The organism is Sphingosinithalassobacter sp. CS137 (genome assembly GCF_014334115.1).
Classification (GTDB): domain Bacteria; phylum Pseudomonadota; class Alphaproteobacteria; order Sphingomonadales; family Sphingomonadaceae; genus Sphingomonas.
Window position 1 is genome coordinate 2,610,070 of the sequence record NZ_CP060494.1, and the last position, 230,686, is coordinate 2,840,755.

Consider the following 230,686-nt stretch of genomic DNA (forward strand, 5'->3'; position numbering starts at 1 on the left):
CGTTGAAGATCGACTGGGCGATATCGGGCACCAGCGCAGCGATCAGCCGCGTGCGGCTGCTCGCGAGCGCGCCGGCGGCGAGATTCTGGACATAGCCGGTCTCCTCGATCGCCCGACGGATTCGGGCGCCGGTGGCGGCGGCGACAATTTCGGGAGTGTTGAGGAAGCGCGAGACGGTGGCGGCGGAAACCCCCGCTCTCGCCGCAACCTCGTTCAGCCTCGGAGCGCGTCCAGCCATGTGCTTTCATGTCCCGTTTCGCGGCAAAATGCAAAAGCCTCTTGAAAGCGCTTACATTACTCCGTACCCAAAATGCTATGTCGCATGACTTCGACCCGCTTCAGCCTGAAAGTTTCGATAGCCCGCAGGTGGTCTATGCCGAACTCCGCGCGCGCTGCCCGGTGGCGCACAGCGACGCCTGGGGCGGGTTCTGGGCGCTGATGAAACATGCCGACGTCGCCGCCGCGGCGGCCGACTGGCGCACCTTCATCACGTCGCGGCAGAATGTCATTCCCAAGGTCGCCTTTACCGGCCGGCGTCCGCCGCTGCACCTCGATCCGCCCGAGCACACGCCCTATCGCCGCGCGATTGCTCCGCTGCTGACCGAGCACCGCGTCGCGCGGCTCGAACCGGTGGTGCGGCGACTGTGCCGGGAACTGCTGTCGCCGTTGGTGGCCCGGGGCAGTGGCGACATTGTGGCGGATTTTTCGGCGCACATGCCGATCGGAGTGTTCGCCCATTGGATGAACCTGCCGCAGGAGGCGGTCGACGAACTTACGCGCGTCGGCCAGCGCTACAACATCGCGGTCCAGTCGAACGACATCGAGGCAACCAAGGAATCCAGCCTCGTCCTCTATGATATGGCGCGTGCGATCGTCGCGGATCGCAAGGCGGTTCCGATGCCCGTCGAGGAGGATGTGACCAGCGCATTGCTCGCGGTGCGGGTCGACGGAGAGCCGCTTCCGGACGAGATGATTGTGGGGACGATCCGGCAGGTGCTCGTCGTCGGCATCATCGCTCCGAGCGTGCTGATCGGCTCGATCGCCGTTCATCTCGGCCGCGACCGGGCGCTGCAGGACCGGCTGCGCGGCGATCGCACCCTGGTGCCCGCCGCGATCGACGAGTTCCTGCGGCTCTACACGCCGTATCGCGGCTTCGCGCGTACTGCCGTATGCGACGTGACGCTCCGCGACCGGACGATTCCCGCGGGCGAGCCGATCGCGCTCGTCTATGCCTCGGCCAATCGCGATGCCGAGGTGTTCGAGGCGGCCGACGAGTTCCGGCTCGACCGCCCGAACATGAAGGATTCGCTGGCATTCGGGCGCGGCCCGCATGCCTGTGTCGGCGCGGCGCTGGCGCGGCTCGAGCTTGAAGTCGCGCTAGATGAGCTTCTTGCCGCCGCACCCGGTTTCGCGCTTGCCGGGGAGCCGAAGCCGACGCGGTTTCCGGAGATCGGAGCGCTTTCGGTGCCGGTCCGCTTTGAGGGAGGTGCGGCATGACGCACGTCTTCCTGGCCGCGGGCGATCTTGCTCCCGATCGCGACGATTACGACGAGAGCTATGCGGCGACGCGCGGCGTGCTGCAGGCCGCGGACATCGCCTTCGCGCAGCTCGAGACGAGCTTTGCCGAGCGCGGCGTTCGCTTGCCGCAGGCGCGCCACGCGGTGCTCGCCCGTCCCGACGGCGCCGATGCGCTGGCGCGTGCCGGGTTCGACGTGATTTCGATGGCGGGCAATCATGTGCTCGACTGGGGCAATGATGCCTTCTTCGAGACCAGGGCGAACCTCGAGCGCGCCGGCATCCATGTGGTCGGCGCGGGCGCAAACATCGCCGAGGCGCGGCGGCCGGTGCGGATCACGCTGGGCGACGGGACGCGCGTTGCGATTCTCGCCTATTCGAGCATCCTGCCGCACAGCTATTGGGCCGACGAACGGCGCCCGGGCTGCGCGCCGATGCGGGCCTTCACCGTCTACGAGCAGATCGAACATGACCAGCCCGGCACGCCTGCTCGCATCCATAGCTATCCGCACCGCGAGGATCTCGCGGCGCTGGAGGCCGACATCCGCGCCGCCAAGGCCGACGCCGACCTGGTGTTCGTGTCGCTCCACTGGGGCATCCATTTCGTCCGTGCGAGCATTGCCGACTATCAGCGCGATGTGGCGCGGGCGGCAGTCGCGGCAGGCGCCGACGCGATCCTGGGCGGCCATGCGCATATCCTGAAGGGGTGCGAGCTGATCGATGGCAAGCCTGTCTTCTACTCGCTGTGCAATTTCGCGACCGACCTGAAGATGGATCCGGCCCATGCGGCGTCGAAGAGCTTCAACGAGATTCGCGTGCTCGCCGAGGAATGGGAGCCCGATTTCGAGAGCCTCTACAATTTCCCCAAGGCGTCGCGCCTGTCGATGGTCGCGCGGTTCGAGATCGCCGGAGGGCGGATCGTCCGCTCAGGATTCCTGCCGCTCTACATCGACCGCGATGCCATTCCCCGCTTCGTCGAGCGCGGCAGCGACCGGCACGCCGAAGTGGTCGATTACATGACGGCGGTGACCGGAGAGGCGGGTCTCAACGCCCGCTACCGCGTGGAGGAGGACATGGTGGTGCTGGAGGAAGCGGCATGAACGGCAAGGCATCCGCATTCCCGATCGAGGGCTATGTCGCTCTCTATCTGCTGGCGTATCTGCCTAACGTCATCATCACCAAGCTGGTGACGAGCACGCCGCATGCGGGGCTGGGGCGGCCGCTGACGGGGCTGGAGACGCTGCCCGCCTCGCTGATCATCAGTACCGTGCTCACCTATCTGTTCATCTGGTGGTCCGGCTGGCACCGCGACGCCAATGGAGTGCAGGTGGCGGGCGCGCGAATCCCGATTCCGACGCGCTATACCTTCCTGTCGGGGATCGGCACCGCGATGGTGCTGTTCACGGTGCCGCTGTCGTTCACGTTCGAGGGCGTCAGCATCCCGTTCATCCAGCTGCTGATGCGCGGCGACATCCTGATCATCGCGCCGCTGGTCGATATCGCCTTCGGTCGCAAGGTACGCTGGTGGAGTTGGACCGCGCTGGTGATGGTGCTGGCGGCGCTGGCGATCGCGATCGGCGACCGCGGGGGATTCAACCTGCCGCCGCTCGCGATCCTGACGGTGGTTCTCTACACCATCGGCTACTTCATCCGCCTCGCGGTGATGACCAAGGTGTCGAAGAGCGGCGATCCCGCCTCGGTGCGCAAATATTTCGTCGAGGAAAAGGTGTTCGCGCTGCCGCTGTCGGTGGCGATGCTCGCGGCGATTTCGGCGGTCGGCTTCGGCGACCAGTCGGGCCAGCTCGGCTGGGGCTTCGTCAGCGTCTGGACCGATCCGGTGATCCTGCCGCTGTTCGGTATCGGCTTCACCCTCACGGTCGTCTCGGTGTTCGCCATCATCATCCTGCTCGACCCGCGCGAAAACGCCTATTGCGTGCCGCTCGAGCGCGCCGCGAGCCTGATCGCGGGCGTCGGCGGCGCGCTGATCCTCGCCTGGGTCTGGGGCCTGCCGCATCCGCGCACCGGCGAACTGATCGGCGCGGGCATCCTGATCGTCGCCATCGCCCTGCTCTCGCTGGCGCCGCGCCTTTCGCAGCGCGCGCGCGCGGCACGGGCGGAGAGCGTCTGAACAACTCATCATCAAGGCACGAAGCGCGGGCAACACGCGCCAGCAAAGTGGAGGGGAATATGAAGCATTTCGACGGACAGCGCCGGGCCACACTGCTCGGCCGCAGCGCATGGGGAGCGATCGCCCTCATGCTCGGAACACCGGCGGCGGCGCAGACGGCCGAGCCGGAGACCGCACAAGAGCGCCCGACCGACACGGCGGGCGATCCGGGCGCCGACGCGCCACAGGAAATCGTCGTCACCGGCAGCCGTATCCGCGGCATCGAGCCGACTGGTTCGAACGTCATCGCGCTCGACCAGGAGCGGATCGAGGAGGAGCCGGTCAATTCGACCAACGACCTGCTGCGCCGCGTGCCGCAGGTGGTTTCGCTCGGCGCCAATCGCGCCGGCGGCCTCGCGCAGAACGGTGCGGCGAACGCGACGCGCGGCGCGGGCATCAACCTGCGGGGCTTGAGCACCAACGCCACGCTGCTGCTCTATGACGGCCGCCGCTTTCCACCGCAGGGCACGCAGGGGCAGTTCACCGACCCCTCGGTGATCCCATCGATCGCGCTGGCCCGCGTCGAAGTGGTCGCCGACGGCGCCTCGGCGATCTATGGCTCGGACGCGGTGGCGGGCGTGGTGAACTTCATCCTGCGCAAGGATTTCACCGGCTTCGAGGCGCGAGCGCGTTACGGCTTCACCGACGGCGACTATGACGAGAAGCAGATCGCCGCGATCGGCGGCGTTCAGTGGAACGGCGGCTATGCGACGCTGGCCGCGGAGTACACCGACTTTTCGACGCTCTACGGTCGCGAACTCGATTTCTACCGCACCGACAACCGCGATCGCGGCGGGCGCGACCTCCGCTCGAACTTCTGCAATCCCGGGACGATCACCGTTGGTGGCACCAGCTATGCGATTCCCGAAGGGGGCGTGACTCCGGCTACCGCGGGCGCGCTGGTCCCGGGCACGCGCAACCTGTGCGACTATACCGACAACACGGCGGTGATCCCCGAGCAGGAGCGGTTGAGCTTCGTCGGCAACATCAGCCAGGAAGTGACCGACGGCATCCGGCTCTTCGCCAACGGCTTCTGGTCGCACCGCGAAGGCGTGATCCCGACGGAGGGGACGTTCACCGCCACGGTGCCGTCTACCAATCCCTTTTTCGTGTCGCCGGTGGCGGGCGCCAGCTCGGTGCTGGTCAGCTATTCGCTTACGCCCGAGATCGGCTATCTCGAGAATCCCTATTACGCCGAATCCTACAATGTGGTCGGCGGCGTCGAGGCGGACCTGTTCTTCGGTTTCCGCGCGACCGCCTATTACGCCTATGGCGAATCGGACGAAGTCGCGCAGCGCACCCGGGGGATCAGCGCCGGCGCGATCGCCGCGGCGCTGGCCGACACCAATCCGGCCACCGCGCTCAACGTGTTCGGTGGCCCGAACAATCCGGCGACGCTGGAGGCGATCACCGATCGCGCCTTCTATATTACCGGGCGCACCCGGCTGGAAGTCGCCAACGTGACGATGGACGGTTCGCTGTTCGACATTCCCGGGGGCGCCGTGCGGCTCGCCGTGGGCGGCGAGCATCGCGTCGAATATACCTATACCGATCTCGCCATCGGCAGCTCGGCCGCGCTGATGCACGTGACCGACGATGGCTCTCGCAACGTCGACGCGGTCTTCGGCGAACTGTTCGTGCCGATCGTGGGGGCGGGCAACGCCTCTCCGGGGCTTGAGCGGCTCTCGCTGTCGGCGGCGCTCCGGTACGAGAATTACAGCGACTTCGGCGACACGACCAATCCCAAGATCGGGCTGACGTACGAGCCATGGCTGGGGCTGCGGCTGAAGGGCACCTATGGCACCTCGTTCCGCGCGCCGACCTTCACCGAAGTTTCGACCGTCGGCGGCGGCGCGGGCCTCTACTTCGATACCCTTCCGGGCGCATCGGGCAATCAGATCGGCATCGGCATCGCGGGCGGCAATCCCGATCTACGCCCAGAAACCGCCGAGACATGGTCGTTCGGCGTCGAAGCCGCGCCGCTGGTGTTGCCGGGGCTGAATGCCAGCGTCAACTACTTCCGGATCGATTATACCGACCAGATCCAGGCGCTGCGTGGCACGCCGGGGCTGCTGACCAACCCGCTCTACGCCGACTTCGTGCAGTTCAATCCGACCGCTGCCGAGATCGACGCGCTGATCAATTCAGGACTGCCGATCAATGCGCCGATCAACCCGGCACAGGTGACCTTCATCGCCGACGGGCGCCGCCAGAACCTGGGCACGTCCCTGCTGCGCGGTCTCGATTTCTCGCTCGCCTATGCGTGGGAATGGGGCGGCGTGAACCTCGATGCCGGTATCCAGGGCACCTATATCCTCGACTATCTGTTCGAGGCGGTGCCGGGCGCGGGCTATACCGACGTGCTCGACGATTATGGCTTTACCCAGAAATTCCGGTCGCAGGCGAGCGTCGGTGCGCGCTGGGAATCGCTGCGCGGACGGCTGACGTGGAATCACCTGCCCGGCTACGACAATGTCACCGTCACGCCGGTGCAGGAGATCGGCAACTACGACACGTTCGATCTGTTCCTGGGCTATGACGTGACTCGGCTCCTGTCGCTGTCGGTCGACGTGCGCAACCTGTTCGACGAGGATCCTCCCTTCGTCGACACCACCAACGGCTATGACCCGCAGGCGTCGAACCCATTGCCGCGCCTCATTTCGGTCAGTGCATCGGTGAAGTTCTGATGTTCTTCGGCATGATGACGGCGGCCGCTTGCGCGGCGCTGGCCGGGCAGCATCCGGACGGCGTCGTCGTGTCGGATGCGACGCTCGTCCAGCCCGCGCCGACCTGGATGCCCGTGACCCAGAGCTTCTATCGGCCGCTGCCGGTGCAGGTGCCGCTGTGCAGGGTGGAAGGGGCGATCGAAGGAAATATCGGCTTCGAGCTGTGGCTGCCGGTCGAATGGAACGGCCGGTTGCTGGGCGCGGGAGTGGGCGGCGATGCGGGGATCTACAACTATCTCGACATGAGCCGCCGCGTCGGAGAGGGCTTCGCCACCGTCACCACCGATTCCGGGCACAAGGCGACTCAGGCGCGGTGGATGGCCGACACCAAGGCGCGCGTCGACTATGAACATCGCGCGGTGCATCTGACGGCGGTCGCCGCCAAGCGACTGGCCGAGCGCTACTACGGCCGGGCGCCCGATCGCAGCTATTTCACCGGCTGTTCGGGCGGCGGTCGCCAGGCGCTGAAGGAGATGCAGACCTATCCGGGCGACTATGACGGCGTGCTCGCGGGCGCGCCGGGGCCCTATATGCCGCTTCAGTCGGTACGGATGCTGTGGTTCGCGCTTCAGCAGGCGCGGCAGCCGGAGGCGGCGCTGAGCGACGACGACTGGTCGCTCTACGAACACCGCGTGACTGAAACATGCGACGCCAGCGACGGCGTGCGCGACGGGATCATCGAAAATCCGATGGCGTGCAGTTTCGACACCGCGACTCTGCTCTGCCGGCCGGGCCAGACCGAGGGGTGCCTGACCGCGCCCAGGTTGGCGATGCTGAATGCCATCATCGCGCCAATGCCCGACGAAAGCGGCATGCCGATGGACGGAGGGCTCTTTCCCGGTGTTCGCACCCGTCCCGGGCCGCCGTCGCCGCTGCTGCGGGCGATGTGGGCCGATGGCGTTTACGACGATCCCAATTGGGATGCGGAGACGTTCCGGCGCACCGCCGATCTCGCCGCCGCCAACCGCATGATGCCCGAACTGCGCGCCGACCGCGTGTCGATCGGTTCGTTCCTGGCGCGCGGGGGCAAGGCGATCCTCTATCAGGGCTGGGCCGATCCCTCGACCAACGCGGGGCCGACGATCGATTACTACGAGTCGCTCGTTCATGCGCAGGGCGGGCTCGACCGGCTCGACGATTCGGTGCGGCTGTTCCTGGTGCCGGGCATGTATCATTGCCGCGGCGGACCGGGCGCCGACATGTTCGGCGGTTCGGGACACATGAGCTGGCCGGGCGATCGCTCGCGCGATATGCTTTGGGCGCTGATCGACTGGGTCGAGCGAGACGAGGCGCCGCAGCGCGTGACCGCGACCAAGATTGTCGACGGGACCGGAGCATTCAGCCGGGCGCTGTGTCCCTTTCCGCAATCCGCCCGCTATGACGGGCAGGGGCCGACCGACAGCGCCTCCTCTTATTCCTGCGTCGCTGACCCACTGCTCGCCCAGTCGCTGGCCGACGCCGGCGACTGAGCCGCCGACGGGAGCGGGAGGCGGTTCAGGCCGCCCGCTCCTCCGGCTGTCGCCAGCCACGCAGCCCGAACAGCGCGATCGCCGCGACGGTCGAGCCCAGCGCCATCAGGATCGCGACGGTCTGCAGCCCGTATCCGGCCGCGAACAGGAAGCCGGCGAGCGCCGGCGCCAGCGCCGATCCTCCGCGCCCGATCCCGATGATGAAGCCGGTCGCGGTGGCGCGCGTGCCGGTGGGGAAGGACTGGGCGATCAGCGCGTAGAGGCCGACGACGCCCGCATTGGTCGCAAAGCCCGCGATGGCGGCCACCGCCGACAGGCCGGTGAGATCGCTCTGCCCCCGGCCGAACAGGATGACGAGCGCGGTCGAGGCCAGCATCGCCGCGATGGTGAGCGCCAGCACGCGGATCCGGGCGGTGAGCAGCCCCAGCAGCAGCGATCCGCTCGCGCCGCCGACGCTAGCCCATACCAGCACCCCGGCCGCGGACGAGGGGACGAAGCCCATGTCGACGACGATCTTCGGAATCCATTTCAGGATGAAGTAAAAGGTCATGATGTGCGCGAGATAGGCGAGCGTCAGCAAGATCGTGGCGCGCGCGAGCGCGGTAGAGAACAGCGCCCCGACCGGTGTCTTGCGCGTTTCCGTCTCGCTGGCTGGGGGCAGTGATTCGACAGGCGGATGCCCCATCCGGCCGAGTGTCCGGTTGATCCGTGCGAGCGCGTCGGGAGGGCGCTTGTGCATGAGGAACGCGATCGATTCGGGTGCGCACCAGAGCACCAGCGGCACGAAGATCGCGCTGGCGACCGCGCCGAACACGAACACCGCCCGCCAGTCGAAATAGGCGAGCAGCACGGCGGAGATCATCCCGCCGATGATCGTGCCGACCGGATAACCTCCCGCCATCAGCACGACGGCGAGGGAGCGCCGCCTGTCGTTCGCCGCCTCGGCGACCGCGGCATTGGTGGCGGCCAGCATGCCGCCGATGCCGAGCCCGGTGAGCACGCGCCACGCGGAAAGGATAGTGACTCCGTCAGCGGTCGCGGCGCCCAGCATCCCGCCCGTCATCAGTGCGAGGCAGCCGAGGATCGTCGCGCGCCGGCCGACCCGGTCGGCGACGCCGCCCAGCACGACCGAGCCGATCGCCATTCCGACGAGTTCCATCGACAGGACGATGCCGAGCGCGGCGCGGTCGATCCCCCATTCGGCGGCGATGCCGGGCGAGGCGAAGCTGATCGACAGCACGTCGAATCCGTCGAGTGCGTTGAGGCCGATCATCGTTGCGACGACGCCCCATTGAAAGCGCGACATCGGTTCGCGATGGATCAGCGTGCGCGGATCGGTGGCCAACTTCCCCTCCATATTCTTGTCCAGCAAATGTGCGGGACTTTGTTATGAAAGGCAACAAAATCGTCAGCGATAGATGCGCGCCAGCAGTGCGTGCAGCTGGACCAGCTCGTCCGAGGTGAATCGTGCCGCGAGCCACGCTTCGTGTGCGGCGATAGCCGCGCGGCTCCGCTCGAGCAGTCGCGCTCCGTCCGCTGTCAGCTGGAACGCGATGCGCCGCCGATCAGGCTGCGAGGAAGCGGTGCGTGCGAGCAGCCCGCGCTTCTCGAGGCCGTGGACGAGCGCCATCGTGGTCGCACGGTCCGTATCGAGTGCGCGCGCCAGATCGGTCTGCGCAAGCCCGGGGTGATTGCCCGCGAGCCATAGCACCGACACCTGCTTCTGCGTCAGCCCCAGCTCGGCAAAATGGTCGGTGAAATGACGTTGCACCGCGCCATGCGCGCGGCGGATTCGCAGCCCGAGGATCGAGTCGAGTTCGCCGAGCGTGACTTCAGATGCCATCGCCGCCTTCGGCCGCGATCAGCTTGCGGATGATCTGGCGTGCGCGCACGCTGCCCTGATCGACGGAAAAGCCGCGCAGCTTGAGGCCAGGGTTTGCATCGATCGAGCGTTGCTGGGCTTCGAGCACGTCCACATCCTCATCGAACACATGGCCCTGCTGCGCCTTGAACCGCGCGGTGAAGCCGGCATCGTCGATATCGAAGTTTCGCGCCATGCCCCAGAAATAATGGGTGCTGATTTCGCTTTCCGGGGTCATCGCATCGATCACGAATCCCCGGACTCCGGCATCATGCGCGTCGATCGTCGCTCCGGCTTCGACGGGAGCAACGCCCACGTCGATAAGCACCGACGATGGCGCGACGAACTGGCACACCTGCCAACGGTCGACCGGCCCGGCCGAGCGCAGCGCGTCGCGCCAGAAGGGCGGCGGTTCGATACCCGGCATCCAGCGCCGCACGAAGACATCCTCTCCGCGTACTTCCGTCTCGATGGGACTTTCCAGGATCTCGTGCTGGCCGATCGAGCCCTGATGGACATAGGTTTCGTGGCTGAGGTCCATCAGATTGTCGATCACCAGCCGATAGTCGCAGGCGATGTGGCTGTAGCCGCCGTCGAAGGTCCAGCCGGGCGCGCTGCACGGCCAGAAATCCGGGACGAGATCGGGGTTGGCGCGCGCGGGGTCGCCGATCCATACCCAGATGAAGCGGTGCCGCTCGACCACCGGGTAAAGCTGCGCGCGCACCGCTCGGGGCACGCGCTCGCTCTTGACCGGCATCTCCTCGGCGCATCCGTCGGCACCGAGCAGCAGCCCGTGGTAGCGGCAGCGGATCGAATCGCCTTCCTTATAGCCCATCGACAGCGGCAGCAGGCGGTGGGGGCAGGCATCGCGCATCGCCACGACGCTGCGGTCGAGCTTGCGGTACAGCATCACCGGTTCGCCGCAGATGGTGCGTGCGATCGGTTTGCGATCGACTTCCGAATCCCATGCCGCGACGTACCAGCGATTGGCTATCCAGGTCATTGCTCTCTCCTGATCCGCCCTGTTATGCAGGTGCGACAATATTGTATGTCTTACATACATTTCGGACGCAAGGAGAGTATAGGATGACCACCGCCCCGTTCCGTGCCGACCATGTCGGCAGTTTCCTGCGTCCCAAGGCGCTGCTCGACGCGCGCGAGGCGTTTCGTGCAGATTCGATCGATGCCGGTGCGCTGCGCGCGGTGGAGGACGATGCGATCCGAGGGGTCGTCAAGTTCCAGGAGGAGCTGGGGCTGCAGGGCATCACCGATGGCGAGTTTCGCCGCACCTATTTCCACACCGATTTCCTGCTTCAGCTGGACGGCGTGGAGGAGGCGGGCGGAACGCAGGTGAAGTTCCACCAGCATGGCGGCACCGAGCTGGAATATGCGCCGCCTGTGATGAAGATCGCGGGAAAGATCGCACATGTCCGCGATATCCAGCGCGCGGATTTCGAGTTTCTGGCGAGCTGCACCACTCGCACGCCCAAGGTGACGATCCCCTCGCCGACGATGCTGCACTTCCGTGGCGGACGCGAAGCGATCGACGCGACGGCCTATCCCGACCTCGACGAATTCTACACCGATCTCTCGGCGGCATATCGTGCGGAAATCGCCAGCCTGGCCGATGCCGGCTGCCGCTATCTCCAGCTTGACGACACCAATCTCGCCTATCTGTGCGACGACACCCAGCGCGAGAACGCCCGAAAGCGCGGCATGGACCCGGACGAGCTGCCGCGGCTCTACGCCCGGATCATCAACGACGCCATTCGCGACCGACCCGAGGACATGAAGGTCTGCGTCCACCTGTGCCGCGGCAATTATCGCTCGTCCTGGGCGGCCGAAGGCGGCTACGAGCCCGTTGCCGAAGTGCTGTTCAACGAACTGAACATCGACGGCTATTTCCTTGAATATGACGATCCGCGCTCGGGCGACTTCGCGCCGCTGCGCCACTTGCCCAAGGGTAAGACGGTGGTGCTGGGGCTGGTCACGACGAAGCTCGGCGAGCTCGAATCGCCGGACGACGTTCGCCGCCGGATCGACGAGGCGGCGAACTACGCGCCGCTCGACCAGCTGGCGCTCTCGCCGCAGTGCGGCTTCTCCTCGACGGTGCATGGCAACGACATCGCAGTCGAGCAGCAGGCCGCGAAGCTGCGGCTGGTGATCGACGTGGCGAACTCTGTCTGGGGCTGAGGGTGGTTGCGCGCGGCTTAGTCGCCGCGCGCCAGCCACTCCAGGATTTCCTCGCGATGCTCGTCCAGCCGGGGAGGAACCGCGCCGGAAGTCGCCGCGACTGGGCGCATGCGAAAGCCCGGGCCGGGGATCGTGAGTCGCGCCCCGTCCGTGCCGTTGGAAAGGTCGAGCTCCAGCATCGCTTCCGCGCTGGCGAGGTCGGAGGCTTCGTCGACGCGGCGCACCATGCCGCAGGGAATCCCCTGCGCGCTCATGCTGCGCTCCCAGTCGGCGGCGTCGCGCTTCGCGAATTCGGCCGCGAGTTCGGCATGCAGCGCATTGAAGTTCGCCCGCTGTGCCTCGGGCGTCGCATAGCGTGGATCGTCGAGCCAATCCTCCCGCGAAAGCTCCCGCGCGAGTGTCGCGAATTGGCGCGGCTGGACCACGCCCAGCGAAATCTGCCGGCCGTCGCCCGCCGTGAACAGCGATGCGGTGGGCAGTCCGCTATAGCCGGTATTGCCCATTCGGCGCATCGGCGTGCCGGTGGCCAGATAGGGCGTCAGGGCCGAGGTCATGAACGCCAGGCTCGCATCGAGCATCGACACGTCGATATAGCCGCCGCCACCGCCGTTCGCGCGCCGGAGCAGCGCCGAAAGGATCGCGATCGCGGCGGTCTGCCCGGTGAGCGTGTCGACGATCGGGAAGCCGACGCGCATCGGCGGGTCCCCTTCGTCGCCGCTCAGCATCATCATGCCGCTGGTCGCCTGGACGATATTGTCGATCGCTGGCCAGTCGCGATACGGCCCGTCCTGGCCATAGCCCGACACCGAGCAGAAGATGATCTGCGGGTTGTACGCGCGCACCGTTTCATAGGCGAAGCCCAGCCGGGCGATCACGCCGGGCCGGAAATTCTCGAGCAGCACGTCGGATCGCTCGATGATGCCGCGCGCGATTGCCTGGTCCTCGGAATTCTTCAGGTCGAGCGCGATCGATTTCTTGCCAGCATTCGCCGCGATGAACGCCGCGCTGAGGCCTTCGCCGCTCGGATCGGCGCCATAGCTGCGGAAATTGTCGCCTGCGCGCGACTCGATCTTGATCACCTCCGCGCCCATCAGGCTCAGCAGGTGCGAGGCATAGGGGCCCGCCATCACATGGCTGAAATCGGCCACGCGGATGCCGGCGAGTGGCTGCGTCATGGAAACTCCGGAAACTGCTTGCGCTGGACGCTCCAGCCATGGGTTGTGCACAGGCGACAATCCTCGCCGACGAACCATGCGCCAGCCTGGCTGTCGTGTTTCAGCTGCCAGTCGAGCCAGGCGCTGCCGACCCGTGCCCAGTCGCCGCCGCTCGCCAGCCAGAAAGTGCCCATATGGCCGATCGGCAGATTGCCGAGGAATACCGGAACATGGTCGATCCGCTCGAAGTCGTCGATTGCGTTGGGGTAGGCGATATCCTCGGGCCCGCCGATAATATAGGCGACCGGCGTGTGCAGCCGGGCAAGGTCGGCCTTGCGGATGGTGACGCCGCTGCGCCCGCTGCCCGGACGTTCGTACACGCCGCTGGCGAAGGCGACGACAGTGTCGATGCGCGGATCGGCGCCCGCCGCCAGCGCCTGCAAACCGCCGCAGCTGTGGCCCATCACTGCGATGCGATCGCTATCGACCCGGCCGTACAGCGGGTCGGCCGGGGTGGCATTGGCCCGTTCGGCCCAGTCGATCGCGGCGAGCAGCTGCGCGACGCTCGTCTCGTCGGGCGTACGCTCGGCGGGAGTGGGAACGCGCGTCGGCATCGGCGCGATTTCCTGCGCCACCGGCAGCTCGCGGCGCGGTGCGCCGTTGGCGACGACGATATAGCCGTGGCTGGCGATTTCGCGCAGGAAATGGCTCGCGCTCAGGCCATTGTCGCGGCACGCGCCATTACCCCAGAGCACGAGCGGCAGCCGCGCATTCGGCAGCGTGGCGGGACGATAGAGGGTGTACCCGGCCGCGTCGGCGCGCGCTTCGGCGATCGCAGGATAGAACCCCGAACCGGCGGGCGCGCCGATTGGACCTGGGCCGGCCGGATCGGCGGACTGCGCCTGTGCGGGCGCCGCGAGCAGCGCGAGGCCAAGGGTCAACGCTTTCATGTGGGACTCCTGCAGCTGATCTGATTGCGGCCGCGCACGCTGGCGCGGGCGGTGCGGAATGCGTGCGTCGCATCGATCCCGACATCGCGAAGCGCGCGGGCGTTCTGCTCGGCGTCCTCGAGATAGAGCCGGTCGAACCGATGCTGTTCGGCATCGGAGAACGTGGTGGTGCGGATGTTCTGCCGGCGCGCTTCGGCGAGCCCGCGCTCGGTGGCGGCCTGCACTTCCTCCGTGAGCGCATTTTCCCACACCGGGATCGACTCGGTGAGGATCGCGCGCTCCGCTTCGGTCAGCAGATTCCAGCGGTCCAGCCCCATCGCCCGGGAGGGATAGGCGCCGCGCGGGATCGCGAGCGTTGCGTAATAGTCCGCAACTTCGGCGAAGTGGAGCGCGGAGAAAGTGTCGGGCGGGGCGATCACCCCGTCGATCACGCCCTTCGCCAGTGCCGAATAGACGTCGCCCATCGGCATGTTGACCGCATCGACCCCCAGCCGGTCGAGCACGCTCAGCAATTCGGTTGGCGCGCGGATGCGCAGCCCCTGGAGATCGTCGAGTGTGCGTACCGGCCTGTCGCGGGTGACGATCCCCGGCAGCGCGCCGCCCTGAACCGCGAGCAGCTTCAGGCCATGCAGCTCGCGCGCGACCTGCGGTTCGGCGGCGTCGATGCAGCGATAAAGTTGCAACTGCGCGTCGATGCTGTCGGCGCCGCTGTAGAAACCCGTCTGAATGCGCAGGAAATGGCTGCCGCCGCGCGCATAGATCGGCGTGATGAGGCCGATATCGGCAACGCCGTGGCGCAGTTCCTCCATCGACATGTCCGAAGAGAGGAGTCCGCCGGACCAAATCGGGCGAATGCGCAGCGTGCCGCCCGAGCGCGCCTCGACGAATTCGATCCAGCGCTGGTCCGCACGGCTGAACGGGTGCCCGGGCGAATAGGGGGTGGCATAGATAAGCTCGGTCGTGCCCGGCGGCAGCGGGCGTTCGCAACCGGCGAGCAGGATCGCGAGGAGAAGTGCGACCAATCTCATGCCAGCCCCTTCTCCCGCAGGAAATCCGCGACGAGCCCGACCATGTGATCGTGGTTCCAGTTCTTGGCGTCGACCATGTCGGCGTCGAGCGAGAGCACCGGCATTCCCGACGCCTTCAGCGATTCGGCAGTGATCTTGGTGCCCGACTGCGAGAGGCGATTGTCGGGCGGCAGCAGCACCAGCGCGGCATCGATCCCGCAGCGTTCGGCTTCGCTCGTCATCCATTCGTTCATCCAGGGCGGCAGGTGCAGCACTTCGTTCATCGAACAGATGCGGCTGGCGAGCGCGTCCATGGGCCGCCCCTGCACGTCGCGGATATATTGCGGGCCGGCGAACGGCAGGTACATCGACCAGACGAATACCGCGCCGAGCCGCTCCTCCAGCGCCTGATAGAAGCCGGGATCGTGCCACACGCCGGCGCCGATCCACATCAGCCGAATCTTCTCGTTGGTCGCCGCGCCCAGCCCTTGGTCGATCCGCTCGCGCACTTCGTCGCGGAATCGCTTCGCGTGCGCGACCGCCCAGTCGCTGCCGCGATGCCATTGCGGAATCATCGTGTTGGGCATCTGCTCGGCGATCGAGACGGGGCAGGGACGGGCGGTGCCGATCGCCTGCGCAGCTTCCCACAGATAGCCTTCCTGCTCATTGATCCGCTCCATCAGATGGTGGAGCTTCTCCTCTTCGAAGCGGCGGTCGGTGCGGTTTTCCAGCAGCGCGATCAGGTCGCGCATCTCGCGCACCAGCAGCGCGATCCGATCGGGATCATAAACGTCGCGCCACTGCCGGTTCGAATGCTTGAACCACAGCGGATCCTTCTTCGGCCAGGCGGGCGCCTCAAGTGGGAAGAAGTCGGTGCCCATCGCATCGGCCCATTGGCCGAAGACGTGCTGGATACAGTCGCAGGTGAGCCGCGCGACCAGCACCGTCGGCGTCGGCAGCCCGCCCCAAGGCGCGGTGGCGGGATCATTGGCGAGCGTGCAGGCAAAGCCCAGTGAACAATATTTACAGCTGTTCTCAGGATAGCCGTGATCGGCGAGCACCTGGAAATAGCGGCCCGACAGTTGCTTGGCCGAGATATAGGCCGACCACCACTGGTTGGTGATGATCGGAATGTCCATCACATGGAAGATCTCGTGCGGCGTGTCCGCCTGGACGATGGCGAAGGGCTCGCCTTCCTCGACCACGCGCCGGCGCAGATCGGCGCCGAACCGCTTCTGATAGGCGTTCGCCTCGGCGGTGCAGGTCAGCGTCTTGCGGCTGCGCTGTCCGGTGGCCGTGCTCATTCGAATACTCCTGATTCCCGCATCGCCTGCACCCGCTCGGGCGACAGGCCGCACATGCTGCGTGCGATTTCCAGCGCATGCTCACCCATCGCAGGCGCGCGGAACGGCGCGACGCGGTCGCGCGAGAGGCGCAGCGGCGTCGCGATATGGCCGAACGGGCCGAGCAGCGGATGGTCGAGCGTCACCAGCGCCGCGCGGTCGGCAAGCTGCGGGTCGCGCTCGATCAAATCCTCGGCGTCCTGCACCACCCCAGCCGCGATTCCGGCGGCCTGAAGCTCGGCGGCGATCGCGTGATCCTCGCGCGCCGCGCACCAGCGTGCGATGTCGGGGCCGGTGATTGCCTCCAGCTTCGCGCGATCGGCTTCGTCGAACAGGCTGATCGCCACCCAGCGATCCTCGCCCGCGGCGGCGAACACATCCTGAAAGAAGATGGCGGGATCGGCGTTTCCGGCGCGCTGCGGGCGCTCGCCGCGCTTCGCGGCAGCGAGATAGTCGCGCATCTGCTGAACGCAGATTTCGTACATCGCAGCATCGATATGGCAGCCGCGCCCGGAGTCGCGCCGATGTTGGAGCGCGGCAGCGACATTGGCGGCCATCACGAAGGGGACGATCACGTCGCCGTACGGGACCGCGCCGGGGATCACCGGGTCGCCGTCGGCATGGCCGGTCAGGAAGGTGCGGCCCGAAAGCGCGCCGCCGGTGCCGTCCACGCCCCATTCCTGCGCCAGTGGGCCGGTCTGGCCATAGACGCTGCCCGAAACCATCACGATGCCCGGATTGCGCGCGGCGAGGCTGTCATAATCGAGGCCGAGCTTGGCCATCGTGCCGGGCGAGAAATTCTCGACCACCACATCGGCCCAGTCGATCAGCGGGTCGAGGATCTCGCGTGCGCCCGGCGCCTTCATGTTGAGCGACAGGCTGCGCTTCGAACTGTTGAGATGCGCGAACCAGGGCTTGTCGTCGAGATTGCCTACCTGCGAGGCCGAAACCTGCACGTCGAGCCGCGACAGATCGGGGCGGGTGCGCGTCTCCACCTTCACCACATCGGCGCCGAGGTCGCCCAGCGTCTTGGTGGTGATCGATCCGACCAGCGCCCAGGCGAAATCGAGCACGCGCACCCCCGACAGCGGGCCGGGCCGCTCGCCGGTGTGTACCGCAGGTGCCTCGGCAGGCGCGCCCTCGCGCAGCACTGCGAACCGTTCGGGCAGGCCCGAGGGCGTGTCGAGGAAGCCGCGCGTGGCCAGATGCGGGTCGGCGAGCACGTCGGCGGGTTCGTTGACGACACAGGAGTTGATCCCGCGCCGACGGCCTTCGGTCGCGATCTCCGCTTTGGTGCGCGTGGCGAAGAAGGCGGCGATCGCGGCTTCCCATTCGGCACGCGTTTCGGCCGGCAGGGTAGAGCGGTTGTAGTTCAGCCAATCGGTACCGCGCAGCGGGTTCGTGACGCCAACCTCGTCCATCCAGTCCGACAGCGCCTGGTTGGCGGGCGCGCCCAGGCGGCCGGTCATCAGCGAATGGAAGCACCAGCCGTCGGCGAGCGTCCAGATGGCGCGCACGGTGGCCTTGCCATAGGCGAGGGCGCCGCCGACGCGGTGCAGCTTGCGCCGGTCGAACTGCCAGACGAGCACGCCGTTGACGTTGCGGCTGAACGCGACCTGCTGGATCGAAACATCGACATGCTGGCCCTTGCCATGGGTGCCGCGCGCATAATGCGCCGCCATGGCTCCGGCTGCGGCGACCATGTCGGCATGGAAGGTGCAGGCGTCGCCCGCTTCCTTGACCGGCGACCGCCCGGGTTCGCCGGTCACGCGCAGCGTGCCGCCCATCGCCGAGGCGACCAGCTCGCCGCCGCGCCAGTCGCTGCGGGGACCATCGGAACCGAAGGGCGTGACCGAGACGTGGACCGCAGCCTCCGGAATCGCTTCGGCGACGTTCGCGCGACCGAGATCGTCGATCACGAACGACGCACCCTCGATCGGCCCGCCCAGCTCGGCGCCGAGCGAAGCCAGCATCCGCGCGAGCGGGCGATCGGCCATGCCGCCGAGTACGGCGATTCGGTGTCCGGCGAGCGGCTTCATGCGCTAATCCCCGCGAGAAAGCCGCCGATTTCTTCCGGTGCGCCGTCCTTCGCAGTCCAGCCGCGACGGGTGAGCACCAGCGTGGGTATCTCCGCATCGGCCAGGGTGGCGCGGGCAGCTGGCACACTCCAGACTCTCGCCTCGTCTTCCTCGGTATACCAGAGCACTGCGGCTTTCGCGTCGATCCGGCGCGCATCGGCGGCGATCCTCGCCGCGCTGTCGGTAAAGCCGCGCTGGTCGTCGGGACGCTGGTGGAGCTGGCGGCCGATCGCGGCGGCAGGGTCTCCGGTAGCTTCGGCGACACGGGGACCCGGATCGCGCCACAGATCTGCGAGCGTCGCGCCGAATGCCGCGAAGCCGGCTGTCTCGACGGCCAGGTGCAGTCGCCGGTCGGGCGGCGGCGTGCCTGCGATCAGGCAAGCCGGCGCGGAGGTTTCGACAAGCTCGGCGCCGCGCTCCATGTTGGTAGCGACGATTCCCGCTTCGAGCGCGGCGTCGCTCACGGCGAAGCGGTCGGCGAGCTTTCGGAGTGCGGCGATGCTGTGGTCGGCGCTGCTCGTGCGCGGCACCTTGGCGATGTCGAGCAGGATCGGCGCGGGACCGCCCATCGCGCCACTGCGCTGCAACTCGCAGAGATAATAATAGAGCCGCTGCGCCGAATCATCGACGCGGCTGAACACCACTGCCTCGAGATGGTCATAGGCGCCCTCGGCCCAGCGTTCGAGGATCGAGCGTGTCCAGGGTGCGAACTTGCTTTCGAGCCAGCGGTCGGCACGCGGCGTGGCGCGCGAGACGTCCCATTCCAGCGGCCCGTTATAGCGGCCGGTGGCGGCGAACAGGTCGTGCGGGAGGCAGGGGCCTATGCTGGCGATCATCATCTAGTGTCCGATCCAGCCCGGCAGCCAGAGCACCAGCGCCGGGAAGAGAATGAGCAGGAGAAGGTGGAGGAAGTCGCTCGCCAGGAACGGCAGCACGCCCTTGAAGATGCGGTTGATCGACACGTCCTTGGCGACGCCCTGAATGACATAGAGGTTCATGCCGAGCGGCGGATGGACGAAGCCGATCTCCATCGCGCGGGTGATGAAGATGCCGAACCAGATGGGCGACATGCCCGCCGCGCCGACGATCGGCAGCAGGATCGGCGTGGTGAGCAGCATCAGCGCGAGCCCGTCGAGCACCGAACCGAGCAGCAGCAGGAACGCCGCGATCAGCAGCAAGGTGCCGAACGAGCCGAGGTTGAGCGCCGTGACCGCTTCGCCCAGCGCGTCGGGCAGTCCGGTGACGCTGACGAACACCGAGAAGATCAGCGCGCCGATGATCACCAGCAGGATCAGTCCGCTCGTCTCCAGCGTGCGCTCGAACGCCTCGCGCAGCATTGCGCGGCTGAGGCGCCTGCGCAGCGCGGCGATCGCGAGCGCGCCCGCAGCGCCGACCGCCGCCGCCTCGGCCGGGCTGACGACGCCGACCGCGATGCCGCCGATAACGAGCAGGATCAGGAGCAGCATGTCCCATATCCGGGCCAGCGAGCGCCAGCGCTCGCCCCAGGTTGCGCGCTCGCTCGTCGGTCCGGTCTCCGGCTTCAGCCGCACGACCAGCCAGATGACGAGCATGTACAGCAGCATCTGGGTGATGCCGGGCACGATCGCGGCGGTGAACAGCGTCCCGATGGACTGTTCGGCGATGATGCCGAACACGATCAGCGCGCCCGACGGCGGAATCATCTGCCCCAGCGTGCCGCCCGCGGCCACCGATCCGGTGGCGAGCGTGTCGGCATAGCCGCGCTTGCGCATCTCGGGTAGCGCGACCATGCCCACCGTGGCGGCGGTGGCGAGGCTCGACCCGTTGATCGCGCCGAAACCTGCGCAGCCTCCGACTGCGGCATAGGCAAGCCCTCCGCGCCGATGCCCGACGAACTTGGCCGCCGCGTCGAACAGGTCGCGACTGGCGTTCGCGGCGAAGAAGATCTGCGCCATCAGCAGGAACAGCGGCAGCGTGCCGAGTTCGTAGCGCGTGAGCGTCTCGACGACGATGACGCCGGACTTGATCAGCGCGGGCTCGACCCCCAGCACCAGCATCAGCCCGCCGAGGCCGACGAGCCCCAGCGCCACGCCGATCCGCACGCCCGCCAACAGGAGCGCGAGGAGGATCAGTACACCGACAAGACCGGTTCCGGCGCTCGCTATCACCGGCCACGACCCCGAAGCGCTTGGCGCAGCGCGAGCAGCGTCACCGCGGCGAGGCACAGATTGGCGAAAAGCCGCAGCCAGCGCCACGGCACGCCGACCAGCTCGCTCATTTCATGGGCGGCCCACAGGTCGAGCGCCAGCCAGCCCGAGCCGCCGAGCAGGCAGGCGAAGAACAGGGCGGTGAGCAGGTCGGAAGCGCGTTCGGCGCCCGCGCGGCGCCAGCCGCCGAGCCGATCGACCATCAGCCGCACGCGCGCGTGGCGATCGGCAAGCGTGGCAACGACCAGCGCGATTCCGCCAGCGACGAGGACGGCAGCCTGGATCAGCTCAATCGATCCGCGCACCGGCATGCCGAGCTGACGTCCGACCACCGCGAGCGTATCGATCGCGGTCGCGGCAAGCAGCGCGCCGCCGCCACCCCAGATGAGGCACGAGCGCAGAAGAGTCACGCCGCCTCCCGAACGGTGCCGTCGTCGCCGATCACGACCGGGGGCAAGCCCGCCGTGACCGTGATCGCCTCGAGATAACGGGCGATCTCGGCGCCGCTCCGACGGTCGGCGAGGACCGGCCGACCGGGCGCCTCGACATGGACCGGCACCACGCCTGCCTTGATCCGGCCATCGGACAGCAGCGAGAGTCTTCCGATGAACGCGTTCACCGCCTCGGGATGGAAGGGAGCGAGCGTGTAGGCCGGATCGGGTTCGAAGCCGAACAGCTTCTTGCGCCGCTCGGCCCATTCGGCCCTTGCCGGATGGTCCTGTCCGGGGCTGAGCGCCGACGTCACGACGCACCCGTTGCCGAGGCCGTGGAAGATCGGGCGGTCCCGATGAAATTCGATTCCGCGCACGATATGGGCGTGATGGCCGAGCACCGCGTCCGCGCCCGCCTCGATCGCGGCATGCGCCAGCGGGCGCTCATAGGGCGCAAGGCGCGCGGGAACATGGACCAGCCCCTTGTGCAGCGCGACGAGCACCCAGTCCGCGTCGCGGCGTATGTGCGCGATGTCCTCGCGCAGCATCTCGAACGCTTCGTCAGCGGCGCGATCCAGCGGCGCGGCAGGCGCAATCGGCGAACCATCCGCAGTGTCGACGCGCAGATACGCGGAGCCCGCCTTTGCGGGACCGGCCCAGCCGATCCGCGGGCCGACGCAATTATAGCTGAGCAGCGCAATGCGTCGCCCGCCGCGCTGAACGAAGGCGGCGCGCCGTGCGGTGGCGAGATCGGCCCCGGCCCCCGCATGCGCGATCCCAAGCGTGTCGAGCCGGTCGATCGTGTCCGCGATTCCCTCCGGCCCGCAATCGGCGATGTGATTGCCGGCGAGGCTCAGCATGCCGAACCCCGCCTGTGCGATCGCGTCCAGGTTCTCGGGAGGAGCGCCCGGGGCAGGGACGTCACCCTTCATTTCGGCTCCGCGCCGGGTGTGCGGCACTTCGAGGTGGCCGAGTGCGAGATCGGCAGCGCGAAGCGCCGGAGCGATCCCCGACAGCCAGTGGCCGGCGTCCGGTTCGTCTAGAACCAGATCGCCAGTCACCAGCAGTTCGAGATCGCCCCCGGCAGTCATCGTGGTCCCAATGCTCAAAAGGACGTGCGCACACTGGCCGCGAACAACCGGCCGACCGGGCTCGACGCGGTCGCGTCATAGCCGCCGCTGCCGTTGCCGCCCGGTGCCAGGTTCACATAGGGCGGATCCTCGTCCAGCACGTTCCGCGCCTCCAGCGTGAAGGTCAGGTCGCGCCCGATCCACCCGCTGCCATCCTCGCCCAGCCGCCAGGTGAGCGACAGGTCGACCGGCGTGAACGACGAGACGTCCTCGGACGGCGTCACCGCATCATTCTCATAGCCTCCGACATGCGTCGCCAGCACGCGAAGCGAGAAGGGGCCGCTGTCCCAGGTCGCGCTGGCGCGTGCCTTGAACGTCAGCGGGCGGAAAAGGAGGTTGCGCACATCGTTCAGCGGCGCGGTCGCGGTGATCGCTTCCTCATAGTTGGTGAGGTAGGTTCCCGACGCGTTCAGCGTGAGCCGGTCGTCGATTCCGAGATCAAAGCTGTAGAGCGCACTGAAATCGATGCCTTGGGTGATCGAACGACCCAGATTCTTGCTGCGCCCGTCGATGAACAGGTCGACGTTGGCGATGTCGCCGCCCGGAATTGGACGGGCGACCACGGGCAGCCCCTCTGCGAGCGCGGCGGCGACCGCATCGCGTGCATCCTGGCCGCGGAGGATCACTCCGGTGCCGGCGAACAGGCTTTCCTGCGTCAGGATCGCGAGGTTTGAAAGATAGGCACTGACCTGATTTTCATATTCGACGTTGAAGAAGGTGACCGACAGCCGCAGCCGATCGATCGGCTCGATGTCCGCGCCCACCGACCAGGTCTCGGCGGTTTCCGGATTCAGGTCCAGATTGGGTCCCGAGAGCGCGAAACCCAGCAGCGGCGCTCCGCCCGAGGGATTCTGGTAGCTCTGCCCGAACAGCGCGTTGCTGTTGCCGTAGATTTCGGGGAGCGTGGGCGCGCGGAACGAGGTTCCATAGCTGCCGCGCACGGTGACGCCCCGCACCGGCGACCAGCTGACGCCGAACTTGGGATTGGTGGTGCCGCCGACGTCGCTGTAGCTGTCGTACCGGACCGCCGCGTTGAGCTCGAGCCGTTCGAACCCGCCGGTCGCGTTGGCCGGGCCGAACAGCGGCACGAAAAGCTCCGCATAGACCGAATCGATCGAGCGATCGAATTCGCGGAAAGTGACGGTCGTGTCCGGATTACCGCGGCCCAGACCGAGGGCGATGTCGAATTCCTGCCGCTCATAGCCGGCGGCAAGCTTCACCGTGCCTCCCGGCAAAGCGAAGAGCGGTCCGTTCAACCGCGCCTCGTAGAGCGTGAGATCGCCGTTGGTCGGAGTGAGATAGACCTGGTCCGAAATCGCCGCCAGCACCGCGTCGCTCGTGCGGCCGAGGCCATAAGGGTCGAATGCGGTCGCCGGGTTGCTGCTGGCGAGCGCGGCGGCAAGCGCGGCGTTGTTGAGCCCGTTCCGGCTTTCCGCATTGTCGCGCGTCTCGCCCGTGCCGACGAGGCCTTCGAACTCCCAGTTGTACGGCAGGCGGATGCGCAGGCCGGGCGTCACCTGCCAGCTCTGGGCGTATCCCGACGAGGTATTCTGCGACAGATCGTTCATGAAGTTATAGTCGATCGTATAGCTGGTGCCGGTGAAGCCGGGCGGCCGCACGAAGAAGGCATTGGTCTGCGGCACGGTGAGCGTCGTCGACGTATAGCTCGGATTGCGGCTGAACTCACGGCGCGAATAGAAGCCGTCAGCGAACAGCTCCAGCCAATCCGTCACTTCGAAGGACGCGGTGGCATTCACCGAGTCATAGCTTTGATGCGGAAACAGATCCTGTCCGGCCGCATCGTCGCACAGGTTCACAGTGCCGGGAACGAGGCTCGCCGCGTTGGCGGGAGTCAGCACCGCCGGCATCGCATAGCTGACGCCGCCCGCCCGCAGCGTGCCTGGCGCGCAGCGGGTGACGCGATAGTCGTTACCGCCGAACGGCCGCTGGTCGGACGTGAAGAAGTCCCGGCCGTCGCCGCTCAGCGCGGAGCGATCGACATGTTCGTAGGCGACCATCACCTGGCCGCGCGAGAAGGTCTTTCCCGCGGCCACGCCCAGCGCATATTCGGTGAAGTCGCCTTCGTCGGCGATACCCGCGCGGGCGAACGCCTCCACGCCGTTCAGCGTCCGGCGGGGGATCAGGTTCACCACACCGGCGACCGCATCCGATCCATAGATCGCCGAGGCGCCGTCCGCGACGACCTCGACTCGCTCGACGCCCAGCGTCGGCAGCACCGACGGATCGGTCGCGCGGCCGTTGTTCACGACGCGATGCCCGTCGATCAGGACCAGCGTGGCATAGGGGCCGATCCCGCGCAGATTGACGCTGTTGCCGAACACGATGTTGCCGGAGCCGCCGGCCTGGCCGCGTGAGTTCTCCGAGACGCCGAGGTCGAAGTTCTGCGGAATTTCCTTGATGATCCGATCTACGGTGACGCCGCTAGATTGTTCGAGTTCCTCCCGGCCCAGCGCGATGACGGTGGAGCCGACCGGCGCGACGCCGCGCACGCGGCTGCCGGTGACGACGATTTCCGCCTCGGGATCGCCGAGTTCGGCGACCGGCGCGTTCTCCTGCGCGGGCTGCTCTGTCGGCGGCAGGGCAGGGCGGTCCTGCGCCAGCGCCGCGGCGGACCAGCACAAGCTGGCCAGCGACGCACTTCCCAGCAGCAGAAGCCTGCCGGACATTCTTCCGTTGTCGATCATGTCTTCTCTCCCGAAAGTCCGGCTCTCGTTCGGCCGGTGATCTGGTGTCATCGCGCGAGCGGCAGCTCGATTCGCGAGGCGTCGCGCCCGCCGCGGAGCACCGTGATTTGCGGCGCCGGGTCGATCCGGGTGTCCTGCAGGTTGCGCTGGCGCGGATCGGCGCCGGCGACGGTGAAGCGCAGTCGCGCGCCAGCCGGAACCACGCGTGATACGGGCGTGAGCGCGATCGAGACCGGGGCTTCTTCGCTTGGTGCGAGCGTCTGCATGTCCTCCGACAGACCGGAGTGCCAGGGAAGGCCCAGAGTCTCGTACGGCGCCTGCGACAGCTTGCGGTGCGTGAGCTTGAGCCGCCCGAAGGCGATGACCTCGGCCTCCCCTTCGGCATTGATCTGGTCGAGATAGACGAACAGGTTCGCGTCCGGATCGCTGGCGGTGACGGTGAGATGCGCGACCGGGGAGCCGATCAGCGTCATCGACGCATCGAGTGGCGCGCTGGTATAGCCCAGCCCGTGCTCGACCATCGGCCTGGGCCAGAAGGCGAAATATTCGGCCGGGGGAAGGTCGTAGTCCACCGTGAAGTCGTCACGACCGGCAGCGCCGGGTGCCGCGGCGAGGCTGGAGCCGGTTGCATCGGCCGTATCCGAAAGGAACCAGGGCACCGGCCGCGATTGCACGCCCGGCAGCTCGTCGGACTGGACGTACCGTCCCTCTCCGTCGAGACCCTCGACCCAATAGGTGGCGCGCGGCTCCCGATCGATGCCGTTTGCGACGCCCTTTAGATGATGGTCGAAATAGCGCGTGACCTCGCCCGCGAAGTCGAAGCCGGGGGGCGGGACACAATGGTCACCGGGCCCTGCGAGGAACTTGCCGCCCAGATTGGCGGCGCCGAGGATCACCTGGCCGGTCGGCTCGTCGTGCCAGTTGCCCCAGAAATAGGTGGCGATGCCCGCCTCCCGGATCGCGTCGAGATAGCGATAGACAGCCACTTCCTCCCAGAAGGCGTTGCCGGTGTATTCCGAGACGCTGTCGCGATTGGGCATGCCGTACCACAGCGGCCCCATCGGCGTATTGCCGGCGTGCTCGGCGACGGCCTGGCGCAGCAAGGTTCCGTCGGCATCCGCGTCGACGGGAATGCTCGCGAGATCGACTTCGGCAGGCTCGTCGGGGCGCGTGTTGAACTGCGCGGTGATGCCGCCGCGCCGGACGAACTCATATTTGTCGAGCTCGGATGCACCGATGAAGACTGCCTTGAGCGATGGCGGTGCGGTCGTCGCGGTCTGAAATGTGGTTCCGCCGAGATAGGAGCAGCCGATCATGCCGACCGAGCCGGTCGAGAAGGGTTGGCGTGCGAGCCATTCGACCAGATCGTAGCTGTCCTGTGCCTCGGTGCGGTCCTGAAAGCCGCGGCGCGTGCCGAACGAGGCGCCCTTGCCGCGGATGTCGGCGACCGCGATCACATAGCCCGCGCGCAGCAGCGAACTCAGCGCGAGCCGCTCGCTGAGCCCGGTCTCCACGATCTCGCCGTCGGCGTTGCGATAGCGGGCGCGGTACGGTGTCGAGACGAAGATGACAGGAAGGGGTTCGTCGGCCGCTTCGCCTGCGGTTGCGGGGCGATAGATATTGACGGCCAGCCGGGTTCCGTCGCGCACGGGCACATAGAGCGACTGCCGCACGAAATCCTGCGGATCGCCTTCCTGCGCGGTCGCGGCCGGCGCAGGCGCGAGCAACGCGACGGCCATGCACAGGCCGATCAGCCGGTTCAGCATCCACCCTCTCCCGAAACTTCTTTGCCGCAGGTTCCGGGATGCGCCGGAGCATTGCAAAGGAAAAATGACTGACAAAATGGTTGACAATCCATCGGCGGATTTCCAGCATTCCGGCGATCAGGGAGGTTCGACGATGGTGCATTTCGCCGAAGAATCGCTGGGTCCCGCGCCCGATAGCCAGGAGATCGCGGCCTGGATTCGCGAGCGCATCCGTCGTGGCCAGTTCGTGCCCGACCAGCGGCTGGTTGAAATCGATATCATCCGCCGGACCGGGGGCAGCCGCGTGCGGGTGCGCGAGGCGCTGCAACGGCTTGCCGCCGAGGGGTTGGTCACGATCGAGCCGTTCCGCGGCGCATCGGTGCGCACCACCAGCCTTGACGAACTGCGGCACATCTATCGGGCCCGGGCTGCCCTCGAGGGGATCACTGCGGCCGATTTCGTTCTCCACGCATCCGCAGCGCAGCGCAAAAGGCTCCAGCAACTGCAGGACGAGCTCGAACGCTGTGTCGCCGAGCGTTCGCCCGAACGGTTCGGCAGGCTCAACTCCGAATGGCACCAGCTGCTCGTCGAGGGATCGGGCAACACCATTGTCGCCGAGCTGCTGCAGCGGCTGAACGTGCCGATCCACCGGCTCTTGTTCGAAAGCTTCTATGACGAGCGGCGGCTTCGGACGGCGAACGAGGACCATCGCCGCGTCGTGGGGGCAGTTCTCTCGCGCGATCCCGATGGCGCCGAACGTGCGATGCGCGCGCATGTGCAGGCCGGCTTCGAGACGCTCTCCGCGATCGAGCGTGCCTATCACGCCTGACGCGGCGCGCCCCCTCCGTGCAAGCGCTTTCAAGACTAGGTGCAATCGACTAGGGGCCAGCGTGCAATATCGGAGGTTCCATGCCCGAAGCGACGCCCCGGCTAAGTGAGACCTTGTGTCGTCATATTGCGGAAACCCCCTTTTCCGCGCTTTCACCTGCGACCGTCGCGGCCACGCGCCGAGTGCTGCTCGACGCCACCGGGGTGACACTCGCGGCGAGCGGCGCCAGTCCGGATATTCAGCCGTTCGTTCGAATTGCATCCGCCGGGCCGGGGCCGAGCGCGATCCTTGGCACCGGCAAGAGGGTGCAGCCGGCGTTCGCGGCGCTGGCCAATGGTGCGATGGCGCATGCACTCGATTTCGAGGATGCGTTTGATCCCGCGCCCTCGCATCCCAACGCATCGATGGTGCCCGCCGCGCTCGCCCTGGCGCAGGCGCACCGGACCGACGGAGAGACGCTTCTGACCGCGCTGGCGATCGGCTGCGATCTTGTCTGCCGCATGGCGCTCAGCCTGCGGCAGACGATGGAGGAGAGCGGCTGGTATCCGCCGCCGATCCTGGGCGCGTTCGGCGCCGCCGCGGCCTGCGCGCGGGTGCTCGGGCTCGACTGGCGCCGGACCCGCGACGCGCTGTCGTTGATCCTCTGTCAGACGACGATGCCGGGCGAGATCAAATATAGCGGCGACACCGTGATCCGCGCCGTGCGCGAAGCCTTTCCGGCGCAGGCGGCAGTGCTCGCCGCGCAGCTCGCACGCGAAGGCGTGGCAGGGTTCGACGCGCCGCTCGAGGGGAAGGGCGGATTTTTCAGGCTCTATGTCGACGGGCACTATGACCCTGCCGTGCTGACCGAGGGGCTGGGCACGCGATTCTACGGCGAGCAGTTGAGCTTCAAGCCCTGGCCGGCCTGTCGCGGGACGCATGCGTTCATCGAGCTCGCCGGGGCCATGGCGGCTGAACATGGCAGCGACTGGCGCGACATCGAATCGATCGTCGCGCATACCGATCCCGTGCATCGGATGCTCTGCGAGCCGCTGGAGCGCAAAGCGGCGCCGGCGGTGGCGATCGACGCCAAGTTCAGCATCCCCTTCACAATCGCCACGCGGCTGGTGCGCGGGCGAGTGACGCTCGACGATTTCGATGCGGCGGCACTGGCCGACCCCGAGGTTCGTGCTCTGGCGGCGCGAATCGTGCCTCGCGAGGATCCGGCATTCGGCTGGCGGCTCGGCTCGGGAGGCGCGCTGACGATCACGATGCGAAGCGGCGAAAGGTTTCATCGCGAAGTGCGCGATGCGCTCGGCTGTCCGGACCGCCCACTGTCGGACGCGCAGCTGGTGGAGAAGTTCGTCGATTGCGCCGGGCGCGCAGAACGCCCGTGTGGCCGTGACGAGGCGCTGGCGTTGGCAGACGCGATCCTGACAAGCGACACCTGTGACGACATCGGCGCGCTGTTCGCCTGAACCCGCGTTTCAGAACTCCGGGCGGATTTCCACGCGCCGCTGCGACTGCCCGGGCAGACCGTCCGCGTCGGCATCGTCGATGGGCGTGCTGCCGCTTTCCCAGCGTGCTCCGACGGGCGTGCCGGGAAGCAGCCGGCGCATCGCCTCCGCCACCATCTCAGCGCGCTCGCGTGCGACTTGCGGGCGCTCCGCCAGAGTGCGGCCGGAGATGGTTTGCGGATCGGTTGCGGCATAGCCCGTGATGACGATGCGGCGTGGCTGCGCGGCCCGCAGCCAGGTCGCCGCGCGGTCGATCAGATAGTCGTCATACTGATAGATCAGAAAGTCGCGGTCGAACTCGAAATAGAGATAGAAGCTGCGCGGCTCATAGGGCGGGGGCGGGACTTCGCGCGGAACCGCCATCGGCTGGACGAAGCGCCCCTCAAGCACATAGCGCCTACCCGGATACCCCTCCGCCGGCAGCATGTGCCGAGTGCAGCCTTCTTCGAGCGTCGAGGTGCGCACCGGGTCGAGCGTCACGCCGCCGCATGCGCCGTCCTGTCCGGCGGAAACGCGACCCTCGACCAGGACGGCGTAATTCCAGTCGGGCTTGGTCGGGGAAGCGCTGACGTCGTAGCGGATGCCGGTTTCGTGCATATCGGCGAGCCAGCATCCCGATTTCCGTCCTGCATCGGTGTCGCGGTAGATCGGGCAAGTGACGAAGCGCACGATGTCGTCGGTCTGGGCGAGTGCGGTGCCGGGGAGCACGAGCGCAGCGGCGGCCGTGGCGAGATTGCGCCAGCGAATCACAGGACGCTCATCAGATTGACGAGGTCCTGCTTCTCCTGCTCGGTATAGCCGATATCGTAGCGCCGATCGTAATAGTCGACCACGCCGCGCAGGTCGGACGCGGAGCCGTTGGAGAAATAGGGCGCGCGAGCCGCCAGCCCGCGCATCGACTGGAGCGTGATCTTTCCGACGTCGGCGCAGCGCCCGGTGGTGAGTGCGAAGCCCGGATCCGATGTATGGATGACGCGTCCATAGAAGGGATGCGGCCTGCCGGTGCAGGTGATGCGGAACAGTGGCAGGTGCGGCGCGGGATCGGCGAACGGCTGGGTCGTGGTGCCCAGATCGACCTGGCCGGGGGCGACGTCGTTCCCCATCATCGTCATGTTGTGACAGAAGACACAGCTGTTGCGCACCGGATTGCCGAAGCCGATCGGCGCATTGATGCCGGCACTGTCGGTGATGAGGAAGGTCTTGTCGCGGAACACGCGCGCGCCGCGTGCGACGGACTGGCGAAAAGCGAGCGCTTCGGGCGAAAGCGTGACGCGTTCGGCGTCGCTGATCCTTTCCCATGCTTCGAATTCGCTCCACAATGGCGTGCCGATGCTGCCGAGCTGGCCCGGCTCGGAATCGGCCAGCTTGCGCGGCCCTCCCTCCGCGCCGCCCGCGTCGAGCGCTCCGCCGGCACTGGAGAATTGCTGCGCGGCATAGACGCGCAGGATGAACTCCTCGATACGGTCGCGCTCGCCCGCGTCCATCTGCGCGAGCAGCTGAAGGTGCGTCGCGGCGGCGTCGCGCATCTGGTCGCCCAGCGTGCCCGAGCGCCCGTCGGCCATCAGGTTGCCTGACATGGGCCTTCCCGAGACCGGATCGAGCGGCAGCGGAAGCCCCTGTTTGGGATCATAGGCGAAGCCGGTGGCGATCAGATATTTGAGGTTGGCGACCGGGCGGGGGCGGCGATAAACCGAGACGTTCCCCGCGGCGGGGCCATATTCCTCCCCGCTGTTGCACCCATAGGGATCGCGAACCACTTCGATCGTGAAATCCGGTTCGACCGCGCGACCGTTCCATTCGGTCACCGGCCAGGGAAGCTGAATGCGGATCAACCCGTGGTCGAGCAGCAGCGAGTGCGATGCGCGCTCGCCCTGCGGCAGCGTGGGGCAATTCGAACCGTCGTAGGCAGAGAACAGCTGGTCGCGGCCGCCGGTCGCTTCCCATCGTTCACGCGCGCTCTCGACCGACAGGCTCATCGCGTCGGCAGGCTGGTGGCACGTCACGCAGGCACGGCCGTTGGCACCGGGCGGCGCGAAAAAGGGATGATCGCGCGTGTCGAGGGGGCCATTGGCCAGCAGCACGCGCAGCACGCCCTGTTCGTTGCGATAATCGACCTGCGCGGGGAAGGTTCGCCCGTCGCCCGGAGCCCACCAGTCCTGCGGTGCCGCCGAGCGGACCGCCGCCGTTCCGACGAGCAGTCCGGCGGACGCGAAGAGCAGAAGGCGGCCTGCGAAGCGAAAGATCACTCTATCCATTCTCCCGACTGGCCGATCGCTGCCCTGGAGCGGCGATCGGCAGGTCGCGGGTCAATTCCCGAACCGAAGCACGGTGCGCACGCCGAAGGTGCGTGGGGCGCCATAGATGATGCCGCCGTCGGCGCTCGAGCTGTTCTGGATCTGCGTTGCGATATAGGTCTCGTCGGTCAGATTGTTGACGAACAGCTCGACCTTGTAGCGATTGGATACGTCGAGCGTGAGGCGCGCGTCGAACAGGTCACGGCCGGGCACCAGCGTGTTCACGCTGGGGAAGGGCGTGGCATATTGCTCCGACAGGTGCGACCACTGCACGCGCGGAGTGATTTCCACGTCGCCAAGCAAGAAGCCGTACTGCACGCCGGCGTTCACCGTCCATTCGGGCGAGAAGGGCAGAACGCGTCCCTCGGGAACGAAGCGCAAATTGGTGGGACAGCCAGGATCGGTTCCGGCGGCATTGGTATCCGAAATGCACGCCGAATTGCTGAACTGCGCATCGAGATAGCCGGCACCCAGATTGAAGGCGAGGCCGCCGAACTGGCCGGTGATTTCCAGCTCGCCGCCCTTTGCGCGGCCCGCCAGCGCGTTCTGGGTAACGGGCAGGCCGCCCACCAGACTTGAAAGCTGAATGTCCTTGTAGTCGGAATAGAAGGCGGCGCCGTTCACCCGCAGGTGCCGGTCGAGCAGTTCGGTCTTGAAGCCCGCCTCATAGACGAAGTTGCGCTCGGGATCGAAGTCGGGCGTGTTCGGCGTCAGATTCACCCCGCCCGCCTTGTAGCCCTTCGACGCTGTCACATAGAGCATACTGTTGTTGGCGAAATGATAATTGGCTCCGACCTTGCCGGTCAGCTGCGTCGATGACTGGTCGCTCACGAACGGCAGCGGGATCGGCGGCCCGGGAACCGCATAGCGCGTATAGACCTGTTCGTCCCAGCTATAGCGGGCGCCGGCGAGCAGTTCGATCTGGTCGGTCACGAAATAGTTCGCCTGGCCGAACAGCGACTTGGAGCTGTTCTCGGCGAGCGTGATGATATCGCTGTTCGACTGGAACAGATCGGTCGTGTTGCGATTATCGCGTTGCAACGTGACGCGGACGTCCTCGTCGAGCAGAAAGCCGCCGACCACCCATTGGAACGGCCCTGAACCGGTCGACAGCAGGTTCACTTCAGCGATCAGCGTCTCGAAGCGCGTGACCGCGTTGCTGACCCGGCCCGGATAGAGGCGCGTGTTCGCGCCGCTTGTCGGCAGGCCGGCGGGAACTGCGGGTTCGGTCGCTGTGCGGTCGCCGTCGGTCTGATCGTGAGTCGTGCCGTCTTGCCACGAGAGGAGCCCGCGAAGCTGCACTGCGCCGGAAAGATCGTATCGTGCTTCCCCCGAAAGCCGATAGCCGGTCTGGTCCTGGAATGAGAGCGCATCCTCTTCGATGACGAAGGGATCGTCGGTGACGGTGTCGTTGCGATTCTTGACTGCGTTATTGTCGCTGCGAACGTCGAAATATTCGCCACGGACATTGACGTTGAGCCGTCCGTCGTCGCTGCGCAGCCGCAGGTTCGCGCGCACGGCATCCATGTTGAGGTTGCCGGGCTGGCTGGGCGACGGGCCAATGTTCGTCGTGAAGCTGTCGCGCTCCTCGTGCACCGCCGCCAGCCGCAGGCCGGCATTCTCCCCGGCGACGTTGACGGCGGCCACGCCGCGGTAGCGGTCATAGTTGGCGGCGGTGAGATCGACCATCCCGAGGACGCTGTCGAATTCCACTTCCGGGGTGCGGACATAGATCGCACCGCCCGTCGAATTCTGGCCCGTGAGGGTTCCCTGCGGACCGCGCAGCACCTCGATCGTCGCGATGTCGAAGAAGCTGTGGCCGATGAATTGCTCGTGCGGGATCAGCACGCCGTCGATGTAATAGGCGACGCCCGGGTTCGAGGTCGGCGCGGACTGCGCAATGCCCACGCCGCGAATGTTGATGAAAGTCGAGCGGTTGAAGGTGTTGATCGCGATCGAGGGCGCCACCTGCTGAATGTCGTTCAGATTGACGACGCCCTTCTGCGCCAGTTCCTCGCCGGTGAGCACCGTGGCGGAGATCGGCACGTCCTGAAGGCTCTGCTCGCGGCGTTCGGCGGTGACGACGATTTCCGTCAGACCCGAGTCGCGGTCCTGCGGAGCGCTGCTCTGCGCAAGCGCTGGCATCGAAATTCCGCTCAGCAACAGGCCGATCGTGCCGCAGGCGGCACGGCTAACGCCAATCTTCATGCCACTCTCCCCGAAATCTATTGTTATGATGTATGGCTATTCGCTCAAGCGCGGCTTTGCAAGCCCTTGCATCACTGACAAACGCACTAGTTCCGCGCGTGCTGCTTCAATTCGGAGCGGCGTCGGCCGCGCGACCGGGCGGGGTTGCGATCAGGCCCGCGAGCGCGGCCGCGAAGAGACCGGTGGCCAGAGCGCCGAAGCTGACGATGTGCAGCTGGACGATGATCGATGTGGTAAGGCCGCTCGCAACCATCTGAAGCGCGCCGACCAGGCTTGCGGAAGTGGCCGCCAGTCCGGCTTCGGCATGCATCGCGCCCGCGACTCCCGCTGGCGCGGCGACTCCGGTGCCGAAGCCGACGAGGATCATCGGCGCCATCAGCGCGATCGGGCCGTCGAACCCGGCGAGCGCCAGCAGCTGCATCGTTCCGCCGCCGATGACTGCCCCGAGCAGCCCCAGGCGGAATGCGCCGCCCCGTCGCTCGAACCGGCCGACCGAAAGCGCGCCCAGAATGCCGGCTCCCGCGACGAGGAAGTAGCAGAGCCCCGCCTCCGCCGGAGTAAGCCCATAGCCGTCGATCAGTAGGAAGGCCGAACAGCTGAGAAAGATGTATAGCGCGCAACTCGATGCGGCGATCGCTGCGGCATAGCGCAGGAACCGACCGTTGCGGACCAATCGGCCGTAATTGTGCAGCAACGTGCCTCCGCCGTCCGCAGCGGCACGCGATTCAGTAATGCGAAGAAAGGCCGCGAGCCAGCCCGCGACGCCTGCGCCGGCGAGCACGACAAAGATCAGCCGCCAGCCGCCGAGCGACGCGATCCCGCCGCCGATCAGCGGCGATATGGCGGGCGAGACGAGCACTACGCTCATCAGCGTTCCCATCCGGCGTGCGGCATTCTCGCGGCTGGAGGTGTCGGCGACGATCGCGCGCACTGCGACGAGCCCCGCCGCAGCGCCGAGCGACTGGACGACCCGCGCCGCGACCAGCAGCGACGCACTGTCGGCGAGAGCGCAGCCGACCGCCCCGGCGACAAACAGGGCGAGCCCGCACAGGAGCGCGGGTCTTCGCCCGAAACGGTCGGCGACCGGGCCGGCGGCGAGCTGGCCGATGCCGAGACCCATCAGATAGAGAGTAACGGTGAGCTGGACCGTATCCGCCTGCGTGCCGAGATCGCGCGCGACGCCGGGCATCGCGGGAACGAACATGTGGATCGCCATCGATCCCAGCGCACCGACGGCGGCAAGCAGGATGATGCGGCCGTGACCCGCTTCTGGCTGTCGGTGTTCCGCGGAGTTCACTTCAGGCGATTGCCGGCGCGCGCGCGAGGCCGCGCCGTTCGAGATGGCGCGCGACCAGGCACAGCAGGGCGCACACGGCCTGGATCCCGAAGAGCAGCAGCGTGGGCGGCAGGAACGATCCCGAAATGTCGCGCAGCAATCCCATCAGCGTCGGCACGGTGGCGCCCGCCAGGCTGCCGATGATGTTGATCATGACAATGCCCATGGCGAGCGATTCGGGAGGCAGCAGCTTGGTCGGAATCGCCCAGAACGCCGCGACGGTGCAGCCTACGCAGGCGCCGCCCAGGATCAGCATGAGCAGCCCGGGCAGTCCGGGCCCGAGCAGATAGGCGAGGATCAGCCCCGTCCCGCCGACGAGCGCCGGCACTGCGATGTGCAGGAACCGCTCCTGCGTGCGATCCGAATGGCGCGCGTTGAAGAACAGGCCGATCGCGCTTCCTGCCCAGGGGAGTGCGACGATCAGCCCCACTTCCGAGGGGGTGAGCCCCGAAATGCCGCGCACGATCTGCGGAAGCCAGAACATGACGCCGTAGTTGCCGGACAGAATGCAGAACCAGATCAGCGCGCACAGCCAGCCCACCGGGCTGCGCAGCGCACCCCAGCGACCCGGTGCGGCAGCGCCGCGCGCCGGTTTCGCCGCACCCTTCACATTCTCGATCAGCCACGCACGCTGCGCCGGGGCCAGCCAGCGCGCCTGCGCCGGCCCGTCGGGATAATAGAACCAGGCGAAGACCCCCAGGACAACCGCCGGAAGCCCTTCCACCAGGAACATCCAGCGCCAGCCCTCCCATCCGAGCGGATTGGGGCTGTCGATCAGCCAGCCGGAAAGCGGCGCGCCGATCACCTGCGCGATCGAGATCGCCATGATCGGAATCGCCAGCACCGATGCGCGGTAGCGCTCGCTCGCCCAGTGGCTGAGATAGATCATCAGCCCCGAGGAAAGTCCCCCCTCGGCAAAGCCGATCACGATGCGAAGGCCATAGAGCTGCCATTCGTTCTGGACGAGCGCCATCGCGCTGGCGCAGATGCCCCAGGCGACGGTGATGGTCCCGAGCCAGCGGCGCATCCCGATCGCCTCATAGAGCAGGACGCTGGGATATTTGGCGGCCAGATAACCGATGAACAGCACGCCCGCGCCGAAGCCGTATTGCGCACTGGAGAGTCCGAGCGCGGCGTTCATCTGCAGCGCCGCGAACCCCACATTCGCACGATCGATCGCGCCGACCAGGATGAACAGCGCGCTGGGCAGCACCAGTCGCAGCATCACTTTTCGCCCGATGTCGGTTTCGACCATGTGATGCTGCACCCGCGCCTCTCCCTGCGATCGCTCCTCTGCTTATTCTGCAAGCGCTTGCTCTGGCAAGGCGCTATCGCTCTGCCGTTCCTGTGGCGCACCTCGGTAGGGAATGGCGGCTGCCGCGGCGCAGTGCTGCCGCAGACCGCTGGCCATTTAAGATGACAGCGCTTGCAGTACTCCATCGTGACTTCTACGAAGCGGGGGCAGCGCCAAGGACACCTCCCATGCCTATCATTCCCCCAAGCGACTTCGACCCGCTGGCACCCGAGAGCTTCGACAGCGCCCATGCCGATTATGCGCGGCTGCGTGCCGAATGCCCGGTCGCGCACACCGATGCATGGGGCGGATTCTGGGCGCTGACCCGCTATGAGGATGTGAAGCGCGCGGCCTCCGACGCCGCGACTTTCGTGACGTCGAAGCAGAATGTGGTGCCGCGCGTGGCCTTCACCGGCCGCCGTCCGCCGCTGCATCTCGATCCGCCGGAGCACACGCCGTACCGCCGCGCGCTCAACCCGCTGCTGTCCTACGAGCGGTCCGAACGGCTGGCGCCGGTGACGCGGGAGATCACAGTGCGGATGCTCGCTCCGCTGCTCGCGAAGGGGGAGGGCGATATCTGCGCCGAATTTTCCTCCTATCTGCCGGTTCATGTGTTCGGCGAATGGATGAACATGCCCGAACAGTGGCTCGATACGCTGCACGATGCGGGGCGTGCGTTCATCCTGGCGGTGCATTCGGCGATCGACAGCTCGATGAAGGAAACGAGCCTGCGGTTATACGACATGGCGCGCGACCTGATCGCGATCCGTACGCGCGAACCGATGGATCCGGCCGAGGATCCGACCAGCGCGCTGCTTGCCGCGCGCCATAACGGTGAGCCGCTGCCGCATGACATGATCGTCGGGACGGTACGACAGGTGCTGGTGGTCGGAATGGTCGCGCCGATGGTGATGATCGGCAACATCGCCGTGCATCTATCGCGCGACCGTGCGCTGCAGGACCGGCTGCGCGCGGAGCCGGCGCTGATTCCCGATGCCGTCGAAGAGTTTCTGCGCCTTTATTCGCCCTATCGCGGCTTCGCGCGCACCGCCGTGCGCGACGTGGAGATCGGCGGGCGCAGCATCCCGGCCGACGAGCCGATCGCGCTCGTCTACGCCTCGGCGAACCGCGACGAGAGCGTCTTTCCGAACGGCGATAGGTTCGAGATGTGCCGGCCCAACATTGCCGATCATCTCGCCTTCGGGCGCGGCCCCCATCGTTGCCCCGGCGCGCATATCGGCCGGATGCAGTTGCGCGTCGCACTGGAGGAACTGCTGGCTCGCACCCGCGGCTTCGCGCTGGCGGGCGAGATATTGCCGACGCGCTGGCCCGAGATCGGCGCCCTGTCGGTGCCGCTCCGCTTCGAATAGCCTGCCGCTTCCAAGCGGGCCCGCCCCAGTATAGGACGGCGTTCGACCGAAGCTGAAGGCTGCGAACCTGGTTTGAGCGATTCCGCCAAGACTCCGACGCTCGACGACGTCGCCGCACGCGCCGGTATTTCCGGCTCGACCGTGTCCCGCTTCCTGAACAATCCGGATGTCGTCGCGGAGGCGACGGCCGAACGCATCCGCGCCGCGATCGCGGAGACCGGCTATATCCCGAACCTGCTCGCGGGTGGACTCGCATCCAGCCGCAGCAGACTGGTCGCGGTACTGATTCCGCACCTCACCGATTCGATCTTCAACGACACGATCGAATCGATGTCGGAGGATCTGACCGCCGCGGGAACCAATGTCATGCTCGGGCTCACCGGCGTCTCGACCGTGCGAACCGAGCAGCTGGTGCGCGCCGCTCTCAGCCGTCGCGCCGATGCGATCATCTCGACCGGACCGATCAACGACGCGGTCGTCTCGCTCGCCCGGCGCAGCCGGACGCTGTTCATCCAGCTATGGGAACTGCCGGACGATCCGGTCGAATTCGCCGTCGGTTTCTCGCATCGGGCGGTGGGACGCGACATCGCGCGTTTCCTGGTGACGCGTGGGTATCGTCGGCCGCACGTCATCACGGCGCAGGGCACGCGCGCGACGATGCGGCGCGACGGCTTCTGCGAGGAATGGCAGGCACAGGGCGGAACCCCGCCGAGCGAGGACCGCGTCGACATCCCGTCGCGCTTCGGCCATGCGCGGCGGGCCTTCGCCACGATCCGCCGGCTCGAAGAGATGCCCGACGTGGTCGTCTGCGGATCGGACTATCTGGCGCAGGGACTGATCGTCGAGGCGCAGGCCGCGGGGCTGAAGGTGCCCGACGACATTGCCGTCATGGGATTCGGCAACAGCGCGCTTGCCGGAGAGATGCGGCCGACGATCACGACCGTCGACATCGATGGGTCGCGTATCGCGCGCGAGGCGATCGCGGCGATCCGGCGGCATGCGGAAGGCAAGCCGACGGCGGAACGCTGCGTCGATGTGGGCTTTCGACTGCTCGCACGCGAGAGCGCCTGACGCCGCTGCCGTGCTTGACTTCCCGGCCGTGCCCGAGAAGGTCCGCGCCGAACAGTGGAAGGGACTCGCATGGCAGGGACGGTCCGGGAGAGTGGGGTGCAGTTCCCGAATGTCGCCGAGGAACTGGATGCCGAGGGTCGCATCCGGCTCGAACGGTTCATTCCGGCGCTCATCACCCAGGCCGCGCACCGGCTGGCTGCCAACAATTCGGCCGTTTACCGAGACACGTTCGACGTCACGCTGATGGAGTGGCGTGTCATGCTGCACCTGGTTTCAGAACCGGGCGCGAGTGCCGCGCAGGTCGCGCAGACGATCGGATACGACAAGGCATCGATCAGCCGCACCGTGGCGTCGCTGGCCCGCCGCGACCTGCTCGAGGAGCGCAGCAATCCCGCCGATGGCCGCTCTTCGCGGCTGTTCCTCAACGCCGCCGGTCTGGCGCTCTACGAGCGGATCGTGCCCGTCGCGCTTGCGCAGGAGGCGAAGTTGCTCGGCGACCTGACTCGCGCCGAGGCCGAAACCCTGCTCGATCTAATCCAGCGGGTGGCGGGCGCGCTCCGATCCGAGCCCCGCCGCGCGGGGCCGCGCCGTTCGCCCACCAAGGGAGTCACTCGTCACCGTCCTGCCGAATGAAAGGTTGCAGAGTCAACATTATTGTTGACTCACATAACAATCTTGGTCAGCTTCCCTGCAACGGGCGCCGAGACGCCCTGCATTCGGAGGGGAAGATCAGATGGCCATCAGCCTGGGCCGTCGCGGCGCGTGGATGCGCGCCGGGACGAGTATCGCCGCGTTGTATTTCGCGGGAGTGCCGCTTGCGGCGGCTGCGCAGGACAACGTCGCCGCAGAGCCGGCATCGGTGGAGCAATCGCAGCCCGAGGGAGCCGCGATCGTCGTGACCGGCACGCGCGTCGGGCGCGACGGGTATGACGCGCCGACGCCGACAACCGTGGTCGGGCGCGAATTGCTCGACGCCAAGGCGCCGGCGACGATCGTCGACGCGCTTGTGACGCTTCCCGCGTTCAAGAACAGCTCCACCGCGAGCACCGCGGGCGTCGGAAATTCGGGCACCGCGGGGCAGAGCTTCGTCAATCTGCGCGGCATCGGCGCGAACCGCACCCTGGTGCTGCTCGACGGCCAGCGCGTGGTGCCCTCGACCGCGGTCGGCACCGTCGACGTCTCGATCCTGCCGTCGCTGCTGATCGAGCGAGTCGATGTGGTCACGGGCGGCGCCTCTGCCGCATGGGGGTCCGACGCGGTATCGGGCGTGGTGAATTTCGTGCTCGACACGCGCTTCGAAGGTCTGCGCGGCACGCTGGAGGCGGGAATCACCGACGAAGGCGACAATGCCACCTACAAGGGGGGTGTGGCCTTCGGCACGCCACTGGGCGATCGCGGGCATTTCGTGATCAGCGGCGAGTTCCTGAAGGCCGAGGGCGTGGCGCCCTTCTCGCGCCAGAACAATCGCTACCCGCTGGCGACGGTGGTCACCAATCCGGGATACGCACCGACCAACGGCCAATTCCAGCGGCTGATCCTGCCTTATGCCTATTTCTCGGGTGTTTCGTGGGGCGGCGTGATCACCTCTGGTCCGCTTCAGGGGACGCGCTTCGGCCCCGGTGGGGCGATCGGCCAGTTTCCCTACGGCCATTATATCGGTCGCGTATATCAGGCGCTCGACGGCCCTGCCGACGAGCCTTGGCTCAACGAGCTTGCCTATCTGGCGCTCCCGCAGGAGCGCGCTTCGGGCTTCGCGAAGCTCAGCTGGGACGTAGGTGACGACCTGTCACTCTACGCCACCGCACTTGCGGCGACGACCCGCCCCGGGCCCTATTTCACGACCCCGGCGAATACCGCAGTCACGGGCGCCTTCACGATCCGGCGCGAGAATCCGTTCATCCCCGCGCCGATCGCGGCGCAGATGGACAGCCTGAGCCTGACCAGCATCAGCCTGGGCCGCTATTCGGCCGACTGGGGACGCGGTGAAGTGCGTCGGACCAACGAGACGTGGCGCGGCGTCGTCGGCCTGCAAGGCGGAATTGGAGGCGGATGGACGCTCGACGCCTATGCCCAATATGGCCGCAACACGAACGTGTTCATCATCGGCAACAACGCGCTGGTCGCCAACCTGCGCAATGCGATCGACGTGGTGCAGGGCCCCAACGGCCCCGTCTGCCGATCGACGCTGACCAGTCCCGGCAACGGTTGCCAGCCGCTCAATCCGTTCGGTGTCGGCGTCGCCTCGGCTGCGGCGATCGACTATGTCCTCGGTACCTCGCGTGCCGAACTGGAACTGACTCAGAAGGTGGTCGCAGCAAGTGTTTCGGGCGAGCCCTTCGCCACCTGGGCAGGGCCGGTTAGCTTTGCCGTCGGTGCCGAGTATCGCGAGGAACAGGCGGTGCAGACCGCCGATGCGCTGTCGCAGGCCGGGGCATTCGCGATCGGCAACCCGCAGGCGCTGGAGGGCGGGTTCGATGTACGGGAAGGCTTTGCGGAGCTCGTCGTTCCGCTCGCGCGTGACGGCGGCGTGCCGCTGCACGCGCTCGATCTGAACGGAGCGGTCCGCTATACCGACTATTCGACCAGCGGCGGCGTCACGACCTGGAAGCTCGGTGTGAACTACGCGCCGGTCGAGGGGCTGCGGTTCCGCGCCACGCGCTCGCGCGACATTCGTGCGCCCAACATCCTCGAACTCTACAGTGCGCCGATCCAGCAATCGGCCGGGATCATCGACCCCCTCTCGAACACCCAATATCTCACTCAGACCTTCTCGGTCGGGAATCCCGCGCTGGAGCCGGAAACGGCGGATACGACTGCGGCGGGCGTGGTGTTTCAGCCGCGCTTCCTGCCCGGGCTCCAGGCTTCGGTCGACTATTATAATATCGAGATCGACGGCGCGATCGCGACCCTGTCGCTTCAGGAGATCGTCAATCGCTGCTTCGCCGGCTCCGCAGCGCTGTGCGATCTGATCACCCGCTCGGCGGCCACTGGCGCGATCACCCGCATCGATAACCCGTTTCTCAATCTCCAATCGGTCAAGACCGACGGCCTAGACATCGAGCTCGGCTATTCGGCGCCGCTGGGCGGCGGCCGCTTCGGCATCCGCCTGCTGGCGAACCGCGTCTTCTCGCTGGAAACGAGCGACGGCGTCACCAGCATCGATCGTGCCGGCGACCTGCTGAACGGTCAGCCCGAATGGGCCGGCAACCTGACGCTCAGCTACGCGAACGCCGGCTTCCGGGCGGTCGCCGATGCCAGCTACATCGGATCGGGCAAATACGACGTCACGTTCGATACGCCGACCGCGATCAGCGACAACAGCGTGCCCGCGCGCACCGTGGTCAATCTTCAGCTGAGCCAGGATGTGGGTGGCGGCGACGGACGTCGCGAGCTGTTCTTCCACGTCGCCAACCTGTTCGACACCGCGCCCCCGCCGATCTTCACCATCTCGGGCGGCGCCAACTACGACCGGGTGGGCCGGGCATTCCGCGTCGGCTTCCGGTTCGAGATGTGAGGAGTGAGAGGATGATCCGACTGCCCTTCCTGATCGCGGCGCTGCTGATGCTCGCGCCGCTGCCCGTCGCCGCGCAGGAGTGTGACGAGCGCTGCCTGCTCGATATCACCGGCACCTATCTCGACGCGCTGAGCGCGAACGATCCCGCATCGGTGCCGTTCGCGGCTTCGCTGAAGGCGACCGAAAACGGTGTCGCGGTCCCGCCGGGCGAGGGCGTGTGGAGCACCGCGACCGCCTGGCCCTATCGGCATACGATGGTCGATCCGACGACCGGCGAGATCGTGGTGCTGGGCGTCGTCAACGAAGGCCGCGAGACCGAGGGCGAACCGAGGGACGCCTTCCTCGTGGTGCGACTGAAGGTCGCCGGACGGCAGATCATCGAAAGCGAGCTGATGGTGGCGCGCGAAGGCGATTTTCCGCTGTTCCGCCCGCGCGCGTTCAACATTCCCGATCCGCTCTTCCGCGCCTTCGTTCCGGCCGAGCGCCAGTCGACGCGCGAGGAGCTCGAGGCGATCGCCCGGGGCTATTTCGACGGCATCATCTTCGGCGATCCAGGCCGCACGGTGCTGCATCCCGATTGCAACCGCTTCGAGAACGGATACCAGACGACCAACAATCCCGACCGGCTGAGCATGAGCTGCGCCGAAGGGCTGCGGCGGCTGCGCTACATGCACAGCTATCGCGACGTGCGCATCCCGGTGGTCGATACCGACCGGGGCCTGGTGCTCGCGATCACCGCCTTCGACATGCCCGACGTCGAGCGCACGCTCACGATCCGCGGCAGGCCGCACCAGATCACGCGCGAGCGCCAGCGGCTTCCCCGGACGCTGTTCCTCTACGAACTCTTCAAGGTCATCGACGGCAGGATCGTGCTGATCGAGGCGATGATGCGCAACATGCCCTATGGCGCCGACATGGGCTGGGGCGGAGCCGAAGGAAACGTCAACGAAACTCCGTGACGTGGAAGGTCCCGCCGGCCCTTGGCGCTGGCGGGATCACGACCGGAGTATTTCGAGTTGGCGTTTCACGAATGAAGTGGGCGATCCGGCGTGGCCGGTCGTCCGCGACGCGGCGTCGCCGGCCCCTGTCTTCCGCTCCCGCTGCCGCGCGGCCTTCCGGGGCGCTTCTTCAAGAAGCTCAAATGCTTCCGCGCGGCTGCAACCCGGCTCGACGAGGACAAGGCCGCTTCTTCGCGCGCGTCTGCCCGCCTTGATCCCGGGGCTAGGTCCCGCCCGGCCCGGCGGTGACCTGAAGCCCGCTTTCTCCGTTACAGCTCCTCGAACTGTGTGCTAGCGACGCCCGCTGCGCCCGCGATCGGATGAGTTGCGCGAGGAGACGAGGATGCACGAGGCCGCGCCGAATGCATGCACGAACATTATCGGGCTGGACGACGTGTTGCGGGGCGGACTCGAACGCCGACGGACGTTCCTTCTGGAGGGTAGCCCCGGAACCGGCAAGACCACCGTCCCGCTGCAGTTCCTGATCGCCGGCGCCGCGCAAGCCGAGCGCTGCCTGTACGTCACGCTGTCGGAAACCGAGGACGAGCTTCGCGCGACCGCGAGCGCACATGGCTGGAACCTTGAGGGAGTTAATGTCTACGAACTCGTCCCGCCCGAAAATATGCTCGACGAGGAGCAGCAGCAGAGCCTGCTCTATTCGTCGGACCTGGAGCTCGGCGAGACCACGAAGCGCGTGTTCGAAGCCTTCGAGCGCGTGAAGCCGGATCGGGTGGTGCTGGACAGCCTGTCGGAGATCCGCCTGCTGGCGCAAAGTTCGCTTCGCTATCGCCGCCAGATCCTGGCGCTGAAGCATTTTTCTCGCGCAGCGGCGCGACCGTGCTGATGCTCGACGATCTGACGACGGACACGAATGACAAGACGGTGCACTCGGTGGCGCACGGCGTTGTGCGGCTCGAGGAGCTCGCGCCCGAATATGGCGCCGAGCGCCGCCGCCTGCGCGTCATCAAATATCGCGGGCGCGGTTTCCGCGGCGGCTTTCACGACTTCACGATCACCACAGGCGGAGTGTGCGTCTATCCGCGCCCGGTGTCGGCCGAGCACAAGACCGCTTTCGCGCGCGAACTGCTGACGACCGACTCCCCCGAGCTCAACGCGCTGCTCGGCGGTGGCGTGGAGCGCGGTTCGAGCGTTCTCGTGATGGGGCCCGCGGGTACGGGCAAGAGCCTGCTCGCGCTCACCTTGGTCGCGAACGCGGTCGAGCGTGGCGAGCGTGCGGCGATGTTCGTCTTCGACGAGGAGCGGGGGCTCCCTATCGAACGGGCCGGAGGGCTCGGTTTCGATCTCCGCAGCATGATCGACTCGGGCGCGCTCGTGCTGGAACAGGTCGATGCCGCCGAACTCACTCCCGGCGAGTTCTCCGCACGCGTACGCCGGTGTGTCGAGGAGCAGGACGTCCGAACGATCGTGGTCGACAGCCTGAACGGCTATCAGGCGGCGATGCCCGGTGAGCACGCGCTGGTCCTGCACGTGCACGAATTGCTCCAGTATCTGAACCGCCGCGGCGCCACGACTTTTCTGACAGTGGCGCAGCAAGGGCTGGTGGACGACATCAAGCCGCCTTTTGACGTCACCTATCTTGCCGACACCGTTGTCCTGCTGCGTTATTTCGAGGCACTGGGGCGCGTCCGGCGTGCGATCTCGGTGGTGAAGAAGCGCACCGGCGCGCATGAGAACACGATCCCCGAATATCAGATCCGCAAGCGCGGCGTGACGCTTGGTGCTCCGCTGACCGGTTTTCAGGGGATTCTGCGCGGCGTGCCGGCGCTGCAGGGCGATGCGGGGCTGATGACGAGCGGCGACGCGTGAAGCGGACGACCGTCTCCGAGCGGGGGCTGGTACTCGCCCCCCGGGGGCGCGACGGCGCGATCGCCGTGACCCTGCTGGAGGAAGCGGGGATCGAGGCGCTAGCCTGCGCGTCGCCGCCGGCGCTGATCGCCGAACTCGACTGCGGCGCGGCCTTCGTCGTCCTGACCGAGGAGGCGATTTCCACTGCCGATCTCAACCCGCTCGTCGAATGGATCGAGGATCAGGAGGAGTGGTCGGACCTGCCGTTCATCCTGCTGACGCGGGGCGGTGGCGGGCTTGAGCGCAATCCGGCCGCGCGGCGGTATCTGGACCTGCTAGGCAACGTCTCCTTCCTTGAGCGACCGTTTCATCCCACAACTCTCGTCAGCCTCGCCAGCTCGGCGTTGCGCGCACGGCGGCGTCAATATGAGGCGCGTGCGCGGCTCGTCGCTCTTCGCGAGAGCGAGACTCGCTATCGCACCCTGTTCGATGCGATCGAATCCGGATTCTGCGTGGTCGAGGTTGATGTCGACGCATGTGAGGGACGAAGCGACTATCGCGTGGTGGAGGCGAACCCGGCCTTTTATCGGCAGACAGGCTTCCCGGAGGAAATCCTCGGCCGCTGGCTGCGCGAGGCCGCCCCGGCGCTCGAGGAACAGTGGTTTGAAACCTATGTGCGCGTCGCGCGCACCGGCGCGCCGGAACGGTTCGAGCAGGGATCGGAGGCGCTCGGTCGCTGGTTCGACATTTATGCATTCCGCATCGGCGATCCAGCCGAGCGCCGCGTCGCCATTCTGTTCAACGACATTTCGGTGCGGCGCCGTGCCGAGGTGGCGCTTCAGGAAAGCGAGGCACGCTTCCGCAACATGGCCGATCACGCGCCGGTGATGATGTGGGTTACCGATCCCAGCGGCTATTGCACCTATCTCAACCGCGCCTGGTACGAGTTCACCGGGCAGACGCAAGCGGAGGCCGAAGGCTTCGGCTGGCTCGAGGCGACCCATCCGGGAGACAAGGAAGAGGCCGAGCGGGCATTCCGCGAAGCGAATGCGGCGCGGGCGCCGTTCCGCGTCGAATACCGCCTGCGCCGGGCGGAGGGCACCTATCGCTGGGCGATCGACGCCGCCTCCCCGCGCTTCGGCGATGAGGGTGAGTATCTGGGCTATGTGGGCTCGGTGATCGATATCGACGAGCGCCGCGAGATCGAGGAGCGGCAGCGCGAGAGCGAGGCGCGGCTGCGCACGCTCACCAATGCGCTTCCGGCGTTCGTCTGGTTTGCCACTCCCGACGGCGAGCTGCATTATTTCAACGACCGCTGGTACGAATATACCGGCCAGACGCCCGATCAAGCCGTACCCGATGGCTGGACGGCGATGGTCCACCCCGAGGATGCCGATCACAACGCCGCGATGTGGGCGGACGCGCGGGCGCGCGGAGTTGTCTATGAGAACGAGCTGCGATACCGCCGTCTCGACGGCGAATACCGTTGGTATGTCGCCCGAGCCGAACCGCTGCGCGACGAGACCGGCACGGTCACCGGTTGGTTCGGCACATCGACCGATATTCACGACCGCAAGCTCGCCGAAACGGCGCTGCACGAGTTGAACGACACGCTCGAGCAGCGGGTCGCCGAGCGTACGCTCGCGCTCGGCGAGAGCGAACGCCGCTTCCGCGGCATCTTCGATTCCGCGCTCCAGTTCATGGCGCTGCTGAAGCCCGACGGCACCGTTATTGAAGTCAATCGCACCGCGCTCAGCTGGAGCGAGATCGAGCCGGAGGAGATCGTCGGCCGACGCTTCTGGCTGGCCGCTCCCATGCGCGGCAATCCGGCGCTGCAGGAAGCGATCGAGGCGGGTATCCGCCGCGCCGGGGAGGGGGAGACGGTGCGCGAGGAGCATGAGATGCGCGGCGCGGGCGATGTGCGCGCAACCATCGACTTCTCGCTGAAGCCGGTGCTCGACGACCGCGGCGATGCGGTGTGGCTGGTGGCGGAGGGCCGCGACATCAGCGAACTGAAGGAAGCGCAGGAGGCGCTGCGCCAAAGCCAGAAGCTGGAGAGCATGGGGCAGCTCACCGGCGGCGTGGCGCACGACATCAACAATCTTCTCACTCCCATCACGGGCGCACTCGACCTTCTGCAACGCAAGGGACTGGGCGGCGAGCGCGAGTGGCGGCTGATCGACGGAGCGCTCCAGTCTGCCGAGCGGGCCAAGGTGCTGGTGCAGCGCCTGCTCGCCTTTGCGCGGCGTCAGCCGCTTCAGCCCGCCGCCGTGGACGTCGGCCGAGTGATCGAGGGGATGGCCGAACTCGTCGAGAGCACGACAGGGCCGCAGATCAAGTTTGCGGTGAACATAGCGGGCGATCTGCCGCCGGCGTATGCGGATGCCAATCAGCTCGAGATGGCGGTACTGAATCTGGCGGTGAATGCGCGCGACGCGATGCCGGATGGGGGTACGCTCGGTATCTCGGCGGAGCTGGAAGTTCTCGACGCGCCAAATCCGCATGACCTACCCGCCGGACGCTATGTTCGACTGTCGGTCGCCGACACCGGTTCGGGCATGGACGAGGCGACTTTGAAGCGGGCGGTCGAACCCTTCTTCAGCACCAAGGGCATCGGCAAGGGAACCGGCCTCGGCCTTTCGATGGTGCACGGACTCGCGGCGCAGCTTGGCGGTTCGCTGGCGATCTTCAGCACGCCAGGGCTCGGCACCACAATCGAGCTGCGTTTCCCGGTCGCCAACACCGCGCTGTTCGCCCCTAAGAGCGAGAAGGTGGTGGAGTCGGTCCGCGGCGCCGGAACCGTGCTGGTCGTCGACGACGAGGAGCTGGTGCGCACCAGCACTGCCGACATGCTCTCCGATTTCGGCTACACGGTGGTCGAGGCCAATTCGGCAGAGGAAGCGCTGCAACTCGTCGACCGGGGTCTGACGCCGCGCATCCTCATAACCGATCATCTGATGCCGGGGATGTCCGGTACCGAACTCGCCCGCGAAGTGAGCCGGCGTCTGCCGACGGTGCGCGCGCTCATCATCTCAGGCTATGCGGACGTGGAAGGAATAGCTCCGGACCTGCTTCGTCTGGAGAAGCCTTTCCGCCGCGCCGACCTCGCCGAGCGCCTAGCGAGGCTCGCCACGGCGGATTGATCGATCCGTGCAGGGAAGCGGAACCGCAACACGGCGCGTCGAAGAGCGGCAGGGGATGTTACCCGCGAACCCGCTCTAGCTTCGCCGGTAGCGGAAGTACCAGACCTCGTGGCCCTTGCGGCGGGCCTTCCGTTCGTAGCGGGTTTCGGGCCAGTCGGTGGGGCGCGTGAGGAAATCCTGCGCGGTCGCGGCCTGCCATTCGAAGTCGCGGCGCTGGTTCATCACCATCATCGACCAGCGGCAATAGGTGGGATCGTCGGTGCCGAGCCGGAATTCGGCGCCCGGCTTCAGCTTCGCCGCGATCAGATCGAGTGGGCCGTGGTTCACCATGCGGCGCTTGGCGTGGCGCGCCTTGGGCCAGGGATCGGGATGGAGCAGGTAGAGCCGCTCCAGGCTGGCGTCGGGAAGACGCTCGAGCACCTCGAGCGCGTCGCCCATGTGCAGGCGGACATTGTCCAGCGCGGCGTCACGGATGTGGTTGAGCGCCCCGACCACGCCGTTGAGGAAGGGCTCGCAGCCGATGAAGCCATGATCCGGGCGGGCGGCGGCCTGACCGGCGAGGTGTTCGCCGCCGCCGAAGCCGATTTCGAACTCGAGCGGGCGGCAGTCACCGAACAGCGCCGGCGCGTCGAGCGGCCCGGATTCGGGCACCGCCACGCGCGGCAGCAGTTCCTCGACGAGGGCGGATTGGCCGGCGCGAAGCTTGTGCCCCTGGCGGCGGCCATAGAGACGGCGGATGGTGGCGGGATCGTTCATCGGCTGCGCCGCCTAGCGCAGCCTTGCGCTACAGGAAAGCGGCCGTGGTCAGGCGAGTATCGCAAGCTCCTCGGCGACTGCGAGCTGCGCCGGGGCGCGGGCGGGGCGCTGGTGGTGCTGAAGGCGGCGGTGCGTGGCCGGGAGCTCGCGGCGTGCGAGCACCGCATGCTGGCGGCGAAGCGGCGCCTGGACGATGTCCGCTTCGGCTGCCGAGCGGGGCATGGCGAGCGTGGCAGTGGCGGGGGCGATCCAGTCGCCCTGCACTAGGCGCAGGCCGAGGCCGTGCAGCGTGGCGAGTTCGGCGGCGGTGCGAATCGCAGGCGCGACCAGCGGTGCGCCGGTGCGCCGGACGAGCCGCAGCACGCCGGCGACGACGAGGCGGCGCGCGGCGCTTGTCTCGAGATTGCGGACGAGCGCCGGATCGAGCGCGACGAAGTGCGGCGTGTGACGTGCGAGCAGCTGTACGCCGACCGGCCCGGCGGAGAAATCGGTGAAGGCGACCGCGAGCCCCTGTTCGCCGCACGCCCCCACGAGCCGCGCCGCGGCGCCGGGAGTGCCATATTCGTCGGCACTGACGAGGATGACGAGCCGGTGCGCCGGGAGGCGCTGCGCGAACGCCTCGCGCAACAACGCCGCGAGGAGCGTGCGGGCGGGCGCGTCGAGCGCGAGCGGAATGGCGAGCAGCGCACCGCTTTCCGCCAGCCCAGCCGCCACTGCGCTGCGAAGGACTGCGACGGCCGCCGCGGGATCGGCGACGGGGCGGCGAGTCAGCGCCTGATAGGCGAAGGGCTGCGCCGTCTCGGCATCGACGATCGGCTGGAAGGTGACGACATCGGCGGCGAATACGGGGTGGGGGCGGGCGAGACGGTCGAGCATGTGATTCCTCCTGCTGACCGTTGATTAATGGTTAACGCGCCCGTGGCGGAACTACGGGCGGTGCCGCATTGGAGTCTTCCGCATGGTGGATTCTTCGTAGTGTCCGACTGGCAAAGCCGCTGTTGCCGCGAGTCGCGCGCGTAGGCGGTGCGATCAGCGCAGCGCGGCGCGGCGCACGGAACGCTGTTCGATCAGCGGCAGCGCGCCGATCGCGGGCCGGCCGAAATGATAGCCCTGGAGATAACGGACGCCGAGGCCGCGCAGCGTTGCCGCTTCGGCCGCGGTCTCGATGCCTTCGGCGATTACCGTGACGCCCATGCCGTGGGCCATGCGCAACACGCCTTCGACGATCAGTCGGCGGGGCAGGCTGGATTCGATGCCGCGCACCAGCTCCATATCGAGCTTGATCAGGTCCGGCGTGAATCGCGCGAGCAGCCCGAGCCCGGCATGGCCCGCGCCGAAATCGTCGAGCGCAGTGGTGAATCCCATCTCGCGATAGGCAGCGATGATGCCGCCGACATGCGCCACGTCGAGCTGCTGATTCTCGGTGAATTCGAACATCAGCCGTTCGGTCGGGAAACCCGTCGCCCGCGCGGTGCGCAGCGTGAGCTGGATACAGGCAACCGGCGAATAGACTGCATTGGGCAGGAAATTGATCGAGAGCCGGGCCGGCGTGTCCAGGATGCCGGCCTTCACCGCCTGTTCGATCGCGGCCTTGCGGCACGCCTGGTCGAAGGCGTAGCGCGTATCCTCGGTAAGCTCCCCGAGCAGCGTGGCCGCGGATGCGCCGTCCGCTCCGCGCACCAGCGCCTCATAGGCGAAGACCGTGTCGGTCTCGATATCTACGATCGGCTGAAAGGCCATTGCGAGCGCGAAATCGGACTCCGCGCCGCGGCATCCCTTGCACCCGCCAGCCTGTCGTGAAAACGCCATCGGACAACACTCCTTGTCGTCCGATGGCGTCGTAATTCGCAATGCCTAAGAAGTGCTTAGGCTTGTCTTGATTCGGATCAGGCGAGCGCCGCCTTCAGATCCTCGACCAGATCGGTCTTCTCCCAAGGGAAGAAATCGCCCTCGGCGGCGCGGCCGAAATGGCCATAGGCGGCGGTTTTCGCATAGATCGGCTTGTTGAGGCCGAGATGGGTGCGGATCGCGCGCGGGGTGAGGCCGCCCAGCTTCTCGATCTTGCCGAGCGCCTGTTCGATCCTGTCGTCGCCCACGGTGCCGGTGCCGTGCGTATCGACATAGAGCGACAACGGCCTGGAGACGCCGATCGCATAGGCGAGCTGGATCGTGCAGCGCTTGGCAAGGCCGGCAGCGACGATGTTCTTGGCGAGATAGCGCGTGATGTACGCCGCCGAGCGATCGACCTTGGTCGGATCCTTGCCGCTGAACGCGCCGCCGCCATGCGGGGCCGCGCCGCCATAGGTGTCGACGATGATCTTGCGCCCGGTGAGGCCGGCGTCGCCGTCCGGTCCGCCGATCACGAAGCTGCCGGTGGGGTTGATGTGATAGTCGGTCGCGTCCGACAGCAGCTCGGCCGGGATTACGTCGGCGACGACCTTCTTCACATAGGCCTTGAGCTCGGCTTCCTTGTCGCCCGCGTCATAGCCTTCTGCGTGCTGGGTCGACACGACGATCGCGGTGCAGGCGACCGGCTTGCCGTTCGAATAGCGGAGCGTGACCTGGCTCTTGGCGTCGGGCTCAAGGAACGGGGCCGCGCCCGAGTGGCGGTCGGCGGCCATGCGCTCGAGGATCTTGTGGCTGTAATAGAGCGTCGCCGGCATCAGCTCGGGCGTGTCGTCGATCGCATAGCCGAACATGATGCCCTGGTCGCCGGCGCCTTCGTCCTTGTTGCCGCTGGCGTCGACGCCCTGCGCGATGTGGGCCGACTGGCCGTGCAGACGGTTCTCGAAGGTGAGCGTCTTCCAGTGGAAGCCTTCCTGCTCATAGCCGATGCGCTTCACGGTATCGCGCACCGTCTTCTCGATTTCGTCAAGCGCGCCCGGAGCCCAGTCGCCATTCTCGTACACGCCCTTGCAGCGGATCTCGCCGGCAAGCGCGACGAACTGAGTCGTGGTCAGCGTTTCGCAGGCGACGCGCGCTTCGGGGTCCTTCGACAGGAACAGATCGACAATGGCGTCGGAGATCTGGTCGGAAACCTTGTCGGGATGACCCTCGGACACCGATTCGGACGTGAAGAGAAAGTCGGAACGCATGGATTTCCTCTGGCTTCGGGTAGGCATCCGGCCGGAAAGCCGGATATAAAGCTTTCGTTATATGCGCCCTAGCGAGCGAACCGGCGGATGGCAATGGCCCCGCCCGCGAACAGCAGGGCGACGAGCAAGGCGAGCCAGTTGCCGAGCCGGGCGAACAGCGTCGGCGGATGCGGGCGCGGCAGCGGCACTTCGACTGCGTCGGCGGCGCCCGGCGCGATCGACGCGAGAAGGCGTCCATCGGCATCGATCACCGCCGAAATGCCGGTCGGCGTGGCGCGCAGGATCGGCAGCCCTTCCTCGAGCGCGCGCATCCGCGCCTGGGCGAGATGCTGGGGCGGGCCCCAGCTGCCGAACCAGGCATCGTTTGAGGGATTGAAGAGCAGAGCGGGACGGTTGCCGGGATCGACGACCTGGCCCGAGAAGATGATCTCGTAGCAGATCTGCATGCCGACGGTGCCGAAGCCCGGCACCGCAAGTCCCTGCGGCCCCGGGCCGGGAATGAAATCGATATCCCCCATCACCAGCCGGGCAAGGCCGAGCGGGCCGAGGAAGGCGCGCAGCGGCAGATACTCGCCATAGGGAACGAGGTGCGCCTTGTCGTAGCGGCCGGCGAGCTGCGCATCGGGCGTGACGACGAACACCGAATTGCTGGCTCCGGTGACCGTCCCGGCCTCGTCGAAGAGAAGGGCGTTGCCGCCGACGAGCGCACGGTCGCGGGGGCCGAGCAGCGCGGCGATGCGGCGGCGGACCATTTCGGCCGAGCCCTGCCAATACCATTGCTGCGGATAGCCGCTTTCGATGTAGTAATTGACCATCCCCTCCGGCCAGACGACCAGCCGTGGCGCCGGCCCGGGGCCGCCGCTGAGACCGATCAGTGCTGCGAACACCCGCTCGGCATAGTCGGGGTCGCTGACGCCTTCCTGGCCGATGTTCGGCTGGACGACGCGCACGCGCGGATGATCGGCCGGATAATCGGGCTGCGCGCCGGGCGAGAGGAAGACGAGCGCCAGCGCGAACACGCCGGCGAGTGCGGCGGGCAGCTTCCAGTCGCGGCGCACGAGCAGGAGGAGCGCACCCGCGGCGAGGATCGTCACGCCCGACAGCGCATAGGTGCCGACCAGCTGGGCGAGCTGGGCGATGCCGAGCAGCGGCAGCCAGGCGACGCCGAGCGGATTCCAGCTGTAGCCGGTGAACATCGTCGCGCGCAGCCACTCGGTGACGATCCAGCCAGCCGCGAAGATCAGCACATAGGGCGCGTCGGAAGTGGTTCCCCTGCGGCCGTATTTCCAAGCGAGACCCGCGGCCATCGCCGGATAGACCGCGAGATAGAGCGCCAGCAGCACGACCGCGAAATAGCCAAGCACGGGCGGCATCTTGTCCTGATAGTCGAAAGCGTGCTGAATCCAGTTGTTGCCGATGGTGAAATGGCCGACGCCGAACACCCAGCCGCGCAGCAGCGCCGATCGGAGGGTGGGCGCTGCGAACACCAGCCAGAGCAGCACCGCAAGGCAGGCGAGCAGCACCGGCCAGAGCGAGAGCGGCGCGAAGCCGGTGGCGGAGGCCATGCCTGCCACGAGGAGCGTGAGGAGCGGGCGACGAAGCATGGGTGGGGCCTAGCCGATCCGCACGAGCAACGGGAGAGCCAAACGCCGCAGTACTCGCGTGCATGCTCGCGGTGTCCGTGCCGGTCGGGTAGCGCTGCCGAGGCAACGCCCGTGCGGAGCGGGCGTTCGCCAGAAAGCCGTTGCCAGTGAAGGAAGCGCCGATGCCCGAGCCGATCACCGTCGAGATTCCCCATGGCCTCGGCCGCGACGCGGCGAAGGAACGGATCGACAAGGGGATCGGCAAGCTGGCCGACATGTTCCCGGGCGGCGGAACGGTGGAACATCGCTGGGAAGGCGACACCATGGCCTTCACCGTGGAGGCCATGGGTCAGCGCATTGCGTGCCGCCTCGACGTGGAGGAAGACAAGGTGCGCGCGCAGATCGATCTGCCGTCGTTCCTCGCACTGTTCGCCGAGAAGATCCGCGCCAAGCTCACGCGCGAAGGGCCCAAATTGCTCGAATGAGCGGAACAGGAAGGCAGGATCGGGATTTGTCGAGAGCATGTCGTTGTCCCCGCGATACGAGGCCTGGCTCCGCCGCCGCAGATTTCGTCGGACGCTGGCGATCGGTGCCGCGGGTACGCTGGTGCTCGGCGCTTGCGGGGGAGCGATGCTCGCGCAGTTCACGCGGTCGGGAATGAACGACTATTATCTCTATGCCCGGCCGGCGAAGCATGCCGTTGCGCAATCGCTGCCGCGCCCCGAAAGCGCCTGGGCGCGCGAGTTCGGCCAGGAATTCGGGCCCGCCGAGCCAATCTGGTCCGAAGCGCGCAACCGCGACTATCAGCCAGTGCGGTACGAGGCGCCCTGACGGCGCCGCCGGTCAGCGCGGCGCGGCGCTGACCCGCCAGATGACGTTGCCGACGTCATCCGCCACCAGGAGCGCGCCGCCGCTGTCCGCGGCGACCCCGACGGGGCGCCCCTGCGCCTCGCCCTCCGCGTTGAGAAATCCGGTGAGCACGTCGACCGGCTTTGCGCCGGGAACGGGGAAGCCATTGTCGCCGAACGGCACGAAAACGACCTTGTAGCCCGACGGCGGGACACGGTTCCACGAGCCGTGCAGCCCGACGAAGGCGCCTTGGGCGAAGCGATCGCCCAAGCGAGTCTCGCCGGAAAAGGCGAGGCCGAGCGGCGCCGTGTGCGCCCCCAATGCATAGTCCGGGCGCTTGGTATATTCGAGCAGGTCGGGCCGGCCGGGACGGACGCGCTTGTCCTCATAGCCGCCCCAATAGCTCCAGGGCCAACCGTAGAAGGCGCCGAAATCAACTTGCGTCAGATAATCGGGCGGCATGTCCGATCCCATCATGTCGCGCTCGTTGACCACGGCCCACAGCCGTTGCGTCACCGGCTCGAACGCCATGCCGACCGGATTGCGCAGCCCCCAGGCATAGAGGCGCGAGCTGCCGGTCTCGGGATTCACCTGGATGACGCGGGCGCGGCCCTCCTCCGCCTCCAGGCCATTCTCGGCGATGTTCGAGGCCGAGCCGATGCTGACGAAGAGCGATCGGCCATCGGGAGCAGCGACGACGTCGCGGGTCCAGTGGTTGCCGCCGCCGGGCAGATCGACGACCTTTTCGGGGGCGGCGGTGATCCGTGTCTGGCCGACGCGGAAGGGGTAGCGCACGAGCGCATCGGTGTTGGCGATGTAGAGCCAGTCGCCGAGCAGCGCCATTCCGAACGGCGAGTTCAGCCCCTGTTCCGCCGTCAGCAGCGGCGATCGCGCATCCGCGGCGCCGTCGCCGTCGGTATCGCGCAGCAGCGTGATGCGGTTTGCCGAAGGGACGCCGGCGCCTGCCCGGTCCATCATCCACCCCATCACCAGGCCGGTGATGCCGCCGCCTTCGCGCGGAGGCGAATTGGTTTCGGCGACCAGCACGTCGCCGTTGGGGAGACGATGCAGCCAGCGCGGATGATCGAGGCCGCTCGCGAACGGCGCGACCGCAAGCCCCTCGGCGGCCCGTGGCGACGCACCATCGGGCCAGCCGACCGCCTCGGCGATCTCCATCGTCGGGAAATCCTCGGGCCGCGGCGGCGTGATTTCCGGCTGGCGTCCGCTCACCGCATCGACGGAAAGCCGCGCCACGTCCGGACGGCTGATCCAGAACCAGACCGCGGCAACGAGCGCGACGAAGATAGCGAGAACGATCAGGAAGGACTTGCGCATGCCGCCAGAATAGGCCGCACGCGGCCCGGCGGCTAGGGCGTTTCGCGCGTGCGCAGGCGTTTGGCGGAGGAGCCCCGGCCGGTCAGTCGGTCGCTTCGGCTTCGCTGGGCGGGTGGAGGCGCAGGCGGCTTACCCGGCGTGTGTCGGCATCGAGAATCTCGAGCGTCCAGCCGCTGTCATGCTCGAGGCATTCGCCCTGCTGCGGCACATGGCCGGCGAGGACGAAGGCGAGGCCGCCGAGCGTCTCGACATCCTCTTCCACATCGGCGAGCCGCGCGTCGATCGCCTCCGCCACGTCCTCGAGCTCGGCACGAGCGTCGGCTTCCCAGATGCCATCGTCGAGCGGCACCAGCAGCGCCTGCGGCGCCTCATCATGCTCGTCCTCGATCTCGCCGACGATCTCCTCGATCAGATCTTCGATCGTGATGAGGCCCTCGGTGCCCGAATATTCGTCGAGCACGATCGCAAGGTGCGTCCGCCGCAGCCGCATCTGCGCGAGCAGATCGAGCGCGCCCATCGACTGGGGGACATAGAGCGGCTGGCGCAGAAGCCCGGAGAGCGACGCCGGCGGCTCGGCGCCGGTCGCGAGGATCGCGAACACGTCCTTCACGTGGATCATGCCGACGACGGTATCGAGCTTCTCGCGATAGACCGGCAGGCGGCTGTGCCCTGCCTCGGCGAAGATCGCGACCAGCTCGGCAAAGGGAGTCGATTCCTCGATGGCGATGATGTCGGCGCGCGGCACGCCCACGTCACCGGCGTCGCGTTCGCCGAAATGAAGCAGATTGCGCAGCATCTGCCGCTCGATCGGCGCGAGATCCCCGGCCTGGGGGAGACCCGCCTCGCGCTCATGCTCGGCGATCGCCTCCTCGATGCGATCCCGCAATGTTTCGGCCTGTTCGTCGCCGAACAGCAGGGTACGAAGCCCGCGCCATATTCCGCCGCTGTCGGAGCTACTGTCGCCGTTTCCGGTACTACTGGGGCCTTCGGCCATCGTCGGTGTCAGTCCTCGTGCATCGGATAAGGGTCGTGCAGGCCCATGTCCCTGAGCGCGGCACGTTCCATCGCTTCCATCGCCTCGGCCTCGGCAGTCCCCTGTTCGTGATCATAGCCTAGCAGATGCAGCATGCCGTGGACAATCAGGTGCGTCGCATGATCCTCGATCGCGATGGATTTCTCGGCCGCTTCCGCCGCGCAGACGCCGTGGGCGAGGACGATGTCGCCCAGCAGCACCTCGCCGTCATCGCTGTTCAGCGTCACCGTCTGCAGCAGATCCTGCTGGACCATTGGAAAGGACAGCACGTTGGTGGGCTTGTCCTTCCCGCGATAGTCGCGGTTGAGCGCATGGACTTCAGCGTCGGTGGTCAGGCGTACCGAAACCTCAATCAGCGTCGGCAGTTTCGGCCACTCCGCGAAGGGCGTCTCGGCAAGCGCGGCAGTGGCGGCGCGCGCGGCGAGTGCATCCCAGTCGCGGTCGGGCCATGGCGCTTCATGCTGGGCAGCAACGTCGAGCATTCAAACCTTCCTGTCAGGCGAAATCGCCGGGGGCGAAACCCCCGCCCATTGTGCGTAACGCGGCGGCGCCGGTTTTGCCGCAGCCACGGGCGAAACAATCGCGAAATCCAGTGCGGCCGCGCGGCATCCCGTTGCCGGGGGATGAGCGCACATCCCGAATATCGGTTCCTCGCTTCAATCCCCGCCTTCATAGGCATCGACGATACGGCCGACGATCGGATGACGGACGACGTCGGCGGCGGTGAAGCGGACCATCTCCATGCCCTCGATCCCGTCCAGCCGCGTGACGGCGTCGTTCAGGCCCGAGGCGCGCGGACCGCCGGGAAGGTCGGTCTGGTTCGGATCGCCGCAGACCACCATCCGGCTGTTCTGGCCGAAGCGGGTGAGGAACATCTTCATCTGCATCGGCGTGGTATTCTGCGCCTCGTCGAGGATGACGAAGGCGTCGGCCAGCGTGCGGCCGCGCATGAAGGCGATCGGCGCGATCTCGATCTCGCCCGAGGCGATGCGCCGCTCGACCTGCTCGGCGGGAAGGCAGTCGTAGAGCGCGTCGTAGAGCGGGCGCAGATAGGGATCGACCTTCTCCTTCATGTCGCCAGGCAGAAAGCCGATCCGCTCGCCCGCCTCCACCGCAGGGCGCGAGAGGATGAGCCGCTGGACGCTGCCGGTGATGAGCTGCGCCACCGCCTGCGCGACCGCGAGATAGGTCTTGCCGGTGCCGGCCGGTCCGAGCGCGAAGATGATGTCGTTCGAGACGAGCGCATGCATGTAGCGCGTCTGGGTGACCGAGCGGGGAACGATCGTCTTCTTGCGGGTGCGGATCATGATCGACGGGGGCGGCGCGCCGGTTTCCGCCGAGATGATGCCGGTGAGCGTCGGCTCGGACGCCATGGCGATGACGGCATCGATCAGCCCGGTGTCGATCTCCTCGCCGCGCATGACGCGGCCGTGGAGTTCCTGCAAAACCTCGCGGGCATGGCCGACCGCTTCCGCCGAGCCTTCGATCACCACGCGCTGGCCGCGGGCGTGGATATAGACGCCGAGCCGCTCCTCGAGCGCCAGAATATTGCTGTCATATTCGCCGAAGAGCTGGGGCAGGAGCTGCGGCTTGTCGAACGTCACCTCGACCCGGCTGCGTTCGCCGGACCGGGCGGGGACGGGCTTGCGACTCATGCGGTCCTTTCAGGCCGGGGTGCGCCGATGCGGAAGGCAGCGGCGAAGGCCCGGCGATAGCGGAGGAGGGAAAGGCCATGCAGGCGGAAGGTTCCGACGCGGGGATGCGGGCGGGCATGCATTGCAGGCGCGAGGATGGCACGGATGAGGCGAGCAGGACAGGGGCTTTGTGCATGCGAGCCGCACATCGGTCGCCTTTCGCCGGCTCAGCGGCTAGGGCGGGGCGATGCCGCGGCTGATCCTGTTCAACAAGCCCTATGGCGTGCTCTCGCAGTTCAGCGGCGGCCCGGAGGACGTGGCGCGGGCGACGCTGGCGGCGTGGATCGACGTGCCCGGCGTTTATCCGGCCGGACGGCTCGACAAGGACAGCGAGGGGCTGCTGCTGCTCACCGACGACGGGCGGTTGCAGGCGCGGATCGCCGAGCCGCGGCACAAGATGCCCAAGACCTATCTGGCGCAGGTGGAGGGCGTGCCCGGTGCGGACGCGCTCGATCAACTGCGCCGGGGCGTGACGCTGAATGACGGCGTGACTCGCCCGGCGGAAGCGGCGGTGATCGAGCCGCCGCCGCTGTGGGAGCGCGATCCGCCGATCCGCTATCGCAAGAACGTGCCCGACAGCTGGATCGCGCTCACCATCACCGAAGGGCGCAATCGCCAGGTGCGGCGGATGACCGCGGCGGTGGGCCATCCGACGTTGCGGCTGGTGCGCTGGCGGGTGGGCGACTGGACGGTCGAGGGGCTCGCGCCGGGGGAGTGGCGCGACGCGGGCTAGAAGAGCGCGAAGAGGAGCAGCGCCACCGCCAGGCCGATCACCGGCACAACGACCGTGAGCGCGCCGACCGGCCCATAGGCGGCCTGATGCGTTTCGCCGCAGATCGCGCGGATGGTGGTGACGACATAGCCATTGTGCGGCAGGCTATCGAGCGCGCCCGAGGCGATGGCGACGGTGCGGTGGAGCTCCGCAGGATCCGCGCCGGCGCCAAGATAGTGCGGCGCGATCAGCGGGAGCGCGATCGTCTGGCCGCCCGACGCGGACCCGGTGAGGCCGGCGATGACGGTGACGGCGATCGCGGCACCGATCAGCGGGTCGCCGGGCAGATCGCGCACCATCTCCAGCGCCTGCTGGAATGCGGGCGAGAGAGTGGCGACCGCGCCGAAGCCGACGACGGCGCAGGTGTTGGTGATCGCCACCACCGCGCCGGTCGCGCCGACCGAAAAAGCGCCCGGCATGCGCGCGCGCTCGCGCAGGCCGATCAGCATTGCGATCACCGTGCCCGCGCTGAGCGCCACGACCAGCGCCCATTTGTCGAGCGACTGCGCCGGCAGGATCGCCGAGAGCGCGCCAAGGCTCTGCGGATATTGGAACGCCATGAACACAGCCAGCACCGCGGCCAGCGGCAGCAGGCAGAGCAGCGGGTGGGGCAGCGGGCGCTCGTCGGCCCCGGCGCCCTCGACCTGCTCGTCGCTCGGGCGGCTCTCGAACCGCTCGCCGCGCGCGACCGCGCGGCGCACCATGCGCTGGAGCCACCAATAGCCGAGACTCGCCATCAGAATTGCGACGATCAGGCTCACCTGCCAGCCGGCATAGGCAGTAGTGCCGAGATACTGCATCGGGATGAGGTTCTGGATCTCCGGCGAGCCGGCGCTCGTCATGGTGAAGGTGACCGAGCCGAACGCGAGCGCCGCGGGGATGAACCGACGCGGCAGATCGGCCTGGCGGAACAGGGGCACGGCAAGCGGATAGACCGAGAAGGCGACGATGAAGACCGAAACGCCGCCATAGGTGAGCAGCGCGCAGGCGCCGACCACCGCGAGTACGGCATGGCGAATGCCGATGGTGCCGACGATCCACCGCGCCACGCTTTCCGCCGCGCCCGACACGCGCATCACTTCGCCGAAGATCGCGCCGAGCAGGAACATGAAGAACCAGTCGGCGAAGAAGCCGGTGAAGCCGGCCATATAGGTGGTGGCGTAATCGGGCGCGCCGCCGCTGGCGAGCGGCGGCAGCCAGGCGATGCCGCTGGTGAGCGCGACCACCGCCGCGGCCGCCGGGCCGGCGATCAGGATGTTCACGCCGCGCACGGTCATGAAGATGAGCAGCGCGAGCGCGCCGATCAGGCCGATTGCGGCGATCATGGTCGCAGTGTCCTCCCCAGGTTTCAGGGCGACCCTGCCACAGGCGCACGTGCTGTGCGAGGCCCGGGCGACTCCGGCTGCGTCTAGGCCGACCGCCCCGGCAGTGTCACGCCGCTTGCTTCACGCGCGCCACGCCAGCCAGCGAATTGGGGCCGGCGCTGACGAGATCGACCTCGACCATGTCGCCGATCGCGGCATCGGTTTCCAGATGCACCGACTGGAGCCACGGCGACTTGCCGATCATCTGGCCGGGGTGGCGGCCGGCGCGTTCGAGGAGAACGGCGCAACTGCTGCCGACGCTGGCGTCGTTGAACGCGAGCTGATGCCGGTTGAGCGCGGCCTGGAGGCGCTGGAGCCGCTCGTCGGCGACTGCATCGGGGACGAAGGCGTCCTCCATTTCGGCCGCGGGGGTGCCGGGCCGCGGGCTGTATTTGAAGCTGAAGCACTGGGCATAGCCGACTTCGTCGACCAGCCGCAGCGTATCCTCGAACTCGGCATCGGTTTCGCCGGGGAAGCCGACGATGAAGTCGCCCGACAGCGCGATGTCCGGCCGCGCGGCGCGCACGCGATCGAGGACGCGCAGATAGCTGTCGCGCGTGTGGCTGCGGTTCATCGCCTTGAGCACGCGTTCGCTGCCGGACTGTACCGGCAGATGGAGGAACGGCATCAGCTTTTCGACGTCGCGATGCGCGTCGATCAGCCCCTGCGTCATGTCGTTGGGGTGGCTTGTCGTATAGCGGATGCGGGCGAGGCCGGGGATGCGATCGAGCGCGACGATCAGATCGTGCAGCCCGCGCTCGCCTTGCGACCAGGCGTTCACATTCTGCCCCAGCAGCGTGATCTCGCGGGCGCCGGCATCGACCAGCGCCTTCGCCTCGTCGATCAGCGAGTCGAAGCCGCGGCTGACTTCGGCGCCGCGCGTGTAGGGCACGACGCAATAGGTGCAGAATTTGTCGCAGCCTTCCTGCACGGTGAGGAAGGCAGTGGGGCCGACCCTGCGCCGGGCAGGGAGCGCGCCGAACTTGGCGATCGCCGGCATGTCGGTATCGAGGCTGGCGGTGCCGTGCGCCGCGTCCGCCACCAGCCGGGGGAGGTTGTGATAGGCCTGTGGGCCGACCACCACGTCCACCTTGGCGCGGCGAATGATCTCTTCGCCCTCGGCCTGCGCGACGCAGCCGGCGACGGCGATCATCGGCGCGCGCCGACCGTGCTCGCCCGCGTTCTTCCGCAGCCGGCCGATCTCCGAATAGACTTTCTCGGTGGCCTTTTCGCGGATGTGGCAGGTGTTGAGCACCACCAGATCGGCCGCGCCCGCATCGTCCGTCGCAGTGAGCCCTTGCGCCGCCATCAGCTCGGCCATGCGCTCGCCGTCATAGACGTTCATCTGACAGCCGTAGGATTTGACGTGATAGGTTTTCGGATCGGTCATTTGCCCCGCGCTATAGCGGGTCGGAGCGCATGATGCATCCCCCGGGAGGGCACACCCGCAGCGCCAATCCTGGTGTTCCGGCGAAGGCCGGAGCGTTGGCGCACAGCTGAGCTCCCCCCAGCGCTCCGGCCTCCGCCGGAGCACTGCGCTGGGGCCCGGCCGATGGCATCTATTCTGCGTCGCCGCCCGCAGCCGCGTCTGCCGTCGCCTGCGGACGCTTCCCCGCCCACCAGTCGTGGCCGATGAATTCCTGCGGCGGGCTGCCGGTGCGTTCCTCGAATGCTTCGCTGATGCGGCGCTTGGCTTCGGCGGCGAGGAGCTTGCGCGTCGGGAAGTCGCGCGGGTGGAAGGGGTCGAGGAACACGCAGCGCACCGAGAAGCTGCCGCGGTTGGAGAGGACACGGATCGCATTGTCCTTGCCGCTCTCCTCGCCGATCCATGAGAGGTTGCGGCCGCGCGCATCGAATACCAGCAGGATCGGCTGGACCATCACGCCGGGCGGGGGCGGCTCGAGCACCTTGAGCAGCGGCGACTTGAAGGGCAGCAGCGAAGCGCCGTCCGTCGTCGTGCCTTCGGGGAACACGGTGACCGCCCAATTGTCGTGAAACGCCTCGCGCAGCTGGTTGATCTGGTCGGCGACGCGCAGCCGCTCGTTGCGGGCGACATAGACGGTACGATTGAGGCTCGCGAGCCAGCCGACCAGCGGTGCCTTCTGAAGCTCGGCCTTGGCGACGAACGCGCTGCCGCTGGCGCCGCCGATCGCGAGAATGTCGATCCAGCTGACGTGATTGGAAATATAGAAGACGTCGCGCTTCAGCGGCACGCCGATCCGCTTCACGCGCGCGCCGGCGATACGGGCGACCCAACCGAGGAACAGCCGCGGCCAGGGCGAGGGAAGACGGAAGATGCGGAACAGATAGTGCAGCGGGATCGCGACCAGCGCTGCCAGCAGCATCAGGCAGACCCGCAGCCAGAGCCTACACCAGCCGATGAAGCCGACCTTGGGCGGCCGGCCCTGCGCGGCCGCGTGATGTCGTTCTTCGGGAGTTTCGACCACCGAGCCTCAGCTCTTTCGGTCGAGCGATACGCCGTAGAGTTCCATGCGATGGTCAACGAGGCGGAAGCCGAGCCGTTCCGCGATCTGCTTCTGCAACAGCTCGAGCTCGGGATCGACGAATTCGATCACCTTGCCCGTTTCGACGTCGATCAGATGATCGTGGTGCGCCTCGGGAGCCGGCTCGTAGCGGGCACGGCCGTCGCCGAAATCGTGCCGGTCGAGAATGCCCGCCTCTTCGAACAGCCGGACCGTGCGATAGACGGTCGCGATCGAAATGCCGGGATCAACCGCCGAGGCGCGCTCATACACCTTCTCGACGTCGGGATGGTCCTCCGCCTCGGACAGCACGCGCGCGATCACGCGCCGCTGCTCGGTGATGCGCAGCCCCTTTTCCTGGCAGAGTGCTTCGAGATCGATCTTGCGGCCCATGAGACTTCCAACTGGTGCCTCACCGCTCTACCGCCAAGCGGCACGTGGGGGCAAGAGCGTGCTCCGCGAGCGGACCGGATTCCGCGACGTCGCCTGGACGAGCCGTACGGCGACGTCGCGGCGAGATCTCAGCGCTTGCGGCGCTTGGTGCCGAGGCCGATCTTCTTGGCGAGCGTCCGGCGCTGTTCGGCATAGTTGGGCGCGACCATCGGGTAGTCCGCGGGCAGATTCCACTTCGCGCGATACTGCTCGGGAGTCATCTGATAGTGCGTCATCAGGTGACGCTTCAGCATCTTGAGCTTCTTTCCGTCCTCGAGGCAGACGATATAGTCCGGCTTGATCGACGAACGGATCGAGACCGCCGGCTCCTGCTTCACTTCGGGCTCAGATGCTTTCCCGTCGAGGCCGGAGAGCGCACCATGAACATTCTGAATAAGAAGCGGAAGGTCGGAAACGGCCACACTGTTGTTGGAGACATGCGCGGCGACGATATCCGCAGTCAAGGTGACTAGCGTTTCCTGCATGTCGTTTTGCGAATCCATTATAATTCCTTTCGACCCGATATAACGCGACTATCCTGTCGCTGGCGGCGCGCTTATCCGGTCATTTTGGATCGAAGGCAAGAGCCGCAACCATGGGTGAAGAAAAAATCATCCGATCTTTCGCGAAAATGTCTCCCCGTCGAACAGTTGTCCGTTCCTACCTCTATAATAGCCGCGCCGCTCACCAACTTTGGTAAATCCTTCGCGCTGGTATAGACGCGCAGCAGCGTTGCCCGCGCGTACCTCCAGGTGCAGGTCGAGGACGCGACGGTCGCGGGCCTCTTCGACCACCGCGCGCAGCAATGCTCCACCGACACCCCGACCGCGACTTGCCGGCCGAGTAGCGAGCAACAACAGTTCGGCCTCGGGACCTGCCGCGCGCGCCAGGGCGAAGCCCGCAGCCTCTCCGTTCAGTTCGGCCAGAGTGAGCCAGGCGCCGGGAAGCGACAGCATTCCCATGCACTGCGGCGTCGTCCATGCTTCGCCGTAGCGGGGGTCGAAGGCCTCCTGCATGATCGAATTGACGAGCGCGAGGTCGTGAGCGCCGCCCGGCCGCAGCGCCACGAGATTCACGGTCGTGCTCACGCGCGTGCTCCGGGGATCTTCGCATCCGGCGCGCGCCCGTAGATCGGCCGCGGCGGCAGCGCGGCGGCATCGGGGGGCAGCAGCACGGCATCGGCTGCGTCGGGCAGTGTTTCGTGAAGCCTCAGCGCCGGATCGAGCGCTGCGAGATGCCGGACACCGCTGCCGAACGCGGCGCGGCCGGCGAGCGCGGCGCAGGCGAGATCGGGCACGAGCGAGCGGAGCGGCCCTTCCGGCGCCGGCGGCGAAGCAGTGAACCCCTGCATGAAGACTTCACCATGTCCGCCTTCCAGAACGACCGCAAGCGCCCGCAGGGCGGGATCGGCGGCGAACGCGGCGGCGGCGACCAGCGCAGTCGAGGAATAGCCGAAGACGGGCACTCCCCAGCCGATGCCGAGTGCACGCGCTGCCGCCAGGCCGACGCGGACGCCGGTGAAGCTGCCGGGGCCGCAGTCGACGAGTAGCCGTTCCGCACGGCCCTGGCCCGGAAGCTCTGCGATCATCGGCACCAGCCGCTCGGCATGGCCGCGGCCCACGACTTCATGGAGCGCCGCCACCCGCTCGCCGCCTTCGATCAGCGCGACCGAGCAAGCGGCGGTCGCGGTTTCGATGACGAGCGTGCGCCGATCAGCCGACGCGATTGAACCGCTCGAATTCGGGCCGGGGGCTGCGGTCGAAGATGGTGGAGGGGTCGCCATGGCCCAGCGTGGAAATGAAGTTGGATTTCACATGGGGCTGGCCGGGGAAGAAGGCTTCGTCAACCTTGGCGTTGTCGAATCCCGACATGGGACCGGTATCGAACCCCAGCGCACGCGCGGCGATGATGAAATAGGCGCCCTGCAGCGAGGAATTGCGAAAGGCATGTTCCTTGCGCTTTTCGAGCGCGCCTTCGCCTTCGAACCAGCTTTTGGCGTCGGCATGCGGGAAGAGGTCGGGCAGATGCTCGTGAAAATTCCAGTCCATGCCGATGACGACCGCGGCGGGAGCCTTGCGGATCTTGTCGGGATTGGTGCCGGTGGCGCAATCGGCGAGCTTGTTCTTGCCTTCCTGGCTGAGCAGCCAGACGAAGCGGGCGGGGTGCTGGTTGGCCGATGTGGGGCCCATCTTCAGCAGATCGTAGATGGAACGGATGTCGGCTTCGGTGACGGGGGCGTCGGTATAGCCGTTGTAGGTCCGCGCGGTGCGAAAGATCGTGTCGAGCCCCGCCTCGCTGAGAGGTTCGCCCATGGTGCTTCTCCTATTCGTCGATATCGAGGAGGCGCGCAGTGTCAGACGGCGCGAACCTCGGTCACTTCGGGAACATAGTGGCGCAGCAGCTGCTCGATCCCGTTCTTGAGCGTGGCCGTGGAAGAGGGGCAGCCCGCGCAGGCGCCCTGCATCTGGAGATACACCTTCCCCTTGTCGAACCCGCGATAGATGATGTCGCCGCCATCATTGGCGACGGCCGGGCGAACGCGGGTGTCGATCAATTCGCGGATCTGCGCCACGATGTCGGCATCCTCGGGATCGTCGCCGAACTCGGCGCCCTCGGGCGGCACGGCGATGCCGGCTGCCGTGCCGGGGCGGAACAGCGGCATGTTGCCCGAGAAATGATCGAGCAGGATGCCCAGCACGTCGGGCTTGAGCTGGCTCCATTCGACGCCGGGCGCGGCGCTGACCGAGATGAAGTCGCGGCCGAAGAAGACTCCGGTTACGTCGCCGAGCGAGAAGAGCGCCTCGGCGAGCGGCGAGGCTTCGGCTTCCTCGGGCGTGGCGAAATCGCGTGTGCCCGCTTCCATCACCGTGCGGCCGGGAAGGAACTTCAGAGTCGCGGGATTGGGCGTGGCTTCGGTTTCGATCAGCATGTCCGCCATGTGGCGGCGCGGCCGCCCCGGATCAAGGCGCACGGCGGCAACACAGCGTTGCGATCCCCGCCCGCTGGCGGTGATCAGCTGTCCATTGGCTTGTGCGCCGCATTCCAGCGCAGCACGTTCGCGCGCGCTTCCTGAACGAAGGCGGAGCGCTTCACGATGCCGAGGAACAGTTCGGCGATCCACTTGCCGGGATTGCGCAACGGCCGCTTGGTCTGGATCAGCAGGACCACGCGCGTGCCCGACGTGTCGTTCCACACCTCGTGGTCATAGGTGTCGTCGAACACCAGCGTCTCGCCCTCGGCCCAGCGCAGGACGCGGTCTTCCAGGCGCATCCGCACGTCGCCGTCCCGGGGAACGACCAGGCCGAGATGGCAGGTGACCAGCCCCTTGGTCACGCCACGATGCGGCGGAATATGCGTGCCCGGTGCGAGGATAGAGAAGAAGGCGCTGTTGAGATCGGGGATCTGCGCCACCAGCGCATTGGTTATCGGGCATTGTGCGATATTCTCGTCGATCCGATAGCCATAACCCCACAGGAAAAAGCTGCGCCAGCGGTTCATCGGCGCGATCGCGCGGTGATCGGGCGAGATGCTGGCGAGCGAAGGCACTTCGCGCGCGAGGCCGGCGCGGATCGCCTCTTCCCGGATCGCTTCCCAGTTTTCGCGCAGCGACGCCGTCCACGGGAAGTTTCGCACGTCGAGCACCGGATCGTTCGGGATCAGCGACGAGCGCGCGATGATCCGGTCGAACAGGCCGCGCAGATGCTTGCCGACACGGATGACGAGCGGCCTGCCGCGCTGGGCCTGCAGCGGCGCCTGCGGGATCGGGGCGCCGGAGACGAGGTTGAGATCGGGAACGCGAACCGGCGCCGGCCAAGCATCGGGCTCGACAGAATTATGCCACATTTTCCGCTGTTCCGTACCCTGGCCGATCGTCACATCGCTCCCCGTCGATCCGTTCGCCGCACGATGCGACTCGGTGCTGGAGATCGTGTGAGGCGGTCCAGCCCGGCCTTTGCTGATGTTCGGCTGTCCGTCCGGATAGCGGCCAGTTTCGTCGAAAACATGGCGCGCAAGCCGCGTTCTGTGCTGGCGGGGCGGGAGGCGCGCGGTTAGGATCGGGTCATGTTCATGCTTGCCCGCGGTTTCCGCATCGCCGCCGCCGCGCTCGCCCTTGCCGGCGCCGCCGTTCCCGCCCTCGCCCAGCAGACCGCGCCGAGCGTCGCGCCGGCGGCACAGCCCGACACGACGCCGTGGATCTATCGCGGCAGCGACATTCCGCGCGACCCGCAATGGCACTTCGGAACGCTGGACAACGGCCTGCGCTATGCCGTCCGCCGCAACGGCGTTCCGCCCGGTCAGGTCTCGGTGCGCGTGCGGATCGATGCCGGATCGCTGATGGAGCGGGATTCGGAACGCGGCTTCGCCCATCTGCTCGAGCATCTCGCCTTCCGCGGGTCGGAGCATGTGCCGGACGGCGAATCGCGCCGCATCTGGCAGCGGCTGGGCGTGACCTTCGGATCGGACAGCAACGCGTCCACCACCTTTACGCAAACCGTCTATCAGCTCGACCTGCCGAGCGCGGACCGGGAGGGGCTGAGCGAAAGCCTGAAGATCCTGGCCGGAATGATGGAGAATCCGACGATCACCCAGGATGCGCTCGATGCCGAGCGGCCGGTGGTGTTGGCCGAGGCGCGCGAGCAGCCCGGCCCGCAGGTGCGGCTGGAGGACGCGATGCTGCGGCTGGTGTTCGCCGGCCAGCCGCTTGCCGAGCGCAAGCCGATCGGTACGACCGAGGCGCTGACCGCCGCCACTCCAGAGGCAGTGCAAGCGTTTCAACGCCGCTGGTACCGCCCCGAGCGGGCCGTGGTCGTGATCGCCGGCGATGCGGATCCGGCGGTGCTAGAGCAGCTGGTGGTCGAGCATTTCGCCGACTGGCAAGGCACGGGCCCGGCGCCCGAGACACCGGACTTCGGCACGCCGGGCGATGGCCATCCCGTGAGTGCGACGCTGGTGGAGCCTGCGCTGCCGACGTTGGTCAGCCTCAACGTCCTGCGGCCGTGGACAGTGACGTTCGACACGATGCGCTTCAATCAGGAGCGAATGGTCGATCTGGTGGCGGTGCGGATCATCAATCGGCGACTTGAATCGATCGCGCGTTCCGGCGGAAGTTTCCTCGCGGCGGGCGCGAATCTCGACGATGTCGCCCGATCGGCGAATGTGACGACGGTGCAGGTTCTGCCGGTGGGCGATGATTGGGAGCGTGCAGTCCGCGAGGTGCGCGGCGTGATCGCCGATGCGGTCGCGACTCCGCCGACGCAGGCGGAGATCGATCGCGAAGTGGCCGAGATCGACGCGGCGATGCGCAATGCGATCGCCACCGAGCCCGTGGAGCCCGGATCGCAGATCGCCGATACGCTCGTCGAGGCGGTCGACATCAACGAGGCAGTGACCAACGCCGAGGGAAGCTACACCATCTTTCGCGGCGCGGTGGATGGCGGCATGTTCACGCCCGAGGCGGTGCAGACCGCCTCTGCCCGCGTGTTCGACGGAGTGGCGATGCGCGCGATCCTCAACACGCGCGTCGCCGACGATACGGCGACGACGCGGCTCGCGGCGGCAGTGGAAGCCGACGTCGGCGGCGGCGAGCGGCGCGATACTGTCGGCGCAGTGGACATCGGCGATTTGCCGGCGCTCGAAACGCCGGGCGAGGTGGTACGCCGGACGGTGGCGCTCGACGATCCGACGATCGAACAGATCGCGTTCGACAATGGCGTCGAGCTGCTGCTCCACCAGAATGATTCGGAAGTGAACAAAGTGTATGTGCGTGTGCGCTTCGGCGGCGGCATCAACGCGCTGCCGGCCGACCGGCCCGCCCCCGGCTGGGCCGGGGAGATGGCCCTGATGGCGAGCGGCATCGGCGATTTCGGCCAGGAGGAGCTCGACGCGCTGACCGGCGACCGTCAGATCGAGCTGGGCTTCGGCGTCGGCGAGGACGCCTTCATCCTGGCGGGGCAGACAACGCGCGAGGATCTTGCCGACCAGCTTCGGCTGTTCGCCACCAAGCTGGCGGCGCCGGGCTGGGATCCCAATCCGGTCGAGCGGGCCCGGGCAGTGTTGCTGGCCGGCTATGCCGGGCTTTCCGCCTCGCCCGACGGCGTGCTGTCGCGCGACCTCGATTCGCTGCTCCACGCCGGCGATCCGCGCTGGGGCGTCCCGCCGATCGAGGAGATCGAAGCGCTGACGCCCGAGCGCTTCCGCGCCTTCTGGGAGCCGCTGCTGGCGCAGGGGCCGATCGAAGTGCTCGTGTTCGGCGATCTCGAGAGCGAGACGGCAATTGAAGCGGTCGCCGCCACTTTCGGCGCGCTGGCCCCGCGTGAGGCGATGACCCAGCCGGTGCCGCCGGTGCGATTCCCCGAGCATGTCGCGACACCGGTGGTGCGCACCCACGAAGGCCAGCCCGATCAGGCGGCGGCGGCGATCGCGTGGCCCACCGGCAGCGGCAGCGCCGACATTCCGGAAAGCCGCAAGCTCGAAGTGCTGGCCGCGATCTTCCGCGACCGACTGCTCGAGGAACTGCGCAGCCAGGCGGGGGTGAGCTATTCGCCCAACATCGTCAGCCAATGGCCGGTCGGCTTGCCGGGCGGCGGCAGCCTGGTGGCGCTCGGAATGGTGCCCCCGGACAAGACGGGGTTCTTCTTCACGCTGGCGCGCGGGATCGCCGCCGATCTGGTGGCTCGTCCGGTAGAAGCCGACGAGCTGCAACGCGCGATCGTGCCGTTGATCGAAGGACTGCGGCGGCGATCGACCGCCAATCCCTTCTGGATGGCATTGGTCGAAGGCGGCACGCGCGATCCGGCGCGGCTCGCGGCCGTGCGCAGCATCGCCGACGATGTGGTCGGGACCACGCCGGCCGAGTTGCAGGCGCTCGCCGCGAAATATCTCCAGCCGTCGAAGGACTGGACGATGGTGGTGGTGCCCGAGGGCAGCGCCGCGGCCGAAGCTGCGCCGGCGAACGCCGCGGCCGTAGGGCGCTGACCGCCGTTCCGCCGCGCGAGAGCGCGAGTCAGGTCCAGTGAACGCCGGCGGTGCGGTTGTCCGGCGCCGCACTGGCACTGCCGGCGAGCGCCCGCTCGGCGAGCGCTATCCTCGGTAGAGCGCATCCAGCCGCTCGCCATAGACCTTGCGGAGCACGTGGCGGCGGATCTTGAGGCTCGGGGTCAGCTGCTCGTTCTCGATCTGGAAGGGCGCGTCGGCCAGGATGAAGCGGCGGACGCGCTCGATCTGCGACAGATCGTGATTGACGCGCTCGACTGCCTTGCCCAGCGCCGCGCGATAGTCGAGATCCTGCGCCAGTTTCTCGAAGTCGCAGGGATTGCCGCTCTTGGCGCACCATTCCTGCGTCCATTCTGGATCCGGGACGAGCACCGCGGTCATATAGGGCTTGCGGTCGCCATAGATCATCGCCTGGACGATCTCGGGCTGGAGCGTCAGCATGCCCTCGATCTTCTGCGGGGCGACGTTGTCGCCCTTGTCGTTGACGATAATGTCTTTCTTGCGGTCGGTGATCCGGATCCGACCCTTGGCGTCGATCTCGCCGATGTCGCCGGTATGGAGCCAGCCGTCCTTGAGGACGCGGTCGGTCTCGTCCTCGTTGCGCCAATAGCCGTGCATCACGAGCTCGCCGCGCACCAATATCTCGCCGTCCTCGGCGATCCGCACTTCGACGCCCTCCAGCGGCGGACCGACCGTGTCGTGCTTGAGACCCGCCTTGGGACGGTTGCACGAGATCACCGGCGCGGCCTCGGTCTGGCCATAGCCTTGTAGGAAGGTGAGGCCGAGCGAATCGAAGAAGATCCCGATCTCCGGATTGAGCGGCGCCCCGCCCGAGACCATCGCCTTCATGCGCCCGCCGAAGCGCTTGGCGATCTTGGGTTTGAGCGTGGCCTTGAGGAACAGGTTCATCGGTTGATCCTGCACCGGCACGCCGCCCGCGCTCCGCTTGGAGCCGATCTTCACTGCGCGGTCGAGCAGATAGGCGGAGAACTTGCCCTGTTTCTCGATCGCCTTGCTGATGCGGGTGCGGAGCACTTCGAACAGGCGCGGCACGACGACCATGATCGTCGGCCGGACCTCCTCGATGTTGGAGGCAAGCTTCTCGAGCCCCTCGGCATAATAGATCTGGGCGCCGAGGCCGATCGGGAAATGCTGCCCGCCGGTATGCTCATAGGCGTGCGAAAGCGGCAGGAACGAGAGGAAAATCTCGTCGTCCCAGCCGAAATCCTCGGAGATCAGCGCGGTGCATCCTTCGACATTGTGGAGGATCGCGCCGTGATGCTGGCACACGCCGCGCGGTGCGCCGCCGGTGCCGCTCGTATAGATGATGCAGGCGAGGTCGGAGCGCTTGAAGGTGGCGCGTGCCGCCACGGCTTCGGGATCGGCGGGGTGCGCCTCGATCAGGCTGCGCCACTGATGATATTCCATGCTGCCCGACTGGCTGGCGCGCATCTCGTCGATCGCGATCACCATCCGGACGGTGTTCGAGCGGACCGCCGCCGGCATCAGGTTGCGCGCGAGCTTGGCGTTCGAGACGATGATCGCGCAGGCGCCCGAATTCTCGATGATATGGGCGTGATCGCGCTCGGTATTGGTGGTGTAGGTCGGCACCGTCACGCAGCCCGCCGCCATGATCGCGAGATCGCTGATGCACCATTCGGGGCGATTGTCCGAAACGAGCATCACGCGGTCGCCGCGGCGCAGTCCCATCGATTCCAGCGCGGTGGCGAGCCCCGCGACCTGGCGGGCGGCCTCGGACCAGCTCGTCGCCTTCCATTCGCCGTCCGCCTTTGCCCAGAGAAAGGGCGCGTCGCCCTTCTCCTTTGCGCGTGCGAAGAACATGCTGACGAGGTTTTCGAACCGTTCGAGCCTGCGCATCCTGTCTCCCGTCTTCGTTACGGTTGTATTCAACCGCGTTGTTCTTATTCGGTTGCGGCCGTGCCGACGCTGCGCGGATCGGCGGCGCCGCGCCAGCCCTCCGGCGTGCGTTCGACGGCAGTGACCTTCGACCCCTGATCGGCAGCGCGGACGGCGCCGAGCGGCGCGATTTCCCGGGCAAGTTCGGCGCCGAGCGGGGTCGCTTCGATCAGCAATTCCGCGTCGTCGTAGTAAAGATTGGGCAGTGCCATCGCCTCCGCGACGGGCAGATCCCAGTCGAGCACGCCGATCAGCGTCTTGGCGACGTGCATGATGATACGCCGTCCGCCCGCCGAGCCGAGCGCCAGTACCGGCCGGCCTTCGGCATCGTACACGATGGTCGGCGACATCGACGACAGCGGGCGCTTGCCCGGCGCGACGGCATTGGCCACCGTCGCGCCGGCTTCCTCGGGCGCGAAGCTGAAGTCCGTGAGCTCGTTGTTGAGGACATAGCCGTTGGCGAGCAGCTGGCTTCCGAACGGCCCCTCGACAGTCGAGGTCATCGAGACGACATTGCCCGCCCGATCGACCGCAACGAAATGCGTGGTGCCGGGTACGTCGGGCTGTACCGCATCGGTCCGCGGCTGCGCGCCGGGCGGGGTGCCGGGCTGATAGCGTTCCAAGGCGCGCTCAGGCGCGATCAGCCGCGCGCGCCGCGCGAGATAGCCGGGATCGACGAGTCCCGCGACCGGCACGGAGACAAAGTCCGGATCGCCGAGATACTTGCCGCGGTCGGCATAGGCGAGCCGCATCGCCTGGCCGATCAAATGCCATGCGGTGGGCGAACGCGCGCCCATCTCGCCGATGTCGAACCGTTCGAGCATGCCCAGGATCTGGAGCACGGTGGTGGCGCCCGAGGAGGGCGGGCCCATGCCGCAGACGGTGTAGTCGCGATAGCCGCCGCACACCGCCGGGCGCTCGACCGCGCGATAGGCGGCGAGATCGCCGAGCGTCATGTCCCCCGGGCTGTTCGGGCTTTGCGCGACCCTGTTGACGATCGCTTCGGCATTCTCGCCGGTGTAGAAGGCATCGGCGCCTTCGGCGGCGAGGCGGCGGAGGAAGGCGGCGAGCGCCGGATTGCGGATATGATCGCCGACTTCGAGCGGCTCGCCGTCGTTCAGATACAGCGCCGCGGTCTCGGGAAAGTCAGCCCAGCGCGGTGCCAGCATCCGCGTATAGGCGGCGAGCGGGGCAGTGACGTCATAGCCCTGTTCGGCAAGGCGGATCGCAGGCTGGAAGAGAGCCGCCCAGTCGAGCCGCCCCCATTTCGCATGCGCCATCGCCATCAGCCGGAGATTACCCGGAACGCCCACCGAGCGCCCCCCCGGCACGGCTTCGAGGAACGGCATCGGCGCGCCTTCGGCAGTGAGGAACCGGTCCGGGCGGGCCGCCGCAGGCGCGGTCTCGCGACCGTCGATGGTGGTCAGGACGCGCGTTTCGGCGTCGTGGTGCAGCAGAAAGCCGCCGCCGCCAATGCCGCTCGACTGGGGCTCGACGACCGTGAGTGCGACGAGCATCGCGAGCGCGGCGTCGGTGGCGCTGCCGCCCTGGCGCAGCATCTCGCGTCCCGCCTCGGTCGCGCGCGGATCGGCGGAGGCGACCACTCCCTGGGCGCATGCGGCTGCCGGGAGGAGGAGGGCGATGAACGCGACGAGCAGCCTTTTCATGCGCCTGCCGTAGCGGTGTTTTCGTGCCAGCGCAAAGCGGCTCAACCGCGCTTTCGTGCGGCGAGCGCGGCCAGGATCGCCCGAATCAGTCCGGGTCCGCGGTAGACGAGACCGGAATAGAGCTGGATCAGGCTCGCCCCTGCGTCGAGCCGCGCCAGCGCCTCGTCCGCGCTGTCGATCCCGCCGGCGGAGATCACCGGCAGCGCGCCATTCGCCGCCGCGAGCGCTTCGACGAGCTTGGCGCGGGCGAGAGCCGCGAGCGGTGCGCCGGAGAGGCCACCGGTTTCGCCGACGTGCGAGGAGCGCAGTCCGTCCGGGCGCGAGATGGTCGTGTTTCCCACGATCAGCGCATCGACTCGATTGTCGATCGCCGCGCGTACGGCTCCCTCGATGCCGGCACGATCGAGATCGGGCGCGATCTTCAGGAACAGCGGCCGGCGGCGCGCATCCGGCAGCACGCGCGCGGCATCGCAGGCGGCGAGGAGATCGTCGAGCGCCGGTCGCGACTGAAGATCGCGCAGACCCGGCGTGTTGGGCGAGCTGACATTGACCGTGATGTAATCGGCAAGCGGCGCGGCGCGCGCCACGCCCTGGGCATAATCGGCGATCCGATCCGCCGAATCCTTGTTCGCGCCGACATTGACGCCGAGCACGCCGCTGCGGTCGCTCCGCTTGGCGATCCGCGCCAGTGCCGCGTCGAGACCGCCGTTGTTGAAGCCCATGCGGTTGATCACGGCTTCGTCTTCGGCAAGCCGGAACAGGCGCGGCCGAGGATTGCCCGGCTGCGGGCGCGGGGTGAGCGTACCGACTTCGACCGAGCCGAAGCCGAGTGCAAACAGCCCGGGCACGGCCACTGCATCCTTGTCGTATCCCGCTGCGAGGCCGAGCGGATTGGGGAAGACGATGCCGGCCACTTCGGTCTGCAGCGACATATCCGTTCCGGAGGCGTTGAACGGCGTTCCTGCGGTGGCCCAGAGGCGCAGCGCGGCGAGCGAAGCGCCGTGCGCCTGCTCGGCATCGAGCGCGAACAGCAGGGGGCGGAGCGGATAGGCCATGCGCCGGCTTTTGCACCGGAGCGGAGCAACGTCAAAGCGGCCGCGTGCCAGAATGTCGTTTGGGTTCAATACCGCAGCAGGTCTCGGTGCTAGTACGGAGCTGCGACCCGAGGGGTTCCGCCAACAGGGGGACCCTTTCTAACTGGCCCGGCCGATTCGTTGGCCGGGCCGTCTTTTATCGCCGCCACCTGAACGATATAGTCCTGCCTTCGGTCATCTGAGGTGGGGTACTCAGGCAAATGCAGCACGCCGGAACCGACCGCGGAGGCAAGGCTTCCGTGGCGAAAGTCGTCCGCACGACCGATGCCGCAGGCGAGGGCAAGGGTGTCGTGCTGCGCTCCGCCCCAGGCGGGCCTGCGCTGCGCTTCATCGATACCGAAGGGCCGCTGAAGCCGCTCGTCGAAACCTATTATCTGTATCGCTGGGATGCGCGCGAAGTGGAGGGCGTCGAACGAGTCGACGTCGGCCAGATCCGCTTCATGCTGAAGGGCGAGGGAGTGCTCCTGTTTCCCGACGGCCGCGAAGAACATTCGCGCCCGGTGATGATCAACGCGCCGGGGACCGCGGCTGCGCGCTACCGCGTCGAAGGACCGTTTCACTGTTTCGGCGTTTCGCTGCGGCCGATCGGCTGGCGTTCCCTGGTGAGGCTTCCGGCCCATCAGGTCGCCGATCGGGTGATCGACGGAGCCGAGGTGTTTGGACCCGAGGTGATTGAACTGCTGGCGGAGCTGCGGCGCCTGGAGACGCTGGAGGAAATGATCGCAGCCGTCGAGCCGTTCCTGCAGGCGCGGCGGCAATCCGTGCCTGTTTCCCATCTGGCGCTGGCGCAGGCAGTGCGGGAATGGTCGGCGTCCGAGACGCTCGACGTACAGGCGCTCTACGATGCCGTTCCCGGCATGACGCCGCGCCAGGTGATGCGGCTGTGCAACGAATATTTCGGCGGATCGCCGACTCACCTGCGCCGCAAGTTCCGGGCACTGCTGGCGGCGCTGCGCCTCTATCGCGGCGAGCGGGCTGCCGATGTCGCCGCACCCTTTTCCGATCAGTCGCACATGATCAACGAAGTGAAGCACTATACCGGCCACACGCCCACCAGCCTGCGCGAGCGGATCGATCCGGTGCTGGCGGCGACGCTGGACAAGGAAACCTTCTACATGTTGCCCGAGGCAGTGCCGGAAACGCTTGACCCACACGACGATTGACCCCAGATGCCAATCGGAACGAGTTGGTCCGATTGATGATGCGCCTGTCCTCCCTTGCCGATTATGCGGTGGTGATGCTCACCGCCGCCGCACGCCATTGCGGCGGGGCGGGGCGGCTGAACGCAACGCTGCTCGCCGAGGAAACCGGGCTGCCGCTTCCGACGGTGCAGAAGCTGGTCAGCCGGCTGTCCGCAGCCGGGCTGGTGGAGAGCGCGCGCGGGACCGGCGGCGGATTCCGCCTCGCGCGACCGCCGGCGGCGATCACGCTGGCCGATATCGTCGAAGCGATCGACGGGCCGATCGCGATGACCGCCTGCGTCGATGAAAAGGGCCGCGACTGCGCGGTCGAAGAGAATTGCCGCGTGAAGCCGCACTGGAACCAAGTGAACGGCGCCGTGCGCGGCGCGTTGGCCAGTGTGACACTGGCGTCCCTGAACACAAATCCGGTGCGCGAAGCCGCTCCGATTGGAAGCTGAACCATGGCCACGAAAAACGCCGAGGCGCTTGCCGCCGCGAACAAGAAATATGAATGGGGCTTCGCGTCCGAGGTCGAGCAGGACTTTGCGCCCAAAGGGCTGACCGAGGACACGGTGCGCTTCATCTCCGCCAAGAAGGGCGAGCCCGAATGGATGCTCGACTGGCGGCTGAAGGCGTTTCGGATGTGGCAGGAGATGACGGCGCCCGACTGGGCCAAGCTGAACATCGCGCCGATCGACTATCAGGACGCCTATTATTACGCCGAGCCCAAGCAGAAGAAGACGATCGCCTCGCTCGACGAGCTCGATCCCGAGATCCGGCGGACCTATGAAAAGCTGGGCATCCCGATCGAGGAGCAGAAGGTGCTCGCGGGCGTCGAGGGCGCGCGCAAGGTGGCTGTCGATGCGGTGTTCGACAGCGTCTCGGTCGCGACGACCTTTCGCGAGGAGCTGAAGGCCGCCGGCGTGATCTTCCTCTCGATCAGCGAGGCGATCCGAGAGCATCCCGAGCTGGTCAAGAAGTGGCTCGGCAAGGTGGTGCCTCAGCGCGACAATTATTTCGCGACGCTCAACAGCGCGGTCTTTTCCGACGGCACCTTCGTCTATGTGCCCGAGGGCGTGCGCTGCCCGATGGAGCTGTCCACCTATTTCCGCATCAACGCCGAGAATACGGGTCAGTTCGAACGGACGCTGATCGTCGCCGACAAGGGCGCATACGTCAGCTACCTCGAAGGCTGTACCGCGCCGATGCGTGACGAGAACCAGCTGCACGCCGCGGTGGTCGAGCTCGTCGCGCTTGACGATGCGGAAATCAAGTACTCGACGGTGCAGAACTGGTATCCGGGCGACGAGAACGGCAAGGGCGGTATCTATAACTTCGTCACCAAGCGCGCGCTGTGCCAGGGGAAGAATTCCAAGGTCAGCTGGACCCAGGTCGAAACCGGCAGCGCGATCACCTGGAAATATCCCAGCTGTGTTCTGAACGGCGAGAACAGCGTCGGCGAATTCTATTCGGTCGCAGTGACCAACGGGCGGCAGCAGGCCGATACCGGCACCAAGATGATTCACAACGGCAAGAACAGCCGATCGACGATCATCTCGAAGGGGATCAGCGCGGGCCGCAGCGACAACACCTATCGCGGGCTGGTGCGCGTCGGGCCGAATGCGGAGAATGTCCGCAACTTCACGCAATGTGACAGCCTGCTGCTCGGCGAGCAGTGCGGCGCGCACACCGTGCCCTATATCGAAGTGAAGAACCCGTCCGCGCAGATCGAGCATGAGGCGACGACCAGCAAGATCAGCGACGATCAGCTCTTCTATGCGATGCAGCGCGGGCTCGACACCGAAAGCGCGGTGGCGCTGATCGTCAACGGCTTCGCCAAGGAAGTGCTGCAGCAGCTGCCGATGGAATTCGCTGTCGAGGCGCAGAAGCTGCTGGGCATCAGCCTCGAAGGTTCGGTGGGGTGATCTCGCCGCTGCTCCTCCTCGCCGCTGTCGCGATGCAGGACGTGCCTGCGCAGGACACCGTCTTCGAAGAGGAGGCGGAGGCGATTGTCGTGCAGGCGACGGTGGGGCGCGTGGCGCTCCTCTTCGATCGCGCTGCCGACGGCCGGCTGGAGAATTGCCGAGTCTTCGTCTCGAGCGGTGTCGACTCGCTCGATGCGGAAGCCTGTGCAACCGTGCCTGACTGTGCTGCGGACGTGGCCGAGGCCGGTGCGTGCATCGACGTTTCGCTGGTTACGCTGGCCCCGCGGCGCGCGGCTGCGGCGGAAGCCGCGCCCGCGATGGCGCTCACGCTGCCGAAGCTGGTTGAGCCCCGCACCGCCGCGGAGATGCCTGCGGTCGGCCCTGCCGTACGCGGCGCGGCGGAGGACGATCCGAACCGGCTTCCCGACCTGCCCCCGCCGCCGCGCGACATGACCAGCGCCCCGGCGATCACCTTCGGGCCCGGTCCCGACACGATGCCCTGATTGGAACAGAGACACGCATGTTGAAGATCGAAAACCTCCACGCCGAAATCGACGGCAAGGAAATCCTCAAGGGGCTCGACCTCGAAGTTCGCGCGGGCGAGATCCACGCGATCATGGGGCCGAACGGCGCGGGCAAGTCGACGCTGGGCTATGTGCTCGGCGGGCGCGACGCTTATGAAGTGACGGCCGGCTCGGTCACCTTCCTGGGCGAGGATCTGCTGGAGATGGAGCCGCACGAGCGCGCGGCGGCCGGGCTGTTCCTCGGCTTTCAGTATCCGGTCGAAATTCCGGGCATTTCGAACGTCCAGTTCCTGCGCGAGGCGTTGAACAGCCAGCGGCGCGCGCGCGGTGAGGCGCCGCTTTCCGGCGCGGAGTTCCTGAAGCTTGCCCGCGGCCAGGCCGATGCGCTGGGGATGGACCAGGAAATGCTCAAGCGCCCGGTGAACGTCGGCTTTTCGGGCGGCGAGAAGAAGCGCAACGAGATGGTGCAGATGGGCATCCTCGGCCCGAAGTTCGCGATCCTCGACGAGACGGATTCGGGCCTGGACATCGATGCGCTGAAGACCGTGGGCGACGGTATCAACCGCATCCTGCGTGCGCCGGATAAGGGCGTGCTGCTGATAACCCATTACCAGCGGCTGCTCGACTATGTCCGGCCGGACAAGGTGCATGTGCTCGCCGATGGGCGGATCGTGCGCTCGGGCGGGCCGGAACTGGCCGAGGCGCTGGAGCGCGAAGGCTATGCGGCGGTGGCGGCGTGAGCGCGACCGACACCTTGGAACGGGCGCCTGGCCCACCGGAGGATGTCCAGCGGCAGGAGGATCTGCGCTGGTTCGATACCGGCAGGCTGGCCCGTTACGAGACGGAAGCACCGAGCGGTGCGCTGCCCACCCTCGACGATTGGTGGATCGATCTGCCCGGCCCGCGGCTCGTGTTCGTCGATGGGGCCTTTCGCGCGGAGCTGAGCGCGCCGGGCGAGGTTCGCGTGACGAACGGCGGCACGGAGCTCTCCGGCAATCCGCTCGCCGATCGCGCGGTGCGCGAGGCCCGCGCGGGGTTCGCGATTGTGGTCGGCAAGCGCGGCGTGATCGGAACGGTGCAGATCGTCTACGTCTCGACGGGCGGCAGCGCGCACTATGCCAACAAGATCGTGCTCGAGGAGGATGCCCAGGCATCGATCGTCGAGACACACCTCGGCTCCGGCTGGGCGAATGTCGCCAACTGGTATGAGGCGAAGCGCGGGGCGCGGCTCATGCGCGCCGTGCGCGCGGTGAAGACCGGCGGCGCCTTCACCGATCATGCCGCGTCCTGCGTCCCCGAGGCGGCGAGTTTCATTTCGACGGCGCTGGTGCTCGGTTGCGACACTGCGCGGCTGGAAACCGGCAACATCGCCAGCATGCCCGGTGCCTATGTCGAAGTGGGCGGCGCGCTGCTGGCGCGCGGAGAGCAGATGCTCGGCACGTTCAATCTGGTCGATCATGCGGGCGAGGAAGGTACCAGCCGGCAGACCTGGCGCGCGGTGGCGAGCGAGCGGGCTACCGCAAGCATCGCGGCTCGGGTGGCGGTTCGCCGCGGCGCGCAAAAGACCGACGGCGAACAGTCGCTGCGGGGACTGCTGCTCGACCGCACGGCGACGATCAATCTGAAGCCCGAGCTGGAAATCTTCGCCGACGACGTGAAGTGCGCCCATGGCGCCACAGTGGGCGAGCTCGACCGGCGCGCGCTTTTCTATCTCCAGAGCCGCGGTCTGGCTGAAGGCGCCGCCAAGGCGCTGCTGACCCGCGCTTTCGTTGCCGATGCGCTCGACCGGATCGGCCAGGAACCGGTGCGCGAGGCGTTCGCGGCCGATGCGGAGAAGTGGCTGGGGGAGGCGCTGTGACACCTCTTTCCTGCCCCAATCCGCTGGTCTCGAGCAAAGTCGAGACACGATGCGCGTCACGTGCGGCACGTTCCGCGACCGCGCCCGGGGCGCGCGGAGAGGGTGCGACATGCAAGTGACGGCCGACATGCGCCCGCTCGACGTGCTCGCCGACTTTCCGGCCATCCCTTCGGGCTGGGCCTACCTCGATACCGCCGCGACGGCGCAGAAGCCGCGCCCGGTGATCGATGCGATCACGCGCGGCTATGGCGAGACCTATGCCACCGTCCATCGCGGCGTCTATCAGCGGTCCGCGGACATGACGCTCGCCTATGAGGCGGCGCGGGCGCGGGCGGCGAAATTCCTGGGGGCAGGTTCGGCCGACGAGATCGTATTCGTGCGCGGAGCGACCGAAGGCATCAATCTGGTGGCGCAGAGCTGGGCCGTGTCGCAGCTGCGCGCGGGCGACCGGATCCTGCTGAGCCAGCTCGAGCATCATTCGAATATCGTCCCGTGGCAGCTGGCGGCCGAGCGGATCGGTGCGCATATCGACGTGCTGCCGCTGACCGAAGACCAGCGGATCGATCTCGATGCGATGGCGGAGATGCTGACCTCGCGGCATCGGTTGGTCGCGCTGGCGCATGTCTCGAACGTCACCGGATCGGTGCTCGACGCGCGGCGCGCGGCGGAACTGGCGCATGGCGTGGGCGCGAAGCTGCTGCTGGACGGCTGCCAGGCGGTGCCGCGGATGCCGGTCGACGTCGGTGCGCTCGACTGCGACTTCTATGTCTTTTCCGGGCACAAGCTCTACGGTCCCACTGGTGTCGGCGTGCTGTGGGGCCGCGCCGAGCTGCTCGACGCGATGCCGCCGTGGCAGGGCGGCGGATCGATGATCGACAAGGTCTCGTTCGAGCGCACGACCTATGCCCCGCCGCCGGGTCGATTCGAAGCGGGAACGCCGCACATCGTCGGTGCGCTGGGGCTGCACGCGGCGATCGATTACGTCGAGGCGATCGGGCTCGACCGGATTGATGCGCATGAGGCGGCACTGGTCGCCGAAACGCGCGCACGACTGTCGGAGATCAACAGCGTGCGCCTGTTCGGGCCGGAGAATTCGGCGGGGATCGTCAGCTTCGGCGTCGAGGGGGTGCATCCGCACGACATCGCCACCATCTTGGACGAGAGCCGGGTGGCGATCCGCGCGGGGCATCACTGCGCGCAGCCGCTGATGGAGGCGCTGGGCGTCGAAGCGACGGCGCGCGCGAGCTTCGGAGTGTATAACTCGGCGGACGACGTCGCGGCGCTGGTGCAGGGCGTCGAGCGCGTCACGCGGATTTTCGGGTGAAGATGATGGACGAGGAAAGCAAGATCGTGGCCGAGGAAGTCGAGCGAGTCGATGCGCCGCCGCGCGCCCGGGTGGAGGACGCGCGCGATACCTATGAGCGCAAGCGCGATTATCTCACCGGCTTCCTTGCGCAGAAGCCCGAGCCTGCGAACAGCGGGGAGCCGGGTGGCGCGCTCTACGATGCGATCGTCGAGGCGCTGAAGGAAATCTACGATCCGGAAATCCCGGTGAACATCTATGACCTGGGGCTGATCTATGGCGTCGAGGTCACCAACGACGGTCATGCCGTGGTGACGATGACGCTGACGACTCCGCATTGCCCGGTCGCCGAATCGATGCCCGCCGAAGTCGAGCTGCGGGTCGGATCGGTGCCGGGTGTGGGTCATTCCGAAGTAAACCTCGTCTGGGATCCGCCGTGGGATCCGGGCAAAATGAGCGACGAAGCGAAGCTCGAGCTGGGAATGCTCTGACCCCAGACGAGCGCAACAGAACCGTTGGTGTCGAGCGAAAACGAGACACGCTGATGTGGCGCAACGCTTGTCGACTGCGCTCGAAGCGAACGGGAAAGGTAAGTGAGACATGGCAACCACCACCCGCGAACGCCCCGCCGTGCTGAACCTGACGCCCGCTGCCGAGGCGCGGATCGCCGCGCTGATGGCGCAGGCGCCGGAGGGGACGATCGGCGTCAAGCTCTCCACGCCCCGCCGCGGCTGTTCCGGCCTCGCCTATTCGGTGGATTATGTCGCCGAGGCGAATCCGATGGACGAACGGATCGACACACCGGGCGGCGCCTTCTTCGTCGATGGCGCTTCGGTGCTCTATCTGATCGGATCGACGATGGACTGGGTGGAAGACGATTTCACCGCGGGGTTCGTGTTCGAGAATCCCAATGCCAAGGGTGCCTGCGGCTGCGGCGAGAGCTTCACGGTTTAGCCGTAGCCCAGCGTTCGAGGCGGGCACGCATCCGGCGCACGTGGCTGCCCGGCCAATAGCTGCGGCCGCATGCGGGGCAGGTGCGAAAGGGGCCGGAAAGGCTGCGAGCCGAATCCGGAATATCCGGGAGCCTGTCCGGCTCGACCGTCCGCAGCGGTTGATTGTCGACCAGGCAGCGCGTGAATGGCGCTTCCAGCCAGTCGAGATCGGCCCCGCCGGCAAGCGCAGCCGCCTGTTCGTCGAGCGTATCGCCGGTGAGGAGAATCGCGCCCGCATTACGCTCGGCGAGCGCGCGAGCCCGCGTTACCAGCTTGCGGCGCTCTGACGCGGCGCGCGCCAGAACCGCCGGGTCCGGGGCGTCGGACTCCACCACTGCGGTGTCGTGCCCGGCAGCGCGCGTCCAACGGGCGAGACCGAGCAGCATGCGGTCACATAGCAGGCGCATCGACGCCGCTCAGGCGTAGAAAGCAAGCCGCGCGAGGATCGCAAGCACCGCCAGTCCGACCAGCCCGGTGATGAAGATCAATCGCCGTCGGCGCGTTCGCAGAATGACGTCGCCGCCGCGCGCGTCCTGCGCCGAGATGTGCCGCGGAGTGTCTTGATTCGGGTCCATGTCATTCCAAATGCGGGCATGCGGCGGATGGTTGCGACGCGGGGCGAACCTTTCGCGGTGCCGCACGTTTGCCCGAGCGTGCCTCCCCGTTTCTGCTTCGAAGGAATGCCATGCCTGCCGAACGGCGCGGCCTGACTCGATCGCTCGCCTACGGCTTCCGCCTCGCCGTAGGGACGGTGCGGCGGCTCGGGCGGTTGGCGGTATTCGGTTTCGAGATTCTCGTCCTGTCGCGGCTGTTCGAGCGGCGCGGAGCGTCCGCCGATGCGATGACGACCACTCTGCTCGCCGCCAAGGATATCGAGCGCCTGCCTCCGGAGTTGGAGGTGACGGATTCGCACGGGCGCTCGTTGGCGAGTTGGCGGCACGGCTTTGCCGGAGTGAACGCCTCGCTGTTCCTCAACCTCCAGACGCCGAACCGGCTGAGCGATCTGCGCCATGCGCATCCGGGCCCGCCGTTTCGCGGCGTCTATCTGTGGGATTCGGCCTTCATCGCACAGGTTTGGAAGGGCTGGGACCCGCAGGTCGCCTGGGAGGTGCTGGCGGCGGTGATCCGGCTGCGCGACGGCGACCGGCTGCAGCATTTCGCATCCGAATATACCCGGTCCAGATTCACGCAGCCGCCGCTGATCGCCTGGTCGCTGGTGCGACTGGCGCGCGAGGTGCCCGAGGCGCGCGCGCGCAGTTGGATCGCCGTCGCCTATCCGGCGCTTGCCGCATATAAGCGCTGGCTTGACGCGCATAGGCGGCTGCCGAACGGCCTCTATCACTGGGCACATCCCTATGAATCCGGCGTCGAGAACGCGCCGCGCTTCAGCACGACCGACGAGCGACGACTGGATGACATCCGCACCTGGGCGGCGCCCGACCTGTGCAGCTATATGGTGCTTCAGAGCGAGGCACTGGCCGAAATGGCCGCGATGCTCGGCAGGGATGCCGAAGCGGCTGCCCATGGGCACGAGGCGGATCGCATCCGGGCGCTGGTCAACGCCTATCTCTGGGATCCGGACGAAGGCCTGTATTTCGATCTCGACACGACGCGGGGCCGGCTGGTGCGCAGCCGCACCATCGCCTCGCTGCTGCCGCTGTGGGCGGGGATTCCCGACGCCGCACGGGCCGACCGGATGCACCGCCGGATCGTGGACCCGCAGGGATTCGGTACGCTGATCCCGCTGCCGTCTGTGGCGCTCGACGATCCGGATTTCGAGCGGGACATGTGGCGCGGCCCGGTGTGGCTCAACACGGCCTATGGAGTGGTGGAAGGGCTGCGCCGCGCGGGCTGGCACGAAACCGCGTCGGACATGGCGTTCCGCCTCGCCGACGGCGTCTATCGTACCTATCAGCATCACGGGCATTTCTACGAGTTCTACGATCCCACTGTGCATCGCATCGATGCACTGCATCGAAAGCGCGGCAATCGCTGGAAAAAGATCACGCTCGGATCCGGGCCGGTGGCCGACTTCGTCGGCTGGACCGGGCTGGTGAATATGCTGGTGGCCGAGCATCTGTTCGGCCTTCAGGGCCACCCCGGCGCGCGCGCGATCCGGCCGCGTTTTCCGCGACGTGCGGAAGGGATGCGCTTCACGCTTCTGCTGGCGGCGGAGGAAGGCGAAGTCGAATTGCGCGTCGGGCCGGAGGGCCGCACGCGCGGTGAATTGCGGATGGCATGGGGCACGCGGCCGTTCGAAGCGGCGTTCGGAGAACCGGTGTTGTTGGCACAAGCGGCGGAAGGCAGCGCATGAAATTCTGTGACGTGACGCTGGCGTATAACGAGCACAGCGGCGGAATCCGCACCTACATCGATCAGAAACGCCGCTTCCTCGCCGAATCGACGCAGCACACGCATCTGCTGATCGTCCCGGGTGCGGAAGACCGGGTGCGTGAGGATGCGCATGGCACGATCGTGGAGATCGACAGCCCGCGCTTTCCCGGCCAGCAGGATTATCGCTTCTTCATCAATCCGCGTTCGATCCGGAAGGCGCTGGATGCGCATGCGCCTGACATCGTCGAACTCGGCAGCTATTATATCTCGCCCTGGGCCGCCTTTTCCTATCGCAAGCACCGGCACCGCGCAGGCGAGCGCTGCCTGGTTGGCGGCTTCTTTCACACCGACGTCGCCGACGCCTATGTCGGCGCCCCGCTGCGCGCGCTGGCGCACGACTGGATCGACGAGATCAGCGACACGCTCGGGCATATGGTGGAGAAGCTGGCGGACACCGCCGAAAAGGGGGCGGAGCGCTACATGCGCAACGTCTTCGAGCATTGCGACCTGCGCTTCGCCTCGACGCCGGCGCAGGCGGAGCGCCTCCGCGACTATGGCGTGGAGGGCGTGCGCATCGTGCCGCTGGGAGTCGATCTCGAGCTGTTTCGGCCCGACAAGGCCGATCCGGCGGTGCGGGCACGCACCGGGGCGGGGCCTGCCACAATGGTGCTGGTCTATGCCGGACGGCTCGGCACCGAGAAGCAGGTGCCGAAGCTGATCGAAGCCTATGCTCAGTTGCCCGAGGGCTTCGATGCGCAGCTCTGGATGGTCGGCGAGGGGCCGCTGCACGACGAAATCGCGCAGCTGGCGGGAGCGCATCCGGGCGTCCACCTCCTGCCTTATGAAACCGATCGCGAGCGATTTGCGGCGCTGCTTGCCTCCGCCGACATCTATGTGACCGCCGGCCCGCACGAGACCTTCGGGCTCGCCGTGATCGAGGCGCAGGCCGCGGGCCTGCCGGTGGTCGGCGTGGCGGGCGGGGCGCTTCGCGAGCGGGTGCCCGAGGGGCTCGGCTATCTGGCGCCGGTGGGCGATGCGGCTGCGATGGCAGCGGGCATCGTGCGCGTAGCGGCCGAGCGGGAGCAGATCGCACAGCGCGCCCGTGCGCATGTCGAGCGGAACTTCGCCTGGACGCGGACCTTCACCGAACTGCTCGCCGACTATGAGGAAGCGGCGCGCTGATCCTTCGGGGCCGACCGGCTGATGCGGAGCAGCTGGTCGTGGAGATCGCCGAGCTGGCGTGTTGCCGCCTCCGTCACCGCCGCACCGGCTTCGCTGCGCTTTCGAGCGCCGTCGGCAGTGAAGAGATTGTCCGGCGCTTTCGCGTCATGCGCACTCGCTTGCGCGATCCGGCGTTGCTCGGCGGCAGTGAGCCGCAGGCCGAAATGCGGCGCGATGCGATCGAAGAAAGCGGCGGGGAGCGTGGCATAGTCGATGGCGATGCCACTCGTTGCCAGCCCTTCGACCGCCGCTGCGTGATAGTGGGCGAAGATCCGCGCGCAGAGGATCTCCGGTTGGGTGGTCCGCTCCGTGTCGGCGTCGTAGAGCCCGGGCGGCACCAGCGCCGGGACGGTCTGATAGCCGCGTTGCCGCATCTGCGACACGAGCACTTCAACCGGATCGCGAAAAAGGTAGATCCAGGGAACGTCGGGAAAGGCGTCGCGGAGCAGCGGCAAGGCGAGGATATGCCAGCTGTCGAGCTTCAGGAAGCAGCGGCTTTCCCCGCTGCGACTCCGCGCGAGCGCCGCCATCATCGCGCGCAGCAGTGCGATCCGGCGGGCACGCGGCAGCTCAGGGTGCCGGAGCGCATAGCGGATCGCGGAGTCGAGCGGCCCCGGCTCGGAGAGCGAAATCGCCGCGGGAAGCGCAGCCAGCATTTGCGCGACCAGAGTCGATCCGCAGCGCGACATGTGGAAGATCATGCCCTTCAGCGGCGCCGATGCGTCGAGCGGCGCCCGATCAATGAACGCGTCGAGGCGCGTGCCGTGCCTGAACAGGCGGTTGAACGGTCTGGCCGCGGCCCGAGCGACCGAGTCCTGATAGAAGCTCTCGGTGAGCGGCCTCGCGCCGAAGCGCGCCCAATCGATCCAGGCGCCCTGCGCGTCCTCGACGATCGCGGTCGGCAGCCATCCCTCGGGTGCCCATGCGTCGTCCGGGGCAACGGCATTCGCGCGCCGGCTGGCGCGTAGCGCCTCGTGGTCGAGCGGCAAACCGGCGGATCGGGCGAGATGTTGCGCGCGCGCTGCGAAGTCGTCGGGGTACGTCGCTTCGTCCAGAAAGGCCTGCGCCGCCGGATCGGCCATCACATGTGCGCGATACACTTCTCGATCGCTCTTCATGTTCCGCCTCTGTTGCTCAGGATCGCGGCCGGGCCGGTTTTGCATGTTGGAAGACCCTTGCTAGGCAAGGGCGGCGGGAGAACGACGGATGATCGCACAGGAAGCGCGCTACCCGGACAGGGTCCGGCTGCCGATGGCGTTCGATCCCGCACTGCTGGAAGCGGACCTGGAACGGCTGGAGGCGGCGGACTGGACGCCGCACTTCGTAACCCGCAACTATTCGGGCGATTGGAGCGCGATGCCCTTGCGCGCGCCGGCGGGTGCCGAGCATCCGATCCTGATGCTGAGCGCGCATCCGGGAGTAGCTGCGTTCGCGGACGCACCGGCGCTTCGGAGCGCCCCCTATCTGCGCGAGGTGATCGCTCGGCTGGAGTGCCCGCTGCAGACGGTGCGGCTGATGCGGCTGGGAGCCGGATCGTCGATCCTCGAGCACACGGATCCGGGATTGTGCGCCGAGGAAGGGACGGTTCGGCTCCACATCCCGATCCGCACCAATCCCCAAGTGCGCTTTTGCGTGAATCGCCGCCCGGTCGCGATGCGTCCGGGCGAGCTCTGGTACCTGCGCCTGTCGGATGTCCACAGCGTGGAGAATGGCGGGGCCACCGATCGCGTGCATCTGGTGATCGACGCCGCGATGAACCCGTGGCTCGCCGGCGAACTCGCGCGCGGGCAGGGTTGAGCGATCTGAGACCTTCACAGCAGCGGCAATCCTCGGCACTGTAGCGCTCGGGAGCCACAGGGGCGGCATTAGGGGGAATTCGCATGCGCTTGCTCGCACCGGAAGATTTCGAACCCTGGGTTGGCCGCAAGGTGCGAGTCAACACGCTGCCCAAGCCGGTCGAAGTGACGCTGGAGCGTATCGAGCGGCGGCCGCCGCTGCCCGAGGAACTCGACTTTCGCGAGCCCTTTTCGTTGTTCTTCGAATCCGAGTTCGACGTCTATCTGCTCGACACCGCCTATGAGTTCGATTGCGGCCGCGGCGGACCGTACAGCTTCGTGATCTCGCAGCTCGTACCATCGAAGACGCGCCGCTATTATCAGGCGGTGTTCGCCTGAGAGCGCACGGCCGCCCCGCTCAGAGCGGAGCGGCCGCCGAAGCCGCGAAAATCAGTTCCGCGAGGGGAAGATGCCCTCGACGCAGATGATCGCGTTGACCACCGTGTACGGCTGCATGTTGTTGATGGGGACATTGTTGCCGGCGATGCTGGTCGACCCATTGAGGCTGACTCCGCCGAGCGGGACCGTTGTGCCGGTGGCTCCGGCGGGGACGTAGATCACGACGCTGTCGCCGCTCGTGTTGTGGGGGGTGCCGAGATGCGCATTCGCTTCGGGTTCGCTGACCTCCTCAAGGGCAGACACTCCGGCCATCGCGTTCAGCGTCACGCCTCCGGGAGCGAGGGTGTGATTATGCGCCGGCATGTTCGGCAGGATGAGGGTCGTTGTCTCCGTGCCTGCCATCTGGCCCAGCGCGTAGTTGCTCGTTCCCGGACCCTGGCCCTGCCCAAGAAAGGCGCGTCCCCGCGCATCGGGCAGACCGAACGTCGTCTGGCCATTGCCGCCATAGGTGGTGCCGAGCAGGGAGAAGAGCGCCGTATGCTGTGCAATCGACATGATCTGCCCTTGGCAGAACATGAAAGAACGCGGTGCGAAATTCGCGCCGAAGAACAGAATTTGCGTGAGATAGAATTCCATCGAGCCTACTCCCTTTGCGTGTCACGTTCCGGCTTTCGTCTGAGCGTGTTCGCGGATGCCGAAAGGCTCCGCGACTTCGTAGCACTGTCTTACGGGAACTCCGCCCAGCCGCGACTGACGTTCGGGCGCGAAGGAGAGGCTAAAGACCGATTCGCGCCATAGCAATAGCAACTCGCGCTACAACAGCGGGCAAAATCCATCTGCTGCACAACTGTTGGCGCTGGAAAGCGTTGAGTCGAACTTGCCCAAAGCTAAAATATCAGTAAGTAAAGCGCTTAGAAGCACGTGCGGGGGTGTACTGTGATGCGGGTGGGGGCAAGCCTGGCGCAGGGCCTGTGGCGAGTCGCGGGGCGACTCGGGGACTGGGCGAAGGGCAAAACCGATTCGGCTGTCTCCGGATCGGATCTTTACGGCCGCGCTGTCCGGCGCGCGGTGGCGGCTGCGCCCCTCCTGTGCCTGGCGGCGATGCCGACGGTCGCGTCGGCGCAGAGTTCTGCCTGCAGCGCCATTCAGAGCGGCATTCTCGATTTCACCGCCACCGCTACCTATGGCGGTTCCACGACCTGGTCGGGCGGACGTTTTTCATTTGCAACGGGAACCGGAACGGCGATCCGGAACTCTGCGTGGAGCAACACGTCGCAGTTCAGCGACACCATCTATGCGCCCGACGCGACGGCTTCGTACAGCTTCGCGGCGGGCGAGACCGTGACGGTCACGTTCAACGTCACCAGCTATTCCTCAGCGAACAGCAACACGATCAACCTTCGCCTCGAGACAGGTAGCGGCAGCAGCTCCTTTGCTCCAGTCGTTCAGAATATCTCGGGTGACGGCACGTACACGCTCACCTACACCTTCGCGAGCGACACGGCGATGGTCGGCGTCACGACTCGCGAGACGAACAACGGGCCGGCGGCGACGATCTTGGTCGATGCATCCTGCTCCGGCGGAGCGCCGACCGTCTCCTCCGTCTCACCGGATTCCGGTCCGGCCAGTGGGAACGCGCTGGTTACGGTGAACGGCTCGAATCTCACCGGCGCCACTTCCGTGACCTTCGGCGGCACACCGGGGACGGGCATTACCGTCGCCGGCGACGGCAATTCGCTCAGCGTGACCACCCCTGCGCATGCCGCGGGTGCAGTCGCGGTGGCGGTGACCACCCCGGGCGGAAGCGATTCGCTGGCGAACGGCTACACCTATCTCGCCGCGCCGACAGCGACCTCGATATCCCCGACGAGTGGCCCGGCCTCCGGCGGCACCATCGCTACGATCACCGGCACCGGGTTCGTCGCGGGCGCGACCAGCGTGACGATCGGGGGAACGACGCTTCCCGCCGGCAGCGTCACCGTCGCCGGTGCGACATCGCTGAGCTTTACGACTCCCGCTCAATCGGCCGGCAATGTGGCCGTCACCGTGACCACCGGCGGCGGCACCAGCGGCGCCGTGCCGGGCGGATTCACCTATATTCCGGCGCCGACCGTCACGGGTCTTAGCCCGGCCTTCGGTTCGACGGCGGGCGGGAACACGGTCACCATCACCGGCACCGATCTCAGCGGCGCAACCGGCGTGCAGTTCGGCGGAACCGCCGCGAGCGGCGTCACCGTTGTTTCCGCCACGCAGATCACGGCCACCGTGCCGGGACCGGCCAGCGCGGGCACGGTCAACGTCACGGTCACCACGCCGGGCGGGACCAGCGGCACCGGCGCGGCGTCGCAGTATGAATATCGCGCACCGCCTGCTGTCGCGGTGAGTTCGCCGGCCGATGGCGGCACTGCATCGAGCACCAGCCCGACCTATTCGGGGACGGTCGCCAGCGGATCGACCGTCGAAGTCCATGTCGATGGCGCCAGCATCGGTGCCGCCACGGTCGCCGGGTCGAGCTGGAGCCTGGCGCAGCCGACGCCGCTCGCGCCGGGTTCGCATACCGTCTACGCGGTGGCGACGCTCAACGGAGTGCCCAACACTTCGCCGACCAGCAGCTTCACGGTGAAGCAGGACCAGACGATCGCGTTCAATTCGGCCGCGCCGACGACTGCCCAGTACAACACCGGCAACTATACGGTCACTGCGACGGCGACGTCCGGCCTGCCGGTGACGCTGACGATCGATCCCGCCGCGACGAGCTATTGCTCGATCGCAGGCAATGTCGTCACCTACACCGGCGTCGGCACTTGCGTGATCAATGCCAATCAGTCTGGAGACGCCTCCTATTATGCCGCGCCACAGGCCCAGCAGAGCTTCGCGATCGCGCCGGCGTCTCAGACGATCACCTTCGGAGCGGCGCCAGCAAGTCCGACCGTAGGCGGCAGCTATGCGCCGAGCGCGACCGCCACTTCCGGCCTGCCGGTGACATTCTCGATCGACGCCGGCTCGACGAGTGGCGCCTGCTCGATCGCGGGAGCGACGGTGAGCTTCACCGGTGCGGGCACCTGCATCGTCAATGGCAATCAGTCGGGCAACACCAACTATGCGGCCGCGCCGCAGGCCCAGCAGTCGTTCACGATCGCCGCGACGGCTCCCGGCGCGCCGACGATCGGGACTGCGACGGCGGGCGACGGCCAGGCGACAGTGAGCTTCGCCGCCCCGGCCTCGAACGGCGGCGCGGCGATTACCGGCTACACCGTGACAGCCTCTCCGGGGGGCGCGACCGCCAGCGGCAGCGGTTCGCCGATCACCGTGACCGGGCTGACCAACGGCCAAGCCTATACCTTCACCGTCACCGCGACCAATGCGCAGGGCACCGGTCCGGCGTCGGCCGCGTCGAATGCAGTCACGCCGCAGCCTGCTCCGCCGATCGCCGGCGCCTACAGCACCACTGCGCCCTATAATCCGGGGTCGGCGGCCCCGCAGTCGTTCAGCCTGTCCGCGCAAGTGACCGGCGGCTCGCCGACCGGCTATGCGGTCGGCTCCGCGACAACGTCCGGCGGCGGCTCGGTGAGCATCGATAGCAGCGGTCAGGTGAGCTACACGCCGCCGGCCGGCTACCGCGGCAACGACAGCTTCACCTACACCGCCAGCAATGGCGGAGGCACCTCCGCCCCGGCAACGGTGACTGTCCTCGTCGGGGATCCGACGCTCACGATCGGGCTGGCCGGAAGCGGCACGGTGGACACGGCGCTCACCGGCGTGACGGTGACCGCCAGCGGCGGTACTGCGCCCTATAGCTGTGCGCTCGCGGGCGGTACGCTTCCCGGCCTGACACTGAATTCGAACTGCACCATCACTGGAACGCCGAGCACAGCCGGAAATCATGCATTCACCGTGACGGTGACCGACAGCAGCGCCGGCCCCGCAGGCGCGTTCAGCCAGCTCAGCAACACGCTGACTCTCAGCATCGCTGCCCGTGCGAGCTCGGTGAGCCTGACAAGTGCTCCGAACCCCTCGACCTTCGGCCAGACCGTCACCGCGACGGCCACTATCACGGGCACTTCGCCCAGCGGCAGCGTGACGTTCAGCATCGGCGGCTCGCCGATCGCGGGGTGCGCGAGCGTTGCAGTGGCAGGCGGCTCTGCAAGCTGCAGCTACACACCGGCAACGGCCGGAACCTTCGCAGTCGATGCCGCCTATTCGGGAGACGCGAACAACGCGCCGAGCAGCGGTTCCGCGAATCAGTCGGTCACTCAGGCAAGCCAGACGGTCTCGTTCACGTCGACGCCGCCCGCGCCGGCCGTCTTCGGCGGCACCTATACGCCGAGCGCGACTGCCACGTCAGGTCTGGCGGTGAGCTTTGCCATCGATGCCACGTCCGGCGCAGTTTGCACGATCGCGGGAGGCACGGTGAGCTTCACCGGCGCCGGCACGTGCACGATCAACGCCAATCAGCCTGGCAACGTGAATTACAGCGCCGCGCCGCAGGCACAGCAGACCGTCACCGTGACTCAGGCGAACCAGACGATCGGCTTCACCTCGACGCCTCCTTCGCCCGCGAGCTTCGGCGGGACCTATACGCCAACTGCGACGGCGACTTCGGGCCTGGCGGTGAGCTTCACCATCGATCCCGCCGCCGGCGCGGTCTGCGCCATCGCAGGCGGTACGGTGAGCTTCACTGGCGTCGGCACGTGCACCATCAACGCCAATCAGGCGGGGAACGCGAATTTCAGCGCCGCGCCGCAAGTGCAGCAGACCATCACGGTAGCTCAGGCGAGCCAGACGATCGGCTTCACTTCGACGCCTCCGTCTCCGGCGAACTTCGGCGGCACCTATACGCCGGCCGCGACGGCCACCTCAGGACTCGCAGTGACCTTCACGATCGATCCGGCCGCGAGCGGCGTATGTTCGATCGCGGGCGGCACTGTGACCTTCACGGGCGCAGGCACTTGCACGATCAACGCCAATCAGGCGGGTAATGCGAACTATGGCGCTGCGCCGCAGGCCCAGCAGAGCTTCGCCGTCGGCCAAACGAGCCAGACCATCGCCTTCACTTCGACGCCTCCTTCGCCGGCGGCATTCGGCGGCACCTACACGCCGAGCGCGACGGCGACCTCGGGCCTCGCAGTGACCTTCACGATCGATCCTGCCACGGGCGGCGTGTGCACGATCGCCGGCGGCACTGTGACCTTCACCGGCGCAGGCGCCTGCACGATCAACGCGAACCAGGCGGGCAACGCGAATTACAGTGCCGCGCCGCAGGTACAGCAGACCGTCACGGTGGCCCAGGCCAGCCAGACGATCAGCTTCACCTCGACACCTCCGTCGCCTGCGCTCTTCGGCGGCACCTATGCACCGAGCGCGACGGCCACTTCGGGCCTGGCGGTGAGCTTCACGATCGATCCGGCCGCGAGCGGCGTGTGCACCATTGCCGGTGGAACGGTGAGTTTCACGGGCGCGGGCACTTGCACGATCAACGCCAACCAGCCTGGCAATGCGAATTATGGCGCGGCGCCGCAGGCACAGCAGAGCTTTGCGGTAGGCGAGGCGAGCCAGACCATCGCCTTCACCTCGGCGCCTCCGTCGGCGGCGGTATTCGGCGGAACCTATGCGCCGACCGCGACCGCGACCTCCGGGCTTGCCGTGACTTTCACGATCGACCCGGCCGCGAGCGGCGTATGCTCGATCGCAGGCGGGACGGTGAGCTTCACCGGAACCGGCACGTGCACGGTCAACGCGGATCAGGCCGGCAACTCGAACTATACCGCGGCGCCGCGGGTCCAGCAGAGCTTCGCGGTCGGGCAAGCAAGTCAGGCCGTCAGCTTCACATCGACGCCCCCTTCCTCTGCCACGCCGGGCAGCACCTATGTGCCCGCCGCAACTGCGACTTCGGGGCTGGCCGTGGTCTTCACGATCGATCCCGCTTCGAGCGCGGTCTGCACCATCTCCGGCGGGACGGTGCGCTTCACAGATGCCGGCACCTGCACGGTGAATGCCGATCAGCCCGGCAACGCCAACTATGGCGCCGCACCGCGGGTGCAGCAGGCCATCACCGTCGGCTATCCGGCGCCCGTAGTCGCGGGGGCGAGCGCGACGGTGCCCTACAACAGCTCGGGTACGGCGATCGACCTGTCGGCTTCGATCAGCGGCGTCCACAGCAGCATCGCAGTGGCGAGCGCGCCTGCGCACGGGACGGCGAGCGTGTCGGGCAATGTCGTCACCTATACGCCCACCGCGGGCTATTATGGGGCCGACAGCTTCACCTATACCGCGAGCGGCCCGGGCGGCACCTCGGCTCCGGCGACGGTGAGCGTCACCGTGGCGACGCCGGCTGCACCGAGCGTCGTCGATGCGAGCGCCAACGTGCCCTACAACAGCACGGGTACGGCGATCGACCTGTCGGCTTCGATCAGCGGCGTCCACAGCAGCATCGCGGTGGCGAGCGCGCCTGCGCACGGGACGGCGAGCGTGTCGGGCAATGTCGTCACCTATACGCCCACCGCGGGCTATTATGGGGCCGACAGCTTCACCTATACCGCGAGCGGCCCGGGCGGCACTTCGACTCCCGCGACGGTGACGCTGACCGTTGCCGTGCCTGCGCCGCCAACCGTCGCGGATCGCAGCGACGTGGCAGTCGAATACAATAGCGCGGGTACCGCGATCGACCTCGCGGGTTCGATTTCGGGTGTCTACACCAGCGTCGCCATTGCATCCGCGCCGGCGCACGGAACGGCGACGATCACGGGTACTGTGGTCACCTATGTGCCCACGGCGGGTCACTGGGGTGCGGACAGCTTCGCCTATACCGCCAGCGGCCCCGGCGGGACCTCGACAGCGGCTACGGTCGGACTGACGGTGGCAGCGCCGCCCCCGCCGGTGGCACAGCCGGGCAGCGAGACAGTGACTGGCAACACGCCGGTCGATCCGAACGGCAGTGTCCAGATCGATCTGTCCGCGCTCGTATCGGGCCAATATGACACGATCCGCATCGATACGCCGCCCGCGCACGGCACGGTGACGTTGCAGAGCACCGGCGCCGGTAGTGCCGGCTCGGGAACCCGGGCGCTTGCCGTCGCGACAGTGATCGCAACCTACACGCCGGCGGTCGGCTATGTGGGAACCGACAGCTTCACCTTCGTGGCGGTCGGGCCAGGCGGGACTTCCTCCCCGGCTGCCGTGACGGTCGAGGTCGTCGGTGCAGCGCCGGTGGCGAGCCCCCACAGCGCAGCGACCGGCGATGGCCAGACGGTATCGGTGGACCTCACCGCGGGCGCCGCAAACGGGCCGTTCACTGCGGCGAACATTGTGGCCGTCACCCCGGCAGCGGCGGCGACCGCTACGATCGTGACGACCGGATCCGGCTCGACCCAAGGCTATCGCCTCGACGTCACCGCCGCCAATCGCTTCGGCGGCACGATCAGCGTGCAGTATACGCTGAGCAACGCCTATGGGACTTCGGCTCCCGCAACGGTGACGGTGACGGTGAGTGCGCGGCCCGATCCGACCACCGATCCGAACGTCCGCGGAATCAGCGACGCGCAGGCGGAGGCGACTCGGCGTTTCGCCCGCAGCCAGGTCTCGAATTTCATGCGGCGCACCGAGCAGCTGCACAACGGCGGCGGCTCGGGCGGCTCAGCAATGGGCGTGACGCTCAATTCCCGCGATGGAGGGGCTTTCCCCCAGGCGATGCCCGGCACCGACGATTCCGCGCTCGCGATCACACAGCGAATGCGGATGAGCGAGGAGGATCCGGCGATCGGCGCCTATCTGAACAGTCCCGCCGGCCGCTACGATCGAGGCGGAATGCTCAACCGACCGGACAGTCTTCTGGGCACATCCTCGGTGGGTGTCGCTCCGGCGGAATCGAACGGCCAAGCGGGCGAGGAGCCTGGCTATGGCGCCGATGCCGGCCCCGGCGACGGGCGGCGCCAGCCGGGTTCGGTCGCGGTGTGGAGCGGCGGAGCCATCGATATCGGAACGCAGGATGCGACGCGCGACCGCTCGAAGATCACGGCGACCACGACGGGATTGAGCGGCGGCGCCGATATCATGCTGGCCGAGGGAGCGGTGCTCGGCATCGGCGGCGGCTATGGCAATGACGTCAGCTGGATCGGCGGATCGGCGGCGCGCGTCCGCAGCCAGAGCAGCCTGTTCGCGGCCTATGCCAGCCTGACGCCGTTCGAGGGCGCATTCGTGGACGGCATGGCCGGCGTGGGCGATCTCAGCTTCTCGACCCGGCGGACGGTCGAGGAGACGCGCGGCGTGGCGCTTGGCAGCCGCGACGGTGCGTTCACGGTGGCGGCGCTCGCACTGGGAATCGACCGCGGGGGCGGTTCGATCCGCTGGTCGATCTATGGCCGGGGCGAGATCATGAACGCGGATCTGGACGCCTATGTTGAATCGGGCGCGGGCCGGTACGACCTCCGCTTCGACGCGCGGAGCCTCGACTCGCTGACGGGCACGCTCGGCGCGCGGATCGAGGCCGAACAGCGCTTTGGAGACTTGTCCGTCCAGCCGCGGCTGCGGTTCGAATGGAGCCACGAGTTCCAGGATGCGGACCCGCAATGGCTCGACTATGCCGATATCCCCGGAGCGGCATTCTACAGCCTGGCGACGCGCAACTGGACCCGCGACCAATATCAGCTGACCGTCGGCAGCAGGTTCCTTCTCCTTTCCGGCTGGGGCCTCGACTTCGAAACGGGCGCCCGGTTCGGCAGCGGGATGACGGCAGGCACCTTGCGAATGCTGCTTTCGAAGCGGTTCTGACGCAAGACCGGGCGGGCGATCGGCGACCTTCGGGCTCGTCGGCCGGACGATGATCAGACAGGTTCCGATCCCGCGAGGGGCTTCACCAGAAGTTGGAGCGGTCCACCCGGTATAGGTCCAGAAGCCGCTCCGGCCCGCCTTGTCAGGGCCGCACGCGTCGATCCACCGAAGCGCGAGTTCCCGGCCTTCGCGCCGCGTGGACGCGGTTAGAGGAGCCCGGAATTGGCTCGTTCCGAAGTGGTCGTGCTTTGTTGTGGAGGGGGATGGTGCGCCACAAAGTCTTCAGCGAACCCGTCTCGCTTTCTCGCTTTCTCGCTTTCTCGCTCTCCAGCTCCTTCAGTCGCCGGACCTCGGAGACCTCCAGCCCCCATAGTTCGGTTTCCGGTTGAAGATGTCAGCGTCCGTAGCGTTCTGGTGCGGAGACTCGTGCGCTATAGCGATCGGCCGATCACTTCTTTCATGATCTCGTTCGTACCGCCGTAGATGCGGCTGACGCGGGCATCGCGCCAGAAGCGGGCGATCGGGTATTCGTTCATATAGCCGGCCCCGCCATGGAGTTGCAGCGCGGCGTCGCACACCTCGCCCTGCAATTCGGTGTGCCACAGCTTTGCCGCCGATGCCTCGGCGGTCGTCAGCTTGCCCTCGACATGGCGTTTCAACGCCCAGTCGATATGCGCCCAGCCGACCTGAAGCTTGGTCGCGAGATCGGCGAGGACGAATCGCGTATTCTGGAAGTCGAACACGGTTTTCCCGAACGCCTTGCGCTCCTTCACATAGGCGAGGCCTTCGTCGAACGCGCGCTGGGCAGCCGCCTGTGCGCCGATCGCGATCGACAGGCGCTCCTGGGGAAGCTGGCTCATCAGATAGACGAAGCCCTTGCCTTCGTCGCCCAGGCAGTTGGTGATCGGAACGCGCACGTCGTTGAAGAACAGTTCCGATGTGTCGCCCGAATGCTGGCCGATCTTATCAAGGTTGCGCCCACGCGCGAAGCCCTCGCGCGTCGCTTCCACCAGGATCAGTGAGATCCCCTTGGCGCCCAGTTCGGGATCGGTCTTCGCGACGACGATGACGAGGTCGGCATTCTGGCCGTTGGTAATGTAGGTCTTCGACCCATTGATCACGTAATGGTTACCGTCCGTACGCGCGGTGGTCTTTACGCCCTGGAGGTCGGAGCCGGTGCCCGGCTCGGTCATGGCGATGGCAGTGATCGCCTCGCCGGAGATCATCTTGGGCAGCCACTCGCGCTTTTGCTCTTCCGAGCCGTAGTGAAGGACGTAGTCGGCGACGATATCGGACTGAAGTGTGATGCCGACTGCGGAGCCCGTATAGGCCAGCTCCTCGCCGATGACGGCATTGTAGCCGAAGTCGAGGCCTAGCCCGCCATATTCCTCCGGAAGGGTGGGACAGAGCAGGCCGGTCTCGCCGGCAGCGCGCCAGAATTCGCGATCGACGATCCCGGCCTCTTCCCAGCGTTCGAGATTGGGAATCAGCTTCGCCTCGAAGAACTTGCGCACCTGTTCGCGGAACAGCTCGTGATTCTCGTCGTACCCGGTGCGATCGGCGGTGTTCAGCATGTCTCTCTCCTCTCCGGTCGGTCAGCCGGCGTTGCGGACTTGGTGCAGCGGCTGGCCCTTCTCGGCAAGCTCGACAAGCAGTGGGGCCGGTGTCCGGCCGGTCTCCCGAAGACCAGCGATGACTCGGTCGAGACCGACAGTATCCGCCCAGAACAGCGGACCGCCCGTGTAGACCGGCCAGCCATAGCCATAGACGAGCGCGATATCGACGTCGGATGCGCGGATCGGGATGCCTTCGCCGAGCAGCTTCGCGCCCTCGTTCACAACCGGGAACAGCAGTCGCTCGACAATCTCCTGCGCCGCGAATCTGCGGGGTGCCGAACCGGATTTCGCCTGGAAATCCCGGATCACCTTTTCGGCGACCTCCGAAGGAGTCGCGCGGCGCTGCTCGTCATAATCGTAGAAGCCGCCCTGCTTCTTCTGCCCCCAGCGGTCCATCTCGCAGAGCACTTCGACGACCGTCGATCCGCTGCTGGTCGCCGCGTCCCAACCGATGACGTCGAGGCCGACAAGGTCAAGCATCGCGAAAGGCCCCATCGCAAAGCCATAGTCGACGATCGCGGCATCGACATCCCAGGGCATCGGTCCTTCGAGCAGCAGCGCCTCGGCCGCGGCCATGCGCGGGGCCATCATGCGATTGGCGATGAAGCCGTCGCAGACGCGACTCAGCACCGCAACCTTGCCGATGCGGCGGCCGATTCCCATCGCGGTGGCCACGACCTCGGGCGCTGTCAGCTTGCCCCGCACGACCTCGAGCAGTTTCATCACGTTCGCGGGCGAGAAGAAGTGCATGCCGACGACATGGTCGGGACGCTTCGTAGACGCCGCGATCGCATCGACGTCGAGGAAGCTCGTATTGGTCGCCAAGACGGCATCCGGCTTGGCGATCCCGTCGAGCTTGCCGAAAATCTCCTGCTTCAGCTCGAGCTTTTCGAACACGGCCTCGATGATCAGATCGGCGTCGCCCAGATCCTCCATCGCCAGGGTCGGCGTCAGCAGCGCCATGCAGCGTTCCAGCTGCTCCGGCTTCATCCGCCCCTTGTCGACGGTGACCTGGTAGTTGCGCCGGATTGTCGCGACACCGAGATCGAGCGCATCCTGCCTCGCCTCGACCAGCGTCACCGGCATGCCGGCATTGAGGAAATTCATGGCGATGCCACCGCCCATCGTTCCGGCGCCGATCACGCCGACGGTGCGGACGTCGATCTGCTGGGTATTCCTGGGGATATCCGGCACCTTCGCCGCTTCGCGCTCGGCGAAGAAGAGGTAGCGTTGCGCCGCTGCTTCCCGGCTGGAGAACAGTTCGGCGAACAGCGCCGCCTCGCGCTTCATGCCTTCGTCGAACGGCAGCGTGACCGCCGCCTCGATCGTCCGGATGATGTTTTCGGGCGCCTTGAGGCCGCGAAAGGCGCGCGCGTGCTTCTGCCTGAATGCGGCGAAGAGCTCGGGCCCCGATTCCAGCTCCAGCCCCTCCGTCCGGTCGCGTACCCGGATGAGCGGGCGATTTTCGTCGGCCGCAGCGCGCGCAAACGCCACTGCCTGTTCGACCAGCGCACCCTCTGCGACGATCTCGTCGACCAGCCCGGTTGCATGGGCCTTCGATGCGGAGACGGGGCGACCGAGCGCGATCATCTCGAGCGTGGTCGCCGCGCCGGTGATCCGGGGCAGCCGCTGCGTACCGCCGGCGCCGGGCAGGAGGCCAAGCGCGACTTCGGGCAGGCCCAGCTTCGCGGACGGCACGGCGACCCGGAAATGACAGACTAGTGCTACCTCCAGCCCGCCACCCAGCGCGGTTCCATGGAGCGCGGCGACGGTGGGTTTCGGGGACGACTCGATCAGGGCCTGGACCTGGTGAAGGTTGGGGCCGCGCGGAGAGGGATCGTCGAACTCGCGAATGTCGGCGCCGGCGATGAACGTGCGCCCCGCGCAGGCTAGGACGATGGCACGCACCTGGGGATCGGCGAGCGCCGATTCAAAGCCGAGCTGAAGTCCTTCGCGGACATCGGCAGACAGCGCATTCACGGGCGGTGAATCGAGCGTCAGGACCGCGACGCCGTCGTCGATCTCCAGTCTTGCCACCGGATTGAGTTCCATCCCTGTCTCTCCGTCCATCTTTGCGCTAGGGCGCTATCGGACTAACTACTCAATTAATCAAGGAGGTGGTGGTGGAGAGATTGGAAGGCCGCGTGGCACTGGTGACCGGAGCATCCTCCGGCTTGGGCGCGCGTTTTGCGCGGATATTGGCCGGACAGGGTGCACGGGTGGTGCTGGCTGCGCGACGTACGGCAATGCTCGACCAGATCTGCTCGGAAATCCGGTCGGATGGCGGCACGGCAGTCGCGGTGGCGATGGACGTGACCGACGAAGCCTCCGTCCAGGCGGCTTATGGGGCGGCGGAGACGGAATTCGGTGCAGTGGATACGGTGATCGCCAATGCCGGGATGAACCTTGAAGGTCCGGCGCTGAACGTGCCCGTCGATGCGCTCGACCAGGTGATGGCCGTCAACGTGCGCGGCGCATTTCTGACCGCACGGGAAGGTGCGCGCCGGATGATCGTCGCCGGAGGCTCGAATGGCCGAATCGTGCTGATCTCGTCGATCACGGCGCAGTCAGTTTCTCCCGGTCTCGCGCTGTACAGCGCGTCCAAGGCGGCGGTGCTGCAACTCGGGCGCGTGCTGGCGCGTGACTGGGCAAACAAGGGGGTCAACCTGAACATCCTCTGCCCCGGTTACATCCGCACCGAGCTCAACTCCGACTGGTTCGATACCGAAGGGGGGAAGCGGCAGATCGCCAAATGGCCCCGCCGGCGCCTGATGGGCAATGATGCGCTCGATTCGATCCTGGTCTACCTCGCCTCGGATGCCAGCAGGTACAGCACGGGCGGGGTCTTCACGATCGACGACGGACAGACACTCTAGACTTAACTGTGCAAATAACTAATAGCATCCACCGTGAGCCGTGCCGGGAGAGGATGATGCTGAGAACCCGCTTTACCGAGGCATTCGGGATCGACCATCCCATCGTCCAGGGCGGAATGATGTGGGTGGGCACGGCTGAACTGGTTGCGGCCGTTGCCAATTCGGGCGCGCTGGGTTTCCTCACTGCGCTGACCCAGCCGACGCCCGAGGCACTGGCGAAGGAGATCGTCCGGACGCGCGACAGCACCGACCGGCCGTTCGGCGTCAACCTGACGATCCTGCCGTCGATCAGCCCGCCCCCTTATGCCGAATATCGTGCGGCGATCATCGAAAGCGGGATCGGGATCGTCGAGACGGCAGGATACAAGCCGCAGGAGCATGTCGATCATTTCAAGGCGCACGGCGTGAAGGTGATCCACAAATGCACTGCCGTTCGTCATGCGCTGTCGGCGGAGCGGATGGGAGTCGATGCGGTCTCGATCGACGGGTTCGAATGTGCGGGCCATCCGGGGGAGGACGACATCCCGGGCCTGATCCTCATCCCCGCGGCGGCGGACAGGGTGTCGGTCCCGATGCTCGCCTCGGGCGGGTTCGGCGACGGGCGCGGACTGGCCGCGGCGCTCGCGCTCGGTGCGGACGGGATCAATATGGGCACCCGTTTCTGCGCGACGAAGGAGGCGCCGATTCACGAGAATTTCAAGGCAGCGATGGTTGCGAACGACGAACGGGCAACGGCGCTGATCTTCCGCAGCTTTCGCAACACCGCGCGGGTGGCGCGCAACGCGATCGCCGAATCGGTGTTGGCGGCGGAAGCGGAAGGCAAGCCGTTCGAGGAGATCGCGCACCTGGTGAAGGGCGCGCGCGGCAAGCAGGGGCTGGATAGCGGCGACCTCGATCACGGCATCTGGACCGCCGGGCAAGTGCAGGGCCTGATTCACGATGTTCCGAGCGTGCGCGACCTGGTCGACCGGATCGTTGCCGACGCCGAGGCGATCATAGCTCGGCGGCTCCGCGCCATGGTGGCGGACGAAGCCGTGGCGGCACTCTGACATGCACCTGAATTGGAGCCCCGAGGAACTGGCGTTTCGCGACGAAGTCCGCGCCTTCATCGCTGACGAACTGACGCCGGAACTGGCGCAGGCCGGGCGCATGGCGACCAGCGTCTATCCTGACCACAAAGCGAGCATGGAATGGCAGCGCCGCCTCCACGCGCGCGGGTGGGCAGCGCCGCACTGGGCCCCAGAACATGGCGGGCAGGACTGGAGCGTTGCGCAGCATTACCTGTTCGATCGCGAGATGATAGAGGCGGGAGCCCCGTCGTTGTCGCCGATGGGCATCCACATGGTGGCGCACGTCATTATGCGGTTCGGCACCCCCGAACAGCAGGCATTCTTCCTGCCCCGCATCCTCACCGGCGAAGTGTTCTTCTGCCAAGGCTATTCGGAACCGGGTGCGGGGTCGGATCTCGCCTCGCTCCAAATGGCTGCGGTCGCGGACGGCGATGATTTCGTGCTGAACGGATCGAAAATCTGGACGACTCACGCGGCCGAGGCGAACTGGATGTTCGCGCTGGTCCGCACGTCGAAGCTCGATCGCCCCCAGCAGGGGATCACGTTCCTCCTCATCGAAATGGACGATCCGGGGATCGAAGTGCGTCCTCTGCTCATGACGTCGGGCGAGGAAGTGCAGGCGCAGGTGTTCTTCACCAATGTCCACGTGCCGCAATCCAACGTGCTCGGCGCGGTGGACCAGGGCTGGGGCGTCGCCAAATACCTGCTGGAATTCGAACGTGGCGGAAGTGCCTATGCGCCTGCGCTTCACGCGCGTGCGGACCGGATCGCCACCGAGGCCGCAGAAATGCACACGGGCGAAGGCGGGACTCTGATCGACAATCCGGCATTCGCGCACAAGCTCGCGGCAGCGCGCGCGCGCGTAGATACGCTCGAAATCCTCGAAATGCGGCTGCTCTCCCAGGCGTCCCGGGGCGGCAGTGTCGGTGCCCTGTCGTCGATGATGAAAGTGCTCGGCACCGAACTGGCCCAGCATCTGAGCGAGCTTGCGCTGGAGGCGGCCGGTCCGGCGGGAAGCGTCTATCAGCCGCATGCTGCGATGCCGGGTGGACCGACGCCGTACTTCACTCCACCGAAGGACGGCCATGTCGTCGGGGCGGCATGGCAGGCGCTGGCGCCGCTGCGCTATCTCAACGAGCGGGCGGGATCGATCTACGCCGGATCGAACGAAATCCAGCGCAACATTCTCGCCAAGATGGTGCTCGGCCTCTGACCTTCTCGTTCAGGCGGCTTTCGGGCGGCCGAGCGACGAGTAGCGGGCGAGGTGATGATCGACGGTGCCGAACTGCTGTTCGATTACAGTCGCGCGCTTGAAATAATGGCCGACGGCCAGCTCCTCGGTCATCCCCATCGCCCCGTGAAGCTGGACCGCATTCTGCCCCACGAAACGGAGCGATTCGCCGAGTGTCGCCTTCGCGGCGGAAACGGCGCGGGCGCGCTCCGCATCGGGTGCGCTCAGGTTCAGCGTAGCGAGAAAGCTTGCCGAGACTGCCTGCTCCAGCGCCATGTACATGTCGACCATGCGGTGTTGCAGCGCCTGGAAACTCGCCAGCGGCTGGCCGAATTGGCGCCGCTGCCGGGTATAGTCGACCGTGTCCGCCATCATCCGGCGCATCACGCCGACGCCCTCGGCGCACACGCCGGCGGTCCCCGCATCGATCGCGCGTTCGATATGCGGCAGCGCGTCGCCTTCGCCGGTCAGCAACGCATCGCCAGGCAGGCACAGGTCGGTGAGGACAAGGTCGGCGGCGGGGCGTTCGTCGATCAGGCGATAGTCATGGCGGGTGATGCCATCGGCCCCAGCGTCGGCAAGGAACAGGGCAATGCCCTCGCGATCCCCCGCCGACCCGCCGGTGCGGGCCGAAATCAGCAGCTGATCGGCATCGGGCGCGCCGACGACGACGCTCTTGGTGCCGTTCAACAGCCAGCCATCGCCATCCGCCGCCGCCGTCGTATCGACATGGGCCAGCGTATAGCGGCTCCGCGGCTCGCCATGGGCAAGCGCGACCTGAGCCGAACCGGCGGCGATCCGCGCGAGCAGTGCGTCCGCCGTCTCGCCGCCGACACCGGAGAGCAGGCCACCCGATATCACCACCGTTTCCAAATAGGGCGCAAAGACCAGCGCTTCGCCGAGCGCTTCCATCACGACCATCGCTTCCACCGGGCCGCCGCCCATGCCGCCCACCCGTTCGGGCAGCGGTGCGGCGAGGATGCCGAGCGTTTCGGCGAAGTCGCGCCACAGCGCCGCATCGGCACCACCCGCGCGAAGCCGCTTGCCGCGCGTTTCGAAACTATAGCTGTCGCGCAGGTACCGCTCCAGCATCTCCTTCAGGATCGCTTGTTCGTCGCTCAGCCCGAAATCCACGCTCCGGCGCCCCTTCCTGTTGCATCGGCCATGATGCGCGTTATGCGTTCAATTAACTAACTAAGCAAGAAGAGGATGGCATGACCGCCCTTGGTGCCACCGCCGAAGCGCTGCGCCATGAAGTGCGCAACTTCCTCGCCCATGAGTTTCCGCAGGACGTGCTGGCGAAAGCGCGCGCCGGTACGGTGCCGGACCGGGACGACCACATCCGAATGCAGCGGGCGCTCCATGCGCGCGGCTGGCTGGCGCCCGCCTGGCCCGCGGAACATGGCGGCCCAGGCTGGACTCCTGCCGAACGCTATGTGTTCGAACAGGAGATGGAGCGGGCGGGGGCGCCGCCGATCATCCCGATGGGGATCATCTATGTCGGCCCGGTGATCTACACCTTCGGGACGCCGGACCAGCAGCGCCGCTGGCTGCCCGATATCCTCGAGAGCCGATCGATCTGGGCACAGGGCTATTCGGAGCCTGAGGCAGGTTCGGATCTCGCCTCGCTCTCGATGCGCGCGGAGCGGGCGGGCGACCGGTATCGCGTGACCGGCACCAAGATATGGACGACACAGGCGCATTGGGCGGACTGGATCTTCTGCCTCGTCCGCACCTCGCGCGAGGCGCGGCGCCAAGGCGGGATCAGCTTCCTGTGCATCGAAATGGACAGCCCTGGCGTCACCGTCCACCCGATCGTGACGCTCGACGGCGTGCACCACCTCAACCGGGTCGAGTTTCGCGATGTGGAAGTGCCGCTCGACCAGCGGATCGGCGAGGAGGGCGCGGGATGGCGTTATGCCAATGCGCTGCTGCGCAACGAGCGGATTTCCTACGCGCACGTCGCCCGCAAGCGTGCCGACCTCGATCTTCTGGAGGGCTGGGCGCAGCGTATGGCGCTGGGCGGCGAGGCTTCGGCGATCGCGCGGGAGGCGGCGGCGTGCCGGGTGGCGGTGGACATGCTCGAAATGCGGGTCCTCCGGCTGCTGGGGTTGGGTGACAACGCCGCGCTGGCCGATGCCGCGTCGCTCAAGATAGAAGCGACCGAGCTTGCCCAGCGGATCGCCACGCTCGGCCTGCGGCTCGCCGGCCCCGCCGCGGGCGCGTTCGTGCCGCGCCTCGACGGGAGATGGGGGGAACGGCTTGCCACCCTACCACCCGAGGCCGTGCTGTGGACCGCCAACTATCTCTTCGAGCGCGCGGGCGGCATCTACGGGGGAACGACCGAGATACAGAAGAACATTCTGTGGCGGATGATCGAAGGTAGTCGATAGCCCGGACTTGCGGGCGCGGTCACTTACCCCCGGCCTGACGCCAGCCGATCTCCGCCAATTCCGGAAGCGTCGCGACCATCCGTTCGGCGTCCGCCGACGCCGCCGTGCCGCGGATCATCCGTCCCTTGATCCCATGCAGGATCGCGGCGAAGCGGAACATGTTGAACGCCGCGTAGAAGTCGAGCGCCGGAATGCTCTCGCGCCCCGTGCGGCGGCAGTAGGCGGCGACATAGTCGGCCTCGGACGTTACGCCCAGCGCGTCGAGGTCGGCGCCGACAAGACCGGCGAGCATGTGGCTGGGCAGCCGGTACATCAGCAGGTGATAGGTGAAGTCGGCCAGAGGGTCGCCGAGCGTCGACAATTCCCAGTCGAGCACCGCCAGCACGCGCGGCTCGCTGGGGTGAAAGATCATGTTGTCGGCGCGGAAATCGCCGTGAATGACGCGGGTTTCCTGTTCGGGCGGGAGGTTTTCCGGTAGCCACTCGGCAAGCCGGTCCATTGCGTCGATCCGGCCCGCGGCCTCGTCTTCGCGATACTGGCGGGTCCAGCGTGCGATCTGTCGCTCGATATACCTGCCTTTGCGCCCATAATCGCCCAGACCCGCATCGTCGGGATCGATCGAATGAAGCTGCGCCAGCGTAACGTTCATCGCGTTGAAGTACGCGGCCCGCTCCTCGCGCGGCACGTCCGGGAAGGTCGAGTCCCAGAAGATTCGCCCGTCGACCAGCTCCATCACGAAGAACCAGGTGCCGATGACATCTTCATCGGTGCACAGGCCGAAAATGCGCGGCACCGGAAAACCCTTACCGCCCAGCGCCGCCATCACCCGCGCCTCGCGCTCGACGGCATGTGCACCCTTTAGCAACTGCCCCGGCGGCTTGCGGCGCAGCACATAGGCGCGGGCGGGCGTATCGAGCCGGTACGTCGGGTTGGACTGCCCGCCCCTGAACTGCGTGACGGTCAGCGGTCCCGCATAGCCTTCCACATTCGCCGCCATCCACCCGGCCAGTCGCGCCTCGTCGAAGCGATGCGCTTCGCGGACTTCGCGCGTTCCGGTGAAGCTGTCGGCAGCGCTGCTCACGCCTGTTCCTGCGCCGCGAGGGTCTCGCGCTTGATCTTCTTGGCGAGACTCCATTTGTGCACCTCGGTCGGGCCGTCATAAATGCGGAAGGCGCGGATTTCGCGGAACACCTGCTCGACGATGGTGTCGCCCGAGACGCCGGTGCCGCCCATCACCTGAACACAGCGATCGGCGACGGCGAACAGCAGGTCGGCGACCGCCACCTTGGTCATCGAGCTTTCGGTGGTGCCGGGCGCGCCCGAATCTAGCACATTGGCGCACCAGTCTATCATCAGCTCGGCCTGTTTCAGCGCGATCCGGTTTTCGGCGAGCATGAAGCCGACGCCTTCATGGTCGATCAGCATCCTGCCGAATGCGTGGCGCTTCACCGCATAGGCGCAGGCGATTTCGTGCGCACGGGACGCCGCGCCGTGCCAGCGCATGCAGTGCGTAAGGCGGGCGGGGGCGAGCCGTACCTGCGCATAGCGAAATCCTTCGCCGACTTCGCCGAGTATCTGATCGGCCGGCACGCGCAATTTGTCGATAGTGACGATGCTGTGCCCGCCGGGCATCGAACTGTCGATCGTGTCGAGCACGCGTTCGATTCGGATCGCGGGGTCGGGCAGGTCGACAAGGAACAGAGTCGCGCCTTCCTCGGTCTTCGCCATCACGATGCCCACCGTCGCGCCGTCGGCGCCGGTGATGAACGCCTTGCGCCCTTCGATCACCCAATGATTGCCGTCGCGCCGCGCGGTCGTTTGCAGCATCGAGGGGTCGGAGCCAGCCCCGCCATCCTCTGCCGGTTCGGTCATGAAGAAGGCCGAACGCGCCTTGCCGGTCAGCATGGGGGCGAGGAAACGCGCTTTCTGCTCCTCGCTCGCGACCTTGCCGAGCAGGAACATATTGCCCTCGTCAGGCGCAGCGCCGTTCACTGCCACCGGGCCGAGCGGCGACAGCCCCGCCGCGCGGAACACCATGGCAGTCTCGCCATGTGTCAGGTGGGTGCCATCGTCCAGGATGTGCGGCGTCATCAGACCCGCCTGCCTCGCCAGATCGCGCAGTTCCGCGACCAGATCCTCGCTCGGTCCGTGCGGCCCGCACCGCGGATCGCGTTCATAGGGAGCCACCGTTTCGCGGACGAAGACGGCGACACGCTCCGCGATAGCCGGGGCGCGGCTGCTGTTGCCGGTCGGTTCGGTCATTCCGGGGCGCTCCGGTTGGTATGGGCGGCGAGCCGGTTGGCACCGCCGAGCTCGACTGCACGCGCATGGGCTGGGCGTGCCTCGATCCGCTCCAGCCAATGCGCGATGGCCGGATAGTCGCCGCTCAGCGGCATCGCGCGTACCATTTCGCCGATGAAGCTCATCTGGATGTCGGCTGCGGTGAAGTCGCTGCCGACAAGATAGTCGGTCGTTGCCAGCTGTGTCTCGATATACCCCAGGTGCCGGGCAAGCTCGCTGTCGATCCGCCAGCGCAGAATGTCGGTCTCCCCGCCGAGCGCCGTGACATAGAGGTTGAGCATCAGCGGCAGCATCGCCGACCCTTCGGCATAGTGAAGCCACATCTCATAGGCGTCATACTCCGCGCTGCCGACGGGCGGCGTCAGCCGGCCCCCGCCATATCGGCGCAGGACGAAGGCGATGATTGCGCCGGACTCGAATACCGTTTGCCCGTCCGCGACCAGCACCGGCGACTTGCCGAGCGGATGCACCGCCTCGAGCGACGGCGGGGCGAGGCGGGTGGCGGGATCGCGAGCATGCTCGACCAGTTCGTAGGCCAGGCCCAGCTCTTCGAGCAGCCACAGGATACGCAGCGACCGGGAATGGTTCAGGTGGTGGACGGTGATCATGTCGGCCGGATCCTCAGCGATATTCGGGTTCGTCCCACCAGGGGAAGAAATCGGGCATGTCGGCCGAAACGCGGTTCGGGAAATTCGCCTCGCGCTTCTGAAGGAACGCCGTCACGCCCTCGATCGCATCGGCGCTGCGACCGCGGGCGAGCACGCCGCGGCTGTCGATCCGGTGCCCCTCCATCGGATGCGCCATGCCCAGGCCCCGCCACAGCATCTGCCGAGTGAGGGCGACCGAGACCGGCGCGGCGTTCGCGGCGATCTCGGTCGCGATCGCCTGCGCGGTATCGAGCAGCGCGTCGGCTGGGACGACGTCGCGGACCAGCCCGCCGCCCAGCGCCTCGTCCGCCGGAAAGATGCGCCCGCTGAGTGTCCAGTCGAGCGCCTGCGCGATTCCGACGATCCGTGGCAGGAACCACATCGAGGCGCCTTCGGGCACAATCCCTCGCCGGGCGAAGACGAAGCCGAATTTCGCGCGGTCGCTGGCAATGCGAATGTCCATCGGCAGCAGCATCGTCGCGCCGATGCCGACGGCGGCGCCGTTGATCGCGCCGATAACGGGCTTCAGACATTCGAAGATGCGCAGTGTCAGCCGCCCGCCATAGTCACGCGCGCTTTCGCCGGCATAGTCGATCGTCCCGTCTGCGCGGATCGGGGAGCCCGGTTGGCCCGCCGCATCGAACACCTTTGCCCCCATTTCCAGGTCCGCCCCGGCGCAGAATGCGCGCCCCGATCCGGTGACGATGATCGCGCGAACATCGTCGTCGGCATCGGCGCGATCGAATGCGTCGATCATCTCCTCCATCATCCGGACGGAGTAGACGTTCATCTTGTCCGGGCGATCAAGCGTCAGCGTGGCGACATGATCCGCGACTTCGTAGCGGATTTGCTCGTAGGTCATGGCCGCGGTCCGGTCGGTGGTTTCCGCAGTCATTCCGCCGTCTCCGCGGCCGGTGCGGCCTCGGCGTTTTCGGCGATGATCGGCTTGCGGGCGGTGATGGTCTGCGGGGCGGTGAATTCGAGCAGGCCGTCAATGCCATGCTCCACGCCGATGCCCGACTGCTTGTGCCCGGCAAAGGGCGTCCAGGGCATCACGTAGAGCGTCTCGTTGATCCAGACGGTTCCGGTTTCGAGCCGCTCGGCGACCGCGACCGCCGCCTCCATGTCGTTCGACCAGACCGATCCGGCCAGCCCATAGTCCGAAGCGTTGGCCCGCGCGATCGCCTCGTCCAGATCAGCGTATTTGAGCAGCGGGACGAACGGACCGAACGCCTCCTCCTGCACCGTGCGGCTGTCCTCCGGCGGATTGTCGACAATGGTGACCGGAATGAAATAGCCGTCGCCCTCCGCCGGCTCGCCGCCGGTCAGGAAGCGTTCGCCGTTCGCCCGGGCATCGGCGATCAGCGTCTTCACCCGGTCGAATTGCTGCCGGTTTTGAATGGGGCCAAGCATGTTGCCCTCTGCCATGCCGTCGCCCATCGGCACGCGCTGCGCCACGGCGACGAGCGCGCGGGCAAGCTCGTCATAGATGTCGGCATGGACATAGATGCGCTTGGCGGCGGTGCAGACCTGGCCCGAATTGGCAAAGGCTGCCCAGAAGAGCGGCTCGGCCACTGTCTCGACATCGACATCGGGCAGGACGATCGCCGCATCGTTGCCGCCCAGTTCGAGCGTCACGCGCTTCAGCGTCGAGGCGGCGCTTTCCATCACTCGCTTGCCGGTCGCGGTCGACCCGGTGAAGCTGATCTTGTCGATATCGGGATGCGCGGTCATCCACGGACCCAGATCGTCGCCACCGCTCACCACGTTGAACACGCCGGGCGGAAGATGTTCTCGCATCGCTTCTCCCAGCTTCAGCATCGTGAGAGGCGTGAAGGGCGACGGCTTGATCACCAGCGTGTTGCCGGTGAGCAGTGCGCCGCAGATTTTCCAGATGCCGATCATCAGCGGGAAATTCCACGGCACGATCGCGCCGACCACGCCCAGCGGCACGTGCCGGGTTTCGGACCGGCGTTCGGGCGTTTCTTCGTTCACCGTCACCGGCAGTTCCTGCTGCGCCACCGTCTGCGCCCAGAATGCCGCACCGCCGACTTCCGGGCCGGTCATGGCGAGCGGGCGTCCCTGTTCGAGTGTGAAGAGTCGCGACATCGCGCCCATATTTGCGCCGATCACTTCGCCGATCTTCGCGACTGCCGCGCGGCGTTCGGCTAGCGGCGTCGCACGCCATTTAGGGAAGGCGGCGCGTGCGGCGGCAACGGCATCGTCAAGCTGCGTGCGGGTGCAGTCGGGCGCCTTGGCCACCAGTCCCTCGGTCGCCGGGTTGAGAACGTCGATCGTTGCATCGCCCGGCACGCCTGCGCCGTCGATCGTCATCGTGAAATCGCGCGTGAAATCCACCATCGCTGCCTCTTCGCGAAGTTTTTCTCGGACGACGTCTAACGCGTTCGGCGAGTCTCGAAAAGGTTAGTTATGCGAGTGATTAAAATTTCGGTGGCCGATTGAAACCCAGGTGATCCGCTGGTATCGCCGTCCAAACTCGAGAATCGGAGCAGTCTCATGGCACATCCCACAGCCTATATCGTCGATGCGGTGCGCACTGCGGGTGGCAAGCGCGGCGGCCGACTGGCCGGCTGGCATCCCACCGATCTGGGCGGGGCGGTACTCGACGCGCTGGTCGATCGTACCGGGATCGACCCTAAGGCGATCGATGATGTGATCATGGGTTGCGTCGGGCAGGCGGGCGAACAGGCGCTGCACGTGGGGCGCAATGCCGTCCTGTCCTCCAAGCTGCCCGAAAGCGTGCCGGCGGTGACGATCGACCGACAGTGCGGTTCGTCGCAGCAGGCCATGCAGTTCGCGGCGCAGGCAGTTATGTCGGGCACGCAGGACGTCGTGATCGCCGCTGGCGTGGAATCGATGACGCGCGTCCCGATGGGATCGACGGTGATGTTCCATGCCGAGAAGGGCATGGGCACTCCCAAGTCGCCGCGGCAGGAAGAGCGCTACCCCGGCATTCAGTTCAGCCAGTTCCTGGGCGCCGAGATGATCGCGAAGAAGCACGGCTTTTCGAAGGACGAGCTCGACGCCTTTGCGCTCGAAAGCCACCGTCGCGGCGCGGCCGCGACCGAACGAGGGGACTTCGAAAGCGAAATCCTGGCGCTGGAAATCGAGACTCCGCACGGTACCGAACTTCACCGGATCGATGAAGGCATTCGCTTCGACGCGACGATGGAAGGCATTCAGTCGGTCAAGCTGCTCGCGCCTGACGGTGTGATTACTGCCGCCAATGCAAGTCAGATCTGCGACGGGTCGTCCGGCGTGCTGATCGTGTCCGAAGCTGCGCTGAAAGAGCATGGCTTGACCCCGATCGGGCGCCTCCACAACCTCACCGTCACGGCGGGCGATCCGGTCATCATGCTCGAGGAGCCACTGTTCGCGACCGACCGGGCGCTGAAGCGCGCCGGAATGAAGATCGAGGATATCGACCTCTACGAAGTCAACGAGGCGTTCGCGCCGGTGCCGCTCGCATGGCTGAAGCATACGGGGGCCGATCCGGAGAAGCTGAACGTGAACGGCGGTGCGATCGCGCTGGGCCATCCGCTTGGCGCGAGCGGCACGAAGCTGATGGCGACACTGCTCAATGCTCTCGGCAAGCGAGGCAAGAAATACGGATTGCAGACGATGTGCGAAGGCGGCGGCGTCGCCAACGTGACCATCGTCGAGCGGCTGTAAAGCGATAGCGACCGGAGCGGGGGCCGGTGTGCCCGCATCGCAGCGTTTCAGGACAGGAACAGGTTTATGAAACTCGACTCATCGATTGCCGCCGTCGTCACCGGAGGATCTTCGGGGCTGGGCGCGGCGACTGCCCGCGCGCTTGCCGCCAAGGGCGTGAAGGTCGCGATTTTCGATCTGCAGAAGGAAAAGGGCGAAGCGGTCGCCGCGGAAATCGGCGGCGTCTTCTGCGAGGTGAACGTCACCAGCGACGAAAGCGTCGACACCGGGTTCTCGGTCGCGCGCAAGGCCCATGGGCAGGAGCGTATTCTGGTCAACTGTGCAGGCACCGGCAATGCCGTGAAGACCGCCAGCCGGTCGAAGGAAGACGGCAGCATCAAGCATTTCCCGCTCGATGCGTTCAACTGGGTCATCCAGATCAACCTGGTCGGCACCTTCCGCTGCATCGCCAAATCTGCGGCCGGCATGCTGACGCTCGATCCGATGGAGGATGGCGAGCGCGGTGCGATCGTCAATACCGCCAGCGTCGCCGCCGAAGACGGACAGATCGGGCAGGCCGCCTATTCGGCGTCGAAGGGCGGCGTTGTCGGCATGACATTGCCGATCGCGCGCGACCTGATGAGCGAAGGCGTGCGGGTGAACACCATCCTGCCGGGCATTTTCGACACGCCGCTGCTCGCCATGGCGCCGCAGAATGTCAAGGATGCGCTGGCCGCGTCGGTGCCGTTCCCGAAGCGGTTGGGCCAGCCCGACGAATATGCCGCGCTCGCGCTCTGCATGATCGAAACGGGCTATTTCAACGGCGAGGACGTGCGCCTGGACGGCGGCATCCGCATGGCGCCGCGCTGAGCCGGTGATGCACCCGCTGAACGGCGTCCGCATCGTGGAGATGGCGGGGATCGGCCCTGGCCCGTTTTGCGGGATGATGCTCGCGGATCACGGGGCGGAGGTGATGTACTGCCACCGCCCCGGCGCCGCGCCCGATCCGCGCGATCCGCTGCTGCGCGGGCGAAGGCCGGTCGAGATCGATCTGAAATCGCCGGAAGGCGTCGCCAGGATCCGCGAACTGACGGCGCAGGCGGATGGCCTGTTCGAAGGCTTTCGCCCCGGCGTGATGGAACGGCTTGGCCTTGGCCCGGACGTGCTGTGCGCGGACAATCCGCGCCTCGTTTTCGGGCGGATGACCGGCTGGGGCCAGACGGGGCCGCTCGCCAATGCTGCGGGGCACGACATCAACTATATCGCTCTTTCCGGCGCACTGCACGCCTTTGGTCGGGCAGGCGGCAAGCCCACGCCGCCGGTGAATGCGGTTGGCGATTTCGGCGGTGGCGGCATGATGATGGCCTTTGCCATGGTGTCCGGCATCCTAGGCGCGCGGGCGAGCGGTCTCGGCACCGTGATCGATTGCGCGATGACCGAAGGGTCGGCGCTGCTGATGAACATGGTCTGGGGCTTTCGCGAAACGCTGGGCTGGGTGGACGATCGCGGGGTCAACCTGCTCGATACCGGAGCCCACTTCTACGATACGTTCGAGACGGCGGACGGCAAGCACATCGCGCTTGGTGCGATCGAGCCGCAATTTTATGCGCTCTTCCGGGAGGTTGTGGGGATTGCCGACGACCCCGCATTCGACGCGCAAATGGATCGCACCGCCTGGCCGGACCTGAAGCAGCGGCTCGATACCTTGTTTCTGACCAGGACGCGCGACGAATGGTGTTCGCTGCTCGAGGGCACCGATGCCTGTTTCGCGCCAGTCCTGTCGATGAGCGAAGCGCCCGATCATCCGCACAATGCGGCGCGAGGCTCCTTCATCGAGCGCGCGGGCGTGGTGCAGCCCGGCCCGGCGCCGCGCTTCGATCCGCCGCCCGCCACGGAGTAACACTGGCGTCGCGCGATCGCCTTGCTGGCGCGGGGCGATGGCACTGCTCGTCTGCAGACTGGGATCGGGTGAGGGGGAGGGGCGCCGCTGAACGGCGCCCCCGCCACCGCCTCAATTCACGCCGCGGTCGCGCCCTTCCCAATAGGGATCGCGCAGTGCCCGGCGCATCACTTTGCCCGATGCCGTGCGGGGAAGGGCATCGACGAAATCGACGGTCTTCGGCACCTTGAACCCGGCAATCCTGCCCTTGGCATAAGCGATGATATCGTCGGCATTCGCATCGCTGCCCGATTTGGGCACGACGACGGCCTTCACCGCTTCGCCCCATTTCGCATCGGGTACGCCGAATACTGCGACTTCCTGCACCGCCGGGTGGCCGTAGATCGCGCTTTCCACTTCCGCCGGATAGACGTTTTCCGCGCCGGTGCAGATCATGTCTTTGAACCGGTCGTGAATGTAGAGATAGCCGTCTTCGTCGAGATAGCCGGCGTCGCCGGTCCGCAGCCACCCGTCATTGTCGACCGTTTCGGAGGTCGCGTCGTCTCGGTTCCAGTAACCGACCATGTTCGCGACCGAGCGGGTTTCGACCTCGCCGACTTCGCGCGGCGGCAGTACACTGCGCTCCTGCGGATGGACGATGCGGATTTCGACCCCCGGCATCGGAAGCCCGGCCGAGCGCATCCGCTCGTTGCCCGCCGCGTCGTGGTCCTCGGGCGGCAGGTAGACGATCGTGCCGCAGGTTTCGGTCATGCCATATTGCTGGGCGAAGCCGCATTTGAACACCTCGGTCGCCTCGCGCAGCAGGTCGAGCGCGATCGGCGAGGCGCCGTAGAGAATATGCCGCAGCTTCGGAAATTCGAGCTCGCGAACGTTCGGCATCATCAGCAGCATCTGGATCGCCGTGGGGACGAGGAACATCTTGGAGATGCCGTCCTTCGCCATCGCTTCCAGAACCTGGGCGGGCAGGAAATCGCGGTGCACGATCGTCGTCGCGCCGTTGAAATAGCCGACGATAGCCCAGCCGACCCCGCCGATATGGCCCAGCGGCAGCGCGACCAGATTGACGTCGTCCTCCAGCCACTCGTTCCACGGCATCGGCACGCCCATCGCATCGCGCCGGCCGCTCAGGATGTTGCGATGGCTGAGCATCACGCCCTTGGGTTTGCCGGTGGTCCCGGATGTGTAGAGCTGAAGTGCGACGTCGCCCGGATCGACCTCGATATCGGGCGCCGAGCTGTCCGCCGCATCGCGCCACTCGGCAAAGCCTGGCAGATCGCTTCCCGGCTCCATCGCGATGCACTTGTCGACACCGGGCAGCGCGCAATATTCGGACGCGCGCTCGAACTGGTCGGCCGCGAGGAACAGCAGGCGTGTGTCGGAATCGTCGAACACCTGGATGATTTCCCGTGCGGCGAGGCGCCACTGTGCCGGAACCATCACCATTCCCGCCTTCGCGACTCCGAACATCAGTTCGAAGAAGCTGTCGAGCGCCTTGCCGACGAAACCGACGCGAGCGCCCGGCTTCAGCCCCTCGGCCAGCAGCGCATTGGCGACTCGATTCGCCCGGGCATCGAGCGTCGCCCAACTGGTTTCCGTCCCTTCGAAACAGGTAGCGGTTTTCAGCGGTCGTCGTGAGGCATGGTAGGCGGGGATGTCCCCCAGCCGAGGCATCGCATCGAAATCGATCGCCTGATCCACCCGCGTCCTCTGCGTCGCTTCGCCCATTCAGCCTCTCCAGATTGCCCGGGATTGGATCCCGTCGCTACGCATTAATTACTTAAATAACGCAGAGAGGGCAAGCCAGCGGTCAGCGGTGCAGGAGGATACTTTCCATCAGCAGTTCGGTGATGTGATCGGCATATCCGCGCCGCATCTCGTCGGTTATCTCGTCGATCCCGAAGGCGTATTTTAGCGAGTGGCGGGCGTGGAACAGATGGTCGCACGCGCCGATCAGCGAAAAGTAGAAGAGCATGGGATCGACGTCGCGGAATGCGCCTTCGCGCACACCCTGTTCGAGAATTGCCTTTTGCGCCGCCGCGAGAGGCTTGGTGAACCGCTCGGCGATGAAGCGGGCGGTTTCCGAATCGGTATCGATCGACAGCGCGCCGACCAGGCGGTTCATGTAGGGATAGCGGTAATAAGTTTTGATCACGCCGGAAATGTGGTGCCGCATCTTCTGCGGGGCCGGCATGTCTGCCTCGACCAGCGCGTCCAGGTTGCCGAACGTACCGCCGGCATCGCGCTCGAGCAGGGCCATGAACAGGCCGGCCTTGTTGCCGAAATGATAGCGGATCAGCGCGGAGTTGAGACCGGAGCGCTGTGCGATGTCGACGAAAGTGACGTCCACCGAATTGCGTTCGGTCATCAACGCACTGGTGGCGTTGAGCAATGCGTCGGCCGACGCGATCCCACTATCCTTGCGCTGCGCTGTACTCGCCATTCCCGTACCCCTGAAATCCTTCCTTTTGCGATCTTTCAACGTCGTGTCGCGACGAATCCGAGTTCCGCCGCACGCTGCACCGTTCTCAATCGTCCCATTTCGCCGAGCTTGGCGCTGGCCTTGCGGAGGTGGAACCGCACTGTCGGTATCGCCACCTCCAGGATGGTGCCGATTTCCCCATCGGTTTTTCCTGCCGCGGCGAGTTTCAGGCACTGGATCTCGCGGCGCGTGAGCGGGTGGACGAGAATCGGCGACGGTCCGTGATTCACGACCTCGCATGCCGCGACGAACCGCAACGCTAGGCCATGCAGTGCGACGGCGTGTTCGCGGTACAGGACAACCAGGTCCGGCCGTCCGGTGTCGCTTGCCCACAGTACCGCACCGATTGTCGTCCCCGGCAGATGAACCGGCGCGACGATCGCCGCACGGACGGCGTAATCCTTCTCCCGCGCCTGCTCGATCAACTCGTCGCTCAGGGCCATCGTCTGCCATCCGCCGATTTCGCCGCGATCGTAATAAAAGGGCTCTGCCGTGTGCCGTACCACCGCGATGATGGCGTTGCGCAGCGCAAGGTCGCTCCAGTTCCAATAGTCGCGTGCGTCCGCCGTGAAGTCGAACAGGGCGCCGATCGGTTGCCCGCGCTCGTCAAGCGCGGCGCGGGCGCTGCTGATGTCGGCACAGGCGGCAACCAGCGGCAGGCCCAGCCGGTGCCCGGCCTCCTGAATTTCCGCCGCCAGCAATCCGATCGTTTGCGTGTCCTGCGCCACTCCGGGGCACCCCTATCAGAACCGATAGCTGTCCAGCCTGCTCTTACAATGTAATTGTTCACTTAAACAACACCCAAATTGCGGCGTTCGACCGCGGGGGACAGTGGGAGGAAGTGGTATGCGCAAGGCAGGTTTTCTCATCGCCGCGGCACCGGCTGCATTGTTCGCCTCCATGCCTGCCTCGGCGCAGGACGCCGCGGCGCAGTCCGGTCAGGACGAAACGCCCGTCGCGCGCACGCAGTCGGTGGGCGATGAAATCGTGGTGACCGCGCAGCGACGCAGCGAATCGATCAACGACGTCCCAATGGCGGTGCAGGCGCTTTCCGGCGATTCGTTGCGCGACCTGCGCATCGACAATGTGCAGTCGCTCGCCACCAACGTGCCCGGTCTTGCGGTGGCGCCCGCCTATTCCGGTGTGCCGATCTTCACGCTGCGCGGCATCGGCTTCAACAGCGTCAACATCACCGCGACCTCGACGGTCGGCATCTACCAGGATGAACTGGCCTATCCCTATCCCTCAATGGCGAGCGGTCCGCTCTTCGATCTGGAGCGTGTCGAGGTGCTGAAGGGTCCGCAGGGCACGCTATATGGCCGTAACACCACCGCCGGCCTTGTCGACTTCATCACCAACAAGCCGCAGCTGGGGGCCGTCACCGGCTCCGGTACGGTCGAGGTCGGCAACTACCAGACCTATAACTTCGAGGGCGCGCTCAACCTTCCGCTCGGCGATACCGCGGCGATCCGCTTCGCCTTCCGTTCCGAGAACAGCGACGAGGGTTGGCAGATCGACCAGAGCCGCGGCGAGAGGCTGGGCGAAAAGGATCGCCTTGCGGGTCGCGTCTCGCTACTGTTCCAGCCGTCCGACACGTTCGAGGCGTTCGCATCCGTATCGGGCTGGCGCGATCGGTCCGAAACCCAGGCGGGGCAGGCGATCAGCCTCAACCTCACCAATCGCCTCACGCAGGCCTCTCCAGCGGTCGGCCCAGGCGATTTCAACATTCCCGGCCTGCTGACCTATCTCGCGAACAATCAGCCAGACGAGGCCAGCGACGCGGGCTTCGCCCCGTCCTCTCAGCTCGGCGCGACTGTCGGCCTGGCGCCGGGCATCGGAGCCCCGCGTGCCGACAGCGACTTCTTTTCGGCTCAGCTCCGTCTGACGGTTCGGCCGAATTCCGAACTCTCGATCATCTCGATGACCGGCTACAGCGATTTCTCGCGCCAGGACGTCGTCGATTTCAGCGGCGTCCCCTATGAAATCGTCGCTACCGAATATGATGCGAGCATCGAGACCTTCTCGCAGGAGCTGCGGTTCGAGGGCGACCATCCGGGCTTCCGCTGGTCGCTGGGCGGATATTATGCCCACGACGAGCTGAAGGAAGGCAGCGTCTTCCTGATCGGCGACAACTCGTCGGTCCGCTATCTTCGCGCATCGACGCTGGGCATCCTTGCCAACCCGGTGCTGAACGCGATTTTCAACACCGCTGGGTACACCCCGGCGGATGTAGCGGTCGCCTTCCGTGCAGGCGGTGGCAGCGCGACCGGCTATTCCGAAACCTATAGCGGCTTTGCAAATGCCGAATTCGATGTCAGCGACAACTTCACCATTTCGGGCGGCGTGCGGATCGGAATGGATTATACCGAGCTGGACGGCTGTTCGATCGACGTGAACGGCAACTACCAGGCGATCGTCAATACCGCCGGACGGGCGATCATCTTCCAGACCTATGGCGTGATCGCACCGCTGGTCGTGCCCGGCGGCTGCACCACCTACGATCCCACGACCAATCAGGACGTGCTCGTCCACGAAGAGCTGAACGAGAGCAACGTCTCCGGCCGGCTCGCATTCCAGTACACGCCCAGTGATGCGACGCTGATCTATGCCTCTGCGGCGCGCGGTGTGAAGTCGGGCAATATCCCGATCGTGCCCGCCAACCGCGCGGTGCAGTTCACTCCGGCCACGCAGGAATTGCTCACTGCCTATGAAGTCGGGATCAAGCAGGAACTCGGCGATCGCTTCGCCCAGGTGAACGTGTCCGCCTTCTTTTATGATTATCAGGACAAGCAGTTCAGCTCTTACGTTCCGGACCCGACCTTCGGTGCGCTCCAGCGGCTGGTCAACATTCCGGAATCGCACGCCTGGGGTATCGATGCGGAAGTGACGCTGCGTCCGACGCCGGCGTTCGTGCTGACCTGGAACGGCACGTATCTGAACACTGAAATCGAAAATTATGTCGGTGCCAACGCCGCCGGCATTCCGACCGACTTCTCGGGTGCGGAATTTTCGTTCGCGCCTGAATTCTCGACCAGTGCGACCGCGACGCTGACGCTGCCGCTGTCGTCCAGCCTCAATTTCCAGGCGACGCTCAATGGTAGCTACCGCACGGAGACCCATTCGGACTTCGGCGAGGATCCGCTGTTCCGCATCCCGGACTATGCGCTGGTGAACGGCAGCTTCGGCATTGCCAGCGCCAATGGCGGCTGGGCCCTGACCGTCTGGGGCCGGAATATCACCGACACCTATTACTGGACGTCGGTCGTCGACAACCAGAACCTCAACGTCCGTTATGCCGGGATGCCGCGCACCTACGGTGCTTCCTTCACCTTCAACTTCTGAACGGGCGGGAGTTGGGGTCAGCGAGTTCGAATTGGGAGTAACGCCATGAATGACGCCGCACTTTCCATGCCAGCAGCCGGCCATGTCGGCCCGGCTGCGGACGCCCCGGCGCCGACGCGGAAGAAGAAGCCGGTGATTCCGCGCGTGGATTTCCTCAATCCGCCCGGCGCGCCTGCCTATTACGAGCCGGACTCGATCGCATGGGACGTGTTCAAGAACCCGGTGTCGTTGTTCGTCGGCGGAATAACGGCGGTGCTGCTCGAACTCGGTGAGCCGCGCGTGCGCGCGGGAGTGTGGGGACACTCGATCTTTCCTACCGATCCCGTCACTCGAATGCGGCGTACGGGGATGGTCACGCATGTGAGCGTCTATGCCCCCCGCGCCGTCGCCGACAAGGTGATCGGTGGTGTCGTACGGATGCACGAAAAGGTGCGCGGTACGACTTCCGAGGGTGAGGCCTACCATGCAAACGACCCGGAGTTGCTTGATTGGGTGCAGGCCACCGTGGGCTATGGTTTTATGGAGGCCTATGCTGCGTTCTGCCGTCCGCTGAGCAATGCCGACCGCGACCGGTCTTATCGGGAATCGAAGCCGATCGCCGACCTTTTCCTCGCACGCGGCGCGCCGACCAGCCTGGCGGAGCAGCAGCAGCAGTTCGAGGCGATGCGCCCACGAATCCAGTCGCACCCCATCGTCTTCGAGTTTCTCGACATCGTCAGGAGGACGCCGGCCGTTCCCGGGCCGTTGCGCCCGTTCCAGTGGATGATGGTACGCGGCGGCATCTCTCTGTTGCCGCTCTGGGCGATCGAACGGCTGGAGCTCGACGGGGAGGAATATCACCTCGCTTGGTGGGAGCGGCGTATCCTGAAGGCGATGGGCGCAGCGTTCGAACGCATCCACATCAAGAATGCGCCTCCGGCGCAGGCGTCGCGCAGGCTGGGCCTGCCGTCGAACTACCTTTACCGCGGATAGGCAGGTCGATCTCCGCTGCGAGCGGATCTCCGAAGTCGAGCATCGCGAGAAACCATTAGGACCGCCTGCTGGCCACGAGACTATTCGACTACGCCGATCACGCACGTAAGGCGGCACATGAAACGGCGGCCGAGTAGTTCCTGCTCGAGCCAGCGCACTGACTAGGCTTTGCATGGGCGGAGCCGCAATCCCGCTGCTCGCGACGGCGCCGATCATACCGGGTCTTCGCTATCAATCAGATCGGCATGGCGCGCGAGATCTATGGAATTGCCGTTTCCACCGTGACTTAGCGGAACCAGTCGGCCCCAGGCCCGCTTACACTTTATACGTCCAGAGAAGGGAACTTGCCGATGGAGCAACTCGTCCGACCGACAGGGATCGAGTGCGAGATCGCACGCCCGACGTCCCTCACCATCAATGGGGAAACCGGTGAATACGGCATCCCTGCCTGGACTTCGCTGCTCGACTTCCTGCGCGAGCGGCTCGGGCTGACCGGCACCAAGAAGGGCTGCGACCACGGCCAATGCGGCGCCTGCACCGTCCTGATCGACGGGCGGCGGATCAACTCCTGCCTGAAGCTTGCCGTCACGCTCGACGGTGCGGAGATCACCACGATCGAGGGGTTGGCAGGAAAGGATGGGACGCTGCATCCGCTGCAGGAAGCCTTTGTGCGGCATGACGGCTTTCAGTGCGGCTATTGCACGCCGGGACAGATCTGCTCGGCGCAGGGCCTGCTCAACGAGGGCAAGGCCGACAGCCGCGACAGCATCCGCGAGTATATGAGCGGCAACATCTGCCGCTGCGGCGCCTATCCCAACATCGTCGATGCCGTCGAGGACGTGCTGCGTGGCCGGACGAGCGAGCCGAGGATGCCGGAATGAATCGCTTCTCCTATGCCCGCCCCACCACGGTGGCCGAGGCGCTTTCCGAGGTTCGCGGCGAGGCAGTGCGTTTCCTGGCCGGCGGCACCAATCTCGTCGATCTGATGCGCGAGGAGGTCGAACGGCCTGTGAAGCTGGTCGACATCAATCGCCTGCCGCTCAGAGACATCGAGGAGACCGAGGGCGGGGGGCTGAAGATCGGCGCGCTGGTGCCCAATTCGGACCTCGCCTGGGATGCGCGGATCGAGAGCCGCTATCCGCTGCTCTCCGCTGCGCTGCTCGCGGGCGCCAGCCCGCAGCTGCGCAACGCGGCGACCACCGGCGGCAACCTGCTTCAGCGCACGCGCTGCTATTATTTCTACGACGTTGCCACCGCCTGCAACAAACGCGATCCCGGTAGCGGTTGTCAGGCGATCGGCGGGCTCACGCGGCTGCACGCCATCCTTGGTGCCAGCGAGCACTGCATCGCCACCCATCCCTCCGATATGTGCGTCGCGCTGCAGGCGCTCGACGCCCGGGTTCACGTCGAAGGGCCCGAGGGCGCGCGCGCGATTGCGTTCCAGGATTTTCACCGCCTCCCCGGTGATCGGCCGCAGGACGATACGACTCTCAGGCCCGGTGAACTGGTCACCGCGATCGAACTGCCCGCCGAACGCTTCGACATGCATTACACCTATCTGAAACTGCGCGACCGCCAGTCCTATGCCTTCGCGCTGGTGTCCGTCGCGGCGGCGCTGAGGATGGAGGACGACGTCATCGGCGAGGTCCGGCTGGCGCTGGGCGGCGTGGCGCACAAGCCCTGGCGCAACCGCGAGGCCGAAGCGCTGCTGGTCGGCAAGGCGCCATCGGCAGACGCCTATGCCGAAGTGGCCGACGCCATTCTCGCGGAGGCGCGCGGGCAGGGCACGAACGACTTCAAGATCCCGCTCGCGCGTCGCGCCATCCTGCGCGCGCTCGACCAGGCGGCCAACGCCAATCCGCAGAGCCAGATCGAGAAGCGGATCGCATGAGGGAACCCAGCACCATGACGATGCAGCCGACCATGACGAAAGCCCGCTTCGGCACGCCGCTCAGCCGCGTCGATGGCCCGGCGAAGGTCACCGGGCAGGCGAAATATGCGGCGGAGTTCGCGCGTGCCGACCTCCTGCACGGCCACGTCCATACTGCCCGGATCGCCAAGGGAAAGATCAAGCGCATCGACATGGCGCGGGCGCTGGACGTCGCCGGCGTCGTCGATGTCATTACGCACGAGAACCGGCCCCACGTGACGTGGTTGCCGATCAAGATGAAGGATATGGTTGCGCCGCCGGTCGGCAGTCCGTTCCGGGCGCTGTACGGGCCCGACATCATCTATTCGGGTCAGCCGATCGCGCTGGTGGTGGCCGAGAGCGAGGAGATCGCCCGCTACGCCTCCAGCCTGTTGGAAGTCGAATATGAGTGGGCTGAATTCCGGACCGATCTGAACGAAGCGCGCGAGGACGGCTTCAGCCCGCTCATCCCGCGGGTGGGGTATCACAAGCCGAAGTCGCGCGGCGACGGAGAGGGGGCGTTCGCCGCCTCTCCCGTGCAGGTCGCGGGCGAATACCATCTGATGCCCGAGCACCACAATCCGATGGAGATGTTTGCCTCCACTGTCTTCTGGGAGAATGACGGCACGATCACCATCTACGACAAGACGCAAGGGGTGAAGAACAGCCACTGGTACGTCTGCAGCGCGCTGGGATTCGATCGCGACAAGGTGCGCGTGCTTTCCCCCTTCGTGGGCGGTGCCTTCGGATCGGGCCTGCGGCCGCAATACCAGCTCTATCTCGCGGGTCTCGCCGCCAAGAAGCTGGAGCGATCGGTTCGCGTGGTCATGACGCGGCAGGAGATGTTCGGCCACGGCTATCAGCCCGAATGCTACCAGACGGTCAAGCTGGGCGCCGAGGAGGACGGGCGGCTCAACGCGATCGTCAACTCGGCGGTGACGGCGACCTCCAGCTTCGAGCATTACATGGAGACGATCGTCAATTGGGGCGCGCTCACCTATCGCTGCGAGAACGCCAAGCTCGACTACGAGATCGCGGCGATCGACACCTTTACGCCATGTGACATGCGCGCGCCGGGCGGGGCGACGGGCATGAACCTGTTCGAGATCGCGATGGACGAGCTGGCCTATGCCTGCGGCATCGACCCGCTCGAGCTGCGCCTGCGCAACTATGCCGAGCGCGAGCAGATCAAGGACAAGCCCTGGACTTCCAGGGCGCTGCGCGAATGCTACGAACAGGGCGCGCGCAGGTTCGGATGGGAGAAGCGCAGCCACGAGCCGCGCTCGATGCGCGATGGGCGCGAGCTGATCGGCTGGGGCATGGCGACCGGCGTCTGGGAGGCGATGATGGGTCCGACCAGCGTGCGGGCGGTGCTGTCGGCCGACGGCTCGCTGAAGGTCGGCACCGCGACCGCCGACATGGGGCCGGGCACCTACACGATGATGACCCAGATCGCCGCCGCCACGACCGGGCTGCCGGTCGAGAAGATCACCGCCGAGCTCGGCGATACCGAACTGCCGTTCTCGCCGGTGGAGGGTGGCTCGTGGACCGCGGCCTCGACCGGCTCGGCGGTGCAGAAGGCGTGCGAATCGCTGCTCGAGGAGCTGTTCGACAAGGCCCGCCACCTGGACGGCTGCCCGTTGTCCGGCGCGCACCACGACGACATCGACTTCGCCGATGGCCATATCGTCCTCAAGGACAATCCTGCGATTGGGATGCGCTTCGACGAAATCCTCGCCGCGGCCGGGATGGACGAGCTGGAAGTCAAGGAAATGGCCCGGCCCGGCGTGTTCAACATGATGAAGAAGGCGCGCAATACGCATTCGGCCGTCTTCGTCGAGGTGCGCGTCGACGAAGAGGTCGGGATGGCGCGCGTTACCCGCATCGTCGACGCGGTCGCCGCCGGAAGGATCATCAATCCCAAGACCGCACGCAGCCAGATCCTGGGCGGCTGCGTCTTCGCCATCGGCATGGCGCTGACGGAGGAGACGCTCGCCGATCACCGGATCGGCCGCTTCATGAACCACAATCTCGCCGAATATCACGTGCCGGTGAATGCCGACGTGCCCGACATCGACGTGATCTTCGTCGAGGAACACGACACCGAGGTCAGCCCGATCGGCGTCAAGGGGGTGGGCGAGATCGGCATCGTCGGCACCGCAGCAGCTATCGCCAACGCCCTGTTCCATGCGACCGGTAAGCGCATCCGCGATTTGCCGATCACCATCGACAAGCTGATGACGTAACCTCCGGAGTGGATAGAGCCGCGCCAGCTGCAACGTAGAGCTGCCCGCGCATCTGTGACCTCAGCTAGCTACTGCGTTCGCGATTGCCGCGGCAGGCGAACGGGGGCGAATAAGCGTCTCTACCGCGCTGGGTCGCGGTCGCAGCGCGTTTAAGTCCCGGAACTATCGGGATGAAACTGCGACTCTGTGCAGAGGAAGCCGTTTTACAACAACGACTTAAATGTGGTGCCCAGGGACGGAATCGAACCGCCGACACTGCGATTTTCAGTCGCATGCTCTACCAACTGAGCTACCTGGGCACGCCAGCGGAAACGCCGGAAGGGCCGCCTGTTAGTCCCGATTCTCGGGTGTGTCCAGCCCGCTGTGCGGATCGGGTGCGGCGGCTTCGCCGGGCAGGCGATAGCCTTCGCCCAGCCATTTGAGCAGATCACGGTCGCGGCAGCCACGGCTGCAGAAGGGGGCGTGCTCCTGCACTGGGGGATTGCTGCACAGGGGGCAGGTTTCGCGTCGCGCCATCATCGCTCCTCGGCGGTTTCGAAGTGCGCCGCGCCGCCGGTCCTGCGCCCAAGCTCGGCCGTCCAGCCAGGTTCCTGTGCCAGGCGCCGCGCGACGCGCCGGCCCACCATATGGGTAGCGGGCGGGGGTGGGGGAAGCCGTTCGATCCGGCGCAGCTCCGCCCGCGCCTCGGCACCGGTCGGATCCGCGCGGACAAGCTCCGGCAAGGACGGGCGCATTCGCCGCCGAACGATCTGGAGAAAGCCGAAGCCGTTCATGCTGGTGCGCTCGAACGGCTGGGGGAGCGAGGCGTCGATGGCTTCTGCGACTGCCTGACGCGCTGCCTTGCCCGAAAGCGTGGGAAAGTCGATGCCGACCGAACCGGCGATGCCGTGGCGCTCCATCGCGCGCGCAACGGCATGGGCGGCGTTGACCGCAAGCGGCTCGAGCGGGGCGGGGCCGTCGACATCGAACAATGTCATTGCCGGCGTGAGCGAAAGCCGCAGCGCGCCGCCCGCGAAGGCGATCTCGCCGGTGCGGGCTTCCTCGAGCACTTCGGACCAGCCGGCCTGCTCGAGCAGGTCGGGCTCGTGCGGATGGAGGCGGCGGACCGGATGCCCGCTTGCAGTGATGCGCGCGAGAAGGTCGGGTCCGGTCAATGGAGCCGCGCTCTCGGCGGCGGGAACGGCTTTGGGCAGCTTTGCGCGGCCCGGCTCGGGGATCGCCTCGCGGACGATCCGCACCATCAGGCGCGCGCCCTGCGTAATCCCCTTGGGGAGCGGATCGCATAGCGCGTCGCCGCCGGATTCGAGAGTCACTCGCCCCGTCACTCGATCGGCGAGACGGGCGAGCGCAACGGTGCCGGTGCGCGGCCCCGCGTCCGGAAGCTCGATCCTCGCCTTCCAGATCGTGCCGCGCGCGACCAGCGCGGCGCGCGTCTCACCGATGCCGGCTTCGTAGAGCCACTCAGCCAAATCGATAGCCGACTGCGGCGAGCAGGGCGCGCGTTTCGTAGAGGGGCAATCCAATCACGCCCGAGTGGCTGCCGGAAAGCCAGCGCACGAAGCCCTCGGCATGGCCCTGGATGGCATAGCCGCCCGCCTTGCCCATTCCCTCGCCGGTGGAGACATATTCGTCGATTTCGGCGCGGGTGAGCCGCTTGAAAGCGACCTGCGTGTCGGCGAGGCGGGTGCGCGCGCGACCGTCGAGGCCGATCAGCGTGACCGCCGAAAGGCAATGGTGGCGCCTTCCCGAGAGCAGTTCGAGCATGCGGCGCAGATCGGCTTCGTCGGCGGGCTTGCCGAGGATGCGGCGGCCGACCGCGATCGTGGTGTCACCGGCCAGCAGCACTTCGTCGGGAGCGCGGGGCACCGCCGCCGCCTTCGCTTCGGCGATGCGCAGCACATAGCGGCGCGGCAGTTCGCCGGGCAGCGGGTCCTCGTCAACTTCGGGAGCGGCGATGCGATCGGGCACGACGCCGATCCGGGCGAGCAAGTCGCGACGGCGCGGCGAGGTGGAGGCGAGAACGAGTTTCATGCCGCTGTCCCTGGAGCCTTTTCGCCTGCGGCGCCATGCCCCGGCGGCCGGTTCAGCCGCACGACGCCCAGGCCGAGGGCGATACGACCGCGCCGGGCGGCACTCCGGTCACTTGAAGCGATAGGTGATCCGGCCCTTGGTCAGATCATAGGGCGTGAGCTCGACGAGTACTTCGTCGCCCACCAGCACGCGGATACGGTTCTTGCGCATCTTGCCGGCGGTATGGCCCAGAATCTCGTGGTCGTTCTCGAGCCGCACGCGAAACATGGCGTTGGGCAGCAGCTCCACCACCTGTCCGCGCATCTCGAGCAGTTCTTCCTTTGCCAAAGAAACCTCGTTGATGCCGATTCGAGCGCCGGAGCCTTTACTCTCGCGCGCTCGAAAAAGGAAGCCGGGCGCGACGCCGCCGCGCCCGGCGATCCCAGGGGCGATCAGGCGGGGTTGTGTTCGGCGAGGAACGCCTCGAGCGCCTCGAGGAATTCGACGCGATCTTCCTCGCGGCTGAGACCGTGATCGCCCTCTTCCTGTTCGATATAGGTGACGTCCTTTCCGGCCGCCCGCATCCGCTCGTACATCTCGCGCGACTGGCTTTCGGGAAGGCGCAGGTCCTCCTTGCCGTGAACCAGCAGCAGCGGGATGCGGATGTCGTTCACGAAATTGATCGGCGAGATGTCGCTCAGATCGGGTGCCTGCTCGGAGAGCCAGTCGGTGAAGTTGTTGCCGAGGAAGCGCTTGTCGTGCGCCAGCATGCGGTTCATGTCGGACACGCCGGCGAACGAGACGGCGCAGCGGTAGAGATCCGAATCGCGCTGGGCCGCCCGCATCGCGGCATAGCCGCCATAAGAGCCGCCGACGATGCAGACGCGTCCCGCATCGGCGATTCCCTCTCCGGCAAGATGCGTGATCGCGTCGTTCAGGTCATCCTGCATCTTGCGGCCCCACTCGCCGTCGCCCGCAAGCGCGAAGGCCCGCCCATAGCCGCTCGACCCGCGATAATTGGGCTGCACGACCGCATAGCCGCGGCTGGCGAGAAACTGCGCCCACCAGTCATAGGTCTCATAGTCGCGTACGAACGGGCCGCCATGGGGCATGACGATCAGCGGCAGGTTTTCGGAGCGGCCGCGCGGGAGCGTGAGCACCGCCTCGATCGGAAGACCGTCGCGCGCCGCGTAGCGGATCGTCGAGACCGGGTTGAGCTTGGCGAGGCGGATCGTGCGATTGTCGAACGCGATCGGCGGCATCTCTCCGGAGGCTCGATCGTAGAGGAAATAGGCGCCGGGCGAATCGGCCGCCCCGACATGGACAAGAACGCGGCCATAGTCGTTGCTGTAGCTGACGATCGTGGCAGCCCCGCCGGTCACCTTGCCGTCGACTTCCGCCTGGATCGCCGCCAGATCCTCGTCGAGCCAGCGGATTTCGGGACCTTCGTTGAGATAGCGGACGCCCAGCAGCTTGGTCTGGTCCGCATTCGTTCTGTAACCGAGGATGTCGTGCGCTTCGTCTCCATAGAGCGGCTCGCCAAGCGCCATCGTGGCCAGATCATAGCGATAGATGCGGCGGATCCCGTCTTCTCCCTCGGCAAGCGAGAGGACCGTGCCGTCCGCCAGGAACAGATCGGGCTTGGTCACTTGCTCACGATAGGCGACCTGGCGGTCGATGATGTCGCGGAATCCGTCGCGATCGCTGTCCCGGTAAATCGCGCGGTACTTGCCGTCGATGTTGCCGATCCCGACGCGGACGTCGCCGTCCCCGTCGGTGATCCAGCTGAAGATGCCTTCGCGCCCGTCCGTGATCAGCTTGCTGCGCCCCGTCGAAACGTCGAACTCGAGCACTTCGGGCCAGAAACCGGGCTCGCGCAGATATTCCGCGCGCTGCATCGACATGCGGACGCGCGGCGTGCCGTCGTTCGCCACCCAGATCACATCGTCGGCGTAGCGGCCGACCTGACGCGATCGGGTGAGCAGCGGCACGGTCTCGCTGCCGTCGGCTTTGATGCCGACCGCGCGGGTGATATAGGAAATTCCCGAGCGGCCGAACGGCGCATCGCCTCCGACGCCGGCGACGAGCCAATCCTCGTTGACCCATCGGATCCACAGCAGATCGTTCTCGCCGAGCGGGATCAGCGAGGGCGATCCTTCGCCGATCGGAACGATGCCGAGGAACTGCTCGCCTCGCACGGCGATCCGGCCGACGATCTTGTTGCCGCTGGGGGAGAGTTGCGGCGCCTCGAGCGCCGGCAGCGCCGCGAAGTCGGCCGCGCTGAACTGGCTGCCGGCCTGTGCCACCGCAGGCGACGCGGCGAGCGTCATCGGCAGCGCAGCGGCAAGCGCCGCCGCAACAAAACAGTGGATTTTCATAATGTACCCCCAAGATGATGTGGGCAGGCTATGGCCGCCTGTCAGCATCCACAAGCCAAAAAAAGAACCCGCCCGGCGTCGCCGGACGGGTTTATCACGCCTGTGATATTGCGGGCCTTCAGCCCCCGGCGGCCGCCAGTGCCGCGAGGAGCAGCAGCGCGACGATGTTGGTGATCTTGATCATCGGGTTCACTGCGGGACCGGCGGTGTCCTTGTAGGGATCGCCGACGGTGTCGCCGGTCACCGCGGCCTTGTGCGCCTCGGAGCCCTTGCCGCCGTGATTGCCGTCCTCGATGTACTTCTTGGCATTGTCCCAGGCGCCGCCGCCCGAGGTCATCGAGATCGCGACGAACAGCCCCGAGACGATCACGCCCAGCAGCAGCGCGCCGACCGCGGCGAAGCCCTGGCTGCGGCCGTATTCGGCGGCGCTTCCATAGGCGACCGGCAGCGGATCGGGCGCTCCGGCAGCCGCGACCGCCATCACCGCGAAATAGACGACGATCGGCGCCAGCACCGGCAGCAGCGAAGGAAGGATCATCTCCTTGATCGCCGCCCGGGTGACGATGTCGACCGTGCGACCGTAATTGGGACGGCTGGTGCCTTCCATGATGCCGGGATTGTCGCGGAACTGCGTGCGGACGTCTTCGACCACATGCCCCGCCGCGCGGCCCACCGCGGTCATGCCGAACGCGCCGAACAGATAAGGGAGCAGTGCACCGAGCAACAGCCCGACGATGACATAGGGGTTGGAGAGCGAGAAATCGACGGCGCTGGTCAGCCCCAGCTCGACCGAGAAATGGTCGAGATCAGTGGTATAGGCGCCGAACAGGACGAGCGCGGCGAGGCCCGCGGAGCCGATCGCATAGCCCTTGGTCACTGCCTTGGTGGTGTTCCCCACCGCGTCGAGCGCGTCGGTGCGGTGGCGCACGTCGTCGGGAAGCCCCGCCATCTCGGCGATGCCGCCGGCATTGTCGGTCACCGGGCCATAGGCATCGAGCGCGACGACCATTCCGGTGAGCGCCAGCAGCGAGGTGGCGGCGAAGGCGATGCCGATGATGCCCGCGATCTGATAGGCGGCGATCACCGCGACGACGATCACCAGCGTGGGCAGCGCGGTCGCCTCGAGGCTGATCGCGAGACCCTGGATCACGTTGGTGCCGTGGCCGGTCTCGGACGCCTTGGCGATCGACTTGACCGGACGATAGGCGGTGCCGGTGTAATATTCGGTGATCCACACCAACAGGCCGGTGACGAGCAGGCCGATCATCATGCAGGCGAACAGCCCCCAGCCGGTGAAGCTCGGGCCGATCGCGAGCCCCGCGTCGATGCCCTCGACCAGCGCGAGGTCGACGGGGACTTCGTCCATGCCGATCCCGCCGCCGATCACGGCGGAAAGATCGCCGAGCGTCGCCTGGGTGACCGCCCAGATCGCCGGGACCGAGAGGATCGCGGTGGTGAGAAAGCCCTTGTAGAGCGCGCCCATGATCGACTCCTTGCGGCCAAGCCGGACCGCATAGGTGCCGATGATCGAGGTCAGAATGCAGACACCGCCCACGATCAGCGGCAGGCTCATCAGCGCCAGCAGCCGATCCGGCGCAAGGCCCTGCACCAGCAGCGCGATCGACACCATGGTGATGCCGAGCGTGACGACATAGGTTTCGAACAGATCGGCGGCCATGCCCGCGCAATCGCCGACATTGTCGCCGACATTGTCGGCAATAACGGCGGGGTTGCGGGGGTCATCCTCGGGAATGCCGGCCTCCACCTTGCCGACCAGATCGGCGCCTACGTCGGCTGCCTTGGTGAAGATGCCGCCGCCCAGCCGCGCGAAGATCGAGATCAGCGATGCGCCGAAGGCAAGCGCGGTGAGCCCCTCGACCACCGGCCGCCCATTGGGCGCATGGCCGGCGACGCCGACGAGATACCAGAAGAGCAGCGCGATCGAGAGCAGGCCGAGCCCTGCGACGAGCATCCCGGTGACTGCGCCCGAGCGAAAGGCAAGCGTGAGCCCGCCCTGCAGCGAGCCCCGCGCCGCCTCGGCAGTACGCACGTTCGCGCGCACCGAGATGTTCATGCCGACGAAGCCGGCAACGCCCGACAGGATCGCGCCGAGAAGGAAGCCGACCGTGGAAAGCAGGCCGAGCGTGAAGAAGAGGATGATGGCGACGATCACGCCGACGACCGCGATCGTGCGGTATTGCCGGCCGAGATAGGCCTTGGCGCCTTCCTGAATTGCCGCGGCGATGTCCTGCATCTTCGCGTCGCCCGCGGGCGCTTTCAGGACCTGTCGGCTGGTAACGAATCCATAGACGACGGCGATCACGCCGCAGACGATGGCGAGATAGACGATCTCCATATCGCGTGCATCCTTCCCCTGTGTGGCACGGGTCCGGTCTGCGCCGGCTCCTGCGCGTTTGTTGAAGCTAACAGGGTGCGGCGCGAGCGCAAGCGGTGGTGAAAGCGGGGTCGGCGGAGAGCGGGACGGACGATGCTGCCTTCTCGCACCGCTCGTCCCGAGCAAAGTCGAGGGACGTGCGGCATGCGGTGCCTGCGGTGTCTCGACTTCGCTCGACACGAACGGCGGGCGGGATACGCGACGAAGCGACATTCACGCGCGTCACCCGAGCCTCACGCCGGCACCCGCGATGCGGCAGGTCAGCCGTGCTCGAAGCCCAGCCGGTCCGGAAGCAGGACGGCCGCGCCGGCGTCGGTTGCGTGCAGACCCGATCCAGTTGCGAAGCTGCCGATGCATGTCGCAGGCAGCGGCGGCTCGGCGCCGGCCGGAAGCGCGAAGAGCAGCTCGTAATCGTCGCCCGCGGTCGCGGCGGCGAGGCGGGATTCGCGCGTGTCGCCGCGATGGGCGACGTAGCCTGCCGAGAGCGGAATGGTCGCCAGATCGACCGTCACGGCAAGGCCACTCGCTTCCGCCATGCGCCGCGCGTCGATCAGGAGCCCGTCGGAAACGTCCATCATCGCGTGCACGTGCGGCGCAAGCGCGGCGCCTTCCGCCAGGCGCGGCTCGGGACGGCGATAGCGTGCGAGCAGCGTCGCCGGCCCCGCCTCGCCGCGCGCGATCGCCAGACCCGCGCCGGCGTCTCCGATCGTGCCGGTTACCCATAGCGCATCGCCGGGTCGGGCACCCGAACGCGCAGGGGCGCGGGCGCTACGGCCCAGTGCGGTGAGCGCAAAGGTGCGCGGCGCGCCGGACGGCACCGACACCGTGTCGCCGCCCAGCAGCGGACAGGCGAAGTGGCGCAGCGCCGCATCGAGCCCGGCGAGAAACGCGCGGTCCCAATCGGCATCGGGCGCAAGCGGATGACCGAGGAGCACGCCTTCGGGCGCCGCGCCCTTGGCCGCGAGATCGGAGAGATTCACGGCGAGCAGCTTCCAGGCCACGTCCTCTGGGGGATCGTCCGCGAGGAAATGGACTCCTTCGACAATCAGATCGGTAGTGAGCACCAGGTCGCCCAGCACCGCCGTGTCGTCGACCAGACCGCGCGCCGCCGGGTGCAGCGGGAGGCTGCGGAGCGCGGCGATCAGCTCGGCTTCGCTTAGGCCTCGCCGCCGCGGCGGCGGCGGCGCGGCGAGCAGCCAGCTGCGGATCGCGCTCGCCAGGTTGGGCGGATCGTCGGCGACGATGCGCAGCTGGTCGATCGCGGCGACGAGTGCGCTCAGCGGCAGCGCACGCACGGCAGCCGCCGCTTCGAGCGCGGACCAGAAGACGGGTTCGAGGCTGATCGACGTCGGGTGGCCGGCGATGGTGATCGAGCGCTTGACCGGGCCAGCGAAGCCGCCGGGAAGCACGGGGAGGGAAGCGCTCATGATCCTCCTCCGCGCGGAGGAGGGGCTGCGTCATTCCTCATCGAAAAGGCTGGCGAGCTGCTCGATCATCGTGCCGGCGAGCTGCTCGGCATCCATGATCGTCACCGCCTTCTGGTAATAGCGGGTGACGTCATGCCCGATGCCGATCGCGACCAGCTCGACCGGCGATCGGCCCTCGATCCAGCCGATCACCTGGCGCAGGTGGCGTTCGAGATAGCTGCCCGAATTGACCGACAGCGTCGAATCGTCGACCGGCGCGCCATCGGAGATCACCATCAGCACCTTGCGCTCTTCGGGTCGGCCGATCAGCCGGTTGTGCGCCCAGAGCAGCGCCTCGCCGTCGATATTCTCCTTGAGCAGCCCTTCGCGCATCATGAGGCCGAGCGATTTCTTGGCGCGGCGCCACGGTTCGTCGGCCTGTTTGTAGACGATGTGGCGCAGATCATTGAGGCGGCCGGGCTGCGGCGGGCGACCTTCGGCGAGCCACTTCTCGCGGCTCTGGCCGCCCTTCCAGGCGCGGGTGGTGAAGCCCAGTATCTCGGTCTTCACGCCGACGCGCTCCAGCGTGCGGGCGAGGATGTCGGCGCTGATCGCCGCGATCGAGATCGGACGGCCGCGCATCGATCCCGAGTTGTCGATCAGGATGGTGACGACCGTGTCGCGGAAATCGGTGTCGCGCTCGACCTTGTAGGAAAGCGACTGCATCGGATTGACGACGACGCGCGCCAGACGCGCGGCATCGAGCAGCCCTTCCTCCTGATCGAAGTCCCAGCTCCGGCTCTGTTGCGCCATCAGCCGGCGCTGGAGCCGATTGGCGAGCTTGGTCACTACCCCCTGGAGATGAACGAGCTGCTGATCGAGATAGGAGCGCAGCCGCTCCAGCTCTTCGTCATCGCACAATTCGGTCGCCGCGATCACTTCGTCGAACTGGCTGGTGAACGCCCGATATTCGAACTGGGGGGGGAGATCGGACCAGGGGCGATTGGGGCGGACAGGCATCATGCCTTCCTCGCCGTCATCGCCCGGATCGCCCTCGGCGTCGTCCATGGACTCGTCCTGGCGCTGCTCGCCTTCGGCGTCCTCGTTCTCGCCCTCGCTCTGCTCGCCGCGCGCCTCGACTTCGCCTTCGCCGCTTTGGGACTGTTCCTCGCCTTGCTCTTCGTTCTGGTCCTCGCCGTCCTCGGTGCCTTCGTCGTCGCTGCCGCCCTCGTCCTGGTCGTCGGGCAGCATGTCGCCTTCGGTCAGCTCGAGGTCGGCGAGCAGCTTCGACACGAACTGCGCGAAATTGGCCTGATCGTCGATCGCCAGCGGCAGCGCGTCGAGATCGCTGCCCGCCTTTTCCTCGATCCAGTCGCGGACCAGCGCGAGCCCCGGCGCGGCGCTTGCGGGCGCGGCCCGGCCGGTGAGCCGCTCGCGCACCATCAGGCCGATGGCGGTGGACAGCGGCACTTCGTCGCGGCTGCGGGCGCGGGCGATGGGATCGGACCGCAGCCGTAGCGCGAGCGAATGCTCCAGATTGTCGGCGATGCCGGCGTAGCCGCGCGAGCCCAGCGCCTCGACGCGCGCGGTCTCCACCGCGTCGAACACGGCGCGGGCGATGGCTTCCTTGGGTGCACCGCGCTGATGCAGCGTGCTGTCATGATGGCGGCGGCGCAGCGCAAAACCGTCGGCGAAGCCGCGCGCTTCGGCGATCTGCTCGCGCGGCAGCGTTCGGCTGGGCAGCGGCACCTTCATGCTCTTGCCCGATTGCGACGGCGCATCCGCCGTGAAGCTCAGTTCGACCTCGGCGTCCTGCGCAAGCGCGCGCGCCGCGCCGCCGAGCACGCCGCGCAGCCGATCGATGGGAGAGTCGGTGGCCATGGGATCGTGTTTGCGGGGAGCGGGGGCAAGGATGCAAGGGCGGATTCGCCGCAGCGTCGCCGGAAAGGTTGGGATCGTCGGCGGTCAGCGCCTCAGCCGGCGGCGCAGCGCAGCGTGGATGACATCCATCAGGCTGGGTCGCCGAACCGCCGGCAGCGGCGCGGCTGCGGCGGCAGAAGCATCCTCGAGCCGCTCGGCGACGATCTGCTTAAGATAGGCGAACTCGTCGCCATAGATCGGTCCGCCCTCGCCGCCGCGTGCGGTCCAGCGCTTCGGGTCGAGCGAGTCGCCGCTCATGCCGCGCCGACGACGCTTTCCGGCAGATCCTTGCCGAAGACGCGCTGATAATATTCGGCGACCAGCGCGCGCTCTGCCTCGTCGCACTTGTTGAGAAACGAGAGGCGGAAGGCAAAGCCGACGTCGCCGAAGATCAGCGCGTTCTGTGCCCAGGTGATGACCGTGCGGGGCGACATGACGGTCGAGATGTCGCCGTTGACGAAGCCCTTCCGCGTGAGGTCCGCCACGCGGACCATATTCTCCACCGTCTCCTTGCCGCCCGGCTTGTCATATTCGCCCGACTTGGCGAGCACGATCTGGGCCTCGGTGGCGGCGGGCAGATAGTTGAGCGTTACGACGATGTTCCAGCGGTCCATCTGGCCCTGGTTGATCTGCTGCGTGCCGTGATAGAGTCCGCTGGTGTCGCCCAGGCCCACCGTGTTGGCGGTGGCGAACAGGCGGAAATACGGGTTCGGGCGGATCACGCGATTCTGGTCGAGCAGCGTCAGCTTGCCCTCGGTTTCCAGCACGCGCTGGATCACGAACATCACGTCCGGGCGGCCCGCGTCATATTCGTCGAAGACCAGCGCGGTCGGCGTCTGAAGCGCCCAGGGGAGGAGCCCCTCCCGGAATTCGGTGACCTGCACGCCGTCCTTCAGCACGATCGCGTCGCGGCCGATCAGGTCTATGCGGCTGATGTGCGCGTCGAGATTGATGCGGATGCACGGCCAGTTGAGCCGGGCCGCCACCTGCTCGATGTGAGTCGACTTGCCGGTGCCGTGATAGCCCTGGATCATCACGCGGCGGTTGTGCGCGAAGCCCGCCAGGATCGCGAGGGTGGTGTCGGGATCGAAGACATAGGCCGGGTCGAGGTCGGGGACGCGCTCGTCCGCCTCGCTGAAGGCGGGGCATTCCATGTCGCTGTCGATCCCGAACAGATCGCGCACCTTCACCATCTTGTCGGGAGCGTCGAGGATCGTGGTCTCCCGGCTGTCGGGCTGGGTGTTGGGGATATCGGTCATGCGGATGGGCTCGATCTGAAGATGTCGCCACTCACCTAGGCGCTGGCGCAGCGCACCGCAACGCACTGCGCTCAATCGGTGACGAAGTGCGGCAGCGCGAAGCAATCGACGAAGCGCTGCGCCAGCGCGCGGTCGCCGGTGACCTTGACCAGGCCGGCGGCCTCGGTCGCCGCCAGCGGCGCCGACCCGTAGAACACCGGCCGCAGCCCTGAGGTGTCGCCTTCGAAAACGAGGGTTGCACCATCGGGCGTCGCGCGCCGCGCGTCGAGCCGGCCATTCGCGATCGCCGCGCGAAACGGCTCGCCGCCGATCAGGAAGCCGATTTCGCCATCCAACTGCTCGCCGAGCGCGGCGCCGCGCACCGGATCCATCATCGTGCGCAGCGAAAGCATCATCGCTGTGTTGCTGAGCGGCAGCGTCACGTCGTGCGCGGGAGACCCCGCCGCCCAGCGGCTCAGCGCGAAGATCGGCTCCTCCAGCGCATAGCCCCAGCGCGTCAGCTCATAGACCTGCGCGTTCGCTGGCGAGGGCAGCATGCGACGGCGCAGAATGCCGGCGCGCCCCAGCCCCTCCAGCCGCTGGGTGAGGACGTTCGCACTCAGCCCCGGCAGCGCGCCGCGTATCTCGCCAAACCGCCGCGGCCCGAGCAGCAGCTCGCGCACGATCAGCATCGCCCAGCGCTCGCCGACCAGGTCCATCGCGAGCGCGGTGCCGCATGCGTCTTGGTACCAGCGACGCATCTTGTTCAAATCGTTGGAAGTTATTTTTTGTGACTCCACGGTTGTTTTTTGTAACTAGCGCGCGCAGAAAGTGCAAGGCACGCGATTCGCGGCGCAGGAGAGCGATATGTCCTTCCAGGCCTATCTGACCAACATCGAGGCCAAGACCGGCAAGAGCCCCGCGGACTTTCGCGCCTATGCCGAGGAGAAGGACTGGCTCGCCGACGGCGCGCTCCGCCGCGACCTGAAGGCGGGAACGGTCGTCGCCGACCTGAAGGAGCAGTTCGGGCTGGGGCACGGTCACGCCATGGCGATCGTCGCGCTGCTGAAGGGCGCGAAGCGGGAAGGCGAGGCCTGAACATCGAGCCGTGGGAGCAAGGCGGTGGACACGCTCACGACCTGCATCTGGTACGACGGCGCGGCCGAGGAAGCCGCCCGCTTCTATACCGCGCTGCTTCCCGACAGTCGGGTCATTCGCGTGCTGCGTACTCCCGCGCAAACGCCCTCGGCCCAGCCGGGCGACGTGCTCGTCGTCGAATGGGAAATGGCGGGGCAGCGGTTCATCGGCCTCAACGGCGGCGCTTCCTATCCGCAGACTCAGGCGGTGAGCTTCGTGATTCACACCGACGCGCAGGAGGAAACCGACCGGCTGTGGGCGGCAATCACCGGCGACGGCGGCGAGGAAGGCATGTGCGGTTGGTGCAAGGATCGTTGGGGCGTGAGCTGGCAGGTGACGCCCCGGCGGCTGATGGAGCTCGTCTTCGACAATGAGGATCCCGAGAGCGCCCGCCGCGCGATGGAGGCGATGATGCCGATGCGCAAGATCGACATCGGCGTGATCGAGGCCGCCGCGACGGCCGAGCAAGGAGCGCAGCGATGAGCGTGGAGATCACCGGCTTCAACTGGGTGCCCGACTTCGCAAGAGGCTATGTCCGCGACTTGCGGCCGCGCTGGGCATGCGAGGAGATCGGGCTGCCCTATGCGATGCGGCTGATGCATCCGATGGAGCGGCCCGCCGAGTATCGCGAGGAGCAGCCGTGGCTGCAGGTGCCGGCGCTGCGCGACGGCGATGTCCGGCTGTTCGAAAGCGGCGCGATCCTGCTGCATCTGGGCGAAAAGGACGAACGGCTGCTGCCGCGCGATCCCGTGGCGCGGGCGCGGGCGATCGCCTGGCTGTTCGCCGCCTTCAGCAGCGTCGAGCCCTGGATGATGCAGATCGGCGAGGTCGAGCTGTTCTCGAATGGCGCGCAATGGGCCGAGCTGCGCCGCGCCAGCCTGATCGAGAGTTGCGGCGAGCGCCTTGATCGCTTGGCCGAGGCGCTGGGGAATCGCGATTGGCTCGCCGACACCTTCAGCATCGCCGACATCGCGATGGTCACGGTGCTGCGCGACGATTGCGGCACTGGCGTGGTCACCGACCGCCCGGTGCTGGCCGCCTATGTCGAGCGCGGCACCGCCCGCGCCGCATTCCGCCGCGCGCTCGACGCGCAGCTTGCCGATTTCACGGCGCACGCGCCGAAAGCCGCCTGAACGAGGAGAGAGAAGATGCCCTATGTCGATGGCTATGTGCTGCCGGTGAAGCACGCAAAGAAGGACGCCTATGTCGCGGTGGCGAAGAAGGCCGCGCCGATCTTCCATGAATATGGCGCGCTGCACGTGATGGAAGCCTGGGGCAGCGACATCCCCAAGGGCGAGACGACCGATTTCTTCATGGCGGTGAAGGCGCAGGAGGACGAGAATGTCGTCTTTTCCTGGATCATCTGGCCCGACAAGGCGACTCGCGACGCCGGGTGGGAAAAGATGATGAAGGACGAGCGGATGCAGCCCGACGGCGAAATGCCGTTCGACGGCAAGCGCATGTTCTGGGGCGGATTCGAGCCGGTGGTCGACACGCGCGCCTGACCCCGCCCGGAAGGAGAACGACATGTCCGAGCATCACGGCAGCTTCATCTGGTACGAACTGATGACCGCCGATCCGGCGCGCGCCGCAGCCTTCTACCAGGCGGTTCATGGCTGGGAAACCAAGTCCAGCGGCGTGGGGGCGGTGGAGTATCACGAGATCACCGCCGCCGAGGGGGCGTCCGTGGCCGGCATGCTGGCGCTGACCGACGAGATGATCGCCGGCGGGGCCGCACCGGGCTGGTTCGGCTATGTGTGCGTCGACGATGTCGATGTCGAGCTTGCGGCGCTGAAAGCTGCCGGTGGTGCCGAGCTGATGGACCAGACGGTGCCGGGCGTCGGACGGATGGCACTGGTCGCCGATCCGCAGGGCATTCCGATCTATCTGATGGCGCCGCAGCCGCCGGAGGGCGGGGCGGACGCGGTATCGACCGCCTTCTCGGCCGATCCCGGCGCGGTCGGGCATGTCGCCTGGAACGAACTCACCACGCCCGACCCGGCGGGCGCCAAGGCCTGGTATCTCGAACGCTTCGGCTGGCGCCACGGCGGGGCGATGCCGATGCCGGGGCTGGGCGAATATGAGTTCTTCCAGCGCAGCGACGTGCCGCTCGGCGCGATCATGCCCCGGCCGGAGGGCCAGCGCGCGGGCTGGACCTTCTATTGGCGCACCGGCGATATCGACGCAGCGAAAGCGCGGGTCGAGGCGGCGGGCGGGACGCCGCTGCACGACATCCAGCAGGTGCCGGGCGGCGACTATGTGCTGACCTGCACCGATCTCGAGGGCGCGGTGTTCGGGCTGGTCGGCTCGCGCGGCTGAGGCGGCCCCCGCGCTCTTCTACGCCGACTGGGCGAATCCGATCCCGGCGGAGCTGGCCACGCTGCGCGGCTATCGCGGCCGATTGCTCTCGCGCGCCAGCATCGCGCGCGCCGTGGACGAAGGGCGCCGCTATCGCCACTATTTCCCGCTCGATATGCCCGAGCCCGCCGACCCATTGGAGTGTGCCGAATGAATGACGCGAACGAACTCAGCATCACTCGGCTGATCGACGCGCCGCCCGAAACTGTGTGGCGTGTCTGGACCGAGCGCACCGAGGAATGGTTCTGCCCCAGGCCGTGGCGAGTCGATATCCTGGAGCAGGATCTGCGCCCCGGCGGGCGATCGGCGATGATCATGCGCGGGCCGAACGGCGAGGAGAATGCGCTGGAGGGGGTGTTCCTAGAGGTCGTCCCGAACCGGCGGATCGTCTCGACCGACGCTTTCGCGGCGGGCTGGAAGCCGCAGGGCCCGTTCATGGTGGCGGTCACCACCTTCGAGGAGGAGGGCGGAAAGACGCGTTACACCGCCCGCAGCCGTCATTGGACCGAGGACGCGCGCCGACAGCACGAGGCGATGGGCTTCGCCGAAGGCTGGGGCACGGTGGCCGAACAGCTTGCGGAGCTTGCAGAAGCCGAGGCGCGGTCCGCTGCCTGACGCGATCAGGCGAAGGCGGGCGAGCCCTTGAGCTGCTGATACGCCTCGATCACGGCGCGCAGCCGCGCCTCATGCGTGCGATCGCCCCCGTTCCGATCAGGATGATACTTGCGGACGAGATCGCTGTAGCGCCGCCGCAGCGCCGTGCGGTCGGCATCCGCTTCAAGCCCCAGCACGTCGAGCGCGTGACGATCGCGGCCCGACAGCGGCTTGCCGTCCTTGCGCCCGGCCTGCGCGCGCATCCGCTCGCCGAAGCGCGCGCCGATCGCGTCGAGCGGGTCGGCGAAGTCGGCCCAGCGCGGCGGGCGGTCGGCCCCGCCGGTCGACGCGAAGGCGCGTGTCTCGCGCTCCCATCCGGCAAGCGGGCGCTGCGCGTCGTGAATCTCGTCCGGGCTCATCCCGGCGAAGTAATTATATCCCGAATTGAATTCGCGAACATGATCGAGGCACAGCCAGCGGTAGCGGCCGGGACCTTCGCCACCGCCGCGCGGCGGCGCGACGGGTGCGCGGAATTCCCCGGCTTCCTCGCAGCCGGGCTTCGCGCACATGCGGCCCGCCGCTTCCACACGACCGTGAAAGCGGGCATTCGGACGATCTTTTCTCGGCTGGTTCCGCGCCACTCTACTCCCTCGCGCAAACGCCCTATATAGGCGCGATGCCGAACGGGAAAACCGAGCCGCTCGCCGAAACGATCGCCGCCCGCCTCACCGCCGCGCTCGATCCGGCGCACCTGCATGTCTCCAACGACAGCGCGAAGCATCGCGGCCATGCCGGCGACGACGGCAGCGGCGAAAGCCATTTCAGCGTCGCAGTGACGAGCGCCGCCTTCGAAGGCAAATCGCGCGTCGAACGGCAGCGGCTGGTGAACCGCGCGCTCGCCGACCTGCTCGAGACGCGAATCCACGCGCTCGCCATCCGCGCCAGGACGCCGGGCGAGGCCGATGGCATATAATCTCTGGTACTGGCCGAAGATTCAGGGGCGCGGCGAATTCGTGCGGCTCGCGCTGGAAGCGGCAGGGGTGCCCTATCGCGACTGCGCGCGCGAACTGGGCGCCGAGGCGCTGATCGCCGACATGAAGCGCTATGACCGCGCGCCCTTCGCGCCGCCCTATCTGGAGATCGAAGGCCTTGCGATCGCGCAGGTCGCCGCGATCCTGCTGTGGCTCGGCGAGCGGCACGAGCTTGCGCCGTCCAACATGGCCGACCGCATGTGGCTGCATCAGCTCCAGCTCACCATCGCCGACTTTGTCGCCGAGACGCACCAGGTGCATCATCCCGTCGGCGTCGGTCTCTATTATGAGGATCAGAAGGCCGAGGCCGCGCGCTTCGCTCGCGAATTCCGCGACGAGCGGATGCCGAAGTTCCTCGGCTATCTCGAGGAAGCGGCGGCCTGCAATCCGGGCGACTGGCTGATCGACCATCGCTTCACCTACGTCGATTCCTCGCTGTTCCAGCTGATCGAGGGGCTGCGCTACATGTTCCCCAGGCGCATGGCCGCGCTGGAGCCCGAGCTGCCGCGCCTGATGGCGATCCACGGGCTCGTCCGCGACGTACCGGGTATCCGAGCCTATCTGGCCAGCGATCGCCGCCTGCCGTTCAACGAGGACGGCATCTTCCGCCACTATCCGGAGCTCGATGCAGCATGAGCGACACGCCCGACGACCTGGTGATCCAGACGATCACGCCGACGACGCACGATCTGGGCGGCTTCAAGGTACACCGGACGCTGCCGTCGCGGCCGCGAACGATGGTGGGGCCGTTCGTGTTCTTCGACCAGATGGGCCCCGCCGATCTGGCGCCGGGCAACGGGATCGACGTGCGCCCGCATCCGCACATCAATCTGGCGACCGTCACCTATCTGTACGACGGCGCGCTCGATCATCGCGATTCGCTGGGCACCTGCGCGCGCATCCGGCCCGGCGCGGTGAATCTGATGACCGCCGGACGCGGCATCGTCCATTCCGAGCGGTCGCCGGGCGATCAGCGGAGCGGCGCGCCTTTCTCCGGCATTCAGACCTGGCTGGCACTGCCCGAGGCGCAGGAAGAGATCGACCCGGCCTTCGAGCATGTCGAAGCCGACGCCTTGCCGGTGATCCGCGGAGAGGACGCCAAGGCGCGGGTGATCATGGGATCGCTCTGGGGCGTCACCGCGCCGACGACGACCTATGCCGGCACCATCTATGCCGACATCGTGCTCGAGCCGGGCGGCAGCGTTCCGATCGATCCGGCGGCCGAGGAGCGGGCGCTCTATTGCGGGTTGGGCGATGCGACGCTCGACGACGTGCCGCTTTCCCCCATGAAGCTTTATGTCATCCGTCCGGGCGTCGCGGCGACGCTGCGTTCAAGCGCCGGCGGGCGCGTGATGCTGTGCGGCGGCGACGCATTCGCCACGCCGCGCCACGTCTGGTGGAACTTCGTCTCGTCGAGCCGCGACCGGATCGAGACGGCCAAGGAAGACTGGAGGGCGGGGCGCTTCCCGAAGGTGCCCGACGACGCCGAGGAGTGGATCCCCATTCCCGAAGTGCCGAAAACCGTGAGCTATCCGTAAGGTCCATCAATGGAGGGGAACATGGCCGATTTCGAGATGCAGCGCGTCGCCTTGCCGACCGGGGTCGAGCTCGACGTGGCGGTGGCGGGAAAGCGGGACGCCGAGCCGATCATTCTGCTCCACGGCTTTCCCGAATCGCACCGGACGTGGCGCCACCAGATCCCCGCGCTCGCAACCGATCATTTCGTGCTCGCGCCCGACCAGCGCGGCTTCGCGCGCTCGTCCAAGCCCGAAGGCGTCGAGAATTACAGCCCCGACAAGCCGGTCGCCGACCTGCTGGCGCTGGCAGATCACTTCGGCATCGGGCGCTTCACGCTGGTGGGGCACGACTGGGGCGGTGCGATCGCCTGGATGGCGGCGCTGCAGCATCCCGATCGGATAGGGCGCCTCATCATCGTGAACGCGCCGCATCCGGCGATCTTCCAGAAGACGGTGATCGAAGATCCCGGCCAGCGTGCGGCGAGCCAGTATATCCGCACTTTCCGCGATCCCAATCTCGAAACGATGCTCGAAGCGATGGGGCTGGAGAAATTCTTCGACACCACCTTCGCGCGCCACATCAGCTCGGAGATCGCGCCCGAAGAGCGTGCCGCCTATCTCGACGAATGGCGCCAGCCAGGCGCGATGACCGCGATGCTCAACTGGTATCGCGCGAGCCTGATCGAAGTGCCGCCGGTCGATGCCAAGCTCGACAAGCCGACGTTTACGATGCCGCCGCTGCCGAAGGTTCCGATGCCGACGCTGGTGATCTGGGGAATGAAGGACAGCGCGCTGCTGCCCTGCCAGCTCGACGGGCTGGACGGACAGGTGAAGGACCTCACGATCGCGCGGATCGAAGATGCTGGCCATTTCGTCCCTTGGGAAAAACCGGATTCCGTAACGACGGCAATGCGGGCATGGTTAGCTAGTCATTGAAGGCGGCCGTGTTGTGCGGGCGTGTTCTTGCGGTGATGGCGGGTGAGAAGGGGCGGCAGTGATCCGAAGCGTACCGAGCCTGACCGTGCGTGAGGAGCCGACCCGGCGGGTGGCGCTCGCCACCGGTGTCGAACTGAACGTCGCGTGCCTGGGCAATCCCAGCGCGCCGCCGCTGATCCTCCTTCACGGCTTTCCCGAATCGCATCGCACCTGGCGCCACCAGATGCTGGCGCTCGCCATCAACCATTATGTGATCGCGCCGGACCAGCGCGGATTCGGCGAATCGTCGCGGCCCGAAGGCGTCTCCAACTATGCGCCGCAACTGCTGATGGCGGACGTCGTGGCGCTGGCGGATGCGCTCGGCGTCGAGACGTTCACGCTGATCGGGCACGATTGGGGCGGTGCCCTCGCCTGGGGGGCGGCGCTGCGCTATCCGCGGCGCGTGCGGCGGCTGGCGCTGCTCAACGCGCCGCATCCGCAGATCCTGCAACGCACCCTGATCGAAGACATGGGGCAGCGCAGGGCGAGCCAGTTCATCCGCACCTTCCGCGGGTTCGCGGTCGATCGCGATCCGAATGCGGATGAACTGGAGCAGTTCTTCTGGAGCCTGTTCGTCGAGCATCTGGAGGCGCGGGTGCCCGCCCACGAGCGCGAGCTCTATATCCGGCAGTGGAGCCAGCCCGGCGCGATGACCGCGATGACCAACTGGTATCGCGCCGCCGATCTCTTCGTTCCGACGATGGAGGAGACGCCCGAGCGGCCCGAGTGGATCGATGCGCCTTTCCCGATGGTCTCACAGCCCACGCTCCTGCTTTGGGGGATGCGTAACGCCGGGCTGCTGCCGGTGCTGCTCGAGGGACTTGAGACGCTGGTGGCCGATCTGCAGATCGTGCGGATGGATGCCGGCCATTTCCTTCCCTGGGAAGCGCCGCAGGCAGTGAGCCGGACGCTCGCGGCGTGGCTGGCGCGAACGCCCGTGAAGCCGCCGCTGGTCTAGCGCCGCGCCCGCCGGGTCCGTTCAGAGCGTTTCCACCCACAGCCCATGGGCGTGGGCGATGGCGCGCATGCGATCCTCGCCGCCACCGGGCCAGTGGCGCAGCCAGAGCTCCTGCCGTGCGAGGCCGCGATCGGGCTCCATGCGGACCCATGCAAGCGGACGCTCGGCGGTCGCGCACGCCCCCGCGGCCTCCATTGCGGCGCGGATCCGGCGCTGCCCCTCGACCGGAAGATATTGCCAGACGACCGAATGCACCAGCACGCGAGTGACGCCCGGCGCCTGCGGCTCGTCGAGGCGCGCCTCGACCCAATCGGCGGCGTCGGCCGCGACGAGATCGACGGGTCGCGAGCGGAGCATTGCGAATGCCGCTTCCAAGCGTGCGTGACGCTCGGGATTGTCGGCCCAGATATACGCCATCAGGCGGCGGCGCGTCTCGGCGTCACTCGTGTCGAGCGGGCGAATGTCGCAGCCGCGTACCGAGAGAATGTCGATCGGCACTTGCGGTGGCGGCGCCCCGCGCCATTCGGGCCGGATCAGCACCGGCGCGTCGGCCGGCCCCGCGTTCGTGCCGCCAAGATCGAAGCGATAGCGCTCGATCAGCAGGTTAAGACCGGCACTCGAGCCGATCTCGAGCAGTTCGAGCTTCGGCCCGAAGCGCCGTGCGAGTTCGAGCAGCCCCGTCATCAGCACGGCGGATCGGCCCGGCTCGTTGGTCTGCGGCGGACCATCGAGCCATGGCAGCAGCGCGGCGTCGTGCACGATCAGCGCGTCGGCGAGAATCAGCGCCACGGCGTCCATTCGCGTCACTTCGCCGGCGAACACCCGCGACAGATCCGGAGCCGCGCCCGCCTGATCGAGCGCATGAAGGCCGCCGATCAGGCGCAGCGGGAGCGCGTCCGCGGTCGGGTCGCCGGGCCAGTCGAGCACCCGTGCGCCGGTGCGGCTCTCGCGCGTCAGGCTGTCGGCGAGCGCGCCTGCGATGCGCCCGGTGATCGGCGCCGAATGCGCATCGCAATAGGCGCGCTGGATCAGAAAGGCTTCGCGGACGGCGGCGGGATCGGCCATGATGCTCCTCTGGCGGCGTGCCGGATGCCCGACCCGTACCGAGGCCTTGTTGCGCCGCCGTCGCCCCCCAAGTAAAGCCCCGCAGCCCATGACCGATCCGATCATCCTTGCCGTACCCAAAGGCCGCATCCTCGAGGAAGCGCTGCCGCTGCTCGCGCAGGTCGGAATCGTGCCCGAGCCGGCGTTCGGCGATTCGGCCAGCCGCGCGCTGCGGTTTCGCACCAACACGCCCGACATCGATCTCATCCGCGTGCGCGCGTTCGACGTCGCGACCTTCGTGGCGCACGGCGCCGCGCAACTGGGAATCGTCGGATCGGACGTGCTGGCCGAATTCGACTATTCCGAATTGTACGCGCCGGTCGATCTCGGCATCGGCCATTGCCGGCTGTCGGTCGCCGAGCCCGCCGATCAGGCGGAGGGTGACGATCCGCGCGGCTGGAGCCATGTGCGCATCGCCACCAAATATCCGCATGTCACGCGTCGCCACTTCGCCGCGCGCGGGGTGCAGGCCGAGTGCGTGAAGCTGAACGGCGCGATGGAGCTGGCGCCCAAGCTGGGGCTTGCGCCGCGCATCGTCGATCTCGTCTCGTCGGGGCGCACGCTGCGCGAGAACGGCCTCGTCGAAGTCGAGACGATCGCCGACGTCACGAGCCGGCTGATCGTCAATCGCGCGGCGTTCAAGACGCGCGCGGCCGATGTGGTGCCGCTGGTCGATGCCTTCCGCAAGGCAGTGGAGCGGGCGGCGGCATGATCCTGCTCGACGCGACCGCACCGGACTTCGAAACGGCCTTCACCGCGCTGGTGAACGCCCGCCGCGAGGCGGACGAGGATGTCGCGCGCGACGTGGCCGCGATCCTGCGGCGCGTGCGCGACGAAGGCGATGCCGCGCTCGCCGATCTCACACGCCGATTCGACCGCCATGATCTCGACGCGAGCGGCTGGCGCATCGATGCCGACGCCTGCGATGCGGCGCTCGCGGGGCTCACTCCGGAGCTGCGCGCGGCGCTCGAACTCGCCGCGGAGCGGATCGCCGCCTATCACGCCGAGCAGCGACCGGCGGATCGCGACACGACCGATGCCGCCGGCGTCCGGCTCGGTGCGCGCTGGACCGCGGTGGACGCCGCCGGCGTCTATGTGCCGGGCGGTCGGGCAGCCTACCCCTCGTCGGTGCTGATGAACGTGATCCCCGCCAAGGTGGCGGGCGTGGGGCGAGTGGTGATGGTGACGCCGACGCCCGACGGCGTGGTCAATCCGCTGGTGCTCGCAGCGGCGAAGATCGCCGGCGTGGACGAGATCTGGCGCGTCGGCGGCGCTCAGGCGGTGGCGGCACTGGCCTATGGCACCAGCCGGATCGCGCCGGTCGACGTGGTGACCGGCCCCGGCAACGCGTGGGTCGCCGAGGCCAAGCGCCAGCTCTATGGCGTGGTCGGCATCGACATGGTGGCCGGGCCTTCGGAGATCGTCGTAGTCGCCGACGCCGCGAACGACCCCGAGTGGATCGCCGCCGACCTGTTGAGCCAGGCCGAGCATGATCCCACGAGCCAGTCGATCCTGTTCACCGACGATGCTAGTTTCGCGCAGTCCGTCGCCGATGCCGTCGCGCGGCAGCTGGCCGAACTGGCGACCGGAGCGACGGCGCGGGCGAGCTGGGACGCGAACGGGGCGATCATCCTGGTGCCGAAGCTGGGCGACGCGATGCCGCTCGTCGATCGGCTGGCGCCCGAGCATCTCGAGCTCGCCTGCGACGGCGCAGCAACGTTGTTCGATGCGGTGCGCCACGCCGGATCGGTCTTCCTCGGGCGGCACACGCCCGAAGCGGTGGGAGACTATGTCGCCGGACCGAACCATGTGCTGCCGACCGGGCGGCGGGCGCGATTCGCTTCCGGCCTGTCGGTGCTCGACTATATGAAGCGGACGAGCTTCCTGTCGCTGGACGCGGCGGGGCTCGCGGCGATCGGCCCGGCGGCGGTGGCGCTCGCGCAGGCCGAGGGATTGCCGGCGCACGCCAAGTCGGTGGCGATCCGATTGAACCGACCAAACCCATAGAGAGTCCGTTCGCGCGAAGGCGGACGGAATGAGGAATCAGACGCAATGCCAAGCCATACCGCCCGCAGCCGCTCGCGTGCTCGCGCCGCCGCGCGCCTTGCCGCCGTCCAGGCGCTGTACCAGCAGGAGATGGAGGGAACCGCCGTCACGGCGCTGCTGCACGAATTCCACCAGCATCGGTTGGGCGCCGTGATCGAGGACGTCGAATATGCCGAGGCGGACATCGCCTTCTTCGACGATCTGGTGAAGGGCATCGACGCCCGCCGCGACGAGATCGACCGGCTGGTGGCGAGCAAACTGGCCGAGGGATGGAGCCTCGACCGGCTCGACAAGCCGATGCGCCAGATTCTGCGCGCCGGCACCTATGAGCTGCTGGCGCGGCCCGACGTTCCGATCGGCGCGGTGATCAGCGAATATCTCGACGTGACCGACGCCTTCTACGACCGCCGCGAAAAGGGATTCGTCAACGGGCTGCTCGACGGCATCGCGAAAGACGTGCGCGGTTGAGCCGCTAGCCGAGCATCGCCGCGAGCGCGGGTGACAGAAGCTCGCGCGCGGCCTGTGCCTCACGCACCGTCATCTGCACCGCCAGCCCCTCACGCTCCGCGAGCGCCATTCCGGGCGGGCCGAGTACGGTGAGCGCCGTCGCCCAGGCGTCGGCGAGCATGCAGCAGTGGTGCAGCACGCTGACCGAAGCAACTCCGTTGTCGACGGGGCGGCCGGTGCGCGGGTCGAGCGTATGGGCATAGCGACGGCCGGCATGTTCGAACCATCGCTGCGAATCGGCCGAGGTGGCGATCGCGAGGCCGTGGAGTGCTACTCGGATCGGCGCGGCGCCTTCCGCAGGCTCGATCTCGACCCACCAGGGTTGGCCGTTGGGCTTGACGCCCGCGCCGAGCAATTCGCCGCCGATTTCGACCAGGAAATCGGCGATGCCGAGCGCGCGCAGCCGCTGCGCGACCCGATCGACCGCGTAGCCCTTGGCGATTCCGGAGAAATCCAGCGCGGCCGAGGCGGCTCGGCGGGCGCGGAGCAACGGCGGATCATGTTCGATCCGGCGATCGGCGAGCGCGGCGATTTCCACATCGGCAGGCGGCGCGTCGCGGCGGCCGGAGGGGCCGAAGCCCCAGAGATCGGCGAGCCGGCCCGCGCCCGGGTCGAAGGCGCCCTCGCTCAGCTTCCCGACCTTCTCGGCAGTCGCAAGTACATGCGAGAGTGCAGGGGGAATGGAGTGCCACTGGCCCGCAGGCGCTCGGTTGAACCTGCCGAGGCTCGACTCCGGCTCCCAATGGCTCATCTCCCCAACGATATCGGCCAATGTGACCGCGATTTCGTCGGGGACGGCCCTCGGCAGGCCGGACGCTGGCGGCACCAGCCGGACCGACCAGCCGGTGCCCATCGTCTCGCCGCCAAAGTCAACGATCCGCGCGTCCGGGCGCCGGCGATCGAACGCCGCAGGCGACAGGGCGAGCGGAATCGCGATCCGCGGCGGCGCGCCGGTCAGGGTGCGAGCACCTCGAGCGTGGCGGCATAGGAAGCACGGCGTGCGGGCGCCGTGCCCTCATCCTCGTCGTCGCCGCCCGAAGTCAGGTTCATCCAATACATCCCCGGCTGCGGCCAGGCGATCGTGACTTCGCCCTGCGCGTCGGTGGTGAGATGCATCTCGCCTACCTCGTCCCGATAGCGGCTGCCGCCGGGAACGATCGTGACGTCGAGATTGGCCGCCGGCTGTCCATCGAGCAGGAAGCGGAACACGCCCGGTTCATCGGCATAGAGATCGTTGGGGTGGGTGACGGGCACCAGTTCGATGCCCTTGCCGGTCGGCTGGAACAGCGTCGCGGTGGGCGCGCCGAGCGTCAGATAGGCTTCGGTGCGAGTATGGTTCTCGACCACCTGAACATCGGTCGCGCCCGCGGGCAGGCTCGCCATCTGGCTCATCTGAAAACCGCGCGGCAGGCGCTGGCGCTCGCCGTTCAGCATATAGCTGCCGATCGCGCCTTCCCGGACCAGCCCGACCCGATGCGTGCCCTGCTGGGTCAGATGGACGTCGAAGGTGCTGCGGAAGCGACCGGTGTTGAGATTGTGGATCTCCATTGCCGTTCCGTCGGGCGCCGTGGCGGTGAAGTCGCCGCGCAGCGGCTGATGATTGAAGTAGAACAGCTCGTTCGAAACGGCGGCATCGATCGTCACCCAGGCCTCGTCGCCCGACAGAACGGTGGAGGAGGGCAGCATCCAGATGCGATGCGCTTCGACGGCAGCGGGCACGGCGAATGCCGCGACGGCGGCGATGGCGACGACGGGGGCACGGAACAGCTTCATGATTTTCCTCCCTGGGACGATCAGCGGACGGTGAGACGGACGGCGCCGAGCTCGCTCGACCCCTGTTCGGTGACGGTAGTGGCGCCGCTGGCCGGCCAGCGGAACGGCAGGCGCACCAGTTCGCGGCCGCCGACTTCGCGCGCCGCTTCGACATGGAGCACGTAATTGCCCGGCGTGAGGCGCGGCATCGGTGCGGTGCCGGCGGTGAAGCGCATGCGGTGCGTGCCCGGCGCCTTGGTCGCGCTGCTCACCCCGTCGGCCGGGAACGACATCGACCGGCCCGAGGCGCGCCACCACTGGCGCATGTCGCGCAGCCATTTGGTGCCTTCGTTGCCGCGCATGTCGAGATCGTACCAGACGGCCAGCGTGCGCGGAGTCGCGCCTTCCTTCTCCAGCCACACCGCGACATAGGGCTTGTGATATTCGGCGACGCTCAGCCGCGGCACTTCGACCGAAAGGTCGAGCGTCTGTGCCGCCGCCGGGCCGGCGAACAAGGAGCCGGCGCCGATCGCGGCGGCGGTGAGGCCGGTGAAGCGAAGCTGAAGCATCGGTACGAACCCTTTAGTGGATGAAGAAGATTGCGATTGCCGCCGGGATGGCGAGCCCCGCCGCGACCAGCGGCCAGGTGCTGCGCCGGTTCTTGGCATGGAGCTGGAGCAGGACGAGGCCGGTCAGCGAGAAGATGACGCAGGCGAATACGAAGACGTCGATGAACCAGCGCCAAACGGTGCCCGCGTTCCGGCCCTTGTGCAGATCGTTGAGGTAGGCGATCCAGCCGCGGCTCGTGCGCTCGGCAGTGATCTCGCCCGTCGTGCGGTCGATCGCCACCCAGCCGTCGCCGCCGGGACGCGGCAGCGCCAGATACGCTTCATCGGCCGACCATTCGGCATTGCCGTGGATCGACAGCGGAAGCTCGGTCTCCAGCCACGTCGCGACATCGGCCGGCAGCGGTTGGCGGGCGCCATCGGGAACCCGCGCCGGAGCGAGTTGCGGCAGCAGCTCCGCAGGCAGTCGTGCGCTGTGCTCGACGATCTCCGGAGACGCTTCGATCTCAGCCGCGTGATTGAGCGTGAAGCCGGTAATGGCGAACAGCAGCAGGCCGATCAGGCTGATCGCCGAGCTCATCCAGTGCCAGGTGTGGAGCTGTTTCAGCCAGAAGGTACGCCGGCCGCGCTTCTTGCGAGTGGCCGGTGTGGCGGTGCCGTGCATGGGAGTGCGAAATTCCTGCTGTTCGGCGGCCGCAATAACGCGAACGACTCGCAATTGCAATTCATCCGTAAGCGCGGTCCGCCACCGCCGAGCGGGGCCCGGCGGTGGCGCGATTCACGTCGCCGCGGCGGCTCAGCGGCCCAGCAAGACCCGCGCCTGGCTGGCGATCTGCGCGAGCATCGCCGCGTTCGGAGCCGGCGCGTGGCGTGCGCGGCGCACCAGCGCGACGAACTGATCGACTCGGGCGGCGTTCGCTTCGAGCCATTCCTCGACCGCCGCCTCCGGGTTCTTGCTGTCGAGCCGGGCGAGGAACTCCAGCCGGAGCTGCTGGAAGTCGCGCGCGAGCCCGGCGATCAGCAGGCGCTCCCACGGATCGCCGGTCGAGATGCGTGCCGCGTTCGCCTGTGCCCAGTCGAGGCCGAGCGCCTGGCCGAGTCGCGTGAACGCGCGCGTGAGCACCGTCTCGTCGATGCCGCGCCGCTCGCCAAGATCGGCGAGCCCGACGGCGCCGTCGAGCTCGAACAGCCGCACCACCTTGGCCACCAGCTCCGGCGGCGCGCCGGCCGCCTCCAGCTTTTCGGAGATACGACCGCTTTGCGTGCGCACCTCCTCGAGCAGCAGCTCCTTCGCCTTCTTGTCGAGGCTGGCGATGCCCGGTTCGAGCCGCTCGATCACGTCGCGCGGGCCGGTGCCGGGGCGGCAGATCCGGAGAAGATCGGCGACCTGACTGCGCACACCGACGGCGACTTCGTCGAGCAGCGCGATCCGCGCCGTCTCGCTCATCGGCGTGTCCTCGATCCGCTGCCAGATCTGCGGCAGACAGAACAGCCGCTCGGCGACGACGAACATCGCCGCGATGTCGCCCATCGCGCAGCCCTCTTCCTCGGCGATCTCGAAGGGGTGCAGCACGCCCAGGCGATTGACGATCCGATTGGCCAGCTTCGTCGCGACGATCTCGCCGCGCAGCCGGTGCTCTTCGATGGCGGCTGCAAAACGCTCGCGCATCGCCGGCGGGAATGCCGCGTAGAGATCGGCCTCGAGCATCGCATCCTGGCCCAGACCGCTCGCCTCGACCGCGTCCTGCAGCGCGAGCTTGGCGGTCGCCAGCAGGACGGCGAGTTCGGGGCGGGTGAGGCCGCGCCCCTCCTGCGCGCGCCGCAGCAGATCCTCGTTGGTGTCGAGCCCCTCGACTTCGCGATCGAGCCGGCCCGAGGCCTCGAGGATCTCGATCACCCGGACATAGCTGGGCAGCGCCACCGCACCGTCGTTTTCAAGGAAGGAGAGGGCGAGCGTCTGAAGGCGGTTGTCCTCCAGCACGAGCGCCGCCACATCGTCGGTCATTGCGGCGAGCAGCGCGTTGCGATCCTCGAACCCCAGCTCGCCCTCGTTCATCTCGCGATTGAGCGCGATCTTGATGTTGACCTCGTTGTCCGAACAGTCGACGCCCGCCGAATTGTCGATGAAGTCGGTGTTGATGCGGCCGCCGCGCATCGCGAATTCGATTCGCGCGGGCTGGGTGATCGCCAGGTTCGCGCCTTCGCCGATCGCTTTCGCACGCAGCTGATCGGCATCGACCCGCAGCCGGTCGTTTGCCGGATCGCCGACCTCGACATGGTTTTCGTCGGAGGACTTCACATAGGTGCCGATGCCGCCGAACCACAAAAGGTCGACCGGCGCGCACAGGATCGCGGAAATCAGCGCCGCCGGCTCGATCCGATCGACCTGGAGGCCGAGCATCGCCTGCACTTCGGGGCTGAGCGGAATCGACTTTTCGGCGCGCGAGAAGACGCCGCCGCCCTTCGAGATCAGTGCCTTGTCATAGTCTTCCCAGCTCGACCGGGGCAGCTGGAACATCCGGTTCCGCTCTTCCCAACTCGTCGCCGGATCGGGATCGGGATCGAAGAAGATGTGGCGATGATCGAACGCGGCGACCAGCTTGATCGCCTTCGACAGCAGCATGCCGTTGCCGAACACGTCGCCCGACATGTCGCCGCAGCCGGCCACGCGGATCGTCTCGGTTTGAACATCGACGCCCATTTCGAGGAAGTGGCGCTGCACCGAGATCCAGGCGCCGCGGGCAGTGATGCCCATCGCCTTGTGGTCATAGCCGTAGGAACCGCCCGAGGCGAAGGCATCGCCCAGCCAGAAGTTGCGCTCCAGCGCGATCGCATTGGCGACGTCGGAGAAGGTGGCGGTGCCCTTGTCGGCCGCCACGACGAAATAGGGATCCTCGCCGTCGTGGATCACGACGCGATCGGGATGCACCACCGCGCCGCCGACGATATTGTCGGTGATCGACAGCAGCGCACGAATGAAGATCCGATAGCTTTCCTTGCCCTCTTCGAACCACGCATCGCGATCGACCGCGGGCGAGGGGAGCTGCTTGGGATAGAAGCCGCCCTTCGCGCCGGTGGGAACGATCACCGCGTTCTTCACGCGCTGCGCCTTCATCAGGCCGAGGATCTCGGTGCGGAAGTCGTCGCGCCGGTCGGACCAGCGCAGCCCGCCCCGCGCGACCGGGCCCGCGCGCAGATGGATACCCTCCACGCGGGGGCTGTACACGAAGATCTCGCGCCACGGCAGCGGCTGCGGAAGGCCCGGAACGCGTGCGCTGTCGAGCTTGAACGCCAGTGCCTCCCGACAGGCGGGGGCGAAGGCGTTGGTGCGCAACGTGGCCAGCACCACGCCGCGGATCGTGCGCAGGATGCGATCGTCGTCGATCGCCGAGACCGCATCGAGGTGCGCGTCGATCGCCGCGGTCGCTTCGTCGAGCGCGTCCTGGGACGCGGCCGGCCGGCCCGGATCATGCGCGAGTTCGAACCGCTCGATCAGCGCGGCGGCGACCTTGGGCGCGCGGCGCAGCGCATCGACGACGGTGGTGAGGCCGTAGCTCATCCCGGTCTGGCGCAGATAGCGGAACCAGGCGCGCAGCAGCACGACCGAACCGGGCTTCATTTCCGCCTCGACGATCAGCCGGTTGAAGCTGTCGTTCTCGGCCTTGTTCTCCAGCACCGCGGCGATCGCGTTCTCCACGACCGAAGGTGCCCGCAGCAGCGCCTCGGGCGCTGCGCCCGTCAACGCGACTTCGAAGTCATGAACATAGGCGTTGGTGCCGTCGGTGAGCCGGGTCGGAACCTCCTCGATCACCGTGAAGCCGAAATTCTCGAAGACCGGAACCGCGTCGGAGAGCGGGAGTGCGCCGCCGAGACGATAGAGTTTGATCCGCAACACGCCGTCGCGCTCCGGGTCCGCGCAGATGCGCACCGAGCGATCGTCGGGGCCGTTGAGGCTGCAGATGCGCAGGATGTCGCGGGCGGCTTCCTCGGCGCCGTTGACCGCGCGATAGGCGGCCGGAAATGCGTTTGCATAGCGCAGCGCGAGCCGAGTGGACCGCTGGCCCGCACGCTCGGCGAGTGCCGCTTCGACCGCGGGAACCCAGCCGCGCACCATCCGCTCCAGCCGCTGGTCGAGTGCCTGGGCATCGGGCATGTGCCCGCCGCCGCGCAGATCGAGCGTGTAGCGGATCAGCGCCACGACTCCGTCTTCCAGCGCGATCGACCAGCTGATGAGCCGGGCATTCGCCGCCTGCGCCAGCATGTCGCCGATCGCGGTGCGCCGCACGGTCGAAACCTCGTCGCGGGGCAGCCAGACGAAGGCGAACAGGTGGCGCCCGAGGGTCGAGCGGATCAGCACCAGTTTCGAACGCGGGCGATCCGCGACCGACATCGAGGTGAGCACGAGCGATTCGAGCGATTCGGCGGGGAATGCCGTGGTGAGATCATGCGGAAGCGCGGCCAGCGCGTGCGTCATCGCCTTGCCGGTATGCCCCTTCGGATCGAAGCCGCACTTGCTTTCGAGCGCATGCAGGCGCGCACGGAGCACCGGCACGTCCGACGGCGGCGTGTGGAGTGCGGCGCTGGTCCACAGCCCGGCGTGGATCGAGAGGCCGGTGACGGCGCCGCCCTCGCGCAGCGGCACCACCACGATATCGAGCGGCACGCGGCGATGGACGGTCGATATGCAGTTGGACTTGAGGAGCAGCGGCGCCTCGCCACCCTGTTCGAACCACTCGGCAGCCAGAATCCGCGACGCTTCGGCCAGGATCGGCGAACCGAGCGTGTAGCGCGCGAGGCCGAGTTGATCTTCGACGCTGCCGTCGGTGCGCCACTTCTCGTGCGCCAGCAGCGTCATGTTGCCGTCGTGGAACCATCGCAACAGCGCCGCGCCCTCCTGCGACAGGACACGGTCGGCGTCGGCGGCGATGGCGCGCTGCAGGTTCGGCCAGTCGGCGACGGCGTCGCGCACCTGATCGAGCGTGCGCTCGATTTCGGCAACCAGCGCGCGACGCAGCCGGGCTTCGCCACGCTCCATTTCGATGTAGATCATCGATTCGGGTTTGCCGGTGCCGACGCCGGTCAGCTTCCCCGCCTCGTCGCGGACTACCGGAATCACCGGATGGATGATCCGATGGATCACGATGTCGTGCGCGGCGATCGCGCTCGAGATCGAATCGACCAGGAACGGCATGTCGTCGTTGACCACCGCCAGCCGCATCCGGCGCCGTTCGCCGGTGAGATAAGTGGTGAGCGCGATCCGCGGCGTCTCTGGCGGGCGCTCGGCAGCGGTCTTGGCGAGGAAGGCGGTGGCTTCCGCCTGCTCGGTCTGGCCGAAATCTTCGAGTTCGCCAGGAAGTGCGCCTTCGGTGAGCCGTGCTTCCAGTTCGTGCGTCAGCGATTTGATCGAGGTCTTGGGCATGGGGGCGCTATGCGCCGGGTGGCCCGCGACCTCAAGGCTTGTGGCAGGTGCGAAGAGACCGAAAAGTCGGGTTCCACGACACTGCGATCAGGCGATCTGCGGAACGTGTTCTTTCCTAGCCGGCGGCTTTCTTCACCGCCCGCTGGGTGAGTGCGGAATCGCCTGAAAGAGTGGCGACAATGTCGAGGCCATCCTTGCCGGGACGGGCGAGCAGGACGACGAAATCGTCGCTGTCCGCTGCGATCGGCACATGCGCGAGCGGCGGTCGGCTGCGCAGCTCGGCGGCGGCGCGGGCATATCGATCGCTGCGATCGGCAGGGCGGCGCAGCGCACGTTCGGCGCGGACGATACCCTTGATGCCGCCCTCGGCGATTTCGAGGAACGCATCGAGTCCGCCCTGCGGTATGTCGCAGCGTTTCGCATGGGTGAGCACGGCCGCGAATTCGGTGAGCCGCGTCTTGTCATAGTCGGCACCGAAAACGAGCTTGACGCACGGAGTCATCGGCGCGCGAGCCTGAACGCTTAGTTCGGCCTCGGCGAGGAGCGCGGCATAGCCGGTCGCGTCTTCGTCGGCGGCGCAGGCGAAATCATAGGCGCGACCCAGCGCGCGATACAGTGCGGCGCGGCTGCGCGTGTCCGAGGCGCGAGCCGCCGCGGCCGATTCGCGCGCCAGCACGAGCCGATCGGCCAGAGTCTCCGGCTCCGGCGCAGTCGTCGACGGGGGCTCCGACGACGATGCCGACAGGCCGGCGCTGGGTCCGTCCGCCCACACCGGCGCGGCGACCAGCTGGCGCGGCGCGGCGCGGCGCGACTCCTCGATTTCGGCATTGAGCCTTGCCTGGGTCTCGGCGTCGACCAGTTCCTTCCAGTTGATGACGCCGTAGATGAAATCGATCGTGTCCTCGTCGGACGAGAAGGGCATCAGGATGCCGCGGTAGAGCGTATTGTGCCCGCGCTGGCCGACGAACTCGGCTTCGAAGCCGATCGGCGCGCGATTGGCGATGATCTGCAGATAATGATCGGTGAGGCGGCTGAGCAGCGATCGACTCGGCACCTGCGCCACATTGGTGATGCTGCCGTCGACCCCGCACTCCTCGCGCAGTGCGTGCCCGAGATAGCGAATCGCCGGATCCTCGACACCCTTGGTGAAATCGAGCAGCACGCTGTGCGGCCCGAAATCGGCGATATTGCCCGGATCGAGATCCTCGATCGACGGATAGGCGCGCCCGCGCAGCAGCGATACCCAATGATTATACGCGCGCACGTGCATCCGGCGTTCGTCGGTACCGATCTCCAGCGGCCGATCGGCAACGCCGGCGTCGGCCTCGTCCCGCTGGTCGATATCCAGACGGTCGTTGAATCCCCGACCCATGTCCATGCGCGTGCTCCACTCCGGGCCGTTACCCGCTTACCTCCGCCTGTTGTGCACCGTGCGTGGTAAACGATGCGTAAAGCCACGCCTCCGGGCAGGAACGGTTTTGCAAACGCTTGTCAGGCAATGCCGGTGCTGGTAAGCGCCGCCCTCTTCCGGGCCGTGCCGCCCGGGAGTCGTGCCGCTTTAGCTCAGCTGGTAGAGCATCGCATTCGTAATGCGGGGGTCGCAGGTTCGAGTCCTGCAAGCGGCACCATTACGCATTGAGAACATTGTAGAAAACCGCAGAAATCTGCGGTAAAATGGCTCCTGCTGGTCCCACGGTTTCTCGCTTTATTCCACCGTGGCCCACTCAAAGTGGACCACGAATCGGTGGGCCACGAGCATCGCAGGAGGCGTGGCCCACCATGCTCACGACCGTGCAGATTCGTGCGCTCAAACCCAAAGCGCGTCCCTACAAGGTTCCGGACGCTGATGGCCTGTTTCTTTTGGTCCAGCCATCCGGGGCGCTTCTCTGGCGCTTTCGCTACAAGGTCTTCGGCACCGATCGAAAGCTCTCGCTCGGTTCGTTCCCCGAAGTGTCGCTCCGATGCGCGGCGAAAACGTGACGAAGCTCGCGCGCAGATTATCGACGGCATTGATCCAGTCGCGGAGAAGCGCCAGCGCCGGATCGAGGCGGAACTCGCCGCCAAGACTACGTTTAAGCTGGTAGCTGACGAATATATCGAGAAGATGTTCGCGGAACGCGCAACGTCGTTGGCGATGCGGAAAAGATCAGTGAGGCCGTAGATCGCAGAAAGCTGGCAATCGGGGTACAGCAATAGCCCGACTTCAGCCACCACCTGCTTTTTTTCCGCTCATGCAGTAGCATCTCGCCGTCTGCCCGATACCCCTGGTGGTCGCGTCCCATTCACCGTGACGATAAAGGATGAATGGTCACCAAAGACCAAACCAGAAGAAAGCGAGGATGTACATTTGGTTGTAGTCGAATCGCAGCGCCTCGCAGAGCCAAAAGTAAGAGAAGTGCAGAAGGGGATGCGGAGCGGTCAAAGATCGCACGCCTGTCAACTTCGGCCGAGAACGAACGGCACAGCGGCTGCCGCAGGAACTTTGCCATACGGTTCATCAAGGACCGACTTGGAAGTTCCGCGCGAGCGTAGTGAACGCGCGGAATGCCGCGGATGCGTTTCTCCTGCCGGGATAGTATAGCGACAGGGGTGCGATCGGAGGGGTCCAGTCTTGCAGAACCTCGACAAGGCGTCCGTCAGCGAGATCTTCGCGGATATCCGATTCCATGAAGAAGCCGACCCCCACTTCTTGCAATACCGCGGCCCGCGCGAGACTGGCTTCGTCCAGCGTTATCGGTCCCTGCACATCGATCTGCGCGGCCCGGCCTTCCTTTTCGAAGTGCCAGCGAAAGAGTGCGCCATTGGGCAATCTGACGCGGATGCAGGGATGCTGCAGAAGATCCGTCGGCACCTGGGGAGCGGCGCTGCGTGCGAAATAGGCGGGTGTGCCGACTACTGCATATCGGCGACGGGTCTGCAGAGGGATGGCAATCATGTCGCTCGGCACGAGATCGCCACGACGGACGCCGAAGTCGAACCCGGCGTCGACGATGTCGATCAACCGCCCTTCGGTGACAAGGTCGATATGGACCTGCGGATAAAGTCGAATGAACTTCAGGATCAGCGGTGAGAGAACCTCGCGCGCTGCCGTAGCGAAGGCGTTGATGCGGAGCGTGCCAGCGGGAACTTCCTGCTGCGATCGCGCAGCGTTCATCGCTTCGTGGATTTCACCCAGCGCAGGTCCGATCTGGGCTACGAAGTTGCGGCCCGCGTCGGTCAACGAGACGCTGCGCGTGGTGCGATTGAACAGACGTATGCCGAGTTCCCGCTCGAGCTTGGCCACCGCATTGCTGAGCGCTGTGGTCGAGATGCCGAGTTCAAGCGCAGCGGCACGAAAGGAACCGCGTCGAGCGATCGCCAGAACGGCGTCCAGTTCCACAAGTGCAGGCCGAGTCATTGTCCCTCGATCCGAAATGCTACATCTCGGTTTGTCCTCGTTATCGTGATCCATCTTGGTGCCTACGTCCACCCTGACGGCTGTTGCAGCCGTCGTTGACTGGCCAAGGATACTCGGCGGTTCTGGACCGGCATCTCGTGCCGCTCCGGCCGCGAAAGTCCGGCAATGATCGGAGAGACGATATGCAGTATTATCAAGTTCTTATCAGCTCGGAGCAGACCGCCCAGGCATTCCGCATCCTCGACGCGCTGATGGCGCGGCAACTGGTCTCGGGTGGTCCCGTGGTCGGGGGTCCGGCGAAGTTCCTGTGGAATTTCCGCGACAGCGATGTTCCGGAAGACATGCGCGAACACAAGCTGTTCACAGTCGATCAGGACTATAAGCTGATCGTCACCTATACCCGCGAAGACCTGAAGGACGAGTTGGTCGACGTGGCCGAGGCGGCGTCGCTTGAGGAAGTCTGCATGATTTCCTTCCTGCCGATGGAGCCCAACCGTTCGCTGCGCGTGCTGCTCGATGCGACGTTCGAAGGCCGCGGAGGTGAAATGGTGCCCGAGCCGGTGGACGCGGTCGCAGCGCTCACCTTTGTGCCAACCGAAAAGATCTCGTCCCGGACGAAGAGTTCGACCGGGCCGGAGGGCATGCGCCACCTCGGCTGCGTCGCCGAAGCGGCCCAGCGGCGACTCCCCGCGCGCGCGGTCGAATGCATCGCCCAGCGCGGCGCGCAGCAGGTCGGTGTCGACGCGTCCTGGCTGGACGTTGTTGATCGTGATCCGCCGCTCGGCCAGTTCGCGAGCGAGCCCTCGTGTGAGCCCCGCCACGGCGCTCTTGGTCATGACGTACAGCGAGTTGCCAGTATAAGGAGCGAAGTCGCTGCTGATGCTGCCGATGTTGATGATACGCCCGTCAGGCCGGAAGTACCGCAGAGCCTCTTGAATGGCGACGAACACGCCCCAGACGGGCAGCGTCCGCGACTGCGATGCGCTCTACACCCGTTCTGGATGTGCCGGCCTGCCGATCCTCGTGTCGAGGCCTATCGCACCAGCAGCACCGGCACGTGAACCGTGCGGATCATCGCGGTGGTGGTGCTGCCGACGATCAATGCGCGCAGCGGCGAGTGGCCATAGGCGCCCATCATCAGCATCGCGCCCGGCGTCTGCGCGACGATGTCGGCGATCACCGTCTCGGCCTTGCCGCTTCGCAGCGTCTCGTGCACCGCGCGGCTGCCGCGCAACTGGTCCGCGGCACCGCGAAGAGCCGCCCGATGCGCGTCATTGTCCGTGTCCGCCATCACGATGTGAACCGGCAGTCCCACGAACAATGGCGAGTTGAGGAGGCGCTCGAGCGCGCGCTCGGCCGCCTTGCTGGCGTCATAGGCGAAAACGATCTCGCGGGGCTCCTCGACTGCTCGCGACGCGATCAGGATCGGCCGGTCGCTCGCGCGCACCACGCGTTCGATCTTCGAGCCGATGTGATCGGTGGCGAACTCATGGCCGGCACCGCGTTTCCCCATCACGACGACGCGCGCTTCGGCTTCGCGCTCGAGAATGGTCTCGACGATGCCACCGTGGCGGTGGAGCGTCCGCACCTGGGTGGCCCCCGCTTCGCGCAGGCGCTGCTCGCCGGCGGTCAGGAGCGCACGACCGCGCTCGATCTGAAGCCTGGCGTCGCTTTCCTCCAGCCGGACCAGCTCTTCCATCAGGTCAGTCTTCACGCCCAGGCCGATCGCTCCGGAAAGGTCATGCCGGGCCGCCACCGCATCGCGGCGCTGGACGACGTGGAGCAGCTCGATCGGCAGCGTCAGGCGCCGCGAGGCCCAGGCGGCGAGATCGCAGACGCTGTTGGCATAGGCCGATGCGTCGATGCAGGCGAGGATGTGCTGCATGGTCTTCTCTCCTCTCAGTGACCGCTCAGCGCTGCATCGGCGCCGGGCTTGTCGTGCAGGGCGAAGCGTTCGATCATCGAGGCGCTGGCTTCGTTCAGGCCGGTGATCTGCACCTGGGTGCCTTCCCGCCGGAATTTCAGGATCGCCTTGTCGAGCGTGCCCACGGCGGAGATGTCCCAGAAGTGTGCATCGGAAACGTCGATCACCACCCGATCGACAACTTCCTTGAAATCGAATGCCTCGACGAAGCGCTCGGCGGACGCGAAGAAGATCTGGCCCGAGAGGCGGTAGGTGCGTGTGCGGCCGTCATCCGAAAGCGCGCTTTCGACAGTGAACAGGCGCCTCACCTTGCCGGCGAAGAACAGGCCCGACAGGATCACACCCGCCAGCACGCCCTGCGCCAGATCATGTGTCCAGACGGTAATCACCACGGTGGCGAGCATCACCACCGAAGACTGCCACGGATGATGGCGGATGTCGCGGATCGAGCGCCAGCTGAACGTGCCGATCGACACCATGATCATCACCGCGACCAGTGCGGCCATCGGAATGACGGCGACCACCGGCCCGAGAACCAGCAGCAGGAACAGCAGGAACACGCCGGCAACCAGAGTCGACAGGCGCGTGAAGCCGCCCGATTTAACGTTGATGACCGACTGACCGATCATCGCGCAGCCGCCCATCCCGCCGAAAAAGCCGGTGACGAAATTGGCGATGCCCTGGCCCTTCATTTCGCGCTGCTTGTCGGAGGGCGTGTCGGTCAGGTCGTCGACGATCTGGGCGGTCATCATCGATTCGAGCAGGCCCACCGCCGCCATCGTCAGCGAATAGGGAAAGATGATCTGAAGCGTCGCCACCGTGAACGGCACGTCGGGGATCAGGAAGCTGGGCAGGGTGGAGGGCAGCTCGCCCATGTCGCCCACGGTCCGCACGTCGAACCCGGCATAGAACACCACGATCGTCAGGATGATGATCGCGATCAGCGGCGAGGGCACCGCCCTGGTTAACCGCGGCAGCAAATAGATGACGGCGAGGCCCGCCGCGACCAGGACATAGGTCATCAAAGCCACGCCGGTGAGCTCCGGCAGCTGCGCCATGAAGATGAGAATCGCGAGCGCGTTGACGAAGCCGGTGATCACCGAGCGCGAGACATATTGCATCAGCAGGTTGAGGCGCAGGAAACCCGCAACGAGCTGCAGAATGCCCATCAGCACCGTGGCCGCGAACAGATATTCGACGCCATGATCACGCACGAGCGGAACGACGACCACTGCGACAGCTGCCGTGGCGGCCGAGATCATTCCCGGCCGACCACCGACCAGCGCGATGATGACCGCGATCGAGAAGGAGGCGTAAAGGCCAACGCGCGGATCGACGCCGGCGATGATCGAGAAACCGATCGCTTCGGGAATCAGCGCAAGCGCGACGACGATCCCGGCGAGGATGTCGCCCCGCGGATTGGCGAGCCACTCGCGCTTCAGCGAGGCAAATGTTGGCATTCGGAAGAACCTGAAGATTACTTCGGCACGACAGCGGGCACACGCTCGATCAGGAGACGCATACAAGAAGACGGCGGGTCGCCGAGGTGCCTGAAGGTTATCCCGGGGATGGGCGCCGGGCCGAGCCACCCGGAAAACCGGGTCCAGCGGATGGCGGCGCCGATACGCTCCCGTACCCCGTTTTGCAAGTGCGAAGGGCGCCTGATCAAGCGATCAGCCATCGGCGATCACCTGCCTCTCAGTCGCTTTCTCGCGCAGAAGCGGCCTTGATCGATCCCCGATTTTCCCACACTGACAGGTTGGAGGGCGGGGGCCTTCAGCGGAATCGTGAATGTCGCCACTCAATCTGCATCAGGATCTCTTCGATCGGCGGTACGAGCTGCTCGTCCAGTCGGTCACTGACTATGCAATCTACATGCTCGACCCCGATGGTTATGTGAGCACGTGGAATTCGGGCGCCCGCCGCTTCAAGGGATATGAGGCAGACGAGATCATCGGGGAGCATTTCTCGAGGTTCTTCCTACCCGAAGACCGGGAAAGCGGGATGCCTGCCACGATCCTGCGCACGGCTGCGGAGCAGGGCCGTTTCGAGATGAAAGGCTGGCGGCTGCGCAAGGACGGCGGCAAGTTTCTCGCGCATGTCATCGTCGATCCCGTCCGGGACGAGACGGGCACGCTGATCGGCTTTGCCAAGATCACTCGGGACGTCACCGAAAAGGTGCGCCTGCAGGAAGCGGCGCGCGAGAGCGAGTTGCAGTTCCGACTGCTGATTACCGGCGTGGTGGACTACGCGATCTACATGCTGGACCCGCAGGGCAACATCAACAGCTGGAATTCCGGCGCTCAGGCGATCAAGGGCTATGCCGAATCCGAAGTCGTCGGGCGGCACTTCTCCCTGTTCTACACCGAAGAGGACCGATCGCGCGGCGCTCCCGAACAGGCGCTGCAAACCGCGTTACGCGACGGCAAGTTCGAAGCCGAAGCGCTTCGCGTTCGCAAGGACGGCTCGCTCTTCTGGGCGCACGTGATCCTCGATCCGATCTACGACGACCAGGGCACGCATGTGGGCTTCGCCAAGATCACGCGCGACATCAGCGAGCGGAAGGAGGCGGAGGAGGAGCTTCGGCGCACACAGGAGGCGCTGCTGCAGTCGCAGAAGCTTCAGGCACTGGGCGAGCTGGCAGGTGGGATCGCACACGACTTCAACAATCTGATGACGGTGGTGCGGGGCGCTGCCGACTTTCTCCTGCGGCAGCCGGACCTGCAGCAAGAGAAGCGCACGCGTTACCTGAATGTCGTGCTGGAGACGGCGGAGCGGGCGACCAGCCTGACCTCTCAGCTGCTCGCGTTCGCACGCCGCCAGCCGCTGGAGCCGGAAGTCCTCGATCTGAGCGTCCGCCTGGACGCGCTCGGAGAGATGCTCCAGCGCACGCTTGGCAGCACCTATGATCTCCAGCTCGATCTCGCGCCGGGGCTTTGGCACGTCGAAATCGATCCCACCGGGCTGGAGGCGGCACTGCTGAATGCCGTATTGAACGCGCGCGATGCCATGCCGAACGGGGGAAGGCTTACGATCGCGACCAGGAACGTATCACGTCCGGACGGCGATATGGTGTCCCTGTCGGTCAGCGACACCGGAGAGGGGATCGCGCGTGAGGCGCTCGAGCGTGTTTTCGAGCCGTTCTTCACCACCAAGCCGACCGGCAAGGGGACGGGGCTCGGCCTTTCCCAAATCCATGGATTTGCGGTGCAATCGGGCGGTTTTGCGAACCTGGAGTCCGAGCTCGGGTGTGGCACCACACTCCATATCTGCCTGCCACGAACCGACAAGCGGCCGCTGGAGCGGTCCGTCGACGAACTGGAACTCTCGCTTCCGCCGGGGCTGACGATTCTCCTGGTCGAGGACAGCGACCATGTTCGGTACTTCGCGCGCCATCTTCTCGAGGACCTCGGCTGCACCGTGGTGGAAGCAGCGGATGCCGCCGAAGCGCTCTCCCTGTTCGACCGGGAGGAGGTGGACCTCGTCTTCTCCGACATCGTGATGCCCGGCCAGAGCGGCCTCGACCTGGCGGAAGCGCTCCGCGCCAAGGCGCCGGGCCTGCCCGTGCTGCTTGCCAGCGGCTACAGCAGCAAACAATTCATTCCACAGGACGAGCGGAAGTTTCCGATTCTGCGCAAACCCTATCGGCTGCCGGCATTGGCAGCGGCTCTCACCGAACTGCTGAAGCCCGCCCCGGCCCGCTGAGCCCTCTTCGCCTCAACTCGGTTCATCGGACGCGAAGGGGCCGCCGGTTTGCAGTGGCTCGGCTTCCCAGCCGCCGCCAAGCGCCAGGAACAACATGATGCCGTCATTCGCAAGCTGCGCCTGCGCCTGCGCCAGCAGCGCTTCGGAGGCGGCGAGGTTCTGTTCTGTTTCGAGTACGATCTGGAAGCTCTCGCGACCCGCCTCGTAGCGCAGCCGTGCGATGCGTGCTGCTTCGGCGCTCGCATCGCGCGCGCTCGACAGGATGGCGATACGGCTTTGCTGGCGCGCGAAGCGTGCGAGCGCACTCTCCGTTTCCTGAAGCGCGGTCAGCCAAGTGCCGTCGAAGGTAGCCAGGGCCGCGTCGGCCCGGGCTTCGGCCTGGCCGATCCGGGCCCGCGCGACTGCCGTGTTCGGGAAGCTCCAGGAGAGAAGGGGCCCAATGCCGAAGCGGAAGCCCTGCGACGAGCCGATATCCCCGATCGCGTTGGCGGTACTCCCCACCGAGGCGCCGAAGGATACGCTGGGATAGAGTTCGGCGGTCGCAACGCCGATCCGCGCGGTTGCCGCTGCAAGCTGTCGCTCGGCCGCGCGCACATCGGGCCGGCGGGCGAGCAGCGATGCGCCGTCGCCCACCGGTAGCGGCGTGAGCACCGACGGTGGCGACGTGCAATCGGCCACTTCGGCGGAGAACTCCAGCGGCGGGCGGCCTGTGAGCACCGCCAGGCGATACAGTGCTGCCCGGCGCTCGGCCTCGAGCGTCGGCAGGTCGGCGCGGACCTGATCGAGCTGCGCCTGTGCGCGGTTGGTATCGAGCGCAGTGGCGCGGCCGCCTTCGAACAGCCGCCGCGTCAGATCGAACGTGCGTTCCTGGACGCGCAGGCTCTCGCGCGCGACTTCGATGCGTCGGCCGTAGCCGCATACCTCGGCATAGGCCCGCGACGTTTCCGCCGCGACCGTGATGCGCGTCAGATCATAGGCCGCGCGCACTGCCTCGGCATCGGCCTCGCTCGCTTCGATCGCGCGGCCGATGCGGCCGAACAGATCCACCTGATAGCCGATGTCGAGCCCGGCATCATAGGTTTCGCCCCGCGGTCCGGCGCCGTCGACACCGAGCGTCGAACCGGCCACCTGGCCATAACTGGCACCGGCGCCGATGTCCGTCGTCGGCAGCCGGCCGGCGCGCGTCTCCGACAACAGCGCGCGCGCCTCGCGCAGGTTCGCGGCGGCGGCCCGCAGATCGGTGTTGTTCGCGAGCGCCTCGTCGACCAGCCGGTCGAGCACCGGAGCGCGGAACAGACGCCACCACTCTGCGGGGGGCTCGGCCGGAACGAAGGCCGTGTCGGCCGCTTCGATCAGCGGCGCCTGTGCCGGCGCGGGCGGGGCGGGTGCGACATAGTCGGGTCCGACCGCGCAGCCGGAGAGCGCGACGGCAGCTGCCGCGGTGCAGAAGGTGCGGAACTTCATTCGGCAGCTCCTTCGAGCGATGCAGGCGCGGGCGCTTCGTCCGAGCGCGACCCGCGCTGCGGCAGATAGCGGCCGAGCCCGCGCATGAGGACGTAGAAGAGCGGCGTGAACAGCAGCCCGAAGATCGTCACGCCGATCATGCCGAACGTGACGGCGGTGCCCAGTGACTGGCGCATCTCCTGGCCTGGGCCGCTCGCGATCGCGAGCGGGATCACGCCGAAGATGAAGGCGAAGCTGGTCATCAGGATCGGCCGCAGGCGCGAGCGCGCGGCATGCACCGCCGCTTCGAAGCGATCCATCCCCTGGTCCTCGCCCTGCTTGGCGAACTCGACGATCAGGATCGCGTTCTTCGCGGCGAGGGCGATCAGGACGACGAGGCCGACCTGAGTGAGGATGTTGTTGTCCATCCCGCGCAGATTGACACCCAGCATCGCCGCCAGAATGCACATCGGCACGATCAGGATCACCGCAAGCGGCAGCGTGATCGCTTCATATTGCGCGGCCAGCACCAGGAAGACGAACACCACGGCAAGCAGGAAGATGACTGCCGAGCTGCCGCCGGCGGCCTGCTGCTGATAGGCGAGCCCGGTCCATTCATAGCCGAACCCCTGCGGCAGATTCTCGGCCGCGAGCTGCTCCATCGTCTGCAGTGCCTGACCCGACGAGACTCCGGGCGCAGCCTGGCCCTGAAGCTCGATCGCGGGCTGCATATTGTATCGGACCACACGCGCCGGGCCACTGTCCGGCCGGAGGGTCGCGACCGCGGAGAGCGGAACCATCTCGCCCGAGGACGACCGAACCTGGAGTCGGCCAATGTCGGTGATCTGCTCGCGCGCGCCGGGCTCCGCTTGTGCGGTGACCCGGAAGGTGCGCCCGAAGAGGTTGAAATCGTTGACATAGCTCGAGCCGATGTAGGTGCCGAGCGTGTCGAACACCTGCCCGGGCTGTACGCCGAGCAGCTGTGCCCGATCGCGATCGACATCGGCCACGACGCGGGGCGTCGCGGTGTTGAACAATGTGAACACCTGCGACACTTCGGGCCGCTGTGCGGCTGCGCCCATCATCGCGCCCGCCGCGCCTTCCAGCGCCCGATAGCCCGCGCCCGAGCGATCCTGCAGCATCATCACGAAGCCGCTGCCGTTGCCGAGACCCTGCACCGCCGGCGGCGAGATCACGAAGATGTTGGCATTGTCGATCGCGCCGGCGAGAGCACCGGTGATCTGCCCGCTCATTGCTTCGGCGGACAGTTCGGACCCGCGCTCTTCCCAATCCCTAAGCCGGACGAACATCACGCCCGCATTCGAGGATTGCGAGAAGCTGGCGCCGTCGAGGCCAGCGAACGCGGCGACATTGTTGACGCCCTCCATCTGGCTTACGATGCCATAGGCGCGGTTCAGCACTTCCTCGGTGCGGTCGAGCGATGCGCCTGGCGGCAACTGGACGACGCCGATCAGCACGCCCTGATCCTGTTCGGGAATGAACCCGGTCGGCGTGTCGCTCAGCCGCCAGCCGGTCAGCAGGAGCAGGCCGGCGTAGAGCACCATCATCAGCGTTCCCATCCGCACCAGTCGCGCGGTGAGCCGCCCGAAGCGGTCCGCCAGCCAATCGAAGCCGGCGTTGAAGCGATTGCCTGCGACCTTCAGCGGCCTCAGCCAGCGCGGTCCGGCTTCGCCGTGATCTTCGCGGTGCGGCTTCAGCAGCAGCGCGGCCATCGCCGGCGACAGGGTGAGCGAGACGAGCAGCGAGATCGCCGATGCAGCGGCGATGGTCACCGCGAACTGACGGTAGAAGATGCCGGGGATGCCCGGCGTCAGCGCGGTCGGGATGAACACCGAAACCAGCACGAGGCCGATCGCGATGAGCGCGCCGGAAACCTCGCGCATCGTGCGATGCGCCGCCTCGCGCGGTGTAAGTCCTTCGCGGATGTGCTTTTCGACTGCCTCCACGACGACGATCGCATCGTCCACCACGATGCCGACCGCGAGCACGAGCGCGAAGAGCGACAGCGAGTTGATCGAGAATCCGAGCGCCAGCTGGACCGCGAAGGTGCCGATCAGCGCGATCGGAATCGCGACGATCGGGATGATCGCGGCGCGCCACGTCTGAAGGAAGACGAGCACGACGAGCACCACCAGCGCCACTGCCTCGAGCAGTGTGTGCTGCACCGCCTCGACCGAGGCCGCGACATATTCGGTGGGGTTGTAGGGGATCGAATATTCGAGGCCCGGAGGAAGCTCGCGGGCGATCGCCTCCATTTCCTCGGCGACGAGGTTGGCTGCATCGAGTGCGTTGGAGCCCGGCTGGGGAATGATCGCGAGCGCGATGCCGCGCTCGCCGTCGAAGCGGCCGCGAATCCCGTAGTCCTGGCTGCCCAGCTCGACCCGAGCGACATCGCGGACGCGCGTGATCGCGCCGGTCGTGGGGTCGGTCTTGAGGACGATGTCGGCGAACTGTTCGGGATCGCTCAGCCGGCCCTGCACGTCGACCGGCACCTGGAACGCCGGATTGCCGGAGCCCGCCGGCGGCTCGCCCAGCGCGCCACCCGCGGCCTGAACGTTCTGCGCGCGGAGCGCCTGGACGATCTCGGTCGCGGTGAGATTGCGCCCGGCCGCGCGATCCGGATCGATCCAGATCCGCATCGAATAATTGCCGCCGCCGAACACCTGCACGCCGCCGACGCCCTCCAGCCGCAGCAGTCGGTCGCGCACCGCCGTGTTGGCATAGTTGCCGATATAGTCGGTGTCGTACGTGTTGTCGGGCGACGTGAGCGCCACGATCATCAGGAACCCGGATTCCTGCTTGTTCACGGTGACGCCGAGCTGGCGAACCGCTTCGGGCAGGCGCGGCTCGGCGACTGCGACGCGGTTCTGCACCAGCACCTGCGCCTGATCGAGATCCGTTCCGGCTTCGAAAGTGACGGTGACCTGCGCCTGGCCCTGCGTCGACGAGGACTGCAGGTACAGCATGTTCTCGACGCCGTTGATCTGTTCCTCGATCGGCGCGGCAACCGTTTCCGCGATCGTTTCGGGCGAGGCGCCGGCATAGAACGCCTGCACCACGATCGTCGGCGGCGCGATCTGCGGGTACTGCGACAGCGGCAGCAGCGGATAGGCGAAAGCGCCGATCAGCGCGATGAAGATCGAAATGACCGACGCGAAGATCGGCCGTTCGATGAAGAAGCCGGAAATGTTCATGGTGCGGCCCTCAGCGATCTGCGGCTGGGCGCGACGCGTCCGCTCGTGGTTGCGGCGGTGCCGGTTCGCCGTCCCCGCCGGTCTGCGAGGGCGGGATGGTGCCCGCCTTCGGCTCCACCTTCTGGCCCGGGCGCGCGCGCTGCGCACCGCCGATCACCACTCGGTCGCCTGCGCTCAAGCCGCTACGGATCACGCGCAGGTCGCCCATCAGCGGACCCGGCTCGACCGGACGGGCAGTGAGCGTGTTGTCCTCGGTGACGACATAGACCACGCGGCGGGCCGCATCGCTCATCACGGCGGTTTCCGGCACCAGCAGCGCACGATAGGGCTGCGAGGAAGCAAGGCGCAGATTGCCGATCATCCCGGGCTTCAACAGGCCCTCCGGATTGGGAACGACGGCCCGTGCGCGGACCGTGCCGGCGCCCGGATCGATCGTCGAGCCGACATAGTCGAGCGTGCCGGCGTGAACGAAATCCGCCTCGTCCTGCAGCCGGATGCGAACCGCCGCGCCTTCGTCGATCCCGGCGCCCTCGCGCTGGTATTTCAGGAGGAGCGCCTCGGATCCTTCGAAGGCGAAGTGCAGCGGATCGACCGAGACGATCGTCGTCAGCACCGTCTGATCGGCCTGCACGGCATTGCCGACATCGACGTTCCGCTCGGAGATGCGGCCTGAAATCGGTGCCGTGACGCGCGTGAAGCCGACGTCGAGCGAACGCGCGCGTGCGCTGGCCTGGGCTGCCGCGACCTGGGCCTCGGCAGAACGGACAGCCGCTTCGCGCGATTCGACTTCCTCCTGGCTGGCGGCCTGCGCTTCGGCGAGCGAGCGCGACCGGGCCAGTTCAGTGCGGGCGTTTTCGAGCGCCGCCTGGGCACGCGAAAGCTCGGCCCCGGCCTGGGCCTGGGCCGCGCGGGCGGAACGCGAATCGATCGTGAACAGCAGCTGCCCGCGGCGGACATATTGCCCGTCCTGGAAGTGAACCGAAGTGAGATAGCCGGACGCGCGCGGGCGCACGTCGACGTGCTGGACCGCTTCGAACCTGCCGATGAACTCGTCGGAATCGACGACCTCGCGCACCACCGGAGCGGCGACGGTTACCGGCGGTGCAGGCGGCCCACCCGATTCGGCCTCGCCGCCGGAACAGCCGCCGAGCGCGAGAAGCAGCGCCAATGCGCCGGTGCGGAATTGAATTCGGGCCATAGCAGGATCCGTCGCAAGAGGTGCGCGCCCCCAGATCATCCTCATTGCCCGTCTCTTTCGGACGGGTCGCTCGACCGCCATCTATGAACCGGCAGTGACGAAGTCAACGCCTGTTGACTTGTCGGCAGGCTAGTGATTGACCCACGCCGTGGCGCCAGTAGGAATAGGGGATGGCCGTGTCGCCCAAAGTCATTGGTTCCCAACGGGATTCTGCCGCCACGCGCGATTCGATCCTCGAATCCGCACGCAGCTTCTTCGCACGCGAAAGCTACGAAGCCGTCGGCGTGCGTGAGATTGCCGGTGCGGCGGGCGTCGATCCCGCGCTCATCAACCGCTATTTCGGAAGCAAGGAGGAGCTGTTCAAGAACGTCCTCGGCGCCGGCGCGAAAGAAGACCTGTTTCTGGGCGTTGGACGCGATCAACTGCCGCAGCATCTGGCACGGCTGCTGATGGAAACTCCGCCGGGAGCGCCGCGCACCGAGAAGCTCGAGCATCTGTTGATCATCCTCCGCTCTTCCTCCTCGCCCGTGGCGTGCGAACTGGTGCGTGAGTCGATGCACAAGCACATGCTCGGCGCCATCGCCGAGCTGCTGGACGGCGAGGACACCGAGTTTCGGGCAAGCCTGGCAATGGCGGTCCTGATGGGGACGGCGATCATCCGGTCTGTGATGGCCGTTTCGCCGATCTGCGACCAACGGACCGATCATGTGGAGAGATGCCTCGTCCGCCTGTTCTCGGCCGCGCTCGCCGAAGGAGATTGTTGAGCTTCCGCGGGAGCGCACGCGCGATCGGCTCCATAACCTCAGGCCATGGTTGTCCGACATCCGCGCGATTGCATGTCGCTCGCCTGAGCATCACTCGAAGCGCTCCCTCCCAGGAGTTCGGAATGGTGCGCCCCCCCTTGTCTGCCGCCCGTAGTGCCGGCGATCTCGTGTTCACTTCGGGCCAGCTCGCGCGCGGCGGGGACGGCGCGATCGTCGCCGGCGGAATCGAAGCGCAGGCGGATCAGGCGCTCGCGAACCTGGTTCGCGTGCTGGCCGAAAGCGGTTGCGGCCCCGAGCATGTCGTGAAGGTGACCGCATGGCTCACCGATCCTGGCTATGGAGCCGCTTTCAACGCCGCTTATCTCCGCGTGTTCGGGGAGCCCTATCCGGCCCGGTCGACAGTGGTGTCCGCGCTCCTCGCCGAAGGCGCGCTGGTGGAAGTCGAGGCTGTCGCCCTGCGCCCGTGAGCGCAAACAGCGTTGGGCGGCACCCGCCCGGGCGGTATAGCGGCGCGATGCGCTTCCGTCAGATCGAGATCTTTCACGCCGTCTACACCCATGGTTCGATCAGCGCGGCGGCCCGCGCGCTGGGCGTTTCGCAACCGTCGGTTTCGAAGACGCTGCGGCACGCGGAAGACAGCCTGGGCTTCACGCTGTTCCAGATCGCGCGCGGACGGCTGGTGCCGACCGACGAGGCGCACGCGCTGATGCGCGAGGCGGGAGACGTTTTCGAACGGCTCGAATCGCTTCAGCAAACCGCGCGCAACCTCTCGCAGGCCGGTGGCGGGCATATCCGGCTGGGGATCGTGCCCAGCCTCGCGCTCGACATCGTTCCGCAGGCGATGGCGCAGTTCCGCCGCGAATGGCCGCGCGTGACCTTCGAAGTGCATACCCACCACCATGACGATCTGGTGCGCTCGCTGATCGAGCGGGAGACCGACCTGGCGATCGCCTATACCCCGCCGCCGCACCCGCGCCTGACACGGACGGTGCTCGCCGAAGGCGAGCTGGTGGTGCTCTTCCCGACCGGGGCATTCGGATCGGTGGGTCCGCGGCTGCCGCTCGACCTGCTCGCCGACCGCGACGTCATCGGCGTGACGGCGACAGGACCGATCGGCGAAGTGCTCACACGGGCGGCGCGAGAGCGCGGGATCAGCTATCGCGAAACGGTGTCGGTGCAGACATTCTTCATCGCTGCCCGGCTTGCACAGCTCGAAGGCGGCGTCACTGTGCTCGACGAATTCACTGCGCGGGCATGGCGGTCGCCCGGCTTCAGTTGGCTTCCGACGGAGCCGCGGCTTGGCTTCACCGTCTCCTATGCCACGCTGGAGGATCGCCAGCCGTCAAAGATCGCGCGGCAATTCCTCCGCACGCTTGAAAAGGCACTTCAGGAAAGCCGGGCTGGAGATCCATAGCCACAGGCTATGGGTATCGCAAAAAATTCATAGTTTCGGCGTCCGCCCCTGCCGATAAGTTTCCTCCAGGCGCAGCGATCTGCAACGGAAGGTCCGTTGCCCCGCGCCGGGGGGACATTTTCGGAATGAACGACGGTCTGCTCCGGATTTGCTTGCGTCGATGAGCCAGCCGCAGACCGTGACGGTGCTCGGCGCGGGCGTGGTCGGCATGGCGACCGCGCTCACGCTCGCGGATCGCGGCCACCGCGTGACCGTGATCGACGCGGCCGAAGGGCCCGGACTGGGCACTTCCTTCGCCAACGGCGCGCAGCTGAGCTATGCCTATACCGATGCGCTGGCCAGCCCGGCGACGCTGGCTCAGATGCCGCGGCTCGTTCTGGGTGCCGAACCGGCATTTCGCCTCCGTCTCAGCCTTGATCCCGAATTCCTGCGCTGGGGCCTGGCATTCGTCCGCAACAGCAGCGCCGGGCGCTTCCGGCGCAATACGCTGGCAGGACTGGCGCTGGCGTTCCGCTCACGCGAGGCGCTGCGGCGCCTGGTGTCGGATCATGACCTGGAATTCGCGCACAGCTGCTCGGGCAAGATCCATCTCTATCGCTCGGCGAAGAGCTTCGCTTCGGCGCAGAAGACAGCCGCGCTGAAGGCGGCGCAGGGAGTTCGCCAGCAACTGCTCGACCCCGACCAGGTCGTCGCGATGGAACCCATGCTGTCCGCGATCCGCAAGGACATCGTCGGTGCGCTCTACACCGCCGATGAGGAAGTGGGCGATCCGTATCGCTTTTGCACGAGCGCGCGGATCGCGCTGACCGCTACCGGCCGCGGCACCGGGTTGTTCGGAGTGACGGTCGACCGGATCGAAGCGGATGAGCAGCGCCCGGCAGTCATTACCGCGGGCGGCCAGCGGATCGTCGCCGACCGGGTAGTGCTGTGCGCAGGCAGCCAGTCGGCCGCGCTTGCGCGCAGCCTGGGCATATCGCTGCCGATCCTGCCGATGAAGGGCTATTCGATCACGACTCCGCCCGGGCCCGCCGCGCCCACGATCAGCGTCACCGACGTCGCGAACCGCGTGGTGTTCGCGCGGCTGGGAAACCGCATGCGGATCGCCGGGCTAGCCGATCTTGGCGCGCGCGACACGAACATCGAGCCGAAGCGACACCGCGCGCTGGTGCGCAGCGCGCGCGCCGCACTTCCGCAGGCGGCGCAATATGATTCGATCGAATCGAGCTGGGCTGGACTCCGCCCGATGACGCCCGATTCACTGCCGATCACTCGGACGATCGCGCACCGCGTGATCGCCAATACCGGCCATGGTGCGCTTGGCTGGACCTATGCTGCCGGCTCCGCAGAGCGCGTCGCCGACATCATCGAAGGGAGGGACTGACGGTGCGCCAGACACCGCAGCCGCACTGCAGAACAAGCCAGGGAAGGGGGCTTCAATCATGAAGACACAGATTCGGATAGCAAGTCTGATGGGCGGGATTCCGCTCATTGCGAGCGCAACCGCCGCGATGGCGCAGGACGCAGTGCCGCTGCCCGGCGCAGCCACTTCGGCCGGTGCCCAGGACGCGGCGCCGCCGCAGACCGCGGCCGACGTGCAAGATGCCACGCCCGAGGAGATTGTCGTCATCGGATCGCAGATCCGCGGCGCCGATGTCGCCGGGGCGCTGCCCGTCACGGTGTTCAACGAGCAGGATATCGACGCAATCGCGCCGACCAGCGGCGACGAGCTTTTCCGCGCCATCCCGCAGGCCGGTGACGTGGCGTTCAACGAAAGCCGCGACGCGGGCGGCATCAACGACGCGCGCGGCGACGTGGCCTCGATCAACCTGCGCGCACTTGGCACCGGCAACACGCTGGTGCTGCTCAACGGCCGCCGCATGGTGCTCCATCCGGGTACCCAGACCGAGAATCTGGTTCCCGTGCAGAGCGTCAACACCAACGCCATTCCGGTGATGGGCGTGCGCCGGGTCGAGGTGCTGCTCGACGGCGCAGCGGCGATCTACGGATCGGACGCGGTGGCCGGGGTGATCAACACCGTGCTGAAAGACAATCTCGACGGATTCCGCCTGACCGGCGAAGTCGGCTTTACCGACGAATCCGACCAGCATGAGTATCAGCTGGCGTTCGAAGGCGGGCACACCTTCAATGACGGGATGACGAACATTTCGGTGTTCGGCGCCTTCACGCACCGCGATCCGCTCTATGCCGTCGATCGCTTCAACGCCCGTTCCAGCGATATGCGGCCCCTGGTCGAAGGAACGCCGTTCGCAGGCGATGCGAATTTCGACAACACCTCGGTCGACGGCATATGGGGCGAGTTCCTGCGGCTCAACAGCGACTATAGCCGTTCGAGCACGACCGCGCGGGTGAACGGCGCGGCGCTGACGACGAGCGGCGCCTTCCACATTCAGCCGGACACCAATGAGGGGTGCATCGCGCCTGGCCCGGTCGCCAACACCTGCTGGGACAATTCGACTCTCTCCACGCTGTCGACCGACAACAACCTCAAATATGACATCAACACCGAGCGGACGATTCTCGGCCGCAATCAGCGCTTCAACCTGTTCACCTTTCTCAACCACGAATTCGACAGCGGCATCCGCTTCTTCGGCGAGATCGGCTGGTACCACGCCGACTTCCAGTCGATCCGCGAGCAGGAGACCGCGCTGTCCAACCAGCGGCTGATCGTGCCTGCCAATGCCTATTGGAACCCGTTCGGCCCGGTCGGCAGCCCCAATCGAATCCCCGGCCTGACCGGCGTCTCCACCGCGGGCGTTCCGCTTGAGCTTCAGGATTACCGTCCGGTCGACGCCGGGCCGATGGTGGTCGATGTCGTCAACGACACCTATCGCTTCGTCGGTGGGTTCCGAGGACAGCTAGGCGGCTTCGACTGGGAAACCGCCGCGCTCTACTCGAAAGCGCGGACGGTCGATTCGATGCGCACGATCAGCCTCACGCTGTTTCAGGAGGCGCTCTCGCGCACCGACTCGAGCGCGTATAATCCGTTCAACGGCGGCGACCCGTTCGACCCGCAGCGGCGCGATTCGACTCCCAACGCGCGAAGCGTGATCGACAGCTTCATGGTCGACATCTCGCGTGCGAACGAGACCGAGCTGGCGCTCGCCGATTTCAAGATCAGCACCAACGATCTGTTTCGCCTGCCCGGCGGGCGCGTCGGCATGGCAGCAGGCGTCGAGTTCCGGCACGAGACCTTTTTCGACGATCGCGACGACCGGCTCGACGGTACCATCGTGTTCACCGCGCTGGACGGCAGTTCGAACGGCAGCGATGCGATGGGTGCCAGCCCCACTCCCGACAGCCGCGGTTCGCGGGAAGTCTATTCGGCGTTCCTCGAATTCGCGGTGCCGCTGGTCTCGCCCGAGCTCGACATCCCGCTCGTCCATTCGCTCGATCTCCAGCTCGCGGGCCGCGCCGAAAGCTATGAAGGCTTCGGCAGTGTCGCGAAGCCGAAGATCGCCGCGTCCTGGTATGTCTTCCCGCAGTTTCAGCTGCGCGGCTCCTGGTCGCAGGGCTTCCGTGCGCCGAACCTTCCGCAGCTGTTCGAGAACGGCGTCGAGCGGGCGAACACCCGCACCGACTGGATCCGCTGCGAGGCCGATCTGCGCGCCGGGCGGATCAGCAGCATCAACAACTGCGCCCAGGGGCAGAGCGTGGTCAGCAATCGCTCGGGCAGTCGCGATCTGACGCCGGAGGAATCGGACAATCTCTCGGTCGGTGCCACCACTCAATTCGACTTCGGCGGCAACGGCGGGCGGTTGACTCTGACCGCGGACTATTGGGAAATCCGTCAGAAGGATGTGATCGGCATCCTCGGCGACAGCAACGCGCTGATCCTCGACTATCTGCTGCGCTTGCAGGGCTCGTCCAACCCGCTCGTCGAGCGGGCGGCGCCATCGCCCGAAGATATCGCCGATTTCGCAGGCACGGGCCTAGATCCGGTAGGCGACGTCATCCAGGTGTATGATTCCTACATCAACCTGACGCCGCGCACCGTCCGTGGCTTCGACCTCGGGCTCTATTATTCGGTGCAGGACACGGGCCTCGGCGATTTCTCGCTGCGGGCGAATGCGGCACGGTTGCTCGAGTTCTACCAGACGCCGGGCGAGGTCCAGCAGGAGCTGCTCGACGCGCAGGCGGCGGGCGTGATCCCGTCGACCATCACCATCCCCGGTGCCGAAGACCTGATCGAGCAGAACGGCCGTCCCAAATGGCGCGGCAGCGCGAGCCTGACTTGGCGCTCGGGTTCGTGGGGTGCGGGCTGGTACGGCTCTTACGTGGGCCCGGTGACCGACACCTCGGCATCGCTGGACGACGGCACGCGATTCCGCGTGGACTCGCACATGACGCACAGCCTGTACGTCCAGTACACGGTTCGCGACGGAAGCGCGATGGACGGCACCCGCTTCCGGCTCGGTGCGCGCAACATCCTCGACGAGCTGCCGCCGATCGCCGACCAGACCTACGGCTACATCGGCGACCTCTACAGCAATCGCGGCCGCCAGGTGTACGCCTCGGTCAGCAAGCGGTTCTGACGATGATTCGCTCCGCAGCAATCGGCGGAGTGCTGTGCCTGACGATGCTGGCCGCGGCATCGTCAGGACGTACCTCGGAGCCGGGCGTCTCCCTTCGCCCGGCTCCGCTTTCCGCCCCACGCACGATCGACGCGATCGTCGCGGGCGGCCGTGTGATCGATGGAAGCGGCGCCGCGCCGCGGAATAGCGAAGTGGGGATCGACGACGGCCGGATCGTCTATGTCGGGCCCCGGCCGGCAGGCGTTACGGCAGAGCAGATGATCGACGCGACGGGGCTTACGGTGGTTCCCGGCTTCATCGATCCGCACACGCACTCGGGTTCGGACGCGCTGTCCGACGAACCGGGCCGACGGCTCCTCGCCAATCACTTGCTCCAGGGCGTGACGACGATCGTGATCGGCAACGATGGCGGTGGAGATCCCGATGTCGGCGCGGTCCTCACGCGATTGGATCGACAGCCGGCTGGCCCCAATGTCGCGGCTTTCGTCGGCTTCGGGGCCGTGCGCCGCCTGATTCTCGGCGAAGCGGATCGTGCGCCAACGGCGGACGAGCAGCGTCGGATGGAGGGGCTGGTCGGCGCGGCGATGTGCAATGGTGCGCTCGGCCTGTCGAGCGGGCTCTATTATGCGCCGCAGAGCTTCGCGCACACCGAGGAAGTAATCGGTCTCGCCCGTGCGGCCGCCCGGCGCGACGGCATCTATGAAACGCATCTGCGCGACGAGGGCAGCAGCTCGATCGGGCTGCCCGCCGCGATCGAGGAGGCGCTGACGATCGCCGAATCCGCCGGGCTGCCGCTCCACATCGCCCATATCAAGGCGCTGGGAGTGGATGCGCAGGGTATGGCGCCGCGCGTGATCGCCCGGATCGAGCGCGCGCGCACCGAAGGACTGCGCGTGACGGCGGATCAATATCCCTGGGAAGCGTCGAGCACCCGTCTCGCCAGCGCGCTCGTGCCGCGGTGGGCGATGGACGGCGGCCGCGCGGCGATGGTGGCTCGGCTGCGCGAGAACGGCGCGCGGCTTCGGGAGGGAATGGCCGAACAGCTGCGCGTGCGCGGCGGCGCGGGCGCGGTACTGTTGGTCGACGGCCGGTACCAGGGACAGCGGCTCGATGCGATCGCGAGCGAGTGGGATGTTGCGCCCCTGGACGCTGCGATCCGGCTGTTGATCGAAGAACCCGGCGCCGGCATCGTTTCCTTCAACATGGCCGACGCCGATATCGAGGCGTTTGCGCGGCAGCCGTGGGTCGTCGCCGGATCGGACGCCAGCGGCGGCCATCCGCGCGCCTATGGCAGCTTCGCGCGCCGCTGGCGGCTGTTCGTCCGCGAGCGGCCGGTGATGACCGAAACGGAGTTCGTCCGCCGCGCCAGCGCCACCACCGCAGATCTGTTGGGGCTGAAGGGGCGCGGGCGCCTGCTCGCCGGCCATGCCGCCGACATTGTGATCCTCGACCCCGCAGCGTACCGCGAGCGCGCCACCTATGCGGCGCCGGAGCTTCCGGCGTCCGGCGTCCGCCATCTATTCGTCAACGGCCGTCTGGCCGTCGCAAATGGCGTACCGACCGGCACATTCGCCGGGCGCTTTCTCGCCAAGCCGCGCCAACCCGACTGGAATTGCCCGGAATGAACGACACCAACATGCCTCCGACAGCTCCCGCACCGACGAGCGATACCGGCGAGCGCTCGCCCGGACCCCTTCGGCGGTCGCTGCGCTGGTGGTTCGGCGTGGCGCTGTGGAAGCGCATCCTGGCGGCGCTGGTGGTCGGTGCGGCGGTCGGCCTCGCCTGGGGGCCAGGGGTCACTGCGATTTCCTGGATCGGCGAACTCTTCATCCGACTGATCCGGATGCTGGTGGTGCCGCTGGTATTCCTGACGATAGCCTCCGGGGTCGCCGCGCTTGCCGATCCGAAGCGGCTCGGGAGCATCGGTGTGAAGACGCTGGGGATGTATGTTCTCACCACTGCCCTGGCGGTGACGACCGGCCTTGTCGTGGCGACACTGCTCGCGCCGGGCGTCGGCGCGAGTTTCGCCGATGCGGCACCCCGTGCGGTCTCTCCGCCGCAGGACACCGCGCGCATGTTTCTCGAGATCGTACCCGACAATCCGATCGGCGCCATGGCGAGCGGCGCCACTCTGTCGGTGATTTTCTTCGCCGTGCTGATCGGCGCGGGCGTGATCGCAGCGGGCAAGGAAGGCGAGCCGATCCGAAAGCTGCTGGCCAGCGGCAGCGAAGTGATGCTGAAGATCGTCGGCTTCGTGATGGAAACCGCGCCGTTCGGCGTCTTTGCGCTGATCGCCGTGGTCATGGGAACGAGCGGCCCGGCGAGCTTCTTCGCAGTGCTAAAGCTGGGCCTGTGCGTCGTCGTCGGCTCGGCGATCGTCACGCTGGTCATCCATGGCGGGATCGTGGTTCGGCTGATGGCGTGGCTGCCGCCGCTGCCCTTTTTCCGCGGCATCGCCGACGCGATCATGGTCGGATTCTCGACCTCGTCGAGTTCGGCGACGCTCCCGGTCGCGATCCGGGTGGCGGAGCGCAACCTTGGCGTCTCGCCGCCGGTTGCTTCGACCGTGCTGCCGCTCGGCGCGACGATCGGCATGGACGGGGCGGCGATGTATGTCGCGATGCTGACGCTCTTTGCGGCGCAGGCGTTCGGTGTTGATCTGACGTTCGGCGACTATCTGGTGATCGCCGGTACCACGACGATCGTCGCGATGGGCGTGGCGCCTGTGCCCTCGGGGTCGCTGTTCGTGCTCGCCGCCGTGCTCGCCGCGATCGGCGTGACGCCCGAACAGACCGCGATCGTCGTCGGGTTCATCCTGCCCTTCGATCGCATTCTCGACATGATCCGAACCATTCCGAACGTCACGTCGGACCTTTCCATCGCGACTGCGGTCGCCCGCTGGGAAGGCGAGATGGACGTGGCCGAATATCTTTCGAAGGACGACGTATGATCCGGTCGCCGCTGCGCCGTGCCGCGCTTCTCCTTGCCGGCATTCTGCTCGCGTTCGGCTCGCCTGTCTTTGCACAGAGCCGCCACCTTCTCGAATATCCGTCGATCCATTCGCCGGTCGTCGGCACGCGCGGGATGGTCGTCAGCCAGAACGCGCTTGCCAGCGAAGTCGGAGCGCAGATCCTGCGCGACGGCGGTAACGCCGTGGATGCGGCGATCGCCGTCGGCTTCGCCCTCGCGGTCACGTTGCCGCGGGCCGGCAATATCGGCGGCGACGGCTTCATGACCGTCTATGATGCCGCCAGCGGCGAAGTGCGGGTGATCGACTTCCGCTCGGTCGCGCCGGCACGCGCGACGCCCGCGATGTTCGTCGATCCGCAGGGGCGCGAACGGCCCGAAAGCAGCTATGGCTATCTTGCTCCCGCAGTGCCGGGGACCGTCGCGGGGCTGGAATATGCCCACCGCAAGTGGGGAAGCCTGCCATGGGAGCGGCTGGTGGCGCCCGCGCTGGCGATGGCCCGCGACGGCGTGCGGCTGACCGCCGACGAGGCATTCGTCTTCGGTTGGGGCCGCGAGCGCCTGGGCAACAGCGTTTCGGGACGCGCGACCTTCTACAAGTCGGACGGGTCGCTCTATGCCAAGGACGAGCTGCTGCGGCAGCCGGATCTCGCCTGGTCGCTCGGCGAGATCGCCCGCGGCGGCGCCGCCGCCTTCTATTCGGGCGAGATCGCGCGGCGGATCGAGGCCGACATGCGGGCGCACGGCGGGCTCATCACGCGCGCTGATCTCGCCGGCTATCGGCCGATCGAGCGCGATCCGCTGGTGGGCAGCTATCGCGGTACCACCATCTACACGACGCCTCCCGCCAGCGCCGGCGGCGCGGCGCTGCTCAACATGCTCAACATGCTCGAGCATTTCGATCTCCGCGAAATGGGGCTCGGCTCGGCGGCGTCGCTGCACGTGATGGCCGAGGCGATGAAGCTCGCCTATCTCGACCGGTACCAGTCGCTCGGCGATCCGGCCTTCGTGACGGCGCCGGTGCGCGGCTTCGTCTCCAAGGAATATGCCGCCGAGCGCGTGCGGCTGATCGATCCCGAGCACGCCACACCGATCGCCGAACTCGCGCCGGGCGATCCGCTCGCCTACGAGAGTCCGTCCACCACCCATTTCTCGGTTGCCGATGCCGCCGGAAACGTCGTCTCGACGACCTATACGCTGGGGTCGGACTTCGGTTCGGGGGTGATGATCGCGGGCACCGGCATCCTGCTCAACAACCAGATGAACAACTTCAGCCACGAACAGGCATGGGAGGCGCAGCGCACCGGAGCGCCGCCGCCGATGAACGCGCTCGAACCGGGCAAGCGGATGCTTTCGACGCAGATGCCGACATTGGTGTTCAAGGACGGCAAGCCCTGGCTCGTCACCGGGACGCCGGGCGGCAGCACGATCATCACTTCGGTGCTGCAGGTCATCGTCAACACGATCGACTATGGCCTGAACGTCGCAGAGGCGACGCACCAGCCGCGCATCTATCAGGGCACGACCGACACGCTCCGCGTCGAACCCAACTTCAATCCGGACACGGTGGCCGCGCTGCGGGCGCGGGGTCACCGCATTACCTCTGACGAGACCATGGGCAGCGCGCAGTCGATCATGATCGAGAACGGCCTGTTCCTCGGTGCGGCCGATCCGCGCCGTCCGGGCGCCGAGGCGGTGGAGCCGTGATGCGGGCGCTGCTGATCCTCGGAGCGACGGCGCTTTCCGCCTGCGCTCCCGCCGGAACCGCGCAGCGAACGGCGATCGCGCCGCCGCCGCAAGCGCATTCGACTGCAGGGCAGGCGTTCGTCGCCGCCGCGCACCCGCTCGCCGCCGAAGCGGCCATCGCCGTGCTGCGCCGGGGCGGCAGTGCCGTCGACGCGGCAGTTGCAGTGCAGGCGATGCTCAGCCTGGTCGAGCCGCAGAGCTCGGGGCTGGGGGGCGGCGCGTTTCTTGTCCGCTACGATGCCGCAGCCCGATCGGTCACCGTCTATGACGGCCGCGAAACGGCGCCTGCCGGAGCGACGCCGGACATGCTCCTCGATGCCGAAGGCAGGCCGCTGCCGTTCGCGACGGCAGTGCTGAGCGGTCGCGCGACGGGAGTGCCGGGCGTGGTGCGCATGCTGGGGCTGGCGCACGAGCGGCACGGCAGGCTCGCCTGGTCGGCGCTGTTCGACGAGACGATCGAGACCGCGGAGGCGGGTTTCACCGTCACGCAGCGGCTCGAACGCTTCGTCCACGGCGATGCGCCGCAGGCGAGCGCGCCCGATGTCGTGGCCTATTTCCGCAATGCGCGCGGCGAGAGGATCCGCGCCGGCGACACGCTCCGCAATCCCGCCTATGCGGCCTTTCTCCGCAGGCTGGCTGACGGCGGTCCGGACGTCATGTACTCGGGTGAGACTCCGCGCCGGATCGTCGCCCGGCTGCACGAGGGCGCGCTGCCCAGCAGCATCACCGAGGCCGATTTCGCAGCCTATCGCCCGGTCGTTCGCGAGGGGCTGTGCAACGGCTATCGCGTCTATGTCCTCTGCGTGCCGCCGCCGCCGTCGAGCGGGGTCGGCCTGTTGCAGCTGATGGCGCTGGTTGAGCATACCGACATCGCCGAGCGCGGCCCGGCCGATCCGCTCGCCTGGGTGCAGTACGCCGAAGCGAGCCGTCTGATGTATGCCGATCGCGACGCCTATGTCGGCGACACGCCGGACGTGCCGGTCGCGGGCATGCTCGATCCCGGCTATGTGGCCTCTCGCGCCGAGCGGATCGGCCGTCGCGCCGGGCCGCCGCCGCAGCCGGGAACGCCGCCCGGGGTGGTCGCCGGATCCGCGGATGCGACGCACGAGGTCGCCGGCACGTCGCATTTCATCATCATCGACAGCGAGGGCAACGCGGTTTCGATGACGACTACGGTCGAAAGCTATTTCGGCTCGGGCCGAATGGTCGACGGTTTCTTTCTCAACAATCAGATGACCGATTTCTCGTTCGTGCCGAGCGGGCCCAATGCGATCGCGCCCGGCAAGCGGCCGCGCTCGTCGATGACGCCGACGGTGATCCTCGATCGCGACCATCGGCTGGTGGGGGCGATCGGCTCGCCCGGCGGCAACGCGATCCTGGCCTATGTCTCGAAGGCACTGATCGGCGCGATCGACTGGAATCTGCCGATGGCCGAGGCGATCGCGCTACCCAATCTCGTCGCCCGCGGCGCGCGGTTCGACGGAGAGGCGAGCAAGTTCCCGCCCGACATGCTGGGGGAGATGGCGACGCGAGGCGTGCTGGTCAGGCCCGGATCAGGCGAGGACTCGGGGCTTCACGGCGTCGTCCTTCGCAATGGCCGGTTCGACGGCGGCGCCGATCCGCGCCGCGACGGAGTGGCGCGCACCATCACACTCGAGAGGAGGGACTGACGATGCGCCTGCCGCTTGTTCTTGCCGCGATGGCGATGATGCTCGCTGCTGCGCCGATCGCGGCGCAGGAAGTCACCGTCGAGCAGGTTGCGTTCCCGAGCCGCGACGGCGAGACGCAACTGGTCGGCTATGTGTTCAAATCCGACGACGCGAATGGCCCCGCCCCCGCAGTGGTGATGCTGCACGGCCGGTCGGGCGCCTATTCGAGCCGCGCCGAGGGGCGCTACGACGCCACGACCCTGTCGGCGCGGCACAAGGCGTGGGGCAGGCTGCTCGCCCGCCGCGGCTATGTCGCGCTGATGCTCGACGATTTCGGGCCGCTCGGCTTTCCGCAGGGCTTCGGCCGGTTCACCTATGACGAACGGCCCGAGCAACTCGACGAAGTGGCGCGGCGTCCGCTCCATGCCTATGGCGCGCTGCGTTACCTGCGGACCCGCGCGGATGTCGACGGGGCGCGAGTGGCGTTGCTCGGCTGGTCGAATGGGGGCAGTGCGACGCTGGCGGCGATGGCCGACGACAAGCCGGGCGACATGCAGGCGATCGGCTTTCGCACCGGCGTCGCGCTTTATCCCGGCTGCGGGCTGAAGGGGCGGTTCGATCGCAGCGGCTATGTGCCCTATAATCCGGTGCGGGTGTTCATGGGATCGGCCGACGCCGAAGTGTCGCCGACCCTGTGCCAGCGCTTCGTGCGGCGTTCGCGCAACCGCGGCGGCGACATTGAGATCCGCATGTTCGAGGGCGCTGAGCACAGCTATGACACGCCGATCCGGTCCCGCCAGTCGGTGCCTGCCAACGCCGCGGCGAAAGCGGCGACCGAAGCCGAAATCCTCTCCTGGCTGGATGCGAAGCTGAAAGGCGAATGACATGTCGGACCTCACTCCCTTCCATGTCGCTTTCCCGGTCGATGATCTGGATGCGGCGCGGCATTTCTACGGCACCGTGCTGGGCTGTCCCGAAGGACGCAGCGCCAGCGACTGGATCGACTTCGACCTGTTCGGCCACCAGATCGTGGCGCATTGCGTCGGCCAGCGGCGCGAGGCGATCGCAGGGCACAATCCGGTCGACGGCCATTCGGTGCCGGTGCCGCATTTCGGCGTGGTGCTGCGGCCCGACGACTGGCGGGCGCTGGCCGATCGGCTGAAGGCGCAGGGCGTGGCGTTCGTGATCGAGCCCTACACCCGCTTCGCCGGCGAACCGGGTGAGCAATCGACGATGTTCTTCCACGATCCGGCGGGCAATGCGCTCGAGTTCAAGGCGTTCGCCGACATGGGGCAGTTGTTCGCGAAATAGCAGGGGGTGGAAATGGCGGATGCAGGGACGCCGGGCGGGGGCCGGCTGGCAGTGGCGCTGATGCTGGCGGCGATGGCGCTTCCGGCGCAGGCGCAGGCGCAGGCGCTGCCTACGGTCGCAGCGGCGCAGCACGCAGTCTCCGGGCAGGTGCGGGTGGTTGGCGGCAACGTCGATCCCGCGATGCTCGACGTGCGGCTGAACGGCGAACCGGTGACGGTCGACGGCAGTGGCCGGATCGCCGGAGCGGTCGCTCGTGCCGAGCGCTACCAACTGCGCGTCGCGGGGGCAGCCGTTTTCCCCGCCACTTACGATTTCGCGGGCGCCGAGGTGGCCGGAGCCGACGGCGGGATCGTGCTGCCGCTGGTCGAGGCGGTGGCGCGGGCGCCCGGCCGCGTCGAACTCTTCTTCGGCGGCGATGCGATGATCGGCCGCCGATTCGAAACGCCGATCTGGGGCGAGCCGGTGCGCGTTCGGCAGGCGACGCGAGCGGCCGACATGGCGGCGCTGCTCGCGCCGATGCGGCCCTATTTCGAGTCCTCGAATCTGGCGTCGGTCAACCTTGAAACGGTGCTCGCCACCGCGACGCCCGGCGATGCCCCCGACAAGTCGGTGGTGTTTTTCACCCACAGCGACGCGGCGGGCGCGCTGGCCAGCGCGGGGATCGACTTCGTCACCCTCGGCAACAACCATGTCTACGACTATCTCGAGCCGGGCCTTGGCTCGACCGTCGCGGCGCTCGACACTGCTGGCCTTCGCTGGTCGGGCGCGGGTGCGAACGAGAGCGAGGCTCTGCGCGCCGCACGGATCGCTCTGGGCGGCAGCCGCTTCGCGATGCTTGGCTATGTCGGCTGGCAGGGCCGCGTCGAACCGAACCAGGTGGCGGGTCCGGACAAGGGCGGCGCGGCGTTCGGCACCGACGCCAGCATCGCCGAGTCGGTGCGGCGCGAAGTGGCCGCCGGCTGGGCGCCGATCGTCCAGTATCACGGCAGCACCGAATATTCGGCCCGCCCGACGGAGATCAGCGAACGCCGGATGAAGCGCGCGATCGACGAAGGCGCGGCACTCGTCGTCGCGCACCATCCGCATGTGCCGCAGGGATTCGAACTCTACCGCGGCCGACTAATCGCCTATTCGCTGGGCAATTTCCTGTTCGACCAGTATTTTCCGGAGACGCACGGCAGCATCGCGCTGAAGGTCTGGATGGATGGCGACCGCCTGTTCCGGGCCGAGATCGTGCCTCTTCAGATTCTCGATTATCGGCCGGTCCCGGCGCTGGGCGGCTTTCGTCAGGCGATGCTGCGCCGGATCGTCGCGCTGTCCGCCGATCGCGCGACACCGATCGCGCTGGTCGGCGGGCATGGCGTCATCGTTCCGGAAGGCACCGCCGCTGCCGCGGGCTGTGCCCAGCCCTATGGTGCGGGGCTGATCGAAAACCGATTCCCGATCTCCGGAGCGCCCGGGCAGTGCAGTCGCGCCGCGGAGGTGGCGCGTGGCCGCGACCTGCTGATGCGCGGCGACTTCGAGGCGGTTCGCTTCGACGATGCCGTCGACCGCAGCTGGGCGGCGACCGGAGCGACGCTCGCGTTCGAGCCGGTCGGACGATCGGGCGGAGTTGCGCTGGTGCTTCGCGCCAGCGGAACCGATGCGGCGTCGGTCGCACCCAAAAGCTATTTCCGCCCGGCTGGAGCGGGCCGATACAGTTTCGCCGGCTGGTTCAAAAGCGCGGCGCCGGCCCGGGTCGAGGCGCTGGTGCAGTTCCACCCGTCCGGCAGCGCGCGCTTCGAAGCCCTCGAAACCGCGCCCTGGCAATCGGTCGGCGCGGCCGAGATCGGCGGCGGCGACTGGCGGTTCTTCCGGTTCGACTTCACCGCCGAAGAGCGACTGCCGCTCCGTCCGATGCTTCGGCTGAGCGGCACGACCGACGCGACCCTGGACGACGTCGCCTTCATCGCCTGGGACGAGAGCGATGGCGCGCCGGGAGACTGGTCGCACGGCGAGTGAGGGGGCCTTCCGCTTCGTGCGAGGGGAGCGGCGTGGCGATCCGCCACTGCGCTCCCCTCGCAGAATGCGCCGGTAGTGCGGCTCCGCGCCCTTAGAAGCTGATCCGTGCCGCGAGGCGGATGTCGCGCCCGGCGAGCGGCACGAAATCCTTGGTGAACGACGCGTGGCGACGCGCCTCGACATCGAAGATGTTGTTCGCCGAAAGCGTCAGGACCGTTTCGCTGCGCGCGAACGGGCGCCAGTTGACCGAGGCGTTGACGAAAGTGAACGCATCGGTCGGCGTCTCGAACGCCGCGACGCGGGTCTGCTCGGTGACATGCTCGACTTCCACCCGGCCGCCGAAGGCGCCGGCCGTGGCCGATAGACCACCCAGCACGCGCAGCGGCGGGATGCGGGGAACCGGTGAATCGCTGTCGGTAAGCTCGGCATTCACATAATCGGCGACCACGTTCGCCGTCAGGCCGAAGCTTTCGCTGTTCACGATCTGCGCGGTCACTTCGCCTTCGGCGCCATAGTAGCGCGCGTCGGCTTGGGCATATTGGAACAGCGGCAGTTCGTCGGCTTCCAGCCCGGTATCGACTTCGTAGATATAATCGTCGAACCAGGTGGCATAGGCGCTGATCTGGAAGGTCAGCGGCCCGGTGGCGCCCCGCGCGAACACTTCGGCGCCCCAGCTCTTTTCGGTATCGAAATAGGGATTGCCGACTTCGAATGCCTGGGTGGCAATGTGCGGGCCGTTCGAGAACAGCTCCTCGGCCGAAGGCGCGCGCACCGCGCGCGAGCCGGTGGCGCCGATGCGGATGCCGGGCGCGACTGCATAGGTGAGGCTCACCGCGCCCGAGAAGGCGTCGAAGTTGCGATCGACGGCGATGATCTCCTGATCGTCTTCGAGCCCGATCGCCACGCTGTTCGACCGTACGCCCGTGTGCTCGTAACGGCCGGCGAATTCGAGCCCCAGCGCGCCGAAATCGAGTTCCTGCAGCGCGAAGATGCCGTACTGGTCAGTGACGTTGGCCGGCACGAAAGCTTCGGCGCCCACCGCCGCAAAGTCGCGCGTATAGCCCTGGAAGCCGATCACGCCCCGCCAGTTGCCGCGATCCGCCTGCACAAGCTCGAGACGCCCTTCGAAAGCCTCGGAATTGAACACGGTCCCGACTTCGTCGCCTTCGAACTCGGTGTGCTCATAGTCGGCGAAGCCGACGCGAACGCGGATCTGATCGAGAAAGCTGCCGCCGACGTTCACTTCGCCGCGCATGTCGGCGCGGAACTGCTCAATGCCGATGGTGACGGCTTCCTCGCCGTGCTCGTGACCTTCCTCTTCCTCGGGCTCCTCTTCGCCTTCCTCGTGGTGATGATGCGCCCCGGGGCGGGCGGGCACGCCATAGTCGCTGTTGTAGTAGCCCAGCGAGAAACCGAGGCTGCCGCCGTCGTTCACGATCGCAAGGCCGGTGCCCAGCGTGTAGGTTTCGGTGGCACTGTTGGGCAGGCGACCGCGCTGGTCGGCGAGTTCGAGCGCTTCCTCGGCCTCGTCGAGATGGCCTTCCTCCGCCTCTTCCTCGGCGATCTCGAGCTGCTCGGCGCGAAGCTCGGGCGACAGGACATAGCCGCCCACGCGCAGATCGTCGGTCTTGCGATAGCTGCCGTCGACGTGGAACACGATCGAAGGGGCCAGTGACACGTCCGCCGCGCCGCCGATGCTGCGCTCGTCAGCCGCCGAACCGAGCGTGCCGATCGCATCGACGTGGAAGCCGTTCTCGGGCGCGGCACGCGGGATGCGGCGATCGATCACATTGACCGCGCCGCCGATCGCCTGACTGCCGAACAGCAGCACCGCGGGGCCACGCAGGATCTCGATCCGCTCGGCGGTGAGCGGATCGATCGTCACCCCATGATCGGTCGAGGTGTTCGACACGTCGAGCGAGCCCAGGCCGTCGGTGAGCACGCGCACGCGCTCGCCTTGGAACCCGCGGATGACGGGGCGCGAGGCGCCGGGGCTGAACGACGTGGCCGAAACGCCGGGCTGGCTGACGAGCGTATCGCCGATCTGCGGGCGGATATCGCGGATCAGCTCCTCGCCCGAAACGACAGTGGTGCCGGCCAGCACGTCGAGGTCGCGTACATAGGGCGCGGTGACGACGAGCGCTTCCGATTGCTCGCCATGGACGACGTCGCGCTGTTGCTGCGCTGGCGCATCCTGCCCGCCGGTTTGAGCGAATGCCGGCGGCGCGACGAATGCCGCGGAGGCGAGCAGCAGACCGAGGGTGCGCATGTGAGTCTCCATGATCTTGGGCCGCTGAAACGATATGGTACAACGTACCTGAATCGTTCCGAGCACGATGGCGTGGGCGAGTGCTGTTAGCGCGCGTGAGCAACTGCGGCAAGCATGTTATACCATCGCATCGTGGAGGATTGTGCCACCGCGCCCACGCGGTGCCTGCTGCCTGCCGACGATCGCGAGGCGCACGGAGACCGAGGAGCCAAGCCCAGGCCGATCCGGCGGCCGTTGAGCCCTGCGGTGCGTGGTCCGAGCGGAAACCACGGAAAACCGCCGAAGGTCGCACAAAGGTCGCACCTCAACGCGTGCGCGCGTGCCCGCGCGCATATGGGCCCCGTTTCGACGCACACGCGCTCCGGCTCCGGAAACGGTGCGGAGGGGCAGGCCGAAGCGAGCGTGTGACATGGATGTCCTCCGAACGGGGACTCTCCCGATATGCGTGATCGGGGCCTGTAGGACAGCGAAATCTTCGTTGTCCGTGGCGAAATGCCTCGAGAGGCGAGCGGGTCGCCAGGCGGACAATCAATGGCAGCGTGGTCGAGGCTCGAGCTCCCCGATGCCGCCGGGCCGAGACGGCCGACGTGGTGCCAGCCGGGCCGCAGGTCAGACCTCGAAAGAGCGCGCCGGGCGGCTGCGGTTGACAATTTTTCCGATCGGGATCAAGATTTCATTCCGGGATAGTAATGCGACAAGTTGGGCCGATGCCGAAACGCCCAGGCACGATCGGAGGGGGAGTTACCGTGGGACTTCGCAAGCTTTTCATCACCGCCATGCTGATCCTGCTCGCAGGCGTCGGCGTGGGCGTTGCGCAGGACTCGCTGACGCCGCCGACAGTGCCCGCTCCGGCTATGCAAGGCGTTTCGCCGGCGCCTGATCTTCCCTCGCCCGGCGCCGGCGAAGCACTGACGCGGGAGGATCTCGACGCCTGGCTCGACGGAATGGTGCCCTACGCACTGCGCACCGGCGATCTTGCCGGGGCTGTGATCGTGGTGGTGAAGGACGGGCAGGTGCTCACCAGCCGCGGCTATGGCTATGCCGACGTCGAGGATCGCACGCCGGTCGATCCGGCGAGCACGCTGTTCCGCCCCGGATCGGTTTCGAAGCTCTTCACCTGGACGGCAGTGATGCAGCTCGTCGAACAGGGCAAGATCGATCTCGACGCCGATGTGAACCAGTATCTCGACTTCGAGATTCCCGCGAAGAACGGCCAGCCGGTGACGATGCGCCAGATCATGACGCACACTGCGGGATTCGAGGAACAGGGCAAGGGGCTGATCTTCTTCGACGCCGAGGATATCCAGCCACTTGGTCCGTTCCTCGCCGACAACATCCCTGAGCGGATCTTCGAGCCCGGCACGACTCCCGCCTATTCCAACTATGCGACTGCGCTCGCCGGCTATATCGTCCAGCGCCTCTCGGGCGAGCCGTTCGACGACTATGTCGACCGCCACATCTTCACGCCGCTCGGCATGGAGAATTCGACGATGCGGCAGCCGCTGCCCGAGCGGCTCCAGGGCCAGATGGCCACCGGCTATCGGCTCGGCAGCGGCGAGGGGCAGGAGTTCGAGATCGTCGGTCCGGCCCCCGCGGGAAGCCTGTCGTCGACCGGCGACGACATGGCGAACTTCATGATCGCGCATCTCCAGAACGGCGAATTCAACGGCAACCGCATCCTGCAGGCGGAAACCGCCCGCATGATGCACGATACGCCGCTCACGCTGATGCCGCCGCTCAATCGCATGCAGCTCGGCTTTTACGAAAGCGACATCAACGGCCGCGACGTGATTTCGCACGGCGGCGACACGATGTTCTTTCACAGCGAGCTGCACCTGTTCCTGGACGAGCATGTCGGCTTCTTCCTGTCGGTGAACAGCACCGGCCGCGATGGCGCCGCCGGCACGATCCGGACGATCCTGTTCGAGGAATTCGCCGACCGCTATTTCCCGGGGCCGGAGATCACGACTCGCGTCGACCAGGAAACCGCCGTCGAGCACGCGCGGATGCTGGCCGGCAACTGGCAGCCGTCGCGCCGGTTCGCGAGCAGCTTCATGGCGATCGGCGGGTTGCTGAGCCAGGTGACCATCGCCCCCGACGGCGAGGGCGGGCTGGTGATCCCGTTCCTGCAAGGCGAGGACGGCCAGCCGCGCCAATGGGTGGAGGTCGAGCCTTTCGTCTGGAAGGACCGGAACAGCCATGAGCTGCTGGCGGCCAAGGTGGTGGACGGCAAGGTCGTGCGCGTCGCGGTGGGCTCGTGGGCGCCGTTCACCGTGTTCGACCGCGTGCCCGCGTCCGTCTCTGCGAGCTGGCTGCTGCCGGCGCTCTACTTCGCGCTCGCGGTGCTCGCGCTGACGGTGCTGCTGTGGCCGATCCGCGCGCTGGTCCGCCGCTATTATCGCGCGCCGCTGGGGCTCACCGGGCGCGTGCTGCTGGCGCATCGCCTGTCGCGGCTGTTCGCACTGCTGATCCTGGCGGTGTTCCTCGGCTGGATCTGGGCGATCAGCGCGATGAGTTCGGACCTGACGCTGTTCAGCTCGGCGATGGACCCGTGGCTGTGGCTGCTCCAGATCGCCGGCCTGATCGCGTTCGTCGGCGGAACCGGCGTGATGGCCTGGAACGTCTGGGTGGCGTTCCAGGCGAAGCGGCGCTGGACCGCCAGGCTGTGGAGCATCTGTCTGCTGATCGCGGCGCTGGTGCTGCTGTGGATCGCGCTCCAGTTCAACCTGCTGGCCTTCTCGGTCCAGTTCTGAGCCGGTGCGCGCGGCGACCGGCCGCGCGCACCGCTCCGGCGGCTTGCGCAATGAGCCGAGGGCGATTGACATTCTCCGTTCAGGACATATTGTTTCTGTGTAGAGAAGTTGCTGCGGGCCCATCGGTTTCCGGGAGCGGCGATGCGGAGATGAACATGCACCCAACCGACGAGGCGCCGCGATGAGCATTGCAAAAGCCGAGCGCGCCGAGCGCTGGACCGAGACCGAGGCCGAGCCGATGGCGGCCGGCACGCTGCCGACGCCCTATCTGCTGTTCCTGGGCGACGTGACTTCGCCCGGATTCGCCAAGACCGCGTTCGGACTTCGCGACTGGGCGAGCGACCGCTGCGTCGGCGAATTCGCGCTGCCGGGAGGGGCGGTTTCGACAGGGCTTCCGGCGATGACGCCGCGCGAAGCCTATGCACAGGGCGCGCGGGCGCTGGTGATCGGCGTCGCCAACATCGGCGGCGTGATTCCCCGCTCGTGGCTGCCGCCGCTCGTCGAGGCGCTCGAGGCGGGGCTCGATATCATCGCCGGCATGCACTCGCGGCTGGCCGACATTCCCGAAGTGAATGCGGCGGCGACGCGGCTGGGCCGGCGGCTGATCGACGTGCGCCGGGCGCCGACCGACCTTCCGATCGCGACCGGCCGCAAGCGCAGCGGCAAGCGCATCCTGACGGTGGGCACCGATTGCGCGCTGGGCAAGAAATATGCCGCGCTGGCAATCGCCAGGGGCCTTGCAGACCGCGGCGTGGCCGCCGATTTCCGCGCGAGCGGCCAGACCGGCATCCTGATCGCCGGCAGCGGCATCCCCATGGACGCGGTCGTGGCGGACTTCGCGGCCGGCGCGGCCGAGCAGCTGAGCCCGGACGCCGCGGCCGATCATTGGGATGTGATAGAAGGCCAGGGGTCGCTGTTCCACCCCTCGTTCGCCGGCGTGTCGCTGGCGCTGCTGCACGGCAGCCAGCCCGATGTGTTCGTGGTATGCCACCAGCCCGGGCGGGAGCAGATGCTGGGGATGGAGGCCTTTGCGGTGCCGCCGATCGAGGCAGTGATCGAACAGACCGTCGCGCTGGGGCGGCTGACCAATCCGGCGATCCGCTGCGGCGGGGTGTCGCTCAACACCGCGCACCTCTCGCCCGGCGAGGCCGAGGCGCTGATCGCGGCTGAGAGCGACCGGCTGGGGCTGCCGGCGGCCGATCCGATCCGCCGCGGCCCTGCGTTCGACGCGCTGCTCGATTTCTGTCTCGCATGAGCCATCGCCCCTCCGCCTTTCAGCGCTTCCTGCTTCCGAGCTTCGCTCTGAAGGCGGTGGTGATCGGCGGAGGCTATGCGACGGGGCGCGAACTCGCCGAATTCTTCCTGCCGAGCGGGCCCTGGGGCGGCGTGGCGGCGATCCTGCTGGCGATGGCGATCTGGAGCCTGGTCACGGCGCTCACCTTCCTCTTCGCCCGCCGCATCGCCGCGCTCGACTATCGCAGCTTCTTCAAGGCGCTGCTCGGGCCGGCGGCGCCGCTGTTCGAAGTCGCCTATCTGTTGTTCGTGATCCTGATCCTCGCGGTGTTCGGCGCCGCGGCGGGCGCGCTGGGCGAGTCGGCGCTCGGCTGGCCGACGATCGGCGGGACGCTGGCACTGATGGGGTGCATCGCCGTCATTTCGATGTTCGGCAATGACTCGGTCGAGCGGATGTTCAAATATCTCTCGATCGGGATCTACGCGACCTATGCGCTGTTCCTGGTGCTGGCGGTGAGCCGCTTCGGCGGGCGCATCGCGGAAGGGTTCGCCCAGCCGGTGCCGGCGACCAACTGGTTCGCGAACGGCGTCACCTATGCCAGCTACAATATCGTCGCCGCGGTCGTGATCCTGCCGGTGGTGCGCCATTTCACCAGCAACCGCGACGCAGTGATCGCCGGTGCGATCGCCGGGCCGATGGCGATGTGGCCGGCGCTGGCATTCTACATCTGCATGATCGCCTATTATCCCGCGATCGGCGACGAGACGCTGCCGTCGGACTTTCTGCTCGGCCAGCTCGGCGTTCCGGCCTTTCACCTGGTGTTTCAGGCGATGATCTTCGCCGCGCTGCTCGAAAGCGGAGTCGGCGTGGTGCATGCGATCAACGAGCGCGTGTCGCATGTGGTGGAGCAGCGGCGCGGCACTTCGCTGTCGGTGCAGGCGCGGCTCGGCATCGCCGCGGTGCTGCTGATCGGGTGCATGCTGCTGGCCGACCGCTTCGGGCTCGTGGCGCTGATCGCCAACGGCTATCGCGCACTCGCCTGGATGTTCCTGGCGGTATACGTGCTGCCGCTGCTCACGATCGGCGTGGTGCGGATCGTGCGCGACTCCCCCCGTCGATCCGTGGAGGACCTATGAAACGGCTGATCCTGTTGTGCCTGTGCTTTGCCGCCAGCCCGGCGCTCGCCGATCCGCCGGCCGGTTTCGAAGCGCGGGTCGAGGCGCTGCGGCAGCAGCTCGACGTGCCCGGCGTCGCCATCGCGATCGTCGAGGATGGCGAGACCGTACTGGCGCGCGGCTGGGGGGTGCGCGCCGCGGGCGGCAACGAACCGGTGACCGCGGACACGCTGTTCCTGATCGGATCGGCGAGCAAGGCATTCACTGCCGCCGCGCTGGCGACGCTGGTGGACGAGGGCCGGCTCGACTGGGACGATCCGGTCATCGAGCATTTCCCCGAATTCCAGATGTACGATCCGTGGGTGACGCGCGAGATCACGGTACGCGACTTGCTCGTCCACCGCAGCGGCCTTGGCCTCGGCGCGGGCGATCTGCTGTTCGTGCCGCGTTCGAACATCCCGCGCGCCGAAGCGGTGCGGCGGCTGCGCCATATCGCACCGGCGACCAGTTTCCGCAGCGGCTATGCCTATGACAACGTCCTCTACATGGTCGCCGGCCAGCTGATCGAGGAAGTGACCGGTCAACGCTGGGAAGAGTATGTCGTCGAGCATCTCCTGCGCCCGGCAGGGATGCTGCGATCGACCAGCAACGAGCCGGCGCGGCTCGCCACGCCCGATCGCGCGCAGGCGCATGCGCGGCTGGGCGGACCGATCCGCGGCATCGGCACGCTCCGGATCCTCGACGAGCGCGAAAGCCTGGCGCCGAGCTCAGCCCCCGCCGGCGGCATCGCCAGCAGTGCGAACGAACTGGCGCAATGGCTGAAGATCCAGCTCGCCCATGGCGCCTTGCCGAACGGCGAGGGGCGGGTGTTCAGCGAGGAAGCCGGCCGCGAGATGTGGGACCCGGTGGTGCTGCTGCCGACCCGCAGCTCCTCGGGACCAATGGCGGTGCTCGATCCGATGTTCTCCACCTATGCGCTCGGCTGGAGCGTGCAGGAATATCGCGGCGCGAAGATCGTCTCGCATGGCGGCGCGGTGTTCGGATCGCTGACGATGGTGGCGATGATCCCGGAGGAGAATGTCGGTTTCTCGATCACCGTGAACAGCGAAGAAGGCGAACTGGTTCGCGGCCTCTTCTACGAACTGCTTGACCATTATCTCGACAAGCCGCGCGGCGACTGGCCCGAGAAGCTGGCCGAGATGAAGCAGCAGCGGATTGCGGCGGCAGTCGCGCAGCTTGAAAGCGCCGCGGCGCAGCCGGCCGAGGTCGGCCCGTCGCTCGCGCTCGACCGCTATGCCGGTACGTATAGCGACGCCTGGTACGGCGACATCGAAGTGGCGCTTTCGGGCGACGGGCTGACGATCGACTTCAAGTCGACTCCGAACATGGGCGGCCGGCTGGAGCATTGGCAGTATGACACGTTCGTCACGCGTTTCACCGATCCGGGGATCGAGCCGGCCTATGTCACCTTCGCGCTCGATGCCGACGGCAAGGTCGAGCGCGTGACGATGAAGCCGGTATCGCCGCTGGCGGACTTCAGCTGGGATTATCAGGACCTGCTGTTCCGGCCCGCCGCCGAGTAATCGCATCGCCGGGGGCGCACACGCACCCCCGGCAGTTTTTCCCGGACCTCAAATCTCGCAGCGGTGGCGCAGGACCATGCCGCTGCGCGTGCCGGTGGGTTCGCCGTCGCGCAGTGCCAGCACGCCGTTGACGATCACCGCCTCTACGCCTTCCGGGCTGGCGGTGGGATCGGCATAGGTGGCGTGATCGATCACGCGATCGGCGTCGAAGATCACCACGTCGGCGCGAAGCCCGGCGCGCAGGACGCCGCGATCCGAAAGTCCCATGCGCATCGCGGGGAGCGACGTCATCTTGCGGACCGCCTCGGCGAGCGTGAGCACGCCGCGCTCGCGAACATAGTCGCCGAGGATGCGGGGGAAGGTGCCGTAGGAGCGCGGATGGGTGAGCCCCACCGGATCGCTTTCCATCGCGGGGACCGAGGCAGCGGCATCGGTGCCGATGCTGACCCAGGGCTGGCGCATCGCCAGATCGATGTCGTCCTGGCGCATCATGAAATAGAGCGCGCTCGCCCGCTGCGGCAGCGCGGCCAGCATCGTATCCCAGGCGACGTCGGCCGGATCGCGGCCGAGCGCGGCACCGATCGCGGCGAAGCTCTGCCCTTCATACTGGCGCATTTCGGGCACATGTGCGCTGGCGAGCACGACATTGTCCCAGCCGCCCGAAGCGTGGACGAGATTCGACCAGTTGGGCTGGGGACCGGCGGCGAGCTCGCCCTTGAGGCGGGCGCGGACCAGCGGGTCGCGCAGCGCCTCGTGCGCGGCGTCGCGGCCCTGTTCGTAAAGATGAGTCGGCACGGTCGGCGACAGGCCGGTGCCACCGGCGCGATAGGGATACATGTTCGCCGCGACATCGACACCGCGCGCGCGGGCGCTTTCGATCAGTTCGATCGCCTGCGGCATGAGCTGGCCCCAGAGCGGCGCATAGGCGGCCTTGAGATGGAAGATCTCGACCTTCGCGCCGCTGCGCTCGCCGATCTCGATCGCTTCGCCGATCGCGGCGAGCAACTCGCTGCTCTCGTCGCGCATGTGGGTGGCATAGGTTCCGCCGCAGCGGCCGGCGATACTGGCGAGGCGCACCAGATCCTGCTGCGCGTGAAAGGTCGCAGGCGGATAGATCAGTGCAGTCGAGACGCCAAAGGCGCCGGCGCGCATCGCAGTCGCGACCTCGGCTTCCATCACCGCCATCTGCTCGGGCGTGGGCGCGCCGGCGGAATCGCCCATCGCCTTCATCCGCGCCTGAGTCGCCGAATAATAGGTACCGAAATTGACGGCGATGCCCTGCGTCTCGAGCTGCCGGAAATAGGCGGCGACTTCATCCGCGGGAACGGCGGTGCCGCCTTCGCCGGCAATCAGCGTGGTCACGCCCATGCGCAGCTTGTTCGCCGCGCTGCCGTCGCGCAGCAGGGCGTGGCCCGACTGGTCGAGCATGTCGATGAAGCCCGGCGCGACATAGCGGCCGGTGGCGTCGATCTCGGTCTCGCCGCGACCTGGCACCGCGCCGATCGCGACGATACGCCCGTCGTCGATCGCGACATCGGCGCTGACCCAGGGATTGCCGGCACCGTCGAGGACATGGCCGTTACGGATGACGATGTCATAGTCGGCCGCGTCCTGCACGGGTGCGGGCGCGGCGCCGGACAGCATCCCGGCGACGATCAGTGCGGCAAAGCGTCTCATAGGTGCGTCTCCCCTGCATGCGCGGCCAGCTTCTGCGGCCCCCAGACCGTGTCGCCGCACCACACTTTCCCGTCGCGATAGACGACGCCGGGCTGGCGATCGCGGGCGAGGAAGGTGGGGCCGTCGAGATCGACGTAGCGGCAGCGCTGGGCGACGAGGAACGACGGCGCCATCGACAGGCTGCTGCCCATCATGTTGCCGACCATCGCGTCGAGCCCGAGCCGCTTGCCCGCCTCGAGCATCATCAGCGCCTCGGTGAGGCCGCCGCACTTGTCGAGCTTGATGTTGAACGCGCCGAACCGGCCGGGGAGCGTCGCCAGATCGTCGAGCGTGAGCACGCTTTCATCGGCGGCAACGGGGATCGGCGACTTGAATCCATCAAGCTCGTGCTCGGCGCCGCGCCGCACGGGCTGTTCGAGCAGCTCGACGCGCGCCTCGACGAGAATCGCGACGAGCGGATCGAGCTGGTCGCCGGTGAAGCCCTGATTCGCATCGACCCCCAGCCAGGCGTCGGGCCGTGCCGCCCGGACGGCGCGGACCCGCTCGCCGTCGAGATCGAGATCGCCGGTGAGCTTCAGCTTGAGCGCATGCGCCACCGTATAGCCGCGCGCCGCCTCCGCCATCGCGGCCGGATCGTCGGCGCCGAGCGTGAAGGTGGAGACGAGCGGATCGGGAGCTTCGAATCCGGCCAGCTTCCACACGGGCACGCCGGCGCGGTCCGCCTCGAGCTCCCAGAGCGCGCAATCGACTGCGTTACGGGCGCCGCCCGGCGGCATCGCCTCGCGCAGCTCCTCGCGGCTCAGCCCTGCTTCGATCGCGTCGCAATGGACGTCGAGCTCGGCCACCATATTGGCGACATCATCCTGCAGATAATAGACGCCGGCACCCTCGCCGCGCCCCCGGTGCGCACCGTCGCGCAGCGTGACCGTGACGAGTTCGGAGGAGTCGAAGAGATAGCCCGAGATACGAAACGGAGCCTTGTAGGGGAACTTCTCGACTGCATATTCGAGCGTCATTCGGCCCATCGCGCTGCACTCCATTTTCCAATCAGGACATAGTTTCCTGCTGGGGCTTTCGAGTCAAGCATGGCATCGGCAGATCCTTGCATCGATTGCTGATGTTCGGCTCGGTAAAGTCCGAGGAATTGCAATCGTCAGCGGGTCGCGCACCGCGCCGAAGCGCGCGGGGCGATTTGGCAAAATTCTCCGCAGCGTTGACAAGTTTCCGATTGGGATAAACACTCCTGGGCAGCGAAGACTCGCGTCGAGGGAGGGAGTACCGATGGGAATGGATCGCAAGCCGGGGAGGCGCGACGTTCTGAAGGCGGCCGGCGCAGGCGCCTTGATGGCCTTTCCGATGATCAATCGGGGATATTACAGCCTGGGTGCGACTCAAACGACCTATTCGGCGCGGGCGATCGCGCTGGTCGAGCGCGCAATGGTCCTCGACATGCTGGCGATTCCGAAGATCGACTTTCGGCCCGACGTCTATGCCGATCCGATGACCGAGGAGCAGAAAGCGGAGTTTCGCGCCTCCGGCGTGACGGGCATCCACAATGCGGTCGGCATCGGCGGCCCGGGTTCGAAGGAGCAGGCGCTCGAATTCCTGGCGGCGTGGCAGGGCTATGCCGGGCGCAACTCGGACGTGTTCTCGCTCGTGGGGCTGGTCAGCGACCTCGAGCGGGCCAAGGCTGAAGGCAAGGTGGGCATGATCATGGGCCTGCAGAACGCCGATCAGTTCGAGCGCGTCGAGGACGTGGCTTATTTCTACCAGCTGGGGCTGCGCTGTGCCCAGCTCACCTACAACAGCATGAACCGTATCGGCACCGGCAGCACCGAGCGAGTCGATGCGGGGATCAGCGACTTCGGCGTGGCGATCATCAACGCGATGAACGAAGCAGGCATGCTGATCGACGTGTCGCATTCGGGCGACCGCACGACGCTGGACGCAGTCGAGCTTTCGCCGCGTCCAATCGCCTATACCCACAGCAACTGCCGCGCGCTCAACGCCCATCCGCGCAACAAGACCGACGAGATGATCGTGAAGCTGGCGGCGAAGGGCGGCGTGATGGGGATCACGGGCGTGCGCAACTTCATCCGCGATCGCGATCCCACGACAGTCGCGCATTATGTCGATCATATCGAGCATGTCGCGCGGCTGGTGGGGATCGAGCATGTCGGGATCGGCACCGACAGCGACTTGAACGGCTATGACGACATGCCTGCGGACCAGAACACGATGCTGCGCAATGCGTACAAGGAAAGTTACGCGTTTCGCGAAAAGATCGACGTCGACGGGTTCGATCATCCGCGCAAATTCTACGATCTCACCGAGGAACTGATCCGCCGCAACCATTCGGATGCGGACATCGAACTGATCCTCGGCGGCAATTTCGCGCGACTCCTGCGGGCGACCTGGAAATAGGGGCGCTTCGACGGCGCGGGTGTGCCGCCGCCGTGGAGGCGCCGTGCAAGGAGGACGCGGACGTGCGTGCCGTCGCCCGCTTTCGGCGGGAGCGGCGCGGATTCTTCGCGTGCCGCTCGGCCACCCGCGGCATGTGTCACGGCAGAGATGTCACAATCGGATTCTTTGTTCCGTAACATGATTGACATGCTCCAAACAGAGTGCAACCGTCCCATTCAGGTTAACTAGGTCGCGATCGGCAAATGCGCCGACGTCGATCAAATCATGCCGTTGCGGTGCCTGTACCGGCGGCCAGTGCTTCTGGGGGCTCGACGCAGAACTTCATCGGGGAAGAAATCATGCTTGAACGAAAGATCGCAGTTCGCACGGCCTTGTCGGCTTCCGTTGGAGCTCTTGCTCTGGCTGTCGCCGGACCGGCTTTCGCTCAGTCGACGCCGGAACCGGCCTCGGATCAGACGGTACCTCCGAGCAGGACGCCGCAGCCCGAGGCCGAAGCGATCGTCGTGACCGGATCGCGCATCGAGCGGGCCGGTTTCGACCAGCCCACCCCGACCACCGTGATCGGCGATGCAGAAATCCGGCTCGCAACGGCCCCGAACCTGCAGCAGGTGCTCAACGAGCAGCCGCAGATCCGCAACTCGGTCTCGCCCACCGGCACGATCGGCAACACCTCGAGCGGCACCGCGCCGGTCGATCTGCGTGGCCTGGGCAGTGCACGCACCCTGACGCTGGTCAACGGCCGTCGTTTCGTCGGCGACAACAATCTCAACTTCGTGCCGACGAACCTGGTTCAGCGAGTCGAGCTGGTGACCGGTGGCGCATCGGCAGCCTGGGGCTCGGGCGCGGTCGCGGGCGTCGTCAACATCATCCTGAACGACGATCTGGACGGACTGACGCTGGGCGCCCAGAGCGGCATCTCGTCGCGCGGCGACGGCTTCCGCTATGGGTTTGATGGTTCGTTCGGAACGCAGTTCGCCGGTGGCCGCGGGCATTTCATGATCGGCGCGGAATATGTGAACGACGAAGGAATATCGCCGGAGGGACGTGCCGAGCGTCCGTGGCTGGGCGCAGGCAACGTCAACCTGGGCGGCGGACGCTTCGAGCTGCAGCCGGACGTGAACGATCTGGCGCCGATCACGCGCCAGGGCACGATCCTGGCCGGGTCGCTCGCGGGGCAGCTGTTCAATGCCGACGGCTCGCTCCGTGCCGCGACCGAGGAGGATTATTTCGGCCTCTATGATCTGCTGTGGGTCGCAAGCCCGCTCGAGCGCGTCAGCGCCTATGCACGCGCCAGCTACGACATCGGTGAGAATGTCACTGTCTGGGCCGATGCGGTTTATGGCCGCGCCGAAACGACTCAGCCCTTCTTCCCGGATTTTTCGTCGCCGGTCTTCGCTGTGTCGGCGAGCAACCCGTTCCTTTCGCCGACGATCCAGGCGCAGCTCGCCGGGGCGGGGGAGACGAGCCTGACGATCGGGCGGCTGTTCACCGACACTTTCTTCATGACGTTCGACGCGGAACGCGAGACGAAGGAATTCGCGGTCGGCATCGAAGGCAGCTTCGGCAACGGCTGGGAATATGACGCGCACTTCAGCCATGGCGAAGTCGACAGCGTCCAGCGCTTCTTCAATTCGTCGATCCCCGGAAATTTCGCGCGGGCGATCGATGCGGTCGAGGTCGGCGGACAGATCGTCTGCGCGGTGAATGCCGATGCGGACCCGACCAACGACGATCCGGCGTGCGTGGCGTTCAATCCGTTCGGGATCGGCGCCGCCTCGCCCGAGGCGATGGAATATGTGAGCGGCACGCAATATCTCGCGGGGACGACGAAACTCGATTCGGCCACGATCCGGCTGCAGGGCGATCTGTTCTCGCTGTGGGCGGGCCCGGTCACGATCGCCGTGGGTGCCGAGGCACGTTGGGAGGAGCAGGAACAGTCGAACGGCCCGCTCGACGAGGCCGGTGTGTTCGGGCTGGCGGTGTTCACCGTGCCGACGCAGGGCGGGTTCGACGTACAGGAAGGCTTCGTCGAAGCGCTGGTTCCGCTGCTCGACACTCAGGCGCTCGAACTCGATCTGAACGGTGCGGCGCGCTATTCGGACTATAGCCTGAGCGGCGGCATCTGGTCGTGGAAACTGGGCGGCACTGCCCGGCTGTTCGACGACATTCTGCTCCGCGCCACGCGCTCGCGCGACATCCGCGCACCCAGCATCGGCAACCTCTTTTCGGTGAGCTCGATCAACGTGCGTCCGGTCGTCGATCTCGACAGCGCGGGGAGGGACGCCGTCCCCGGTTATAATCCGAACCCGACCGCGACGATCCTGAGCGGAGGCAATCAGGATCTCGTCCCCGAAGTCAGCGAGACCTGGACGGTGGGCGGCTCGATCTCCCCCAGCTTCCTGCGCGGGCTCAGCGTCTCGGTCGATTACTACGACATCAAGATCGGCAATGCGATCACGACCCCGAGCGCCTCGGATGTCACCGCAGCCTGCGCGCAGGGCGACGCGGGCGCCTGTGCCCGCGTCGTTCGCGATGCGACCGGCACGATCGACACCGTCTATGCCTTTGCCCAGAACATCGCGCGGTTCCAGACAAACGGAGTCGATATCGAGGCGGCCTATCAGCTGCCGCTCGCGTTGATCGACGGGGAGGCGGGAACGCTGCGCTTCCGCGCGCTGGCGACCTATGTCGACTCGCTGGTGTTCGAAACCGGCTTCACCCGCCGCGACGTGGCGGGCGACGTCGGCGATCCGGTCATCGACGGCGTACCGCACTGGCGCGGTACGTTCAGCGCCGGCTATCAGAGCGACAGCTTCGGGATCGACACCCGGGTGCGCTATGTGGGCGGCGGCCAGTTCGACAGCCAGCAGAACATCATCAACGGCGACATCGAGGCACGCACCTATGTCGATCTGGGTCTGCAGTTCCGCGTGTGGGACCGGTTCGAGCTGTTCGGCAACGTCCGCAACGTCTTCGACGTCGATCCGCCGCTGGTCACGACGACGGCCAACGCCCATTACGAAGGCATCGGCCGCTTTTTCCAGGTCGGCACCAAGGTGAAGTTCTGACCATTGGCGGCGGGAGCGTTCAAGGCGTCCCGCCGCTTCCGTTCGACAGAAGAAGAAGGGGGAGGCATGACTCTGGTCCCGAAACGCAAAGGCGCCGTGCTGTTCACTGCCCTGCTGCTGGCGACCGCCGCACCGGCGGTCCACGCGCAGACCGTGCAGTTGCCTCGTGCCGAGGCGACCACCACGCTGGAAACCCGCGTCGGCGAGCTCGAGGCATTCGTGGATGGCGCAATGGCGATGGGAATCGCCAATCGCGAGATCGCGGGCGCGGTGTTCGTGCTCGTCGCCGACGGCGAAGTCGTGTTCCAGAAGGGCTATGGCTATGCCGATGTCGAGGCGCGCCGGCCGGTCGATCCGGCGCGGACGCTGTTCCGGCCCGGCTCGGTCTCGAAGCTGTTCACCTGGACGGCGCTGATGCAGCTGGTCGAGCAGGGCAAGGTCGACCTCGATGCGCCGATCGACCGCTATCTCGACTTCACCATTCCCGACACGTTTCCGCAGAAGATCCGCGTCCGCGACCTGCTCGATCACACGCCCGGGTTCGAGGACGGCTATGCCGACATGTTCGTCAGCTCGCCGGACGAATATCGGCCGCTCGGCCCCTGGCTGGCGTCGCACATTCCGGCGCGGGTGCGGCCGCCCGGCCAGGAAATCTCCTACTCCAACTATGGCAGCGCGATCGCCGGCTATATCGTCGAGCGCGTATCGGGCGAAGACTTCTTCGACTATGTCGACCGGCACATCTTCCAGCCGCTGGGCATGACCCGCAGCACCTTCCGCGAGCCGCTGCCGAGCGGCTGGGAAGGCGATGCGGCGGTCGGCTATGAATGGAAGGACGGCCGGTTCGTCGCCCAGCCGCCCGAAATGATTCGCAACATCGCGCCTGCCGGGTCGATGTCCGCGCCGGGCGCCGACATGGCGCGCTTCATGATCGCTCATCTGCAGGATGGGCAGATCGACGGCACGCGTATCCTGCGCCCCGAAACCGCGCAGCAGATGCGGACCCGGCTGGCGGCCAATTCGCCGGGCCTGCCGGGTCTTGCCCATGGGTTCCTGGAGGGTCGCGTCTCGAACCCGCGGATCGTCTGGCACGGCGGAAATACCGGGGAGTTCCATTCGAACCTGGTGCTCGCGCCCGAGGCGAACGTCGGCTTCTTCATCTCCACCACCGGCGGCGACGGCTCCTCGCTGGCGCGTTCGGAGCTGACGGCGTTGGTGACCGAGCGCCTGTTTCCGACCGAGCGGCTGCCGCTGTGGACCGGCGCGCCCGCCGAGCTGGTGGAAGGCACCTATCGCACCAACCGACGCTCCTACACCAGCTACCGGCTCGATCCCGCGAGCCTGATCCAGGTCCGGCGCGACGGCGAGCATGGGCTGGTGATGACGCTGAATGGCGAGACGGTCCGCTGGGAGCAGGTGGGGCCGCGCGTCTTCCAGCAGAGCAGTGCGGCGACGAGTCCCTATGGGCCGCTCGGCCTGCTGCAATTCTATGGCGAGGGCGGCGACACCCGCTTCTCGTTCGAGGCGCAGCCCTATACGCTCTACCGCCTGATTCCCTGACGCCGCGGGCTTCGGGTTCGAGCGGCGCGTCCTGCAGGTCCGGGCGCGCCGCGATCGCGTCAGGGTCTAGCGTCGGGGCACCACTGGCAAGTCGATGTAGGAAGGCTGGGCGGCGGAATGGTGAAGCGTGTTGTGCGCCACCACATGGCCGGTTTCGCTTTCGTTAGCGCCGCCGGTGTTCAGGTTGCGCACGAATTTCGGGAAGTTCGACGATGTCACTTCGACGCGGATGCGATGGCCGGGCTGAAAGGTGTTGCTCGTGGTGATCGGCGTCGGCGCAATGGTATAGACTTCGCCCGCCTCCATCATTTCCGGCCGTTCATAGCCATTGCGGTAGCGCGCGCGCAGGATCGTGTCGCCGAGGATATAGGCAGTTCCGTCGGGCGCGACATCGACCAGCTTGACCGCGAAGTCGGTGTCGCGTGCGTCCGAGGAGACACGCAGCACTGCGTTGACGAAGCCAGTGACTTCGAGCGGCTCCGCGAGCGGCGCGCTGGTATAGACCAGCACGTCGCGCCGCGCCTCGATCGGGCGCTGGTCGAACGCGCCGGCCGTCACCAGCCCGCCGTTGCAGCAGTCGCCGCCGCCGATCGTCTGAACCGGGTTCATCGGATCATAGGTGTAGCGATCCGGCGCCTCGGCCGCAGGCGGCGCCTCCACGGAAAGCGCCCCGTCGCCATAAAGGCTGTTCGCATTGCCGCCCGAGCGCAGATACATGCGAACGCTGGTGGCGTCTGCCGGGGGCCATTGCTCCGCCGACTGCCACCGATTGGCGCCCATGGTGTAGAAGCGCACGGCCGGAGTGGTCGCGGGATAGGCGTCGCGCTCGCCCTTCAGCCAGCGATCGAAAAAGGCGAAGACCTGCGCATCGACGTCGAAGCTGGCGTCGCCGAGATCGCGGTCGCCCGAGACGAAGTCCGGACCGAGCCCGGCGAAGGCGCAATGGGTGTTCGGCCCGACGATGGCATATTGGTTGGCGCTCGCTTCGGCATCGGTGCCGGCTTCGCGCGCGTGGTTGAACAGCGCCATGTTCGGGCCGATCGACACGTCGTACCAGCTGTTCACCCAGAGCGCCGGAACGCCCCAGCCCATGTCGTCGTGGTAGAGGCCGCCTTCGCGCCACGCGGGATCGGCGGGGCCGCGCGCGATCAGCTCCTCGAAGGTCGCGGGCGGCTCGCCGAGATCGGATAGCATCTCGTCGACGGGCAAGTGGCGGATCTGGCGCGTCCAGTTCACCGAGGGCTTGGTCGCGGCAAGATCATTGTAGCGTGCGATGCGGGCGCGAATATCGGGATCGAGATCGCCGGGAAGCTGCGCACGCAGCGGATTGTCGACTCCGTAGAGCCAGACGAAGAACAGCGTGCGGGGTACGCCGCCGGTGTACCAATTGCCCTGTTCCCGGAACGGCCCGACCTTGCCGATCCCCGCGCCCGCAGCCATCGGGACCATCGCGGCGTGAGCCGGATGGTTCTGCGCCGCCAGCGCGAGCTGCCATTCGGCCGACGAGGAACAGCCGAGCGTGCCGATCCGCCCGTTCGACCAGGATTGCGCCGCGATCCAGCTCAGCGTGTCATAGCCGTCGGTCTGCGGATAGCCGAGGATCTGATAGTCGCCCTCGGAATAATAGCGGCCCCGCTCGTTCTGGACGACGAAGGCATAGCCGCGTTTGATCGCCTCGAGCGCGCGGCGGCTGGTGCGGACGTTATACGAAAGCTCGTTGTAGGGCGTCTTCCACAGGATCGTCGGGAGCGGCCCCTCCGCGCCCTTGGGACGATAGATGTTGGTCGCCAGCTCGACGCCGTCGCGCATCGGCACCATCGCGATCATCCGGGTATCCGCTATCCGCGCCAGTTCCTGAGTGACCGCCTCGTCGCTGTAGCGGGCATAGTCCTGGGCCGGAGCCGGGGCCGCAGTGGCGGTGGCGACGGCAATGGCGGCTGCGGCGGCGAAGAGGCGTTTCACGGCGGGAGTTCTCCTGTGGTCGGCGCCGCGCGGCGCCCCTGCATCGGCTCGTGGCTTGGCGTTACTCGGCGGCCGCCTGGGCTGCTGCCATCACGCGCAGGATGTTGCCGCCCAGCATCTTCGCAAGATCCTCGTCCGAATAGCCTGCCGCGCGCAGCCGCTCGGTGACGCGGGGCAGGGCGGAAATGTCCTCGAGCCCGGCGAAGCCGCCGCCGCCGTCCCAGTCGCCCGAGAAGCAGACGTGATCCACTCCGGCAACCTCGATCGTGTGGAGCACCATCTCCATGTAGCGGTCGAAATCGGTGTCCCACACCGGGTTGGTCTGGTTGAGCGCATACCATTGGCGCGAAAAGGCCTCCTGTTCGGCGGGCGACATTTCGGCGATCGAATCGAACCGGTCGAACAGCGGTCCGCGCGCGCCGCTGGCGTTCAGGTCCGACAGGAAGATGGTGCTGACGCAGATCGCGCCGCCCGTTTCGGCGAGCCGGCGGATGCGCGCGTCATCGAGATTGCGCGGATGATCGAACGCCCACTTGGCGGTCGAGTGCGAAAGCAGCAGCGGGGTTTTGGAGAGCGCCAGCATCTGATCGAACGCTGCGTCCGAGGCGTGGCTGGCATCGATCACCATGCCCAGCCGGTTCATCTCCGCCACCCACTGGCGGCCGAGCGGGCTGAGCCCGTTCCAGCGCGGCTCATCGGTCGCGGAATCGGCGAACTGATTGTTGGCGCCATGCACCGGCGAGGCGAGGCGGACGCCGCGGCCGTAGAACTCCTCCATCAGCGCGAGATCCTCGCCGAAGGGATAGCTGTTCTCCATGCTCTTGAAGGCGATCAGCTTGCCCTGTGCATCAAGGCTGAGGGCGTCTGCGGGAGTCAGCGCCGGGCCGATCCGCGCCGGGAAGGCCGCAATGGTGCGATCGATGCTGTCCGAGCGCGTGCGCGCAAAGGCCAGCGCGTCGGCGTAGCCCTGCGGCGTCAACGGCCCCTGATCGGTGTAGATCGCGAAGAAGCCGCCATCGAGCGCGCCGTCCTCCATCCGCGGCAGATCGACCTGCGCCATATCGGTCCGCAGATCATGGCGGGCTCCGAAGTCCCAGCCGGCGCGGTCGAAATGGAGCGGCGTATCGAGATGGGTGTCGAGCACCAGGAAATCGGCATGGCTGCGCTGTCCCCCGGGCGCCTGCGGCGTCGCGCAGGAGGACGCGAGCAGCGCGGCGGCAAGCGCGACCGCTCCTCGCAGCGGACGGCGCGCCTGGGGGCTGAAGGAGCAAAAAGCGGCGTTGGTCGGGCTTGGCGTCATGGAGATCTCCGCGCTGCGAGTGGCGCGCGCTTGCGAAAATCGGCGCGCCATCCTACCAATCCTGCAGTGAACAGGTCGAGGTCGGACATAATGATCCTGAACGGAAAATTGTCAAACGCCTGGAGCGGCTGGTGACCGACACCCATCCGACTCTGGGCAGCGTTCTGCGGCGCATCCGCGCCGGTAAGGGCTGGACGCTCAAGGAGATGAGCGCGAAGAGCGGCATCCCGGTCTCGACTCTGTCGAAGGTCGAGCACGACCGGCTGACGCTGACCTACGACAAGCTCCAGCAGCTGAGCCGGCGGCTCAACCTGCGCATGTCCGACCTGTTCGCCGAGGAGCCGGACCGGCCCGAGCGGCAGGCGATGGGCCGGCGCAGCCTGGGTTCGCTCGAGCGTGCGTTCCGCGTCGAGACGCCGAACTACGACTATCACTATCTGAACCCGGATCTTCGCCGCAAGCGGATGATCCCGATCCTCACCCGCATCCGCGCGCGCAGCACCGAGGAATTCGGCGAGCTGGTGCGCCACCAGGGCGAGGAACTGATCTACGTCCTCGAAGGCAAGATCATCGTGCACACCGAATTCTACGATTCGGTCACGCTGGGGCCGGGCGAATCGATCTACATCGATTCGACCATGGGCCACGCCTATCTGGTGGCGCCCGGCTATGACGAGGCGCTGGTGCTGGGCGTGTGTTCGAGCGCCGACGAGGGGCTGATGGACTCGCTGATGAGTCTGCACGGCGAGGTCGCCGCCTGAGCAGTCTCAGGGAAGCGGCAGCGCCGTGGTGGACTTGATCTCGGACAGCGCGACGATCGAATTGATCTCCTGAATTCCGGCGACCTGGCTGAGCTTTTCGAAGAAGAAGCGCTCATAGGCCTCGATGTCCGCCGCGACCACGCGCAGCAGGAAGTCGACAGAACCCATCAGCACATAGGCTTCGAGCACTTCGGGGAAGGTCTGGATCGCCGCGGCGAATTCGTCGAGATGCTGCCGGCCGTGGGTGTTCAGCTTCACCTGGGCGAACACCTGGGCGTTGAGCCCGACCTTGCGGCGGTCGACGAGCGCCACCTGCTGCCGGATCACGCCGCTCTCGCGCAACCGCTGCACGCGGCGCCAGCACGGCGTCTGCGAAAGCCCGATGCGCTCGGCCAAATCCGCGTTGGAGAGAGTCGCATCCTCCTGCAGGAGCTCAAGGATGCGGCGTTCGTACCGATCGAGAGGCTCCATGCGGATGATCCTTTCCGTAAACCTTCGCATTCCGAAAGAACAGTCTCAAAAAACGGTCAGCCGGGCAAGAGTTAGGAAACACCTCCTCAGCCGCCAGTGATAGACAGGGAGTGTCTTTCCCGAGGAGTGCCGAGCCGATGCGCCCGTCCGAACCCCAGTTTCACGCCTTTTCCGACGACGATGCGGGAGTGCGGGGCGTGATCGCGATCGATTCGCTCGCGCTGGGCCCGGCGGCGGGCGGGTGCCGGCTGTGGCACTATCCCGATCGCGCCGCGGCGGAGCGCGATGCCGCGCTGCTGGCGCGCGGCATGAGCTACAAGAACGCCATGGCCGACCTGCCGTTCGGCGGTGGCAAGGCAGTGCTGATGGCGCCGCTCGGTGCCGACCGCCGCGCGGCCTTCCGTGCGTTCGGCCGCGCAGTAGAGGCGCTGAATGGGCGCTATGTCACTGCCGAGGACGTGGGCACGACCACCGCGGACATGCGCGCGGTGCGCGAAGAGACCCGCCATGTCGCGGGGCTGCCGCACGATCCGGCATCGGCATGCGCCGGCGGCGACCCTTCGCCCTGGACCGCGCTGGGCGTGTTCCATTCGATGGAAGTCGCGGTGCGGCACCGGCTAGGTGCGGAGTTGGCCGAGGTGACGGTGGCGGTGCAGGGACTCGGTAGCGTCGGGCGCAGGCTGTGCGGCCTGCTGGCGGATGCCGGCGCGCGGCTGATCGTCGCCGATATCTCCGAGGCACGCGTGGCGGAAATGGCGGCGCTTCACGGCGCACTGCCCTGCGCGCCCGAGCAGATCCATGCCGCCGACGCCCATGTCTATGCTCCCTGCGCGCTGGGAGGCGCGCTGACGTTGGATGTGGTCGAGCGGTTGAACGCGGCGGTGGTGTGCGGGGCGGCGAACAACCAGCTGGCCGAGCCGAAGGTCGATGCCGCGCTGGCCTCCCGCGACGTGCTCTACGCGCCCGACTACGTCGTCAATTCGGGCGGGATCATCAATGTGGCGGCCGAATATCTGGGCGAGAGCACACTCGACGTCGAGCATCGCGTGCAGGCGATCGCGCCGCGGCTCGACGCGCTGTTCGTCCGCGCGCGCACCGAAGGAGTCGCCCCGGGCGCGATGGCGGACCGGATAGCGGCGCAGCGGATCGCGCAGGCGCAGCCGGTGCGGGCTCGGGCCGCGGTTCCGGCGTGAAATGGCCGTCGTTCTCCGGCTGGTCGCCGACGCCGATCCGGGCGTGCCGTCGCGCTTCTTCGATCTGATGCAGGCGCAGCAGCGCTTCCCGACTGGCTTCCACATGGACCGGGAGGCGGACACGCTCGTCATCACCGCGCACTTCGCGGCGGGAGCGGAGCTGCCGCCCTCGCTGCTGCCGCGGCTGCGGCAGATGACGGGTATCCGCTCGGCCTCGCTTGGGGAAATGGCATGAACGCGCCGTTCGAATCGCCGCGTCGGGCGCCCGCGGCCGAGAAGCCGCGCAGCGGCGCCGATCATCTGCTTGCGGTGCTCGCCGACGCCGGAGTCGAGGTGATCTTCGGCTATCCGGGCGGCGCGGTGCTCCCGCTCTATGATGCGCTGTTCCGTCAGGAGCGAATCCGACACGTGCTCGTGCGGCACGAACAGGCGGCGGTCCATGCTGCCGAGGGCTACGCCCGCAGCACCGGCCGTGTCGGCGTGGTGCTCGCGACATCCGGGCCGGGGGCGACCAACTGCCTGACCGGGCTTGCCGACGCGCTGGCGGACTCGATCCCGATCCTGTGCCTCACCGGGCAGGTGCACCGCCACCTGCTCGGCACCGACGCCTTTCAGGAGGCGAACGTCGTCGCGCTGTCGCGGGCGGCGACGAAGTACAACGCCGCAGTGACCTGCCCGAGCACGCTGGGACCGCTCGTGCGGCGGGCGCTCGACATCGCCACGGCCGGGCGACCCGGGCCGGTGCTGCTCGACATTCCCAAGGACGTGCAGGCGGCCGAGGGGTCGGTTGCCGATTTCGAAGGCGCGATACCGCCGCTGTCGGTTGCGCGGAGACCGTCGATCGACCGTGAGGCGATCGCTCGCGCGGCGGAATTGCTGCGCCGCGCGCACCGTCCGATTCTCTACACCGGCGGCGGCGTGATCAATTCGGGCCCGGCCGCCAGCCGGGCGCTGCGGCGGCTGGCGGAGATCACCGGGGCGCCGGTGACGTCCACGCTGATGGGGCTGGGCGCCTTTCCGGCATCGCATCCGCAGTGGATCGGCATGCCGGGGATGCACGGCACGCTGGAGGCCAATCTGGCGATGCACGGCTGCGACGTGATGCTGTGCATCGGCGCGCGTTTCGACGATCGCGTGACCGGACGGCTCGATCGGTTCGCGCCGGACGCCCGGGTTATCCACATCGACATCGACCCCGGCCAGATCGGTCGCCTGGTTCCCGCCGAGGTGGGGATCGCCGCCGATTGCGGCGCGGCGCTTGAGGCACTTTGCGGCGCGCTGGAGCCGCAGGTGCGGTGCAGCCTGGGGCCCTGGTGGGGCCGGATCACCGAATGGCGCGACCGCCGCTCGCTCGACTTCGCCGAAGATGCGGACGCGATCGCGCCGCAGCGGGCGATCCGCCGCCTGTTCGAACTGACGCGCGAGCGTCGGCCGGTCGTGGCCACCGAAGTGGGCCAGCATCAGATGTGGGCCGCGCAGCACTTCGGCTTCGAGGCGCCCGGCCGCTGGCTGACCTCGGGAGGGCTCGGAACCATGGGCTATGGCCTGCCCGCGGCGATCGGCGCGCAGATCGCGCACCCCGACGCGCTGGTGATCGACGTCGCCGGCGACGCATCGATCCAGATGAACATCCAGGAACTGGGAACGGCGGCGCAATATCGGCTGCCGGTGAAGCTTTTCATCGTCAACAATGCACGGATGGGAATGGTGCGCCAGTGGCAGGACCTGCACCACGGCGGCCGGCATTCGCAGAGCTGGTCCGAATCGGCGCCCGATTTCGTCGCGCTGGCGCAAGCCTATGGCTGGACGGGACTACGGGTCGAGCGCCCCGAGGCGCTGGACGATGCGATCCGAACGATGATCGGGACTCCGGGGCCGGTGTTGCTCGACTGCCGGGTGCGCGTCGACGAGGATTGCTATCCGATGATCCCGGCTGGCGCCGCGCACAACGAGGTCCGGCTGGGCGCGAACGCCGCGCTCTGAGCGCAGGCACGAGGCCGCCGCTCGACCCGGGAAAGCGGACACAAGGTCGCCCGAGGTGCCATACGCCGCGCTGCCGCGCCGCTGCCGCTGGCTATCCTGCCGCTGAATGAACTGGTCGGGACGACAGGATTCGAACCTGCGACCCCCACACCCCCAGTGTGATGCGCTACCAGGCTGCGCTACGTCCCGACCGAGGGGGAGGCATCTATGCGGGCGCGCGGCGAGATGCAAGTGGCCGCGATGCGAGAGCCGGCGCGCTTCCGCAACGATCCTTGCGTGCGCCGCGCACCCATGATAGCGCGCGCCGCTTGAACCCTGGAGCGTTGTCGCTCCCAATCCAGGCTTTCGGGAACCCATGTTCGCCACCCCAGCTTATGCCCAGGCCGCCGGCGCAGCCGGCCAGTCGGGAGGCGCCGCCGGCGCGTTCCTTCAGCTGTTGCCGCTCATCCTCATCTTCGTCGCATTCTACTTCCTGATGATCCGTCCGCAGCAGCGGCGCATGAAGGCGCTGCAGGATTCGGTCGCGGCGGTGAAGAAGGGCGACAGCGTCGTCACCGGCGGCGGTCTTGTCGGCAAGGTCACGCGAGTCGAGGACGACCATGTCGAAGTCGAGCTGGCGCCCAATGTGAAGGTTCGAGTCGTCAAGGCGACGCTCGCGCAGGTGATGCCGCTGGGCAGCGCCAAGCCCGCGAACGACTGACATGCTCGATTTCCCGCGCTGGAAGGTCTGGAGCGTCATTGCCGTGATCCTGGTCACGGTGCTGCTCGCCGTGCCCAGTCTGCTGCCCGGATCGGTGCGCGCCTCGCTGCCCGCATGGGTGCCGACGCCGACCGTAAACCTGGGGCTCGACCTTGCCGGCGGCAGTTACCTGCTGCTCGAGGCGGATACCGCCGATGTCGCGACCCAGCGCCTGGAGGGAATGCAGGAAACCGTTCGCACCGAGATGCGGCGAAGCCCGCGGATCGACATCGGCGACATTTCCGTGCGCGACGGGCGCGTCAGCTTCATGGTGCGCGACGCCAGCCAGGTCGACGCCGTCCGTGAGCGGCTCAACCAGTTCACGACCGGTGCCGGATTCAGCGGCCAGCGCGACTGGAACATCGAAGTGGTCGACAGTACGCGTTTCGTGCTGACGCCCACCGAAGAAGGTCTGGAGCAGGCGATAGAGACCGCGATGGGCGACGCGACCGAAGTCGTGCGCCGCCGCATCGACGAACTCGGTACCCGTGAGCCGACCATCGTGCGCCAGGGCCGCGACCGAATCGTCGTGCAGGTGCCCGGCCTCGGCGATCCCACGCAGCTCAAGGAGCTGCTAGGCCGCACCGCATTGCTCGAGTTCAAGTTGGTCGACACGACTGCCGATCCCGCGCAGCTCGCGCAGGGCATCGCGCCGGTCGGCAGCGAGATCCTGCCCTATCCGGACGCTCCGGGCGGGCTGCCCTATGTCGCCTATTTCCCCGACCAGCCGCCCCGAGTGGCCGTGCAGCGCACGACGATGATCAGCGGCGATCAGCTGGTCGACGCCCGCATGGAGTTCGAACAGACGACCAACGCCCCGGGCGTTGTGCTGCGGCTCGACGGCGGCGGCGGGCGGCGCTTCGCGCGGGTGACGACCGAGAACACCGGCAGGCCCTTTGCGATCATCGTCGATGATGAGGTGATTTCGGCGCCGAACATCAACGAGCCGATTACCGGCGGCGTTGCCCGGATCGACGGCGGCTTCACCAGCGAAAGCGCGACTCAGCTCGCCATCGCGCTGCGATCGGGCAAGCTGCCGATCGAGCTGGCGGTCGTCGACCAGTCGACGGTGAGCCCCGAGCTCGGCCAGGATTCGATCAACAAGGGCGTGTTCGCCGCCGTGCTGGCGACGGTATTGGTGATCGCGTTCATGCTGGTCACTTATTTCCGCTTCGGCGTCTATGCGACGATCGCGCTGATCGTGAACATCCTGATGATCGTCGGGGTGATGGCGCTCTTCAACGCGACGCTCACGCTGCCCGGCATCGCCGGCTTCGTGCTGACGATCGGCGCGGCGGTCGACGCCAATGTGCTGATCAACGAGCGAATCCGAGAGGAGCAGCGGCGCGGCCGCACCGTCGTTCATTCGATCGAGTTCGGCTATAAGGAAGCGAGCCGCGCAATCTTCGACGCCAACATCACCAACGTGATCGCCGCGGCGATCATGTTCATCTTCGGCTCGGGCCCGATCCGCGGCTTCGCAGTCGTGCTGACGATCGGCATCGTGACGTCGGTGTTCACCGCCGTCACTTTCACGCGCCTGATGGTCGCCGAATGGCTGAAGAAGCGGCCCAAGCAGCTGGTGATTTGAGATTCGCCGACCGGCGAGTGAGGATTGATTGAAATGCGTCCGCTGAAACTCGTACCCGAGAACACGAACATCGACTTCCTCGCGGTGCGCCATATCGCGACCGGGCTTTCGGTGCTGTTGATCATTGCCTCGATCGCGCTGGTTGCGATCCGCGGGCTGAACTTCGGCGTCGATTTCGCGGGCGGGCAGATGGCGCGAGTCGAATTCCAGCAGGCGGTTCCGATCGACGAGATCCGTGATCGGATCGACAGCCTGGGACTGGGGGAAAGCTCGATCCAGCAGTTCGGCGACGAGCGCAGCGTGGCCATCCGCCTGCCGCTGCCCCCCGGCGGCGATAGCGCCTCCGAGGAGGCAAGCACGCGCATCCGCAGCTTCATCGAGCAGACCTGGCCGGGCGCGCACATCAGCTCGGTCGACGCGGTTTCGGGCAAGGTGTCCGAGGAGCTGTTCGTCAAGGGCGCGTGGGCGCTTGCGCTCGCGATGGGCGCGATCGCGATCTACATCTGGATCCGGTTCGAGTGGCAGTTCGGCGTCGGCGCACTGTTCTCGCTCGCGCACGACGTGGCGCTGACCTTCGGCTTTTTCGCACTCACGCAGCTCGAGTTCAACCTGAACACGGTCGCGGCGATCCTGACGATCATCGGCTATTCGCTGAACGATACGATCGTGGTGTACGACCGAGTACGCGAGAATTTGCGGAAGTACCGCAAGATGGAAATGATTCCGCTGCTCAACCTCTCGACCAACGAGACGCTGGCACGCACGATCGTGACGTCGTTGACGCTGATCATCGCGCTGGCCACGCTGGTGCTCGTCGGCCCCGAAGTGATCTTCGGCTTCTCGGCCGCGATGCTGCTGGGCATCGTGATCGGCACCTATTCGTCGATCTACATCGCCAATCCGATCCTGATCTGGACCAAGGTGGGGACCGACAGTTTCGTTCCGAAGGAGCGCGGGCCCGAAGGCGCCGAGCGCGTGCAGGCCAAGGAAGTCCCCTGATGCGGATGGACCGGAGCGGCGACGGCGAAGGCCCCGTCATCTCCGGCTTTTCAGGCCGCGGCTTCGTGATCGACGGCGGCGTGTACGAGGGGCTTTGGATAACGCCTGCGCGTGCCGACGGCTGGCTGCCGCCGTCGATCGAGAAATTGTCGGAAGCCCATCTTGCGCCGCTGCTCCAGCTCGATCCGCATCCCGAGTTTCTGCTGCTCGGCACGGGAGCGCGACTGATCCGCCCGCCGCAAGCGCTGACGGCAACGCTAGAGCGCCGCGGGATCGGCATCGAAGCAATGGACAGCCGCGCCGCGGCCCGCGCATGGGGGGTCCTGCGCGCCGAGCTCCGCTGGATCGCGGCCGCGCTCTATCCGCTCGACGCCGGAGCCTGAGGCGCGCTACCTTCCCGACAAACAGGGGAGGGTCGGATGTTTGCAATACTCGCCGCCACGCTTGCGCTCGCCGTACCGGCACAGGATGCCGCGGGGCAGCCGCTTCCGGACTATCGCGAGGGTGCGAACTGGCTCTGCCGGCCGGGGCGGGAGGATGCCTGCACCCAGGATCTGACCGCCACGGTGATCGCAGCCGACGGAAGCCGGAGCATCGAGCGGTTCGAGCCCGCAGCCGATCCGGCGTTCGACTGTTTCTATGTCTATCCCACCGTCTCGAACGATCCCGGTGGTAACAGCGATCTAGTTCCCGGCGACGAGGAGCGGCGAGTGATCCGGGTGCAGGCCGCTCGGTTCCGTGCGCAGTGTCGCGTCTTCGCACCGGTCTATCGCCAGGGCACGCTCACTGCGTTGCGCATGAACCGGCCGCGCGACCGGGAGATGGGCTATCGTGACGTGAAGGCGGCGTGGGAAGACTATCTGGTGCACGATAATGCGGGCCGCGGGGTTGTTCTGATCGGGCACAGCCAGGGCGCCTATGTGCTGACGCAGCTCCTTGCGCGCGACATCGAAGGAACGCCAGCCGCCGATCGGCTGATCTCGGCGATGCTGATCGGCGCCAATGTGCCCGTCGCGGAAGGTGGCGATACCGGAGGCGCCTTCCGTTCGACGCCGCTGTGCCGGAGCGCGGATGCATATGGGTGCGTCGTCACCTATGTCACCTTTCGCGCCGATGCGCCGCCGCCCGAGGATAGCCGGTTCGGTGCCACGGAAACCGCGGGCACGCGGGTGGGCTGCACCAACCCGGCGGCTCTGGCGGGTGGCGAAGCAGCCGGGGATGCATATTTCAGCGCCGCGAGCAGCTTTGTCGAAGGAATGGGAGAGGCCAGCGCTTGGACGTCAGACGGTGCGCCGGTGGAGACGCCGTTCGTCAAAGTGCCAGGACTGGTCTCGCTGGAATGTGTCGTGCGGGGCAGGTTCGACTATCTGGCGGCAAGCGTGAACGCCGACCCGGCCGATCCGCGCGCTGACGATATCCCGGGCGATGTCCGGATCGGGCCCAATCTGGTGCCGCAGTGGGGGCTGCACCTGATCGACATGAACGTGGCCATGGGCGACCTCGTCGCGCTGGCGGGCCGCCAGGCAGAATCCTGGGGGGCGGCCCGCAACTGACAGGGCGAGGGCGCTCCGCCTCGCAGGCCTTCCTCAACTGCCCTTGGGTTCCGGGTGGCCGACATCGTCCGCCGGGTTGAAGTCGCGGGGCGGGTGAACCTGGTCGGCAGGCCGATTGAGGGTATCGTTCGGAAGACCGGCGTCGCCGTCCTTCTGATGCTCGGTCGAGATATTGTCGGGGCGGGTGCTGTCCGGACGCCGGTCGGCCATGATCCTTCTCCATTTGATCTGATCTCAGGAGAAAAACCCGTGACGGCGTCGCAGGTTGCGACGGGCGCGATCAGCGAGAGCGCGCGCCCGGGCGGCGATGGTCTGCGACGAGGCGGCCGTAATAGTCCATGAGCTGGGCCGCGTTGGCGGGCCAGGTGAAGCGTTCCGCAGCGGCGCGCACGTCATGCGGCTCCGGTGGTTGGGCAAGACGCTCGCTCAGCGCTGCGGCGAAGGCTTCCGGCGTGCGATCGACGATGGCGCCGGCGGCTTTGCGATCAAGGACTTCGCGCGCACCGCCGACGTCAGGGATCACGATAGGCGTTCCGCTCGCCAGAGCCTCCAGCCATGCGTTTGCGAGCCCTTCGGAAGCTGATGCCAGCGCCATCGCATCCGCTGCCGCGAGCACGTTCGGAATGGCGGTGTGCGGGATCGGCCCCGCCAGCCGGACACGGTCGCCGAGGCCGCGTTCGGCGATCCGAGCGGCGAGGCGTGTGCGCTCAGGGCCCTCACCGACGATCCACAGCGAGACGTTCGGAAGCAGCGCCATTGCGTCGATCACGACATCGTGCCGCTTGACCGGCGTAAGCGAGCCGAGCGAGACGACGAGCGGCCCCTCTACACCGAGTTCAGCCTTGGCGGCGGCGCGCCTGCCAGGGATGAAGCGATCGAGATCGACGCCGGTGTAGCTTACTTCGATCTTCTCTCCGGGCATGCCCAGCGCGATCATATCTCGCCGGAGCGCCTGCGAAACCGCGAGCAATCCGTCGGCTGCCTGTGCTGCGGAGTTGAGCTGTCCGGCCACCGCGGAGTTGCTCGCCCAATGGGCGATGTCGGTGCCGCGCGCCTTGATCGAAACCGGGACGCCGAAGCGGCGGCCGAGCGCGATCGCTGCCACTCCGTCAGGAAAGAAGAACTCGGCGGCAATGAGATCGAACGGAAAATCGCGTCGCAGACTTGCAATCACCGGCGCTGCGGCGCGCGCCAGCATTGCGCCATGAAGCCGACCGCCGATCCCCGGCACATTGAGGAAGGCAGGGCGATGTACGTCCACTCCCTTCCACTGCTGCTGCCGGGGCGCCTCGGCGATCGGGCGATAACGCGCCAGCCGGTCCAGCGGAGGCGGAGGCAGCCCGCGCGGGGCAATGACGCGCAGCGACACATCGGGCCGCGCCGCGAGCCCCAGCGTCTGCCGCTCGACAAAAATGCCGAAGTTCGGTCGCGTCGCATCGGGAAAGAGCGTCGAAAGCGTTAGGAGGCGGAGCATCGCCTTCCTTGTAGCGCCCGATCGTTACCAACCCGCTCCATGGCATTGAGCATTCTCCCGGACGCGCCGATCCGAGCCGGGTTGCATCTGCGCGGCGTTCCCGCGAGTTCGGAGCGCGAACTCGCGGAGGCGGCAATGAGCGACGCACGGACGATCATCGATGCGCTGGAACTGGCTCCCCATCCCGAGGGAGGATGGTTTCGCGAAACCTGGCGCGCGACGGCGCGGGAAGGTGAGCGCGCCGCGGGCACCGCGATACTCTTCCTGCTCGAGCAAGGGCAGCGGTCGCATTGGCACCGAGTGGATGCCGACGAGATCTGGCTGTGGCACGGCGGCGCGCCGCTCGATCTGCATATCGCCGACGAGGCGGGAGACGACTGGGCCACCATCCGGCTTGGCGGCGATGTGCTCGGCGGCTACGCGCCCCAGGGGCTGGTGCCGGCGAATCGCTGGCAGGCGGCCCATGCCTCGGCAGGTTGGGCGCTCGTAAGCTGCACCGTCGTTCCGGGGTTCGAGTTCGCCGGGTTCGAGCTCGCTCCGCAGGGATGGAACCCCGGCAACTGAGGGCGCCACTCGTTACCCCCGTTATCCACGCTATCAACAGGCGTGAGGGGCGGCTTTGCGCTTTGCGCGACTCGGACGTCGTGAGAGCATCGAACCTGCAGCAAGACGAGAGCGCCGAGCGAAGTCGAAGCGACCCCGCCGAGCTGCACGGACGGAGCGGGCGCTGGTGCCTTTTGGAAACCGCGTCCGCTTCGACGGGGATGCCGCGCTGACGCGGAGGCCGGGGCACGATTGCCGCACTTGCGGCAGCACCGCACCGGCAGCCACGTGATCGCCATCCGAACCGCTTCGCCCAATCCCCGGACTGGGCGGGGCAGGCATCGAAGCCGGAGCGTCGTTCCCCCGGAAGGATGCTCTGGTCTCGGTGACCCGCGAAGCTCGCATGCCCTTGCCGGCGCGAGTGGAGCATGCCGCCGAAACCGGGCCGCCACGCCCATCCGGGCAGCGGCCGAAGTCCGGCGACAGGGGGCTGGCAGCGATGCCGGCCTCCATTTGCGTGCGGAGCTGGGCGCTTGAAGTGCATTGTCGCCGGAACCTTCGCGGCGGCGGGCCTTTGTTCGGACATGTTTTTCCAGGACCCAATGGCGTTGCTGCGCGTCGTGGTGATGGCAGTGGCGGCCTATATCGCGCTGATCCTCATCCTGCGCTTTTCCGGAAAGCGATCGCTCGCGAAGCTGAACGCGTTCGACCTCGTCGTGACGGTGGCCCTCGGGTCGACTCTCGCGACCATTTTGTTGAGCCAGCAAGTGACGCTTGCCGAGGGCGTGCTCGCCTTTGCGATGCTGGCGGGCCTGCAGTGGATCGTGTCGCGCGTGTCGATCGCCTCGCCCTGGTTCCGCAAGCTGGTCCGTGCGAACCCTCGGCTTCTGGTCGAGCATGGCCGCTACCGCCACGGCGCGATGGATGAGGAGCGAATCACCAGCGACGAAGTGGATGAAGCGATCCGCAACTCGGGTCTCGGGCGGATCGAACAGGTCGCCGCCGTCGTGCTGGAGACCGATGGATCGATGAGCGTCATCGCCGAAGGCGGCGAAGGCGAGCTGACTGCCTTGCGGTCGGTGGCGCGCTGATGTTGGGCGAAGAAGATGCCGTCGGCATGATTCATGCCATCACCCGCGTAGTGGAAGTGGCCGGGATCGCCACCATCTTGATGGGCGCGATCGTTTCCGCCGTATTCTTCGCACGAGCGCTGCTGACCCAGGGCGACCGGAAAGCTGCGTATAAGGGGCTGCGATCGAACCTCGGCCGGTCGATCCTGCTGGGCCTCGAGCTGCTCGTCGCGGCCGACATCATCAACACCGTCGCGATCGAGCCGACGCTGGAAAGCGTCGCAGTCCTCGCCGGGATCGTCGCGATCCGGACCTTTTTGAGCTTCTCGCTCGAGCTGGAGATTGAAGGCCGCTGGCCCTGGCAGGGGCACAAGACCGACAATTAGGCAGCTCACCCAGCGGTCGCGGTCGCCGCAGGACCGTTGCCGGGAAGATCCGCGGTTGCACGAAGGCCCCGCGCAACCAGCGTGTCGAGTACGGCGGCGGCGGCCACGAAGCCGAGCGCTCCCCAGACCAGCCGATTGCCCGGCGACTTGCGTGCCGCCAGCCCCAGCGCGCCGAGATCGAGCGCATCGCCCGCGACACGTGTCGCGACGCGGCCGGGGTTACCGGGGGCGCTGAGCAATGCGGCACCCGAAGCGAGTTCGCGCATGCCGAAACCGCGCACCGTGCCGGCATGACCGGGCACGTCCAGCGCCCGGGCGATGCGGCGGCCGGCCAGCAGTTCGGCAGCGCCGAGCGCCAGCGAGAACCAGCCGAGGCCAATGCTGATCTTGCGATAGTCCATGGGTGGTTCCTTCGTCCGGTCGTGCTCAGCCGTCGTTGCGGGCACGCCCGGCGAGCTGGATGGTGAGGCCGATTTCGGCGGTCAGCAGCTTCGAGACGGGGCAGTTCGCCTTTGCCTCGGTCGCCAGCTTCTCGAATTCGTCCTTGTCGATCCCCGGCACATCGGCATCGAGGGTGAGTTCGGAGCGTGTGATCGCGAAGCCTTCACCCTGCTTGTCCAGCGTCACGGCGGCGCGGGTGTTGAGCGTGCCATCGCTGAAGCCGGCGCGGGCCAGCGCGAAGCTGAGCGCCATGGTGAAGCAGCCGGCATGGGCGGCGGCGATCAGCTCCTCCGGATTGGTGCCGGGTTCGTCCTCGAACCGCGTGCCGAAGCCGTAGCGGCTCGAATCGAGCACGCCCGACTGGGTGCTCATCCAGCCCTTGCCGTCCTTGCCGAAGCCTTCGTAGCGCGCCGAAGCGGTGCGGGTGGTCATGCGTTCCTCCGATGCTGGTGGCGATCAGGTGCCGGCGGGGGCGCGGCCTTCCTTGACGTCGCTGCCGGCGACGAGCGTGGGCTTGCCGGTCGCGGGGCGGAGCGCGTCGCGCTCGCTTTCAGGCACCGGCGCAGTGGGATCGGGGCGGAAGGCTTCGGGAGCGCAGTGATCAGGGCCGGGATGCGGCTTGTCGGCCGCGAGATCGGGCGCCTCGTGCCCGCCCGCCAGAGCGCCGCGGCGGCGCCGGGCATAGCGGCCCGCCAGCGCCACCGCGCCGATCGCGAGGCTGCCCAGCGCGAAGCGGCGGAAGCCGCGGCGGGGCTGGTCCTGAGGAGCGGTATTCTTTTGCTTTTTTGCCATGACCTTGCCTGTCCTTTCGGGGTTGCCGAGAGAACGGACGGAGGCCAGCGGTGTTCCGGCGATCAGTCGGCGGTGGCGGGGGCGCCTGCCTTGGCGGCCTCGTTGCGCGCGCGCTGGGTGGCGACTCGCTCGGAGCGGACGGCCATGGCTTCCCACGCGGCCTGCGAGCGCAGGTGGCGATCGCGGACATTGGCGAGATCGGTGTCGGCGGCGAGCGTCGCTGCCTCGTCGGCGCGGGCGCGGAAGGTTTCGGCTTCGGTCATGACGGTCTCCGCGGAAGGGAAAGGAAAAACGGCGGCACCCGAAGGCGCCGCCGTGTCTCGTGTCAGTCCGCCGGCTGGAGGTTGCAGGCGGCCATCTTGCCGCGCTTGTCCTGCTCGAGCTCGTAGCTGACGCGCTGGTCCTGCTGGAGCGTCGTCATGCCCGCGCGCTCGACGGCGGAGATGTGGACGAACGCGTCCTGGCCGCCGTTGTCGGGCTGAATGAAGCCATAGCCCTTGTCGGCGTTGAAGAATTTGACGGTTCCGGTGGTGCTCATGTGATGTTCCTTCGATTGGCGGCGCGCCCAGCGTGGGCGGACCTCGTGCTGCGGAGGCAGGGAAAGAAGGAAAGCGGAGCCGCAAAGCACCAGTAACCGTCAGTTTGCGACTGTAGCCCCGGCAACATAGGGCTTCCGGCCCCGGTCCGCAATGGCGGGCCCGGAGCCGGGGGTGCGAACCCGCGGTTTTCCGCCGAAGGTCGCACTAAGGTCGCACCTCAACGCGCATGCTCAACGCTCATGTGCGCCCGCGCGATGAGGCGCACGCACGGCGGCCGCATGCGCTCCCGCACCCACCTCCGGCGTGGTATTCGAATACCCGAACGCAGCGAATGCAGCGCCACGTCCCCCCCCGATCCTCCCCCGCGCCGTCACCACACGCCGCCGCGGCGGCGCGGGCGCAGGAGCGCTTCGGTGCGGGCGCGGATGCGCGCGGCGTCGGGCGCCGCAGAAGCGGGCGCACCGATCCGCCCGGCGTCGCGCAGCGCGATCCAGGCGCGGACGGCAGGATGCGGGTCGTCGCGCCCGGCAGGGGCGACGCAGCCGGGCGCGAGCGGCGGCGGCGGATCGGAAGCGCGGCGGGGCATTGCGATGTCCTCGAATCGGGGCGGACTCGTCAGATATGCCGAAACCACGGCTGTAGGACAGCGGAAATTCTGCCGAGACGTTCGACCGCCGCTATTCGGCGCTTCTTCCTGCGCAATTCGCGCGGTATAGTGCACGGCGAGCTTCCCCGTATTCGGGAGTTCTGTGGCGTGATTTGCAAGAGACGAGAATCGGGTCGCGCGAAAAGGAGCTTTCGGAACATTGCGACGAGGGAGAGCGAGATGCAGACGATGCGACTGGAAAACGGCGTCGACGTGGAGGTGCAGCTGCTGCCCGCCAAGGGCGACGGCTATATGATCGTCCATTCGAAGGCGGGCGCGCAGCGCGCGGGCGGCCGCGTGGTCAAGACGATCACCTGCTGCTGCGGCGGCAAATGCGTGTCGACGACGTGCGAATATGACGAAGGCGAAGTGCCGTCGCCGCATTGCGACTGTTCGGACCCGGAATATCCCGGCGTTTCCTGCTGATCGATCGAAGGGGCCGCGCGCCGGCCCCTTCGGCTAGAGCGCGCGGAGATTTTCCGCGCTCACCTTGCCCCTGCGCGGATCGCACACCGCTTCAAAGGCGAGTTTCTGCCCTTCGTTCAGGCTGCCGAACCCGGCGCGGTCGACCGCGGAGACATGGACGAACACGTCGGCGCCGCCGTCGTCCGGCGTGATGAAGCCAAAGCCCTTGGTGCTGTTGAACCATTTCACGGTGCCGGTCGCCATCGCATCCCCTTTCGCTGCCGCAGAGCGCGGCGGCGCAGCGTGGCGGGCGGCGCGCGGGAAGGCGAGCGGGAATGCGGGGGTGAGCAGCAGTGCGCGGCGAGGGGCATCGCGGCACCTGCGCTGCGGGAGGCTGTGGCGCGCGGCGGCGAAGTCAGGGATACTCCCGGCGGGTGTGGAGGACGGCGAGAATCTCGATGCTTTCGCCGACGCGATCCACGAGGATGGTGGTGGGGTGGATCACCGCTTCGCGCGTGCCGGGGACGCGGCCCGGGCGGTGGAGATACGGATGATCGGGGAGCCGGTCTGCGGTGCGCAGGATGGCGTCGCGGAGCCGCCGGGCCGCCGATGGATTGCGCTCGGCGATATAGTCGGTGATGTCGAGCAGGCTCCGGCGCGCCTCCGGGCGCCAGATGAGCTTCACTTCGCCGTTTGCCGATGCTTGTCGATGATCGCCTGCATTTCGGCCATCACCTGATCGTGCGGAATGCCGGGGCCGGGAGACGCCATCGCGGCCTCCACCTTGGCGCGGAACCAGGCGTCATACGCCTCGGCTTCCTCGTCGGTGTCGAATTCGGACACGATTGGATCGAGCTTGCCCATGCGGGGAGTATAGCGCGGGCGGGCGGCGCGCGGAAGGCGCGGTGTGACCAGCAGCAGATCCCGCTGCAATGCCGCCGCGCATGTTCGCGCGGGCGACGCATTGCGTATCGTTTTGCCGGAATGGCTTCCGGCGGCGGTCAGCCCAGCACTTCGAGGACCGCGGCGCGCGCGACGGCGCAGGCATGCGCCGGCACCTTGGCGACCGGACGGACGCGGGGGGCGGGCGCTTTCGGCGTGAAATAGCCCGCATGGCGCGGCGCGAAGGCGGCGGCGAGCGGACGATTGGCAGGAGAAGTGATCTGGGTCGTTCTGATAAAATCTTTGAAGTTCATGGTGTTCCTGGTGAAATAAAGGCGCCGCCCGGACGGACGGCAGCCGCAATGCCCGCGTGCTTTCGAAATCAAGGTTCCGAATGGGTGCGAACGGGAATTTGATGGAGGCGCCGGTTCCGCGAGGTGCGGAAGCTGGCCGGGAGGGCCTGCGCCTGAGAAGGATATGGGGTGCGGGGGCGGGGGGTGCAAGGTGGGGCTGTACGGGGGTGCTTCTTCCCCGGCAGGTTGCGAGGCGGCGATGCCTTACCAGCGAAAGCCCTTGGCGGCAGCGAGGCGGTCGATCTCGGCGAGGAGCGCCTTCTTGCTCTCGGTGCGGCGGGCGCCGCTGTTGCGGGGAGCGTCGAGCGGCTGGCCGGTTTCCGCCTCGATCTCGGCACGACGGCGCGCGAGGTCGCGGCCATAGGCGGCCATGTCGATGGCCGGGCCGTAGTTGCGCTCAGCCTCTGAGGTCTTCGATGCCATGGTCGCCCAGCGTTTCGGTGCGGATACGCTGTTCAAGATAGGCGAGATCGAGTTCGGGATAAAGATCGGCAAGCTGCCGGGCCTGCGCGAGCAGATCGGGCGCGGTGCCGCTGGCGTACTGGCCCATGCGATCGGCGATCATGTCTTCGAGCGAGAGGATGCGCAGCGCGCCATCCGCGCCGGGCGCGTTGATCAGGCGAATGCGTACCGGATCGGGCGTGCCGCCCATCGGGCTCGACCCAACGACTTCGAAGCCGAGGCCGAGATCGGGATGCACCCAGCCGCGCGTCGCCTTGCCGGGGCCGGAGGGGCGGACGAAGCCGAGGCGTTGCAGTTCCTCCTCCAGCTCGGGCTGGACGGGCGAGGTGACGTCGATGTCGCCGGTCATCACCGCGCTGCCGGTGTAGAACTCGACCGCGCCGCCGCCGACGAGCACCGGGCGGGGGAGGCCGCGCGCCGCCATTGCTTCGCTGACCCGCGCGAGCAGGCGGAGCGCGGCGAGGAACTCCGGGCGCCAGGGGAGCGGGTCGGGCATCGCGAGAGTATCGGGCCGGGTAAGGGCGGTGTCGAGAGGTAGGGAGTTGGGTACTTCGTCCCGGAACTCCCCTGAAAACGTTGGCGACGCTCAGTCTTTGTACTTAGACTTTTGCCGAGCCTGCTCTTCAACTGGATTGACCAAAAAATTTATCAGATCTTCCAAGATCAGCACTTCGAAGTCCGGTTGCGACCCGCCACTATCGGGAAACGCTTGATGCGTGGCTCCATAAGCCAATCGAGCTCCTCCTTCATCTCCTACCAACAGCGAATTCAGGAAATACTTTTCTCTCCATTGCTTTTCAGCAGACCAACAAACCACTAAATTAATATGCTTTGCATACTTTGCTTCCGATAGAAACTCCCGTATTAAGGCATCGAGGTCATACTTATATTCTAGTACACGAGGCTCAGAAAGAAACGGGAAGTTCAGTCCTGAGTCTACGCCAAGGGGGCGATTCTCTTTGGAGAACTTTGTATCAGATTCGTCGTGGTAGGAAAGTTGAAACAAAGAGTCATATCTATCGCTTTGGGAGGTTGCGAAAAACTGGTACCCTCTCAATACTCCGAGCCCAATGAGTTCATGGAATAGAGCAATGACATCCTGCTCCTGCTGCGGTTTTGACAAAAGGGCCAGGGTGCCGCCAGGGGTCACAAGCGAAATCGAGTTCTTGTCTCGGTACTCCTCTTGTCGTTTCTTCCACTCGTGCAACTCTTTATCCGGAGCGACCGCGACAGCTCCAGTGTCCGGCTTTAGATGTTGCAGATAACGTTTGAAGATGGTGACGCAGCGGACTGCAATCGTTTCACCCAAGTCTGTAAGCTCAGGCTGGAAAACCTTGCGGCCCATGTCTGGGCTTCCGTCTGTGAAATGTACCACAACGTGTGAGTTTGCCTGATACCCGATGGTGCTGGTTAGTGGAATAATTGATAGGTCACCCTGGACCATGAAATCTGAGGCCATCTGCAAGCCACCATGGATAACCCGTTGTCCCTTTCGCAACATTAGCTCATCGTCGTTGAAAGATCCCCAGATCTTCGCTGACCGGAGAAAGCAAGCATAAGCGACAACATTATGCCGCTCGATGAGCGATCGATGCTCATCGGTTAGCGCCGACGCAAACCAACCGGTCTCGTCGGCCAAATCCTCCTTTGTATAGATTTCCCACAAGCAATCGAGGCGCTTGAAGTCGCTAGCCAGCTTAGCAAAGCGCTGGTCGGGGCTACCCTGAATCTTGGAAAGAGCCTGCTCTACGTCTTTCACCGTCGCGGATTTGAGATCCGCCATTTCATGTGGATAGAAGTATTCCGGCTGTAATGCGTCATGCGTCGTGATTGTGTTGTCGATGTCGACGACCTTAATCGATACATGAGGTCGAAACTTTCCTGTATTGAGATACACTCCTCCCAGAGGGCTCTTAATCCGTAAGACCTCATACCACTGTTTGGCATTTCGTGCGCCGAGCCACCCCAAATCACGCGGGCGCTCGCCCGCAAGGCCGCCGAGTATAACTTCGACAGCCGTCCCGTCATCGCCGAGGCCCAACTCCGGGACCTTAAAGGACTCGGCTTCGAAAGCCGGCCGAGGGATCGACTCGCTGTAATCCTGTGCCCACTGCCTGCCATTTCGAAGAATGGCCGCGACTTCATGACCAGCTTTCCTTGTGTGTGCCCGCAAAACGGAAAAGCCGTATGCCAGAAAAGTAGCGCCAACGCCTTTTTGACCGCGGGCCTCCTTTGGTTGCTTAAAGCTGACATTCGGCTTCAAAAAAAACTTAAACTGATCAAGCGACATCCCAGTGCCGTTATCCACAACACGAACACGAGAATTCGGGATGTCTACCGTAATCCAAACCTTTGGCTGATAGTCTTCTCCAGCCATGCGCTGCTTAGCCTCCATAGCGTCAAGGCTATTCTGAAGCGTCTCCGAGAAAAGGTCAAAGTAGCCCGTATAGGACTTGAGGATATTTTGAACGATGCGGCGATTTGCCTGGTTAAGCAGCGCCTCATTTTCGTCTGCAGCATATCCGGTGGCTAGCGGATCGAATCCATCAATCGAGCCCGAGCTGTCGGTCATTCCTTCCCCCCAAAAAGCTCCCGTTAAACTAGCAATGGCGCGAGAAAAATCTACTCCGCTGCCACGCTCCGCCGTACTCCAGACTGCTTCAGCAACGGCGCAAGATACTTCCCCGTATAGCTCCGCGGCTCCTTCACCACCTGTTCAGGCGTACCCTCCGCCACAATCTCCCCGCCTTTGACGCCGCCCTCCGGCCCCAGGTCGAGGATCCAGTCGGCGGTCTTGATGACGTCGAGGTTGTGCTCGATCACCACCACCGTATTGCCCTGTTCGACCAGCGCGTGGAGCACTTCGAGGAGTTTGCGCACGTCCTCGAAATGGAGGCCGGTGGTGGGTTCGTCGAGGATGTAGAGCGTGTTGCCGGTGGCGCGGCGGGCGAGTTCCTTGGCGAGTTTGACGCGCTGCGCCTCGCCGCCCGACAGGGTGGTCGCCTGTTGCCCCACCTTGACATAGCCGAGGCCGACTTCGGCAAGCATCGCCATCTTGTCGCGGATCGGGGGCACGGCCTTGAAGAATTCGACGGCATCCTCGACGGTCATGTCGAGCACGTCGGCGATGCTCTTGCCCTTGAACTTCACTTCCAGCGTCTCGCGATTGTAGCGCGCGCCGTGGCACACGTCGCATTCGACATAGACGTCGGGGAGGAAGTGCATCTCGATCTTGAGCACGCCGTCGCCCTGGCACGCCTCGCACCGGCCGCCCTTGACGTTGAAGCTGAAGCGGCCGGGCTTGTAGCCGCGCGCCTGCGCCTCGGGCAGCCCGGCGAACCAGTCACGGATGTTGGTGAAGGCGCCGGTGTAGGTTGCCGGGTTCGAGCGCGGGGTGCGGCCGATGGGCGACTGATCGATGTCGATCACCTTGTCGAGATGCTGGAGGCCGCTGATCTTGTCGTGACGCCCCGCGAGGATGCGCGCGCCGTTGAGCTGGCGCGCGGCGGCGGCGTAGAGCGTGTCGATGGTGAAGCTCGACTTGCCCGACCCCGAGACGCCGGTGATGCAGGTGAAGGTGCCGAGCGGGATCGACGCAGTGACGCCGGTGAGGTTGTTCGCGGTGGCGTTGTGCACCGTGAGCTTCTTGCCGGTGCCCTTGCGGCGCTTGGGCGGCACGGGGACTTCGCGGGTGCCGTTGAGATAATCGGCTGTGACCGAGCCTTGCGTCGCGAGGATTTCGGGGAGCGTGCCGCGCGCGACGACCGCGCCGCCGTGGACGCCCGCGCCGGGGCCCATGTCGAGGATATAGTCGGCGCTGCGGATCGCATCCTCGTCATGCT

General features: G+C 66.9%; 197 protein-coding genes, 3 tRNA genes, 2 pseudogenes and 1 other annotated feature (2 of these 203 running past the window's edge). Of the genes and pseudogenes, 94 read left to right on the forward strand and 108 right to left on the reverse strand.

What is annotated here, in order from left to right:
* Positions 1-238: the 5' end (the start) of a LacI family DNA-binding transcriptional regulator gene (locus H7V21_RS12940; RefSeq protein ID WP_188054140.1), read on the reverse strand. 755 nt of this gene lie to the left of the window's left edge; only the first 238 of its 993 coding nucleotides appear in the window; it begins with the start codon at positions 236-238; the stop codon falls past the left edge of the window.
* Between the two features lie 128 nt (positions 239-366).
* On the opposite strand from H7V21_RS12940, the gene H7V21_RS12945 reads away from it, so the two are divergent.
* From H7V21_RS12945 to H7V21_RS12965, 5 genes are read left to right on the forward strand one after another with little or no spacing between them, the layout of a single operon-like run.
* On the forward strand, positions 367-1,497 hold the full coding sequence (locus H7V21_RS12945; protein WP_262503867.1) for a cytochrome P450: 1,131 nt from the start codon (positions 367-369) through the stop codon (positions 1,495-1,497).
* Entirely contained in the window at positions 1,494-2,615 is a 1,122-nt protein-coding gene (locus H7V21_RS12950; RefSeq protein ID WP_188054142.1) for a CapA family protein, read from the forward strand. The genes H7V21_RS12945 and H7V21_RS12950 overlap by 4 nt, the downstream gene beginning before the upstream one ends.
* Positions 2,612-3,643 carry a hypothetical protein gene (locus H7V21_RS12955; protein WP_188054143.1) on the forward strand — a complete coding sequence of 344 codons (1,032 nt, stop codon included), beginning with the start codon at positions 2,612-2,614 and terminating at the stop codon, positions 3,641-3,643. Before H7V21_RS12950 ends, H7V21_RS12955 begins: the two co-directional genes overlap by 4 nt.
* A 59-nt stretch (positions 3,644-3,702) precedes the next feature.
* Positions 3,703-6,369, forward strand: coding sequence for a TonB-dependent receptor plug domain-containing protein (locus tag H7V21_RS12960; RefSeq protein ID WP_262503868.1), 2,667 nt, complete (start codon positions 3,703-3,705; stop codon positions 6,367-6,369).
* On the forward strand, positions 6,369-7,877 hold the full coding sequence (locus tag H7V21_RS12965; RefSeq protein WP_262503869.1) for a tannase/feruloyl esterase family alpha/beta hydrolase: 1,509 nt from the start codon (positions 6,369-6,371) through the stop codon (positions 7,875-7,877). Before H7V21_RS12960 ends, H7V21_RS12965 begins: the two co-directional genes overlap by 1 nt.
* Before the next feature lie 25 nt (positions 7,878-7,902).
* Here the strand turns inward: H7V21_RS12965 and H7V21_RS12970 are convergent, their stop codons facing one another.
* From H7V21_RS12970 to H7V21_RS12980, 3 genes are read right to left on the reverse strand one after another with little or no spacing between them, the layout of a single operon-like run.
* A complete protein-coding gene (locus H7V21_RS12970) occupies positions 7,903-9,234 on the reverse strand; it encodes an MFS transporter (protein ID WP_188054144.1) in 1,332 nt (443 codons plus the stop codon).
* A gap of 51 nt (positions 9,235-9,285) precedes the next feature.
* A complete protein-coding gene (locus tag H7V21_RS12975) occupies positions 9,286-9,720 on the reverse strand; it encodes a MarR family winged helix-turn-helix transcriptional regulator (protein ID WP_188054145.1) in 435 nt (144 codons plus the stop codon).
* Entirely contained in the window at positions 9,710-10,741 is a 1,032-nt protein-coding gene (locus H7V21_RS12980) for an aromatic ring-hydroxylating dioxygenase subunit alpha (RefSeq protein ID WP_188054146.1), read from the reverse strand. The genes H7V21_RS12975 and H7V21_RS12980 overlap by 11 nt, the downstream gene beginning before the upstream one ends.
* An 83-nt stretch (positions 10,742-10,824) precedes the next feature.
* On the opposite strand from H7V21_RS12980, the gene H7V21_RS12985 reads away from it, so the two are divergent.
* Positions 10,825-11,931, forward strand: a complete 1,107-nt coding sequence (locus tag H7V21_RS12985; protein ID WP_188054147.1) for a 5-methyltetrahydropteroyltriglutamate--homocysteine S-methyltransferase — start codon at positions 10,825-10,827, stop codon at positions 11,929-11,931.
* 17 nt (positions 11,932-11,948) lie between these two features.
* Here the strand turns inward: H7V21_RS12985 and H7V21_RS12990 are convergent, their stop codons facing one another.
* The 11 genes from H7V21_RS12990 to H7V21_RS13040 all read right to left on the reverse strand — a co-directional run bounded on the left by H7V21_RS12990 (position 11,949) and on the right by H7V21_RS13040 (position 26,681).
* Entirely contained in the window at positions 11,949-13,106 is a 1,158-nt protein-coding gene (locus tag H7V21_RS12990) for a CaiB/BaiF CoA transferase family protein (RefSeq protein WP_188054148.1), read from the reverse strand.
* A complete protein-coding gene (locus H7V21_RS12995) occupies positions 13,103-14,035 on the reverse strand; it encodes a hypothetical protein (RefSeq protein WP_188054149.1) in 933 nt (310 codons plus the stop codon). The genes H7V21_RS12990 and H7V21_RS12995 overlap by 4 nt, the downstream gene beginning before the upstream one ends.
* Positions 14,032-15,063, reverse strand: a complete 1,032-nt coding sequence (dctP, locus tag H7V21_RS13000; protein ID WP_188054150.1) for a TRAP transporter substrate-binding protein DctP — start codon at positions 15,061-15,063, stop codon at positions 14,032-14,034. Before dctP ends, H7V21_RS12995 begins: the two co-directional genes overlap by 4 nt.
* Positions 15,060-16,346, reverse strand: coding sequence for a 2-hydroxyacyl-CoA dehydratase subunit D (locus tag H7V21_RS13005; RefSeq protein WP_188054151.1), 1,287 nt, complete (start codon positions 16,344-16,346; stop codon positions 15,060-15,062). Before H7V21_RS13005 ends, dctP begins: the two co-directional genes overlap by 4 nt.
* Positions 16,343-18,424, reverse strand: a complete 2,082-nt coding sequence (locus tag H7V21_RS13010; protein WP_262503870.1) for a CaiB/BaiF CoA-transferase family protein — start codon at positions 18,422-18,424, stop codon at positions 16,343-16,345. Before H7V21_RS13010 ends, H7V21_RS13005 begins: the two co-directional genes overlap by 4 nt.
* Entirely contained in the window at positions 18,421-19,302 is an 882-nt protein-coding gene (locus H7V21_RS13015; protein WP_188054152.1) for a hypothetical protein, read from the reverse strand. Before H7V21_RS13015 ends, H7V21_RS13010 begins: the two co-directional genes overlap by 4 nt.
* On the reverse strand, positions 19,303-20,610 hold the full coding sequence (locus tag H7V21_RS13020; RefSeq protein WP_262503871.1) for a TRAP transporter large permease: 1,308 nt from the start codon (positions 20,608-20,610) through the stop codon (positions 19,303-19,305).
* Entirely contained in the window at positions 20,607-21,059 is a 453-nt protein-coding gene (locus H7V21_RS13025) for a TRAP transporter small permease (protein ID WP_188054153.1), read from the reverse strand. Before H7V21_RS13025 ends, H7V21_RS13020 begins: the two co-directional genes overlap by 4 nt.
* Positions 21,056-22,171, reverse strand: coding sequence for a CapA family protein (locus tag H7V21_RS13030; RefSeq protein ID WP_188054154.1), 1,116 nt, complete (start codon positions 22,169-22,171; stop codon positions 21,056-21,058). Before H7V21_RS13030 ends, H7V21_RS13025 begins: the two co-directional genes overlap by 4 nt.
* A 14-nt stretch (positions 22,172-22,185) precedes the next feature.
* Positions 22,186-24,897, reverse strand: a complete 2,712-nt coding sequence (locus tag H7V21_RS13035; protein WP_188054155.1) for a TonB-dependent receptor plug domain-containing protein — start codon at positions 24,895-24,897, stop codon at positions 22,186-22,188.
* Between the two features lie 65 nt (positions 24,898-24,962).
* A complete protein-coding gene (locus tag H7V21_RS13040; RefSeq protein WP_262503872.1) occupies positions 24,963-26,681 on the reverse strand; it encodes a CocE/NonD family hydrolase in 1,719 nt (572 codons plus the stop codon).
* 64 nt (positions 26,682-26,745) lie between these two features.
* Between H7V21_RS13040 and H7V21_RS13045 the strand changes: the two genes are divergently transcribed.
* Positions 26,746-27,489 carry a GntR family transcriptional regulator gene (locus H7V21_RS13045; protein ID WP_262503873.1) on the forward strand — a complete coding sequence of 248 codons (744 nt, stop codon included), beginning with the start codon at positions 26,746-26,748 and terminating at the stop codon, positions 27,487-27,489.
* Positions 27,490-27,569: 80 nt separating this feature from the next.
* A complete protein-coding gene (locus tag H7V21_RS13050; protein WP_188054156.1) occupies positions 27,570-28,946 on the forward strand; it encodes an MmgE/PrpD family protein in 1,377 nt (458 codons plus the stop codon).
* 9 nt (positions 28,947-28,955) lie between these two features.
* Here H7V21_RS13050 and H7V21_RS13055 read toward each other — a convergent pair whose 3' ends face one another.
* The 5 genes from H7V21_RS13055 to H7V21_RS13075 form a co-directional block, all read right to left on the reverse strand.
* The gene (locus H7V21_RS13055; protein ID WP_262503874.1) at positions 28,956-29,735 is read right to left on the reverse strand and encodes a hypothetical protein; all 780 of its coding nucleotides are present in this window, start codon (positions 29,733-29,735) and stop codon (positions 28,956-28,958) included.
* A complete protein-coding gene (locus H7V21_RS13060) occupies positions 29,732-31,231 on the reverse strand; it encodes a hypothetical protein (RefSeq protein WP_262503875.1) in 1,500 nt (499 codons plus the stop codon). The genes H7V21_RS13055 and H7V21_RS13060 overlap by 4 nt, the downstream gene beginning before the upstream one ends.
* Before the next feature lie 60 nt (positions 31,232-31,291).
* Positions 31,292-33,487, reverse strand: coding sequence for a TonB-dependent receptor (locus tag H7V21_RS13065; protein WP_188054158.1), 2,196 nt, complete (start codon positions 33,485-33,487; stop codon positions 31,292-31,294).
* Positions 33,488-33,593: 106 nt separating this feature from the next.
* Positions 33,594-34,784, reverse strand: coding sequence for a multidrug effflux MFS transporter (locus H7V21_RS13070; protein WP_188054159.1), 1,191 nt, complete (start codon positions 34,782-34,784; stop codon positions 33,594-33,596).
* 1 nt (position 34,785) lies between these two features.
* Positions 34,786-36,090: an MFS transporter gene (locus H7V21_RS13075; RefSeq protein WP_262503876.1), complete on the reverse strand. Its 1,305-nt coding sequence runs from the start codon at positions 36,088-36,090 to the stop codon at positions 34,786-34,788.
* Between the two features lie 215 nt (positions 36,091-36,305).
* Between H7V21_RS13075 and H7V21_RS13080 the strand changes: the two genes are divergently transcribed.
* The 7 genes and pseudogenes from H7V21_RS13080 to H7V21_RS13110 all read left to right on the forward strand — a co-directional run bounded on the left by H7V21_RS13080 (position 36,306) and on the right by H7V21_RS13110 (position 48,019).
* Positions 36,306-37,487, forward strand: coding sequence for a cytochrome P450 (locus H7V21_RS13080; RefSeq protein ID WP_188054160.1), 1,182 nt, complete (start codon positions 36,306-36,308; stop codon positions 37,485-37,487).
* Positions 37,488-37,559: 72 nt separating this feature from the next.
* Positions 37,560-38,558, forward strand: coding sequence for a LacI family DNA-binding transcriptional regulator (locus H7V21_RS13085; protein WP_188054161.1), 999 nt, complete (start codon positions 37,560-37,562; stop codon positions 38,556-38,558).
* Between the two features lie 69 nt (positions 38,559-38,627).
* Positions 38,628-39,191, forward strand: coding sequence for a MarR family winged helix-turn-helix transcriptional regulator (locus tag H7V21_RS13090; RefSeq protein WP_188054162.1), 564 nt, complete (start codon positions 38,628-38,630; stop codon positions 39,189-39,191).
* Between the two features lie 100 nt (positions 39,192-39,291).
* Entirely contained in the window at positions 39,292-42,072 is a 2,781-nt protein-coding gene (locus H7V21_RS13095; RefSeq protein ID WP_188054163.1) for a TonB-dependent receptor domain-containing protein, read from the forward strand.
* A gap of 11 nt (positions 42,073-42,083) precedes the next feature.
* Positions 42,084-43,031 carry a hypothetical protein gene (locus tag H7V21_RS13100; protein ID WP_188054164.1) on the forward strand — a complete coding sequence of 316 codons (948 nt, stop codon included), beginning with the start codon at positions 42,084-42,086 and terminating at the stop codon, positions 43,029-43,031.
* 382 nt (positions 43,032-43,413) lie between these two features.
* Positions 43,414-44,897: pseudogene (locus H7V21_RS13105) on the forward strand (ATPase domain-containing protein).
* Entirely contained in the window at positions 44,894-48,019 is a 3,126-nt protein-coding gene (locus tag H7V21_RS13110; protein WP_188054165.1) for a PAS domain S-box protein, read from the forward strand. The pseudogene H7V21_RS13105 and the gene H7V21_RS13110 overlap by 4 nt, the downstream one beginning before the upstream one ends.
* Positions 48,020-48,094: 75 nt before the next feature.
* Here H7V21_RS13110 and trmB read toward each other — a convergent pair whose 3' ends face one another.
* From trmB to lnt, 5 genes are all read right to left on the reverse strand, one after another.
* Positions 48,095-48,775: a tRNA (guanine(46)-N(7))-methyltransferase TrmB gene (gene trmB, locus H7V21_RS13115; RefSeq protein ID WP_188054166.1), complete on the reverse strand. Its 681-nt coding sequence runs from the start codon at positions 48,773-48,775 to the stop codon at positions 48,095-48,097.
* A gap of 48 nt (positions 48,776-48,823) precedes the next feature.
* Positions 48,824-49,651, reverse strand: coding sequence for an EAL domain-containing protein (locus H7V21_RS13120; RefSeq protein WP_188054167.1), 828 nt, complete (start codon positions 49,649-49,651; stop codon positions 48,824-48,826).
* Positions 49,652-49,804: 153 nt separating this feature from the next.
* Complete coding sequence (locus H7V21_RS13125; protein WP_188054168.1) at positions 49,805-50,515, reverse strand: EAL domain-containing protein; 711 nt, start codon at positions 50,513-50,515, stop codon at positions 49,805-49,807.
* Between the two features lie 146 nt (positions 50,516-50,661).
* The gene (gene metK / locus H7V21_RS13130; protein ID WP_188054169.1) at positions 50,662-51,870 is read right to left on the reverse strand and encodes a methionine adenosyltransferase; all 1,209 of its coding nucleotides are present in this window, start codon (positions 51,868-51,870) and stop codon (positions 50,662-50,664) included.
* Between the two features lie 68 nt (positions 51,871-51,938).
* Positions 51,939-53,474, reverse strand: a complete 1,536-nt coding sequence (gene lnt / locus H7V21_RS13135) for an apolipoprotein N-acyltransferase (RefSeq protein WP_188054170.1) — start codon at positions 53,472-53,474, stop codon at positions 51,939-51,941.
* A gap of 161 nt (positions 53,475-53,635) precedes the next feature.
* Between lnt and H7V21_RS13140 the strand changes: the two genes are divergently transcribed.
* A complete protein-coding gene (locus H7V21_RS13140; RefSeq protein WP_188054171.1) occupies positions 53,636-53,938 on the forward strand; it encodes a polyhydroxyalkanoic acid system family protein in 303 nt (100 codons plus the stop codon).
* 37 nt (positions 53,939-53,975) lie between these two features.
* A complete protein-coding gene (locus H7V21_RS13145; protein WP_188054172.1) occupies positions 53,976-54,284 on the forward strand; it encodes a hypothetical protein in 309 nt (102 codons plus the stop codon).
* Between the two features lie 12 nt (positions 54,285-54,296).
* Here the strand turns inward: H7V21_RS13145 and H7V21_RS13150 are convergent, their stop codons facing one another.
* The 4 genes from H7V21_RS13150 to H7V21_RS13165 all read right to left on the reverse strand — a co-directional run bounded on the left by H7V21_RS13150 (position 54,297) and on the right by H7V21_RS13165 (position 58,325).
* Positions 54,297-55,637 carry a PQQ-dependent sugar dehydrogenase gene (locus H7V21_RS13150; RefSeq protein WP_188054173.1) on the reverse strand — a complete coding sequence of 447 codons (1,341 nt, stop codon included), beginning with the start codon at positions 55,635-55,637 and terminating at the stop codon, positions 54,297-54,299.
* An 82-nt stretch (positions 55,638-55,719) separates the two neighbouring features.
* Positions 55,720-56,631 carry a hemolysin family protein gene (locus H7V21_RS13155; protein ID WP_188054174.1) on the reverse strand — a complete coding sequence of 304 codons (912 nt, stop codon included), beginning with the start codon at positions 56,629-56,631 and terminating at the stop codon, positions 55,720-55,722.
* A gap of 8 nt (positions 56,632-56,639) precedes the next feature.
* The gene (gene ybeY / locus H7V21_RS13160) at positions 56,640-57,152 is read right to left on the reverse strand and encodes an rRNA maturation RNase YbeY (protein ID WP_188054175.1); all 513 of its coding nucleotides are present in this window, start codon (positions 57,150-57,152) and stop codon (positions 56,640-56,642) included.
* A 174-nt stretch (positions 57,153-57,326) separates the two neighbouring features.
* Complete coding sequence (locus tag H7V21_RS13165; protein ID WP_188054176.1) at positions 57,327-58,325, reverse strand: PhoH family protein; 999 nt, start codon at positions 58,323-58,325, stop codon at positions 57,327-57,329.
* 226 nt (positions 58,326-58,551) lie between these two features.
* On the opposite strand from H7V21_RS13165, the gene H7V21_RS13170 reads away from it, so the two are divergent.
* A complete protein-coding gene (locus H7V21_RS13170) occupies positions 58,552-59,097 on the forward strand; it encodes a pseudouridine synthase (RefSeq protein WP_188054177.1) in 546 nt (181 codons plus the stop codon).
* Here the strand turns inward: H7V21_RS13170 and H7V21_RS13175 are convergent.
* From H7V21_RS13175 to H7V21_RS13220, 10 genes are all read right to left on the reverse strand, one after another.
* Positions 59,094-60,461, reverse strand: a complete 1,368-nt coding sequence (locus H7V21_RS13175) for a GntP family permease (RefSeq protein WP_188054178.1) — start codon at positions 60,459-60,461, stop codon at positions 59,094-59,096. The genes H7V21_RS13170 and H7V21_RS13175 overlap by 4 nt on opposite strands.
* A 106-nt stretch (positions 60,462-60,567) precedes the next feature.
* A complete protein-coding gene (miaB, locus tag H7V21_RS13180) occupies positions 60,568-61,890 on the reverse strand; it encodes a tRNA (N6-isopentenyl adenosine(37)-C2)-methylthiotransferase MiaB (RefSeq protein WP_188054179.1) in 1,323 nt (440 codons plus the stop codon).
* Between the two features lie 169 nt (positions 61,891-62,059).
* Positions 62,060-62,947: a lysophospholipid acyltransferase family protein gene (locus H7V21_RS13185; protein ID WP_262503877.1), complete on the reverse strand. Its 888-nt coding sequence runs from the start codon at positions 62,945-62,947 to the stop codon at positions 62,060-62,062.
* A 6-nt stretch (positions 62,948-62,953) separates the two neighbouring features.
* On the reverse strand, positions 62,954-63,376 hold the full coding sequence (locus tag H7V21_RS13190) for a Fur family transcriptional regulator (RefSeq protein WP_188054180.1): 423 nt from the start codon (positions 63,374-63,376) through the stop codon (positions 62,954-62,956).
* Positions 63,377-63,504: 128 nt separating this feature from the next.
* Entirely contained in the window at positions 63,505-63,918 is a 414-nt protein-coding gene (locus tag H7V21_RS13195) for a MucR family transcriptional regulator (RefSeq protein ID WP_188054181.1), read from the reverse strand.
* 108 nt (positions 63,919-64,026) lie between these two features.
* Complete coding sequence (locus tag H7V21_RS13200; protein ID WP_262503878.1) at positions 64,027-64,491, reverse strand: GNAT family N-acetyltransferase; 465 nt, start codon at positions 64,489-64,491, stop codon at positions 64,027-64,029.
* Positions 64,492-64,499: 8 nt separating this feature from the next.
* Positions 64,500-65,198 carry a tRNA (adenosine(37)-N6)-threonylcarbamoyltransferase complex dimerization subunit type 1 TsaB gene (gene tsaB, locus H7V21_RS13205; RefSeq protein ID WP_188054182.1) on the reverse strand — a complete coding sequence of 233 codons (699 nt, stop codon included), beginning with the start codon at positions 65,196-65,198 and terminating at the stop codon, positions 64,500-64,502.
* Positions 65,128-65,727, reverse strand: a complete 600-nt coding sequence (locus H7V21_RS13210) for a malonic semialdehyde reductase (protein WP_188054183.1) — start codon at positions 65,725-65,727, stop codon at positions 65,128-65,130. The genes tsaB and H7V21_RS13210 overlap by 71 nt, the downstream gene beginning before the upstream one ends.
* A gap of 41 nt (positions 65,728-65,768) precedes the next feature.
* Complete coding sequence (locus H7V21_RS13215) at positions 65,769-66,344, reverse strand: NifU family protein (RefSeq protein ID WP_188056557.1); 576 nt, start codon at positions 66,342-66,344, stop codon at positions 65,769-65,771.
* 83 nt (positions 66,345-66,427) lie between these two features.
* Entirely contained in the window at positions 66,428-67,258 is an 831-nt protein-coding gene (locus H7V21_RS13220; protein WP_188054184.1) for an aspartyl/asparaginyl beta-hydroxylase domain-containing protein, read from the reverse strand.
* Between the two features lie 219 nt (positions 67,259-67,477).
* Here H7V21_RS13220 and H7V21_RS13225 point away from each other — a divergent pair, with 219 nt between their 5' ends.
* Entirely contained in the window at positions 67,478-70,390 is a 2,913-nt protein-coding gene (locus tag H7V21_RS13225) for a M16 family metallopeptidase (protein WP_262503879.1), read from the forward strand.
* Between the two features lie 105 nt (positions 70,391-70,495).
* Here the strand turns inward: H7V21_RS13225 and H7V21_RS13230 are convergent, their stop codons facing one another.
* From H7V21_RS13230 to H7V21_RS13240, 3 genes are read right to left on the reverse strand one after another with little or no spacing between them, the layout of a single operon-like run.
* Complete coding sequence (locus tag H7V21_RS13230) at positions 70,496-72,286, reverse strand: AMP-dependent synthetase/ligase (RefSeq protein WP_188054185.1); 1,791 nt, start codon at positions 72,284-72,286, stop codon at positions 70,496-70,498.
* 44 nt (positions 72,287-72,330) lie between these two features.
* Entirely contained in the window at positions 72,331-73,992 is a 1,662-nt protein-coding gene (ggt, locus tag H7V21_RS13235) for a gamma-glutamyltransferase (protein WP_188054186.1), read from the reverse strand.
* 41 nt (positions 73,993-74,033) lie between these two features.
* Positions 74,034-75,047 (reverse strand): quinone-dependent dihydroorotate dehydrogenase, encoded by a 1,014-nt coding sequence (locus tag H7V21_RS13240; protein WP_188054187.1) that lies wholly within the window; start codon positions 75,045-75,047, stop codon positions 74,034-74,036.
* A gap of 278 nt (positions 75,048-75,325) precedes the next feature.
* Between H7V21_RS13240 and H7V21_RS13245 the strand changes: the two genes are divergently transcribed.
* The 9 genes from H7V21_RS13245 (at position 75,326) to H7V21_RS13285 (ending at position 82,831) form a co-directional block, all read left to right on the forward strand.
* A complete protein-coding gene (locus tag H7V21_RS13245) occupies positions 75,326-76,249 on the forward strand; it encodes an AraC family transcriptional regulator (RefSeq protein ID WP_188054188.1) in 924 nt (307 codons plus the stop codon).
* A 38-nt stretch (positions 76,250-76,287) separates the two neighbouring features.
* On the forward strand, positions 76,288-76,725 hold the full coding sequence (locus tag H7V21_RS13250) for an SUF system Fe-S cluster assembly regulator (protein WP_188056559.1): 438 nt from the start codon (positions 76,288-76,290) through the stop codon (positions 76,723-76,725).
* Between the two features lie 3 nt (positions 76,726-76,728).
* Positions 76,729-78,192 carry a Fe-S cluster assembly protein SufB gene (gene sufB / locus H7V21_RS13255; RefSeq protein WP_188054189.1) on the forward strand — a complete coding sequence of 488 codons (1,464 nt, stop codon included), beginning with the start codon at positions 76,729-76,731 and terminating at the stop codon, positions 78,190-78,192.
* The gene (locus H7V21_RS13260; RefSeq protein WP_188054190.1) at positions 78,189-78,695 is read left to right on the forward strand and encodes an energy transducer TonB; all 507 of its coding nucleotides are present in this window, start codon (positions 78,189-78,191) and stop codon (positions 78,693-78,695) included. The genes sufB and H7V21_RS13260 overlap by 4 nt, the downstream gene beginning before the upstream one ends.
* A gap of 17 nt (positions 78,696-78,712) precedes the next feature.
* Complete coding sequence (gene sufC, locus H7V21_RS13265; RefSeq protein ID WP_188054191.1) at positions 78,713-79,456, forward strand: Fe-S cluster assembly ATPase SufC; 744 nt, start codon at positions 78,713-78,715, stop codon at positions 79,454-79,456.
* Complete coding sequence (locus tag H7V21_RS13270) at positions 79,453-80,574, forward strand: SufD family Fe-S cluster assembly protein (RefSeq protein WP_262503880.1); 1,122 nt, start codon at positions 79,453-79,455, stop codon at positions 80,572-80,574. Before sufC ends, H7V21_RS13270 begins: the two co-directional genes overlap by 4 nt.
* A 109-nt stretch (positions 80,575-80,683) precedes the next feature.
* Positions 80,684-81,898, forward strand: coding sequence for a cysteine desulfurase (locus H7V21_RS13275; protein ID WP_188054192.1), 1,215 nt, complete (start codon positions 80,684-80,686; stop codon positions 81,896-81,898).
* Positions 81,899-81,903: 5 nt separating this feature from the next.
* Complete coding sequence (locus H7V21_RS13280; protein WP_188056561.1) at positions 81,904-82,368, forward strand: SUF system Fe-S cluster assembly protein; 465 nt, start codon at positions 81,904-81,906, stop codon at positions 82,366-82,368.
* 109 nt (positions 82,369-82,477) lie between these two features.
* Complete coding sequence (locus tag H7V21_RS13285; RefSeq protein ID WP_188054193.1) at positions 82,478-82,831, forward strand: HesB/IscA family protein; 354 nt, start codon at positions 82,478-82,480, stop codon at positions 82,829-82,831.
* On the opposite strand, the gene H7V21_RS13290 is transcribed toward H7V21_RS13285, so the two are convergent.
* Positions 82,821-83,255: a Mut7-C RNAse domain-containing protein gene (locus H7V21_RS13290; RefSeq protein ID WP_223177028.1), complete on the reverse strand. Its 435-nt coding sequence runs from the start codon at positions 83,253-83,255 to the stop codon at positions 82,821-82,823. The two genes, H7V21_RS13285 and H7V21_RS13290, sit on opposite strands and share 11 nt — an antisense overlap.
* A gap of 30 nt (positions 83,256-83,285) precedes the next feature.
* Positions 83,286-83,444 carry a peptide ABC transporter permease gene (locus H7V21_RS13295; RefSeq protein ID WP_188054195.1) on the reverse strand — a complete coding sequence of 53 codons (159 nt, stop codon included), beginning with the start codon at positions 83,442-83,444 and terminating at the stop codon, positions 83,286-83,288.
* 110 nt (positions 83,445-83,554) lie between these two features.
* On the opposite strand from H7V21_RS13295, the gene H7V21_RS13300 reads away from it, so the two are divergent.
* Together H7V21_RS13300 and H7V21_RS13305 are read left to right on the forward strand one after the other, a co-directional pair.
* Entirely contained in the window at positions 83,555-85,183 is a 1,629-nt protein-coding gene (locus H7V21_RS13300) for an MGH1-like glycoside hydrolase domain-containing protein (protein ID WP_188054196.1), read from the forward strand.
* Positions 85,180-86,385 carry a glycosyltransferase gene (locus H7V21_RS13305; RefSeq protein ID WP_188054197.1) on the forward strand — a complete coding sequence of 402 codons (1,206 nt, stop codon included), beginning with the start codon at positions 85,180-85,182 and terminating at the stop codon, positions 86,383-86,385. Before H7V21_RS13300 ends, H7V21_RS13305 begins: the two co-directional genes overlap by 4 nt.
* Here the strand turns inward: H7V21_RS13305 and H7V21_RS13310 are convergent.
* Entirely contained in the window at positions 86,364-87,542 is a 1,179-nt protein-coding gene (locus H7V21_RS13310) for a sulfotransferase (RefSeq protein ID WP_188054198.1), read from the reverse strand. The genes H7V21_RS13305 and H7V21_RS13310 overlap by 22 nt on opposite strands.
* 88 nt (positions 87,543-87,630) lie before the next feature.
* On the opposite strand from H7V21_RS13310, the gene H7V21_RS13315 reads away from it, so the two are divergent.
* Both H7V21_RS13315 and H7V21_RS13320 read left to right on the forward strand, forming a co-directional pair.
* A complete protein-coding gene (locus tag H7V21_RS13315) occupies positions 87,631-88,221 on the forward strand; it encodes an aspartyl/asparaginyl beta-hydroxylase domain-containing protein (protein WP_188054199.1) in 591 nt (196 codons plus the stop codon).
* 83 nt (positions 88,222-88,304) lie between these two features.
* On the forward strand, positions 88,305-88,598 hold the full coding sequence (locus H7V21_RS13320; protein WP_188054200.1) for a DUF6916 family protein: 294 nt from the start codon (positions 88,305-88,307) through the stop codon (positions 88,596-88,598).
* 51 nt (positions 88,599-88,649) lie between these two features.
* On the opposite strand, the gene H7V21_RS13325 is transcribed toward H7V21_RS13320, so the two are convergent.
* On the reverse strand, positions 88,650-89,234 hold the full coding sequence (locus H7V21_RS13325) for a phage tail protein (protein WP_188054201.1): 585 nt from the start codon (positions 89,232-89,234) through the stop codon (positions 88,650-88,652).
* Positions 89,235-89,666: 432 nt separating this feature from the next.
* On the opposite strand from H7V21_RS13325, the gene H7V21_RS13330 reads away from it, so the two are divergent.
* Positions 89,667-97,364: an Ig-like domain-containing protein gene (locus H7V21_RS13330; RefSeq protein ID WP_188054202.1), complete on the forward strand. Its 7,698-nt coding sequence runs from the start codon at positions 89,667-89,669 to the stop codon at positions 97,362-97,364.
* 431 nt (positions 97,365-97,795) lie between these two features.
* On the opposite strand, the gene H7V21_RS13335 is transcribed toward H7V21_RS13330, so the two are convergent.
* Together H7V21_RS13335 and H7V21_RS13340 are read right to left on the reverse strand one after the other, a co-directional pair.
* Complete coding sequence (locus H7V21_RS13335; protein WP_188054203.1) at positions 97,796-98,938, reverse strand: acyl-CoA dehydrogenase family protein; 1,143 nt, start codon at positions 98,936-98,938, stop codon at positions 97,796-97,798.
* A gap of 21 nt (positions 98,939-98,959) precedes the next feature.
* Positions 98,960-101,032, reverse strand: a complete 2,073-nt coding sequence (locus H7V21_RS13340; protein ID WP_188054204.1) for a 3-hydroxyacyl-CoA dehydrogenase NAD-binding domain-containing protein — start codon at positions 101,030-101,032, stop codon at positions 98,960-98,962.
* Positions 101,033-101,124: 92 nt separating this feature from the next.
* On the opposite strand from H7V21_RS13340, the gene H7V21_RS13345 reads away from it, so the two are divergent.
* The 3 genes from H7V21_RS13345 to H7V21_RS13355 are packed head-to-tail and all read left to right on the forward strand — an operon-like array spanning position 101,125 to position 104,139.
* Positions 101,125-101,856, forward strand: a complete 732-nt coding sequence (locus H7V21_RS13345; RefSeq protein ID WP_262503881.1) for an SDR family NAD(P)-dependent oxidoreductase — start codon at positions 101,125-101,127, stop codon at positions 101,854-101,856.
* 53 nt (positions 101,857-101,909) lie between these two features.
* Complete coding sequence (locus H7V21_RS13350; protein WP_188054206.1) at positions 101,910-102,905, forward strand: NAD(P)H-dependent flavin oxidoreductase; 996 nt, start codon at positions 101,910-101,912, stop codon at positions 102,903-102,905.
* A gap of 1 nt (position 102,906) precedes the next feature.
* Positions 102,907-104,139, forward strand: coding sequence for an acyl-CoA dehydrogenase family protein (locus tag H7V21_RS13355; RefSeq protein WP_188054207.1), 1,233 nt, complete (start codon positions 102,907-102,909; stop codon positions 104,137-104,139).
* Between the two features lie 9 nt (positions 104,140-104,148).
* On the opposite strand, the gene H7V21_RS13360 is transcribed toward H7V21_RS13355, so the two are convergent.
* The gene (locus tag H7V21_RS13360) at positions 104,149-105,291 is read right to left on the reverse strand and encodes an acyl-CoA dehydrogenase family protein (RefSeq protein ID WP_188054208.1); all 1,143 of its coding nucleotides are present in this window, start codon (positions 105,289-105,291) and stop codon (positions 104,149-104,151) included.
* 80 nt (positions 105,292-105,371) lie between these two features.
* On the opposite strand from H7V21_RS13360, the gene H7V21_RS13365 reads away from it, so the two are divergent.
* The gene (locus H7V21_RS13365) at positions 105,372-106,550 is read left to right on the forward strand and encodes an acyl-CoA dehydrogenase family protein (protein ID WP_188054209.1); all 1,179 of its coding nucleotides are present in this window, start codon (positions 105,372-105,374) and stop codon (positions 106,548-106,550) included.
* Between the two features lie 19 nt (positions 106,551-106,569).
* Here H7V21_RS13365 and H7V21_RS13370 read toward each other — a convergent pair whose 3' ends face one another.
* The 5 genes from H7V21_RS13370 to H7V21_RS13390 are packed head-to-tail and all read right to left on the reverse strand — an operon-like array spanning position 106,570 to position 111,859.
* On the reverse strand, positions 106,570-107,631 hold the full coding sequence (locus H7V21_RS13370; RefSeq protein ID WP_262503882.1) for a phosphotransferase: 1,062 nt from the start codon (positions 107,629-107,631) through the stop codon (positions 106,570-106,572).
* A complete protein-coding gene (locus tag H7V21_RS13375; protein WP_188054211.1) occupies positions 107,628-108,812 on the reverse strand; it encodes an acyl-CoA dehydrogenase family protein in 1,185 nt (394 codons plus the stop codon). The genes H7V21_RS13370 and H7V21_RS13375 overlap by 4 nt, the downstream gene beginning before the upstream one ends.
* Complete coding sequence (locus H7V21_RS13380; protein WP_188054212.1) at positions 108,809-109,459, reverse strand: glutathione S-transferase family protein; 651 nt, start codon at positions 109,457-109,459, stop codon at positions 108,809-108,811. The genes H7V21_RS13375 and H7V21_RS13380 overlap by 4 nt, the downstream gene beginning before the upstream one ends.
* A 13-nt stretch (positions 109,460-109,472) precedes the next feature.
* Positions 109,473-110,360: a crotonase/enoyl-CoA hydratase family protein gene (locus tag H7V21_RS13385; RefSeq protein ID WP_188056562.1), complete on the reverse strand. Its 888-nt coding sequence runs from the start codon at positions 110,358-110,360 to the stop codon at positions 109,473-109,475.
* Between the two features lie 29 nt (positions 110,361-110,389).
* Positions 110,390-111,859, reverse strand: coding sequence for an aldehyde dehydrogenase family protein (locus H7V21_RS13390; RefSeq protein WP_188054213.1), 1,470 nt, complete (start codon positions 111,857-111,859; stop codon positions 110,390-110,392).
* Positions 111,860-112,015: 156 nt separating this feature from the next.
* On the opposite strand from H7V21_RS13390, the gene H7V21_RS13395 reads away from it, so the two are divergent.
* From H7V21_RS13395 to H7V21_RS13405, 3 genes are all read left to right on the forward strand, one after another.
* The gene (locus H7V21_RS13395) at positions 112,016-113,191 is read left to right on the forward strand and encodes an acetyl-CoA C-acetyltransferase (RefSeq protein ID WP_188054214.1); all 1,176 of its coding nucleotides are present in this window, start codon (positions 112,016-112,018) and stop codon (positions 113,189-113,191) included.
* Between the two features lie 66 nt (positions 113,192-113,257).
* A complete protein-coding gene (locus tag H7V21_RS13400) occupies positions 113,258-114,040 on the forward strand; it encodes an SDR family NAD(P)-dependent oxidoreductase (RefSeq protein ID WP_188054215.1) in 783 nt (260 codons plus the stop codon).
* 4 nt (positions 114,041-114,044) lie between these two features.
* Positions 114,045-115,070, forward strand: a complete 1,026-nt coding sequence (locus H7V21_RS13405) for a CaiB/BaiF CoA transferase family protein (RefSeq protein ID WP_188054216.1) — start codon at positions 114,045-114,047, stop codon at positions 115,068-115,070.
* 111 nt (positions 115,071-115,181) lie between these two features.
* Here the strand turns inward: H7V21_RS13405 and H7V21_RS13410 are convergent, their stop codons facing one another.
* The 3 genes from H7V21_RS13410 to H7V21_RS13420 form a co-directional block, all read right to left on the reverse strand.
* The gene (locus H7V21_RS13410; RefSeq protein WP_223177030.1) at positions 115,182-116,795 is read right to left on the reverse strand and encodes a fatty acid--CoA ligase; all 1,614 of its coding nucleotides are present in this window, start codon (positions 116,793-116,795) and stop codon (positions 115,182-115,184) included.
* A gap of 82 nt (positions 116,796-116,877) precedes the next feature.
* Positions 116,878-117,510: a TetR family transcriptional regulator gene (locus H7V21_RS13415; RefSeq protein ID WP_188054217.1), complete on the reverse strand. Its 633-nt coding sequence runs from the start codon at positions 117,508-117,510 to the stop codon at positions 116,878-116,880.
* A 35-nt stretch (positions 117,511-117,545) separates the two neighbouring features.
* The gene (locus H7V21_RS13420; RefSeq protein WP_188054218.1) at positions 117,546-118,277 is read right to left on the reverse strand and encodes a helix-turn-helix transcriptional regulator; all 732 of its coding nucleotides are present in this window, start codon (positions 118,275-118,277) and stop codon (positions 117,546-117,548) included.
* Between the two features lie 118 nt (positions 118,278-118,395).
* On the opposite strand from H7V21_RS13420, the gene H7V21_RS13425 reads away from it, so the two are divergent.
* From H7V21_RS13425 to H7V21_RS13445, 5 genes are all read left to right on the forward strand, one after another.
* Positions 118,396-120,891: a TonB-dependent receptor gene (locus H7V21_RS13425; RefSeq protein ID WP_188054219.1), complete on the forward strand. Its 2,496-nt coding sequence runs from the start codon at positions 118,396-118,398 to the stop codon at positions 120,889-120,891.
* 45 nt (positions 120,892-120,936) lie between these two features.
* Positions 120,937-121,863 (forward strand): oxygenase MpaB family protein, encoded by a 927-nt coding sequence (locus H7V21_RS13430; RefSeq protein WP_223177031.1) that lies wholly within the window; start codon positions 120,937-120,939, stop codon positions 121,861-121,863.
* A 350-nt stretch (positions 121,864-122,213) separates the two neighbouring features.
* Complete coding sequence (locus H7V21_RS13435) at positions 122,214-122,744, forward strand: (2Fe-2S)-binding protein (protein ID WP_188054220.1); 531 nt, start codon at positions 122,214-122,216, stop codon at positions 122,742-122,744.
* A complete protein-coding gene (locus tag H7V21_RS13440) occupies positions 122,741-123,754 on the forward strand; it encodes an FAD binding domain-containing protein (protein ID WP_188054221.1) in 1,014 nt (337 codons plus the stop codon). The genes H7V21_RS13435 and H7V21_RS13440 overlap by 4 nt, the downstream gene beginning before the upstream one ends.
* Complete coding sequence (locus H7V21_RS13445) at positions 123,751-126,018, forward strand: xanthine dehydrogenase family protein molybdopterin-binding subunit (RefSeq protein WP_262503883.1); 2,268 nt, start codon at positions 123,751-123,753, stop codon at positions 126,016-126,018. Before H7V21_RS13440 ends, H7V21_RS13445 begins: the two co-directional genes overlap by 4 nt.
* 223 nt (positions 126,019-126,241) lie before the next feature.
* On the opposite strand, the gene H7V21_RS13450 is transcribed toward H7V21_RS13445, so the two are convergent.
* The 13 genes and pseudogenes from H7V21_RS13450 to H7V21_RS13505 all read right to left on the reverse strand — a co-directional run bounded on the left by H7V21_RS13450 (position 126,242) and on the right by H7V21_RS13505 (position 138,126).
* A tRNA-Phe gene (locus H7V21_RS13450) sits at positions 126,242-126,317 on the reverse strand.
* Between the two features lie 31 nt (positions 126,318-126,348).
* Complete coding sequence (locus tag H7V21_RS13455) at positions 126,349-126,534, reverse strand: DNA gyrase inhibitor YacG (protein WP_188054222.1); 186 nt, start codon at positions 126,532-126,534, stop codon at positions 126,349-126,351.
* The gene (locus H7V21_RS13460; RefSeq protein ID WP_188054223.1) at positions 126,534-127,487 is read right to left on the reverse strand and encodes a ribonuclease; all 954 of its coding nucleotides are present in this window, start codon (positions 127,485-127,487) and stop codon (positions 126,534-126,536) included. Before H7V21_RS13460 ends, H7V21_RS13455 begins: the two co-directional genes overlap by 1 nt.
* On the reverse strand, positions 127,480-128,049 hold the full coding sequence (locus H7V21_RS13465; RefSeq protein ID WP_188054224.1) for a Maf family protein: 570 nt from the start codon (positions 128,047-128,049) through the stop codon (positions 127,480-127,482). The genes H7V21_RS13460 and H7V21_RS13465 overlap by 8 nt, the downstream gene beginning before the upstream one ends.
* Positions 128,050-128,157: 108 nt before the next feature.
* A complete protein-coding gene (infA, locus tag H7V21_RS13470) occupies positions 128,158-128,376 on the reverse strand; it encodes a translation initiation factor IF-1 (protein ID WP_003049127.1) in 219 nt (72 codons plus the stop codon).
* A 104-nt stretch (positions 128,377-128,480) separates the two neighbouring features.
* On the reverse strand, positions 128,481-130,406 hold the full coding sequence (locus H7V21_RS13475; RefSeq protein ID WP_188054225.1) for an alpha/beta hydrolase family protein: 1,926 nt from the start codon (positions 130,404-130,406) through the stop codon (positions 128,481-128,483).
* A gap of 118 nt (positions 130,407-130,524) precedes the next feature.
* A complete protein-coding gene (locus tag H7V21_RS13480) occupies positions 130,525-132,762 on the reverse strand; it encodes a sodium-translocating pyrophosphatase (protein ID WP_188054226.1) in 2,238 nt (745 codons plus the stop codon).
* 299 nt (positions 132,763-133,061) lie between these two features.
* Positions 133,062-133,997 carry a thiamine-phosphate kinase gene (gene thiL, locus H7V21_RS13485; protein ID WP_223177082.1) on the reverse strand — a complete coding sequence of 312 codons (936 nt, stop codon included), beginning with the start codon at positions 133,995-133,997 and terminating at the stop codon, positions 133,062-133,064.
* A pseudogene (locus H7V21_RS15780) lies at positions 133,989-134,228 on the reverse strand (ribbon-helix-helix domain-containing protein); the annotation flags it as partial. The gene thiL and the pseudogene H7V21_RS15780, both read right to left, overlap by 9 nt.
* Positions 134,229-134,258: 30 nt before the next feature.
* A complete protein-coding gene (cobT, locus tag H7V21_RS13490; protein ID WP_188054228.1) occupies positions 134,259-136,088 on the reverse strand; it encodes a cobaltochelatase subunit CobT in 1,830 nt (609 codons plus the stop codon).
* Positions 136,089-136,172: 84 nt separating this feature from the next.
* A complete protein-coding gene (locus H7V21_RS13495) occupies positions 136,173-136,385 on the reverse strand; it encodes a hypothetical protein (RefSeq protein WP_188054229.1) in 213 nt (70 codons plus the stop codon).
* Complete coding sequence (gene cobS / locus H7V21_RS13500) at positions 136,382-137,386, reverse strand: cobaltochelatase subunit CobS (protein ID WP_188054230.1); 1,005 nt, start codon at positions 137,384-137,386, stop codon at positions 136,382-136,384. Before cobS ends, H7V21_RS13495 begins: the two co-directional genes overlap by 4 nt.
* A 71-nt stretch (positions 137,387-137,457) precedes the next feature.
* Positions 137,458-138,126: a winged helix-turn-helix transcriptional regulator gene (locus H7V21_RS13505; RefSeq protein WP_188054231.1), complete on the reverse strand. Its 669-nt coding sequence runs from the start codon at positions 138,124-138,126 to the stop codon at positions 137,458-137,460.
* 106 nt (positions 138,127-138,232) lie between these two features.
* Between H7V21_RS13505 and H7V21_RS13510 the strand changes: the two genes are divergently transcribed.
* From H7V21_RS13510 to H7V21_RS13535, 6 genes are all read left to right on the forward strand, one after another.
* On the forward strand, positions 138,233-138,463 hold the full coding sequence (locus H7V21_RS13510; protein ID WP_188054232.1) for a DUF4287 domain-containing protein: 231 nt from the start codon (positions 138,233-138,235) through the stop codon (positions 138,461-138,463).
* Positions 138,464-138,487: 24 nt separating this feature from the next.
* Positions 138,488-138,985: a VOC family protein gene (locus H7V21_RS13515; protein ID WP_188054233.1), complete on the forward strand. Its 498-nt coding sequence runs from the start codon at positions 138,488-138,490 to the stop codon at positions 138,983-138,985.
* Positions 138,982-139,635 (forward strand): glutathione S-transferase family protein, encoded by a 654-nt coding sequence (locus H7V21_RS13520; RefSeq protein ID WP_188054234.1) that lies wholly within the window; start codon positions 138,982-138,984, stop codon positions 139,633-139,635. The genes H7V21_RS13515 and H7V21_RS13520 overlap by 4 nt, the downstream gene beginning before the upstream one ends.
* A 15-nt stretch (positions 139,636-139,650) precedes the next feature.
* Positions 139,651-140,007, forward strand: a complete 357-nt coding sequence (locus H7V21_RS13525; protein ID WP_188054235.1) for a DUF1428 domain-containing protein — start codon at positions 139,651-139,653, stop codon at positions 140,005-140,007.
* A gap of 22 nt (positions 140,008-140,029) precedes the next feature.
* On the forward strand, positions 140,030-140,821 hold the full coding sequence (locus H7V21_RS13530) for a VOC family protein (RefSeq protein ID WP_188054236.1): 792 nt from the start codon (positions 140,030-140,032) through the stop codon (positions 140,819-140,821).
* 189 nt (positions 140,822-141,010) lie between these two features.
* The gene (locus H7V21_RS13535) at positions 141,011-141,475 is read left to right on the forward strand and encodes an SRPBCC family protein (RefSeq protein WP_188054237.1); all 465 of its coding nucleotides are present in this window, start codon (positions 141,011-141,013) and stop codon (positions 141,473-141,475) included.
* Between the two features lie 5 nt (positions 141,476-141,480).
* Here H7V21_RS13535 and H7V21_RS13540 read toward each other — a convergent pair whose 3' ends face one another.
* Positions 141,481-142,023 carry a J domain-containing protein gene (locus H7V21_RS13540; protein WP_188054238.1) on the reverse strand — a complete coding sequence of 181 codons (543 nt, stop codon included), beginning with the start codon at positions 142,021-142,023 and terminating at the stop codon, positions 141,481-141,483.
* Positions 142,024-142,130: 107 nt separating this feature from the next.
* On the opposite strand from H7V21_RS13540, the gene H7V21_RS13545 reads away from it, so the two are divergent.
* The 5 genes from H7V21_RS13545 to H7V21_RS13565 are packed head-to-tail and all read left to right on the forward strand — an operon-like array spanning position 142,131 to position 145,935.
* A complete protein-coding gene (locus H7V21_RS13545) occupies positions 142,131-142,427 on the forward strand; it encodes a BolA family protein (protein WP_188054239.1) in 297 nt (98 codons plus the stop codon).
* Positions 142,417-143,121: a glutathione S-transferase gene (locus H7V21_RS13550; RefSeq protein WP_188054240.1), complete on the forward strand. Its 705-nt coding sequence runs from the start codon at positions 142,417-142,419 to the stop codon at positions 143,119-143,121. The genes H7V21_RS13545 and H7V21_RS13550 overlap by 11 nt, the downstream gene beginning before the upstream one ends.
* A complete protein-coding gene (locus H7V21_RS13555; protein ID WP_188054241.1) occupies positions 143,118-144,023 on the forward strand; it encodes a pirin family protein in 906 nt (301 codons plus the stop codon). The genes H7V21_RS13550 and H7V21_RS13555 overlap by 4 nt, the downstream gene beginning before the upstream one ends.
* 21 nt (positions 144,024-144,044) lie before the next feature.
* Positions 144,045-144,938: an alpha/beta fold hydrolase gene (locus tag H7V21_RS13560; RefSeq protein ID WP_188054242.1), complete on the forward strand. Its 894-nt coding sequence runs from the start codon at positions 144,045-144,047 to the stop codon at positions 144,936-144,938.
* Positions 144,939-144,996: 58 nt separating this feature from the next.
* Positions 144,997-145,935 carry an alpha/beta fold hydrolase gene (locus H7V21_RS13565; protein WP_262503884.1) on the forward strand — a complete coding sequence of 313 codons (939 nt, stop codon included), beginning with the start codon at positions 144,997-144,999 and terminating at the stop codon, positions 145,933-145,935.
* Between the two features lie 21 nt (positions 145,936-145,956).
* Here the strand turns inward: H7V21_RS13565 and H7V21_RS13570 are convergent, their stop codons facing one another.
* On the reverse strand, positions 145,957-147,000 hold the full coding sequence (locus H7V21_RS13570) for a DUF2332 domain-containing protein (RefSeq protein WP_188054243.1): 1,044 nt from the start codon (positions 146,998-147,000) through the stop codon (positions 145,957-145,959).
* Positions 147,001-147,088: 88 nt separating this feature from the next.
* Here H7V21_RS13570 and hisG point away from each other — a divergent pair, with 88 nt between their 5' ends.
* From hisG to nusB, 3 genes are read left to right on the forward strand one after another with little or no spacing between them, the layout of a single operon-like run.
* A complete protein-coding gene (gene hisG / locus H7V21_RS13575) occupies positions 147,089-147,751 on the forward strand; it encodes an ATP phosphoribosyltransferase (RefSeq protein WP_188054244.1) in 663 nt (220 codons plus the stop codon).
* Entirely contained in the window at positions 147,748-149,046 is a 1,299-nt protein-coding gene (gene hisD / locus H7V21_RS13580) for a histidinol dehydrogenase (protein WP_188054245.1), read from the forward strand. Before hisG ends, hisD begins: the two co-directional genes overlap by 4 nt.
* A gap of 45 nt (positions 149,047-149,091) precedes the next feature.
* Entirely contained in the window at positions 149,092-149,553 is a 462-nt protein-coding gene (nusB, locus tag H7V21_RS13585) for a transcription antitermination factor NusB (RefSeq protein WP_188054246.1), read from the forward strand.
* A 4-nt stretch (positions 149,554-149,557) separates the two neighbouring features.
* Here nusB and H7V21_RS13590 read toward each other — a convergent pair whose 3' ends face one another.
* The 6 genes from H7V21_RS13590 to H7V21_RS13615 form a co-directional block, all read right to left on the reverse strand.
* On the reverse strand, positions 149,558-150,445 hold the full coding sequence (locus H7V21_RS13590; protein ID WP_188054247.1) for an FAD:protein FMN transferase: 888 nt from the start codon (positions 150,443-150,445) through the stop codon (positions 149,558-149,560).
* Positions 150,446-150,546: 101 nt separating this feature from the next.
* Positions 150,547-151,365 carry a DUF4198 domain-containing protein gene (locus H7V21_RS13595; protein WP_188054248.1) on the reverse strand — a complete coding sequence of 273 codons (819 nt, stop codon included), beginning with the start codon at positions 151,363-151,365 and terminating at the stop codon, positions 150,547-150,549.
* A gap of 20 nt (positions 151,366-151,385) precedes the next feature.
* A complete protein-coding gene (locus tag H7V21_RS13600; RefSeq protein ID WP_188054249.1) occupies positions 151,386-151,913 on the reverse strand; it encodes a DUF2271 domain-containing protein in 528 nt (175 codons plus the stop codon).
* A 13-nt stretch (positions 151,914-151,926) separates the two neighbouring features.
* Positions 151,927-152,574, reverse strand: a complete 648-nt coding sequence (locus tag H7V21_RS13605) for a PepSY-associated TM helix domain-containing protein (protein WP_188054250.1) — start codon at positions 152,572-152,574, stop codon at positions 151,927-151,929.
* 132 nt (positions 152,575-152,706) lie between these two features.
* Positions 152,707-157,329: an NAD-glutamate dehydrogenase gene (locus H7V21_RS13610; RefSeq protein WP_188054251.1), complete on the reverse strand. Its 4,623-nt coding sequence runs from the start codon at positions 157,327-157,329 to the stop codon at positions 152,707-152,709.
* 115 nt (positions 157,330-157,444) lie between these two features.
* Positions 157,445-158,707: a hypothetical protein gene (locus H7V21_RS13615; RefSeq protein ID WP_188054252.1), complete on the reverse strand. Its 1,263-nt coding sequence runs from the start codon at positions 158,705-158,707 to the stop codon at positions 157,445-157,447.
* A gap of 174 nt (positions 158,708-158,881) precedes the next feature.
* On the opposite strand from H7V21_RS13615, the gene H7V21_RS13620 reads away from it, so the two are divergent.
* Both H7V21_RS13620 and H7V21_RS15960 read left to right on the forward strand, forming a co-directional pair.
* A tRNA-Thr gene (locus H7V21_RS13620) sits at positions 158,882-158,957 on the forward strand.
* 151 nt (positions 158,958-159,108) lie between these two features.
* Positions 159,109-159,309 (forward strand): Arm DNA-binding domain-containing protein, encoded by a 201-nt coding sequence (locus H7V21_RS15960; RefSeq protein WP_262503886.1) that lies wholly within the window; start codon positions 159,109-159,111, stop codon positions 159,307-159,309.
* Between the two features lie 517 nt (positions 159,310-159,826).
* Here H7V21_RS15960 and H7V21_RS13630 read toward each other — a convergent pair.
* The 4 genes from H7V21_RS13630 to H7V21_RS13645 form a co-directional block, all read right to left on the reverse strand.
* A complete protein-coding gene (locus tag H7V21_RS13630; RefSeq protein ID WP_188054253.1) occupies positions 159,827-160,726 on the reverse strand; it encodes a LysR family transcriptional regulator in 900 nt (299 codons plus the stop codon).
* A 62-nt stretch (positions 160,727-160,788) separates the two neighbouring features.
* Positions 160,789-161,676, reverse strand: a complete 888-nt coding sequence (locus H7V21_RS13635; protein WP_262503887.1) for an SDR family NAD(P)-dependent oxidoreductase — start codon at positions 161,674-161,676, stop codon at positions 160,789-160,791.
* A gap of 83 nt (positions 161,677-161,759) precedes the next feature.
* Positions 161,760-162,611 carry a universal stress protein gene (locus H7V21_RS13640; protein ID WP_188054254.1) on the reverse strand — a complete coding sequence of 284 codons (852 nt, stop codon included), beginning with the start codon at positions 162,609-162,611 and terminating at the stop codon, positions 161,760-161,762.
* Positions 162,612-162,625: 14 nt separating this feature from the next.
* Entirely contained in the window at positions 162,626-164,110 is a 1,485-nt protein-coding gene (locus H7V21_RS13645) for a SulP family inorganic anion transporter (RefSeq protein ID WP_188054255.1), read from the reverse strand.
* A 95-nt stretch (positions 164,111-164,205) separates the two neighbouring features.
* Positions 164,206-164,258: a sequence feature (sul1 is cis-regulatory element that is thought to sense ions involved in sulfur or methionine metabolism; They are found in Alphaproteobacteria), on the reverse strand.
* Between the two features lie 267 nt (positions 164,259-164,525).
* Between H7V21_RS13645 and H7V21_RS13650 the strand changes: the two genes are divergently transcribed.
* A complete protein-coding gene (locus tag H7V21_RS13650) occupies positions 164,526-166,355 on the forward strand; it encodes a PAS domain-containing sensor histidine kinase (RefSeq protein ID WP_262503888.1) in 1,830 nt (609 codons plus the stop codon).
* A gap of 12 nt (positions 166,356-166,367) precedes the next feature.
* On the opposite strand, the gene H7V21_RS13655 is transcribed toward H7V21_RS13650, so the two are convergent.
* The 3 genes from H7V21_RS13655 to H7V21_RS13665 are packed head-to-tail and all read right to left on the reverse strand — an operon-like array spanning position 166,368 to position 172,211.
* Positions 166,368-167,819 carry an efflux transporter outer membrane subunit gene (locus H7V21_RS13655; RefSeq protein WP_188054257.1) on the reverse strand — a complete coding sequence of 484 codons (1,452 nt, stop codon included), beginning with the start codon at positions 167,817-167,819 and terminating at the stop codon, positions 166,368-166,370.
* Positions 167,816-171,013 carry an efflux RND transporter permease subunit gene (locus H7V21_RS13660; protein ID WP_188054258.1) on the reverse strand — a complete coding sequence of 1,066 codons (3,198 nt, stop codon included), beginning with the start codon at positions 171,011-171,013 and terminating at the stop codon, positions 167,816-167,818. The genes H7V21_RS13655 and H7V21_RS13660 overlap by 4 nt, the downstream gene beginning before the upstream one ends.
* A gap of 10 nt (positions 171,014-171,023) precedes the next feature.
* Entirely contained in the window at positions 171,024-172,211 is a 1,188-nt protein-coding gene (locus H7V21_RS13665) for an efflux RND transporter periplasmic adaptor subunit (RefSeq protein ID WP_188054259.1), read from the reverse strand.
* A 170-nt stretch (positions 172,212-172,381) separates the two neighbouring features.
* On the opposite strand from H7V21_RS13665, the gene H7V21_RS13670 reads away from it, so the two are divergent.
* From H7V21_RS13670 to H7V21_RS13725, 12 genes are all read left to right on the forward strand, one after another.
* Positions 172,382-172,975: a TetR/AcrR family transcriptional regulator gene (locus H7V21_RS13670; RefSeq protein WP_188054260.1), complete on the forward strand. Its 594-nt coding sequence runs from the start codon at positions 172,382-172,384 to the stop codon at positions 172,973-172,975.
* Positions 172,976-173,097: 122 nt separating this feature from the next.
* Positions 173,098-173,442 (forward strand): RidA family protein, encoded by a 345-nt coding sequence (locus H7V21_RS13675; RefSeq protein WP_188054261.1) that lies wholly within the window; start codon positions 173,098-173,100, stop codon positions 173,440-173,442.
* A gap of 47 nt (positions 173,443-173,489) precedes the next feature.
* Complete coding sequence (locus tag H7V21_RS13680; RefSeq protein ID WP_188054262.1) at positions 173,490-174,389, forward strand: LysR family transcriptional regulator; 900 nt, start codon at positions 173,490-173,492, stop codon at positions 174,387-174,389.
* Between the two features lie 160 nt (positions 174,390-174,549).
* Entirely contained in the window at positions 174,550-175,770 is a 1,221-nt protein-coding gene (locus tag H7V21_RS13685; RefSeq protein ID WP_188054263.1) for an FAD-dependent oxidoreductase, read from the forward strand.
* Positions 175,771-175,828: 58 nt separating this feature from the next.
* On the forward strand, positions 175,829-178,942 hold the full coding sequence (locus H7V21_RS13690) for a TonB-dependent receptor domain-containing protein (RefSeq protein ID WP_188054264.1): 3,114 nt from the start codon (positions 175,829-175,831) through the stop codon (positions 178,940-178,942).
* A 2-nt stretch (positions 178,943-178,944) separates the two neighbouring features.
* The gene (locus tag H7V21_RS13695; protein WP_262503889.1) at positions 178,945-180,567 is read left to right on the forward strand and encodes an N-acyl-D-amino-acid deacylase family protein; all 1,623 of its coding nucleotides are present in this window, start codon (positions 178,945-178,947) and stop codon (positions 180,565-180,567) included.
* Positions 180,564-181,892 carry a dicarboxylate/amino acid:cation symporter gene (locus H7V21_RS13700; protein WP_262503890.1) on the forward strand — a complete coding sequence of 443 codons (1,329 nt, stop codon included), beginning with the start codon at positions 180,564-180,566 and terminating at the stop codon, positions 181,890-181,892. The genes H7V21_RS13695 and H7V21_RS13700 overlap by 4 nt, the downstream gene beginning before the upstream one ends.
* Entirely contained in the window at positions 181,889-183,616 is a 1,728-nt protein-coding gene (ggt, locus tag H7V21_RS13705) for a gamma-glutamyltransferase (protein ID WP_188054265.1), read from the forward strand. The genes H7V21_RS13700 and ggt (H7V21_RS13705) overlap by 4 nt, the downstream gene beginning before the upstream one ends.
* Complete coding sequence (locus tag H7V21_RS13710) at positions 183,616-185,325, forward strand: gamma-glutamyltransferase family protein (RefSeq protein ID WP_188054266.1); 1,710 nt, start codon at positions 183,616-183,618, stop codon at positions 185,323-185,325. The genes ggt (H7V21_RS13705) and H7V21_RS13710 overlap by 1 nt, the downstream gene beginning before the upstream one ends.
* A 2-nt stretch (positions 185,326-185,327) precedes the next feature.
* A complete protein-coding gene (locus H7V21_RS13715; RefSeq protein ID WP_188054267.1) occupies positions 185,328-186,188 on the forward strand; it encodes a dienelactone hydrolase family protein in 861 nt (286 codons plus the stop codon).
* Position 186,189: 1 nt separating this feature from the next.
* A complete protein-coding gene (locus H7V21_RS13720; RefSeq protein WP_188054268.1) occupies positions 186,190-186,615 on the forward strand; it encodes a VOC family protein in 426 nt (141 codons plus the stop codon).
* Between the two features lie 12 nt (positions 186,616-186,627).
* Positions 186,628-188,616, forward strand: a complete 1,989-nt coding sequence (locus H7V21_RS13725) for a CapA family protein (protein WP_188054269.1) — start codon at positions 186,628-186,630, stop codon at positions 188,614-188,616.
* A 91-nt stretch (positions 188,617-188,707) separates the two neighbouring features.
* Here H7V21_RS13725 and H7V21_RS13730 read toward each other — a convergent pair whose 3' ends face one another.
* Positions 188,708-190,885 carry a TonB-dependent receptor gene (locus H7V21_RS13730; RefSeq protein ID WP_188054270.1) on the reverse strand — a complete coding sequence of 726 codons (2,178 nt, stop codon included), beginning with the start codon at positions 190,883-190,885 and terminating at the stop codon, positions 188,708-188,710.
* Between the two features lie 746 nt (positions 190,886-191,631).
* Between H7V21_RS13730 and H7V21_RS13735 the strand changes: the two genes are divergently transcribed.
* The 4 genes from H7V21_RS13735 (at position 191,632) to H7V21_RS13750 (ending at position 197,570) form a co-directional block, all read left to right on the forward strand.
* Positions 191,632-193,638 (forward strand): serine hydrolase domain-containing protein, encoded by a 2,007-nt coding sequence (locus H7V21_RS13735; RefSeq protein WP_188054271.1) that lies wholly within the window; start codon positions 191,632-191,634, stop codon positions 193,636-193,638.
* A 238-nt stretch (positions 193,639-193,876) separates the two neighbouring features.
* A complete protein-coding gene (locus tag H7V21_RS13740; protein ID WP_262504109.1) occupies positions 193,877-194,893 on the forward strand; it encodes a DUF1611 domain-containing protein in 1,017 nt (338 codons plus the stop codon).
* Positions 194,890-196,008 (forward strand): hypothetical protein, encoded by a 1,119-nt coding sequence (locus H7V21_RS13745; RefSeq protein WP_188054273.1) that lies wholly within the window; start codon positions 194,890-194,892, stop codon positions 196,006-196,008. The genes H7V21_RS13740 and H7V21_RS13745 overlap by 4 nt, the downstream gene beginning before the upstream one ends.
* Complete coding sequence (locus tag H7V21_RS13750) at positions 196,005-197,570, forward strand: serine hydrolase (protein WP_188054274.1); 1,566 nt, start codon at positions 196,005-196,007, stop codon at positions 197,568-197,570. The genes H7V21_RS13745 and H7V21_RS13750 overlap by 4 nt, the downstream gene beginning before the upstream one ends.
* 48 nt (positions 197,571-197,618) lie before the next feature.
* Here the strand turns inward: H7V21_RS13750 and H7V21_RS13755 are convergent, their stop codons facing one another.
* Positions 197,619-199,247: an N-acyl-D-amino-acid deacylase family protein gene (locus H7V21_RS13755; RefSeq protein WP_223177032.1), complete on the reverse strand. Its 1,629-nt coding sequence runs from the start codon at positions 199,245-199,247 to the stop codon at positions 197,619-197,621.
* Positions 199,244-200,272 carry a dipeptide epimerase gene (locus tag H7V21_RS13760; protein ID WP_188054275.1) on the reverse strand — a complete coding sequence of 343 codons (1,029 nt, stop codon included), beginning with the start codon at positions 200,270-200,272 and terminating at the stop codon, positions 199,244-199,246. The genes H7V21_RS13755 and H7V21_RS13760 overlap by 4 nt, the downstream gene beginning before the upstream one ends.
* A 262-nt stretch (positions 200,273-200,534) precedes the next feature.
* On the opposite strand from H7V21_RS13760, the gene H7V21_RS13765 reads away from it, so the two are divergent.
* The 3 genes from H7V21_RS13765 to H7V21_RS13775 all read left to right on the forward strand — a co-directional run bounded on the left by H7V21_RS13765 (position 200,535) and on the right by H7V21_RS13775 (position 206,299).
* A complete protein-coding gene (locus H7V21_RS13765) occupies positions 200,535-201,671 on the forward strand; it encodes a dipeptidase (RefSeq protein WP_188054276.1) in 1,137 nt (378 codons plus the stop codon).
* A 503-nt stretch (positions 201,672-202,174) separates the two neighbouring features.
* On the forward strand, positions 202,175-204,739 hold the full coding sequence (locus H7V21_RS13770; RefSeq protein ID WP_262503891.1) for a TonB-dependent receptor plug domain-containing protein: 2,565 nt from the start codon (positions 202,175-202,177) through the stop codon (positions 204,737-204,739).
* A gap of 66 nt (positions 204,740-204,805) precedes the next feature.
* A complete protein-coding gene (locus tag H7V21_RS13775; protein ID WP_188054278.1) occupies positions 204,806-206,299 on the forward strand; it encodes a serine hydrolase domain-containing protein in 1,494 nt (497 codons plus the stop codon).
* Positions 206,300-206,365: 66 nt separating this feature from the next.
* On the opposite strand, the gene H7V21_RS13780 is transcribed toward H7V21_RS13775, so the two are convergent.
* Positions 206,366-208,261: a CocE/NonD family hydrolase gene (locus H7V21_RS13780; protein ID WP_188054279.1), complete on the reverse strand. Its 1,896-nt coding sequence runs from the start codon at positions 208,259-208,261 to the stop codon at positions 206,366-206,368.
* A gap of 61 nt (positions 208,262-208,322) precedes the next feature.
* Positions 208,323-209,561, reverse strand: a complete 1,239-nt coding sequence (locus H7V21_RS13785; RefSeq protein WP_188054280.1) for a dipeptidase — start codon at positions 209,559-209,561, stop codon at positions 208,323-208,325.
* A 131-nt stretch (positions 209,562-209,692) separates the two neighbouring features.
* Between H7V21_RS13785 and H7V21_RS13790 the strand changes: the two genes are divergently transcribed.
* Positions 209,693-210,322: a helix-turn-helix domain-containing protein gene (locus H7V21_RS13790; protein WP_188054281.1), complete on the forward strand. Its 630-nt coding sequence runs from the start codon at positions 209,693-209,695 to the stop codon at positions 210,320-210,322.
* A 6-nt stretch (positions 210,323-210,328) separates the two neighbouring features.
* On the opposite strand, the gene H7V21_RS13795 is transcribed toward H7V21_RS13790, so the two are convergent.
* Positions 210,329-210,793 carry an Lrp/AsnC family transcriptional regulator gene (locus H7V21_RS13795; protein WP_188054282.1) on the reverse strand — a complete coding sequence of 155 codons (465 nt, stop codon included), beginning with the start codon at positions 210,791-210,793 and terminating at the stop codon, positions 210,329-210,331.
* 137 nt (positions 210,794-210,930) lie between these two features.
* Between H7V21_RS13795 and H7V21_RS13800 the strand changes: the two genes are divergently transcribed.
* From H7V21_RS13800 to ilvB, 3 genes are read left to right on the forward strand one after another with little or no spacing between them, the layout of a single operon-like run.
* Positions 210,931-211,986, forward strand: a complete 1,056-nt coding sequence (locus tag H7V21_RS13800) for a Glu/Leu/Phe/Val dehydrogenase family protein (protein ID WP_188054283.1) — start codon at positions 210,931-210,933, stop codon at positions 211,984-211,986.
* Position 211,987: 1 nt separating this feature from the next.
* Positions 211,988-212,221 (forward strand): hypothetical protein, encoded by a 234-nt coding sequence (locus tag H7V21_RS13805; RefSeq protein ID WP_188054284.1) that lies wholly within the window; start codon positions 211,988-211,990, stop codon positions 212,219-212,221.
* Complete coding sequence (gene ilvB / locus H7V21_RS13810) at positions 212,218-213,969, forward strand: biosynthetic-type acetolactate synthase large subunit (RefSeq protein ID WP_188054285.1); 1,752 nt, start codon at positions 212,218-212,220, stop codon at positions 213,967-213,969. Before H7V21_RS13805 ends, ilvB begins: the two co-directional genes overlap by 4 nt.
* Positions 213,970-214,081: 112 nt before the next feature.
* Here the strand turns inward: ilvB and H7V21_RS13815 are convergent.
* Positions 214,082-214,158, reverse strand: a tRNA-Pro gene (locus tag H7V21_RS13815).
* A 166-nt stretch (positions 214,159-214,324) separates the two neighbouring features.
* Between H7V21_RS13815 and yajC the strand changes: the two genes are divergently transcribed.
* From yajC to H7V21_RS13840, 5 genes are read left to right on the forward strand one after another with little or no spacing between them, the layout of a single operon-like run.
* Positions 214,325-214,669, forward strand: a complete 345-nt coding sequence (gene yajC, locus H7V21_RS13820) for a preprotein translocase subunit YajC (protein WP_188054286.1) — start codon at positions 214,325-214,327, stop codon at positions 214,667-214,669.
* 1 nt (position 214,670) lies between these two features.
* The gene (gene secD / locus H7V21_RS13825; protein ID WP_188054287.1) at positions 214,671-216,299 is read left to right on the forward strand and encodes a protein translocase subunit SecD; all 1,629 of its coding nucleotides are present in this window, start codon (positions 214,671-214,673) and stop codon (positions 216,297-216,299) included.
* A 33-nt stretch (positions 216,300-216,332) separates the two neighbouring features.
* On the forward strand, positions 216,333-217,298 hold the full coding sequence (gene secF, locus H7V21_RS13830) for a protein translocase subunit SecF (protein ID WP_188054288.1): 966 nt from the start codon (positions 216,333-216,335) through the stop codon (positions 217,296-217,298).
* Positions 217,298-217,681 (forward strand): Mth938-like domain-containing protein, encoded by a 384-nt coding sequence (locus H7V21_RS13835; RefSeq protein ID WP_188054289.1) that lies wholly within the window; start codon positions 217,298-217,300, stop codon positions 217,679-217,681. Before secF ends, H7V21_RS13835 begins: the two co-directional genes overlap by 1 nt.
* 36 nt (positions 217,682-217,717) lie before the next feature.
* Positions 217,718-218,851 carry a DUF3089 domain-containing protein gene (locus H7V21_RS13840; protein ID WP_188054290.1) on the forward strand — a complete coding sequence of 378 codons (1,134 nt, stop codon included), beginning with the start codon at positions 217,718-217,720 and terminating at the stop codon, positions 218,849-218,851.
* Between the two features lie 33 nt (positions 218,852-218,884).
* Here the strand turns inward: H7V21_RS13840 and H7V21_RS13845 are convergent, their stop codons facing one another.
* Positions 218,885-219,061 (reverse strand): hypothetical protein, encoded by a 177-nt coding sequence (locus H7V21_RS13845; RefSeq protein ID WP_188054291.1) that lies wholly within the window; start codon positions 219,059-219,061, stop codon positions 218,885-218,887.
* Between the two features lie 70 nt (positions 219,062-219,131).
* Positions 219,132-220,325 carry a glycosyltransferase gene (locus tag H7V21_RS13850; protein ID WP_188054292.1) on the reverse strand — a complete coding sequence of 398 codons (1,194 nt, stop codon included), beginning with the start codon at positions 220,323-220,325 and terminating at the stop codon, positions 219,132-219,134.
* Positions 220,326-220,460: 135 nt separating this feature from the next.
* Here H7V21_RS13850 and H7V21_RS13855 point away from each other — a divergent pair, with 135 nt between their 5' ends.
* The 3 genes from H7V21_RS13855 (at position 220,461) to H7V21_RS13865 (ending at position 222,324) form a co-directional block, all read left to right on the forward strand.
* Entirely contained in the window at positions 220,461-220,889 is a 429-nt protein-coding gene (locus H7V21_RS13855; RefSeq protein ID WP_188054293.1) for a cupin domain-containing protein, read from the forward strand.
* Positions 220,890-221,452: 563 nt separating this feature from the next.
* On the forward strand, positions 221,453-221,959 hold the full coding sequence (locus H7V21_RS13860; RefSeq protein ID WP_188054294.1) for a DUF421 domain-containing protein: 507 nt from the start codon (positions 221,453-221,455) through the stop codon (positions 221,957-221,959).
* Positions 221,959-222,324: a DUF1622 domain-containing protein gene (locus tag H7V21_RS13865; RefSeq protein ID WP_188054295.1), complete on the forward strand. Its 366-nt coding sequence runs from the start codon at positions 221,959-221,961 to the stop codon at positions 222,322-222,324. Before H7V21_RS13860 ends, H7V21_RS13865 begins: the two co-directional genes overlap by 1 nt.
* Positions 222,325-222,329: 5 nt before the next feature.
* On the opposite strand, the gene H7V21_RS13870 is transcribed toward H7V21_RS13865, so the two are convergent.
* The 6 genes from H7V21_RS13870 to H7V21_RS13895 all read right to left on the reverse strand — a co-directional run bounded on the left by H7V21_RS13870 (position 222,330) and on the right by H7V21_RS13895 (position 224,682).
* Positions 222,330-222,725 (reverse strand): hypothetical protein, encoded by a 396-nt coding sequence (locus tag H7V21_RS13870; protein ID WP_188054296.1) that lies wholly within the window; start codon positions 222,723-222,725, stop codon positions 222,330-222,332.
* Between the two features lie 25 nt (positions 222,726-222,750).
* Positions 222,751-223,197 carry an OsmC family protein gene (locus H7V21_RS13875; protein ID WP_188054297.1) on the reverse strand — a complete coding sequence of 149 codons (447 nt, stop codon included), beginning with the start codon at positions 223,195-223,197 and terminating at the stop codon, positions 222,751-222,753.
* Positions 223,198-223,221: 24 nt separating this feature from the next.
* A complete protein-coding gene (locus H7V21_RS13880; RefSeq protein ID WP_188054298.1) occupies positions 223,222-223,557 on the reverse strand; it encodes a hypothetical protein in 336 nt (111 codons plus the stop codon).
* A gap of 62 nt (positions 223,558-223,619) precedes the next feature.
* The gene (locus H7V21_RS13885) at positions 223,620-223,820 is read right to left on the reverse strand and encodes a hypothetical protein (protein ID WP_188054299.1); all 201 of its coding nucleotides are present in this window, start codon (positions 223,818-223,820) and stop codon (positions 223,620-223,622) included.
* 62 nt (positions 223,821-223,882) lie between these two features.
* Complete coding sequence (locus H7V21_RS13890; RefSeq protein ID WP_188054300.1) at positions 223,883-224,095, reverse strand: cold-shock protein; 213 nt, start codon at positions 224,093-224,095, stop codon at positions 223,883-223,885.
* A gap of 371 nt (positions 224,096-224,466) precedes the next feature.
* Positions 224,467-224,682 (reverse strand): hypothetical protein, encoded by a 216-nt coding sequence (locus H7V21_RS13895; RefSeq protein ID WP_188054301.1) that lies wholly within the window; start codon positions 224,680-224,682, stop codon positions 224,467-224,469.
* 240 nt (positions 224,683-224,922) lie between these two features.
* On the opposite strand from H7V21_RS13895, the gene H7V21_RS13900 reads away from it, so the two are divergent.
* Positions 224,923-225,168: a hypothetical protein gene (locus H7V21_RS13900; RefSeq protein WP_188054302.1), complete on the forward strand. Its 246-nt coding sequence runs from the start codon at positions 224,923-224,925 to the stop codon at positions 225,166-225,168.
* 33 nt (positions 225,169-225,201) lie between these two features.
* Here the strand turns inward: H7V21_RS13900 and H7V21_RS13905 are convergent, their stop codons facing one another.
* The 8 genes from H7V21_RS13905 to uvrA all read right to left on the reverse strand — a co-directional run.
* Positions 225,202-225,411, reverse strand: a complete 210-nt coding sequence (locus H7V21_RS13905; RefSeq protein ID WP_188054303.1) for a cold-shock protein — start codon at positions 225,409-225,411, stop codon at positions 225,202-225,204.
* Positions 225,412-225,562: 151 nt separating this feature from the next.
* Complete coding sequence (locus H7V21_RS13910; RefSeq protein ID WP_188054304.1) at positions 225,563-225,832, reverse strand: type II toxin-antitoxin system RelE/ParE family toxin; 270 nt, start codon at positions 225,830-225,832, stop codon at positions 225,563-225,565.
* Positions 225,829-226,011, reverse strand: coding sequence for a stability determinant (locus H7V21_RS13915; protein ID WP_188054305.1), 183 nt, complete (start codon positions 226,009-226,011; stop codon positions 225,829-225,831). Before H7V21_RS13915 ends, H7V21_RS13910 begins: the two co-directional genes overlap by 4 nt.
* A gap of 137 nt (positions 226,012-226,148) precedes the next feature.
* A complete protein-coding gene (locus H7V21_RS13920) occupies positions 226,149-226,343 on the reverse strand; it encodes a hypothetical protein (protein WP_188054306.1) in 195 nt (64 codons plus the stop codon).
* 243 nt (positions 226,344-226,586) lie between these two features.
* On the reverse strand, positions 226,587-226,805 hold the full coding sequence (locus H7V21_RS13925; RefSeq protein ID WP_188054307.1) for a hypothetical protein: 219 nt from the start codon (positions 226,803-226,805) through the stop codon (positions 226,587-226,589).
* Positions 226,780-227,340 carry a hypothetical protein gene (locus tag H7V21_RS13930; protein WP_188054308.1) on the reverse strand — a complete coding sequence of 187 codons (561 nt, stop codon included), beginning with the start codon at positions 227,338-227,340 and terminating at the stop codon, positions 226,780-226,782. The genes H7V21_RS13925 and H7V21_RS13930 overlap by 26 nt, the downstream gene beginning before the upstream one ends.
* Positions 227,341-227,430: 90 nt before the next feature.
* Positions 227,431-229,416 (reverse strand): ATP-binding protein, encoded by a 1,986-nt coding sequence (locus tag H7V21_RS13935; RefSeq protein ID WP_188054309.1) that lies wholly within the window; start codon positions 229,414-229,416, stop codon positions 227,431-227,433.
* 50 nt (positions 229,417-229,466) lie between these two features.
* Positions 229,467-230,686 carry the 3' end of an excinuclease ABC subunit UvrA gene (uvrA, locus tag H7V21_RS13940; protein WP_188054310.1) on the reverse strand. The gene runs 1,846 nt beyond the window's last position, so only the last 1,220 of its 3,066 coding nucleotides appear in the window; its start codon lies off the right edge, out of view; it ends in the stop codon at positions 229,467-229,469.

Excerpts from the sequence above, each read along its gene's own strand:
- H7V21_RS13455 (WP_188054222.1), bottom strand. The coding sequence starts at position 126,534 with ATGGCGCGACGCGAAACCTGCCCCCTGTGCAGCAATCCCCCAGTGCAG.
- H7V21_RS13715 (WP_188054267.1), top strand. The coding sequence starts at position 185,328 with ATGCGCCTGCCGCTTGTTCTTGCCGCGATGGCGATGATGCTCGCTGCT.
- H7V21_RS13740 (WP_262504109.1), top strand. The coding sequence starts at position 193,877 with ATGGCGGCCGGCACGCTGCCGACGCCCTATCTGCTGTTCCTGGGCGAC.
- H7V21_RS13145 (WP_188054172.1), top strand. The coding sequence starts at position 53,976 with ATGTCGTTGTCCCCGCGATACGAGGCCTGGCTCCGCCGCCGCAGATTT.
- H7V21_RS13795 (WP_188054282.1), bottom strand. The coding sequence starts at position 210,793 with ATGGAGCCTCTCGATCGGTACGAACGCCGCATCCTTGAGCTCCTGCAG.
- cobS (WP_188054230.1), bottom strand. The coding sequence starts at position 137,386 with ATGACCGATATCCCCAACACCCAGCCCGACAGCCGGGAGACCACGATC.
- H7V21_RS13750 (WP_188054274.1), top strand. The coding sequence starts at position 196,005 with ATGAAACGGCTGATCCTGTTGTGCCTGTGCTTTGCCGCCAGCCCGGCG.
- H7V21_RS13765 (WP_188054276.1), top strand. The coding sequence starts at position 200,535 with ATGGATCGCAAGCCGGGGAGGCGCGACGTTCTGAAGGCGGCCGGCGCA.
- H7V21_RS13725 (WP_188054269.1), top strand. The coding sequence starts at position 186,628 with ATGGCGGATGCAGGGACGCCGGGCGGGGGCCGGCTGGCAGTGGCGCTG.
- H7V21_RS13395 (WP_188054214.1), top strand. The coding sequence starts at position 112,016 with ATGGCACATCCCACAGCCTATATCGTCGATGCGGTGCGCACTGCGGGT.
- H7V21_RS13310 (WP_188054198.1), bottom strand. The coding sequence starts at position 87,542 with ATGAAGAGCGATCGAGAAGTGTATCGCGCACATGTGATGGCCGATCCG.
- H7V21_RS15960 (WP_262503886.1), top strand. The coding sequence starts at position 159,109 with ATGCTCACGACCGTGCAGATTCGTGCGCTCAAACCCAAAGCGCGTCCC.
- H7V21_RS13885 (WP_188054299.1), bottom strand. The coding sequence starts at position 223,820 with ATGACCGAAGCCGAAACCTTCCGCGCCCGCGCCGACGAGGCAGCGACG.
- H7V21_RS13860 (WP_188054294.1), top strand. The coding sequence starts at position 221,453 with ATGTTTTTCCAGGACCCAATGGCGTTGCTGCGCGTCGTGGTGATGGCA.
- H7V21_RS13030 (WP_188054154.1), bottom strand. The coding sequence starts at position 22,171 with ATGACTGCCGGGGGCGATCTCGAACTGCTGGTGACTGGCGATCTGGTT.
- H7V21_RS13930 (WP_188054308.1), bottom strand. The coding sequence starts at position 227,340 with ATGCCCGACCCGCTCCCCTGGCGCCCGGAGTTCCTCGCCGCGCTCCGC.
- H7V21_RS13225 (WP_262503879.1), top strand. The coding sequence starts at position 67,478 with ATGTTCATGCTTGCCCGCGGTTTCCGCATCGCCGCCGCCGCGCTCGCC.
- H7V21_RS13925 (WP_188054307.1), bottom strand. The coding sequence starts at position 226,805 with ATGGCATCGAAGACCTCAGAGGCTGAGCGCAACTACGGCCCGGCCATC.
- H7V21_RS13040 (WP_262503872.1), bottom strand. The coding sequence starts at position 26,681 with ATGCTGAACCGGCTGATCGGCCTGTGCATGGCCGTCGCGTTGCTCGCG.
- H7V21_RS13250 (WP_188056559.1), top strand. The coding sequence starts at position 76,288 with ATGCGCCTGTCCTCCCTTGCCGATTATGCGGTGGTGATGCTCACCGCC.
- H7V21_RS13220 (WP_188054184.1), bottom strand. The coding sequence starts at position 67,258 with ATGTGGCATAATTCTGTCGAGCCCGATGCTTGGCCGGCGCCGGTTCGC.
- H7V21_RS13900 (WP_188054302.1), top strand. The coding sequence starts at position 224,923 with ATGCAGACGATGCGACTGGAAAACGGCGTCGACGTGGAGGTGCAGCTG.
- H7V21_RS13595 (WP_188054248.1), bottom strand. The coding sequence starts at position 151,365 with ATGAAGCTGTTCCGTGCCCCCGTCGTCGCCATCGCCGCCGTCGCGGCA.
- H7V21_RS13535 (WP_188054237.1), top strand. The coding sequence starts at position 141,011 with ATGAATGACGCGAACGAACTCAGCATCACTCGGCTGATCGACGCGCCG.
- H7V21_RS13365 (WP_188054209.1), top strand. The coding sequence starts at position 105,372 with ATGACCGCCCTTGGTGCCACCGCCGAAGCGCTGCGCCATGAAGTGCGC.
- H7V21_RS12955 (WP_188054143.1), top strand. The coding sequence starts at position 2,612 with ATGAACGGCAAGGCATCCGCATTCCCGATCGAGGGCTATGTCGCTCTC.
- H7V21_RS13755 (WP_223177032.1), bottom strand. The coding sequence starts at position 199,247 with ATGAGACGCTTTGCCGCACTGATCGTCGCCGGGATGCTGTCCGGCGCC.
- H7V21_RS13610 (WP_188054251.1), bottom strand. The coding sequence starts at position 157,329 with ATGCCCAAGACCTCGATCAAATCGCTGACGCACGAACTGGAAGCACGG.
- H7V21_RS13835 (WP_188054289.1), top strand. The coding sequence starts at position 217,298 with ATGCGGATGGACCGGAGCGGCGACGGCGAAGGCCCCGTCATCTCCGGC.
- H7V21_RS13240 (WP_188054187.1), bottom strand. The coding sequence starts at position 75,047 with ATGGCCTATCCGCTCCGCCCCCTGCTGTTCGCGCTCGATGCCGAGCAG.
- H7V21_RS13320 (WP_188054200.1), top strand. The coding sequence starts at position 88,305 with ATGCGCTTGCTCGCACCGGAAGATTTCGAACCCTGGGTTGGCCGCAAG.
- H7V21_RS13325 (WP_188054201.1), bottom strand. The coding sequence starts at position 89,234 with ATGGAATTCTATCTCACGCAAATTCTGTTCTTCGGCGCGAATTTCGCA.
- H7V21_RS13650 (WP_262503888.1), top strand. The coding sequence starts at position 164,526 with ATGCTCGACCCCGATGGTTATGTGAGCACGTGGAATTCGGGCGCCCGC.
- H7V21_RS13550 (WP_188054240.1), top strand. The coding sequence starts at position 142,417 with ATGGCATATAATCTCTGGTACTGGCCGAAGATTCAGGGGCGCGGCGAA.
- secF (WP_188054288.1), top strand. The coding sequence starts at position 216,333 with ATGCGTCCGCTGAAACTCGTACCCGAGAACACGAACATCGACTTCCTC.
- H7V21_RS13695 (WP_262503889.1), top strand. The coding sequence starts at position 178,945 with ATGATTCGCTCCGCAGCAATCGGCGGAGTGCTGTGCCTGACGATGCTG.
- H7V21_RS13445 (WP_262503883.1), top strand. The coding sequence starts at position 123,751 with ATGAGGGAACCCAGCACCATGACGATGCAGCCGACCATGACGAAAGCC.
- H7V21_RS13155 (WP_188054174.1), bottom strand. The coding sequence starts at position 56,631 with ATGGCCGAAGGCCCCAGTAGTACCGGAAACGGCGACAGTAGCTCCGAC.
- H7V21_RS13730 (WP_188054270.1), bottom strand. The coding sequence starts at position 190,885 with ATGCGCACCCTCGGTCTGCTGCTCGCCTCCGCGGCATTCGTCGCGCCG.
- H7V21_RS13090 (WP_188054162.1), top strand. The coding sequence starts at position 38,628 with ATGGCAGGGACGGTCCGGGAGAGTGGGGTGCAGTTCCCGAATGTCGCC.
- H7V21_RS13175 (WP_188054178.1), bottom strand. The coding sequence starts at position 60,461 with ATGATCGCCGCAATCGGCCTGATCGGCGCGCTCGCGCTGCTCATCTTC.
- H7V21_RS13890 (WP_188054300.1), bottom strand. The coding sequence starts at position 224,095 with ATGAGCACCACCGGAACCGTCAAATTCTTCAACGCCGACAAGGGCTAT.
- H7V21_RS13230 (WP_188054185.1), bottom strand. The coding sequence starts at position 72,286 with ATGCGCAGGCTCGAACGGTTCGAAAACCTCGTCAGCATGTTCTTCGCA.
- H7V21_RS13335 (WP_188054203.1), bottom strand. The coding sequence starts at position 98,938 with ATGCTGAACACCGCCGATCGCACCGGGTACGACGAGAATCACGAGCTG.
- H7V21_RS12965 (WP_262503869.1), top strand. The coding sequence starts at position 6,369 with ATGTTCTTCGGCATGATGACGGCGGCCGCTTGCGCGGCGCTGGCCGGG.
- H7V21_RS13380 (WP_188054212.1), bottom strand. The coding sequence starts at position 109,459 with ATGATCACCGTCCACCACCTGAACCATTCCCGGTCGCTGCGTATCCTG.
- H7V21_RS13640 (WP_188054254.1), bottom strand. The coding sequence starts at position 162,611 with ATGCAGCACATCCTCGCCTGCATCGACGCATCGGCCTATGCCAACAGC.
- H7V21_RS13630 (WP_188054253.1), bottom strand. The coding sequence starts at position 160,726 with ATGACTCGGCCTGCACTTGTGGAACTGGACGCCGTTCTGGCGATCGCT.
- H7V21_RS13150 (WP_188054173.1), bottom strand. The coding sequence starts at position 55,637 with ATGCGCAAGTCCTTCCTGATCGTTCTCGCTATCTTCGTCGCGCTCGTT.
- H7V21_RS13665 (WP_188054259.1), bottom strand. The coding sequence starts at position 172,211 with ATGGCCCGAATTCAATTCCGCACCGGCGCATTGGCGCTGCTTCTCGCG.
- H7V21_RS13440 (WP_188054221.1), top strand. The coding sequence starts at position 122,741 with ATGAATCGCTTCTCCTATGCCCGCCCCACCACGGTGGCCGAGGCGCTT.
- H7V21_RS13415 (WP_188054217.1), bottom strand. The coding sequence starts at position 117,510 with ATGGCGAGTACAGCGCAGCGCAAGGATAGTGGGATCGCGTCGGCCGAC.
- H7V21_RS13170 (WP_188054177.1), top strand. The coding sequence starts at position 58,552 with ATGCCGCGGCTGATCCTGTTCAACAAGCCCTATGGCGTGCTCTCGCAG.
- H7V21_RS13660 (WP_188054258.1), bottom strand. The coding sequence starts at position 171,013 with ATGAACATTTCCGGCTTCTTCATCGAACGGCCGATCTTCGCGTCGGTC.
- cobT (WP_188054228.1), bottom strand. The coding sequence starts at position 136,088 with ATGGCCACCGACTCTCCCATCGATCGGCTGCGCGGCGTGCTCGGCGGC.
- H7V21_RS13645 (WP_188054255.1), bottom strand. The coding sequence starts at position 164,110 with ATGCCAACATTTGCCTCGCTGAAGCGCGAGTGGCTCGCCAATCCGCGG.
- H7V21_RS13095 (WP_188054163.1), top strand. The coding sequence starts at position 39,292 with ATGGCCATCAGCCTGGGCCGTCGCGGCGCGTGGATGCGCGCCGGGACG.
- H7V21_RS13165 (WP_188054176.1), bottom strand. The coding sequence starts at position 58,325 with ATGAGTCGCAAGCCCGTCCCCGCCCGGTCCGGCGAACGCAGCCGGGTC.
- metK (WP_188054169.1), bottom strand. The coding sequence starts at position 51,870 with ATGCGTTCCGACTTTCTCTTCACGTCCGAATCGGTGTCCGAGGGTCAT.
- H7V21_RS13050 (WP_188054156.1), top strand. The coding sequence starts at position 27,570 with ATGCCCGAAGCGACGCCCCGGCTAAGTGAGACCTTGTGTCGTCATATT.
- H7V21_RS13680 (WP_188054262.1), top strand. The coding sequence starts at position 173,490 with ATGCGCTTCCGTCAGATCGAGATCTTTCACGCCGTCTACACCCATGGT.
- H7V21_RS13425 (WP_188054219.1), top strand. The coding sequence starts at position 118,396 with ATGCGCAAGGCAGGTTTTCTCATCGCCGCGGCACCGGCTGCATTGTTC.
- H7V21_RS13475 (WP_188054225.1), bottom strand. The coding sequence starts at position 130,406 with ATGAAAATCCACTGTTTTGTTGCGGCGGCGCTTGCCGCTGCGCTGCCG.
- H7V21_RS13390 (WP_188054213.1), bottom strand. The coding sequence starts at position 111,859 with ATGGTGGATTTCACGCGCGATTTCACGATGACGATCGACGGCGCAGGC.
- H7V21_RS13905 (WP_188054303.1), bottom strand. The coding sequence starts at position 225,411 with ATGGCGACCGGCACCGTGAAATGGTTCAACAGCACCAAGGGCTTTGGC.
- H7V21_RS13140 (WP_188054171.1), top strand. The coding sequence starts at position 53,636 with ATGCCCGAGCCGATCACCGTCGAGATTCCCCATGGCCTCGGCCGCGAC.
- H7V21_RS13525 (WP_188054235.1), top strand. The coding sequence starts at position 139,651 with ATGCCCTATGTCGATGGCTATGTGCTGCCGGTGAAGCACGCAAAGAAG.
- H7V21_RS13520 (WP_188054234.1), top strand. The coding sequence starts at position 138,982 with ATGAGCGTGGAGATCACCGGCTTCAACTGGGTGCCCGACTTCGCAAGA.
- H7V21_RS13495 (WP_188054229.1), bottom strand. The coding sequence starts at position 136,385 with ATGAGCGGCGACTCGCTCGACCCGAAGCGCTGGACCGCACGCGGCGGC.
- H7V21_RS13935 (WP_188054309.1), bottom strand. The coding sequence starts at position 229,416 with ATGACCGACAGCTCGGGCTCGATTGATGGATTCGATCCGCTAGCCACC.
- H7V21_RS13915 (WP_188054305.1), bottom strand. The coding sequence starts at position 226,011 with ATGGGCAAGCTCGATCCAATCGTGTCCGAATTCGACACCGACGAGGAA.
- ybeY (WP_188054175.1), bottom strand. The coding sequence starts at position 57,152 with ATGCTCGACGTTGCTGCCCAGCATGAAGCGCCATGGCCCGACCGCGAC.
- H7V21_RS13350 (WP_188054206.1), top strand. The coding sequence starts at position 101,910 with ATGATGCTGAGAACCCGCTTTACCGAGGCATTCGGGATCGACCATCCC.
- H7V21_RS13275 (WP_188054192.1), top strand. The coding sequence starts at position 80,684 with ATGCAAGTGACGGCCGACATGCGCCCGCTCGACGTGCTCGCCGACTTT.
- H7V21_RS13065 (WP_188054158.1), bottom strand. The coding sequence starts at position 33,487 with ATGAAGATTGGCGTTAGCCGTGCCGCCTGCGGCACGATCGGCCTGTTG.
- dctP (WP_188054150.1), bottom strand. The coding sequence starts at position 15,063 with ATGAGATTGGTCGCACTTCTCCTCGCGATCCTGCTCGCCGGTTGCGAA.
- H7V21_RS13865 (WP_188054295.1), top strand. The coding sequence starts at position 221,959 with ATGTTGGGCGAAGAAGATGCCGTCGGCATGATTCATGCCATCACCCGC.
- H7V21_RS13590 (WP_188054247.1), bottom strand. The coding sequence starts at position 150,445 with ATGGGCACCGGCTGGTCGGTCCGGCTGGTGCCGCCAGCGTCCGGCCTG.
- H7V21_RS13615 (WP_188054252.1), bottom strand. The coding sequence starts at position 158,707 with ATGGACATGGGTCGGGGATTCAACGACCGTCTGGATATCGACCAGCGG.
- H7V21_RS13870 (WP_188054296.1), bottom strand. The coding sequence starts at position 222,725 with ATGGACTATCGCAAGATCAGCATTGGCCTCGGCTGGTTCTCGCTGGCG.
- sufB (WP_188054189.1), top strand. The coding sequence starts at position 76,729 with ATGGCCACGAAAAACGCCGAGGCGCTTGCCGCCGCGAACAAGAAATAT.
- H7V21_RS13210 (WP_188054183.1), bottom strand. The coding sequence starts at position 65,727 with ATGGGCGAACCTCTCAGCGAGGCGGGGCTCGACACGATCTTTCGCACC.
- secD (WP_188054287.1), top strand. The coding sequence starts at position 214,671 with ATGCTCGATTTCCCGCGCTGGAAGGTCTGGAGCGTCATTGCCGTGATC.
- H7V21_RS13215 (WP_188056557.1), bottom strand. The coding sequence starts at position 66,344 with ATGCTGATCGAAACCGAAGCCACGCCCAATCCCGCGACTCTGAAGTTC.
- H7V21_RS12950 (WP_188054142.1), top strand. The coding sequence starts at position 1,494 with ATGACGCACGTCTTCCTGGCCGCGGGCGATCTTGCTCCCGATCGCGAC.
- H7V21_RS12975 (WP_188054145.1), bottom strand. The coding sequence starts at position 9,720 with ATGGCATCTGAAGTCACGCTCGGCGAACTCGACTCGATCCTCGGGCTG.
- H7V21_RS12995 (WP_188054149.1), bottom strand. The coding sequence starts at position 14,035 with ATGAAAGCGTTGACCCTTGGCCTCGCGCTGCTCGCGGCGCCCGCACAG.
- H7V21_RS13080 (WP_188054160.1), top strand. The coding sequence starts at position 36,306 with ATGCCTATCATTCCCCCAAGCGACTTCGACCCGCTGGCACCCGAGAGC.
- H7V21_RS13850 (WP_188054292.1), bottom strand. The coding sequence starts at position 220,325 with ATGCTCCGCCTCCTAACGCTTTCGACGCTCTTTCCCGATGCGACGCGA.
- H7V21_RS13895 (WP_188054301.1), bottom strand. The coding sequence starts at position 224,682 with ATGCCCCGCCGCGCTTCCGATCCGCCGCCGCCGCTCGCGCCCGGCTGC.
- H7V21_RS13760 (WP_188054275.1), bottom strand. The coding sequence starts at position 200,272 with ATGGGCCGAATGACGCTCGAATATGCAGTCGAGAAGTTCCCCTACAAG.
- H7V21_RS13805 (WP_188054284.1), top strand. The coding sequence starts at position 211,988 with ATGGCCGTCGTTCTCCGGCTGGTCGCCGACGCCGATCCGGGCGTGCCG.
- H7V21_RS13845 (WP_188054291.1), bottom strand. The coding sequence starts at position 219,061 with ATGGCCGACCGGCGTCCGGACAGCACCCGCCCCGACAATATCTCGACC.
- H7V21_RS13745 (WP_188054273.1), top strand. The coding sequence starts at position 194,890 with ATGAGCCATCGCCCCTCCGCCTTTCAGCGCTTCCTGCTTCCGAGCTTC.
- H7V21_RS13530 (WP_188054236.1), top strand. The coding sequence starts at position 140,030 with ATGTCCGAGCATCACGGCAGCTTCATCTGGTACGAACTGATGACCGCC.
- H7V21_RS13605 (WP_188054250.1), bottom strand. The coding sequence starts at position 152,574 with ATGCACGGCACCGCCACACCGGCCACTCGCAAGAAGCGCGGCCGGCGT.
- H7V21_RS13505 (WP_188054231.1), bottom strand. The coding sequence starts at position 138,126 with ATGCGTCGCTGGTACCAAGACGCATGCGGCACCGCGCTCGCGATGGAC.
- H7V21_RS12960 (WP_262503868.1), top strand. The coding sequence starts at position 3,703 with ATGAAGCATTTCGACGGACAGCGCCGGGCCACACTGCTCGGCCGCAGC.
- H7V21_RS13305 (WP_188054197.1), top strand. The coding sequence starts at position 85,180 with ATGAAATTCTGTGACGTGACGCTGGCGTATAACGAGCACAGCGGCGGA.
- H7V21_RS13670 (WP_188054260.1), top strand. The coding sequence starts at position 172,382 with ATGGCCGTGTCGCCCAAAGTCATTGGTTCCCAACGGGATTCTGCCGCC.
- H7V21_RS13300 (WP_188054196.1), top strand. The coding sequence starts at position 83,555 with ATGCCTGCCGAACGGCGCGGCCTGACTCGATCGCTCGCCTACGGCTTC.
- H7V21_RS13005 (WP_188054151.1), bottom strand. The coding sequence starts at position 16,346 with ATGAGCACGGCCACCGGACAGCGCAGCCGCAAGACGCTGACCTGCACC.
- H7V21_RS12980 (WP_188054146.1), bottom strand. The coding sequence starts at position 10,741 with ATGACCTGGATAGCCAATCGCTGGTACGTCGCGGCATGGGATTCGGAA.
- H7V21_RS13435 (WP_188054220.1), top strand. The coding sequence starts at position 122,214 with ATGGAGCAACTCGTCCGACCGACAGGGATCGAGTGCGAGATCGCACGC.
- H7V21_RS13195 (WP_188054181.1), bottom strand. The coding sequence starts at position 63,918 with ATGGATTCGCAAAACGACATGCAGGAAACGCTAGTCACCTTGACTGCG.
- H7V21_RS13700 (WP_262503890.1), top strand. The coding sequence starts at position 180,564 with ATGAACGACACCAACATGCCTCCGACAGCTCCCGCACCGACGAGCGAT.
- H7V21_RS13545 (WP_188054239.1), top strand. The coding sequence starts at position 142,131 with ATGCCGAACGGGAAAACCGAGCCGCTCGCCGAAACGATCGCCGCCCGC.
- H7V21_RS13655 (WP_188054257.1), bottom strand. The coding sequence starts at position 167,819 with ATGAAGTTCCGCACCTTCTGCACCGCGGCAGCTGCCGTCGCGCTCTCC.
- H7V21_RS12970 (WP_188054144.1), bottom strand. The coding sequence starts at position 9,234 with ATGGAGGGGAAGTTGGCCACCGATCCGCGCACGCTGATCCATCGCGAA.
- tsaB (WP_188054182.1), bottom strand. The coding sequence starts at position 65,198 with ATGGCGACCCCTCCACCATCTTCGACCGCAGCCCCCGGCCCGAATTCG.
- ggt (WP_188054265.1), top strand. The coding sequence starts at position 181,889 with ATGATCCGGTCGCCGCTGCGCCGTGCCGCGCTTCTCCTTGCCGGCATT.
- H7V21_RS13355 (WP_188054207.1), top strand. The coding sequence starts at position 102,907 with ATGCACCTGAATTGGAGCCCCGAGGAACTGGCGTTTCGCGACGAAGTC.
- H7V21_RS13560 (WP_188054242.1), top strand. The coding sequence starts at position 144,045 with ATGGCCGATTTCGAGATGCAGCGCGTCGCCTTGCCGACCGGGGTCGAG.
- H7V21_RS13430 (WP_223177031.1), top strand. The coding sequence starts at position 120,937 with ATGAATGACGCCGCACTTTCCATGCCAGCAGCCGGCCATGTCGGCCCG.
- H7V21_RS13880 (WP_188054298.1), bottom strand. The coding sequence starts at position 223,557 with ATGGCAAAAAAGCAAAAGAATACCGCTCCTCAGGACCAGCCCCGCCGC.
- H7V21_RS13410 (WP_223177030.1), bottom strand. The coding sequence starts at position 116,795 with ATGGGCGAAGCGACGCAGAGGACGCGGGTGGATCAGGCGATCGATTTC.
- H7V21_RS13800 (WP_188054283.1), top strand. The coding sequence starts at position 210,931 with ATGCGCCCGTCCGAACCCCAGTTTCACGCCTTTTCCGACGACGATGCG.
- hisD (WP_188054245.1), top strand. The coding sequence starts at position 147,748 with ATGATCCTGCTCGACGCGACCGCACCGGACTTCGAAACGGCCTTCACC.
- H7V21_RS13295 (WP_188054195.1), bottom strand. The coding sequence starts at position 83,444 with ATGGACCCGAATCAAGACACTCCGCGGCACATCTCGGCGCAGGACGCG.
- H7V21_RS13690 (WP_188054264.1), top strand. The coding sequence starts at position 175,829 with ATGAAGACACAGATTCGGATAGCAAGTCTGATGGGCGGGATTCCGCTC.
- yajC (WP_188054286.1), top strand. The coding sequence starts at position 214,325 with ATGTTCGCCACCCCAGCTTATGCCCAGGCCGCCGGCGCAGCCGGCCAG.
- H7V21_RS13385 (WP_188056562.1), bottom strand. The coding sequence starts at position 110,360 with ATGACCTACGAGCAAATCCGCTACGAAGTCGCGGATCATGTCGCCACG.
- H7V21_RS13280 (WP_188056561.1), top strand. The coding sequence starts at position 81,904 with ATGGACGAGGAAAGCAAGATCGTGGCCGAGGAAGTCGAGCGAGTCGAT.
- H7V21_RS13290 (WP_223177028.1), bottom strand. The coding sequence starts at position 83,255 with ATGCTGCTCGGTCTCGCCCGTTGGACGCGCGCTGCCGGGCACGACACC.
- H7V21_RS13855 (WP_188054293.1), top strand. The coding sequence starts at position 220,461 with ATGAGCGACGCACGGACGATCATCGATGCGCTGGAACTGGCTCCCCAT.
- ilvB (WP_188054285.1), top strand. The coding sequence starts at position 212,218 with ATGAACGCGCCGTTCGAATCGCCGCGTCGGGCGCCCGCGGCCGAGAAG.
- lnt (WP_188054170.1), bottom strand. The coding sequence starts at position 53,474 with ATGCTTCGTCGCCCGCTCCTCACGCTCCTCGTGGCAGGCATGGCCTCC.
- H7V21_RS13685 (WP_188054263.1), top strand. The coding sequence starts at position 174,550 with ATGAGCCAGCCGCAGACCGTGACGGTGCTCGGCGCGGGCGTGGTCGGC.
- H7V21_RS12990 (WP_188054148.1), bottom strand. The coding sequence starts at position 13,106 with ATGACGCAGCCACTCGCCGGCATCCGCGTGGCCGATTTCAGCCATGTG.
- H7V21_RS13465 (WP_188054224.1), bottom strand. The coding sequence starts at position 128,049 with ATGAAACTCGTTCTCGCCTCCACCTCGCCGCGCCGTCGCGACTTGCTC.
- H7V21_RS13840 (WP_188054290.1), top strand. The coding sequence starts at position 217,718 with ATGTTTGCAATACTCGCCGCCACGCTTGCGCTCGCCGTACCGGCACAG.
- H7V21_RS13600 (WP_188054249.1), bottom strand. The coding sequence starts at position 151,913 with ATGCTTCAGCTTCGCTTCACCGGCCTCACCGCCGCCGCGATCGGCGCC.
- H7V21_RS13920 (WP_188054306.1), bottom strand. The coding sequence starts at position 226,343 with ATGAACTTCAAAGATTTTATCAGAACGACCCAGATCACTTCTCCTGCC.
- ggt (WP_188054186.1), bottom strand. The coding sequence starts at position 73,992 with ATGAAAAGGCTGCTCGTCGCGTTCATCGCCCTCCTCCTCCCGGCAGCC.
- H7V21_RS13375 (WP_188054211.1), bottom strand. The coding sequence starts at position 108,812 with ATGACCGAACCGACCGGCAACAGCAGCCGCGCCCCGGCTATCGCGGAG.
- sufC (WP_188054191.1), top strand. The coding sequence starts at position 78,713 with ATGTTGAAGATCGAAAACCTCCACGCCGAAATCGACGGCAAGGAAATC.
- H7V21_RS13285 (WP_188054193.1), top strand. The coding sequence starts at position 82,478 with ATGGCAACCACCACCCGCGAACGCCCCGCCGTGCTGAACCTGACGCCC.
- H7V21_RS13400 (WP_188054215.1), top strand. The coding sequence starts at position 113,258 with ATGAAACTCGACTCATCGATTGCCGCCGTCGTCACCGGAGGATCTTCG.
- H7V21_RS13785 (WP_188054280.1), bottom strand. The coding sequence starts at position 209,561 with ATGACGCCAAGCCCGACCAACGCCGCTTTTTGCTCCTTCAGCCCCCAG.
- miaB (WP_188054179.1), bottom strand. The coding sequence starts at position 61,890 with ATGACCGATCCGAAAACCTATCACGTCAAATCCTACGGCTGTCAGATG.
- H7V21_RS13510 (WP_188054232.1), top strand. The coding sequence starts at position 138,233 with ATGTCCTTCCAGGCCTATCTGACCAACATCGAGGCCAAGACCGGCAAG.
- H7V21_RS13775 (WP_188054278.1), top strand. The coding sequence starts at position 204,806 with ATGACTCTGGTCCCGAAACGCAAAGGCGCCGTGCTGTTCACTGCCCTG.
- H7V21_RS13675 (WP_188054261.1), top strand. The coding sequence starts at position 173,098 with ATGGTGCGCCCCCCCTTGTCTGCCGCCCGTAGTGCCGGCGATCTCGTG.
- H7V21_RS13340 (WP_188054204.1), bottom strand. The coding sequence starts at position 101,032 with ATGGAACTCAATCCGGTGGCAAGACTGGAGATCGACGACGGCGTCGCG.
- H7V21_RS13100 (WP_188054164.1), top strand. The coding sequence starts at position 42,084 with ATGATCCGACTGCCCTTCCTGATCGCGGCGCTGCTGATGCTCGCGCCG.
- H7V21_RS13120 (WP_188054167.1), bottom strand. The coding sequence starts at position 49,651 with ATGCTCGACCGTCTCGCCCGCCCCCACCCCGTATTCGCCGCCGATGTC.
- hisG (WP_188054244.1), top strand. The coding sequence starts at position 147,089 with ATGACCGATCCGATCATCCTTGCCGTACCCAAAGGCCGCATCCTCGAG.
- H7V21_RS13875 (WP_188054297.1), bottom strand. The coding sequence starts at position 223,197 with ATGACCACCCGCACCGCTTCGGCGCGCTACGAAGGCTTCGGCAAGGAC.
- H7V21_RS13125 (WP_188054168.1), bottom strand. The coding sequence starts at position 50,515 with ATGGCCTTTCAGCCGATCGTAGATATCGAGACCGACACGGTCTTCGCC.
- H7V21_RS13045 (WP_262503873.1), top strand. The coding sequence starts at position 26,746 with ATGACTGACAAAATGGTTGACAATCCATCGGCGGATTTCCAGCATTCC.
- H7V21_RS13555 (WP_188054241.1), top strand. The coding sequence starts at position 143,118 with ATGAGCGACACGCCCGACGACCTGGTGATCCAGACGATCACGCCGACG.
- H7V21_RS13315 (WP_188054199.1), top strand. The coding sequence starts at position 87,631 with ATGATCGCACAGGAAGCGCGCTACCCGGACAGGGTCCGGCTGCCGATG.
- H7V21_RS13010 (WP_262503870.1), bottom strand. The coding sequence starts at position 18,424 with ATGAAGCCGCTCGCCGGACACCGAATCGCCGTACTCGGCGGCATGGCC.
- H7V21_RS12985 (WP_188054147.1), top strand. The coding sequence starts at position 10,825 with ATGACCACCGCCCCGTTCCGTGCCGACCATGTCGGCAGTTTCCTGCGT.
- H7V21_RS13540 (WP_188054238.1), bottom strand. The coding sequence starts at position 142,023 with ATGTGCGCGAAGCCCGGCTGCGAGGAAGCCGGGGAATTCCGCGCACCC.
- H7V21_RS13480 (WP_188054226.1), bottom strand. The coding sequence starts at position 132,762 with ATGGAGATCGTCTATCTCGCCATCGTCTGCGGCGTGATCGCCGTCGTC.
- H7V21_RS13035 (WP_188054155.1), bottom strand. The coding sequence starts at position 24,897 with ATGTCCGGCAGGCTTCTGCTGCTGGGAAGTGCGTCGCTGGCCAGCTTG.
- H7V21_RS13710 (WP_188054266.1), top strand. The coding sequence starts at position 183,616 with ATGCGGGCGCTGCTGATCCTCGGAGCGACGGCGCTTTCCGCCTGCGCT.
- H7V21_RS13570 (WP_188054243.1), bottom strand. The coding sequence starts at position 147,000 with ATGGCCGATCCCGCCGCCGTCCGCGAAGCCTTTCTGATCCAGCGCGCC.
- nusB (WP_188054246.1), top strand. The coding sequence starts at position 149,092 with ATGCCAAGCCATACCGCCCGCAGCCGCTCGCGTGCTCGCGCCGCCGCG.
- H7V21_RS13015 (WP_188054152.1), bottom strand. The coding sequence starts at position 19,302 with ATGATGATCGCCAGCATAGGCCCCTGCCTCCCGCACGACCTGTTCGCC.
- trmB (WP_188054166.1), bottom strand. The coding sequence starts at position 48,775 with ATGAACGATCCCGCCACCATCCGCCGTCTCTATGGCCGCCGCCAGGGG.
- H7V21_RS13720 (WP_188054268.1), top strand. The coding sequence starts at position 186,190 with ATGTCGGACCTCACTCCCTTCCATGTCGCTTTCCCGGTCGATGATCTG.
- H7V21_RS13190 (WP_188054180.1), bottom strand. The coding sequence starts at position 63,376 with ATGGGCCGCAAGATCGATCTCGAAGCACTCTGCCAGGAAAAGGGGCTG.